The organism is Arthrobacter sp. TS-15 (assembly GCF_006964045.1).
In the GTDB taxonomy this organism is placed as follows: Bacteria; Actinomycetota; Actinomycetes; order Actinomycetales; family Micrococcaceae; genus Arthrobacter.
Genome location: NZ_SDXQ01000006.1, coordinates 112,792 through 339,503 on the forward strand (window position 1 = coordinate 112,792; position 226,712 = coordinate 339,503).

Annotated in this window: 222 protein-coding genes, 4 tRNA genes, 3 pseudogenes and 1 riboswitch (2 of these 230 only partly in view); of the genes and pseudogenes, 96 read left to right on the top strand and 133 right to left on the bottom strand. The window is 62.3% G+C overall.

Annotated features, from left to right (window positions below; all coding sequences use genetic code 11):
• Positions 1-998, bottom strand: the 5' portion of a protein-coding gene (locus EU811_RS01750) for a saccharopine dehydrogenase (RefSeq protein WP_142936800.1). Its footprint begins 85 nt before the window's first position; 998 of the gene's 1,083 nt are visible here — the first part of the coding sequence; the start codon lies at positions 996-998; its stop codon lies off the left edge, out of view.
• 449 nt (positions 999-1,447) lie between these two features.
• Here EU811_RS01750 and EU811_RS01755 point away from each other — a divergent pair, with 449 nt between their 5' ends.
• Positions 1,448-2,584 carry an AI-2E family transporter gene (locus tag EU811_RS01755; RefSeq protein ID WP_142936801.1) on the top strand — a complete coding sequence of 379 codons (1,137 nt, stop codon included), beginning with the start codon at positions 1,448-1,450 and terminating at the stop codon, positions 2,582-2,584.
• Between the two features lie 9 nt (positions 2,585-2,593).
• On the opposite strand, the pseudogene EU811_RS01760 reads toward EU811_RS01755, so the two are convergent.
• Positions 2,594-2,952, bottom strand: a pseudogene (locus tag EU811_RS01760) (hypothetical protein).
• A 256-nt stretch (positions 2,953-3,208) separates the two neighbouring features.
• Between EU811_RS01760 and EU811_RS01765 the strand changes: the two are divergent.
• Together EU811_RS01765 and EU811_RS01770 are read left to right on the top strand one after the other, a co-directional pair.
• Positions 3,209-3,817, top strand: a complete 609-nt coding sequence (locus EU811_RS01765) for a TasA family protein (protein WP_142936802.1) — start codon at positions 3,209-3,211, stop codon at positions 3,815-3,817.
• Positions 3,818-3,929: 112 nt separating this feature from the next.
• Positions 3,930-4,364 carry a SipW-dependent-type signal peptide-containing protein gene (locus EU811_RS01770; RefSeq protein ID WP_142936803.1) on the top strand — a complete coding sequence of 145 codons (435 nt, stop codon included), beginning with the start codon at positions 3,930-3,932 and terminating at the stop codon, positions 4,362-4,364.
• A gap of 79 nt (positions 4,365-4,443) precedes the next feature.
• Here the strand turns inward: EU811_RS01770 and EU811_RS01775 are convergent, their stop codons facing one another.
• The 5 genes from EU811_RS01775 to EU811_RS01795 are packed head-to-tail and all read right to left on the bottom strand — an operon-like array spanning position 4,444 to position 9,171.
• Complete coding sequence (locus EU811_RS01775) at positions 4,444-5,556, bottom strand: NAD(P)/FAD-dependent oxidoreductase (protein WP_142936804.1); 1,113 nt, start codon at positions 5,554-5,556, stop codon at positions 4,444-4,446.
• A 59-nt stretch (positions 5,557-5,615) separates the two neighbouring features.
• On the bottom strand, positions 5,616-6,674 hold the full coding sequence (locus tag EU811_RS01780) for a Gfo/Idh/MocA family protein (protein ID WP_142936805.1): 1,059 nt from the start codon (positions 6,672-6,674) through the stop codon (positions 5,616-5,618).
• Positions 6,674-7,474, bottom strand: a complete 801-nt coding sequence (locus EU811_RS01785) for an amino acid ABC transporter ATP-binding protein (RefSeq protein ID WP_142936806.1) — start codon at positions 7,472-7,474, stop codon at positions 6,674-6,676. Before EU811_RS01785 ends, EU811_RS01780 begins: the two co-directional genes overlap by 1 nt.
• Positions 7,471-8,259, bottom strand: coding sequence for an amino acid ABC transporter permease (locus EU811_RS01790; RefSeq protein ID WP_011773348.1), 789 nt, complete (start codon positions 8,257-8,259; stop codon positions 7,471-7,473). Before EU811_RS01790 ends, EU811_RS01785 begins: the two co-directional genes overlap by 4 nt.
• A gap of 45 nt (positions 8,260-8,304) precedes the next feature.
• Positions 8,305-9,171 carry an ABC transporter substrate-binding protein gene (locus EU811_RS01795; protein WP_142936807.1) on the bottom strand — a complete coding sequence of 289 codons (867 nt, stop codon included), beginning with the start codon at positions 9,169-9,171 and terminating at the stop codon, positions 8,305-8,307.
• A 180-nt stretch (positions 9,172-9,351) separates the two neighbouring features.
• Here EU811_RS01795 and EU811_RS01800 point away from each other — a divergent pair, with 180 nt between their 5' ends.
• Positions 9,352-10,446, top strand: coding sequence for a LacI family DNA-binding transcriptional regulator (locus tag EU811_RS01800; RefSeq protein ID WP_142936808.1), 1,095 nt, complete (start codon positions 9,352-9,354; stop codon positions 10,444-10,446).
• Between the two features lie 87 nt (positions 10,447-10,533).
• On the opposite strand, the gene EU811_RS01805 is transcribed toward EU811_RS01800, so the two are convergent.
• The 3 genes from EU811_RS01805 to EU811_RS01815 all read right to left on the bottom strand — a co-directional run bounded on the left by EU811_RS01805 (position 10,534) and on the right by EU811_RS01815 (position 13,667).
• Positions 10,534-11,676, bottom strand: coding sequence for an App1 family protein (locus EU811_RS01805; protein WP_142936809.1), 1,143 nt, complete (start codon positions 11,674-11,676; stop codon positions 10,534-10,536).
• Between the two features lie 81 nt (positions 11,677-11,757).
• Positions 11,758-13,059: a cation:proton antiporter gene (locus tag EU811_RS01810; protein ID WP_142936810.1), complete on the bottom strand. Its 1,302-nt coding sequence runs from the start codon at positions 13,057-13,059 to the stop codon at positions 11,758-11,760.
• Between the two features lie 44 nt (positions 13,060-13,103).
• Positions 13,104-13,667, bottom strand: a complete 564-nt coding sequence (locus tag EU811_RS01815) for a TetR/AcrR family transcriptional regulator (protein ID WP_142936811.1) — start codon at positions 13,665-13,667, stop codon at positions 13,104-13,106.
• A 95-nt stretch (positions 13,668-13,762) separates the two neighbouring features.
• Here EU811_RS01815 and EU811_RS01820 point away from each other — a divergent pair, with 95 nt between their 5' ends.
• Positions 13,763-14,596: an alpha/beta fold hydrolase gene (locus EU811_RS01820; RefSeq protein WP_142936812.1), complete on the top strand. Its 834-nt coding sequence runs from the start codon at positions 13,763-13,765 to the stop codon at positions 14,594-14,596.
• A 212-nt stretch (positions 14,597-14,808) separates the two neighbouring features.
• Positions 14,809-15,795 (top strand): malate dehydrogenase, encoded by a 987-nt coding sequence (locus tag EU811_RS01825; protein ID WP_142936813.1) that lies wholly within the window; start codon positions 14,809-14,811, stop codon positions 15,793-15,795.
• A gap of 6 nt (positions 15,796-15,801) precedes the next feature.
• Here EU811_RS01825 and EU811_RS01830 read toward each other — a convergent pair whose 3' ends face one another.
• The gene (locus tag EU811_RS01830; RefSeq protein ID WP_142936814.1) at positions 15,802-16,743 is read right to left on the bottom strand and encodes a LysR family transcriptional regulator; all 942 of its coding nucleotides are present in this window, start codon (positions 16,741-16,743) and stop codon (positions 15,802-15,804) included.
• A 71-nt stretch (positions 16,744-16,814) separates the two neighbouring features.
• Between EU811_RS01830 and EU811_RS01835 the strand changes: the two genes are divergently transcribed.
• A complete protein-coding gene (locus EU811_RS01835; protein ID WP_142936815.1) occupies positions 16,815-18,563 on the top strand; it encodes an L-aspartate oxidase in 1,749 nt (582 codons plus the stop codon).
• Between the two features lie 26 nt (positions 18,564-18,589).
• Here EU811_RS01835 and EU811_RS01840 read toward each other — a convergent pair whose 3' ends face one another.
• From EU811_RS01840 to EU811_RS01870, 8 genes and pseudogenes are all read right to left on the bottom strand, one after another.
• A complete protein-coding gene (locus EU811_RS01840; RefSeq protein WP_142936816.1) occupies positions 18,590-19,510 on the bottom strand; it encodes an NADP-dependent oxidoreductase in 921 nt (306 codons plus the stop codon).
• A 9-nt stretch (positions 19,511-19,519) separates the two neighbouring features.
• Positions 19,520-19,753, bottom strand: a complete 234-nt coding sequence (locus tag EU811_RS01845; RefSeq protein WP_142936817.1) for a DUF6480 family protein — start codon at positions 19,751-19,753, stop codon at positions 19,520-19,522.
• A 62-nt stretch (positions 19,754-19,815) separates the two neighbouring features.
• Positions 19,816-20,692: pseudogene (locus EU811_RS01850) on the bottom strand (SMP-30/gluconolactonase/LRE family protein).
• Positions 20,693-20,702: 10 nt separating this feature from the next.
• A complete protein-coding gene (locus tag EU811_RS01855; protein ID WP_142936818.1) occupies positions 20,703-22,160 on the bottom strand; it encodes an MFS transporter in 1,458 nt (485 codons plus the stop codon).
• A 107-nt stretch (positions 22,161-22,267) separates the two neighbouring features.
• Positions 22,268-22,504 (bottom strand): fibronectin type III-like domain-contianing protein, encoded by a 237-nt coding sequence (locus tag EU811_RS24535; protein WP_274595826.1) that lies wholly within the window; start codon positions 22,502-22,504, stop codon positions 22,268-22,270.
• 144 nt (positions 22,505-22,648) lie between these two features.
• A pseudogene (locus EU811_RS24540) lies at positions 22,649-23,128 on the bottom strand (glycoside hydrolase family 3 C-terminal domain-containing protein); the annotation flags it as partial.
• A 69-nt stretch (positions 23,129-23,197) separates the two neighbouring features.
• The gene (locus tag EU811_RS01865; protein ID WP_142936819.1) at positions 23,198-24,487 is read right to left on the bottom strand and encodes an adenylosuccinate synthase; all 1,290 of its coding nucleotides are present in this window, start codon (positions 24,485-24,487) and stop codon (positions 23,198-23,200) included.
• Between the two features lie 204 nt (positions 24,488-24,691).
• Positions 24,692-24,880 carry a hypothetical protein gene (locus EU811_RS01870; protein WP_238703263.1) on the bottom strand — a complete coding sequence of 63 codons (189 nt, stop codon included), beginning with the start codon at positions 24,878-24,880 and terminating at the stop codon, positions 24,692-24,694.
• 289 nt (positions 24,881-25,169) lie between these two features.
• Between EU811_RS01870 and EU811_RS01875 the strand changes: the two genes are divergently transcribed.
• Positions 25,170-25,802, top strand: a complete 633-nt coding sequence (locus EU811_RS01875; RefSeq protein WP_142936820.1) for a uracil-DNA glycosylase — start codon at positions 25,170-25,172, stop codon at positions 25,800-25,802.
• Positions 25,803-25,875: 73 nt separating this feature from the next.
• Here EU811_RS01875 and EU811_RS01880 read toward each other — a convergent pair whose 3' ends face one another.
• Positions 25,876-26,298, bottom strand: a complete 423-nt coding sequence (locus EU811_RS01880; protein ID WP_142936821.1) for a DUF3151 domain-containing protein — start codon at positions 26,296-26,298, stop codon at positions 25,876-25,878.
• Positions 26,298-27,317 carry a class II fructose-bisphosphate aldolase gene (gene fbaA, locus EU811_RS01885; RefSeq protein ID WP_142936822.1) on the bottom strand — a complete coding sequence of 340 codons (1,020 nt, stop codon included), beginning with the start codon at positions 27,315-27,317 and terminating at the stop codon, positions 26,298-26,300. The genes EU811_RS01880 and fbaA overlap by 1 nt, the downstream gene beginning before the upstream one ends.
• A 188-nt stretch (positions 27,318-27,505) precedes the next feature.
• Here fbaA and EU811_RS01890 point away from each other — a divergent pair, with 188 nt between their 5' ends.
• Entirely contained in the window at positions 27,506-28,636 is a 1,131-nt protein-coding gene (locus EU811_RS01890; RefSeq protein ID WP_142936823.1) for a hypothetical protein, read from the top strand.
• A gap of 35 nt (positions 28,637-28,671) precedes the next feature.
• Here the strand turns inward: EU811_RS01890 and EU811_RS01895 are convergent, their stop codons facing one another.
• Both EU811_RS01895 and EU811_RS01900 read right to left on the bottom strand, forming a co-directional pair.
• Positions 28,672-29,343, bottom strand: a complete 672-nt coding sequence (locus EU811_RS01895; RefSeq protein ID WP_142937107.1) for a TrmH family RNA methyltransferase — start codon at positions 29,341-29,343, stop codon at positions 28,672-28,674.
• An 83-nt stretch (positions 29,344-29,426) separates the two neighbouring features.
• Positions 29,427-30,668: a hypothetical protein gene (locus EU811_RS01900; protein WP_142936824.1), complete on the bottom strand. Its 1,242-nt coding sequence runs from the start codon at positions 30,666-30,668 to the stop codon at positions 29,427-29,429.
• A 260-nt stretch (positions 30,669-30,928) separates the two neighbouring features.
• On the opposite strand from EU811_RS01900, the gene EU811_RS01905 reads away from it, so the two are divergent.
• From EU811_RS01905 to EU811_RS01920, 4 genes are read left to right on the top strand one after another with little or no spacing between them, the layout of a single operon-like run.
• Positions 30,929-31,750, top strand: coding sequence for an HAD-IIA family hydrolase (locus EU811_RS01905; RefSeq protein ID WP_035761154.1), 822 nt, complete (start codon positions 30,929-30,931; stop codon positions 31,748-31,750).
• A 17-nt stretch (positions 31,751-31,767) separates the two neighbouring features.
• Complete coding sequence (locus EU811_RS01910) at positions 31,768-32,481, top strand: tyrosine-protein phosphatase (protein ID WP_142936825.1); 714 nt, start codon at positions 31,768-31,770, stop codon at positions 32,479-32,481.
• A gap of 11 nt (positions 32,482-32,492) precedes the next feature.
• Positions 32,493-33,731 (top strand): sensor histidine kinase, encoded by a 1,239-nt coding sequence (locus EU811_RS01915; protein WP_142936826.1) that lies wholly within the window; start codon positions 32,493-32,495, stop codon positions 33,729-33,731.
• A gap of 48 nt (positions 33,732-33,779) precedes the next feature.
• Entirely contained in the window at positions 33,780-34,463 is a 684-nt protein-coding gene (locus EU811_RS01920; protein ID WP_142936827.1) for a response regulator, read from the top strand.
• 13 nt (positions 34,464-34,476) lie between these two features.
• On the opposite strand, the gene EU811_RS01925 is transcribed toward EU811_RS01920, so the two are convergent.
• The 26 genes from EU811_RS01925 to EU811_RS02040 all read right to left on the bottom strand — a co-directional run bounded on the left by EU811_RS01925 (position 34,477) and on the right by EU811_RS02040 (position 62,778).
• On the bottom strand, positions 34,477-35,394 hold the full coding sequence (locus EU811_RS01925) for a hypothetical protein (RefSeq protein WP_142936828.1): 918 nt from the start codon (positions 35,392-35,394) through the stop codon (positions 34,477-34,479).
• Complete coding sequence (locus EU811_RS01930) at positions 35,391-36,644, bottom strand: M16 family metallopeptidase (protein ID WP_142936829.1); 1,254 nt, start codon at positions 36,642-36,644, stop codon at positions 35,391-35,393. Before EU811_RS01930 ends, EU811_RS01925 begins: the two co-directional genes overlap by 4 nt.
• Entirely contained in the window at positions 36,641-37,519 is an 879-nt protein-coding gene (locus EU811_RS01935; protein WP_142936830.1) for a hypothetical protein, read from the bottom strand. The genes EU811_RS01930 and EU811_RS01935 overlap by 4 nt, the downstream gene beginning before the upstream one ends.
• Complete coding sequence (locus tag EU811_RS01940; RefSeq protein WP_223941658.1) at positions 37,516-38,154, bottom strand: flavoprotein; 639 nt, start codon at positions 38,152-38,154, stop codon at positions 37,516-37,518. Before EU811_RS01940 ends, EU811_RS01935 begins: the two co-directional genes overlap by 4 nt.
• A 109-nt stretch (positions 38,155-38,263) precedes the next feature.
• Positions 38,264-38,437, bottom strand: coding sequence for a hypothetical protein (locus EU811_RS23715; protein ID WP_165450137.1), 174 nt, complete (start codon positions 38,435-38,437; stop codon positions 38,264-38,266).
• 92 nt (positions 38,438-38,529) lie between these two features.
• Positions 38,530-38,703 carry a hypothetical protein gene (locus EU811_RS23720; protein ID WP_165450138.1) on the bottom strand — a complete coding sequence of 58 codons (174 nt, stop codon included), beginning with the start codon at positions 38,701-38,703 and terminating at the stop codon, positions 38,530-38,532.
• A 112-nt stretch (positions 38,704-38,815) separates the two neighbouring features.
• A complete protein-coding gene (locus EU811_RS01945) occupies positions 38,816-39,790 on the bottom strand; it encodes a T3SS effector HopA1 family protein (protein WP_142936832.1) in 975 nt (324 codons plus the stop codon).
• Positions 39,787-40,896, bottom strand: coding sequence for a class V lanthionine synthetase subunit LxmK (lxmK, locus tag EU811_RS01950; RefSeq protein ID WP_142936833.1), 1,110 nt, complete (start codon positions 40,894-40,896; stop codon positions 39,787-39,789). The genes EU811_RS01945 and lxmK overlap by 4 nt, the downstream gene beginning before the upstream one ends.
• Before the next feature lie 187 nt (positions 40,897-41,083).
• Positions 41,084-41,998 carry an ABC transporter permease gene (locus EU811_RS01955; protein WP_142936834.1) on the bottom strand — a complete coding sequence of 305 codons (915 nt, stop codon included), beginning with the start codon at positions 41,996-41,998 and terminating at the stop codon, positions 41,084-41,086.
• Positions 41,995-42,969 (bottom strand): ABC transporter ATP-binding protein, encoded by a 975-nt coding sequence (locus EU811_RS01960; protein WP_142936835.1) that lies wholly within the window; start codon positions 42,967-42,969, stop codon positions 41,995-41,997. The genes EU811_RS01955 and EU811_RS01960 overlap by 4 nt, the downstream gene beginning before the upstream one ends.
• A 109-nt stretch (positions 42,970-43,078) precedes the next feature.
• Entirely contained in the window at positions 43,079-44,203 is a 1,125-nt protein-coding gene (locus tag EU811_RS01965; RefSeq protein ID WP_142936836.1) for a thioesterase domain-containing protein, read from the bottom strand.
• Positions 44,204-44,218: 15 nt separating this feature from the next.
• Positions 44,219-44,791 carry an orotate phosphoribosyltransferase gene (pyrE, locus tag EU811_RS01970; RefSeq protein ID WP_142936837.1) on the bottom strand — a complete coding sequence of 191 codons (573 nt, stop codon included), beginning with the start codon at positions 44,789-44,791 and terminating at the stop codon, positions 44,219-44,221.
• A 5-nt stretch (positions 44,792-44,796) separates the two neighbouring features.
• Positions 44,797-45,780 (bottom strand): LacI family DNA-binding transcriptional regulator, encoded by a 984-nt coding sequence (locus tag EU811_RS01975; protein WP_142937108.1) that lies wholly within the window; start codon positions 45,778-45,780, stop codon positions 44,797-44,799.
• Positions 45,781-45,819: 39 nt separating this feature from the next.
• Positions 45,820-47,103 carry a multiple monosaccharide ABC transporter permease gene (mmsB, locus tag EU811_RS01980; protein ID WP_142936838.1) on the bottom strand — a complete coding sequence of 428 codons (1,284 nt, stop codon included), beginning with the start codon at positions 47,101-47,103 and terminating at the stop codon, positions 45,820-45,822.
• Positions 47,104-47,108: 5 nt separating this feature from the next.
• The gene (mmsA, locus tag EU811_RS01985; protein ID WP_142936839.1) at positions 47,109-48,638 is read right to left on the bottom strand and encodes a multiple monosaccharide ABC transporter ATP-binding protein; all 1,530 of its coding nucleotides are present in this window, start codon (positions 48,636-48,638) and stop codon (positions 47,109-47,111) included.
• A gap of 129 nt (positions 48,639-48,767) precedes the next feature.
• Positions 48,768-49,892: a multiple monosaccharide ABC transporter substrate-binding protein gene (gene chvE, locus EU811_RS01990; protein WP_347877617.1), complete on the bottom strand. Its 1,125-nt coding sequence runs from the start codon at positions 49,890-49,892 to the stop codon at positions 48,768-48,770.
• Positions 49,893-50,205: 313 nt separating this feature from the next.
• Positions 50,206-52,476 (bottom strand): gluconokinase, GntK/IdnK-type, encoded by a 2,271-nt coding sequence (locus tag EU811_RS01995; protein ID WP_142936841.1) that lies wholly within the window; start codon positions 52,474-52,476, stop codon positions 50,206-50,208.
• 7 nt (positions 52,477-52,483) lie between these two features.
• Entirely contained in the window at positions 52,484-53,713 is a 1,230-nt protein-coding gene (gene manD, locus EU811_RS02000; protein ID WP_142936842.1) for a D-mannonate dehydratase ManD, read from the bottom strand.
• Between the two features lie 25 nt (positions 53,714-53,738).
• The gene (locus EU811_RS02005; protein ID WP_142936843.1) at positions 53,739-55,070 is read right to left on the bottom strand and encodes a mannitol dehydrogenase family protein; all 1,332 of its coding nucleotides are present in this window, start codon (positions 55,068-55,070) and stop codon (positions 53,739-53,741) included.
• Positions 55,067-56,458, bottom strand: a complete 1,392-nt coding sequence (uxaC, locus tag EU811_RS02010; RefSeq protein WP_142936844.1) for a glucuronate isomerase — start codon at positions 56,456-56,458, stop codon at positions 55,067-55,069. Before uxaC ends, EU811_RS02005 begins: the two co-directional genes overlap by 4 nt.
• 3 nt (positions 56,459-56,461) lie before the next feature.
• Positions 56,462-57,382, bottom strand: coding sequence for a sugar phosphate isomerase/epimerase family protein (locus tag EU811_RS02015; protein ID WP_142936845.1), 921 nt, complete (start codon positions 57,380-57,382; stop codon positions 56,462-56,464).
• Entirely contained in the window at positions 57,379-58,575 is a 1,197-nt protein-coding gene (locus EU811_RS02020; RefSeq protein ID WP_142936846.1) for a Gfo/Idh/MocA family protein, read from the bottom strand. Before EU811_RS02020 ends, EU811_RS02015 begins: the two co-directional genes overlap by 4 nt.
• Positions 58,572-59,420, bottom strand: coding sequence for a sugar phosphate isomerase/epimerase family protein (locus EU811_RS02025; RefSeq protein WP_142936847.1), 849 nt, complete (start codon positions 59,418-59,420; stop codon positions 58,572-58,574). The genes EU811_RS02020 and EU811_RS02025 overlap by 4 nt, the downstream gene beginning before the upstream one ends.
• Before the next feature lie 2 nt (positions 59,421-59,422).
• On the bottom strand, positions 59,423-60,358 hold the full coding sequence (locus tag EU811_RS02030; RefSeq protein WP_142936848.1) for a carbohydrate ABC transporter permease: 936 nt from the start codon (positions 60,356-60,358) through the stop codon (positions 59,423-59,425).
• On the bottom strand, positions 60,355-61,407 hold the full coding sequence (locus EU811_RS02035; RefSeq protein ID WP_142936849.1) for a carbohydrate ABC transporter permease: 1,053 nt from the start codon (positions 61,405-61,407) through the stop codon (positions 60,355-60,357). The genes EU811_RS02030 and EU811_RS02035 overlap by 4 nt, the downstream gene beginning before the upstream one ends.
• A gap of 12 nt (positions 61,408-61,419) precedes the next feature.
• Positions 61,420-62,778 carry an ABC transporter substrate-binding protein gene (locus EU811_RS02040; RefSeq protein ID WP_187697061.1) on the bottom strand — a complete coding sequence of 453 codons (1,359 nt, stop codon included), beginning with the start codon at positions 62,776-62,778 and terminating at the stop codon, positions 61,420-61,422.
• Between the two features lie 134 nt (positions 62,779-62,912).
• Between EU811_RS02040 and EU811_RS02045 the strand changes: the two genes are divergently transcribed.
• From EU811_RS02045 to EU811_RS02110, 16 genes are all read left to right on the top strand, one after another.
• Complete coding sequence (locus EU811_RS02045) at positions 62,913-63,929, top strand: LacI family DNA-binding transcriptional regulator (protein WP_142936850.1); 1,017 nt, start codon at positions 62,913-62,915, stop codon at positions 63,927-63,929.
• A gap of 68 nt (positions 63,930-63,997) precedes the next feature.
• A complete protein-coding gene (nadE, locus tag EU811_RS02050) occupies positions 63,998-64,819 on the top strand; it encodes an ammonia-dependent NAD(+) synthetase (RefSeq protein ID WP_142936851.1) in 822 nt (273 codons plus the stop codon).
• 238 nt (positions 64,820-65,057) lie between these two features.
• The gene (locus EU811_RS02055; RefSeq protein WP_142936852.1) at positions 65,058-65,708 is read left to right on the top strand and encodes a PadR family transcriptional regulator; all 651 of its coding nucleotides are present in this window, start codon (positions 65,058-65,060) and stop codon (positions 65,706-65,708) included.
• Between the two features lie 77 nt (positions 65,709-65,785).
• Positions 65,786-66,544 carry a MerR family transcriptional regulator gene (locus tag EU811_RS02060; protein WP_142936853.1) on the top strand — a complete coding sequence of 253 codons (759 nt, stop codon included), beginning with the start codon at positions 65,786-65,788 and terminating at the stop codon, positions 66,542-66,544.
• Positions 66,545-66,778: 234 nt separating this feature from the next.
• Positions 66,779-66,916, top strand: coding sequence for a hypothetical protein (locus tag EU811_RS23470; protein WP_160147613.1), 138 nt, complete (start codon positions 66,779-66,781; stop codon positions 66,914-66,916).
• A 49-nt stretch (positions 66,917-66,965) separates the two neighbouring features.
• Positions 66,966-67,937 (top strand): ThiF family adenylyltransferase, encoded by a 972-nt coding sequence (locus EU811_RS02065; RefSeq protein ID WP_142936854.1) that lies wholly within the window; start codon positions 66,966-66,968, stop codon positions 67,935-67,937.
• A gap of 493 nt (positions 67,938-68,430) precedes the next feature.
• Positions 68,431-69,036: a hypothetical protein gene (locus EU811_RS02070; protein ID WP_142936855.1), complete on the top strand. Its 606-nt coding sequence runs from the start codon at positions 68,431-68,433 to the stop codon at positions 69,034-69,036.
• 56 nt (positions 69,037-69,092) lie between these two features.
• Positions 69,093-70,157 (top strand): SagB/ThcOx family dehydrogenase, encoded by a 1,065-nt coding sequence (locus EU811_RS02075; protein ID WP_160147614.1) that lies wholly within the window; start codon positions 69,093-69,095, stop codon positions 70,155-70,157.
• A complete protein-coding gene (locus EU811_RS23475) occupies positions 70,154-71,407 on the top strand; it encodes a hypothetical protein (RefSeq protein ID WP_160147615.1) in 1,254 nt (417 codons plus the stop codon). Before EU811_RS02075 ends, EU811_RS23475 begins: the two co-directional genes overlap by 4 nt.
• A gap of 4 nt (positions 71,408-71,411) precedes the next feature.
• Positions 71,412-72,767: an MFS transporter gene (locus tag EU811_RS02080; RefSeq protein WP_160147616.1), complete on the top strand. Its 1,356-nt coding sequence runs from the start codon at positions 71,412-71,414 to the stop codon at positions 72,765-72,767.
• Positions 72,768-72,902: 135 nt separating this feature from the next.
• Positions 72,903-73,490, top strand: a complete 588-nt coding sequence (locus tag EU811_RS02085) for a TetR/AcrR family transcriptional regulator (RefSeq protein WP_142936858.1) — start codon at positions 72,903-72,905, stop codon at positions 73,488-73,490.
• An 88-nt stretch (positions 73,491-73,578) separates the two neighbouring features.
• On the top strand, positions 73,579-73,914 hold the full coding sequence (locus EU811_RS02090) for a hypothetical protein (protein WP_105693734.1): 336 nt from the start codon (positions 73,579-73,581) through the stop codon (positions 73,912-73,914).
• A gap of 11 nt (positions 73,915-73,925) precedes the next feature.
• The gene (locus tag EU811_RS02095) at positions 73,926-74,846 is read left to right on the top strand and encodes a hypothetical protein (RefSeq protein ID WP_142936859.1); all 921 of its coding nucleotides are present in this window, start codon (positions 73,926-73,928) and stop codon (positions 74,844-74,846) included.
• Positions 74,847-75,191: 345 nt separating this feature from the next.
• On the top strand, positions 75,192-75,683 hold the full coding sequence (locus tag EU811_RS02100) for a hypothetical protein (RefSeq protein ID WP_142936860.1): 492 nt from the start codon (positions 75,192-75,194) through the stop codon (positions 75,681-75,683).
• An 87-nt stretch (positions 75,684-75,770) separates the two neighbouring features.
• The gene (locus EU811_RS02105; RefSeq protein WP_238703264.1) at positions 75,771-76,328 is read left to right on the top strand and encodes an RNA 2'-phosphotransferase; all 558 of its coding nucleotides are present in this window, start codon (positions 75,771-75,773) and stop codon (positions 76,326-76,328) included.
• A 91-nt stretch (positions 76,329-76,419) separates the two neighbouring features.
• A complete protein-coding gene (locus EU811_RS02110) occupies positions 76,420-76,725 on the top strand; it encodes a hypothetical protein (RefSeq protein ID WP_142936862.1) in 306 nt (101 codons plus the stop codon).
• A 76-nt stretch (positions 76,726-76,801) separates the two neighbouring features.
• Here the strand turns inward: EU811_RS02110 and EU811_RS02115 are convergent, their stop codons facing one another.
• From EU811_RS02115 to EU811_RS02130, 4 genes are all read right to left on the bottom strand, one after another.
• Positions 76,802-77,287: a hypothetical protein gene (locus tag EU811_RS02115; protein WP_142936863.1), complete on the bottom strand. Its 486-nt coding sequence runs from the start codon at positions 77,285-77,287 to the stop codon at positions 76,802-76,804.
• 596 nt (positions 77,288-77,883) lie between these two features.
• The gene (locus EU811_RS02120; protein WP_142936864.1) at positions 77,884-78,327 is read right to left on the bottom strand and encodes a hypothetical protein; all 444 of its coding nucleotides are present in this window, start codon (positions 78,325-78,327) and stop codon (positions 77,884-77,886) included.
• Positions 78,328-78,530: 203 nt separating this feature from the next.
• On the bottom strand, positions 78,531-79,037 hold the full coding sequence (locus tag EU811_RS02125; RefSeq protein ID WP_142936865.1) for a hypothetical protein: 507 nt from the start codon (positions 79,035-79,037) through the stop codon (positions 78,531-78,533).
• 290 nt (positions 79,038-79,327) lie between these two features.
• The gene (locus EU811_RS02130; protein ID WP_142936866.1) at positions 79,328-79,990 is read right to left on the bottom strand and encodes a GntR family transcriptional regulator; all 663 of its coding nucleotides are present in this window, start codon (positions 79,988-79,990) and stop codon (positions 79,328-79,330) included.
• A gap of 273 nt (positions 79,991-80,263) precedes the next feature.
• On the opposite strand from EU811_RS02130, the gene EU811_RS02135 reads away from it, so the two are divergent.
• The 3 genes from EU811_RS02135 to EU811_RS02145 all read left to right on the top strand — a co-directional run bounded on the left by EU811_RS02135 (position 80,264) and on the right by EU811_RS02145 (position 83,421).
• Positions 80,264-81,841 (top strand): AbgT family transporter, encoded by a 1,578-nt coding sequence (locus EU811_RS02135; RefSeq protein ID WP_142936867.1) that lies wholly within the window; start codon positions 80,264-80,266, stop codon positions 81,839-81,841.
• 71 nt (positions 81,842-81,912) lie between these two features.
• Positions 81,913-83,007, top strand: a complete 1,095-nt coding sequence (locus EU811_RS02140; RefSeq protein WP_142936868.1) for an NAD/NADP octopine/nopaline dehydrogenase family protein — start codon at positions 81,913-81,915, stop codon at positions 83,005-83,007.
• Between the two features lie 135 nt (positions 83,008-83,142).
• Positions 83,143-83,421: a hypothetical protein gene (locus EU811_RS02145; protein ID WP_142936869.1), complete on the top strand. Its 279-nt coding sequence runs from the start codon at positions 83,143-83,145 to the stop codon at positions 83,419-83,421.
• A 504-nt stretch (positions 83,422-83,925) separates the two neighbouring features.
• Here EU811_RS02145 and EU811_RS02150 read toward each other — a convergent pair.
• From EU811_RS02150 to EU811_RS02160, 3 genes are all read right to left on the bottom strand, one after another.
• Positions 83,926-84,522: an NUDIX hydrolase gene (locus tag EU811_RS02150; RefSeq protein WP_142936870.1), complete on the bottom strand. Its 597-nt coding sequence runs from the start codon at positions 84,520-84,522 to the stop codon at positions 83,926-83,928.
• 151 nt (positions 84,523-84,673) lie between these two features.
• The gene (locus EU811_RS02155; RefSeq protein WP_142936871.1) at positions 84,674-85,420 is read right to left on the bottom strand and encodes a formylglycine-generating enzyme family protein; all 747 of its coding nucleotides are present in this window, start codon (positions 85,418-85,420) and stop codon (positions 84,674-84,676) included.
• Between the two features lie 229 nt (positions 85,421-85,649).
• On the bottom strand, positions 85,650-87,236 hold the full coding sequence (locus EU811_RS02160; protein ID WP_238703265.1) for a molybdopterin-dependent oxidoreductase: 1,587 nt from the start codon (positions 87,234-87,236) through the stop codon (positions 85,650-85,652).
• Positions 87,237-87,362: 126 nt separating this feature from the next.
• Between EU811_RS02160 and EU811_RS02165 the strand changes: the two genes are divergently transcribed.
• The 3 genes from EU811_RS02165 (at position 87,363) to EU811_RS02175 (ending at position 92,234) form a co-directional block, all read left to right on the top strand.
• Positions 87,363-88,874: an aldehyde dehydrogenase family protein gene (locus EU811_RS02165; RefSeq protein ID WP_142936873.1), complete on the top strand. Its 1,512-nt coding sequence runs from the start codon at positions 87,363-87,365 to the stop codon at positions 88,872-88,874.
• On the top strand, positions 88,875-90,527 hold the full coding sequence (locus EU811_RS02170) for a GMC family oxidoreductase (RefSeq protein WP_142936874.1): 1,653 nt from the start codon (positions 88,875-88,877) through the stop codon (positions 90,525-90,527). It begins immediately after the preceding gene.
• A gap of 144 nt (positions 90,528-90,671) precedes the next feature.
• Entirely contained in the window at positions 90,672-92,234 is a 1,563-nt protein-coding gene (locus EU811_RS02175) for an APC family permease (protein WP_142936875.1), read from the top strand.
• Positions 92,235-92,270: 36 nt separating this feature from the next.
• On the opposite strand, the gene EU811_RS02180 is transcribed toward EU811_RS02175, so the two are convergent.
• The 3 genes from EU811_RS02180 to EU811_RS02190 all read right to left on the bottom strand — a co-directional run bounded on the left by EU811_RS02180 (position 92,271) and on the right by EU811_RS02190 (position 95,471).
• A complete protein-coding gene (locus EU811_RS02180; RefSeq protein ID WP_160147617.1) occupies positions 92,271-93,557 on the bottom strand; it encodes a glycosyltransferase in 1,287 nt (428 codons plus the stop codon).
• A gap of 4 nt (positions 93,558-93,561) precedes the next feature.
• Entirely contained in the window at positions 93,562-94,191 is a 630-nt protein-coding gene (locus EU811_RS02185) for a TetR/AcrR family transcriptional regulator (protein ID WP_142936877.1), read from the bottom strand.
• A 62-nt stretch (positions 94,192-94,253) separates the two neighbouring features.
• Positions 94,254-95,471 (bottom strand): acyl-CoA dehydrogenase family protein, encoded by a 1,218-nt coding sequence (locus tag EU811_RS02190; protein ID WP_142936878.1) that lies wholly within the window; start codon positions 95,469-95,471, stop codon positions 94,254-94,256.
• Positions 95,472-95,604: 133 nt separating this feature from the next.
• Here EU811_RS02190 and EU811_RS02195 point away from each other — a divergent pair, with 133 nt between their 5' ends.
• Together EU811_RS02195 and EU811_RS02200 are read left to right on the top strand one after the other, a co-directional pair.
• Positions 95,605-97,323, top strand: coding sequence for an AMP-binding protein (locus tag EU811_RS02195; RefSeq protein ID WP_142936879.1), 1,719 nt, complete (start codon positions 95,605-95,607; stop codon positions 97,321-97,323).
• Positions 97,324-97,365: 42 nt separating this feature from the next.
• Positions 97,366-97,875, top strand: coding sequence for a MarR family winged helix-turn-helix transcriptional regulator (locus tag EU811_RS02200; protein ID WP_024819327.1), 510 nt, complete (start codon positions 97,366-97,368; stop codon positions 97,873-97,875).
• A 5-nt stretch (positions 97,876-97,880) separates the two neighbouring features.
• Here EU811_RS02200 and EU811_RS02205 read toward each other — a convergent pair whose 3' ends face one another.
• Entirely contained in the window at positions 97,881-99,182 is a 1,302-nt protein-coding gene (locus tag EU811_RS02205) for an HNH endonuclease (protein WP_238703266.1), read from the bottom strand.
• Between the two features lie 182 nt (positions 99,183-99,364).
• Between EU811_RS02205 and EU811_RS02210 the strand changes: the two genes are divergently transcribed.
• Genes EU811_RS02210 through EU811_RS24045 form a run of 3 tightly spaced genes read left to right on the top strand, consistent with a single transcriptional unit; the run spans position 99,365 to position 101,066 of the window.
• Positions 99,365-100,561, top strand: a complete 1,197-nt coding sequence (locus tag EU811_RS02210; protein ID WP_142936881.1) for an MFS transporter — start codon at positions 99,365-99,367, stop codon at positions 100,559-100,561.
• Entirely contained in the window at positions 100,558-100,791 is a 234-nt protein-coding gene (locus EU811_RS24040; protein WP_238703267.1) for a hypothetical protein, read from the top strand. Before EU811_RS02210 ends, EU811_RS24040 begins: the two co-directional genes overlap by 4 nt.
• Positions 100,792-100,793: 2 nt before the next feature.
• On the top strand, positions 100,794-101,066 hold the full coding sequence (locus EU811_RS24045) for a cyclophilin-like fold protein (protein WP_238703268.1): 273 nt from the start codon (positions 100,794-100,796) through the stop codon (positions 101,064-101,066).
• Positions 101,067-101,108: 42 nt separating this feature from the next.
• Here the strand turns inward: EU811_RS24045 and EU811_RS02220 are convergent, their stop codons facing one another.
• Both EU811_RS02220 and EU811_RS02225 read right to left on the bottom strand, forming a co-directional pair.
• A complete protein-coding gene (locus tag EU811_RS02220; protein WP_142936882.1) occupies positions 101,109-102,005 on the bottom strand; it encodes a helix-turn-helix transcriptional regulator in 897 nt (298 codons plus the stop codon).
• A 95-nt stretch (positions 102,006-102,100) separates the two neighbouring features.
• The gene (locus tag EU811_RS02225) at positions 102,101-102,976 is read right to left on the bottom strand and encodes a universal stress protein (protein WP_142936883.1); all 876 of its coding nucleotides are present in this window, start codon (positions 102,974-102,976) and stop codon (positions 102,101-102,103) included.
• 106 nt (positions 102,977-103,082) lie between these two features.
• Here EU811_RS02225 and EU811_RS02230 point away from each other — a divergent pair, with 106 nt between their 5' ends.
• Positions 103,083-103,748, top strand: a complete 666-nt coding sequence (locus EU811_RS02230; RefSeq protein WP_142936884.1) for a TenA family protein — start codon at positions 103,083-103,085, stop codon at positions 103,746-103,748.
• Here the strand turns inward: EU811_RS02230 and EU811_RS24050 are convergent.
• The 11 genes from EU811_RS24050 to EU811_RS02280 all read right to left on the bottom strand — a co-directional run bounded on the left by EU811_RS24050 (position 103,745) and on the right by EU811_RS02280 (position 114,042).
• Positions 103,745-103,882, bottom strand: a complete 138-nt coding sequence (locus EU811_RS24050; RefSeq protein ID WP_238703269.1) for a hypothetical protein — start codon at positions 103,880-103,882, stop codon at positions 103,745-103,747. The genes EU811_RS02230 and EU811_RS24050 overlap by 4 nt on opposite strands.
• Positions 103,883-103,935: 53 nt before the next feature.
• Positions 103,936-104,262: a hypothetical protein gene (locus EU811_RS24055; RefSeq protein ID WP_238703270.1), complete on the bottom strand. Its 327-nt coding sequence runs from the start codon at positions 104,260-104,262 to the stop codon at positions 103,936-103,938.
• A gap of 192 nt (positions 104,263-104,454) precedes the next feature.
• Positions 104,455-104,829, bottom strand: a complete 375-nt coding sequence (locus EU811_RS02240; RefSeq protein ID WP_142936885.1) for a hypothetical protein — start codon at positions 104,827-104,829, stop codon at positions 104,455-104,457.
• A gap of 48 nt (positions 104,830-104,877) precedes the next feature.
• The gene (locus EU811_RS02245) at positions 104,878-105,657 is read right to left on the bottom strand and encodes an enoyl-CoA hydratase (protein ID WP_142936886.1); all 780 of its coding nucleotides are present in this window, start codon (positions 105,655-105,657) and stop codon (positions 104,878-104,880) included.
• 42 nt (positions 105,658-105,699) lie between these two features.
• Complete coding sequence (gene mmsB, locus EU811_RS02250) at positions 105,700-106,620, bottom strand: 3-hydroxyisobutyrate dehydrogenase (protein ID WP_142936887.1); 921 nt, start codon at positions 106,618-106,620, stop codon at positions 105,700-105,702.
• 11 nt (positions 106,621-106,631) lie between these two features.
• Positions 106,632-107,696, bottom strand: a complete 1,065-nt coding sequence (locus tag EU811_RS02255; protein WP_142936888.1) for an enoyl-CoA hydratase/isomerase family protein — start codon at positions 107,694-107,696, stop codon at positions 106,632-106,634.
• Positions 107,696-109,195: a CoA-acylating methylmalonate-semialdehyde dehydrogenase gene (locus EU811_RS02260; RefSeq protein WP_142936889.1), complete on the bottom strand. Its 1,500-nt coding sequence runs from the start codon at positions 109,193-109,195 to the stop codon at positions 107,696-107,698. Before EU811_RS02260 ends, EU811_RS02255 begins: the two co-directional genes overlap by 1 nt.
• 140 nt (positions 109,196-109,335) lie before the next feature.
• Positions 109,336-110,730, bottom strand: coding sequence for a cryptochrome/photolyase family protein (locus EU811_RS02265; RefSeq protein WP_142936890.1), 1,395 nt, complete (start codon positions 110,728-110,730; stop codon positions 109,336-109,338).
• Between the two features lie 93 nt (positions 110,731-110,823).
• Entirely contained in the window at positions 110,824-111,162 is a 339-nt protein-coding gene (locus EU811_RS02270; protein ID WP_142936891.1) for a hypothetical protein, read from the bottom strand.
• A 172-nt stretch (positions 111,163-111,334) separates the two neighbouring features.
• Complete coding sequence (locus EU811_RS02275; RefSeq protein ID WP_142936892.1) at positions 111,335-112,744, bottom strand: ferredoxin reductase; 1,410 nt, start codon at positions 112,742-112,744, stop codon at positions 111,335-111,337.
• Positions 112,741-114,042, bottom strand: a complete 1,302-nt coding sequence (locus EU811_RS02280) for an aromatic ring-hydroxylating oxygenase subunit alpha (RefSeq protein WP_142936893.1) — start codon at positions 114,040-114,042, stop codon at positions 112,741-112,743. Before EU811_RS02280 ends, EU811_RS02275 begins: the two co-directional genes overlap by 4 nt.
• A gap of 161 nt (positions 114,043-114,203) precedes the next feature.
• On the opposite strand from EU811_RS02280, the gene EU811_RS02285 reads away from it, so the two are divergent.
• A complete protein-coding gene (locus EU811_RS02285; RefSeq protein ID WP_142936894.1) occupies positions 114,204-115,136 on the top strand; it encodes a LysR family transcriptional regulator in 933 nt (310 codons plus the stop codon).
• A 28-nt stretch (positions 115,137-115,164) separates the two neighbouring features.
• Here EU811_RS02285 and EU811_RS02290 read toward each other — a convergent pair whose 3' ends face one another.
• Positions 115,165-115,845, bottom strand: a complete 681-nt coding sequence (locus EU811_RS02290) for a GntR family transcriptional regulator (RefSeq protein ID WP_142936895.1) — start codon at positions 115,843-115,845, stop codon at positions 115,165-115,167.
• Between the two features lie 117 nt (positions 115,846-115,962).
• Here EU811_RS02290 and purU point away from each other — a divergent pair, with 117 nt between their 5' ends.
• From purU to EU811_RS02335, 9 genes are all read left to right on the top strand, one after another.
• A complete protein-coding gene (gene purU, locus EU811_RS02295) occupies positions 115,963-116,877 on the top strand; it encodes a formyltetrahydrofolate deformylase (RefSeq protein ID WP_142936896.1) in 915 nt (304 codons plus the stop codon).
• 57 nt (positions 116,878-116,934) lie between these two features.
• Entirely contained in the window at positions 116,935-119,427 is a 2,493-nt protein-coding gene (locus EU811_RS02300) for a GcvT family protein (RefSeq protein ID WP_142936897.1), read from the top strand.
• A 3-nt stretch (positions 119,428-119,430) separates the two neighbouring features.
• Complete coding sequence (locus EU811_RS02305) at positions 119,431-120,057, top strand: cyclodeaminase/cyclohydrolase family protein (protein WP_142936898.1); 627 nt, start codon at positions 119,431-119,433, stop codon at positions 120,055-120,057.
• On the top strand, positions 120,054-120,953 hold the full coding sequence (locus EU811_RS02310) for a bifunctional 5,10-methylenetetrahydrofolate dehydrogenase/5,10-methenyltetrahydrofolate cyclohydrolase (RefSeq protein WP_142936899.1): 900 nt from the start codon (positions 120,054-120,056) through the stop codon (positions 120,951-120,953). The genes EU811_RS02305 and EU811_RS02310 overlap by 4 nt, the downstream gene beginning before the upstream one ends.
• Positions 120,954-120,963: 10 nt before the next feature.
• Positions 120,964-123,282 carry an FdhF/YdeP family oxidoreductase gene (locus EU811_RS02315; RefSeq protein WP_142936900.1) on the top strand — a complete coding sequence of 773 codons (2,319 nt, stop codon included), beginning with the start codon at positions 120,964-120,966 and terminating at the stop codon, positions 123,280-123,282.
• Between the two features lie 159 nt (positions 123,283-123,441).
• Positions 123,442-124,659, top strand: coding sequence for a formaldehyde dehydrogenase, glutathione-independent (gene fdhA / locus EU811_RS02320; RefSeq protein ID WP_142936901.1), 1,218 nt, complete (start codon positions 123,442-123,444; stop codon positions 124,657-124,659).
• A gap of 112 nt (positions 124,660-124,771) precedes the next feature.
• On the top strand, positions 124,772-126,001 hold the full coding sequence (locus tag EU811_RS02325; protein WP_142936902.1) for a molybdopterin molybdotransferase MoeA: 1,230 nt from the start codon (positions 124,772-124,774) through the stop codon (positions 125,999-126,001).
• A 164-nt stretch (positions 126,002-126,165) separates the two neighbouring features.
• Entirely contained in the window at positions 126,166-126,972 is an 807-nt protein-coding gene (locus EU811_RS02330; protein ID WP_142936903.1) for an IclR family transcriptional regulator, read from the top strand.
• Between the two features lie 305 nt (positions 126,973-127,277).
• On the top strand, positions 127,278-129,218 hold the full coding sequence (locus EU811_RS02335) for a BCCT family transporter (protein ID WP_238703271.1): 1,941 nt from the start codon (positions 127,278-127,280) through the stop codon (positions 129,216-129,218).
• A gap of 88 nt (positions 129,219-129,306) precedes the next feature.
• On the opposite strand, the gene EU811_RS02340 is transcribed toward EU811_RS02335, so the two are convergent.
• Positions 129,307-129,987 carry a fasciclin domain-containing protein gene (locus EU811_RS02340; protein ID WP_142936905.1) on the bottom strand — a complete coding sequence of 227 codons (681 nt, stop codon included), beginning with the start codon at positions 129,985-129,987 and terminating at the stop codon, positions 129,307-129,309.
• A 208-nt stretch (positions 129,988-130,195) separates the two neighbouring features.
• Here EU811_RS02340 and EU811_RS02345 point away from each other — a divergent pair, with 208 nt between their 5' ends.
• On the top strand, positions 130,196-130,786 hold the full coding sequence (locus EU811_RS02345) for a GNAT family N-acetyltransferase (protein ID WP_142936906.1): 591 nt from the start codon (positions 130,196-130,198) through the stop codon (positions 130,784-130,786).
• Between the two features lie 44 nt (positions 130,787-130,830).
• Here EU811_RS02345 and EU811_RS02350 read toward each other — a convergent pair whose 3' ends face one another.
• Positions 130,831-131,604: an IclR family transcriptional regulator gene (locus tag EU811_RS02350; protein ID WP_187697062.1), complete on the bottom strand. Its 774-nt coding sequence runs from the start codon at positions 131,602-131,604 to the stop codon at positions 130,831-130,833.
• A 180-nt stretch (positions 131,605-131,784) separates the two neighbouring features.
• Between EU811_RS02350 and EU811_RS02355 the strand changes: the two genes are divergently transcribed.
• From EU811_RS02355 to EU811_RS02365, 3 genes are read left to right on the top strand one after another with little or no spacing between them, the layout of a single operon-like run.
• Positions 131,785-132,516, top strand: coding sequence for a CoA transferase subunit A (locus EU811_RS02355; RefSeq protein WP_142936907.1), 732 nt, complete (start codon positions 131,785-131,787; stop codon positions 132,514-132,516).
• A 19-nt stretch (positions 132,517-132,535) separates the two neighbouring features.
• Positions 132,536-133,246, top strand: a complete 711-nt coding sequence (locus EU811_RS02360; protein ID WP_142936908.1) for a CoA transferase subunit B — start codon at positions 132,536-132,538, stop codon at positions 133,244-133,246.
• Positions 133,243-134,457, top strand: a complete 1,215-nt coding sequence (locus EU811_RS02365; RefSeq protein WP_142936909.1) for an acetyl-CoA acetyltransferase — start codon at positions 133,243-133,245, stop codon at positions 134,455-134,457. The genes EU811_RS02360 and EU811_RS02365 overlap by 4 nt, the downstream gene beginning before the upstream one ends.
• On the opposite strand, the gene EU811_RS02370 is transcribed toward EU811_RS02365, so the two are convergent.
• Positions 134,458-135,201: an ankyrin repeat domain-containing protein gene (locus tag EU811_RS02370; protein WP_142937111.1), complete on the bottom strand. Its 744-nt coding sequence runs from the start codon at positions 135,199-135,201 to the stop codon at positions 134,458-134,460.
• 32 nt (positions 135,202-135,233) lie between these two features.
• Positions 135,234-135,809, bottom strand: coding sequence for a GlcG/HbpS family heme-binding protein (locus tag EU811_RS02375; RefSeq protein WP_187697063.1), 576 nt, complete (start codon positions 135,807-135,809; stop codon positions 135,234-135,236).
• A gap of 195 nt (positions 135,810-136,004) precedes the next feature.
• Here EU811_RS02375 and EU811_RS02380 point away from each other — a divergent pair, with 195 nt between their 5' ends.
• The 5 genes from EU811_RS02380 to EU811_RS02400 all read left to right on the top strand — a co-directional run bounded on the left by EU811_RS02380 (position 136,005) and on the right by EU811_RS02400 (position 140,263).
• Complete coding sequence (locus tag EU811_RS02380; protein WP_142936910.1) at positions 136,005-137,255, top strand: sensor histidine kinase; 1,251 nt, start codon at positions 136,005-136,007, stop codon at positions 137,253-137,255.
• Positions 137,252-137,878, top strand: coding sequence for a response regulator (locus EU811_RS02385; RefSeq protein WP_142936911.1), 627 nt, complete (start codon positions 137,252-137,254; stop codon positions 137,876-137,878). The genes EU811_RS02380 and EU811_RS02385 overlap by 4 nt, the downstream gene beginning before the upstream one ends.
• A 28-nt stretch (positions 137,879-137,906) precedes the next feature.
• Positions 137,907-138,473, top strand: a complete 567-nt coding sequence (locus tag EU811_RS02390; protein WP_142936912.1) for an HdeD family acid-resistance protein — start codon at positions 137,907-137,909, stop codon at positions 138,471-138,473.
• Positions 138,474-138,535: 62 nt separating this feature from the next.
• Positions 138,536-139,342, top strand: a complete 807-nt coding sequence (locus EU811_RS02395) for an exodeoxyribonuclease III (RefSeq protein WP_142936913.1) — start codon at positions 138,536-138,538, stop codon at positions 139,340-139,342.
• A gap of 33 nt (positions 139,343-139,375) precedes the next feature.
• Positions 139,376-140,263, top strand: a complete 888-nt coding sequence (locus EU811_RS02400) for a hypothetical protein (protein WP_142936914.1) — start codon at positions 139,376-139,378, stop codon at positions 140,261-140,263.
• Between the two features lie 33 nt (positions 140,264-140,296).
• Here the strand turns inward: EU811_RS02400 and EU811_RS02405 are convergent, their stop codons facing one another.
• The 4 genes from EU811_RS02405 to EU811_RS02420 all read right to left on the bottom strand — a co-directional run bounded on the left by EU811_RS02405 (position 140,297) and on the right by EU811_RS02420 (position 144,827).
• Positions 140,297-141,346 (bottom strand): LacI family DNA-binding transcriptional regulator, encoded by a 1,050-nt coding sequence (locus EU811_RS02405; RefSeq protein WP_142936915.1) that lies wholly within the window; start codon positions 141,344-141,346, stop codon positions 140,297-140,299.
• A gap of 113 nt (positions 141,347-141,459) precedes the next feature.
• The gene (locus EU811_RS02410) at positions 141,460-142,422 is read right to left on the bottom strand and encodes a carbohydrate ABC transporter permease (RefSeq protein WP_142936916.1); all 963 of its coding nucleotides are present in this window, start codon (positions 142,420-142,422) and stop codon (positions 141,460-141,462) included.
• Positions 142,419-143,384, bottom strand: a complete 966-nt coding sequence (locus tag EU811_RS02415) for a carbohydrate ABC transporter permease (protein ID WP_142936917.1) — start codon at positions 143,382-143,384, stop codon at positions 142,419-142,421. The genes EU811_RS02410 and EU811_RS02415 overlap by 4 nt, the downstream gene beginning before the upstream one ends.
• Positions 143,385-143,480: 96 nt before the next feature.
• Positions 143,481-144,827 (bottom strand): ABC transporter substrate-binding protein, encoded by a 1,347-nt coding sequence (locus EU811_RS02420; protein ID WP_142936918.1) that lies wholly within the window; start codon positions 144,825-144,827, stop codon positions 143,481-143,483.
• Positions 144,828-145,087: 260 nt separating this feature from the next.
• Between EU811_RS02420 and EU811_RS02425 the strand changes: the two genes are divergently transcribed.
• The gene (locus tag EU811_RS02425) at positions 145,088-145,489 is read left to right on the top strand and encodes a helix-turn-helix domain-containing protein (RefSeq protein WP_024819271.1); all 402 of its coding nucleotides are present in this window, start codon (positions 145,088-145,090) and stop codon (positions 145,487-145,489) included.
• 9 nt (positions 145,490-145,498) lie between these two features.
• Here the strand turns inward: EU811_RS02425 and EU811_RS02430 are convergent, their stop codons facing one another.
• The 11 genes from EU811_RS02430 to EU811_RS02480 all read right to left on the bottom strand — a co-directional run bounded on the left by EU811_RS02430 (position 145,499) and on the right by EU811_RS02480 (position 152,030).
• Positions 145,499-146,140 (bottom strand): DNA alkylation repair protein, encoded by a 642-nt coding sequence (locus tag EU811_RS02430; RefSeq protein ID WP_202979303.1) that lies wholly within the window; start codon positions 146,138-146,140, stop codon positions 145,499-145,501.
• Positions 146,141-146,288: 148 nt separating this feature from the next.
• Positions 146,289-147,104, bottom strand: coding sequence for an anti-sigma factor domain-containing protein (locus EU811_RS02435; protein WP_142936920.1), 816 nt, complete (start codon positions 147,102-147,104; stop codon positions 146,289-146,291).
• Positions 147,091-147,705 carry an RNA polymerase sigma factor gene (locus EU811_RS02440; protein WP_142937113.1) on the bottom strand — a complete coding sequence of 205 codons (615 nt, stop codon included), beginning with the start codon at positions 147,703-147,705 and terminating at the stop codon, positions 147,091-147,093. Before EU811_RS02440 ends, EU811_RS02435 begins: the two co-directional genes overlap by 14 nt.
• Positions 147,706-147,721: 16 nt before the next feature.
• A complete protein-coding gene (locus EU811_RS24060) occupies positions 147,722-148,120 on the bottom strand; it encodes a class F sortase (RefSeq protein ID WP_238703272.1) in 399 nt (132 codons plus the stop codon).
• A 434-nt stretch (positions 148,121-148,554) separates the two neighbouring features.
• Positions 148,555-149,421 carry a DUF4397 domain-containing protein gene (locus tag EU811_RS02450; protein ID WP_142936921.1) on the bottom strand — a complete coding sequence of 289 codons (867 nt, stop codon included), beginning with the start codon at positions 149,419-149,421 and terminating at the stop codon, positions 148,555-148,557.
• 109 nt (positions 149,422-149,530) lie between these two features.
• Complete coding sequence (locus tag EU811_RS02455) at positions 149,531-150,142, bottom strand: hypothetical protein (RefSeq protein WP_142936922.1); 612 nt, start codon at positions 150,140-150,142, stop codon at positions 149,531-149,533.
• The gene (locus tag EU811_RS02460) at positions 150,139-150,786 is read right to left on the bottom strand and encodes a DUF6286 domain-containing protein (RefSeq protein ID WP_142936923.1); all 648 of its coding nucleotides are present in this window, start codon (positions 150,784-150,786) and stop codon (positions 150,139-150,141) included. Before EU811_RS02460 ends, EU811_RS02455 begins: the two co-directional genes overlap by 4 nt.
• Entirely contained in the window at positions 150,783-151,163 is a 381-nt protein-coding gene (locus EU811_RS02465; protein WP_142936924.1) for a hypothetical protein, read from the bottom strand. Before EU811_RS02465 ends, EU811_RS02460 begins: the two co-directional genes overlap by 4 nt.
• The gene (locus tag EU811_RS02470; protein ID WP_142936925.1) at positions 151,160-151,351 is read right to left on the bottom strand and encodes a hypothetical protein; all 192 of its coding nucleotides are present in this window, start codon (positions 151,349-151,351) and stop codon (positions 151,160-151,162) included. Before EU811_RS02470 ends, EU811_RS02465 begins: the two co-directional genes overlap by 4 nt.
• Entirely contained in the window at positions 151,348-151,794 is a 447-nt protein-coding gene (locus EU811_RS02475) for an Asp23/Gls24 family envelope stress response protein (protein WP_142936926.1), read from the bottom strand. The genes EU811_RS02470 and EU811_RS02475 overlap by 4 nt, the downstream gene beginning before the upstream one ends.
• 92 nt (positions 151,795-151,886) lie before the next feature.
• On the bottom strand, positions 151,887-152,030 hold the full coding sequence (locus EU811_RS02480; protein ID WP_162520263.1) for a hypothetical protein: 144 nt from the start codon (positions 152,028-152,030) through the stop codon (positions 151,887-151,889).
• A gap of 468 nt (positions 152,031-152,498) precedes the next feature.
• Between EU811_RS02480 and EU811_RS02485 the strand changes: the two genes are divergently transcribed.
• Together EU811_RS02485 and EU811_RS02490 are read left to right on the top strand one after the other, a co-directional pair.
• Positions 152,499-152,963 carry a DUF6318 family protein gene (locus EU811_RS02485; protein WP_238703273.1) on the top strand — a complete coding sequence of 155 codons (465 nt, stop codon included), beginning with the start codon at positions 152,499-152,501 and terminating at the stop codon, positions 152,961-152,963.
• A 232-nt stretch (positions 152,964-153,195) separates the two neighbouring features.
• Positions 153,196-153,921, top strand: a complete 726-nt coding sequence (locus tag EU811_RS02490) for a PKD domain-containing protein (protein ID WP_142936928.1) — start codon at positions 153,196-153,198, stop codon at positions 153,919-153,921.
• A 17-nt stretch (positions 153,922-153,938) separates the two neighbouring features.
• On the opposite strand, the gene EU811_RS02495 is transcribed toward EU811_RS02490, so the two are convergent.
• From EU811_RS02495 to EU811_RS02540, 10 genes are all read right to left on the bottom strand, one after another.
• The gene (locus EU811_RS02495) at positions 153,939-154,775 is read right to left on the bottom strand and encodes a carbohydrate ABC transporter permease (RefSeq protein ID WP_142936929.1); all 837 of its coding nucleotides are present in this window, start codon (positions 154,773-154,775) and stop codon (positions 153,939-153,941) included.
• Positions 154,769-155,740: a carbohydrate ABC transporter permease gene (locus EU811_RS02500; protein ID WP_142936930.1), complete on the bottom strand. Its 972-nt coding sequence runs from the start codon at positions 155,738-155,740 to the stop codon at positions 154,769-154,771. Before EU811_RS02500 ends, EU811_RS02495 begins: the two co-directional genes overlap by 7 nt.
• A gap of 11 nt (positions 155,741-155,751) precedes the next feature.
• The gene (locus EU811_RS02505; protein WP_142937116.1) at positions 155,752-157,074 is read right to left on the bottom strand and encodes an ABC transporter substrate-binding protein; all 1,323 of its coding nucleotides are present in this window, start codon (positions 157,072-157,074) and stop codon (positions 155,752-155,754) included.
• Positions 157,075-157,287: 213 nt separating this feature from the next.
• Positions 157,288-158,397, bottom strand: a complete 1,110-nt coding sequence (locus EU811_RS02510; RefSeq protein ID WP_142936931.1) for a LacI family DNA-binding transcriptional regulator — start codon at positions 158,395-158,397, stop codon at positions 157,288-157,290.
• Between the two features lie 67 nt (positions 158,398-158,464).
• A complete protein-coding gene (locus EU811_RS02515; RefSeq protein WP_142936932.1) occupies positions 158,465-159,355 on the bottom strand; it encodes a PfkB family carbohydrate kinase in 891 nt (296 codons plus the stop codon).
• 84 nt (positions 159,356-159,439) lie between these two features.
• Complete coding sequence (locus EU811_RS02520) at positions 159,440-160,441, bottom strand: SIS domain-containing protein (protein ID WP_142936933.1); 1,002 nt, start codon at positions 160,439-160,441, stop codon at positions 159,440-159,442.
• Positions 160,442-160,684: 243 nt separating this feature from the next.
• Positions 160,685-161,473: a hypothetical protein gene (locus tag EU811_RS02525; protein ID WP_142936934.1), complete on the bottom strand. Its 789-nt coding sequence runs from the start codon at positions 161,471-161,473 to the stop codon at positions 160,685-160,687.
• Between the two features lie 280 nt (positions 161,474-161,753).
• A tRNA-Phe gene (locus tag EU811_RS02530) sits at positions 161,754-161,829 on the bottom strand.
• A gap of 46 nt (positions 161,830-161,875) precedes the next feature.
• Positions 161,876-161,949: transfer RNA gene (locus EU811_RS02535), tRNA-Asp, on the bottom strand.
• 84 nt (positions 161,950-162,033) lie between these two features.
• Positions 162,034-162,106 (bottom strand) — tRNA-Glu (locus EU811_RS02540).
• A gap of 316 nt (positions 162,107-162,422) precedes the next feature.
• Here EU811_RS02540 and EU811_RS02545 point away from each other — a divergent pair.
• Complete coding sequence (locus EU811_RS02545) at positions 162,423-163,376, top strand: DMT family transporter (protein WP_142936935.1); 954 nt, start codon at positions 162,423-162,425, stop codon at positions 163,374-163,376.
• Here EU811_RS02545 and EU811_RS02550 read toward each other — a convergent pair.
• On the bottom strand, positions 163,373-164,296 hold the full coding sequence (locus EU811_RS02550) for a carbohydrate kinase family protein (protein ID WP_142936936.1): 924 nt from the start codon (positions 164,294-164,296) through the stop codon (positions 163,373-163,375). The genes EU811_RS02545 and EU811_RS02550 overlap by 4 nt on opposite strands.
• Positions 164,297-164,387: 91 nt before the next feature.
• Between EU811_RS02550 and EU811_RS02555 the strand changes: the two genes are divergently transcribed.
• From EU811_RS02555 to EU811_RS02595, 9 genes are all read left to right on the top strand, one after another.
• The gene (locus EU811_RS02555) at positions 164,388-164,882 is read left to right on the top strand and encodes a metallopeptidase family protein (protein WP_142936937.1); all 495 of its coding nucleotides are present in this window, start codon (positions 164,388-164,390) and stop codon (positions 164,880-164,882) included.
• Between the two features lie 10 nt (positions 164,883-164,892).
• Entirely contained in the window at positions 164,893-165,813 is a 921-nt protein-coding gene (locus EU811_RS02560; RefSeq protein ID WP_142936938.1) for a cation diffusion facilitator family transporter, read from the top strand.
• A 156-nt stretch (positions 165,814-165,969) separates the two neighbouring features.
• Positions 165,970-166,245, top strand: coding sequence for a hypothetical protein (locus EU811_RS02565; RefSeq protein WP_142936939.1), 276 nt, complete (start codon positions 165,970-165,972; stop codon positions 166,243-166,245).
• An 81-nt stretch (positions 166,246-166,326) separates the two neighbouring features.
• Positions 166,327-176,841 carry a non-ribosomal peptide synthetase gene (locus tag EU811_RS02570; protein WP_142936940.1) on the top strand — a complete coding sequence of 3,505 codons (10,515 nt, stop codon included), beginning with the start codon at positions 166,327-166,329 and terminating at the stop codon, positions 176,839-176,841.
• A gap of 72 nt (positions 176,842-176,913) precedes the next feature.
• Positions 176,914-177,126: an MbtH family protein gene (locus EU811_RS02575; RefSeq protein WP_142936941.1), complete on the top strand. Its 213-nt coding sequence runs from the start codon at positions 176,914-176,916 to the stop codon at positions 177,124-177,126.
• Entirely contained in the window at positions 177,123-178,103 is a 981-nt protein-coding gene (locus tag EU811_RS02580; RefSeq protein ID WP_142936942.1) for an ATP-binding cassette domain-containing protein, read from the top strand. Before EU811_RS02575 ends, EU811_RS02580 begins: the two co-directional genes overlap by 4 nt.
• A complete protein-coding gene (locus EU811_RS02585) occupies positions 178,100-178,900 on the top strand; it encodes an ABC transporter permease (protein ID WP_142936943.1) in 801 nt (266 codons plus the stop codon). The genes EU811_RS02580 and EU811_RS02585 overlap by 4 nt, the downstream gene beginning before the upstream one ends.
• The gene (locus EU811_RS02590) at positions 178,897-179,670 is read left to right on the top strand and encodes a 4'-phosphopantetheinyl transferase family protein (RefSeq protein WP_142936944.1); all 774 of its coding nucleotides are present in this window, start codon (positions 178,897-178,899) and stop codon (positions 179,668-179,670) included. The genes EU811_RS02585 and EU811_RS02590 overlap by 4 nt, the downstream gene beginning before the upstream one ends.
• Positions 179,671-179,693: 23 nt before the next feature.
• Complete coding sequence (locus EU811_RS02595) at positions 179,694-180,461, top strand: type 1 glutamine amidotransferase domain-containing protein (RefSeq protein ID WP_142936945.1); 768 nt, start codon at positions 179,694-179,696, stop codon at positions 180,459-180,461.
• A 313-nt stretch (positions 180,462-180,774) separates the two neighbouring features.
• On the opposite strand, the gene EU811_RS02600 is transcribed toward EU811_RS02595, so the two are convergent.
• Complete coding sequence (locus EU811_RS02600) at positions 180,775-181,812, bottom strand: universal stress protein (protein WP_142936946.1); 1,038 nt, start codon at positions 181,810-181,812, stop codon at positions 180,775-180,777.
• Between the two features lie 418 nt (positions 181,813-182,230).
• Here EU811_RS02600 and EU811_RS23725 point away from each other — a divergent pair, with 418 nt between their 5' ends.
• Positions 182,231-182,923, top strand: coding sequence for an FAD-binding protein (locus EU811_RS23725; protein ID WP_165450139.1), 693 nt, complete (start codon positions 182,231-182,233; stop codon positions 182,921-182,923).
• Positions 182,924-183,085: 162 nt separating this feature from the next.
• On the opposite strand, the gene EU811_RS02610 is transcribed toward EU811_RS23725, so the two are convergent.
• Both EU811_RS02610 and EU811_RS02615 read right to left on the bottom strand, forming a co-directional pair.
• Positions 183,086-183,883: an NlpC/P60 family protein gene (locus EU811_RS02610; protein WP_142936948.1), complete on the bottom strand. Its 798-nt coding sequence runs from the start codon at positions 183,881-183,883 to the stop codon at positions 183,086-183,088.
• Between the two features lie 3 nt (positions 183,884-183,886).
• Positions 183,887-184,054, bottom strand: a riboswitch (cyclic di-AMP (ydaO/yuaA leader).
• Between the two features lie 174 nt (positions 184,055-184,228).
• Complete coding sequence (locus EU811_RS02615; protein WP_142936949.1) at positions 184,229-184,864, bottom strand: copper resistance CopC family protein; 636 nt, start codon at positions 184,862-184,864, stop codon at positions 184,229-184,231.
• 115 nt (positions 184,865-184,979) lie between these two features.
• Here EU811_RS02615 and EU811_RS02620 point away from each other — a divergent pair, with 115 nt between their 5' ends.
• The 5 genes from EU811_RS02620 (at position 184,980) to EU811_RS02640 (ending at position 188,643) form a co-directional block, all read left to right on the top strand.
• Positions 184,980-186,422: an NCS2 family permease gene (locus EU811_RS02620; RefSeq protein WP_142936950.1), complete on the top strand. Its 1,443-nt coding sequence runs from the start codon at positions 184,980-184,982 to the stop codon at positions 186,420-186,422.
• A gap of 74 nt (positions 186,423-186,496) precedes the next feature.
• Positions 186,497-187,444: a formimidoylglutamase gene (hutG, locus tag EU811_RS02625; protein WP_142936951.1), complete on the top strand. Its 948-nt coding sequence runs from the start codon at positions 186,497-186,499 to the stop codon at positions 187,442-187,444.
• 63 nt (positions 187,445-187,507) lie between these two features.
• Positions 187,508-187,972: a hypothetical protein gene (locus EU811_RS02630; protein WP_142936952.1), complete on the top strand. Its 465-nt coding sequence runs from the start codon at positions 187,508-187,510 to the stop codon at positions 187,970-187,972.
• Positions 187,973-188,189: 217 nt separating this feature from the next.
• Positions 188,190-188,263: transfer RNA gene (locus EU811_RS02635), tRNA-Cys, on the top strand.
• A 158-nt stretch (positions 188,264-188,421) separates the two neighbouring features.
• Positions 188,422-188,643, top strand: a complete 222-nt coding sequence (locus EU811_RS02640) for a hypothetical protein (protein WP_105692645.1) — start codon at positions 188,422-188,424, stop codon at positions 188,641-188,643.
• A 125-nt stretch (positions 188,644-188,768) separates the two neighbouring features.
• Here the strand turns inward: EU811_RS02640 and EU811_RS02645 are convergent, their stop codons facing one another.
• The 3 genes from EU811_RS02645 to EU811_RS02655 all read right to left on the bottom strand — a co-directional run bounded on the left by EU811_RS02645 (position 188,769) and on the right by EU811_RS02655 (position 192,539).
• The gene (locus EU811_RS02645) at positions 188,769-189,017 is read right to left on the bottom strand and encodes a hypothetical protein (RefSeq protein WP_142936953.1); all 249 of its coding nucleotides are present in this window, start codon (positions 189,015-189,017) and stop codon (positions 188,769-188,771) included.
• A 198-nt stretch (positions 189,018-189,215) separates the two neighbouring features.
• The gene (hutH, locus tag EU811_RS02650) at positions 189,216-190,808 is read right to left on the bottom strand and encodes a histidine ammonia-lyase (protein ID WP_142936954.1); all 1,593 of its coding nucleotides are present in this window, start codon (positions 190,806-190,808) and stop codon (positions 189,216-189,218) included.
• On the bottom strand, positions 190,809-192,539 hold the full coding sequence (locus EU811_RS02655) for a urocanate hydratase (protein ID WP_142936955.1): 1,731 nt from the start codon (positions 192,537-192,539) through the stop codon (positions 190,809-190,811). It abuts the gene before it with no gap.
• A 162-nt stretch (positions 192,540-192,701) separates the two neighbouring features.
• Here EU811_RS02655 and EU811_RS02660 point away from each other — a divergent pair, with 162 nt between their 5' ends.
• Positions 192,702-193,139, top strand: a complete 438-nt coding sequence (locus tag EU811_RS02660; RefSeq protein ID WP_142936956.1) for an SRPBCC family protein — start codon at positions 192,702-192,704, stop codon at positions 193,137-193,139.
• Positions 193,140-193,146: 7 nt separating this feature from the next.
• Here the strand turns inward: EU811_RS02660 and EU811_RS02665 are convergent, their stop codons facing one another.
• Together EU811_RS02665 and EU811_RS02670 are read right to left on the bottom strand one after the other, a co-directional pair.
• On the bottom strand, positions 193,147-193,953 hold the full coding sequence (locus EU811_RS02665; RefSeq protein ID WP_142936957.1) for an IclR family transcriptional regulator: 807 nt from the start codon (positions 193,951-193,953) through the stop codon (positions 193,147-193,149).
• 183 nt (positions 193,954-194,136) lie between these two features.
• On the bottom strand, positions 194,137-196,146 hold the full coding sequence (locus EU811_RS02670) for an ALF repeat-containing protein (protein ID WP_238703274.1): 2,010 nt from the start codon (positions 196,144-196,146) through the stop codon (positions 194,137-194,139).
• Positions 196,147-196,462: 316 nt separating this feature from the next.
• On the opposite strand from EU811_RS02670, the gene EU811_RS02675 reads away from it, so the two are divergent.
• The gene (locus EU811_RS02675; RefSeq protein WP_142936959.1) at positions 196,463-197,923 is read left to right on the top strand and encodes an amino acid permease; all 1,461 of its coding nucleotides are present in this window, start codon (positions 196,463-196,465) and stop codon (positions 197,921-197,923) included.
• 71 nt (positions 197,924-197,994) lie between these two features.
• On the opposite strand, the gene EU811_RS02680 is transcribed toward EU811_RS02675, so the two are convergent.
• Positions 197,995-199,440: an HNH endonuclease gene (locus tag EU811_RS02680; RefSeq protein ID WP_142936960.1), complete on the bottom strand. Its 1,446-nt coding sequence runs from the start codon at positions 199,438-199,440 to the stop codon at positions 197,995-197,997.
• Between the two features lie 94 nt (positions 199,441-199,534).
• Positions 199,535-200,398 (bottom strand): SDR family oxidoreductase, encoded by an 864-nt coding sequence (locus EU811_RS02685; protein WP_142936961.1) that lies wholly within the window; start codon positions 200,396-200,398, stop codon positions 199,535-199,537.
• Between the two features lie 105 nt (positions 200,399-200,503).
• Here EU811_RS02685 and EU811_RS02690 point away from each other — a divergent pair, with 105 nt between their 5' ends.
• On the top strand, positions 200,504-200,881 hold the full coding sequence (locus tag EU811_RS02690; RefSeq protein ID WP_142936962.1) for a winged helix-turn-helix transcriptional regulator: 378 nt from the start codon (positions 200,504-200,506) through the stop codon (positions 200,879-200,881).
• A gap of 13 nt (positions 200,882-200,894) precedes the next feature.
• Here the strand turns inward: EU811_RS02690 and EU811_RS02695 are convergent, their stop codons facing one another.
• Both EU811_RS02695 and EU811_RS02700 read right to left on the bottom strand, forming a co-directional pair.
• A complete protein-coding gene (locus EU811_RS02695; RefSeq protein ID WP_142936963.1) occupies positions 200,895-201,644 on the bottom strand; it encodes a 3-hydroxybutyrate dehydrogenase in 750 nt (249 codons plus the stop codon).
• Positions 201,645-201,648: 4 nt separating this feature from the next.
• Positions 201,649-203,040 (bottom strand): MFS transporter, encoded by a 1,392-nt coding sequence (locus EU811_RS02700; RefSeq protein WP_142936964.1) that lies wholly within the window; start codon positions 203,038-203,040, stop codon positions 201,649-201,651.
• 137 nt (positions 203,041-203,177) lie between these two features.
• Between EU811_RS02700 and EU811_RS02705 the strand changes: the two genes are divergently transcribed.
• From EU811_RS02705 to EU811_RS02715, 3 genes are all read left to right on the top strand, one after another.
• Entirely contained in the window at positions 203,178-204,074 is an 897-nt protein-coding gene (locus EU811_RS02705) for a LysR family transcriptional regulator (protein ID WP_187697064.1), read from the top strand.
• Positions 204,075-204,145: 71 nt separating this feature from the next.
• Positions 204,146-205,933, top strand: a complete 1,788-nt coding sequence (locus tag EU811_RS02710; protein WP_238703275.1) for an ABC transporter ATP-binding protein — start codon at positions 204,146-204,148, stop codon at positions 205,931-205,933.
• A complete protein-coding gene (locus EU811_RS02715) occupies positions 205,930-207,684 on the top strand; it encodes an ABC transporter ATP-binding protein (protein ID WP_142936966.1) in 1,755 nt (584 codons plus the stop codon). Before EU811_RS02710 ends, EU811_RS02715 begins: the two co-directional genes overlap by 4 nt.
• On the opposite strand, the gene EU811_RS02720 is transcribed toward EU811_RS02715, so the two are convergent.
• Positions 207,667-208,590, bottom strand: a complete 924-nt coding sequence (locus tag EU811_RS02720) for a spermidine synthase (RefSeq protein WP_142936967.1) — start codon at positions 208,588-208,590, stop codon at positions 207,667-207,669. The genes EU811_RS02715 and EU811_RS02720 overlap by 18 nt on opposite strands.
• Before the next feature lie 117 nt (positions 208,591-208,707).
• On the opposite strand from EU811_RS02720, the gene EU811_RS02725 reads away from it, so the two are divergent.
• On the top strand, positions 208,708-208,893 hold the full coding sequence (locus EU811_RS02725) for a hypothetical protein (protein WP_142936968.1): 186 nt from the start codon (positions 208,708-208,710) through the stop codon (positions 208,891-208,893).
• A gap of 67 nt (positions 208,894-208,960) precedes the next feature.
• Here EU811_RS02725 and EU811_RS02730 read toward each other — a convergent pair whose 3' ends face one another.
• Positions 208,961-209,800, bottom strand: a complete 840-nt coding sequence (locus tag EU811_RS02730; protein ID WP_142937118.1) for a sucrase ferredoxin — start codon at positions 209,798-209,800, stop codon at positions 208,961-208,963.
• Between the two features lie 110 nt (positions 209,801-209,910).
• A complete protein-coding gene (locus EU811_RS02735; RefSeq protein ID WP_446698033.1) occupies positions 209,911-211,116 on the bottom strand; it encodes a cupin domain-containing protein in 1,206 nt (401 codons plus the stop codon).
• A 14-nt stretch (positions 211,117-211,130) separates the two neighbouring features.
• Here EU811_RS02735 and EU811_RS23865 point away from each other — a divergent pair, with 14 nt between their 5' ends.
• Positions 211,131-211,586, top strand: a complete 456-nt coding sequence (locus tag EU811_RS23865; protein WP_187697065.1) for a hypothetical protein — start codon at positions 211,131-211,133, stop codon at positions 211,584-211,586.
• 6 nt (positions 211,587-211,592) lie between these two features.
• On the opposite strand, the gene EU811_RS02745 is transcribed toward EU811_RS23865, so the two are convergent.
• From EU811_RS02745 to EU811_RS02755, 3 genes are read right to left on the bottom strand one after another with little or no spacing between them, the layout of a single operon-like run.
• Positions 211,593-212,096, bottom strand: a complete 504-nt coding sequence (locus EU811_RS02745) for a GNAT family N-acetyltransferase (protein WP_142936970.1) — start codon at positions 212,094-212,096, stop codon at positions 211,593-211,595.
• 3 nt (positions 212,097-212,099) lie between these two features.
• Complete coding sequence (locus tag EU811_RS02750) at positions 212,100-212,771, bottom strand: O-methyltransferase (RefSeq protein WP_142936971.1); 672 nt, start codon at positions 212,769-212,771, stop codon at positions 212,100-212,102.
• Between the two features lie 40 nt (positions 212,772-212,811).
• Positions 212,812-213,144, bottom strand: coding sequence for a thiamine-binding protein (locus EU811_RS02755; RefSeq protein WP_142936972.1), 333 nt, complete (start codon positions 213,142-213,144; stop codon positions 212,812-212,814).
• Positions 213,145-213,236: 92 nt separating this feature from the next.
• Here EU811_RS02755 and EU811_RS02760 point away from each other — a divergent pair, with 92 nt between their 5' ends.
• Entirely contained in the window at positions 213,237-213,866 is a 630-nt protein-coding gene (locus tag EU811_RS02760) for a TetR/AcrR family transcriptional regulator (RefSeq protein WP_142936973.1), read from the top strand.
• Positions 213,867-213,873: 7 nt separating this feature from the next.
• On the opposite strand, the gene EU811_RS02765 is transcribed toward EU811_RS02760, so the two are convergent.
• The 4 genes from EU811_RS02765 to EU811_RS02780 all read right to left on the bottom strand — a co-directional run bounded on the left by EU811_RS02765 (position 213,874) and on the right by EU811_RS02780 (position 216,351).
• Positions 213,874-214,185: an AzlD domain-containing protein gene (locus tag EU811_RS02765; RefSeq protein WP_142936974.1), complete on the bottom strand. Its 312-nt coding sequence runs from the start codon at positions 214,183-214,185 to the stop codon at positions 213,874-213,876.
• Positions 214,182-214,913, bottom strand: a complete 732-nt coding sequence (locus EU811_RS02770) for an AzlC family ABC transporter permease (RefSeq protein ID WP_446698036.1) — start codon at positions 214,911-214,913, stop codon at positions 214,182-214,184. The genes EU811_RS02765 and EU811_RS02770 overlap by 4 nt, the downstream gene beginning before the upstream one ends.
• A gap of 17 nt (positions 214,914-214,930) precedes the next feature.
• Positions 214,931-215,365 (bottom strand): DoxX family protein, encoded by a 435-nt coding sequence (locus EU811_RS02775; protein WP_142936976.1) that lies wholly within the window; start codon positions 215,363-215,365, stop codon positions 214,931-214,933.
• A gap of 98 nt (positions 215,366-215,463) precedes the next feature.
• On the bottom strand, positions 215,464-216,351 hold the full coding sequence (locus tag EU811_RS02780) for a glycerophosphodiester phosphodiesterase family protein (RefSeq protein ID WP_142936977.1): 888 nt from the start codon (positions 216,349-216,351) through the stop codon (positions 215,464-215,466).
• A 50-nt stretch (positions 216,352-216,401) separates the two neighbouring features.
• Here EU811_RS02780 and EU811_RS02785 point away from each other — a divergent pair, with 50 nt between their 5' ends.
• Together EU811_RS02785 and EU811_RS02790 are read left to right on the top strand one after the other, a co-directional pair.
• Positions 216,402-217,748, top strand: a complete 1,347-nt coding sequence (locus EU811_RS02785) for a DUF445 domain-containing protein (protein WP_142936978.1) — start codon at positions 216,402-216,404, stop codon at positions 217,746-217,748.
• 40 nt (positions 217,749-217,788) lie between these two features.
• Positions 217,789-218,217 carry a VOC family protein gene (locus EU811_RS02790; RefSeq protein ID WP_142936979.1) on the top strand — a complete coding sequence of 143 codons (429 nt, stop codon included), beginning with the start codon at positions 217,789-217,791 and terminating at the stop codon, positions 218,215-218,217.
• A 90-nt stretch (positions 218,218-218,307) separates the two neighbouring features.
• Here EU811_RS02790 and EU811_RS02795 read toward each other — a convergent pair whose 3' ends face one another.
• From EU811_RS02795 to EU811_RS02805, 3 genes are read right to left on the bottom strand one after another with little or no spacing between them, the layout of a single operon-like run.
• Positions 218,308-219,117: a 5-oxoprolinase subunit C family protein gene (locus EU811_RS02795; RefSeq protein WP_142936980.1), complete on the bottom strand. Its 810-nt coding sequence runs from the start codon at positions 219,115-219,117 to the stop codon at positions 218,308-218,310.
• A gap of 35 nt (positions 219,118-219,152) precedes the next feature.
• The gene (locus EU811_RS02800) at positions 219,153-219,902 is read right to left on the bottom strand and encodes a LamB/YcsF family protein (protein WP_142936981.1); all 750 of its coding nucleotides are present in this window, start codon (positions 219,900-219,902) and stop codon (positions 219,153-219,155) included.
• Positions 219,886-220,701 (bottom strand): hypothetical protein, encoded by an 816-nt coding sequence (locus tag EU811_RS02805; RefSeq protein ID WP_142936982.1) that lies wholly within the window; start codon positions 220,699-220,701, stop codon positions 219,886-219,888. The genes EU811_RS02800 and EU811_RS02805 overlap by 17 nt, the downstream gene beginning before the upstream one ends.
• A 199-nt stretch (positions 220,702-220,900) precedes the next feature.
• On the opposite strand from EU811_RS02805, the gene EU811_RS23730 reads away from it, so the two are divergent.
• A complete protein-coding gene (locus tag EU811_RS23730) occupies positions 220,901-221,068 on the top strand; it encodes a hypothetical protein (protein ID WP_165450140.1) in 168 nt (55 codons plus the stop codon).
• Positions 221,069-221,146: 78 nt separating this feature from the next.
• Positions 221,147-222,463 (top strand): MFS transporter, encoded by a 1,317-nt coding sequence (locus EU811_RS02810; RefSeq protein ID WP_142936983.1) that lies wholly within the window; start codon positions 221,147-221,149, stop codon positions 222,461-222,463.
• 31 nt (positions 222,464-222,494) lie between these two features.
• Here EU811_RS02810 and EU811_RS02815 read toward each other — a convergent pair whose 3' ends face one another.
• A complete protein-coding gene (locus EU811_RS02815; protein ID WP_142936984.1) occupies positions 222,495-222,875 on the bottom strand; it encodes an META domain-containing protein in 381 nt (126 codons plus the stop codon).
• 152 nt (positions 222,876-223,027) lie between these two features.
• Between EU811_RS02815 and EU811_RS24065 the strand changes: the two genes are divergently transcribed.
• Positions 223,028-223,225, top strand: coding sequence for a hypothetical protein (locus EU811_RS24065; RefSeq protein WP_238703276.1), 198 nt, complete (start codon positions 223,028-223,030; stop codon positions 223,223-223,225).
• 18 nt (positions 223,226-223,243) lie between these two features.
• Positions 223,244-223,537 carry a hypothetical protein gene (locus tag EU811_RS02820; protein WP_142936985.1) on the top strand — a complete coding sequence of 98 codons (294 nt, stop codon included), beginning with the start codon at positions 223,244-223,246 and terminating at the stop codon, positions 223,535-223,537.
• A gap of 14 nt (positions 223,538-223,551) precedes the next feature.
• Here the strand turns inward: EU811_RS02820 and EU811_RS02825 are convergent, their stop codons facing one another.
• Positions 223,552-224,289: a GAF and ANTAR domain-containing protein gene (locus tag EU811_RS02825; protein ID WP_142936986.1), complete on the bottom strand. Its 738-nt coding sequence runs from the start codon at positions 224,287-224,289 to the stop codon at positions 223,552-223,554.
• 135 nt (positions 224,290-224,424) lie between these two features.
• Here EU811_RS02825 and EU811_RS02830 point away from each other — a divergent pair, with 135 nt between their 5' ends.
• Positions 224,425-224,634 (top strand): hypothetical protein, encoded by a 210-nt coding sequence (locus tag EU811_RS02830; RefSeq protein ID WP_142936987.1) that lies wholly within the window; start codon positions 224,425-224,427, stop codon positions 224,632-224,634.
• A 70-nt stretch (positions 224,635-224,704) separates the two neighbouring features.
• Here the strand turns inward: EU811_RS02830 and EU811_RS02835 are convergent, their stop codons facing one another.
• Both EU811_RS02835 and EU811_RS02840 read right to left on the bottom strand, forming a co-directional pair.
• Positions 224,705-224,926: a hypothetical protein gene (locus tag EU811_RS02835; protein ID WP_142936988.1), complete on the bottom strand. Its 222-nt coding sequence runs from the start codon at positions 224,924-224,926 to the stop codon at positions 224,705-224,707.
• 248 nt (positions 224,927-225,174) lie between these two features.
• On the bottom strand, positions 225,175-226,437 hold the full coding sequence (locus EU811_RS02840) for a helix-turn-helix transcriptional regulator (RefSeq protein WP_142936989.1): 1,263 nt from the start codon (positions 226,435-226,437) through the stop codon (positions 225,175-225,177).
• 138 nt (positions 226,438-226,575) lie between these two features.
• Between EU811_RS02840 and hxlB the strand changes: the two genes are divergently transcribed.
• Positions 226,576-226,712, top strand: partial view of a 6-phospho-3-hexuloisomerase gene (gene hxlB, locus EU811_RS02845; protein ID WP_142936990.1) — the beginning only. Its footprint extends 460 nt past the window's final position; the window shows 137 of its 597 coding nt (coding positions 1-137); it begins with the start codon at positions 226,576-226,578; its stop codon lies off the right edge, out of view.

Genomic DNA, 226,712 nt, shown 5'->3' on the forward strand with positions numbered 1-226,712 from the left:
CCGGGCCCGGTGCCCTCCGCGAGAACACTGCGCAGCCCCATCAAACCGCCCAAAGCGGTGAGGTGTGCCTGCCCTTGCGGATCGGATATGACGGCAGTTCGCGTTCCGGCCGGACCTTTCACATCGATGCGGATATGTGCCGTGCCACCTGAGCCGGGCGAGTAGAGGAAGGACCTTCGCAGCGGCGCCCACCGTGCCCCGCTACCCCAGCGGAAGAGTCCCACCGCACGTGCGGCGAGCAACGCCGTCGTGGACGCGTTGGAACTGAAGCCGATCCGGGTGGACACCGATCCGGCACCAAGGGTGAGCGGCATCGTGAACTGTTCAGGTGTGTCGAGCCGCGCCACTTTGGTGCGATGCCCGGCAATGTCCACCCAGCGCGTGTCAGTCAGGGGGCGTACGACGGCGGCCTGACCGCCTTTGCGTACTTCGAAGTCCAGTCCCAGCCGATCCATGAAGTCCACTGAATCGGCTCCGGCTTGGTCATTGATGTCGTATCGGATGGCGACGTCGATCTTGTCACCGCCGCCCACATCCTGGGCCAAAGCTGCTGCCACGATGTTGGTGACCCCTCCCATCCAGCCTGAGCTCAGTGAGACAGGAGCCGTTGGCCGCAGAAGGGTAGCCAGCGTGAGTGCCCTGGTGACGCGGCTGGTCCAACGGGTGACATCGACGTACGGAATTCCGGCGGTGACGGCTGCGCGAAGCACCCTGTCATGGGGATCGTTGACGGTACTGATGACCGCCCTGACCTTGGCGGCGAATGGCTCCGCTTGGTTGAGGTCCCATTTCTGTACTGACACTTTCTGTACTGACACTTTTCGTTGCTCACCGGGAACGCTGCTGCTAGTCAAATGGCTGCCGCGCTCCGGGTTCCGGCCCGTGATGAGCAAGGGCCATTCGGCTGCGGCGAGCCGGGTCAGCGCTGTGCCGACGGTGCCGTACCCGCCGACGATCAGCACGGGACCTGCGGTATCAAGTTCAAGGAAATCGGTCATGAGTTTAATTCTAGGTCATATGACCTAAAAATGTTTTACCGCGGTAATCAGCATTGCGGTCCGCTTCTGTCCGCTAACTGTGAAGGACACCCTGTGGCCGAGTGGAAACCGGGAGTAGGCTGCAGTTATCTGCCGGAGCAATACCCTTCAGTGCGCAAAGGAGAGATCGTGACATTGCCTCCACACCACGAGCCCGAGCCATTTCCTCCAGATCCCGGACCCGTACCACCACCCCCGGATCCCACCACGCCGTTTCCGCCGAGCCCCATTCCTGACCCGAATCCAACCCCCCGCCCGTCTCCGGCTCCCGATCCCGGCCCGGTACCTCCACACCCTGATCCGACGCACTAGCAGGGCGATGCCAGCAGGTACGCCACCACATCGGGGAATAATCAGTAGGCTTATGTCTGATCTCATCGGCTGACCGATGCGAACGAACAGGAGCCACCATGACGGAACCCCAGGAAACCGCCCACTTTTCCGTCCGCAAGCCATCCAAGCCGGATCTCTGGAAGGACTCACTTGGCCGGACGGCTGTCCGGGCAAGCCAGATACTGCTCATCCTGACCCTGACAGTGGTGGCGATCTTCGGACTCCTGCAGATCCGTCTGCTGGTCATTCCGGTGCTCATCGCGCTCATTCTGGCCGCAGCCATTGGCCCCTTCGTGAATATGCTGCGGCGTCGGGGATGGCGCGGGGGCCTGGCAACGGGTGTCGCGTTCCTGGGCTTATTGATAGTGCTCGGCGGAGTCATCACTGTCATCGTGTTTTCTGTCCGCAGCCAGTGGGACGAATTGATCAGTCAGGCGGCACGTGGGCTGGACGAACTTGAGAACTTCCTGCTGACAGGACCGCTCCCCCTTGAACGGGAGCAACTGAACCAAGCGCGCGAAGCCGTAGTGGAGTTCGCACAGAGCAGCCAGGTACGCTCCGGAGCAGTGACCGGATTGTCAGTGGTCACGGAGTTCCTGGCAGGCGCCAGCCTGGTGGTCATCATCCTTTTCTTCTTCCTCAAGGACGGCGCCAAAATATGGGACTTCTTCCTGCGCCCCTTCAAAGGCGTGCGGGAAGCCAAGCTTCGCCGTGTTGGCAAGCGGACCATGGAGGTCCTTGGCGGCTACGTCCGGGGAACAGCGATCGTTGCCTTGGTGGACACGGTGGCCATCGGCGCGGCGCTACTCATCATGCAGGTTCCACTCGCCATTCCTTTGGCGATCATCGTTTTCATCGGCGCGTTCATCCCCTTGGTGGGTGCCACCGTTGCCGGCATCCTGGCCGCTTTGGTGGCACTGGTTGCCAACGGCCCCATCGTGGCGTTGATCGTGGTGATCGTTGTGATCGCCGTCAATCAGCTCGAAGGTGATCTCCTCCAGCCGATCGTCATGGGCAAGTCCCTGAAGCTCCACGCGCTGGTTATCCTCATGGCTTTGACGGCCGGCACCATCCTGGCCGGAATCATCGGCGCAGTCCTGGCCGTACCCATCGCGGCCGTAACATGGGCCATCATCCAGGTGTGGACGGCAGAAGACCCGAACCTGGAAGACATGAACCCGGACTTGCCGCCCGCCAACAGTCAGCCGACGTAGTAGATCCCCCTACCCCAACGCCCTCCTAATGAGTTCGACGATCCGCGCTTCAACCTCGGGGGTGATTTCCGTGACGGCGAAGGACGTGGGCCACATGGCTCCATCATCCAGCTTCGCGTTCTCCTCAAAGCCGAGCGTGGCATACCGCGCCTTGAACTTGTGGGAGCTCTGGAAGAAAACAATGTTCATCCCGTCCCTGGCATCTCAGCGATCTTGGCCATGACATCAGCCTCGCCGTCCGCTTTGGATGCCTTCTTGCGCGGCGCCTTCTTGAGTTCTTGCGCGCGCTCTTTCATGGCGGCGCGCTCCTCTTCCGTGAAGCCGTCGTAGGACTTTTCCTTAGTTGCCGTCTTGTCCGTATCCGTCATGGTGTTCGCTCCCCTTGGTCTTATGAACTGATACCCCTAACGCTAAGTTGCCCGCGGATCCGCGGCTTCTCCGAAATTGCTCGATTCTGCTGCGGAGTGTGTTGCGGGAGTCTTGAGGTTTTCCTGAGGAAGTGTTGCGGGTATGCAGGATTTGTTCTTGATCCGGGCCCGGCACAGTAGTTCTTGTCAGCCACACAGGCTGGAAACGAACGGCCGGCCGGTCTCACGGTGGCCTCCCGAAAGGAAACTGATTCCCATGGCCATCAGCCTCAAGACCACTTCCGGCAAGATCCTCGCTTCCGTCGCACTGGTCGGCACCGCAGCCGCCGTCGCCGGCATGGGCACCTACGGCGCGTTCACCTCTTCGACCTCCGCCTCCCAAGCCGTCACCGCAGGAACGGTCACCATCGCCCTGGGCGCACCCGGCCCCGCGAACACCCTCAACGTCCCGGTCGCTGGACTGCTGCCCGGCGACAAGGTCGAAAAACTCGTCACCCTGGCCAACACCGGCAACTCGGACCTGAACAACGTCACCCTCACCACCAACGCCGGCACCACCGCATCCCTGCTCACCACGGACGTGACCAACGGCCTGCAGCTGACCATCGAAAACTGCTCCGTGGCCTGGACCGGCGCCGCAGCCCCCTACAACTGCACCGGGACCAAGACCACCGTCCTGGCCTCCGGACCGGTCATCGCAGCGAACAAGGTCCTGAACAACCTCACCTCGCTGACCTCGGCCAAGACCGACAACCTCAAAGTCACCACCGCGTTCCCCACCACCGCGAACAACGACTTCCAAGGCGCCACCTCCACCATCGCCTTCGCCTTCACCGGCACCCAACGCACCGAAACCACCAAGTAAACAACACCACCGGCCCCGCCGGGTCTGATCGGTTCCTTTCCCCCCAGCCCGATCAGGCCCGGCGAGTATCCCGTCAAGAACAGCCACTTCACCAGAACGGAGAACCATCACCATGACACCGCGGAACAGTTTCCTCCGTGCCTTGGTGATCGTCGCCGTCGTCGTTCTTGGCCTGATAGCCGGGCCTACGGCCGCTCTTGCTGCCTTCACCGACAGTGAGCGCGCTACCCCACAGTTCTCAGCCGCGATCATTCCCGCTCCGGCCACCGCCAACGTCACCATGCGATGCACCTTCGGCCTGCAAACCGTAGTTACCGTGAATTCTTACGGAGCGGTGGCCAATGCCAATCACTACGAGGTGAAGGTCTATGACCGCTCCGGCAACCTCGAGTTCACGGGAGACCTCAGCCAGGCCTCTGGAAGGACGTACAGTTCGGGCATCGAGATCATCGGCACCTGGAGCTACGAAGTCCGCGGGTTCTACAAGGTTCCCGGCTCCAACAATTTCTGGACGGGCAAGCCCTTCAAGGGCACCATGACCTGCTGATCAGGTCACCTTAAACTCCAATGGCCCCGACACGTTAAGCAGATGGCGTATCGGGGCCATTGGCCTGTCTAAGTGGGCTCTAGGAGAATCGGCCCGGGCGGAACGTGGACAGCATGGGGTGCTTCTGGCCGCTCAGGATCTCACCGGACAAAAGCTCACCGGCGATGAGGCCGAGCGTGGCACCTGAATGCGTGAAGGCCACGAAGCAGCCCGGCACTTGGCCGAGTTCACCGAAGACTGGTTCGCCGTCGCCGGGGATGGGCTTGTAGCCGATCTTCCACGAGGCAGGCTTGAGCTCGGGATTGCCCGCAATGAGCTTGGAGGACTCGTCCGCCAGCTCCTGGACAACGTCATCCGGGATGCTGAAAGTACCGTCGGAGTGCTCCGTAATCTGGTGCTCGTACCAGTCGTGATCCAAGGCAAATGTGTTGCCGGGATTCGGCCGAACAGCTGCCCGCGGTGTATTCATCACTGCCGTGACGCCGTGTTCCACCGGTTTGGTGACCACCAGCATGGAAACCGGTGAACCGTTGGGAATCTCCACGCCCAGCGGCTTGACGACGGCGGGTGTTGCGGCACCGCAGGCAACCAGCACGGCATCAGCGGTGTACGTTTCACCGCCGACAGTTTCGACGCCGGTGGCCCGTCCGTCGTGCACCGTCACTGAGGCCTTGCCGGCGTTGAGGACCAACTGTCCGCCCAACGCATGGAATTCCTCCATCAGGAAGTTCACCAGATCCGGGAGACTGACCCATCCTTCGCCGGGGTTGAAAATGGCGTTTTCGGGGACCGCACTGGCATCGATACCGGGCGTCACCGAGGCAATCTCTTCAGGGGCCAACAGCTTGGAGTCATAGCCAATGGACTTCTCGTACGCGTGACGGGCTTCTGTAACCTCACTCTGCCCGGCGGCGTTCCACATGAGTCCACCCCCGAACTGCAGCCATTCACGGCTGGGGTCCGCGGCGAAGAGCGTGCGGTACCGGTCAACGCCTGCCACCCGCAGCTGGTGATACGGCGTGGAGCGTTCGCCCGCCGAGTTGAGCCAGGACAGCGAGCGGCCGGTGGCTTCGCTGGCCAGTCCTTGCTCGGTCAGCAGGGTTACCGAGGCGCCTTGACGGAGAAGGTGTACGGCGGTGGAAACGCCCAGGATGCCGCCTCCAATGACGGCAACGTGCTTGGTGGAGGACATGCGTGATCTCTCTTTCGGGTTCTGAATTCTGAAACGCGCCTGGCTTAGCGACATGCTGCCTACGCGAACGCGTGGATGTTTTCGATGATCTTGAGGGTTTCCAGCGCCTCGGCCGCTTGCACGGGAAGCGGTCCGTGCCCGCGGAGCGAGGAGGCCAGTTCCCGGTAGAACTGCGGGTAGTCGCCCTTCTCCGCCGGTACAGGCGTGGCTGATCCGGCTACTCCCAGAAGCCCCCAAGACTCCTGGGGTTCGGTGCCGTAAGCAGCGTCCGACGGCGTGATGCCGGCTGCGAGCGCTGGTTCCTGGCTGTCGAGTCCCCACTTGGTGTAGCCGGCATTTGAGCCGAGTACGTGGAAGCGCGGGCCCACTTGGGCGGCCATTCCGTTCATCCACAGCCGTGTCCGGACCCCGGATTCATGACGCAGCGACACGAAAGCTTCGGTATCTGCAGCATCTGTGCGCGGGCCGTGGTTGGCGGTCTCGCCGTAGCTGTCCTCCACAGGGCCGAACAGTTGGATCGCTTGGTCTATCAGATGGGCGCCGAGATCGTGGAGGATGCCGCCACCTTCGGCCAACGTGGCCGAGTCGCGCCAATTCCCGAAGCCTTCAGGACGCCACCATTCAAAACGTGACTCGAAGGTCCGCACCTCGCCCAAGGCGCCGTCCCGCAGCAGCCTTCGCAGCGTCAGGAAGTCGGCATCCCACCGGCGGTTCTGGAAGACCGTGAGCTGCACACCGGCGTCGGACGCTCGCTCGGCAAGCTCCTCACCGTGGGCGACGGTAGTGATGAATGGCTTGTCCACCACAACGTTGAGCCCGTGGGCGATGGCCGTGGAACCGAGCTCAAGGTGCGTGAGCGGCGGTGTTCCGAGGACAACGAGGTCCAGCTTCCCGGCAAGGGTGAACATATCCTCCGGCGTCGGCACGATTGTTGCCTGCGGATAGAGCCGCCGGGCTTCGGCCTGTCGTTGCGGGTCGGCCGTCACGATGACGTCCAGGGAATAGTCCGGGTCCGCGTGGATCAGCGGCGCATGGAACACCTTGCCCGAGACGCCAAACCCGACGACGGCGGTCCGGATGGGTGCCGCTGTTGCCTTGCCCAGTGGGGGCCCGCCCATCACAGCACTTCCGAAAGAAAGCGCTGCAGGCGTTCGCTGCGTGGGTTGTCAAAGAGCTGGGTGGGCGTTCCGATTTCCACTACTTCGCCTTCGTCCATGAAGACCACCTGGTCCGCCACTTTTCGGGCAAAGCCCATTTCGTGGGTGACAACCAGCATGGTCATCCCGCGGCTGCCGAGGCCGGCCATGAGATTGAGGACGCCTTTGACGAGTTCGGGGTCCAGTGCGCTGGTGGCTTCGTCGAAGAGCATGACCTCGGGCTCCATGGCCAGTGCGCGGGCAATGGCGACGCGTTGCTGCTGCCCGCCGGAGAGGTCCCGTGGCCGGTGATCGGCGCGTTCGGCGAGGCCTACTTCGGCGAGGCGGCGCCGGGCGCGTTCCCGGGCCTCGGATTTGGACATTCCTTTGACGCTCCACAGGGCCAGCGCCACGTTTTCCAAGGCGGTGTGGTCCGGGAAGAGGTTGAAGTGCTGGAACACCATACCGATCCGTGCACGGAGAATGTCCGGCTTGACCTTGAGGGCACTTTCACCGGCCAGCAGTACATCGCCGCTCTTGGGTTCATGCAGGCGGTTGACTCCGCGCAGGAGCGTGGATTTGCCTGAGCCGGATGGGCCGATGATGCAGGTGGTGGTTCCCGGAGCCACGTTGAGGCTGACGTTGCGGAGCACATCGACGTCCCCGTAAGCCATGGTCAGGTTCTGAAGTTCCAAGCTGGAGCCGTGGAACTTTTCGATGTCCTGGGTCTTGCTGGTGCTGGTGGCACTGTTGCTTGGTGCGCTGCTGCTTGTGAGGTTCACGTGTTGCTCCCGGTGATGAGCGGCGAGGCCGCATCGAGTTCCTTGACTTCCTTCAGCCCACTGGTGGGTGCCGTGGGACGACGGCGGCCGGTGCGGAACTTGTTGTCGAAGTAGTTGACCAGATGGGTCAGCGGCACTGTGATGATCAGGTAGAAGATGCCTGCCATGACCAGCGGTGAGAGGTTGCCGGACAATACTGCTGCGTCCTGGCCCACCCGGAACAGTTCACGCTCGCTGACCAGGAGTCCAAGGAAGTAGACCAAGGAAGAGTCCTTGACGATGGCAATGAACTGGTTCACCAGGGCCGGCAGGACCCTGCGGATCCCTTGCGGCACCACCACCAGGGCCATGGATTTGGAATAGCTCATGCCCAAAGCGCGGCAAGCCTCCCCTTGGCCCTTGTCCACGCTCTGGATGCCGGCCCGGAAGATCTCTCCGATGTAAGCGCTGGCGATGAGGCTTAGCGCGATGATTCCCAGCGGGTACGGTGATGGCCCGAAGACAGACTGGCTCAACCGTGCAAAACCCTGGCCGATCAGCAGGATGGTGAGGATGGCGGGCAGGCCACGGAAGAGATCCGTGTAGATCCGTGCCGGGATGCGCAGCCACTTGGACCGCGAGATTCCCATGACCGCCACCACCATGCCCATCACTACGCCGAGGATGGTTGCTGCGATGGAGATGATCAGGGTGTTGAGGAGGCCAACTCCGAGGAGCTGGGGCAGTACTTCGACCATGGCGTCAAAGTCGAAGAACGTGCGGCTGATGGTATTGAGCCAATCCATTAAAATGCTCTCAGACGTTAGGTGTTGGGTGGCTTACTTACTGGCTTACTTACTTGCCGTCGGGGAAGGGCTGGAGGTCCGCTCGGCCTTCGGGAGGTACTGTTCCGGCATCGGCGAACCCGGGAACCACTTTTCGTAGAGCTTCTTCCACGTGCCGTCCTCCATTGCTTCGGCCAGGCCCTTGTTCAGGGCTTCCTTGAAGGCGGGCTTGTCCTTGGCTATTGCGAAACCTGCCGGAGCATCGAAGGACGGAATGTCCGCGGCGCTGACCAGTCCAAACTGCGCCTGGTATTCCTTGGCGGCCTCGTAGTCCAGGAAGTGGGCGTCCACGGAACCGCTGTTGACTGCTGAAATGGCGGTGTTGTTGTCCGGGAAGCGGACCAACTGCGCCGAGGTGAAGTTCTTCACGGCGTAGGCTTCCTGCAGGGTGCCTTGGACAACGCCCAGGCGCTTGCCGTTCAGGCCGTCAGCGTCGTTGATGCCGGAGTTCTTGGTGGTGATGACTGTCAGGTATCCGGCGAGGTAGCCGTCGGAGAAGTCCACAGTTTCCTTGCGCTTGTCCGTGATGCCGATGGCCGCCACGCCCACGTCGAACTGGCCGTTGGCTACCGCTGCCAGAAGTCCGGAGAAGTCCTGTCCGGTGAAGACGACTTTGTCTACGCCGGCCCGTTGGGCCACGTCCTTGAAGAGTTCCACGTCAAAGCCAGTGAAGTTACCCGAGGCGTCGGTGAAGGTGTAGGGCTTGGAATCGCCGAGGCTGGCGACGCGGATGGTGCCGGGCTCGATCAGGCCGTAGGGGTTATCGGCTGAGGGCGAGGAGCTGGCGGAGGATCCGCCGCATCCCGAGAGGGCGAGGATGGCCGCCAGAGCCGCTGCTGCGAGGGCTGCCGGGCGGAAGTTCAGTTTGAACACAGCGTTGTCCAATCGTGGGAGGGAGAGCGGTGCTGTCAGGAGCCGCAAAGTGTTATTGCTCGATGCGGGGTCTTGTTGAGTCCGGTCTCAGACCCTAGGATTGAGACCGGACTCACATCGATTGATTAGAATGTAGCGGAAGTCACAAAGCCGCGTCAACACCCCACGTGAAAGGTGAACATGAGCACTGAAGGATCCCGACGGCGGGACGTAACGGTTGCCGACGTCGCCAAGGCCGCGCAAGTGTCCAAGGCCCAAGCAGCCCGCGCACTGGGCAACTACGGGGCGGTCAGCGACGACGTCCGCGAGCGCGTCCTGGCCGCGGCCGAAAAGCTCGAGTACCGGCCCAACGAGCTGGCGCGCAGCATGAACACGGGCAAATCGAACACCATTGGCGTTGTGGTGGGCGATATCGAAAACCCGCATTTCGGGCTCGCCACCAGGGGCATCACGGACACCGCCAAGAAGAGCGGCTTCAACGTCATCCTCATTAACACTGACGAGGAACAAACCGCCGAGGTGGACGCCGTCCGCGTGCTGTTGGACAAGCGGGTTGATGGGCTCATTGTGGCGCCAGCCTCGTCCGTGGAGACCTCGCATTTGCGGCAGGTCCGCGATTCCGGTCGTCCACTTGTTTTGTTGGACCGTGGAGCCGAAGGTCTGGACGTTGAGACCTTCGCCGTGGACATGGGCGGCATCTCCTATGAATCCACCAAGTACTTGATCGAGGCCGGACACCGGCGCATCGCTTTCGTTTCCACCCTCAAGGCAGACCGACCCTACCAGGACGGGATGGCTTTGGACTCCTCGCAGATCTCGGACCGTCTTGACGGGATCCGCCGAGCCTTCGACGACCAGGGTCTCAGCTTCCCGGCAGACCTGGTTCGGCTCAACGCCGGAGACGCCGAATCCACCAAGGAGATCACCCGCCAGCTTCTTAGTGGGCCGGACGCAGCCACAGCGATCATCGCCTCGGACGGTCTGATCGCCCTGAGCGTGGTGGAAGCTATCCAGGAATCCGGGCTTGCCATCCCGGACGACGTCTCATTCCTCATGTACGACGATTTCGCGTGGACGCGCCTCACCACTCCCCCGCTCACCGTGATCGCACAGCCCGTCTACGACATGGGAATTGCAGCCGCTTCGGCATTGATCCGGCAAATTGAGGGCAGGAGATCGTCAGCGCCTGCTCGCGAGTTGGTGGCCACCTTGATCCACCGGGGATCCGTCGGAGCACCCAGAGAGGCGGACGTACTCAGCCAGGCCGGCGGCTAAGAGGGTAACGGCGCCGAGATCGCTGGAATCCTGCCGGATCGCCGGTAGTTTGGGCCCGCTTCGACGTTTGTCGACGTCGCGTAGTGACTACTCCGAGGCTGCTTGAACGTCGCCTTCCTCGGGATCGTCGGCGGAGCGGACCTCGTTCCGGATGACGCCCAGCTCTTCGAGCCTGGCAGACATTCCTGCCCCATCCGGCGCGTAGATCCAAGGAACCCCGGGGGTTGGTTGGCCGCCTGACTTGGAGCGACCACCCGCCAGCACCGCTTCACCGGCCGAGAGTTGGCGGATGGCGATGGCCCTGACATTGGCGGGATGACGGTGGGCGAACTCGGAGTAAATCGCTTCGTCGTGCTGGCCGTCGTCGCCCACCAACAGCCACTTGATGTTGGGGAATTCCTCCGCGAGGCGTTCCAACGAGGTCCGTTTGTGCTCTTGCCCGCTGCGGAACCAACGGTCAGGAGTGGGACCCCAGTCGGTCAAAAGCTTGGGCCCGGCGGGGTACAGATTGCGGGACAGGAATCTGGACAGCGTCGGCGCTACGTTCCAGGCCCCGGTGGACAGATACAGCACTGGAGCCGAAGGCGCCGTCCGGGCAATCCGTTCGTACAACACCGCCATGCCCGGCGTGGGGGTTCTGGCGTGCTCGTTGAGGACAAAAGTGTTCCACGCTGCCAGGAAAGGACGCGGCAGTGCCGTGACCATCACGGTGTCGTCGATGTCAGATACCACGCCGAACTCTGCATCATCCGCGACGATCTCCACAGGAGCCTCTACGGTTTCGGATTCCCCCGACTGAAGGGTGATGGTGTGCCACCCGGCGTCCAGGGCTACTGGAATACGCGCATCCACCACTCCGCCGCGGTCAGCCTTCACATCGAAAACCGTGCCGGCAATGGTCACGTTCACACGAGCATTTGCCACGGGCGCACTGGTGAAGTTGCGCCACCCGCGCATGCTTTCCTGCAATGGACGGGCGTGACCCGCGGCGTCCCGGGGGTCACTGCGGACAACCCGCGCAAGGACCCGCACCCAGGAGGTGCTCCCGTACCCGGTGTAAGGGATGACGGTTTCCACCCGGCCACGCCGGATGGCGAGGCGCGTCTGAAAACCAAGCCACGCGTCGTCGAGCCTCATAGCGAGGTGACGGCGCCCTTTACTCAGCGGCCTGGGGCCATCATTGTCAACGGCGTCGGACTGGGGGCGCGGTTTCATGGGACGGGGAGACATGCCACCAGTCTTCCATGGCCCGGTCTCCTTCCGCAGTGAGCCCGTCCACTGTGAAGTGGGCGCCGGTCACACGTTCGCACGCTAAACAGCGGTTGTCGGCGCCCGGCCTTCGTCGCCATGCTGCTCGCGAGCCGCGGCCAGCCGCAGCCGATCCAGCCGGTTCATCAGCGGTGCAGTGGTGGCCCCGTGCACCACGATGGACAGCGCCACCACCAGCGCAATAAAGGCCCAAAGCTTCTCCGACTCGGCGTCGAAGTTCCCATGGGTCAGCGCGTATCCCACGTAATACAGTGAGCCGATCCCGCGGATGCCGAAGTAGGAGATGGCCAGGCGTTCCCGTGGACCGGTCTTGCCACCCATCAACCCGAGCCATCCTGCCAACGGACGGACCAACAAAAGGAACACCAAAGCTACCAGCACCTCCGTCCACCCGATCCCATCCAAGAGACCGCGGGCAATGGCGCCTCCAAGGAGCACCAGGATCACCACAGTCATGAGGCGCTCGAGCTGCTCAACATAACCGTGCAGCACCTGGTGGTACGAGTGGTGGCGTTCAGCGGAACGGATAGTCACGGCGCAGATGAAGACGGCGACGAACCCGTAGCCTTCCACCAATTCGGCCACGCCGTAAGCCAGGAAGGTGGCCGCGAGCGCCACGAAACCTTCAGAGTGATCCGATAGCCGGAAGCTCTTTCCTTTGGCGGCAAAGAAAATCAGGCTCAGGAGTTTGCCGGTACCGAAACCGAGCAGCACGCCAACAGCTATTCGCCACAGAACATCCAGTCCAACCCACTCCCCCAACCAGGCGCTGGGAGATGCCCCCACCAAGCTGATGAGGATGGCCAGATAAACAAATGGGAAGGCCAGGCCATCATTCAAACCGGCCTCTGAGGTCAAGGCGAAGCGGACCTCATCCTCATCCGGGTCCTCTTCCGTGTCTGCGGGTTTTCCTACTTGGACCTCGGAGGCCAACACCGGGTCAGTGGGTGCAATCGCGGCCCCAACGAGGATGGCGGCGGCCAGACCCAGCCCCAACACCCACAAGCCCATCAGCGTCATCGCAAGTATGCACAACGGCATGACGATCCCCAGCAAACGCCAGGTAGTGGACCAACCCCGCCAATGGAAGGGCCTGTCCAGGGCCAGTCCCGCACCCATGAGGGAAATGATGACGCACACTTCCGTCAAATGCATCGCGAAGTCCGCATGGAGAATGGGGTCCGGGTCCGGCAAATCAGGAAGCAAGGTGAATGCCAGAATGCCGCTACCCAGGAAGACCATGGGCATTGAGAGGGGCATGTGGCGCAACAATTTTGGCAGGACAGCGGCGGCCAACACCGCAAAGCCTGCCGAGAGGAACAAGATGCTGGGGACTTCAAACACGAATGGTCTACTTCCTGACGAGCCGTTCGACTCGTCTCAGAAGCCTAGTTGGAAGTCAGCGCTGCGTCGATCAGAACTTCGGCCGCTTGACGCGCCTGCCCCGCGGCATCGGATGTCCCCGCGATGGCCGCCGTGGTCTGGGCGCCCTCGGCGAGGATGGCGAGCTGGGGCGCCAAATACGGTGGGGCGCCGGCTTCTACCGCCAGGCGTGCAACATACTCCTGGAATGATTCCTTGTGTTTCCGTGCATATTCGGCCACCTCGGGGCTGATGGCACCGAGTTCAGCAAAGCTGTTGATGAAGCCGCACCCCCGGAACGAGTCCTGGCAAAACCATCCCGCAAGGTAGTCAAAAATGGCGAGGAGCCGCGTTTTGGGCGTCCCGGCTTGTTGCACCGTGGCGTCCAGCCCTTCGGTCCAGGACTGATGCCGATACTCCAGCACGGCCATGACGATGCTGCTCTTTGAGGGAAATTCCCCGTAGAGCTTCTTCAAAGACACTCCTGCCGCCGAGCGGAGTTCGTCCATCCCGACGGCCTGGATTCCCTTGGAGTTGTAGAGCCCGTCGGCGGTGGCAACGATGCGTTCTCGAACCTCGGAAGAATTCATGTACCCATTCTACTTGCATTGAGAACGAACGTTCTCTACTATGGAAAACACCAAGGGAGAACGATCGTTCTCCACTTCGAGAAAAGGGACAAATCATGGGCTTCATCAAGGTTGGCACCGAGAACACCACGGACATTGAGCTCTACTACGAAGACCACGGAACAGGTCAGCCCGTAGTCCTCATCCACGGCTACCCCTTGGACGGCGGCTCCTGGGAGAAGCAGACCGCAGCCCTCCTCAACGCCGGATACCGTGTGATCACCTACGACCGCCGCGGCTTCGGCAAATCCAGCAAGCCGACCACCGGCTACGACTACGACACCTTCGCAGCAGATCTGAACACCGTGGTTGAAACCTTGGACCTGCAGGACGCCGTGCTGGTAGGTTTCTCGATGGGCACCGGCGAAGTGGGACGCTACCTCGGCACCTACGGTGAAGCCCGCATCGCCAAGGCCGCATTCCTGGCCTCCCTCGAACCCTTCCTCCTCCAGACTGACGACAACCCCGCCGGCGTTCCGTCATCAGTCTTCGACGGCATCCGTAACGCCGCCATCGAGGACCGCTACGCCTGGTTCACCAACTTCTACAACGACTTCTTCAACACCGATAACTTCCTGGGCAACCGCCTCAGCGAAGAAGCCCTGAAGAATTCCTGGAATGTGGCCGCAGGCTCGTCCTGGTACGCGTCCTTCGCAGTGGTGGATTCCTGGCTCACCGACTTCCGCTCCGACATTGAGAAGGTCACCGTCCCTTCACTGATCGTCCACGGCACCGACGACCGCATCCTGCCAATCGATGCAACGGGACGCGAATTCACCAAGCGCCTCCCTTCGGCCGAGTACGTGGAAATCGAAGACGCACCGCACGGCATGCTCTGGACGCATGGCGCCGAAATCAACGAGGTCCTGCTCCGCTTCCTGGCGAAGTAAAGAATTCACGACGGCGGCAACTCGCCGCGCGTTCCACCTGAATCGCCGGAAGGGCTCCAGTTCGCTGGGCCCTTCCGGCGATTTCGCGTTGTTCCAGCGGTTTCGTGTTTGTTCCGGCGATGTCGCAATGAGTCGTTAGCCGGCTCTGTGGCACGATGACTTACAGCTTGCAAAGTCCATCGGATACGTCAGATCAGCAAGGAGAACCACACGTGAGAACGCCCATCAAGATCGCTGTGACCGGCGCAGCTGGCCAGATCGGCTACAGCCTCCTCTTCCGGATCGCCAGTGGTGCCTTGTTCGGTCCCGATACTCCGGTGCAACTCAGGCTCCTGGAGATCACCCCCGCGCTAAAGGCACTTGAGGGTGTTGTGATGGAGCTGGACGATTGCGCTTTTCCCACCCTGGACTCGGTGGAGATCGGCGACGACGCCGACCATATTTTCGACGCCGTGAATCTGGCCCTCCTCATTGGCGCACGGCCGCGGACCAAGGGCATGGAACGCGGCGAGCTACTCAGTGCCAATGGTGCGATCTTCACCGCGCAAGGCCAGGCCCTCAACAGGCTCGCGGCCGACGACGTTCGGATCGGCGTAACGGGAAATCCGGCCAACACCAACGCTTTGATTGCCATGACCAACGCCCCGGACATCCCCGCAGAACGGTTCAGCGCGCTGACCCGGTTGGATCACAACCGCGCCCTTGGACAGCTCGCCAGGAAGACCGGCGCCCGGGTGGGGGACATCCGCAAGATGACCGTGTGGGGCAATCACTCCGCAACACAGTATCCGGACATCTTCCATGCCGAAGTCGCTGGCCGGAACGCGGCCGAGGTGGTGAACGATCAGGACTGGATTGAGAACCACTTCATCCCCACGGTTGCCCAGCGAGGAGCAGCGATCATCGACGCCCGGGGCGCCTCTTCTGCGGCATCGGCAGCTTCAGCCACCGTGGACGCAGCCCGGGATTGGCTCCTTGGCACACCCGAGGACGATTGGGTATCCATGGCCGTAGCATCCGACGGTTCATATGGGGTGCCCGAGGGACTTATTTACTCATACCCGGTGACTACTTCGGACGGAAACTGGGAAATTGTTCAAGGACTGGAAGTGAACGACTTCAGCCGCGGGAAGATGGATGCCACAGCCAGTGAGCTTTTGGACGAGCGGGCTGCCGTGGCTGAACTTGGCTTGATCTGACATAGGTCAGCGGCGCTGAGTTGACGTGACCAGGCGTGCAAGCTCAGTTCCTGGCGCGGCAAGCCGGTCCACCGTAGTGAAGATGAACTCCTGCATTGCTGCCGTGGCTGCCGAAGGAGCGATGTCGTTGCGCCGGGCCAGGTTGACGGTCCGCGTCAGCGACGGGTTGACCAAGCGGGCACTACGCAGCCCAGGCCGGCCGATGACAACCATTGCCGGCACCACCGCCACGCCCAGTCCCCGTTCCACGAATCGCAGCACGGCGTCCATTTCCGCGCCTTCGACGGCGATCAGCGGTTCCAATCCTCTGGCGGAAAAGGCCGCCTCGGTGGCCATCCTCAGGTCATAGCTTCTGTTGAAGGCCACCTGCGGAATGTTCGCCAGTTCTTCCAAGGTGAGCTCTTCGCGCTGCGCAGGTCCAGCGGCCGACACAACCACCAGCTCCTCGGTCAGCAGCGGAATCAATTCCGTGCCGTGCACGGCGGGATCCGATCCACGGGTTACCACCAAGGCCAGGTCCAGCGCGCTTTCGTTCAGGGCGTCAACCAGGAATCGCGAACCGCCTTCGGTGATGTGCAGTTCGACTCCGGGGTGCGCACTTCGGAACGCGGCCAGCACATCGGCCACCAGTGAGACGCACAAGGTAGGTGGGGCGCCCAGGCGAATGCGGCCCCGGCGCAATCCCGCTAGCTCGTTCATCTGCTCCCGCGCAGTCTCTGCGTCTCCAAGCATGCGCCGGGCTATGGGCAGGAGGAGCTCTCCCGCAGTCGTCAGAGTTGCTCCCGAGGGTCCGCGATGGAACAGGGCCATTCCAAGATCGGCCTCAAGTGCTGCGATCTGCCTGCTCAGAGAAGGTTGCGCAAGATACAACTGCTCCGCCGCGCGTGTGAAGTGCCCCACTCGGGCGATGGCCTCGAAGGAGCGTAATTGCTCTAGCTTCATTCTCATAGCATAAATGCATCGCGGTGACTCAAATAATTCATTGGATACATGACATTAGGCCATTTAGCGTGATAGTCATGAACCTCAACACCACTCCAGAACGACTTTTGTCCACTTCGGTGCTCGTTATCGGCACCGGAGGCGCCGGTCTGCGCGCTTCCATTGAACTCGCCCAGCGCGGGGTCCAGGTGTTGGCGGTGGGTAAGCGTCGCAAACACGACGCCCACACGAGCCTGGCCGCCGGGGGCATCAACGCCGCACTGGGCACCATGGACCCTGAGGATAGCTGGCAGCAGCACGCGGCTGATACCTTGCGGGAGTCCTACTTCCTAGCCGATCCCTCAATCGTGGAGACCGTAGCCCGCAACGCGGCACGAGGTATCGAGGACCTTGAACGGTGGGGTATGCCGTTCGCCCGGGAGGCGGATGGACGAATTTCCCAGCGATTCTTTGGCGCCCACAAGTATCGGCGTACCGCGTACGCCGGGGACTACACCGGGTTGGAAATCCAGCGCACGCTGATGCGCCGGGCGGCAGAGTTGAACGTCCCCATCATCGACACCGTCTACATCACGAGGTTGCTTGTTGCCGACGGCACCGTCTTTGGAGCTTACGGATTCGACGTTGTAGACGGTACCCCTGTGCAGATCCACGCTGATGCGGTCATCCTGGCCGCGGGCGGGCACACACGCATCTGGCGTCACACCTCTTCCCGACGCGATGAGAACACCGGGGATTCCTTCCGCCTGGCTGCGCTGGCCGGAGCCAGGATCCGCGACGCCGAGCTGGTCCAGTTCCACCCTTCCGGCCTCTTGGAGCCAGACGACGCCGCCGGCACCTTGGTCTCCGAGGCGGCGCGCGGAGAGGGAGGCATCCTCACCAACGCTCTGGGCGAGCGCTTTATGGAACGCTACGATCCCGAGCGCATGGAACTGTCCACCCGTGACCGGGTTGCGCTGGCCGCATTCACGGAGGTGGCCGAAGGTCGCGGGACCGAGAAGGGCGGCGTCTACCTGGATGTCTCCCACCTGCCTCGGGAAACCATCATGGAAAAGCTGCCCCGGGTCTACCGCACCATGATCGACCTGCAGATGCTGGACATCACCACCACCAAAATCGAAATTGCGCCCACCGCTCATTACTCGATGGGCGGGGTGTGGGTTGCACCGGAGGACCACGGAACGGGAGTGAACGGCCTTTATGCAATCGGTGAGGCATCCTCCGGGCTTCACGGCGCCAACCGTCTCGGCGGCAATTCATTGATTGAGTTGCTCGTCTACGGTCGTATCACCGGCGAACACGTGGCCCACTACGTTCATTCGCGCACCCATATTGTCCGGGATCCCGGGGCGATCGGAATAGCCCGCGGGGAAATGCAGACACTGCTCGGCGAACGTGGAACAGAGTCCGCCCGCAGGCTGCAGCGTGAACTACGAAACCTCATGACCGAACACGCCGGAGTTGTGCGCGCGGAACAAGGACTGGAACGAGGACTGGAGAAATTGACCGCCTTGGAGGAACGTGCCCAACTGGTCACAGCCCACCCGGACATCGCAGGCTTCGATGATCTGGCCCACGCCTATGACCTCCTCGGCTCCCTGCTGGCAGCACGAGCCACCCTCGAGTGCGCGCTCGAACGCCGCGAAACCCGCGGAGCCCACAACCGGGCTGACTACCCAACGGCAGATCCCGCGCTGCAGGGGAACTTTGTCTGGTCCACAGATGAGGGCGTCAGTTTCGAAAGCCTGCCTCCGGCTCCGGATTCCTTCCGGGCGCTCGCCGAGGCCAACGCGGACGATTCGGTCGCCGGTAAGCTCGTGGAGTAAGGAGCCTGTTTGGGCGGAGCCTGGGGTTAGGGAACTGTGACCACTATCTTCCCGCGCGTATGCCCTTCCATGTTGAGCCGGAAAGCATCAACTGCCTTAGCCAATGGAAGGGCTTGCGCCACCTCCACCCGCATCTTGTGCTCGTCCACCAAGTCAGCGAGCTGCTGCAGCTCAGCTCCCACGGGATTGACCCACATCCAGGTACCGCCGTGGGCTTCCACCTCGCTGTCGGCGATGGAGGCGTGCCGGCCGTTCCCGGCCAGGACCTCCAAGGTTGTGTCAAGATTGCCACCCACGAAGTCGGCCACCACCTCCACGCCTTCGGGACGCAACGCCTTCACCTTTTCGGCGAGTCCGTCACCGTAGGCAACGGCCTCGGCGCCCAGGGACCGCAGGAAGTCATGGTTCCTTTCCGACGCCGTGGCGATCACCTTGGCGCCGCGCGCGACGGCGATCTGAATACCCAGGGAGCCCACTCCGCCGGAGCCGCCGTGGATCAGCACAGTCTCTCCCGACGTCAGACCCAATCGGTTAAGGACCTGAAGGGCTGTAAGTCCGGCCAAGGGGAGCCCGGCAGACTCGTTCCATTCCAAGGATTGTGGCTTTCGGGCGAGCAGCCGCTCGGGGAGGGCAATATACTCTGCAAAGCTTCCCCCGTGGACGTAGTCCTTACGGCCGTAGGAAATCACTTCGTCACCAGGTTTGAAGTGCGGAGCATCAATTCCGACAGCTTCGACAACGCCGGCTACGTCCCAGCCGGGGATCGCCGGGAATTGAAGGTCCATGAACGAGTCCAAGTACCCGGCCATGATCTTCCAGTCCACGGGATTGACCGAGGTGGCCTTCACTTTAACCAGGACCATGCCCGGCCCAACCTTGGGCATGGGCTGGTCCGTTAGTTCAAGGACTTCCGGGCTTCCATATCGCTGGTAAGTGATCGCCTTCATGCCCGCCTCCTAGTCGAAGAAACCCACGATGTAGCCGATGAAAAACAGGAGAGTGAGCAGCACACCGGCACCGATGGCTCCCAGCCACAGGACCTGCGTACCTTTCCTGGGGCCGCCTTCGTCGTGGCCTTGGGGGCCGGCTGTTGAAGATTCGCCGGGAGGTGTCTCGCCAGGGGGCACTCCCCCGCCAGGCTCCAAGCCGGTGATCTTGTCTTCATACGGGTCGGGGTTGCTTCCGGACACATTCACTCCCTCGATCGCAGTGCTGGTGCTGTGTTCAGGGTATCGGGCGGAGCCGGGCAAGCCTAGCGGTCAGTGCGTCGGTGCGCGTCCCTCGTGGAAGTACGCAGCCGGTACAGGGACGTGGTGGCCGTGATGTAGAGATCTGCACCGTCGGCCCCTCCAAAGCAGAGATTGGAAACCTTTTCAGGAACCTCGACGGCGGCCAGCAGCTCACCGTTGGGGGCATAGACACGAACTGACGAGCCCGCTGACGTCCATACCCGCCCCTCAACGTCTACGCGGAATCCGTCCGAGGCCGCGTCGACTTCGAGCTCAATGAACGTGCTGCCCGTCCCGCACGAGCCACCCACCACCGGGTAGACGGCAATGCGGAACGGTACTCCGTGGCCAGGGCCCGCCGTGTCCGCAACGTAGAGAAGCGATTCATCCGGGGAGAACGCGAGGCCGTTGGGATGCACCAAATCAGTGACCACAGGAGTCAGTTCGTCCCTGGCGGGGTCGAAGCGGAACACGTAGCAACCGCCGTATTCCTGCTCGCCCTCATGTCCTTCCACCGTCCCGGGCAGGATTCCGTATGGAGGATCGGTAAACCAGACCGTCCCATCCCCTGCCACCACAACATCGTTGGGCGAGTTGAGCCGATACTCACCGAACGCATCAACGATCGGCGTCACCACGCCGTCGTGGTCCTTCTCGACGCGCCTGCGGCCGTGGCTGCACTGCACCACGCTGCCGTCGTGGTGGAGCGTTCGCCCGTTGGTGTACTCAACCAGTGGCGTATTCGCGCGTCGCGCCGGTGCCGGGAGAGAACTCGAGAATCCTGTTGTTGGGGATATCGCTCCAGCGAAGGGTCTGCGATGTCGGAATCCACAGTGGGCCCTCAGCCCAGACGGTTCCTTCAAACAACTTTTCCAGGGTTCCGGTGATCAGTTCATCCATAGGTTCGAGACTAATCGTTCGCAGGTTCCGAGCTGGGCTTGCGTGTCCGTTCCCTGGCGCTGAGCTTTCCGTCGGCGGGCATCACCAAAACCGCCACTACAGTGAGGACGGCACTGACGAGTACCGCCAGGAAAACGGCTGAAGAGGCTTGCACGGTGGTTTGCGGATCCGGGCCACCATGGGGACCGTTGGCATAGATGGCGTTGGCAATGGCACCGAAAACGGCCACACCAATGGAGCTGCCAATTGAACGTGCAAAGAGGTTGGTGCCGGTGACTACGCCGCGTTCATTCCATTCAACACTGGTTTGCGCGGCAATAAGGCTCGGCGTTGCCACCAGCCCAAGCCCGAGCCCGACGATGAAGCAAGCCGCCGCAACGAGCAGGATGTTGGGGGTGCGGGCCGTGAGGGCAAGGACGGCAGCTCCGATCACTGTGATCGCTATGCCGATGAGGGCCGTGTTCCGAAAGCCGATGCGGAGGTAGAACCTGCCGGCTTGGGACGCGCTGATAGGCCAGCCAATGGTCAAGGCCGCCAAAGCGAGCCCGGCCAGAAGGGGTGAGGTCTTCAGCGACCCTTCCAGGAACGTTGGGACGTAGCTGGTAAGCCCGAGCATGACGGCACCAACGCCGAAAGAGATCATGGCCGTGGTCGCCAGCAGCCTGCGGGAGACAACCCACGGTGGGAGGACAGGTTCAGCGGCCCTCCTTTCCACCAGGAGAAACACAAGGAACAACAACGCTCCGCCGGCAAAAACCGAGATGCTGATCGCGGAGTCCCAAGGCCACGCTTGACCACCCTGAAGGGCTCCGAGGATGAGCAGGCTCAACGAAATCGTCAGCAGTCCGGCACCCAGGTAGTCAATGCGGTGCTTGGTCCGCTCCACGTTCTCGTGGAAAGTACGCAGGAGCATCCAACCAGCCAGCAGGCACAGCGGAATGTTGATCAGGAAGATCCAGCGCCAGATTCCCAGCGACGCGAAGATACCTCCAAGAGTGGGTCCCACAACAGAAGAGACCGCCCACACGCTAGCCAAATACCCCTGGACCTTGGCCCGTTCCGCCAAGGTATAGATATCGCCCGCAATGGTGATAGCAACGGGCTGGACCGCGCCGGCCCCAAGCCCCTGGAGGACACGGAACGCAATGAGCGCCGGCATGCTCCAGGCCAGCCCGCAGAGAATCGAGCCAAGCAGGAACAGGCCAATCCCGCCCAAAATCATTGGCTTTCGGCCTACGACGTCCGAGAGTTTGGCGTACACGGGCACGGACACTGCCTGCGCCAACAGATACGCGGAAAACAGCCAAGGAAACGAGGAAAAACCGCCGATGTCCGCCACGATTGACGGCACCGCCGTGGCAACGATGGTGGCATCGATCGCTACCAGGCCCGTGGCCAACATCAGCGCAATCAGGATGGGTCCCCGTTGGGAGCGGAATCCGACGCCGTCACTTGCCGTTGTTGTCATGTGGTCTCGTTTCGTCCGCATCGCCAGGAAGGCGCTCACCGTATCCAGTCCCATGGCGTAACCGCCACCGCGGCGGATTTAGTCCCGCGAGCCAACACCGATCCTCCTCAGGACACGCGGAGCTCCACAAGCTGGGTGTGGTCCAGGCCTCCGCCCACATGGACTTCAAAGGACCCGGCCTCTACTGCGTAATGATCCTGGTTGTCCCAGAAACCGAGGTCCTTCCAGCCCAGCTCGAAAGTCAGTGTTGCGGACTGGCCCGGCCCCAGCGTTGACCTGGTGAAGGAGCGCAGCCGGCGGACAGGCTGGGACAGCGACGCCACCAGGTCCCGGATGAACACCATGGTGACCTCGTCCCCTGCCACGGCCCCGGTGTTCGTGACAGAGACCGACACCTGGACTGATCCGCCTGCCCGGAGGTCCTCCACGGAGATACTGGCCGGTGTCACACTGGGTGCGCCGTACTGGAAGGTGGTGTAACTGAGTCCGTGCCCAAAGGGGAACTGCGGTCCAAGTTCAAGGTCCCTGTACTTGGACGTGTAATGGTCATCCGTGTTCCCTGGACCCATCAACCCAACGTCGTGGGCGCCGCCGTCGATCGTTCCGGAAACTGTGGCCGGACGCCCCGTGTTTTCGTGGTCGTAGTAGATGGGTACCTGGCTGGAAGACCGTGGGAACGTCATAGGCAACCGCCCGCCCGGGTTCACGGCGCCGCTCAGGGCACGGGCCACGGCACGCGGACCCTCCAGCCCCGAGTGCCACGCCTCCAGAAACGCCGGCACGGCATCAATCCACGCAGCGGTCACCAAGGGCCGCCCGTTGAACATGACAACGGCCGACGGCGTACCGGTGGCAGCCACAGCAAGAATCAACTCTTCCTGGGCGCCGGGAAGCCGGAGGTCGCTGCGGGAGTTTGCCTCACCTGACAACGCCGAGGGTTCTCCGACGGCAACCACGATCGCGTCGAAGTCAGCGGCATCAGTGCGACCGTCCCCGGCAGGTAAGCCGGGGGCGGTCCGCCGTCGTCGAGCGCTAAGTCAGTCGTTGATCAGGTCGTGGACAACGATCGTCTGGTCGCGGTCCGGACCGACGCCGATGGCCGAGAAGCGCGTACCGGAGAGCTTCTCCAGTGCCAGCACGTAGTTGCGGGCGTTCTCCGGGAGATCCTCCAGGGTGCGGGCCGTAGTGATGTCCTCGGTCCAGCCATCGAAGTACTCGAAGATGGGGACCGCGTGGTGGAACTCGGTCTGCGTCATGGGCATCTCGTCGTGACGCACGCCGTCAACCTCGTAGGCAACACAGACCGGGATCTGCTCGATGCCCGTGAGGACGTCCAGCTTGGTGACGAAGTAGTCCGTGAAACCGTTGACGCGGGAAGCGTGGCGGGCCAGGACGGCGTCGTACCAACCGCAGCGGCGGGGACGGCCGGTGTTCACGCCGAACTCGCCGCCGGTCTTCTGCAGGTAAACACCCATGTCGTCGAACAGTTCCGTGGGGAACGGGCCGGCGCCAACACGGGTGGTGTAGGCCTTGATGATGCCGATGGACCGCGAGATGCGGGTGGGACCAATGCCCGAGCCTACGGACGCGCCGCCGGCGGTGGGGTTGGATGAGGTGACGAACGGGTAGGTGCCATGGTCAACGTCCAGGAACGTTGCCTGGCCGCCTTCCATGAGCACAACCTTGCCCTCATCCAGGGCGTTGTTGAGGACCAGTGTGCTGTCGATGACCAACGGGCGCAGGCGCTCAGCGAAGGACAGGAAGTACTCCACGATCTCGTCCACCACGATGTCGCGGCGGTTGTACACCTTGACCAGGAGCTCGTTCTTCTGGCGCAGCGAGCCTTCCACCTTCTGGCGGAGGATGGATTCGTCAAAGACGTCCTGGACGCGGATGCCGAGGCGGGCCACCTTGTCCATATACGCCGGACCGATGCCGCGCCCGGTGGTACCGATTGCCCGGCTGCCAAGGAAGCGCTCAGTGACCTTGTCCAGGACTTGGTGGTAGGGCGCAACAAGGTGGGCGTTGGCCGAAACACGGAGGCGGGACGTATCCGCACCGCGGGCTTCAAGGCCGTCGATTTCCTGGAAGAGGGCCTCCAGGTTCACCACACAGCCATTGCCGATAATAGGGACTGCGTTGGGGCTCAGGATGCCCGCGGGAAGGAGCTTCAGCTCATACTTCTCACCGCCAACAACCACGGTGTGCCCGGCGTTGTTACCGCCGTTGGGCTTGACCACATAGTCAACACGGCCACCGAGCAGATCGGTTGCTTTGCCTTTACCTTCGTCGCCCCACTGGGCTCCGACGATCACGATAGCGGGCATGGGATCCTCCCCCATTCTTTCGGGCTTGCTCCGGTTGGATCACCAGAGTCAGGCGCCGTACATGAGAATGCCCCGACGTAGCTGGTGCAGCCGGACCAAAGGCACGGCATGCGCAAGAGTTTCGGGGCTCTTACCAGCCAAGTTTAGCCGATGACAACGGTTTCTCTGGTGTTTGGCCGGCGTTGGGGTGCCGTTGTGGATAAGTCAAGGAACGGCGAGCGCCACAGGACCAGCCGAGGAACTGCCCAGTTGCAGGCTCAGCAAGCCGGCACTGTCCACCAGCCCCACTCTTATGGCTGAGACCTTGTACTCCCCCGCCGCTGCCGTAACATCCGCCGGTTTGGTCCCGGGCCAGTTCTTGTCCGGTTGAACGTTGACGTTGATGGCCACCAAGGTCCGGACTGCCGTCAGGACAGGCCCGACGGTAGTTTCACAGTCATTATCTGCGTGAGAAAAGCCTCCTCGGGCTGGACTGCACTTTAGGGTTAATAGTGATGACGCCGCACACACTTCCAGGCAACACGCCGCGCCGCATTCAGAGGGCGCGCCGAAGCGGGCCCCGTTCACGTCCATAGTCCGGTAAGGTTAGCTAGCCCCCAACAGCACCCTTTGAGGTTCGGCTGCGGCATGCCCGCGGCACCTCGGAACGGTGCGCTGTAACACCTAGGAGACCTAACCCCTGATGCAAGAACTGGCGACTGAATCACCCGAAGAAATCCTCTGGAACCGCCGCTACGAACCGCACATCGCCGAGGTCAACGAGCTGTGCGACTCCATCAAGGTCCAGAAGCCGGGCAGTGAGGTCCTTTACATCGACCCCGCCCACAGCATGGATGATTGCCGCATCGTCAGCCTTTTCTCCAATCAGCGCACCAACACTGGCGAAGGGTTCATCAACCCGGGTGACGAGGAAGCCACCACCCGCATGCTCGGCATGCAGTGGCAGCTGGGCCTCCGTCCCGAGCTCATGATGCCCTGGAACGCCTACCCGTGGATTGAACCCAACGAGGAACCGGGAAAGCTCACGCCGGCCAACATCACCGAGGGCCTCAAGCCGCTCCTGCGCCTTCTGCAGCTCCTTCCGCGCACGTCCGCGTTGGTGGCGCACGGCAACGAGGCACACCGCCTTGCCGATCAGCTCATGAAGGCTGCCCCGGCCAGCATCGCCCGCCGCGGCTTCAAGACCTTCAAGGTCCGCTCGCTCGGTGGCCGCTCCTTCGCCGGCACACCTGCCCGCCAGCAGGAATACCTGGACGCCATCCACGGCGCCTACGCCGAGGCCATGGCACGCACGGGAATCCCCCGCAAGGCTTAGCAGCCTCACAACGCATTTACGACGGCGACCCCCACCTTTCGGTGAGGGTCGCCGTTGTTATGTGCTTGAATCCCTAGCGGGCTTCGAGCGCCGCCTTGGCCTTCGGGTCCGAGTCGTTCAGGAACTTCTCGATCCGCTCCGGCTCCTCAGCTTCGCCAATTGCCGACGCTGCCCGGCCCAACGCGTACAGAGCACGCAGGAAGCCCTGGTTGGGCTCGTGCTCCCACGGGATGGGTCCGACGCCGCGCCAACCGTTGCGGCGCAGAGAATCCAGGCCGCGGTGGTAGCCAACGCGGGCGTAGGCGTAAGACTCGATGGTCCGGCCTTCGGCCCAGGCTTCCTCCGCAAGGATGGCCCACAGAAGTGACGACGTGGGGTTCTTCGCCACCAGGTCCAGTGCTTCGTGGCCGAGTGCCAGATGCTGGTAGATCTCGGATTCGGCGGGCAGGAGCGTGGGCTCCGGCCCCATCAGGTTCTTCCGGAATTCGTCGGACATTAGAAGGTCTTGCCAACCGATCCGAGCTGCTGGGCGGCTTCGACGATGCGCGCGGCCATGCCGGCCTCGGCGGAAGCGCCCCAGACGCGGGGGTCATAGGTCTTCTTGTTGCCCATTTCGCCGTCGATCTTCAGCACGCCGTCGTAGTTGGAGAACATGTGGCCGGCAACCGGGCGGGTGAACGCGTACTGGGTGTCGGTGTCGATGTTCATCTTGATCACACCGTAGGAAACGGCGTCAGCGATTTCCTGCTCGGTGGAACCGGAGCCGCCGTGGAACACGAGGTCGAACGGGTTTTCCTTGCCGATCTTGGCGCCAACCTCGGACTGGATCTGCTTGAGCAGTTCAGGACGGAGCTTGACGTTGCCGGGCTTGTACACGCCGTGGACGTTGCCGAAAGTCAGGGCTGTGAGGTAACGGCCGTTTTCGCCGGCTCCGAGGGCCTCAATCGTGGCGAGGGCGTCTTCGGTGGTGGTGTAGAGCTTCTCGTTGATTTCGTTCTCAACGCCGTCTTCCTCGCCACCAACAGTGCCGATTTCAACTTCGAGGATGATCTTCGCGGCCGCAGCGCGTTCAAGCAGTTCGCGGCCGATGCGCAGGTTCTCGGAGAGCGTCTCGTGCGAGCCGTCCCACATGTGCGAGTTGAAGATCGGGTCCTTGCCGGCCTTGACTGCTTCCTCTGAAGCGGAAAGCAGCGGGAGGACGAAGTCTGCCAACTTGTCCTGCGGGCAGTGGTCCGTGTGCAAGGCGATGTTGACGTTGTAGTTCTTGGCAACTTCGCGGGCAAACGCGGCGAAACCGAGGGAACCGGCAACCATGTCCTTGACCGAGGCGCCGGACCAGTAGGCTGCGCCACCGGTGGAAACCTGGATGATGCCGTCGGATTCTGCCTCGGCGAAACCGCGTATCGCAGCGTTCAGAGTCTGCGACGACGTGACGTTGACTGCGGGGAAAGCGAATCCGCCAGCCTTTGCGCGGTCGATCATCTCGGAGTAAATCTCTGGGGTTGCAATGGGCATGGTGACTCCTATGCTGAATTCGTCTGTGGGTTGGTAACCCTGGAGTAGACCGCTTACGGCTAGCACCCATCCTAGCGATATCCGCCGGGACGCCGTGTTTCGGGTCACTGGGGGCTCTTAACACTTCCGCCGAGTCGGCGTTCAGCACGGCAACCCCGATTCATCCACACGATGGATATACTTCTCGGATGGAGAACCCCTCGAACGCCAACAACGAACCGCGCCCCATGTCGGCCCCATCCGGCCCGCCTCCTCCCCCGGCCTACGGCGCCTACCAGCATCCAAACGGCCCTTACCAGCAGCCGGGCACCTTCCCACCTCAGCCGAAACGCACACTGAGCCGTACGGTGATCATTGCCATCGCAGCCGGAGCAGCGGTAGTCCTGGCGGCCGCCACAGTCGGGCTGGTCTTCCTGTTTACGCCGGCTAAAGACGGTGGCACGGCTGCTACTACGTACTTCCAGGCCCTTGTAGACGGGGATGCCAAGAAGGCGTTGAGCGTATCGGATCCGGGTGTCCCGGAGAATGAGGCGGTTCTCCTGCAGGACAACGTCTACAAGGAAGCGGGCCAGCACATTGACGGCTTCCGGATCCTTGAGTCAAAGGGCGAGTACGTCAGGGCCGAGGTAACCCAGAACGGCCGAACGCAGGAGAACATCCTGATGATGACCAAGTCACCTGACGGCGAATGGAAGGTAGGGGCCAAGAACTTCCAGAAAATCCGGCTCAGTTCCAACCGCCCAGTGAAGACGTTCACCGTTAACGGCGTAGACGTAGCGGCCCCTGAGTCAGGAAGCTCACTGACGGGTTCCCAGCTGCTCCTGCCGGCTTTTCCCGGTGAGTACAAACTCGGTATATCCGGTGACAAATACACAACAGTTGAAGAGAAGAAAGCCTTGGTCAGCATCGACCGGAGGATTTCCGACACTTCCGAAACCCTGAAGGTACTGCCCAGCCAGCTCCTCCTGGACGAGACAAAGGCCCTTCTCCAAAAGAAGCGGGATGCATGCATCGCGTCAGCTCCGGCTACTACCACACAGTCGTTCAGCAGCGGTTGTTCCGGATTCAATCTGTACCAGTCCCGCCCCACCCGCAATGTTAAGTGGACCATCGACCAAGAGCCCACCTTCACGCTCTCCCTGTCCAAGGACGTTTGGTACATCCAGTCAGAGGATAAGGGCAAAGCTACGGTTAGCTACGAAGTAAACCGCGGCAACGAGGCCACCCCCAAATGGGAGCCCCATGTTGAGGTGAGGGAAGCCCGCGTCTCAGGTGAGATCCAGATCGTCGACGGAAAAGCGACTCTCAAAGACAATTAGGACCGCAGCTGCCCGGGGCGATACTGACAGCTCGGCTAGCTGACGGGCTGCTGGAACACGTGCCGGCGGACCCACGCGTGCATGGCAATGGCCGCGGCGGAAGCCGCATTCATGGAGCGGGTAGAGCCGAACTGCTCGATGGACAGCGTGGCGACGGCGGCATCGTGCACCTCGGGCGTCAGCCCCGGGCCTTCCTGTCCGAACACCAGCACACAGTTCCTGGGAAGGTCGTAGGTTTCCAGCGGCACCGAATCCGGGAAGATGTCGATGCCGATGACCGCCAGGCCCTCCGCCTCAGCCCACTGGACAAAGTCCTCAACAGTGGGGTGATGGCGGACGTGCTGGTAGCGGTCGGTGACCATGGCGCCGCGACGATTCCACCGGCGTCGACCAATAATGTGTACTTCTTTGGCGAGGAAGGCGTTAGCGGTTCGCACCACTGTGCCGATGTTGAGGTCGTGCTGCCAGTTCTCGATCGCAATGTGGAAATCGTGACGCTTGGAATCCAAATCCGCCACGATCGCCTCGTGCTTCCAGTAGCGATACTGGTCCACCACGTTGCGGCGGTCACCATCCCTCAACAGGTCCGGATCCCAGTGCTCGCCTTCCGGCCAGGCACCCTCCCAAGGCCCGACGCCGACCTCGGCTTTCGGTTCTGCCTCACCTTCCGGTGCGATCTCCAGAGGAGACACGGCAGGCGTGGGCAGGGCTGAGTTGGGGGGAAGGTCAGTCACCCCTCAACTTTAGCCCTGCCCGGTTGCCTGCCTGAGCGCGCGGAGTTGGGCGGCCCTTAGACCATCTTCCACTTATTGATGCGGTAGGAGTTGCCCAACTGCTCAAAGAGTCCGGGGTGGGCGTCCCAGTATTCCTTGTGCCCGCTGACGCCGAGCATCTGCGGGGTTCCCCACGGTGTCACGGAGAACAGGTTCACGGCCTGAATCGCTTCGCCGCGGGCATTGGTGCAGGTGAAGCCAATTACTACGGCTGCACCGCGCCGGAACTCCCGGATTTCCGGCATGCTGGTCTTGAAGTCGGCCGTGCACTTATGGCCCACCAGGTTCTGGGGCAGCTCGCTTGCGGTCATCCCCTTGAAGCGGGCTTCGATGTCCTGGATGGCCTTCTTGACCTCTGCGGGATCCTTGCCGTACTTGCCTTCTTCTGACTCAGCGAAGAACGCGTAGGCGAGCGCAATCCCGTCCCCGTCAGCTTCCACGGTCCCTTGTGCTTTCTTCTGGATCTCCTCACCGGTAGTGGGGTCCTTGGTGATGCCGAACGACTCGTCGTGGGTCCACTCGGCCAAGTACTGGAAGGACGATTCGCCTGTGACCCACTTGCTGAACAGCGGATCACCGTCTGCCGGAACGTTGCTGGGTCCGGCAAGTTCGTTCCAAACTTCAGGCAGGGGGATGGCGTCAGCGGGGATTTCAGAGGAAGCGGAGGCTTCGCCGGAAGGTTCGGCAGAAGGCTCCGCTGCCGCCTCGGACGCCTCGTCGGAGGAAGTCACCGACGGCACCGGACTATCCACCGCCGTGGGCTTGGTCATGGACGGAACCAGCCACGTGAACGTCACCACCAGGGCAATGATCACGACGACGGCCACACCACCCAGGATGAGGAACAACGACTTCTTGTTGTGGTCGCCCGGGTTCTGGCCGGGTCCGCCGGATCCACCAGGTCCACCCGGGTATCCCGGCTGGCCCGGGTAGCCGCCGCCCGGCGGCGGGAAGCCCGGCTGACCTGGATAATCTGGCTGCCCCTGTTGCCCCTGTTGCCCTTGGGGATAGCGATGCACGGTTTCGGCGTACTCGCCGTCGGGGTGTTGCCCGGGCTGGTTCTGTGGCTGCTGCGCCGGGAATGCCTGGGTGGCGGCAGGTTGCGTCGGGAACGCCTCAGTCTGGGCTTCCGGTTGGTACATGGGCTGCGTCTGGCCCGGCTGGTACTGGCTGTGCTGGTCCTTGCCGGTGTCGTAACGCGGCTGCGGCACACCGTCCGGGTTATAGGGAGGCTGCGGTGCTCCGTTGTTGTTGCTCATGACAGGCCCTTTCACATGCGGTAAGTGGGGACCTGCGGGAGCGCGGCGACATACTAATCCACCATGTCGATCCCCCGACCCAAGGTGGTGGCACACCAGCGCCGCAACCAGCGTAGACCAGCCCAACGCGCACGACACAAGTCAAAAGGGTTATCCACATGGGCAGAACTTCCCACATAAGGGGGCTTTCAGGATGTTGGGGCAGCAGATTGGTGAAAGACTGGGTGGCAGTGCACAAACAATCCCAGCCGGAGGCAAATATGGCAGAAGAAACCACGTCCACATCGGTGTACCGGAATGGCCACGAAATCGAATGCTGGCTCACGGACATGGACGGCGTCCTGGTTCACGAAAACCAGGCGATTCCCGGTGCCGCTGAGCTCATCCAGCGCTGGGTGGACACGTCCAAGCGCTTCCTGGTTCTGACCAACAACTCCATCTTCACGCCTCGCGACCTCGCAGCCCGCCTTCGCGCGTCCGGCCTGGAAGTCCCTGAGGAAAACATCTGGACCTCTGCGCTGGCCACCGCACAGTTCCTGAAGGACCAGGTCCAGTCCTCGGACTCGGGCAACCGCGCCTACACCATCGGCGAAGCCGGTCTTACAACTGCCCTTCACGAGGCCGGGTTCATCCTCACTGACACCGATCCCGATTTCGTGGTGCTCGGCGAAACCCGCACCTACTCGTTCGAAGCGATCACCATGGCCGTCCGCCATATCCTGGCCGGCGCCCGCTTCATCGCCACCAACCCGGACGCCACTGGCCCCTCCAAGGACGGCCCCATGCCGGCCACCGGTGCCATAGCGGCCATGATCACCAAGGCCACGGGCCGGGAGCCCTACATTGTGGGCAAGCCGAACCCCATGATGTTCCGCTCCGCCATGAACCAGATCGACGCCCATTCCGAGACCACGGCCATGATCGGCGACCGCATGGACACGGACATCGTGGCCGGCATGGAAGCGGGCCTCCACACGGTCCTGGTGCTCAGCGGCATCACCCAACGCGAAGAGATCGTGTCCTTCCCGTTCCGGCCCAACCAGATCCTGAACTCCGTGGCCGACCTCAAGAGCCAAATCTAAGACAACGAGGACAAACAATGGCTGTGCTCAATCTGCGTCCCCTGGCCGGTGGCCGGATTCTCAGGGGAAGCCAGCCGTTCGGTTTGGATGCCGCGGCGACGTCGAATTTCCTGGCGGAGCACGGCATCCAGGCCATTGTGGACCTGCGGAGTGAGCTTGAGCGCTCTTTGGTTCCGTGGATGGTTCAGAACAACAACGACGGCGTAGGCGTGAGGGGCGCCGTCGTCCCGCCCGCCGTCGAGCTCATCCATAACCCGCTGGACCCGAACGCCATTGCCGGATCACTCCAATCCGTCGAGACGCCCCAGGACCTTGGCGAGCTGTATTTGGGGTGGATCCGGCTGCGTCCCGAGTGGGTGGCCGACGCCCTGCGACCGGTGGCTCGTGGCAAACGCACCTTGGTGCACTGTTCACTGGGCAAGGACCGGACGGGTGTGGTGTCGGCGATCGGGCTCCTGGCAGCAGGTGGAACCGAGGACCATGTGGTGGCGGATTATGCGGCCACCACCGCCAACCTGCCGGATGTTCTGGCAGTCATGGCGGAAACGTGGCGGCTGAGCGTCCCTTCAACACCGGCGGAGTATTTCAGCCCCGACCTCATGGTCCTGCAGAGCCCCGAAGCTGCAATGCGCCATTTCCTGGCCGGCTTTGCGCAGGAGTTCGGCGACGTGCGGAGCTTTCTGCGTGAGGCGGGCCTCACCGCCGTCGAGGTCGAATCGCTGGCTCTGTAATACTTGGGTGGATGAGTAGGACGAACTGGCTCGCTGACGTCAAACCCCTTCCCGGTGGGTGGGTTCTTCGCTCGGCTATCGTCCTGGCAACCATACTTTTCCTGGTGTTGGGGATCCGCTGGCAACAGCACGATCTTTCGTCGTTCCAGGGCTGGTTGGAGCTGGTAGTCCCGTACCTGCCGCTCCTGGCACTCCTCCTCGGCGCCATGCAATCCGCTGTTGCCTGGTGTCTGGCTCTGGCCGTCATCACGGTGCTGGGCGGGGACGCGTCCCTTGTGGTGGCCATGATCTTCCCCACCATGGTGGTGGTGGCCTTCTGTTCCTTCCTTCTTCCGTGGAAGCTTGCCATCAATTTCTCGCTGTTCGTGCCCAGTGTCTTGCTGGGTTTGTACATATCAACTCCGGAGATGGCTGACCAACCGGCCGTTCTGCTGGCGCTGGTGGTCTTCCTTGCGGCCGCGGCATGGCGCAGCGTCAACGTCTACCGGCACCGCTATGAGCAAAGCACACACCACATCCGTGATTTGCAGGAGCAACAGGCGCTAGTCCGGAGTGAGGAACGGACCCGCCTCGCCCACGAGCTTCATGACATCGTGGCCCACGACGTGACCATCATCGCCATGCAGGCGCGGCGTGCCGAGTTCGTGAACGACCCAGCCAAGACATCCCAAATCCTGGAAGGCATAGGGACTGCAGCGCAGCAGACCCTTCAGGATCTGCGTAGCCTGGTGACCCTCCTCAAGGACGAAGAAAGGGACGAGCCGGGAGGCCTCCCACAGATACCGGGCAGTGAAGGACAAACCGCTGGGTTTCTGGACGCTCCTGCCATGTCCGGTGAAACCACTACTGCGGTTGGCTTGGTTCACGATCTGGACGGAGTTGTGGAAGCACTGGACCGTGCGGGCTTCCAGGTTAGTTTGGTGGTCGAAGGTGAAGTAGCCCGCATCCCGGCCAGCCTGCGCCAGGCGCTTCGCCGGACGGTACGGGAAATGGGGACTAATGTGCTTAAACACGCGGACCCGTCCGGGGTGGTGGACCTGCGGTTGGCCGTAGGGGCAGATCGTGTGCAGCTCACATCGGAGAATACAGTTTCCCAAGCCGAGCCGATCATGTCTTCCCGGACTGGGCTTGAGGCGATGAGTGCCCGCTGCGAAGTGTTTGGCGGGTTCATGGACGTGGGCCTTAGCGAGGAGCGCTGGACCACCGCGGTGTCCATCCCGTTGGAAGGATTAGCCTCTTCGAATGCATGATCACATCTGTGGGAAGATGGGCTCCGTGACTGACATTGGGGGATCAGTATGACGCGGGTTTTGTTGGTAGATGATGAGCTGTTGGCCCGGGAGATCCTGCGGGACTATCTCTCGTCCGACCCGTCCATCGAGGTTGTCGGCGAGGCATCTGATGGGCGCGTGGCCGTGGTCCAGGCAGCTGCGCTTCGTCCGGACGTGATTCTGATGGATATGCAGATGCCGGTCATGGATGGCGTGGCTGCAACGGCGCAAATTCATGCAGACTTCCCGGAAATTGCCATCCTGGGGTTGAGCACCTTCTCCACCGATCGCTACGTGGTGGCTTTACTGCGTGCCGGAGCGTCGGGTTACCTCGTCAAGGACACGCTGCCCAAAGAAATTACCGCCGCCATCCATAATGTGATGGCAGGTGAGTCCGTGTTGTCCTCCAAAGTGACACGGCATGTGGTGACTGGGCTGGCGGAGTCCGTCCCTGCCGAAGTTGTTCCGGACCCCAAGCTCGTGGACGCGCTGACCAAGAAGGAGTTGGAGGTAATCCAGCTGCTTGGACGGGGAATGAGTAACCGCGAGATGGCTGCGGAGCTCTTCGTGACCGAATCCACCATCAAAGCACGGTTCGTGAACGTCATGGAGAAGCTCGGCGTGCGGGACCGGGTACAGATTCTTGTTGCGGCCGTTGAGGGCGGGCTGGTGGACCTTAGCCCCGGTTCGCGGTCAAGGCTGGATTCCTGAGGATCACCACGCACTAGCTGCGTCCAAGGACCTCCTTGATGGGCCGAACCAAGCCCTCGACTGCCTTTTCGATGGCAGCGGAACCCACCCCATCGAGGGACGTGTCCGGGTTGCGGATAAGCTCCCCACCCCACCCCATCACCTCGTAGTGGGCGAGGGACCGTGCCAGTTCAAGCGGGGACTGCCACGCCCGGTTCAGATTTGTCCGCGCAAACTCCCTTGCCTGCTCCACTGCTTCCCAGTGGTCCGCAATCCTGTAGTCCGCCACTGCGGAAAGCGCTGTGTCCAGAATGGCCGTACTGTTGGGCCGGGACGTGATGACCTGCCACATCACTGTCGGTGTGGAGGCCTGCAGCCCCCGGCTGGCTTGGAGTACAGCCTGGTGCCCGGACTGTTGAATCGCGTTTGGCAGCAAGGTTCCCGGTCCTCCGGCCACCAGGCAGATGGCAAGAAAAGTAGCAGCGAACCCAACGTCGCCTGCGGGATCCTGCCCAATGACAAAGGTCTGCTCAAATCCCTGGGCCGTTGTCTGCCTCATGGTGCTCCGGAAGGCAGACCGCGGGACTGGAGGCCCTTCTCCCTCCCGCTCCAACACGCTGTCCTCAAGCTCTTCCAGAACGCCGGAAGAACCCACCACAGCAAGCACGGGATCACCCACTTCCCCTCTTCCCGGGTGTTCGGTATTGATGACATGGTCAAGCCAGCTCCCTACCGCCGCCTCCGGCAGGGTGGCAGTCATGACCACGGCCCCATCGCCGGGCGTCCACGTCAAGGCAACCGGCTGCTTGGCCGGCCCGCAGCGTTCACCTGCCGTGGAAACGGCGCTACGCAGGTGCGGGACGCCGTCGGAAGCGGTTCGCCAGCCCATGGACACCGTGGTGAAGCGGGAACGCCGGTCAACCTGGGCCAGATAGCGGCGAGTGATGATCATCGGAGAACCTCCTCGGAAGGCTGGACGATGACTGACACGGACTCCTGCTCGGCGAGACGCCATGCCGCGGCGGTGACCAACGGCCTGAGCCGCGTGGCGTCGTCGGATATTTTGGCGAGTGTATCCGCCAGCTCAACGGCGAACGTCGGCGTCCCCCTCAGAAGCACGTCGCGGGTGACGGTCCGGGCGAGCCGTTGGTCATCGTGCGTGAACCTTTCCATCCGGAGAACGGCGCGAAGGGCCGCAAGGATCATCACCGCATCATCGGCGATCGCGAGCGCCCGGAATCTCTCGGAAGGGTCTATGGCCTGTCCGGTGTCGTCCACCAGGACGAATAGATCATCCCGGGTCAGGTCCCCCGGGCCAAACAAGCCGGCGCTGGCGTCCAGGCCATCCTGCTGGGACAGCAGCTCAGCTGCCACAAGGTCACCGAGGAGATCCGGGCCTGCGGAGTGACCCAACGCTGCAGCCGTGGCGGAAAGTAAACGAGTGGAGGTGGCTCCGCCGGAACAGATCCTGGACGCCGAACCACCCCTGCGCACGGACTCCTGCACCACAGGGACGACGGGCGCTTGGTCTGAAATTCCAGAGAACGGTGCCGCCAGAAACCGGAGCGTCTTCAGAGGGTCTTCAGATGTCACGGCCGTCAAAACCGCCCCCGAGGGACGATAAAGACGGCGATGAAGTGCGTGTAGCTTTTCACTGGTGACCCGGGATGCCAGATCACGATCTCCGGTGCCGTCATGACCGTTGGCGTGGTCCGCCCAATATTGCGCCGTCAGGTGCGGCCAGGGCAGGATGCCCCCGGGTGCCGGAGCCAAACGCTGCGCCCGTTCTGTGGCCACGGCGTCTATCTGCTCCGCAATCTGCTCCTGGGTCAGTGCGGGCTGGAAGACTTGCTCAACCAAGCGACGTGAGATCTGTTCGAGGTGTCCCGTGGGACCGGACTCGTAAAATTCGGAGTAGTCCATGTGGGTGTTCCCGCCCAGGATTCCGCCGGCTTTCTGAACCGAAGCCTGCCGTTCGGACGCCGTGGTGTTCTCACTGTCTTGGTAGACCATGTGTTCGAGGAGGTGCAGCATGCCTTCCTCCCCCGGCCTTTCATGTCGCATTCCCGCTGGCACGCCCAGACTGACGGAGAGGATGCGCGCGGAGGGATCGTGAACCGCGATCAGCTGTGTTCCCCTGTCCAGCTGCATGCCGTGCACGGCCCGGCCGTCCAATGTGCCAAGAATCGTAGGGGTAGTCATCGCATCTCCGGGGTGGTGTCCGCAGCCGGGCTGGCCAGGTACCAGCCAGCCAAGTGAAGCAGTGCCTTCGCCTGAGCCTCTCCTGCGCCGGCATAGTGGTGCCAGTCGTAGGCATGCTGGGCGATCCTGAAGGCCAATGCCGGGCCGATCTCGGACGGTCCGGGAGCTTTCCCGCAGGTCTCAAGGAACCCTGCGCGCAGTATTTCAAGGGCTGGACGCAGCACAGGGTGGAATGCATGCAGCTCCGCCATCTCCCCCAGCACCCAAGCAATGTCATATTCCGGGTGGGCAAACCCCACGTCCTCGCCGGTGAGGAGCGACCCCGTTGCACCATCAGGGGTCACCACCCAATGGGCCATCCCCGGGTATCCGTGAGCTATAACTTGGCGGGGGCCGGAAAGTACGCGTTTGATCCATCGACGGATCTCTTGCAGGCCGGGGTCGCCCAAAACTTCGCGGGCCGGCTCCCATGCACCTCCCAGCCATACCTCCGCCCGCTGGACGGTTCGTGGAGTACTTCCCGGAAAGTCGATGAGGGAAGCATTTTCATGGAGAACGCTCAAGGCAGTGCCCCATGCCCGCCCTGCCGCCCGGAGGTTTGCGGGCACCCCCGCCGTGATGAGGTCGAAGACCGTTGACCCTGCCGGCGTCGAGTATGAACGGTGGCGATCACCCCCGATGCCTACCACCAAGAGGTCAGCGCCGGGCGCGGGATCGATGCTGATGGGCAGGGACGAGAAAGGGATGGGCGCTCCGACGCCCAGGCTGTGGACCCATTCATAAGCCCCGCCTACCTCGTATACACCGGTGGACAGCAACTCGGTCCGGGTGGAGCGGATGACTGATTTCTGCCGGGAATCCATCGCGGCGCTCATACAGTAGCCGCCTCTTTGGTCATCCCCGCACGGAGGAGCCGTTCCTCTTCCAGCCGGCGCAGCACGGATGGGAACGACGGCGGCACCCAAGCCAGGGCGACGTCGCTGGACTCGCTGGGGCCAGGGACGGGGTCAATGACCAGGAAGTTTTCCGGCATGCGCAGTTTCCCGAGGGTCTCGGCGACGATAGGGCTCGCCAAGGCACGGGGCGGCAAGGCCGGAGCGATGCAGACCTGGGCTTCCGTTGTCATTGCTGCCAGCAAGGACGGCGAATCGGCTATGCCGTGAGCCAGGCGCGATGAGTAGTCAAGGGTTGCCGGGTAGACCAGGATCAGGTCCGCCCACTCTGCCAAATCGATGTGTGCAGCAATGAGCTCTTCCCCCCAGATATCGGCCTGTACACGGGATTTCAAGCGGGACTCAATGCTGTGACGGGTGATGAAACGCTGTGCGGAATCCCGCATGACCACCTTGAATTCCGTTTCCGGCGCCGCTGAAACCGCCCACTCAATCCAGAACGGCATAACTTGGGTGACTGCCGAGCCTGTGAGAATCAGGGCAACCTTGGAGTATCCGAAGGCTTCGAGGGTGAGGTCCGCCCATATTGGACGAGGACTGCTGTCAGTGGTTGTCATGGCAGGTCTCAGCATTCACGAGGGGTGGGTGGGTCAGTTATGGGTCAGGAGGCGCCGGCGTGATGATGTTTCCACCACCTCGCCGGCGCCTTCCCCGTGTTTGAGTTGCCTAGCAGCCCATGGTCAGGGTTGCGCCGATGATCACCCCAGCACAGAACGGCGTGGTGGCCGGCGCGTCGGTGGCAGCGTCGCCGCCGAGCTCGTCAGCAGCCGTGAAGGTGCTGTGCGCACGGGCCAGGTCCGTGAGGTCGGCCTGCGGGATGTTGGTGATGGCGTGAGTCATGCTGGTGTCTCCTTTTGATGGCACCACGTGGTTGGGTGCGTCCGGGGTTGCTACTGGGTGAAAGCTTTTGTTGCGGTGGTGCCAGGGGTGACTTAGCAGCCGGCACCGAGGGTGGCGCCAACAATGATGCCGATGCACAGCGGTGAGGTTGCCGGAGCTTCGGTGGCAGCGTCGCCGCCGAGCTCGTCGGCAGCCGCGAAGGTGCTGTGGGCGCGTGCCAGATCGGTCAGGTTGGCCTGGTGGAAGTTAACAACTGCGTTGGACATGGTGTCTCCTGTTTTCTTTGCTTCCCACTCAGTGGGAATGGGTTTTTTCTTTTTGGGTTCCTCATGGGAGGTTTTTGGGTGCCGGGCAGCGGCGGGCCGCTGCCCGGTTTCATCACTGGCCGGCGTTGTATCCGGGCTGGTGAGGGTTGATGCAGGCCGCATGGGCTTCCAGAACCCAGGCGGCTTGGAGGTCGGTCTTTTCCACAGACGCACGGAGTAGCGCGTCCGTCAGTACCCGCGAGCGGTGTTGTCCGAAGCTGAGCCCCCGGTACCCCGGCCGCGGATCGTTTGGTTCCATGGCAAGTGCCAGGCGGTCGTGGACGCTATGGGTGAAAACCGAGGCAGGGGCGTCCCTCCCGGTGAAGAACCTCAGGGCAGGACGAACAAGGGAAGCCACGGCGTCCGCATGTTTGGCTGACATGTAAATGACCATCGCGTCACTGCGGGGGAAAGCAAGGGATGAGGAGAGGGTCTTGACCTGATGGCCTAGCCCGCTGGCGGCAAGGGCTCCAAGAATCTTCGGCCACATTTCAAGAGCTTCTGCTGCCGTGGAACAGGACAAATAGAGCCTTGAAGCGGCCGCAGGGTTCACGGATCCGTGGGCACCGAGTGCCAGGAGGAACCCGGGGGTGGCGCGGCTTCGCCAACTGGGAACACGCACCCCCACGATCTCATCCAAGGGGTCACGAACCAGGGCCTCTGCGGGAAAGAGGACCTTCACTCCGGATAGCTCCACCACCTGGTGCGGAACTCCTTGGACGGATGTTCCCAGCTGCGTCCTCTTCGACGCCGCCTGAACGGTGGCCGCCTGAACAACCGTACGGTGCGGGATGGCATCAATAAGTGCCGCGGCAAGGTCCTGGTGGCCTGTTCCTGGCACGGTCTCGATGCCTGGGTGCCCTACGTGGAGGTGTGTGTAGATCGCTCCGGCCAATTGCGAACGCAACTCGCTGTGGCTGGTGGCATTAAGGGTGGTGGCGTCTATCCTGGCGGTGAGCCGGCGGGCGTCAACGGAAACCCGGTGTTCCAAGGCCGCCAGTACCTGCTCGAATGACGTGGGCGTCGGAGCGTTGAGCGTGACCGTCATCGAGGTGTCCTTTCGAAACCGAGGGCTTTGACATAGTGGCCAGGTGTTAGCAGTGCCTCGCGCCCAACACCCGCAGCAGCCCGTTCGATGCCGGGTAGCCGGGACACCATCGGGGCCCGGGTGATGGTTCGGTCCACCAGATGCCATCCCAGGTGGGCGGTAGCCCGAACCGGCAGCTCCGGATCGTGGTAGTTGGCATGATCGGCATACGAGGTCCACATCCGTCGGATTGACGGAACAATGGCTGCCATCCGCTCGGCGATGCGTGCCGAGGCGCTCTCGTCGTCGAACCTGGCGGGGGGTGCGGAGGCTCCTCCGCGGGTGGTGACCGTGTCCAGGACCGCCCGGTAGATCCATTCGCCTGCCAGCATTCCCAGGTCCCGGGCGGGATCGCCGAGTCCGAATTCTTCCCAGTCGAGGACGCATAGCTCTCCGCTGTGGACGTGGAACTGGTCAAGTCGCAGGTCGCCATGGATGGGACGTTCCTGGTGTTTCCGTTCCGTGGCCCTTAGCAGCCCCGCAGCGGCGACCAGTTCCCGATCGTTCTGCAGTTCAGCCCAGAGGGCCATCTCCGCCATGGTGAAGTCGAGGTAGCGAGCGTGCGGAACGCCTACTGCGAGCATTTCCACCGGCGGGCTGGGAGGTGCGGAGCGCTCCAATCCGGCTGCGGGCCCGGAGTGGAGCCGGGCGAGCAACGCGCCGGCTTCCTCCGGGAAGCTGTCCGGCATGGTCTCCTCCACCAGCAGCTGCGCCAGGCTGGTTCCTGGGCAGTGCTCAAAAACCAGGAGGCCGTTCCCGGTGTCGCTTCCAATGAGCTGTGGCGTTGCCGGCGCGAAGTGGGGGGACTGCTCTGCAAAGGCGGCGAAGGCTACCGAGCGGTCAAAGGCCGCCGGGCCGGAGGCCTGTGCGGAGATCTGCTTGACGAAGACCTTTTCCCCACTCCGCAGCTTCATGTTCCAGGTGCCGTTGCGGCCTGCAAAGGCGGCCGGGGTAATCTCTTCCACTGCCTCCCTGCCGTGGCGTGCAAGGACGGTGGTGGCCACATCGGCCGCGCGGAGGGCGGCCGGCGTGATGGACTGCGGGTGCGGGGCTGTGTCAATCATCATGAGGGTCTCCTTCAGAGCAGCAGGGCGGTTACCGCGTATGCGGCCAGGACACCGATCAACAGAAGGGCCACGTTGCGGAGAAGCTTTTTGGTGGCCAGTGACTGGTTGCGCTTGTTGTCAGACATGGTTTTTCCTATCTGGAGAGACCCAATGATTCGGGCTTGTGGACTAAGTGACGGGGTGGGGGTTAGGCCATCTCGTCGGAGGTCAGGGATTGCTGGAGCGAGACACGGGAGCCGGTGCGCAGGGCGTTGTTCCGGTAAATCACGGTGGCCAACCAGAACAGGGCAGGTATCGCTGCCACCGATACGCCGGCGGCAAGCACCATCTCCCAGGCGGACACGTCTTCCAGTGCGAAGCGCATCGGCATGAGGTAGGAGGAGAACAGCGGCACGAAGGACAGTCCTTCCAGCCACGGGTTCCCCATGTTCATGGGCAGGACGTAAAGGGAGACCACCAAGAGCACCATCTGCAGGACGGACAGCGGCATGACCGCCGTGCCCAGGTCTTCTTGCCGGGACACAGTAGAAGCCAGCGTGGTGTTCAAAGCTGCGAATATCACGTAGCCCAGGAGGAACCAGAGGAGGAACCACAGCAGGCTCGGGCCTACGGCGACGTTGATCAGGGACCAGCCCCCCACCACGCTGAACCCCACCACGGCGGTTCCGCCGATCGCCAGCAGCTGGACAAGGGTGACCAGCCCTATGCCGATCATCTTTCCGGCCAGCAACGGGACAATGCCGATCTTGGTGAGGAGGATCTCCACGATCCTGGATGACTTCTCCTCTACCACCCCGGAGGTCAGGCTCGATGCCGAGTAGACCAGGGAGGCCAGCAATGCGCTGATCATGGCGGTGGCGAAGATGGCCCGAGGATCAAAGTCCATTGCTCCAGCCCCACCCAGCGAATCCACCAGGAACCATCCGCCGATCCCGGCAGCCGCGCCGGCGAAAAGTGCCAGGAGTCCTGTTGCCGTGAGTATTGTGCGGTTACCCAGCCTGGTGAGGACCTCGCGCCGTATGATCAGGCGCGTCTCGCGTAGCCCACTGCCGGACGAGGGAGCGGCGCTGCGGGTGGTGCGATCAAATGTTGTTGTGCTCATTGCGATACTCCAACTTTGTCGAGGGAGCGCTCCGCCCCCGGGGTGGTACCTGGATGGGACAGCATGAATTTGCCGGCAAGCAGATCTGCCAAAGACCTCTGCGCGGACACGATGCTCTTCAGCCCGCCGTGCCGTTGCGCTGCTGCGAGGATTTCGCCGGGCACATCCCGCCCTGAGCCGCCCACGGAGACGAGCACCGTAGTACGGTCGGCCGCAGAGATCTCCACGTTGACGCCGCGGGCCATGGACACTTCGGCGGCGAATGAATCTGCCGCCCGGGAGAAACCGAGTTTCCAGCGGCTCTTTCCGTCATCCTGCAGCTCTACGACGCTGCCGCTTGCCGTCAGTCGACCGCGGTCCAGAATGCATACTTTGTCGCACAGGCGCTCTACGAGCTCCAGTTGGTGCGAGGAGAACAGAACTCCGACGCCCCGGTCTGCTTGCTCCCGGATAAGGCGGGACATCGTTTCGACGGCGAGGGGATCCAGTCCCGAGAATGGCTCGTCAAGCACCAGCAGGGCCGGGTTACCAACCAGGGCGACCGCCAGCTGGACGCGCTGCTGATTTCCCAAGGAGAGGTCCTGAACCAGTGCCTGCTCACGGCCTTGGAGGCCAAGGGAGGCTATGAGTTCGTCTGCAACCCCACGCGCGGCTTCGGGTTGGTGCCCTTCCAGCAAGGCGAAGTGAATGATCTGATCCCTCACCGGCATCTGGGGGTAGAGGCCGCGTTCCTCGGGCATGTACCCGATGCGCCTCCGGTCCCTGGCCGTGATGGGCAAGCCCTCCCAGGTGACTTCGCCGTGGTCCGGGGTCAGCAGACCAAGGATCACGCGCATGGTGGTGGTCTTACCTGCACCGTTGCCGCCGATGAATCCCACGATCTCCCCGCGATGGACCGTGAGGTCCACATCGTGGAGGACCCTGCGGTCACCGAAGCTGCGGCTGATGCCCGTGAGCTGTAGGCCGTTCATACTTCGCTCCTCGAAATTCGTTCTTATTTCCTGTCAAGAACGACGCTACGGAGGATCGGGTATATCCACCCTGTACTCGAGTACAGAGCTCACTTGTACAAAAGTTCACCTAGGCCGGGCGGATGACCTTGCCATTCGGTTCTTGGTATGACGGTTCCCGGGGCTCAGGCGGGAGCGGCTGGAGCTCATCCTGCACGCGTTCCAGCAGTGGCCGGTAGATGCCCCCGTTCCACTGCGGGCTGGCGTGGGCGGGCCGGGCGCCTTCCGTGCTGAGCGTGGGCATCACCATGTTTGGCCCGAAGACCTTGCTCCACCCCGCACGCGCCGACTCATAATCCACGGTGGCGTCCTTGGCATTGCCAATGAAGGCCATCTTGGCCCCACCGATTTTTCCTGCCAGCCGGAGGCCGTCGAAGTGGTAAATGTACGCCGATTCCGTTTGTATCAGCACGCTGGAGGGGGCGATCGGCGAGAGCTGCTCCAGGGATTGATCGAGGATTTGCCGCCACGTCCGCTCATCCTTATGCGCCACGCGCTCCCCCAGTTCATAGCCCCCGCGCAGGACCGACGGGATCCGGAAGCCATTCTCGTAAAGGAACACCACGCCGTCGAACCAGCTCTGGTCCAGGACATCGGCGCGGCTGAAGGGACTCGAATCCAGGACGATCAATTGCGTCTCGACGCCGTGCAGCTCCAGCAGGCGGGCAGCTACCTGGGTGGCGAGCATGCCGCCAAAACTGTGGCCATAAAAGTACAGCTTCTCCAGTTTCAGCTCACGGACGTGCAGGATGATTTCGCGGACAATTTCGTCCACGTCCAGTCCCAGGTTGGAATATCCGACGGCGGCAAGGCGGCCCCGCTGATGCAGGGCGGGGCGCAGCGAGTTGAGGATCCATTGAGCCTCTTCCCAACTGGTTTTGTAACCAGGGAAGAGGATCCAGCTGGCTTTGGGAAAGTAAACGTCCGAGTACGGATCCGGCACACGGAGGATCTTGGTGGCTCGCCGCTCGGCCTGCACACGACGGGTGAAAAGCATGTCCGCTGCGAGCGCCCCCGAAGCCCCGGCGGTGATGAGGAAGTTACGGCGGGACGTTTTCTTCAACCGGGCAGCGTAGGGAAGGATCCGGGCCCATGAGCCCGGATCCGCTGCCTTCTCCGGTTCCTCGCTCACCGGTGCGGGGAGGTTTTCAGTCACCTCCGGCGGCGCCGGGAGCTTCCCTACCTGAACGTCCACGCAGCAAGCATAGGCTTAGTCGAGGCCCAGTTCATCCTTGCCGAAGGCGAAGAGGTACGGCACTCCGGTTTCGGCTTCAATCTTCTCTTTGGCGCCGGTGTTGCGGTCAACGATTACCGCTACAGCTACTACGTTGCCGCCCGCCTTGCGGACACCTTCGACGGCGGTCAGTGCGGACCCGCCGGTGGTGGATGTGTCCTCGAGGACCACCACGTTGCGGCCTTGAACCGAGGGACCTTCCACTTGGCGGCCCATGCCGTAGGACTTCTGGGCCTTGCGGACAACGAAGGCGTCCACGGCACGGCCGGCGTCGGCAGCAGCGTGCATCACGGCGGTACCCACGGGGTCGGCACCCATGGTGAGCCCGCCGGCGCACTCAACTGAAACGCCGGCGTCGTCGATCATTGCCAACATGACCTGACCCACCAGCTTGGAGGCCTCGTGGTGCAGGGTGATGCGGCGGAGGTCGATGTAGTAGTCCGCTTCCTTGCCGCTGGAGAGGATCACCTTGCCGCGGACCACCGCCAGTTCTTTGATGAGTTCAAGAAGGCGGGCGCGGGCTGCAGCAGTATCAGGCGTGGAAGTCATGGCTCCTAGTTTAGTGGGGCCGCCGTAGTTGCGCGGATCACTAAGCGGGGGTTGACGATCTGGTCGCCCGCTCCCCCGTCCCCGTCCAGTTGCCGCAGCACCGCCTCCATGCATCGGCGGCCGAGTTCCTCGAAGTCCTGTTTGATGGTGGTGAGCGGCGGCATGAAGAACTCAGCCTCGGGTTGGTCGTCGTAGCCCACCACGCTGATGTCCCCCGGGACGTGCAGGCCGGATTCCTGGACAGCACGGAGTACACCCACCGCCATCTGGTCGTTGGCGACGAACACGGCAGTGACGGTGTGCTGCTGTATGAGCTCAAGGCCGGTGCGGTAGCCGGAGGCCGCATCCCAGCCACCCCGCAGCAGGACGTCGGCGTCCAAACCGGCATTTTCCAGCGACTCCTGCCATCCCGTGATGCGCTCGGCGGCGTCGATCCAGTGGGGCGGGCCGGAAATGTGCGCAATACGGCGGTGGCCCAGGCCGATCAGGTGATCAACCGCGAGGCGGGCTCCCAGCCGCTGGTTCAGGGATGCCCCCGTCAACTGGTTGCCGGCGCCTGCCCCGACGGCGACGATCGGCACGGGAAAGGAAACATCGCGCAAGGCGGCCAGGACATCCGGATGCGGGACCAGAATGACAATCCCGTCCACGGACTGGTTCCTGAAGTGCGCGATGGCGTCGTTGACGCTCTCGTCGGTCACTTCCCGGAGGTTCGCAATGCTGACGAAGTAGCCCGCTTCCCGACCCGCTTGTTCCACCCCCAGGAGCGTGTTCGCGGGTCCGAACTGGCCCGTCTCGCAGGCAAGCACCCCGATGGTCCGGGAGCGCCGGGTCACCAGGCTGCGGGCTGCGGTGTTCCGGCGGTACCCAAGCTGCGCGATGGCCGATTCCACGCGCTGCTTGGTCCGGACACTGACGTTGGGATGGTTGTTCAGGACACGGGAAACGGTTTGGTGCGAGACTCCCGCCATCTTGGCAACATCACCCATGACGGGAGCTCGCGCCGCTCCCCCTGTGGACATGTGTGGCTACTTCGCGTCGACCGCGACGGGCTCCGCCTTGGCGGGCGTGGACGTTGCGGTTGCCGGCGGGGTGGTCTTCCATTTGAACCGGCGGCCCATGGTGGAGCCTCCACCGGAACCGGTGCGGTTCTTGTTGAAGATGTCGAAGCCGACGGCGAGCAGCAGCACCAGGCCCTTGATGAGCTGCTGGTAGTCGGTGCCCAGGCCAAGGATGGACATGCCGTTGTTGAGGACGCCCATGATCAGGCCGCCAATCATGGCTCCGGCTACTGTTCCGATGCCACCCTGCACTGCGGCGCCACCAATGAAGGCCGCAGCGATGGAGTCGAGTTCGAACCCGGTACCACCGGCGGGCTGCGCCGAGTTCAGGCGGGCCGTGAAGACCAGTCCTGCCAAGGCCGCGAGGACACCCATGTTGACGAAGAGGCGGAAGGTGACCTTCTTGGTCTTGATGCCCGAGAGCTCGGCTGCGTGGAGGTTGCCGCCGATCGCGTAAGTGTGGCGGCCAAAGATGCTGTTGTTCATCAGTGCCGAGTACACGATCACCAGGACAGCAAGGACGATCAGGACGATCGGGGTGCCACGGTAGCTGGCCAGGAGGAAGGTGATGATGAGCATCAGGACTGCGATGAACCCGTTCTTGACGGCAAACCAAGCCATCGGTTCATTTTCAAGGTTGAACTTGCGGCGAACCCGGCGTTCCTTGAGGGCCTGGAAAAGAATGGCTGCAGTACCGCCGACGCCCAGGATCACTGTCAGCCATTCCAGGGCGGATGTGCCGCCGGAGATGTCAGGCAGGAAGCCGCCGCCCAGGGCACGCAACTCGTTCGGGAACGGGGTGATCTGCTGGTTTTTGAGGGTAATGAGGGTCAGGCCGCGGAAGATCAGCATGCCTGCAAGGGTGACGATGAAGGCCGGGATACCTACATAGGCAATCCAGTAGCCTTGCCACGCACCCACCAACGCACCCACCAGGAGGCAGGCCGGGATGGCGAGCCACCACGCCCAGCCCCAATGGACGATCATCACGCCAGCAACAGCGCCGATGAAGCCTGCGATGGAACCGACGGAGAGGTCGATGTGCCCGGCGATGATGACCATCACCATGCCGATGGCCAGGATCAGGATGTAGCTGTTTTGGACCACCAGGTTGGTGACGTTCTGCGGCTGGAGCAGGATGCCGTCCGTAAGCACCTGGAAGAGGATGACGATCAGGATCAGGGCGACGAAGATGCCAACCTGGCGGAGGCGGCTTGTGAGGAAGCCAAGGGATTCTCGTAGGGCGGACATGTTCGCTATTCCTTCTCTTGGGTCATGAAGTGCATGAGGGTTTCCTGGGTGGCTTCGGCGATGGGGACTTCGCCGGTGATGTGGCCTGCGGACAGGGTGTAGATCCTGTCGCAAATGCCCAGGAGCTCCGGAAGCTCCGAGGAGATCACTATGACGGCTTTTCCTGCCGCTGCAAGCTCCGCGATGATGGTGTAAATCTCAAATTTGGCGCCGACGTCGATTCCACGGGTTGGCTCGTCGAGGATGAGGACGTCGGGGTCTGAGAACATCCATTTGCTCAGCACCACCTTTTGCTGGTTTCCGCCTGAGAGCTTGCCGGTGATGGCAGCAACGGAAGGAGCCTTGATGTTCATGCTCTTCCGGTAATGGTTGGCGACGGTGGTCTCTTTGTTGCCGTCCACCCAACCTCGTTTGGCCAGCTTGTTCAGTGCAGCCATGGAGATATTCCGTTTGATGTCTTCGATCAGGTTCAGGCCGTAGTGCTTCCGGTCCTCGGTGGCATAGGCGATCCCGTGGTCGATTGCGTCAGAGACAGTGGAGGTGTCGATTTCCTGGCCGTACTTGTAGACCTTGCCCGATACTGCCCGCCCGTAAGTCCGGCCGAAGACGCTCATGGCCAGCTCGGTCCGGCCGGCGCCCATGAGGCCGGCCAGGCCAACCACTTCACCCTTGCGGACGTTGAGGCTGGCGTTGTTCACCACCATGCGGGAATGGTCCTGGGGGTGCTGGACGGTCCAGTCTTCTATGCGGAGGACTTCCTCGCCGATGTTGGGGTTCCGGTCCGGGTACAGGCTCTCCAGGTCGCGTCCCACCATGCCCCGGATAATGCGTTCCTGGGTGATCTGGCCTTGGTCCAGGCGCAGGGTCTCAATGGATTTTCCATCGCGGATAATGGTGACGGCGTCAGCCACCTTGCGGATCTCATTGAGCTTGTGGCTGATGATAATGCTGGTGACGCCCTGGCCCTTGAGGTGCAGGATGAGGTCCAGCAAGTGGTCCGAGTCTTCGTCGTTCAACGCAGCGGTGGGCTCGTCCAGGATGAGGAGCTTCACCTCTTTGGACAGCGCCTTGGCGATTTCCACCAGTTGCTGCTTGCCCACGCTGATGTGCTGGATGGGGGTGACCGGGTTTTCACTGAGGCCAACACGTGCCAGCAGTTTGGCGGCTTCAAGGTTGGTCTTCCGCCAGTCCACCCAGCCGTTCCTGGCAAGCTCATTCCCGAGGTAGATGTTCTCGGCAATGGACAGGTACGGGCTCAGGGCCAGTTCCTGGTGGATGATCACGATGCCGCGCTTCTCGCTATCGGTGATGCTCGAAAATTCGCAGGGTTCGTTCTCGAAGAGGATGTCGCCGTCGAAGGTGTTGTGGGCGTAGACCCCGGACAACACTTTCATGAGGGTGGACTTCCCTGCTCCGTTCTCGCCGCAAATGGCATGAACCTCACCACGGTTGACGTCCAGGGTGACGTCCTGAAGGGCTTTTACCCCGGGGAAGGTCTTGGTGATTCCTCGCATTTGAAGAATGGGTACGTTCATCGTCAATTCCCGCTGACTGGTTGGAACTTGGCCCGGGCCGAGGACTCGGGCAGGCTCTATGGGAGGCTGTGGCCCCGCCGCACTGCGTACAGCAACACAGAGGTTTGGGGCCACAGACCGGGGACGTGATTACTTGACGTCGGCTTCCTTGTAGTAGCCCGAGTCGATCAGTTCCTTTTGGAAGTTGTCCTTGGTGATGATGACGGACTTCAGGAGGAAGGCCGGGACAACCTTGACCTTGTTGTTGTAGGTCTTGGTGTCGTTGGTCTCCGGTTCGGTGCCCTTGAGGACGGCGTCAACCATCTTCACGGCCTGTGCGCCGAGCTGGCGGGTGTCCTTGAAGATGGTGGAGTACTGCTCGCCGGCGATGATGGACTTCACGGAGCCCTTCTCCGCATCCTGGCCGGTGACTACCGGCAGGTTGCCGGTGGAGTAGCCGCCGGTGCTGGTCAGCGCGGAAATGATGCCGATGGACAGGCCGTCATACGGGGAAAGCACACCGTCCAGCTTGGTTCCGGAGCTGTAAGCGGAGGTGAGGATATCTTCCATGCGCTTCTGGGCAACAGGTGCCTGCCAGCGCAGGATGGCTGCCTGCTCGAACTTGGTCTGGCCGCTGGGAACCTTCAAGGTGCCTGCATCCATGTAGGGCTTCAGGGTGTCCATGGCACCGGTCCAGAAGAAGTTGGCGTTGTTGTCATCCGGGCTGCCCGCAAAGAGTTCTACGTTGAACGGGCCCTTGCCTTCAACTTTGTTGCCGCTGGCGTCAACCAGGCCCAGGCCGGTCAGCAAGGAAGTGGCCTGCTGAACACCCACGGTGTAGTTGTCGAAGGTGGTGTAGTAGTCAACGTTCGGCGTTCCGTTGATGAGGCGATCGTACGCGATCACCTTGACGTTCTGCTCTTTGGCCTTGGCCAGGACGTCTGTCAGGGTGGTGCCGTCGATCGCTGCGATGATGAGCGCTTTGGCACCCTTCGTCAGCATGTTCTCGATCTGGGAAACCTGTGTGGGAATGTCATCGTTGGCGAACTGGAGGTCCGTCTTGTAGCCAAGGTCCTTCAGGGACTTCTCAACGTTGGCGCCATCGGCGATCCAACGCTCGGACGTCTGGGTGGGCATCGAAATGCCAACCAGCGAATCGCTGGGATTTGCACTACTGGTGGACTCGGCCGAGCCCCCGCGACTACCGCAGCCAGTGGCTCCAACAGTCAAGGTAAGGACAACCGCTACGGCGCCCAGGAGTTTCTTCAATCTCACGATGCTCTCCTTCCGCGGCAGCATTGCCGCGAACTCTGATGCAGCCGGAGCATCTGCGCGTCCGGCACGGTGAAGCGTTATATGGTCTGCGGCCAGTTGAATGCCGCATGCCACGAATATGTAATGCGAATGCCATTGTGAACGCTAACAATACCGCTGGTCAAGTGCCGTGGATCACGAAATGATTGCAGACTAGAACCGCTCCCAAGACTCTTGACATGAAACGTTGTTAGCGTTCACAATTGGCGGTTTCACCGAATAACGCAAAAAGCCCGGCACCGCCTTGTGGGCAGTACCGGGCTAACGCCTGCTGTCAGAGGCGGGTGTCGAACGAATCGCAGAACACGTTCTGGTTGAACGTCCCCTGGAATCCGGACTCTCCCTGGATCTTTTGGATCGTTGCGCGAATGGCCTCGCGTGTTGCTGCGTGGGCGTGAATGGCGGTCTTGACCATAGGCACATCGATCAAGTGGTTCGGCTGGTTCAGTGAGACAAACACCGTGGGAACCTCCGTGGCGTACCAAGGGATCTCGGCGGCCATGGGCGAGGACCACTTGATCCGGATGGAGGCCTCCTGCGCGAAGCCCTTCACATTGGCAAAGACGAAGGCGGCGTCGTATCGCTCCGCATAGTCGCCGGTGGCTTCCTCGGACAGGACCCGCATGAAGTTCATGCCGGCCTCTCCCGCGGCCTCACGTTGCTCAGCGGTCTGGAAGACGCTGACCTCAAAACCTGCGGCTTCCAGTTCTTCCCGGACGGTATCCAGGTAAGCCAGAGGATCTGCGCGGGTGAAGTCGGCGCCCCCGGAGATGCCGTAGAGACGGATTCGCGGATGGGTCCGAGGCGTGATCGGCAGGTTGCGGGCAGTGTCCTTCACCAGCGTGACGGTCTTGTCAGCGATGTCAGCAGCTATGGCCCGGTGGGCCTCGCTGCCGATAACAGCCAAGGCTTCGGCCGCCGGAACCAACCGTTCCCGCGAAACGAGATGCAAGCCCAGGCTCGCCTTCAGGCCAAGGGTCCGCCGCAGGGCATCCTGCAAACGTCCCTCGCTGATGACCCCGGACTTGTAGCCATCCAGCATGTACCCGAAGTCCTCCTCGGGGTTCCGGAAGAACAGGAACATGTCGCAGCCCGCTGCGATGGTGGCAGGAACCAGGTCCTTGCGCTTCATGGTCTGAGTCAGGCCCACCATCAGGGACGCATCCGTCAGGACCAGCCCGTTGAACCCGAGTTCCCCACGCAAGAGGTCCTGCAACAACTCCGGCGCCAGCGTGGCAGGCAGGATGTCAGCGTCCGACAAGTCTGGCCGGAAATGCCGGGACACCTCTGGAGCACCAATATGGCCCACCATGATGGACTGCACGCCGTGCCCGATCATTTCGCGGTACACGTGCCCGTAGCTGGCGTTCCACTCGTCGTAGCCCAGGGTGTTGTAGGACGTGACCACGTGCTGGTCCCGCTCATCAATACCGTCACCGGGGAAGTGCTTCATGGCGCAGACGGTGGGTGATTCGCTGATGCCGTCGAAGTACTCTTTTGCCCGTTCCACCACTATGTCCGGGGTGTTTCCGAAGGCCCGCGTGGAGATGACCGTGTTCCGCCAGTTGTAGTGAATGTCCACAATCGGCGCGAAGGCCCAGTTGCAGCCCAGCGCAGCAGTTTCGACGCCGGCCACCTGGCCCATCTGCCGTGCAATGGTCTTGTCCGGGTGCGAGCCTGCCTGCAGGTGCGTGGAAACGAACGTGCCGTCGTCGCAACTGCCGGAGCCCCCCATTTCCGGATTGGAGGCGATCAGCAGCGGAATGCGGGTTTTGGACTGGGCGTAGCGGATGTGTTCCTGCACGGCTGCAGAGGGCCCCGGCCGGTACCGCATGCCGCCTACGTGGAAGTTCTCCAGCACGCCGTCGAGGTACTCCGGGGAGTAATCGTTGTTGTGGTTGATGAAGAGCTGGCCGATTTTCTCTTCCAGCGTCATGGAACCGATGGTGCTCTCCACCCACTCCACCGCGGCGTCGTCCAGGTTGTAGGGAGCAGCCGTCAAGTCCACCAGGTGCGGCCCGGCAGACGCAGCGGACTTGCCTGCCAGTGCGGCATGTACGTCATTCACGATGTCCTCCACAGGCAGTGCGATGTCCACAACGATCCCGGCTTCGTCGTCCGCGAGCGGTTCCAGCGTAGCCAGTTGTGAGTCCAGCAGCGAGGCCGGCATGAAGTGCCTGGGACGGGCAGTCATGCGGGCATTTAGCAACTCCCGGGTGCCGTGCAGGTGCACGAACACCACGGATGGATCGGCGCTGCGGATGATGTCCCGGTAGGAGCGCTTGAGCGCGCTGCACGCGATGACAAGAGCAGAGTTCGACGCCGGGAATCGTCTGCCGATTTCGGCCAGCCACGGTGCGCGGTCGTCGTCGTTCAGCGGAGTACCCGAGGCCATCTTGCTGATGTTCGCCTGGGGGTGCAGCGAATCGCCGTCGAGGAATCCAGCACCAAGGCGTTGGGCGAGGGCCGCACCCACGGTGCTCTTTCCGCAGCCTGCAACGCCCATCACCACAATGTGGTGGCGGGGTTGCGCTATATCAGTCATGACCTCTCTACCAGTCATGAACCGTGCCATCCACGAGGCGGTTGTACGGCAGGTAGGCCTGCTGGTACGGGAACGCGGCGGCGGCTTCTTCGTTGAATTCGACGCCGATGCCGGGTTCGTCGCCGGGGTGCAGGTAGCCGTCCTTGAAGGTCATGGACTGCTGGAAGACCTCGTTGGTCTTGTCCGAGTGCTGCATGTATTCCTGGATGCCGTAGTTGTGGATGGCCAGGCCCACGTGGAGCTGGGCGGCGAAGCCCACCGGGGAGATGTCCGTGGGGCCGTGGAAGCCGGACTTGATCTGGTACTGGGCCGCGAAGTCCATGACCTTTTTCAGCGGTGAAATGCCGCCGAAGTGGGTGGATGCAGCACGAACGTAGTCGATCAGCTGTTCTTTGATGAGGGTTTGGAAGTCGAACACGGTGTTGAAGATTTCGCCGATGGCCAGCGGGGTGGTGGTGTGCTGGCGGACCAGGCGCAGGCCTTCCTGGTTTTCGGCCGGGGTGCAGTCTTCCAGCCAGAAGAGGTCGTACGGTTCCAGGGCTTTGCCGAGCTTGGCGGCTTGGATGGGCGTCATACGGTGGTGGCCATCGTGAAGCAGCGGGATTTCCGGGCCGAACTCGTTCCGGACGGCTTCAAACACGGTGGGCAGGTGGCGCAGGTAGGCGCGGGTGTCCCAGTCCTCTTCCTGCGGGAACGCGCCACGGCCGGCGGGCTCGTAGTCATAGCGTTCGCCCGAGGCCTGCGCCTGTGCGGCCACACCGTATACGGCTTTGATGCCGGGGATGGCGGTCTGGATGCGGATGGACTTGTAGCCCAGTTCCAGGTGCTCACGAACGGAGTCGAACAGCGAGGGAATGTCAGCGCCGGACGCGTGGCCGTAGGCCCGCAAACCGTTGCGGGAAGCGCCACCCAGCAGCTGGTACACCGGCATCCCGGCGATCTTGCCCTTGATGTCCCACAGCGCCATGTCGACGGCGGCAATCGCCGCCATGGTCACGGGGCCGCGGCGCCAGTATGAGCTGCGGTAGAGGAACTGCCAGGTGTCCTCGATCCGGTGCGGATCCTTGCCGATGAGCAGCTGCGCCACGTGCTCCTTGAGGTAGGCAGCGACGGCGAGTTCACGGCCGTTGAGCGTGGCGTCACCGATGCCCGTTACACCGTCCTCCGTGGTGATGCGCAAAGTAACAAAATTACGGGACGGGCTGGTCACAAAGACTTCAGCGGCAATGATTTTCATGGTGAGGGAGTCCTTCCGACGGGGTCTAAGCGTGCGACGTAGTGGCAGCAAACGAATCCAGCTGCCCGTGGATTTGCGAAACAGCGGCAGCGTCGTTCGCCAGATCAGTGCTGATGAGCTCTAACAACACAGCGGTGCGGTGTTCGCCGTCGAGCGATTTCGCATCCTGTATCTCAGCGGCCAGCGGGTCGTGGAGCTCGGCAGTGGAGGACACGTACGCGAGCCAGGCAGCGATCATCCGGGCTGCGCCATCGCCGGAACGTCCCGCAGCGCGTTCGGCGGCCAAGACGGGCAAGGCACGCATGCGCAGCTTGGTGGTTCCGTCCATGGCGATCTGGGTCAGGTGGTGGGCGATCCTGGAGTTTCCGAAACGTTCCAACAAGGCCTCTCGATACGCTGGGATGTCCAGCGCATCATCGGAGAGGTGCCGGGCAGCTTCGTCCCAGAATGCTTCCACAGCGTCCAGGCAGAGGTCATCGGCCAGCGCTTCCGCCACGGTGGAATGGCCCCGCAGCAGCCCTGCGTAGGCCAGGATCGAATGCGAGCCATTGAGCAACCAGAGCTTCCGATTCTCGAACGGCTCAATGTGGTCCACGAACATAGCCCCGGCGTCTTCCCATTGGGGCCGCCCGGCCGGGAAGTTCCCGCTGAGGATCCAGTTGTGGAACGGCTCGGTGACCACTACTGCCTGGTCCCGGTAGCCGCAGGAGGCCGCAACGACGTCGAGGTCCGCCTGCGTTGTCCGCGGCGTGATGCGGTCCACGGAGGTGCTGACAAAGCTGACATTGGCGTCGATCCACGCGGCCAGTCCGCCGTCCTTGGCACGCGCCAAGGAGCCAACCGCTTGCCTCGCCACGTCGCCGTTCTCTGCAAGGTTGTCACAACTGACGACGGCGATAGGCCCGCTTTCGGCGTCCCTGCGGGCGGCGAGAGCCGTCACCAAACGAGCCAACGGCGTCGAACCTTCAGCGCTGCCGGCTATATCCGCCGCATAGGCAGATTCAGTGATGGTCAGCGTAATCACTGCCGTGGTAGGTGCGGCCACAAGCTCGGTCAACCGTCCGACGTCGGCACCATCTACGGCCTCAACAATGCTGCCAACTACTTCAAAGGAGTCGCCGCCGCCCGACCGTTCCACCACCGTGAACACGCCGTCCTGTTCTGCCAGGACATCGGCAGCATCCGGACGGCGGCCGGTGAACGCCGCGATCCCCCACTCCCCCGCGTCACCAGCGTGCTGCGTATACCACGCCTGGTGGGAGCGGTGAAAGGCACCCAAGCCGAGATGGACCATGCGGATGGGCGGCTTGGGCCGGGTTCCGCGGCTGAGCAGCGGAAGCCCTTGGTCCCCGGTCATAGTTTGAAAACCCTTCGCGGTGAGGAATCCACGACGTCGACGATCAACTCGTGCGCGCGGTCTTCCGTGACGCGGTGCTCGGCTACAAGGCGCGCTAGGAAGGAGGCTTCAATCCTGCGGGAGGCGTCATGGCGTGCGGGGATGGAGCAGAAGGCGCGGGTGTCATCGATGAAACCCGAGGACCGCGAGAAGCCGGCGGTCTCCGTAACTGCTGAGCGGAAGCGCAGCATGGCGTCGGGTGCATCGAGGAACCACCACGGCGCGCCGATGTAGACGGATGGGTAGAAGCCGGCCAGGGGCGCGAGTTCACGCGAGAAGACAGTCTCGTCGAGGGTGAAGAGCACCAGGTGGAAATCCTTGGCCGTGCCGAAGTCCTGCAGCAACGGACGGATGGCCTCGGTGTAGTTCACGGCGAACGGAATGTCGTGGCCGGTGTCTGCCCCGAATGCCTCGAACGTGGGCTGATGGTGGTTGCGGTACGAGCCTGGGTGGATGGTCATGACCAAGCCGTCCTCCACGGACATCCTGGCCATCTGGTACATCATGTGGGCTTCGAACACGTCGCGGTCATGGGTTGTCGCCTGGCCGGAACGGGCTTTCTCGAACAAAGCTTCCGCGTCGGCCTCGTCCAGCTTGATGGTGGCCGGGGTTCGGACACCGTGATCCGCGGAGACCGCTCCATGGTCCACGAAGTAGCGGCGACGATTCTCCAACGCGGTGAGGTACCCCCGGTAGCCGCTGCCGCCGTCGGACGCCTCGGAGATGATCCGCTCCACGTTGGCGGCCCACTGCGGGTGCGCGATGTTGATGTAAGCATCCGGCCGGAACGTGGGAAGCACCCGGCTGTGGAACGAGGGATCCTCGGCGAGTGCACGGTGGCTATCCAGGTTGTCCAAGGGGTCATCAGTGGTGGCAAGGACTTCGATGTTGAAATCCTTGAACAGCTCGCGCGGACGGAATCCAGGTTCCGCGAGTTTGGCAGAGATCGAATCGAAGCTGGCATCGGCCTCCTCCGCGCTGAGTTCGCCGCGCCAGCCGAAAACTGACTCGAATTGGGTTCGCAGCCAGTACCCGGACGCGGTGCCGTCGAACAGGGGCCATGCCGTGCAGAAATGCCGCCAGATCTCGCGGGGTGTGGCGTTGCCTGGCTGGAGTTTGTCCAACCCGACTCCCGAGGCATGGATGAGGCGCGTGACGTAGTGGTCCGGAGTGACCAGCAGGGCAGCAGGATCGGGGAACGGGGTGTTCTGCTCGATGACTGCAGCATCCACATGGCCGTGCGGCGAAATGATGGGCAGGTCCTGGACGCGCTGCAGCAGTTCGCGGGCGATGCCGCGGGTGCCTGGATCTGCCGGCAGCAGGCGGTCGGGATGGGTGGCGAGGGACATGGCTCAGCCTTTCGAGACGAAGTCGGCGTGGCCGGCAACGGCAAGTCCGGCGAGGGATGCGGCGCGGCGCAGGAAGTCCAGGTTTCCGGCCGTCCGCTCGGCGAGGGGAACGTCAGTGGAGAAGTCCTCCACGGTCACCCAGTCGTCGTAGCCCGCGTCGGCGAGCGCCTTGAAGTAGGTCATTACGTTGCCAATTCCTGCTTCGAGGGGCGCCCATTCGCTGGCCCAGACGGCACCGCCGGCGGGATCGCGCTGGTCTGTGAGAACCCATCGGGCGTTCTTCACGTGGACGTGGGCAAGGTAAGGGCCGAGCAACTGGAGCGCGGGTAGCGGCGACTCCCAGCCTTCGATCAGGAGGTTTCCGAGGTCATGAATAACGCCTACATGCTGCGGATCGAGGCCTTCCAGGAGCCTGCGCGCCGATGACGCCGATGCGGTCACCGTTCCGTGATGCAGTTCCACCAGCGCTTTGACACCGTGGTGGGCTGCCCGCTCCGCAACCCATTCGTAGTGTTTCCGGGTGGCGTCGAACAGTTCGGGGTAGGACAGGCCCGTCGGTTCCTCGCCGCCCATGGTGGAGTTGCCCAGCGGAAGGACATTGACGCGGACTTGCCTGGCACCCAAAGCGGCCGTCGCCGCGAGGACGCGATCCACGTCGTCGTGGTTGTCGCAGCGGGCGTAGCCGCCCAAGCCTGAGAACTCCAGGCCGGCGTCGGCGGTGATCCGCGCGATGTCCGGGAGTGATTCCTCAAGTCCGGTCAGGGGCCACGTGGCCTTGTTCCCTGCCCAGAAGCCTGGTTCAGGGGCGTCGGACTGGTCCGTGACCCGCCATTCGATGCCGTGCCATCCTTGGGCTGACAGTTCCGTTGCCGCTTCCTGGGGAGTCCACTCCGGGGTCGAGGCTGTGAAAACAGAGAACTTCATGCCGTGACCTCCTCAAGCCGTCCATTGCCGGTCTGTACCTGGACGTCGTTGTATTTGCCTGCAGTGACGTCGGAGATGAGGACCGGGTGGCCCAACGTGGCCGAGACGTACAGCGCGCGGACGGTGGCGAGGGCGGTAACGGCGTCCTTGATGGTGACGCCGGCGGGCCGTCCGGTCCGGATGGCCTCCACAACGTCGCGGTACTGGCGAATGTGCCCGGCCGGGTAGAGGGTTGGATCCAGGTTGGTCCGGGTGGCCGGTTCAGCGAACCTGGCGAGTTCGGATTCGGCCTGGTTGCTTGCGCCCGGGAGGCCCATGGGTCCGCTTTGGGTCTCTTCGTCCGAGGCGGCTGCATGGAAGTACTCGAGGTTGTCGTTGTCGATCACGGCAGAACCCTTGCTGCCCATAACCTGCAGCCGGACGGTTAGGCCCGGGTACGCGGCTGTGGTGGCGTGGAGCACGGCAAGGGCACCGGATTCGAAGGTGATGGTGGCAACGGCGGTGTCTTCCACCTCAACATCCGTGTGCGCCAAAAGAGCGGTCTTGGCACTGATTTCCAGCGGACGGCCAAGGAACCACAGCAACAGATCCACGGTGTGGACGCCCTGGTTCATCACAGCTCCCCCACCGTCCATTGCCCACGTTCCACGCCAAGCGCCGGAATCGTAGTAGCCCTGGCTGCGGTACCAGCTCACGGAGGCGATGGCTGACGTGAGGCGCCCAAAGCGCCCGGCACGGCGGGCCTCGTCCACCACGATGCTCGCGGGATCGAAACGGTGCTGGCTGATGACGCTCGCAACGAGTCCTTTGGCTTCCGCCGTTTTGGCAGCGGCGAGGATCTCGTCCGCGCGGTCCAGGTTTACGTCCAACGGCTTTTCGATGACCACGTGTTTGCCGGCATCAAGCACCTCAAGGGCTTGCTGGATGTGCAGTCCGCTGGGGGTAGCGATGATGACGAGGTCGACGTCGGCGCCTGCGAACGCTTCGGCCAGGCTTCGGAAGGTGGCCGGGCGGGCGGCGCCGTTGTCCTCGATGTGCCGGGCCAGTCCTTCGGCGGCTTCGGCGATTTCATCTACCAGCGCGGTGACGCGAAGGTCGGCAATCTCCCCGACGGATGCCGCGTGGGTGCGTCCGATGGTTCCGCATCCGGCGATGGCTACGTTGAGGACAGTTGTGGGGGTTTGCTTGCTCACTTGGTTTCAACTCCTGCTTCGTTCACGACTTTGGCAAAGGCGCGGGCTGCCATCCCGAATGCGGTTGGGCCTGAGAAGCCGCCCAGACCGTGAGCGCCGGCCAAGTGGGGTTCCAGGCTCGCGAATCCTACGAAGCCATCGGCTTTCAACGCCTCCACCGTGCGGAGGAGATCGCCGTCGCCTTCACCGGCGGGGACTACGACGCCGTCCGCGAACCGTGCGTCCTTGACCTGCAGGTACTCGAGGTGGGGACGGAGCTTGGCGTAGCCTTCGTCGAACGGTTTGATGCCCACCTGAACGAAGTTGGCCGGATCCCAGGCCACTTTCAGTGCCGGTGAGGCCACGGATTCGATGATGTCCAGAACGCGATCGGGGGTGTCTCCGAAGATGTCCTTTTCGTTTTCGTGAAGGAGCACAACTCCGGTCTCTTCGGCCACTCCTGCCAAGGCACGCATCCGCTCAATGACGTCATCGCGGATGCTGTCTACTGCGACGCCCTCGCCGTAGTAGAAGGAGAAGATGCGGATGTAGCGGGCCCCCAGGACCTGGGCTGCGTTGGCGGCACGGCGAAGGCGCTCCACCTCGTGTTCCACGGGAAGTGTGACATCAACCTTGCCGATGGGCGAGGCGATGGCAGAGACTCCCATGCCCGCCTTGTCCAGGAGATTCTTCAGCTCTGCCAATTGCTCCGGTGCGAGGTCCACAATGTTGGTTCCCCATGCGCTGCGGACCTCGATGTGGTTCGCGCCCAGGGCCTGGAGCACCGCAATCTGCAGTACCGGGTCGTCGTCGATTTCGTCTCCGAAGCCCGAAAGCGTCCACTCAACTGTTGCTGAACCGGTCATTGCTATTTGACTCCTCCGGCGGTGAGACCGCCCACTAGGTAACGTTGGAAAATCAGGTAGAGAATCACTACTGGTGCCGCGCAGACGAGTGATGCCGCCATCATCTGGCCGTACAGCGGGATGGCGCCGCCTTCCTGCGAAGCTCCGAAGATCTGCAGTGCCACAGCAGCTGTTTGGCTGTCCGGCCGGGTCATCACGGAGGCAAAGAGGACATCGTTCCAGCCGAGCAGGAACGCGAAGATTCCCGAGACCACGATTCCAGGCCAGCTGAGGGGCAGGATGATGCGGACCAGGACGCCAAGGTTGCTGGCGCCGTCGATCCTTGCAGCCTCTTCCAGTTCGCGGGGCAAGCCGCGCAGATAGGTGACCATCACCCAGGTTGAGAACGGCATCGCGAACGTCAGGTAGGTAATGAAGAGGCCCCACTGGGTTCCGATGACCTGGACACCCAGGTAGCTCGCGGCTGATGAGAAAAGGACGAACACCGGCAGAACCATCAGCGTGCCAGGCACTGACTGCAGCGCCAGGAGGCTCCGCAGAATGGTGAGCCGTCCGCGGAACTGGTACCTCACCAGGACGTACGCGATGGAAACGGACATGGCCGCTGACACCACAGCGGTGGCTCCGGCTACGAGCACGCTGTTGGCCAGGCCCTTGGCCAAGCCAACGCTGGACCAGATCTTGGTGTAGTTCTCCAGGGAGAACGTGGATGGCCAGAATTCGCCGTTGGCTACGCCGATGTCAGAATTCACCGATGCCAGGAAGATGTAGGCGACCGGGATCAGCACAATGGCGCTGAGTACCGTCAGGATGATCGCCAGCATGGGGCCGGGCAGGAGGCGTGTCACTTCATGCTGCCGTTTGGAGCCGGGCCGGAACGTAGTCCCGGCCGAACCCCGGCGGGCGGTGCCGCGGACGGAGGTGGTTGATGCGCTCACTTCTTGCCTCCCGGCGTCTCGGCGTCGTCAAGTTTGACGGCGCGCAGGTAGATGAACAGCGGAATGGCGATCAGCACCAGGGACACAAAGGCCATGGCGGCGCTGAGGCCGAACCGGAAGCTCTGGAAGCTGGTGACGTAGGTGAGGATCGGAAGCACTTCGACGGCGGTCGGGGCCGGCACGCCGAACAGCACGAACGGGAGCGTGAAGTTATTGATGTGATGCAGCATGCCGATCAGGAAAGCCAGCGCGAGCGGGCCCTTGAGGTAGGGGAAGATGACGTACCGCAGCTTGTTCCACCACAGCGCACCGTCCAGGGCCGAAGCCTCATGAACCTCATGGTCAACGGACTGCAGGCCGGACAGGGCCAGCAGGTAGATGAACGGCCAGGAGGCCCAGATTTGGACCAAGATGAGTGTCCAATAGGTCTGGGGCCCGTTGAGCCACAGCCCGCCGTCCATGCCGAACACGCCCAGCGCCGAATCCACTACACCGTCCGGCTGGAACATGGTCCGCCACACCGTGGCCACCACGAAGGATGGAAGGACGTAGGGGATCAGGAAGATGGAGCGAACCAGCGCCCGGCCCTTGAAGGCGTTCTGCGTGGCCACGGCAGCAGCGATGCCCATTGGCAAGGTAATCACCATGGCGATCAGCGAGTAGCTGACACTCAGCCACACCGAATGGAGCAGCGGCGAATCGGTCAGTGCCTCTACAAAGTTGTCGATTCCAACGAAGGGTGCGCTGACCCACTTGCGCAGGGTGTACTGGTCCAGGTTGAGGGCCGACATGTAGATGCCCAGAAACAACGGAATCACAATGATGACGAACATCAGGAGTCCGCCGGGGATCAGCATCCACAGTGGACGGTTGCGCTCGCTCAAACCCTTGCGGCGGACGGGTTTCCTGCCGCGTCCGGCAGGCTGGAGGGTTCCTGTGCCTGCCACCGGTGACGTACCGGCGTCGGACGCTGTGCCGGTCCGGTCCGGCTGCCCTTCGGCAGCCGGGCCCGTTGCGGCCTTCATTTCCCTGAAGGAATCAGTGGACATGGGAGATCCTGCCTAGGACTTCGCGGCCCGGTCGAGGGACGCTTGCCCCTTGGACTGTGCGTCCTTGAGTCGTGACTCCAGAGCCGAGTTGTCCACGGAACCGTTGGCAAGGTCCGGGATGGACTGGACGGTGACGTTCAGGAGTCCGAGCTGGATGTCGCCCCAGGCGCCGGTGAACGGTGTTGCCTTGGACTTGCCCGCGGCGTTGGCGATTGGCTGAAGTTTCGGGTCGGTCAGGGCGGCGAGCGCCTCCGCATTTGCAGGGAGTTCGCCGAAGATCTTCTGGTAGTTCAGCTGCTCGTCCTTGGACGTGATGAGCTCGATGTAAGCGAAGGCCAGGTCCTTTTGCTGCGAGTAGTCGGCAACCACAACGTTGTCACCGGAGAGGATGCTGGCAGCTTTGTCGCCGTCGCCCTTGGGAGCTGTTTCACCCGGCGCTGTGGTGGGCATGACGGAGTAGGCGTACTTGCCGGCGATGGCTGATTTGTCCAACGTGGGGACGGAGCTGGAAGTAGTCATCATCAAGTAGCCGGCTTTGCCCGATGCGAACGCCGCTACGGCGTTGCTGTTGCTCCAACCGATGGCTGCGGGATCCACTACTTTGTCCTTGGTGAGCCAGCCGAAGTAGGTCTCGTAAGCCTTCTTGACGGTGGGATCGTCCATCTTGAGCTTGTCTCCGTCCACAAGCGGGTTCCCGGCTTGAACGGACATGGCCCAAATGAACTTCCACGGGTCAAAGTTGTCCTTGTACCCGGTGGCCAGGCCATAAGTCCCGGCGCCGGCATTGGTCATCTTTTTGGCCTGTTCGGCGAGTTCGTCCCACGTTGTCGCCGGCTTCTCGATGCCCGCGGCGGCGAGGAGGTCCTTGTTGTACGCCATGACGAACGGGCGGCTGACGAACGGAATGCCGGCCATGTGATCGGCGTCCGGGCCGGATATGCCCAAGGCGGCCTGGTTGAAGCGGTCCTTTCCTCCGACCTTTTTCCAGTCGTCCTCGGAGAGAGTCACGAATGCTTTGGTGGCGTAGGCCGTGGGGGTAAAGGTTGTGCCCAGGCTGTAAACGTCCGGGCCCTGGCCGGACACCACTGATGTTTGGATTCGGGTTAGTTCGTCGTTTGCAGATGCGAAAGTTTCAAATTCAATGTCCGCGCCCGTCTTAGCTTTGAACTTGGCGGCAATGTCCTTGAACCATTCCTTCTGCTGCTCTGGGTACTGATTGTTGACCCCGGTGAGGACACTCAACTTCTTCCCGGCGCCGTCCACGGCACCTCCTGTGCTGTCCGAACTGCTGCCGCTTCCCCCGCAGGCGGTCAAAGCCAAGGCGGCCGTTGCCAGAACGGCGGCCAGCTTTGCTGATGGTGCAAACCTCATTGTTTCCTCCTTGATTACCAAGCCCGCAGGTGGTGGTGGCGTGCGTCACAGGGGCTTCGATGTTGAGTTTAGGGAGTTGGCAAACAAAGCGGCAAGCGTTTGCCAAAAATTGCCAATAGTGTTGCAATCTTTCCATGGGAGAGACCAGCGCAAGGGCAACCGCCCCCACCATCCGTGACGTAGCAGAACGGGCCGGCGTGGCCACATCAACGGTCTCGCGGGCGTTGTCCAACCCGGACCGGGTGAACCGCATAACCCGCGAAAGGATCGAGAAAGTGGCGGCGGAGCTCAACTATGTTCCCAGTTCACAAGCCCGCGGGCTCAGTTCCGGACGCACCAATGCCATCGCGCTCCTGGTCCCCGACGTCACCAACCCGTTCTACTTCGACATCATCCGCGGCACCCAAAACCAGCTCAAAGCGGCCGGATACACGCAGTTGCTCGTGGACACCGAGGAGTCGGCCGAAATGGAAGCGGACACCCTCCGCAAGATGCAACGGACCGCGGACGGATTCATCCTCGCCGCGTCCCGCCTCACCGACGCACAAATACTCGAGGCAGCATCGTCGCAAGCGATCGTGACCATCAACCGGTCCTCGTCCAACGCGCCCACAGTGGTGATCGATACCCCCGGCGCAGTGGTCCAGGCCCTGGAACACCTCACATCCCTAGGCCACGGAAAGATTTGCTACGTCGGCGGGCCTGCGTCATCCTGGTCCAACGCCAAACGGTGGAAGACCTTTGAGGACGAAAGCCGCGAACGCGGAATCACCACTTCGCGAGTGGGACCCTTTACCCCCAAGACAACCTCCGGCGCGGCAGCAGCTGACGCGGCCGTGCGGACCGGAGCAACAGCCTGCATCGTCTTCAACGATCTCCTGGCAATCGGGATGCTGCAGCGACTCCGCGAGCGCGGTATCCGCGTTCCTGAAGACATGAGCATTGTGGGTTGCGATGACATCTTCGGAGCCGACTTTTGCAACCCGCCCCTGACCACAATGGCCTCGCCGATTGAGCAGGCCGGACGCGTGGCCGTGTCCATGCTGCTGGCACAACTGGATCCGCTGAAATCCGGATCCAGCAGACGCCTGGCCGTCATGCCCACCCACCTCACCGTCCGCGGCTCCACAGGCCCGACGCCTTCCAAGTAACTGACACGTGGGCTGGAAGTCCGCAATATGGTTGAGCGTCCGCAGCCGGGCTGACTAGTGTGGAATACATGCGCGAACTCCAGGCCAAGATCATTGAAGAAATGGGCGTCCAGCCCCGGATCAACCCCGCAGAGGAGGTCCGCAAGCGCGTCGCTTTCCTGAAGGACTACCTGAAGGCGACCAACGCCAAAGGATTCGTTCTTGGCATCTCCGGAGGCATCGATTCCTCCCTTGCCGGCCGCCTCGCCCAGTTGGCCGTTGAGGAACTGGAAGCCGAGGGCGTGGACGCAAACTTTGTAGCCGTCCGCCTCCCCTACGGCATCCAGCACGATGAAGACGACGCTCAGGCAGCCCTCGACTTCATCAAGGCCAAGACCGAGTGGACCTACAACATTTCCCAGGCTGTGGACGGCTTCGAGGACGAGTTCGAGAAGACCACCGGCGCTCCCATCTCCGATTTCCACAAGGGCAATACCAAAGCACGCGCGCGCATGATCGCCCAGTACGCCTTGGCCTGTGAACACAACTACCTGGTGATCGGCACGGACCACGGCGCCGAGTCCGTGACGGGCTTCTTCACGAAATTCGGCGACGGCGGCGCGGACATCCTGCCGCTGTTCGGCCTGAACAAACGCCAGAACCGCGCACTCTTGGCAGAGCTTGGCGCACCATCAAGGGTTTGGGAGAAGGTTCCCACCGCCGACCTCCTGGACAACAAGCCCGGCCGTACCGACGAAGACGAGCTCGGGATCAGCTACGACCAAATCGACGACTACCTCGAAGGCCGCGACGTTCCCGAGGACGCGGCAGAGCTGCTGGAACAGAAGTACCTGCGCACGCGTCACAAGCGCACCGTTCCGGTCACCATCTTCGATACCTGGTGGAAATAGCTACCCCGGTTTAGAACCCAACCACTACTAAACCAGCCACGACGGCGGGTGCCGGCTTCCCGACGGAAGCTGCCACCCGCCGTCGTGCTTTAACAACGCTCTCTCACATCCCCTTGGCTTTCCGGCGTCGCTCTCTCACATCCCGATTTCGGTCTTGACGTCCCGATAGTTACCGATATATCGTTAACTATCGCCGATACTCCTTCGGCGTAACAACAACCGAAAGGACGATGCTGTTATGAAAGGCATCAACGAACACAACAACTCATTCCCCGAGCACGATCATGGACATCCGGAACACGGACATGGCCGAGGCCGTTTCAACCGAGGCAAGGGCCGGCGCGGGCCGGGCGGACACGGCGGCGGCGGATTTGGTCCCGGCGGCTTCGGCCCAGGCTTCGGCCCAGGCTTCGGACCCGGATTTGGGCCTCGGGGCTTCGGTCCCGGTGGAACACGCAGGGCCAACCGCGGCGACGTCCGCGCAGCGATTCTCTCGCTCTTGGCTGAAGCGCCGTCCAACGGCTACGGCCTGATCAAGACGATCGCAGAGAAGACGTCCGGCGCCTGGCGTCCCAGCCCCGGCTCGGTCTACCCCACCCTGCAGCAGCTGGTGGACGAAGAACTGATCGTCGCCGTCGGCGAGGGTCGCCGCACCGAGTTCACCCTTACGGATGACGGCAAGGCATATGTGGCCGAACACGAGGAAGAACTCGCCAACGCCTGGAACACAGAGGCTGATGGCACCGGCGCAGCTTTCCACCAAAGCGTGGGGAAGCTCATGGGGGTCATTCACCAGTTCCGTGCAGCCGCTACCGACGAACAGCGTCAAGCTGCCATCGAAAAGCTGGACGAAACCCGCCGGGCGCTCTACCTGATCTTGGCCGACTAAGTGCTGGTCACCATCTCCTTGACCTTGACGTAACGTCAACCCTTACTGTCGAAGAACAAGCACAGGACGGAGGACGTATGGACTGGTCAATTCAGGAAATCGCCAAGATTGCAGGGACTACCAGTCGCACGTTGCGTCACTACGACGACATCGGGCTGCTGAAACCAAGCCGGACCGGCCATAACGGCAACCGCTACTACGACGGTCCGGCATTGGTTCAGCTCCAACGCATCCTCCTGCTCCGGGAACTAGGGCTGGGCCTTCCGGCCATCGCCGAAGTTCTTGACCGCGAGACCGATACCGTCAAAGCGCTGAGCAGCCATTTGGAATGGCTCGCCCAGGAGCAGGAAAGGCTGACCCGGCAGATCGCCTCCGTTCGGCAGACCATAGACACAATGAAAGGGGATGGAAAATACATGGCACAGAACATGTTTGACGGCTTCGACCACACTCAGTACAAGGACGAGGTGGAGGAGCGCTGGGGCAAGGATGCCTACGCCGCCGGTGATTCGTGGTGGCGCGGGATGAGCGCCGACGAAAAGCAGCAGTGGAAGGACCGCGTCCGGAAATTGGGCACGGATTGGATCGCCGCCTCAGAATCCGGGGTTTCACCTGACAGTGCTGAAGCGCAGGACCTCGCGCAGCGCCACGTCGAGTGGCTCCGCGGCGTCCCGGGAACCCCGACGGCGGCACCTGGCGGAGACGCCAAGGGTTACGTCACGGGGCTCGGAGAGATGTACGTCGCTGACCCGCGGTTCGCAGCCAATTACGGCGGCGAATCAGGGGCCACCTTCGTCAGGGATGCCCTGCGGATCTACGCAGAGAAGAACCTCTAGATGCCCAAACCAGCTGCACGGCTTGACTTTTATTTCGCAAACTCATGTGCAAGAATACGCGACCATTTGTTCATAATGGCCGCATTCTGAATGAATGATGATTTTATTGACACAGGATTCAAATAAATTGATAAATTCTGTCATTTTGCTCTAGCCTCACCAGCGGAGTTGCCCTAGGCTCATGCTCGGGGATGCAGAAAGCATTTTCCGTCCGATAACGAACGGGAGCATATTATGCAGAATCTTGAAGTGGCAACTGAAGCCGGAGCGCTCGAAGCGCTCGAGAATGGTTTGAAGGGCATCGAGTTTGACGAGTTCTTCGAGACAACCACAAGCTTTGATCCCAGCGAATTCGTGATGCGCCGCTGCTGATCGAAGAAGACAGGGAGCGGCGGGTGCCTTCGGGCGCCCGCCGCATCTTATGTTCCACTACGAATTTCACCCCGCAAAAGCCGTCGCATTCGACGAGGAAACCCTGACCATCGAGGACGAGTACAGCCGCCGGACAGTGGCTCTACTTCAACACGACGCCACTGCGAGTCTGCTCCATGCAGCAATGGCGGATCCGTCCACAGCGAACGCCGCAATGCGCAAACTGCTCAACGCGCTCGTGGAGCGCCACGTCATCATTGAACGCCATCCTCACGTTGAAGTGGACGAGCGTCAGAGTCGATCCCTCGGATATCTGGCCACGCGTTCAAAGGCTCCACAGCTTGCGCAGCAGCAGATCGGTGATCAGCGCGTCCTGGTACTCGGCGTCGGCGGAACAGGAACGGTCCTGATCCAACACTTGGTCGCAGCAGGCGTACGCCGCTTCGTCCTGGTCGATCACGACGCCGTAGAGCTCTCCAACTTCAACCGTCAATTCCTTTGGCGGACGTCCGACGTTGGTGCCGCCAAACTGGACACGACGAAGGCTTGGATCTCGGAGCGAGTGGAGGACGCTGACATCCAAACCGTCGATCGCCGGATTTCCAGTGAGAGCGACGTGGCACTATTACTCGGAGAATATCCGTCAGTCACCGTCGTGGCGTCGTGCATCGACTCACCGGCCGGGATTGAACAGCAAGTGGTTACTGCGTGCCTGTCCGCTGGCTTACCAGTGATGACCGGCGCCGTGGGCGTCGACCTTGGCCATGTGGGCCCCTTCTTCAGTCCCCGCCAAACAGTATGTTTGGCGTGCTGGTACGGGTCCCGGGCTGCGAAGCAAGCCGTGACCCCGTGGTCCCATGGAGTCACCAATACTTTGGTGGGTGCCCTCATGGCACAACGTGTCCTTGACTGGGCCGTGGCCCCGGACACCGATAGCGAGCCGACCCGAATGACTCTTGAGTTCGATTCGTTGACAATTCACCGCTCACTCGCCCGGGACTGTGCGCACCATGATGCTTAGTGCCGAAGCTGAACTTCCGCTGCGGCGGGTGACCTTCCCCCCACACCTTGACCATGCCTGGGCCTTCACCACATCAGCTGTCCACGCCCGCCCTTTTCTCCTCCGCCCCAACGGATCGATCGTTCCCCAAGGAGCCTGTCTTGAACAGGTCGAAGAGAACGTGACCGCACTGTTTCCCGCCGAAGACACGACGTGGACGGATGGCCACAGAGTAACCGTCGCGGAACTCGAGCGCTGCGTCGCACGCGGCCTCGCAGTAACGGCAAGTCAGCGCTCAGGGAATGTCGAGCGCCAAACGGACAGGCTGCTGGTAAACAGTCCCCTTCCGGTTGAACGCCTACAGACGCTCCTCGCCACCGCAGCATTTTCACTGACTCCCTGTATCCGGGACAGCGCGACGCGGCACACGAGCGGACCCTATGTCATCGATGACATCGGCGCTGGCGGCAGGACAGTCAACCTGCGGCGTCGCCGAGGTTCGAAAAGTCAGGGAGTGGACAGCATCAGCATCATTTCCACTGAATCCGTTGACGAGGGAGAGGCGATGTTTAGGCGAGGTGAACTGGACCTGACCAGAGTGTTGGGCGGCCGCCCGTTCCGTAGGGACAAAGACCTAAACCGCAGCGTTGATCTGGTGATGGGGCTGAGGTTTGCGCGGGGGTCAACGGTTTCCCAAGGGTTCGCGGCGAGCCTCGATCCCTTGGAACTGGCCGCCGTGACTGGGGGGACGTACACGGAACTGCCCGCTGCTCACACAACAATGACTGGCAATGGCGGATTCGGGACGATAACCATCCAATACACCGATTTCCATCCGAACAAAACAGTCGCCACGAATATCAAGCAGCAGCTATCCCGGCAGAGTATTTCCTGCCATCTGCATTCAGTGGACTACAACGAATACTTGCGGGGAGATGCTCCCTTACATGGTGCACAACTGGAGATTATTGACACGGCATTCGGAGTCGGACATGGATTTGTGCCACTCTTGCGGGCAGTTTCGACTCTCAGCAGCAGTGGCCGCATTAGAGTGGACCGGCCCGTTGTGAACGCCAGGGCTGAAGTTGATTGGGAACAAATTCAATGGGGAGAAGAATGAACGCCAGGGTCCGTACTGCCCACCGGTTGACCTTTCGGTTTCGTGATGGGAGTGTGGTGGGCGCCAACCCATCGAACGGCGCCGTCCGCCGAATTCCGCAGCCGATCTGGAACATCCTGCGGCAGAGCACCGAATGGACGGAGTCGGACCGGATCCGCAGGCAGCTTGATGACGGCGTGGGCGACAACCAACGGGCAGATGAAATCCTGAACGCGCTGGTGTCGGATGGATTCCTCCTGGAAGAAGGCTCCGAGGCAGAACGGGCAGAAGCCACTTTCAGCAGCAACTGGCCCTTTGGCGAAACCACGGCAGACCACCACCTGGTCACTCGAAGCCTCCGATTCAGCGATGATCGAACCGAAGCGATGGAGTTCGGCCGGGCTCTCCGCGATCATGCCGGAGACGACCTCGCCCCCGGGGTGCCGGAGGGTGCAACGGCCGTGGGTCTGCCTACCGGTTCCCTGGGTTCTGGACTCACGTCATCACTTGAACGACGTCGGAGCCGGCGCGATTTCATCCAAGAAGCAGTGAGCCTCCAGGACCTCAGCAGTGTGCTCTGGGCAACTGCTGGAATCCAAAGCTACCGGGAGGCCCCCATGCGTCCGCCCTTGCCACTTTCATTTGCACCCAGCGCCGGCGGTCTTAACGGCGCCGATTGCTATGTCATCGTCCAGAATGTCGAAGGAATATCGCAGGGCGTATACCGCTACCGGCCAACATCCAATGCCCTTGAAGTGGTGTCCGTTGATGTCCGCACCAATGCGATGCGACTGCTCGGGAACCAACGGTGGGCGGACACCGCGGCCGCGATCATCGTCATAGTTGGGGCGGTGTCTCGTACCGCGTGGAAGTACAACGCCGCGTCCGGCTTCAACGCCCTGTTGCTTCAGGCCGGCCACATGTCCCAGAACGCCTTGCTCGCTGCTGCGGACAAGGGACTGGGAGCCGTGCCGTCAAATGCCATCCATGCCGCAGAGATGGAGGCGGCACTTAACCTGTCACCCGGTGAACAGATTGTCCTGACCAGCGTCAGCATCGGGCATATCAATGGTGCCACGTCGAGTTATCAGGAGTACGGTGACCAGCATCTGGACCTCCTGCAGAAAGCGGCCTCGAAGTGACCGCTAGGGAGGCCCCGCCGGTCACTGGCGGGTCCTTGGTGCCAGCGGTCATCGACGCCTTCTTCGAGGACGCCCACTACGTCTGGAGTGCCATACCCCCGCTGAACATTCAGATCGGGGCCGGCATCACTTTCATCACCGGCCCCAGTGGCTGCGGTAAGTCTGCGATTCTGCGGCAGGTTCAATCCATTGACCCCTCGTGGAGCCTTCTCCCTGACCTCGCACCGGATGTGCCGCTGATCGATCAGTTCACGGGAAGCCTTGGCACCCGCATTGCGCTCCTTGCCCGGTTTGGTCTTGGTGATGCCCAGGTTGTCATCAGACCGGCATCGTGGCTCTCGGATGGGCAGCATTTCCGTGCCCGTCTGGCGGCGGCGATTGCTGGCGGCTCCCGGAGGATACTGGTGGACGAGTTCCTGTCCACCGTGGACCGGGCGGCGGCATCAGTCGTCGCTTTCAACCTGCAGCGGACCTGCCGAAAGCGCAACATCGATCTCCTGGTTGCTACTGCCCACGACGATATTGAAACCGCGTTGGCACCGGACCGCACTATCCGCGTCCGTGCCAACGACTCTCCGAGGGTTCTAGAGCATAGTGGCGCCCGGTCATGGCCGCTTGGCGAGAAGATCGACGTCGGGCATGGCACCTTTCCCGACTACGCCGCCCTGCAGCGCTTTCACTATTATCCCAAGCTCGATTTCGATCCGGGGCAGCGTGAAGTCAGCATCGTGGCAGCGAAGCTAGACGATGAGCCGGTTGCCGCGCGTCTCTACTGCGCCCCTTACCCAACAGCGTGGGCGGATGCGATGGAGGAGTTCGCAGAGGTTAACAGCTCCCTCACCCTGGGCCAACGCCTGGTGGTGCATCCTGTCTATCGAGGGATCGGACTGGCCCGGAAAGTGACCGCGCCTCAGTGGGCGCCCCGCGACCTCGTTTACACCAGATCGGTCATGAGCCGGTATACCGACATGCACACCTCGCTCGGCTATCAGCGCCATGACCCCCTGACAAACAAGCTTCCCCAGCAACGAACAGGTACCCTTCGCGAGGACGCCCTCCGGACCCTCGTGACGGAATACGCGGACTATAAGTTAGTCATAGGCTCCCCCGCCAGCGAGCAACAAATTGCTGCTGTGGCTTCCTGGTTCGCCCGGACGCTGGGCCGGCTCCCCGAAGATCAGCTTGCCGCCAGCACCACCACCACACTCATGGGCGGCTACGTCCTTAGGAAACACAGCACACAGGAGTGACCTCTTGGTCGAAACAACATCAACAAACGCCACCGACGAACAACAGGCGCAGCAGAACCACAGTCTTGCCCGCACCGGCTTCTACCGGTTGTGGGTAGGCGACTTCGTGTCGAATGCCGGATCAGCCATGATGGCCTTCGCCGTGCCGGTGATCGGCGTTACTGTCCTTGGGCTGGACGCCACCCAGGTCAGCTGGGTGGTGGCTGCCGGACTGTCGGCTCCGCTGTTCATTTCGCTGTCTGCAGGTGTCATAGCGGACCGCTCCCGGCGCCACGTCCTGCTGCATGTTTGCAACAGTGGCAGGTTCATTGTGTTCGCCGTGGTTCTTGCCCTGATGCTGGCGGGTTCCCTGAATTGGCAGATTCTTGCCATTGCACTCTTTTCGGTAGGCGTCCTGACTTTGCTGTACGAGAGCGCCATGGCTGCAGCGATCCCTTCGGTGGTTCCGCGAAAGCTCCTTATCCGCGCAAATTCGTGGATCGAAGGGGGGATGTCTGTCACTGAGTCAGGCGGCGCAGCTGTTGCTGGAATCATCATCAGCACCCTCGGGGCGCCCTTTATTGTTGCCATCAATGCCGTCACTTATGTCTTCAGCTCGTTGATGCTCATCAAGCTTCCGCTCGACCGCTCATCAAGGGAAGCGGAGGATCATGACGTCGCGCAACAAAACGCTGTTCGCGGGCATCTTCGCGAAATCCGGTTGGGCTTCAGCCTGTTATGGAAGCAGACGCCGCAAAGGGTGGTGTTACTCGCTGCCACGGCGTACAACTTTTTCGACTCGTGGATTCTGGCGGTGTTCTCCGTCTACGCGCTCACAGTGCTTGGCATGAATCCGGCACTCCTGGGGCTGGTGTTCGTTATACCTGCCGTCGTTGGAATCATCGGATCGGCCTTGACGGACCGAATCACGCAGCGGGCACGTCTGGGACAGGTTCTCACTGTCTCCTTCAGCATTATTGCCCTTGCCGGGCTCTGCCTTCCCTTGACTGCGGCTACACACGGGGTAAGCGCCGCCGTGATTACGTCGATTGTTTTTGCCGTTTTTGAATTGTGCATCGTCGTCAACATGATCATTGGGCGCTCGATGCGACAAGCGCTCTTTCCAGAACGCCACCTGTCCAAGGTTGCCGGAACGGCACGCTTCGTCTCTTGGGGCGTTGATCCCATCGGCGCCCTCATGGGTGGTGCAGTTGCTGCCATCGCAGGGGTTCAAGCATCGGTAGTAGTGGGTAGCTGCGGGTTCGTGGTCGGCGCGCTGATCTGCCTCTGCAGCCGTCAGCTGCGCAGCTTTACCAGATTGCCCGTACATGACGGCCTGGACGAACCGCCGTCAGGGCCCGTTCAGCCAGCGAAGGCCTGACAAACGCAGAATAGCCCGTCGCTGCACCGGCGAATCAGGGGCCACCTTCGTCAGGGATGCCCTGCGGATCTACGCAGAAAAGAACCTGTAGACGGTCAGGATGCGCTGATCAGGCTGAGGCAATAGTCTGGCCGGATGGGTACAAGCACCGCAAAGTCCGGCGAACAGGTTGACAGGCAGAAACGCATTCTCGACGCGGCTTTGGAACTGCTTTCCCGCCACGGCATTTCAGGTATCAACATGCGGGCTGTGGCGCGTGAAGCCGGCGTCGCCCTTGGGCTTGTGAACTACTACTACGAAGACAAGCCGAGCCTGATCCGAGCGGTACTCCACCAGATCGAAGAGCACGACCTCCTGCTGGTGGAGCCGAAGGCTACCTCAACCCCGGACGAGCAACTCCGGGAGTCGCTGCGACGCGTTGCGGATCCCGGTCTTCTGACCACACCATACCTATCCCTCCGACTTCATTTGTGGGCCCTCGCCCAGGCGGATGAGGACTTTGCACGCATCAATGCCGCAGCCTTTGAGAGGTACCTCCAAGGGCTCGCGGCCTTGATCGGCAACGCCGTTCCCGGGCTGTCTCCTGAGGAATGCCGGGACCGAGCGGCAGACGTTGTTGTGGTGCAGAACGGCATGTGGCTCACCACGCTGCTGGGGATCGACAAAGCGGCCATCCAGCGCGGTATAGCCCGCACGGAAGAGATCGCTCTCGCCCCTCGCTGAGCACACCACGTGGGTAGTTCGCCCCATAGCGCGAGGACCGGTTGTGCCCGAGTATCAAGGGAATACCTAACCGACCCGGGGGAACACCATGAAGATTGCTAAAAAAATTCTTGCTGCCAGCGCTGCCCTTGCCTTCATGGGAGGGGCATTGCTCACGGCTCAACCTGCGTTGGCTAACGATGGCTATGCCAACTGCAACGTCTGGATCCACTACGAATACAGTGTGGGAGGCAGTTGCAATTCCGATGCGCCGGGCACTGAGTATCAGGTTGCGGGCAAGTGCCGTCATGTCCCCACCGGTCATGAGGCTATCGTGACCGGACCCTGGAGGTGGCAGATGCCTGCCTCACAAGGCTTCAACACCTCCTACGCCAACTGCCCGGCAGGCACCAGGGCCGTTCAGGTTTGGCGCAACGTCCGATGAGCAGTCCGCATATGAAACTCACCACTAAGCTGTTCGGGTGCCTCGCCGCCTGCGCACTGGCACTCTCCGGCGCCGCTCCCGCCAGCGCTGCCACGGCTTACCCCACTCCCACCCCGACGCCCGCCGACTGCTTTGGCGGCCTGCTGAGCGTCGAACCGAACGGGAATCTCGGTGCCATCTTCCTCAGCGGCGGCAAGCTCCGCTGGGAGAACAAGAGCTGGTCCTCGCCTGTACCGTTCGATGCGACTTACCTGACGCAAACCGGCGGGATGGGTGACGAGACCTTTGGCAAGTTCTCCTACTTCGGCACCTCCTCAGACGGCAAAGCGAAGTTCTATAACCAGCGGCAGGACCTCCAGGCGGACGGCACCTGGAAGCACTCCATCGACGGACCGATCACCACTATTGGTAACGGGTGGTCCCAGAAGTCCATCACCACCGCCTACAGCGGCACAGCGGACGTCCGGGGCCAGCAGTTCATTTTCCGGCTCACCAGCGGCGGCGAACTTTACCGCTACACCTTGGACACCAACGCCCGGACCATCACCGGTACGGTCAAGGTGTTCGGCGGTGGCGCCTCCATTACAGCCATCGGCTCGGCGCCTTCAATCGCCATCAACGGCAAGCCGGCTGCCGTGCTGATGGCTACCCTCACCACCGGCGAACTGCGCCAGTACATCATCCCGGACGCCACACCCACCCAGTGGAGCTCCAAAACCATCCGCCCGGCCGCGGGGAATGGTTGGCAGAACTTCACGGCCATCACCGCCAGGAACTGCGATAGCAAAGGGCAGATAGTGCTCGGCTACATCAAGCAGCGCTTGGTCGCCGCCTACTACGACCCCACCGGCCTGACCGCCAACGACAAGGACCTGGGCGGCGGAGCCTCCTCCATGCCCGCGATGCCCGAAGGTACCCGGGTGTTCGGCTAACGCTCACTCACTCACTGGAAAAGGAAGCCGACGACGGCGGCAGCGCCCGCCGTCGTCGGCATTCCGCCGTGTCGCGATTGTCAGCATCCCTGGCGAGAGTGACTCCCCTAGAGGGACATTGGTTTTTGGCGAGCAGCTTTTCGATGCTTCGGAGCTGTCCGTAAGGGTGTCCCTGACCGGGCGCTTGACGTCCGGAGAACCACCGTCTAACGGGGACGGGGTGGGTCGTCCGTGCCCCTTGGTGATCGGGGACAATGTCTCCATGTCGCAAAATGTTGAGATGCACCGAGAGATGGCGTGGCCGTTCCCGGATGACCGCTTCCCGAGGGCCTCGGTGCCGTGGTCATGAAGTCGGTCCTTTCTGGTGAGCGACCTGTTCTTCAAGTTCTTCACGACCCTGACAATGGGTGGGGCTTTGCTGATGGAGTTGATGACCCGAACACTCCTGGTGGGGCAGTTGCTGCACACATCAGTCACGTCACACGGCTCGACCCGACACTTGCGGAGATGGCGAAGTTGCCTCCTGGGACGCTGGCTGACCGTTTGGAAGTTGGTGGAGAGTGGCACGTTCGAAGCTTTGCGTGGGAAGAGGAATCGACGATGCCAGATTTCCAAGACAACAACCTTGAGGGAGCAAATGGCACTGCGAATTTCGAAAACCTGTCACCTGGTGTTCGTGTCGTTCGCAATGCTCTGGAGCTTGCGATGAACCCGAGCTGTGGACCGTTGACCTACGCGATGGTTCGCAAATCACAGTCCTCACCCACGGTTACAGCGTTGAGGGAAATGAAGTCGTTTTCTCCTTGCTATTCAAAGGAAAGCCGCCTTTCGAGCTAGATACACTTCGGATCCCCTTAGCCCTCATGCCCGAAAACTACTCGTGAAGCACACCTTCAACTCCCATCTGAAGAAGGGATGAGGTCCATGACTGACTTGCCGAAGCTCAGCCGGGCCGTATCGCATGCTTTGCGTCACGAGCCCTGGCTTTACGAACTGGAGCTGGACGGGGAAGGGTGGACATCGGTGGACGACCTACTTCAGGCGCTCCGGGGGGAGTCCCCTGATTGGGTGAACCTTGAAGTCACCGACCTGGAAAGTATGCTCCTGTCCTCCCCTAAACGACGCCATGAACTGAGCGGGGGCCGCATTCGGGCTCTCTACGGTCACAGTGTCCCGACCCGCATAGTGAAGCCACAAGAAGGTCCACCCCAAAAACTGTTTCATGGAACATCCAGGGAAAGCCTTGAATCTATTCAGTCAGAGGGTTTGCGGCCTATGCGACGCCAGTACGTTCACCTATCCGAAAACATTGAAATGGCCAGGCAGGTGGGACAACGAAAGGACACTGACCCGGTTGTCCTCGTCATTGAAGGCTCGTCCGCCCACGGAGAGCACGTCAGCTTCTACCGTGGCGACGAAAAAGTATGGCTAGCGGATAGTGTTCCTGCTGCGTTCATATCGGTCGTTCCGGAAGATGAGTGAGTTCATCCGCCGCTTTCGTGATGTCGCAGGCGAAAAGGGAGCGAGAAGGAACTGGTCACCTGCCGGACACATCGATGCGTGGAAATCTTTCGTGGCGGCTTGCGAAGAAGGCTACCGGTGGAGCATCTACGAGTATGAGAACGAACTCGAAATTAGGGATGTGATCGACAAAGCCCTCACTGCCCCGGAACTCACTGCGCACCCTGAACTGGCTATTTTCGCGGAGGCAATCGCCGATATTGACGAACGTTTCGCCGCGCTCCTACGCTCCGGGCCATCAGTATTACCAGAGACCGCACTCTGGTGGCACAGTAATTTGCCCGGATGGGCCGGTCCGGACCTGGTCGCAGACGCCGAAGCGCACTACGCCGTCCACCTCCGACCGGTAGAGCCCTGACGGATTTCACGTGCATGAGGCACGTTACTCCAACATCAAATAGGGTGCGCTCAAGGATCCGCCAGCGGGCAACAGGCTACTCGAGGAGAGCCTTCACCCGATCGACGTACTGCTGGCACAAGAGTTCGTAGTTCCTCTCATACCTGTCTAGATTTTCGGATTCGTCGGGCGGCAGTGTGAAGTACTTCCCGATTTCGAAAACTGACATGCCGTCATCCGCGGTATGCACAACGTACTGGAATCGTGCTGCCGGATCTTCGTCCCCCATGTAGCGGGTGATTGCCAGTTCGCATGGAATCTCCTCCATCACTTCCACGGCGGACACGTTTTCGACACCAGCATGCACCGAGATGAATACCTGAATCTCACCGAGACCTTCCACGTCCGGAGCACGAAAACCACAAACAACGTCCGGTGAAAGGAGTGGGCCTTTCTCCGCTGGTTTGATGAGGTCCCAGATCAGCTCGGGTGTGGCCCTGATCGCGGTGGACGCTGACACGAAATACACGGGGGCTTCGGTCAGGGGCGACGGTACTGCTGACCTTTTGAACCAAGGACTCATGGCGTGAGTGTATATGGACATGGCGGGCCGGAAATCACCCCCTTGGTCTTCCGGAGCTCTGGCCGTTCCAACGTGTCCGGTGAACGATCCCCGTGCGGGCGTTTGAACACCGTGTGGACCCACCGGCTCACGGAAGCACCGCCACTTATCGCCGAAAGTCACAGCCCTTGACGCTACACGGATATGTGTTCCAACTTCCTTAGAAGTGGAACAGCCACGAGTGCTCGAGAACCCAGGAGCTTACAACCAACAGGAGCTTGATTCACTCCTTCACGAAAAGGACGTCGCGCGCATCTCTAAGTCCTTGGACGAGGAAAAATACGTTCTCATTCCAGAAGAGCCATTGTGGAAGCTGTACGACGGTTGTGTCCCCCCGAGGGTGTTCCTGCCAAACAAGCCGACTTGGTGGCTCAGGTACTTCGACTACCTATAGATACCTACGACGACGCTGACGACAGTTCTAGGCATCCATGCCCCTCCACATTCCCGGGCTATGTTCCCTGCTCTTTGTCCGAGGAAGCGCGCGCCCCTAGCGGATCTCTCACCGGTGGGGCCCAGCTCTGCAAGGGACAGGTCCTTGGAGGGGCCTTTTGTATCTAACTTATTGTGAACAGGCCTGTCGCAGTGGCGTAGCGAATGACCGGGGCACCTCTTGACCCCTCGTCTCTAAGGACTACATCTCGACGAATCGTTGCTCCGAGCTTGCGCATCAAGTGGGCTAGCCCGTCAACTGCGGCCTGGTCAACGAGTTCCCGAAGGTCGACGTCGAAATATACGCCGTCGGGTCCTCGGAAGAAGTTGACGCGCACTCCATCGATCGGCCAAACGGCAACAATCTCAAACTCGGCAAGCCCGTGCCTATCGGGTGGAAGCGGCGAATGGCCATCACTGGTCGTCACCTTCCAATCGCTGTCGTGCAGCATCGCAAACAGCAAATCCCAGTCGTGTTCCTCACTCCCGACCACCTCTCCATCAGGGAGCACGCCGGGATTATCCCCGAAAGCTTCGTGGACGCGCGCCCAATCAAGTTCAGATGTCATGGGAACCATACTGGCGCACATCAGGCGTCCGTAAGTCTCTTCTTTAAAACGCCCCATAATATGTCCGCATAGCCATCGGCTTACGGGGCGGGTACTGGGGTTAGGGCCCTAACGGTCGAGTACGCTAGCCAATGTCTGCGTGGACCTATACAAACCATGCCGAGGTGCCAGCGGGGACTCAACGCACCTTTTGGAATCAGGAATCAAACGTCCTTATGGACGACTACCTGAATGGGTCCTTGGTACGTCACGAATCCCGGACCGCCCTTCTTCGCGAATTCATCCAGGTGATCGTTGGCGTCTTGTAAGGACGACCGTAGTTCATCGCCTTTGCCATCAATGGCGACAATGAATGGGGTCCCTTGGGTCTGCCACCTCTCGGTGATGTTCGGGAGGGGGGAGACGAATGTTTCACCCACTTCCGATGGTGCTGAGAGTCCACGGGCAATCACGACGTGGCCGTTGGTGTTTCCAAACCATTCGAGATCCGAGATGAGCGATATTGCCGCGTCCAGTCCCGATGTTGGGAAGGGATACATAAACTCCTGAGCCAGGTAATCAGCCAGCGCTACGCGGTCAACGAGCCCCGTGAGGTCAAGTTGAAAGACCATCATTTGACGCGTAGACGCATCGCGGGTCAGGCGTTCAAACTGCGTCTCGTCCACGCCGAGGTGAATGGTGTACGGCTGCGAGAGATCTATCGTGCTCATGGTCGGATCCAAAGGGTGCGCGGAAGTTAGTCTCAGAAGTATAGGTTGAGCTGTGCTCTGTGGAAGCGTAGCCCTCTGCTTCGCCTCCACCTAATACGGGCGTTGCTTCGACCGACAGAATGCGGGGTGCCCTAAACGCTACACGGTTAGCTGTCCCACTTCCTTAGAAGTGGGACAGCTACGGCCCATGCACGGCATTGCCATGCCAATAGCGCCCCAAGTGCGGGCCGAATAGCTCCAGTTTCCCTTGATCCGGAATTTGGTCAGGCTCTTTGGTGCCGGGCCACCGGTCAGGACGCCTGCTCCGTGCGTCCGTTATCGTTGGCCATCAGCCCTTCGAGCATGTGGGTGCGGGCGCGCTCGATGCCTGAGGAGACTACGTGCCGGATTTCGTCTTCCGTTCCGGTGCGGATGATGTCAACGATTCGTCCATGATTAGTGGCCGTGTAGGGACGCCCCTGTGCACCCCGGAAGTTAAGAAATCGCTCGATTTCCTCATGAAGAGAATTTATGGTTTGTGCGAGCAGTGGTATGCGTGACAACTCCGCGATCCGGACATGGAGGAGCCGGTTCCTTTCGTTCAAAGTCGCCGCATCCGCGTCGGGGCTGACGCTGGCCTCACCGAGCTCCGCCAGCGCGTCAAGCTCTTCAGCATTGGCACGCCGGGATGCCAGAACCGCCGCCTCCGGTTCAAGAAGTTGGCGCATCCGGTAGGTGTCTTGGAGTTCCCCGAAGTCAATCGGCTTCACGAGAGTGCCCCGCTTTGGAATCACCACAACCAAACCCTCGCGACGGAGCAGATTCGTAGCCTCGCGAATAGGGGTTCTACTCATCCCGTACTCTGCGGCCAGATATGTATCCAGGATGGCGCTGCCAGGCCTGAAACGGCACCGCAAAATGTCCCTCTTGAGCATTTCGTATGCCCGATCCGCCATCGAAACCGGCTTATCCATCACTCCTGGCCTTCCCAAGCGCCGCAGCGCACGCCTTGCCGCTCGATCTTCTGTTTTCGCGACTGCTATTGACAGCAGCACGTGACCAGCCTAACATCCCTGTTATATATAACACGAATAACACTTGCATTCTTGAGTCGATGTGCCTTGTAGTTCAGGCCTTAAGCGACGACGCTGAAGGTGTCGAGCTCGAGCGGACCCATCCACTCAGGTAGTCCACCCCAACTCCCCCATTTCCATATGATCCACCTGAACCAGACAAGGCTTTGAGCGATGACACAAGCTCCTGTCGATACGACAATCGATGTCCCTACAAACCGTCTCTATCGGGCTCTCAGCGCCATAGAGCGTGCCGGCAACAAGCTCCCCCACCCGTTTTGGCTCTTTGTCATTCTGATAGTGATTCTCGGTGCGGTGAGCGCGATACTCGCTGGCCTGAACGTCACTGTCACCCTGCCAGGCAAGAACGAGACAGTCGCCGTCAAGAACCTCTTCTCCATGGAAGGGGCCAAATTCGCTGTTGAGTCCGCGCTGACCAACTACGCCACGTTCCCGCCACTGGCGACTGTTGTCGTCGTTCTGCTCGGCGTTGCCGTCCTGGAACGCAGCGGGCTTCTGACAGCTCTACTCCGGGTCACCATTGGGCGGTTGCCGGCCTCAGTGCTGACCTTCTCCATTGCTTTCAGCTCAATGATCGCCCACGTCATGAGCGACTCCGCCTACCTCGTCATGATCCCCCTCGGCGCACTGGCCTTCCGTGCGGTAGGCCGTAGCCCTGTCCTGGGCCTCATGGTCGCTTACGCTGCAACTGCCGTTGGCTTCAATGCGAGCCCCCTGGTGACACCAGCTGATGCCATTCGGTCCTCGTTGTCGACCGCGGCAGCCCGCCTTGTCGACAAGGACTACGTCATCACCCCGGTGGCAACATACTTCTTCACGGCTGCGTCTTCGGTAGTTCTGGCCGTTGCCATCGCTTTCATCGTGGACAAGCTCCTGGCGCGCCGCCCAGAGTTCGGTTCATCCACCCTCGAAGCTGATTTCGAGAAGGCCGACAAACTCTTCAACACCTCAGCCAACGCCAACAGTGCAGTGAAGCTTGCCCCAATAGAAGCGAAGGCGCTCACGGTATCCGCTGTGACCTTCCTGTTGTGCGTGGCGCTCATCTCGGTGATGCTGTTGCCGGGCTCACCGTTCCTTGGTGAAGGCGGCGACCTCGTGACTTCCGTCGTCGTAAAGAACATCGCCATTTTCCTTTGCATCATCTTCGCCGTCCTTGGCATCGTCTACGGGCGGATCACAGGCTCAATCCCTAAACTCAGCGAGGTCCCCGTGGCTATGGCCGAGGGAATCCGCAATCTTGCACCCGTGCTCGTGCTCTTCTTTGTCGTGGCTCAATTCCTGGCCTATTTCGCATGGACAAACATCGGTTCGGTCATCAGCGTCAACGGCGCCCAGACGCTTAAGTCCCTCGAAGCACCGCACCTGGTCATCCTGCTGGTGATCGTGCTGGCCATCAGTGTCCTGAACATGCTCATCACCAGCGGCTCGGCAATGTGGTCAATCCTGGCCCCAGTGATCATCCCCATGGTGATGTACGTCGGGCTCAAGCCCGAAGCCTCGATGGTGGCCTTTATGATCGGCGACTCCGTCACAAACTGCGTCACGCCGCTGAACGGATACTTCGTGCTGGCCCTCGGCTTCGTCCAGCAATTCCGGAAGGGCGCAGGCATTGGAACCATGCTCTCCTTCACCATTCCGCTGGCCGTCGGAGTCCTCGTGGTCTGGACCGCGTTCTTTGTCCTCTGGTACGCCCTCGGAATCCCTCTCGGACCCGGCGTCCCTGTCCGCTAAAGCAGCGGCCCCTTGTACCTGCGCGGAATAGCTCGTTTCGCGTACCTCATAAACGAAGGAAACATACCCAAATGGGAAGTATCGCAATTGTTGGAGCAGGAAACGTCGGCCAAGCAATCACCGGCCACATGGTTCTCCAAGGACATGACGTCCGGCTCTTCTCACGCTGGGAGAAGGATTTCGAGGCAATCATTGCCAACAACGGAATCGATCTCTCAGGCGATGTTGAAGGTCACGCAAACAAACCGACGCTGACAACCGACCTCGGCGATGCCATCGTTGGCGCTGACGTCGTCATCGTCGCTGCGCCAGCGTTCGCCCATGCCTACCTGTCAGAGCGTCTCGCCGCGTTGCTGGAACCAGAACAACTGGTGGTGTTCCAGCCCAGCGTCCTGGGCAGCTCCGTCGAACTCGCCAGACACTTCGCCCTGGCACAGCGAACGCCATGCCTCATAGCCGAAACCCCGACAAGCCTATATACCTGCCGCCTCCGTGGCCCGGCGCAGGTCTTCATCGGTGCAATCAAGCAAGCTGTTCACCTGGCAACCATCCCTCACGCATCCTCCCAAGACGCACTCGACCGCCTAAGCCACTACTTCGGCGACCGCTACATCGCCGGCAGCGATACCTTGTCAGTGGGCCTTGGAAACTGCAACGCGATTTACCACGTCCCCCCGGCAGTGCTGAACATCAAAACCGTCGAAGATGCAGACTCCCGGCCCCACCACACGTTGGTAACCCCCCGCGTCGCGGAGGTCATCAACGCGCTCGATCAAGAACGGCTCGCCCTGGCGGAGGCTCTCGGGGTAAAGACGCCAAGCTTCTGGGAATTCCTCGAAAGCGCCTACGGCGTCACCGAGGGATCCCATGTGGAACGAATTGTTCAAGGCTACGGACGTCAAGCATTCCCGGAACCCGATTCCCTAACCCACCGGTACTTTACTGAGGACATCCCCTTCGGTTTGGTGATCTGGAGCTCGCTGGCAAAACAAATCGGGCTCCCCCTCCCACTGACTGACTCCTTCATCAAGATCAGCGGACTCATCTGCGGAACTGACTTCGAAGCCGAAGGCCGGACAGCGGACATACTCGGCCTTGAAGGCCTGGACGCTGCAGCAATCAAAGAAGCCTTCCTAAACGGCGTGACTCCGCTAGTTACCGCGTAGGGAAACCACTGCTGGCAGGGTCAGATCTTCCTTCGAAGGCCTGACCCTGCCGGTTCAGATACAGCTCAGCTCGTGCGTCCCGGATTGCGCCCGGACCAAGTAGCGGCACCTGATTCGCGCAGACTGGACAGACAGATGGATACGCCACGACGCCGGCCCGGGATTTCACCGCGATCAACTGAAGACACCGCCGGCCCTATCAGCCACGGCGAGAGTGCAGCCATCAAGGACCTCACCCACCGCGACGGAATGCTCCGCGTAGACCGGCTCACTTCTACGGTCCGGGTCCAGCGCCACGACGGCTACGACGCCACGTACGACCTCGACACAGGCCAGCTGCTAGCAGCAACCGGAAACATAGCAACGCTCCCCTCCCCGAGCTACACAGTCAGTAGTTCGGCAATACGAAAGTGATCCATTGATGGAGCTTCACCCTCAACCTGACTGGCAGCGGGCTCATGGCCAATACGTCGAAATTCGGCGGTCAGGAAAGACAGTTCACACAGGAACCGTAGACGCAGTCATGCCCGACAACTCCATACTCTGGATCTCCGCCTCTGGCGCCTACCCGCGGACGATGTTCGAAAAATCTCAAGGCGACGAGGTCTATGCCCGATACTCATGGGACACCCCACCCTAAAACCGGGTCATTCAATCGCCAAGCGCTCTGTCCGAGCCGGCTCCCCAGCGAGCGTCACGGTTCTACAAAGGTATCCCACAACCTTAGAAGTGGGACACCTCCCCTGGGACACTCCCCCATCCATCCGAATTGTCGTTTTTAGAAGCTGACTGCACTGAATGTCAGAAGTCGTCTGCACTGCGATTGTCTTTCCTATGGGGATCCTTGACCGGGCCGATACGCCGGCGCTGATCGAGTCGAGCCAGGACTCGCGCTGAGCTTTGAGAATTCAGGTATTACTAGGCGACTAGAAGTTGGCGGACCCTGTCACGGAGGGCTGCGAGAACTTCGGTGTCCGGATTACTGCGGGCGAGGGCTGTCAGACCGCGGCAGGCAAGTCCCGCGTCGGTAAGTTCTCCGCTGACTAGCAAGTCAATGAGTTCTGAAACGGGAAGAAGTCGCACGTGTCCAGATTCGGACTCGTCCCAGGTCGCTTCATATGTCTTGGATGCGTTGGCCGCGATGACGAGATGCTTACGTCTTGATGAGTTCGCAGCCCACCACTCTGAGCCGGCGTAGAAAGCTGATTCTGAGTGGTATCCAGTTTCTTCTCGTAGTTCTCGAAGTGCTGCATCGGTGGGCGGCTCGTTGTTGTTGAGGTATCCACCGGGGAGCTCGAGTAATGCCTTCTCTGGTCCAACACGGAACTGTTCGAATAGGACGACGTGGCTTGCTGAAGGCGTGAACGCGAGGGTTGCCGCCGAATCACGGCCCGTAATAACGTCCCAGTCAGTCACGGCCCCATTTGGCTCTTCGTAGGTATCACGGTTGATCGTTACAAAGCCCTGGTATGTGATCGTCGATCGGATTCTTGCCCACTCACCGGCAATAGGCATTGTGCTCCTTCTCTGCGCGGCTGCGCTCCACAGCTAACCGTCGAGCTAGACAGTCTAGCCACGCCGGGCTGACATTCAGAGCGCCCAAATGCCGATCCTCTACCGGGGCAACTCATCATTGGGAATTCAGGCAGGCCTACGGTGGTTGAAGTTAGCGCCGCCGCGGTGTCCACCCTGACGGAAGCATGCCAGTGATCTTGGCTCGTTCAGAATCAGCCTCCGCTGACCAACCTTGAGCTGCCAGTGAGTTCTCGAAGACACCCCGAGCCATGCGCAAACCTAGGTCTGGGTGGCTCATACCAGGGGCACCTCCGCGCCGAGTCGAAGCGCGCACGCTCCACGGCTTGTCAGCAAAACCTCCCCCACGGAAGACACGATAATCTCCGTAGCGGGCAGGATCGAGCAAATCCCAGCACCATTCCCAGACGTTTCCAAGGGTGTCCTGAAGTCCGAAGGCATTGGGTTGTTTCAGTCCCACTTCTGCAGGGTTCTCCAGCTTGTCATTCGCTGTCCATCCAATGGCAGAGAGGGGTCCGTAGTGCGGACCCACTGTGCCAGCGCGGCATGCATATTCCCATTCGGCTTCGGTGGGCAGACGGTACCCAGAAGCATCGGTCCTCCAAGTTACCTGGCCTGCCTCGAAGACGTATGCAGGGGCAAGACCTTCGTTCAATGAAGCTGCATTGCAAAGATTGATGGCTTGCAACCAATTAATGTCTGCCAAAGGAGTTTGGGAACCCGTTTCGCTATCACCCATCAGCTGCGCAAATTGAGCCGTGGTGACCGGGGCGGCAGCAATCTCGAATGGTTCCAGATGGACGACCCAGCGGCGCTTTCGTCGTGCGTCATGCAATTCCACTTGTCCGGCCTGTAGCGGAAGGAGATCAAAGGTAGCCATTCCTCAAGGCTCCCATGTCGTGCCCGATAGCCGGTCCTCCACCGGCCGCCACGCAGCCCCATATAGCGCTAAGCAAAACTCGCGTCATTCTGCGGAACCAGAATTCCCGTAAGACCCGCCCGCAAAACTCCCCGTTGAGGGCGCCCTAAACGCTACACAGTTTCCGGTCCAACTTACGGCAGTGTGGAACAGCCTCGGCCGGAGGGAGAGATCGAACAAGGCTGAACAGTTACTCCACCGTCACTGCCACCGACTGCCAGCCCGAGGCCCCGTCAGGTACGGGATCGGCGCGCTTGTCTGTCTGAACTTCGCCGGTGCCGTCGGTGGCGCGGGCCTTGACGTAGTGCATGCCGGGTGTGGCATCCCATTCGTAGGACCACTGGCGCCATGTGATGGTGGATGCTTCGGTGGAAAGCGTTGCTTCCACCCAGTCGCCGTCGTCGATCTGTACTTCCACCTTGGTGATTCCGCGGGTCTGCGCCCATGCGGTGCCACCCACCGCGACCTTTCCTGCCTTCAATTTCGCGAAGGACCCGGGCACGTCCACACGTGCCATGGTCTTGATGGGGCCGCGCTCTGACCAGCCGCGTTCCGTCCAGTAGGCCTTGCTGTCCGCGAAGCGGGTGACTTCCAAGTCCACTACCCACTTGGTGGCGGAGACGAATCCGTAGAGTCCCGGAACCACCATCCGTACGGGGTAGCCGTGCTCGATGGGAAGGGGCTCCCCGTTCATGCCGATGGCCAGCATGGCATCGCGGTCGTCCTGCAGGACTTCCAGCGGAGTGGAGGCACTGAATCCGTCAATGGATGTTGAGAGCACCATGTCCGCGCCTTCTTTGGGTTTGGCCATGGCCAGGACTTCGCGGATGGGCATGCCCAGCCACTTAGCGTTTCCGGCAAGCTTTCCGCCCACAGGGTTGGACACGCAGGTGAGGGTCACGTGCGATTCGATGAGATCGGCGTCGAGCAGGTCCTGGAAGGTGAGGGTCACTTCCTTCTCAACCATTCCGTGCACCCGCAGTACCCAATCTTCGACGTTGATTTCCGGGACGCTCAGGGCGGTATCAATGCGGTAGAAATCGTTGTTCGGTGTCAGCCATGAGGAGACTCCTGCCACCGGGGATTGGACGCCGGCTGGAACAGGGGGCGCTGCCTTCAAAGGCGACGGCAGCGTGAGAGCATCACGGGCCTGAGCTATGTTGTTGCGCGCGGCTCCGAGCAGCCGCCCACCGGTCGCCGCGATTCCGGCAGCTACCGCGGTGATACCGGCAGCAGCGAAGAAACGACGGCGGCTGGTGCCGGCGCCTCCAACCTGGCTGTCGGCGTCGGCTGCTACGTCGGCGGGGGCTTCCGGCCACGCTTTCAACCCCCACAACGGTTTGATGAGGAGGCGCAGGACGATGAGGCCGGCGATGGTGCCCACGATTGAGGGGATGGCGTCGGCGGGTCCCACACCGGCCCGGGTCAGGACGCTGGCCACTATTACGGCACCCATGAACAGCACACCCAGGACGCCAAGTGCCCACTTCTTGTAGGCCACAACGCCCAGAACGCAGGCCAGTACGGCGATAGTGACGCCCATACCTACGAACAGCGCGGCTTTGTCGTTCGTGCCGAACGTGGCGATCGCAAAGTCCTTCATCCATGACGGCGTGAAGTCGATGAAGGTGGATCCCAGCGCGAACACCGGGGTTGCCCTGGCGGTGAAGAACGCGCCGATCAGCTCGGCTACGGCCAACACGACGGCGGCAGACACCACGCCTGCCAGCGCTGCCATGGTTTCGGGGCCTTTGGTCCGGAGTCCGAGCTTTTTCATGTGAGGAGTTCGTAGCGGGCGGGACCGGGGATGGGTGAGAGTATCCGGCCGACACACAAGCCCACTTTGAACATTTGTTCACATTTTTCCTTGAACAGATGTTCAAAGTGCACTAGCCTGCCTCGTATGACCCAAGCCACATTTTCCGATTCCGCCTCCACACTTTTCATCAAAGGCGTGTGGGAACCGGCCTCTTCCGGCGCGGTGCGCGAGATCCGCAACCCGGCCGACGGCGAACTGGTCGCCACCGTCTCCGAAGCCGGCCGCGAGGATGCCGAGCGAGCCATTTCCGCCGCCCGCGCAGCCTTCGATTCCGGCGTGTGGGCAAACGTCCCCGCTCCCGAGCGCGGCGCTTTCCTGCTCAAGGTCGCCGCGGAACTGCGCGAGCGCCGGGAAAAGTTCGCCCGCGCCGAATCCCTGGACACCGGCAAGCGAATCATCGAAAGCCGCATCGACATGGATGACATCGCCGCCTGCTTCGAATACTTCGGAAGGCTCGCCGGGCAGTCGGCGGGCCGCGTAGTGGACGCCGGGGACCCCGCCGTCGTGAGCAAAATCGTGTACGAGCCCGTGGGCGTCTGCGGCTTGATCACGCCGTGGAACTACCCGCTGCTGCAGGCAGCCTGGAAGATCGCGCCGGCACTCGCGGCTGGTTGCACGTTCGTCCTGAAGCCTGCCGAGCTGACCCCGTCCACCGCGATCCTGACCATGCAGTTGCTGCAGGACCTGGGTCTCCCGGACGGTGTCGCAAACCTGGTGACCGGCGCCGGCCCGCAGGCAGGCGCACCACTTTCTGAGCACCCGGACATTGACTTGGTTTCCTTCACCGGTGGCCTGGAAACCGGCAAGCGCATCGCCGCGGCCGCAGCCGGCACGGTGAAAAAGGTGGCATTGGAACTCGGCGGCAAGAACCCCAACGTCGTGTTCGCTGACGCTGACTTTGATGCCGCCGTCGACAACGCCTTGAACGGCGCTTTTGTGCACTCAGGCCAGGTCTGCTCCGCCGGTGCGCGGCTGGTGGTGGAGGAATCCATCGCCGAGCGCTTCGTGGACGAGCTGGTCCGCAAGGCTCAGGGCATCCGCATCGGAGGCCCGTTCGATGAGTCCGCCGAAACCGGGCCGCTGATTTCCGCTGCCCACCGGGAGAAAGTGGACGCTTACGTTCAGCGTGGCGTGGCTGAGGGCGCGCGGCTGCGGTGCGGCGGCGCCGCCCCTGAGGGCGAAAAGTTCGACGCCGGCTTCTACTACCAGCCCACCGTTCTGGACCGCGTCAAAAGGGGAATGTCGGTAGTGATCGACGAAGCTTTTGGCCCGGTAGTAACAGTGGAAACGTTCCGCACGGAAGACGAAGCCGTAGCCACCGCCAATGACACCATCTACGGACTGGCGGGCGCGGTCTGGACCCAGGATGCCGGAAAGGCCCAGCGGGTTGCGGGCCGTTTGCGCCACGGCACGGTGTGGATCAACGACTACCACCCCTACCTTCCGCAGGCCGAGTGGGGCGGTTTCGGCCAGTCCGGCGTAGGCCGCGAACTCGGCCCCACGGGACTGGGCGAATACCAGGAAGCCAAGCACATCTACCAGAACACCAGCCCGCAGGTCACCGGCTGGTTCGCAGACCACGGCAAGGAGAAATAGATGCACGTTGACAACATCCAGAACCTCAGCGAGCGCGGGTTCGATTACGTCGTCATCGGTGGAGGATCTGCCGGAGCTGCCGTCGCTGCACGGCTCAGCGAGGACCCTGCCGTCACCGTTGCCCTGGTGGAGGCGGGTCCGGACGACCGCAACCTGCCCGAGATCTTGCAGCTGGACCGCTGGATGGAGTTGCTGGAATCGGGGTACGACTGGGACTACCCGGTTGAACCGCAGGAAAACGGCAATTCCTTCATGCGCCATGCCCGCGCCAAAGTCATGGGTGGCTGCTCCAGCCACAACTCCTGTATCGCTTTCTGGGCTCCCCGCGAAGACTTGGACGAGTGGGAGTCAAAGTACGGTGCCACCGGCTGGAATGCTGCTGCCGCCTGGCCTTTGTACCAGCGCCTGGAAAGCAACGAGGACGCGGGTCCGGACGCTCCCCACCACGGCCACGACGGCCCAGTGCACTTAATGAACGTGCCCCCGGCAGATCCAGCGGGCGTCGCGCTCCTGGATGCTTGCGAACAGACCGGTATCCCCCGGGCGAAGTTCAATGACGGCACCACTGTGGTCAACGGCGCCAATTTCTTCCAGATCAACCGCCGCTCGGACGGGACACGATCTTCGAGTTCCGTCTCCTACATCCACCCCATCATCGATCGCGAAAACTTCACGCTGCTGACCGGCTTGCGGGCCCGGCAACTGGTGTTCGACGCGGACAAGCGCTGCACCGGCGTCGATGTTGTGGACTCGGCCTTCGGCCGGACGCACAGGCTGAACGCGCATCGCGAAGTCATTCTGTCCACCGGCGCCATTGATTCCCCCAAGCTCCTTATGCTCTCCGGCATCGGTCCGGCCGCGCACCTCAAGCAGCATGGCATCGAGGTTCTGGTGGATTCCCCCGGTGTGGGCGAGCACCTGCAGGACCACCCGGAAGGCGTGGTGCAGTTCGAGGCCAGGCAGCCCATGGTGCAGACGTCCACCCAGTGGTGGGAAATCGGCATCTTCACCCCCACTGAAGAGGGCCTGGACCGGCCGGACCTCATGATGCATTACGGCTCCGTGCCCTTCGACATGAACACCCTGCGCTACGGCTACCCCACCACGGAGAACGGCTTCAGCCTGACTCCGAACGTCACCCACGCCCGTTCCCGCGGGACGGTTCGCCTGCGCAGCCGGGACTTCCGCGACAAACCCATGGTGGACCCCCGCTACTTCACCGATCCCGAGGGGCACGACATGCGCGTCATGGTGGCAGGCATCCGCAAGGCCCGGGAAATCGCGGCTCAACCAGCCATGGCCGAGTGGACCGGGCGGGAACTCTCCCCCGGCATCGAGGCCCAGAGCGACGAGGAGCTGCAGGACTACATCCGCAAAACACACAACACCGTCTACCACCCCGTTGGCACCGTCCGCATGGGGCCTGCGGACGACGAGATGTCGCCCCTTGATCCTGAACTGCGCGTCAAGGGCGTCACCGGCCTGCGCGTGGCAGACGCCTCCGTCATGCCGGAACACGTCACCGTAAACCCCAACATCACCGTGATGATGATCGGCGAGCGCTGCGCCGATCTCATCAAGGCCCGCCTCAGTGCCCACCGGACGGAGGAAACCACGACGGCGGAAGCCGGCTTTAGCTTGTCCCACGCCTAAGAAGGCGCCTGCTTTTAGACCAACGCAACAAAAAATGGGGGAAACGGCCGTACGCACACCGTGGTGCCCGGCTTTTGATATCCACTGCGTCCAATGGCGGCCGCGGGCTATCACCATTCATGCATGTCTGAATTAGGAGTTCGAATGTTAGAACCCAGCAAAATAGGACCCTGCAAGAGCGATGCAAGCGGTATGGACGAGTTTGGCTACGCCCAAACCCTTGACCGCAGCATCGGAAAGTTTGCCAGCTTCGCCGCCGGCGTCAGTTACATCTCCATCCTCACCGGCGTTTTCCAACTGTTTTACTTCGGATTTTCGACGGCGGGACCCGCCTACGCGTGGTCGTGGCCCATTGTTTTCGTAGGCCAGCTCATGGTAGCCCTGTGTTTTGCGGAACTGGCCGGACGATACCCTGTGGCCGGATCGGTTTATAACTGGGCCAAAAGGCTTTCCACGGGAACGTGGGCCTGGTTGGCGGGCTGGTTACTACTGCTCTCCTCCATCATGGCGTTGGGATCTGTTGCCTTGGCCCTCCAAATCACGTTGCCGCAGATTTGGAGTGGCTTCCAGCTGGTGGGCGATGGCACCGGCCCCTACGACTTTGCGGTCAACGGAGTCATCCTGGCTAGCATCATGATCGGCATTTCCACGCTCATCAATGCCTTCGGCGTAAAGCTCATGACCATGATCAATAGTGTGGGCGTTTTTGTGGAACTGGTTGCCGCTGTTCTGCTCATTGCGGCGCTCATGTGGCACTCGGTGCGGGGACCTGAAGTCCTCCTCGATACCGCTGGATTCGGCCAAGAACATCCGATGGGCTTCTTCGGAGTATTCCTCATCGCCGCCATGGCTTCCGGTTATGTCATGTACGGATTCGACACCGCCAGTTCCTTGGGTGAAGAAACCAAGGACCCCAAGAAAACCGCACCCCGCGCCATTCTCCGCGCTGTCACGGCATCCTTCCTCCTGGGAGGTTTGCTCCTGCTGGGCGGAATCCTGGCGGCCCCCGATCTTTCCGATCCCAAGCTTGGAGCGGCCGATGGCGGGCTGCAGTACATTGTGCTGTCAGTGCTGGGTGGCCCCTTCGGCAAGGCGTTCCTGGCGTGCATCGTGGTAGCTGTTGTGGTCTGCACGCTGGCCGTGCACGCGGCAGCTATCCGGATGATGTTTGCCATGGCCAGGGACAACAACCTTCCCTTCAGCCGTCAGCTCAGCAAGGTGCATCCCACCCGCAAAACCCCCACGGTGGCTGCAATCGTCATCGGTGTAGTGGCAGTGATTCCCCTGATCGTCAACATCTCCCAGCCAGCCATCTTCACCATTCTGTCCAGCATTAGCATCGTCCTGATCTATCTGTCCTACCTCCTGGTGACCGTGCCCATGCTGCGGCAAAGGTTCCTGAAAAAGTGGCCCCTGAAGGACGACGAGACAGAACCGGGATTCAGCCTCGGCAAATGGGGTCTCCCCGTCAACATCCTGGCCGTGCTGTGGGGTGGCGCCATGACGCTGAACCTGGTCTGGCCTCGACCGGAGATCTACAACTCAGTGCCGCCGTTTGAGTGGTATCTGCAATGGGGCGGCGTCATGTTCGTTGCCGCGGTGATCATCGGCGGAACCCTGCTCTACCGTCTCCGCATCAGGCACCACACCGGAGTTCTGGCCGAGCATGCGGCGGCTGGACCACGCATCTTGACTCGCGTGCAATGAGGAGGCCGGCGTTGGCTCCTGCGCTTGGTGAAACTCCTAGGAGCGCTGGCGTGGCTGGTTCGGCTTGCTTGCCAGGGACCCAAGTTCTTCCACCAGCCGGCTGGACGCAAGCTCGGCAGTAATGGACGAGGAAAGTTGGGCAGCCGCGAGCCGGTAGCTGTCCCGTTCCAGCACTTCCGCCACTGCACGCCGGATTTTCTCCGCCGACGCGTTGGGAGCCAGCCGTACGCCGGCACCGTGGTGGACGATCCTGGCTGCTGTGTCGTCTTGGTCCCGTCCCATGGGCAGGCAGACCATGGGCACGCCAGCGGCAAGGGCTTTCAGGGCAGTGCCGTGCCCGCAGTGCGTCACCACCAAGGCAGCTTTTTCCATGATGGGTCCGTGGGGCACCGCACGCACCACGCTCACGTTGCTGTTTGCTGTCAGCGCATCAGGGTCGATCATCGGTCCGGTGGTCACCACCGCACGTACAGGCATGGTGGAGAGGGCATCGATAATGCGTTGCAGCAAGTCTCCCTGGTTCTGGAACGTCGAACTGAGGCCCACAAGAATCAGGGGCCGAGCGTCATCCTCTGACCAGGGCGGGACCCATGGCACTGCCCACTGAGGTTCGTCGAGCACCGGCCCGGCGTAGCTCACATTCGCCGGCACAAACGGCGATGCGTAATCAAAGGTGGAACTGGAGAGCACAAAAATACGGTCGACACCCAAAACCTGATCATAAAAGGACCGCAGGGGCCGCAGCCCGTGGCGGTCGCGCACCTGGTTGAGGGCCGGCAATCCCTTGGCGAAAACCCGGTTTACGAGGGCGATGAGCATGGCGTCGCGGACACGTCCGGGAACGCCCTGCGCCAAGGGGAAACCGGCGGCGATCGGCGGAACGCCGCGCACGGGGAGCGCCCAGATATTGGGCATCACAGCGGCTACTGGCAGCCCGGCTCCTTGCGCCGCGATCATAGCGCCAAGCATGAAGTAGTCCGCCATGAGCGCGTCTGGTGAATAGTCGCCAATCTGCTCGGCCGTCTCGCTCGCCACCAGCTCCGCGGGTCCGCCAATGAGCCTGTCACGCATTCTTCGCAGTCCTTCGAAGGGCGTCCGCACCTCCCAATCCTTCACCACGTCCCCGGACGGATCGTTTGAAGTGCGATGGGGAGCCCGAACCCATGGACTGAACGTGGCTCCCACCGTGGCCACCTGGGCGCGCAGGGTTGGGTCGGCCAGGACCCTTACCTGATGGCCATTCTCAATGAGTCGCCTGGCAACTCCGAGCTCCGGCGCCACGGCTCCTCCCCCGTCCCAGATAGCGAACAGGTAGCGGCTCATGTTCCTAATCCTTTCCGGCTGAACTTTCGGATGAACGTTTCTCCGGACTCCCACCCAACACTCCGTGGACCAGCCGGAGGATCGTTGCTTCAGTCTCTGCCCGGGACTGCCCGAGGTCGCGGCGCAGAAGCTTCCAGAGGGTGACGTCGGTGGCAGCATAGAGCGCCAGGACCAGCCTTTCATCGCCGGTCACGCCGGGGATCAGCGTGCGTTCGATCCACTCACGGTGACCTGCCCGGGAGATAGTGAGCAAGTGGTCGATCGCAGGCACTCGACCTTCGAGTTCAAGCATGCGAATGTTGGCGTTGCCCATGGTCTCGTAGCGGTCCAGAAGCTTGGCGATTGCTCCGTCAGCATCTCCGGGCGTAGCTTCGCGGAGTGCGTCCTCACCGGGTTTCTGCCAGTCGGCTACGGCGAACGCGAGTTCGTCCTTGGTTCCGAAGTGGCGGATGACAGTCTGCCTGGACACTCCCGCAGTTTTGGAGACGGCATCAATGGAAACCTGGTCGTAAGGACTCTCCAGCCACAGCTCGTAGGCGGCGGACAGTATCCGCTCACGGGTTGCGGCAACGGCTTCCTGCCTTGCGTTCATCCGATAAGCACGCGGCCCCGACTCCCGATCAGGCGCTTTCATGTTACATATTGTAACACCAATAGGATCTGCCCAGTGGGTGAGAAAGCACCGCCGGCGGATCCCTAAACGAACGCCGACCTCCCCGTCACCGCGCGGGCCACGATCATGGAGTTGATCTCGTAGCTGCCCTCGTAGGTGTAGAGGATTTCGGCGTCGCCAAAGAGCTTGCCCATCTCGTAGTCCGTGGTGATTCCGTTCCCGCCCAGCAAGGAACGGCCCATCGCCACGGACGAGCGAGCCAGCCGGGTAGTGGTGGCCTTGCACATGGCGGCCTGCACCATTTCGAGTTTCCCGGCCTGCTGGATCCGGGCTAGCTCCACCATCATGGACAGCGAAGCGTTGGCATTGCCCAGAATGTCGGCAAGCTGCTGCTGGACAAGCTGGAAGCGTGCCAGTTCCTTGCCGAATTGTTTGCGCTGCAACGCGTAGGAACGGGCTATGTCAAAGGCTGCCAATTGGATCCCCGCGGCCTGCCATCCCACCCAGGCACGGGAATCGCGCAAGAGATCATTGGCGCGGGAGAACTCAGTGGCGCCGGGCAGGAGGTTCTCCGAAGGAATGCGGACCTCGTCCAACACGATGTCCGCATTCTGCATGATGCGCAGGCCGATCTTGTTCGAAATCTTGGTGGCCGCATACCCGGGGCGGTCGGTCTCCACGATGAAACCCTTGATGTGCCCGTCGGATTCATCACGAGCCCAAACCAAGGCGAAGTCGGCAATCGTCCCTGCCCCTATCCAGCGCTTGGCACCGCTGATGACCCATTCGCCGCCGTCGCGCCGCGCCGTCGTCGAGAGCCCTCCGGCGATGTCCGAGCCGTGGTCCGGTTCGGTGAGCGCGAAAGCGCCCAGCTGGGTGAAAGCCTCAAGCCCGGGCAACCACTTGCGCTTCTGCTCGGGGGAACCTAGCTCATCAATCATGCCGACAATGAGCTCGTTGTGGATCCCCACCAGCGCTGAAAGAGACACGTCCGCGCGGGCCACCTCGGTGTACATGAGGCCCTTGAACAGCTTTGAGGAACCGTCGGTTTGAAGCCCGCCCAGCCCGAACTTAGCCATGTCCGCCAGCAGCCCGAACGGGAATTCCTCCCGGTTCCAGTAGTCGATGCTCGCAGCCCGGATCCGCGCCTGCAGGAACTCCCTGATCTCCAAGTACCGGGCACGCTCCTCCGGGGGGAGCAGGTCAATAACATGCATCAAGTCCGCCTCCGGGTAAGGAGGCAGGATGCGTTCTGATGCCGCACCGTTGGTAACGGTGCCGGCAGCTTTTTCGTCGAGCATTAGACCCCTTCGTCATGTCCCGCATAGGCTCTTCCAAACCCTTGGATGTCCTAGTATATTGCAAGGTGATGTGGATCACTAGGCGGGATGCTTCGGCGAAGGTGCCAGGGAACCCGAAAGCGAAAGGTGGACTATGACAGTCACAGACGACTTCCGTGCGGCCCGGGACAGGCTGCTGGAACTGCGCGAAGACTACAAACTGGCTCACGCCGAGTTCCAGTGGCCACGCTTTGAGGAATTTAACTTCGCCCTCGACTGGTTCGACCAGATCGCGGCAGACGAGACCAGAGGCAACAAGCCCGCGCTGGTGATCGTGGAACAGGACGGCAGCTCCACGCGCCGCACGTTCAAGGACCTCTCGCAGCGCTCCTCCCAACTCGCCAGCTGGCTGCGCGACCAAGGCGTCAAACGCGGCGACCACATGATCATCATGCTCGGCAACCAGGTTGAGCTGTGGGAACTCATGCTGGCAGGCATCAAGCTGGGCATTGTCATGATCCCCACCACCACCCTCATGGGCGCCCGCGATCTTCAGGACCGGGTGGAGCGCGGCGGTGCCACCTGGGTGGCGGTCGGGAGCGCAAACATCGGCAAGTTCGCCGACGTCGAGGGCGGCTACACGCTGATCGAGGTCGGGTCCGAGAGAACCACCGCCGAGGCAAGACAGTACGCAGACTCATACGACGCCGGCACGGAATTTACGCCCGACGCCCCCACCCTCGCTGATGACACATTACTCCTCTACTTCACCTCCGGAACCACCTCGCGCGCCAAGCTGGTGGAACACACGCACACGTCCTATCCGGTGGGTCACCTGTCCACCATGTACTGGATTGGGCTGGAGCCTGGCGACGTCCACCTGAACGTCGCCTCTCCCGGCTGGGCGAAGCACGCTTGGTCCAACGTCTTCACACCGTGGATCGCCGAGGCCACCGTCTTCATCTACAACTACCAGCGCTTCGACGCCGCCGCCCTCATGAACCAGATGGGCAAAGAAGGCGTCTCAAGTTTCTGTGCCCCGCCCACCGTTTGGCGCATGCTCATCCAAGCCGACCTCACCCAGCTCACTCACCCTCCGCTTAAGGTGGTCTCTGCCGGTGAGCCACTCAACGCGGAAGTGATCGGCCAGGTGGAAAAGGCCTGGGGCGTCACCATCCGCGACGGATTCGGTCAGACCGAGTCAACGGTCCAGATCGCCAACACGCCTACGCAGCCGGTCAAAATCGGTTCCATGGGACGGCCGCTCCCCGGATACGACGTCGTCCTGGTGGACCCGGTCACCGGGGAGGAAGCCGACGACGGCGAACTCTGCTTGCGCTTGGACCCCCGGCCCGTGGGGCTCATGAAGAGCTATTTCGGAGACGAAGCCAAGACGGCCGAAGCATTCCGGGATGGTTACTATCACACGGGCGATATGGCCAGCCGGGATGCCGACGGCGTCATCACCTATGTGGGGCGGGATGACGACGTTTTCAAGTCCTCCGACTACCGTTTGTCTCCCTTCGAACTCGAAAGCGTCCTGATCGAACACCCCGCAGTGGCCGAAGCCGCCGTCGTTCCTTCGCCTGATGCCGTGAAGCTGTCTGTGCCCAAGGCGTTCGTCGTGTTGGCCGCGGGCTATGAAGCCGGACCGGCGGTGGCCGAGGACATTCTTCGCTATTGCCGGGAGCACCTCGCGCCGTTCAAACGGATCCGGCGGCTGGAATTCGGCGAACTTCCCAAGACGATTTCCGGCAAAATCAGGCGCGTGGAACTGCGCGGAACCGAGGTCGCCCGGCACGGCGACGGCCCGCTGCCCTCCGGATTGGGCGTGGAATACACGGAGGAAGAGTTTCCGAATCTGAGAGACTAGCCACCCGGGACACTAGGCCGATCATGTAACCGAAGGAGGCCCATGGGCACCCCTCTCCCCCGCGACCCCATCGCCGACGCCCAGCGCAACTGGGAACGGCATGGCTGGGGCGATGTCGCCGCGCCCATGGCCGCCATCACTGCGATCATGCGCACGCAACAGATTCTGCTCGCGCGCATCGAAACAGTTCTGAAACCGTTCGGGCTGACGTTCGCGCGCTACGAACTGCTGGCGCTGCTGAGTTTCGCCCGCAGCGGCGCACTTCCCATGAACAAGGCCAGCGCGCTGCTGCAGGTCCATCCCACGTCGGTAACCAACGCCGTGGACCGCTTGGAAAAAGCCGCCTTGGTGGCTCGTTCCCCGCACCCAACAGACGGCCGCACCACCCTGATCGAGCTCACCGCAGAGGGCCGCACCTTGGCGAAGAAAGCGACGGCGGCGCTTAACGCCGAGGTTTTCGGCAAGTCCGGCTTTGGGCCCGACGACGTCGATCACCTTATCCGCGTCCTGGGCACCTTCCGCAGGGATGCCGGGGATTTCACGGAGGAATAAGCTCCCTACGTTCTGGCGGGGTGGTGCCCTGGCAGGGGTGGGGCCTTGGATTGGTACGTGTGGCCTGTGGGGGTGCTGATTTCAAGGGTGTGCGCGTCGGCCTGTACTACCCGGGTGGTCCAGCCGGGGTTTTCTTTAGTGTGGTTGCAGGCTTCGCACAGTCCTGCGCCGTTGGTGAGGTTCGTTTTTCCGCCGGACTGCCAGGAAACCACATGGTCAATATGCCGGATGGGCGCATCACAATACGGCGTCCGACAGGTGTCGTCACGGGTTTCGATGAATCGTCTGAGACGGCCGGTAAAAAGCCGGGCCTTGGAGTCCGTGGCGAGGAGTTCCCCTGTGCCCGGTGCTGTGTAGAGCCGGCGAAGCCAGACATCAAGCTCCTGGTCCGGGTTCGCCGGCCCGGGGCCGGCTGCCGGTCCCAATCCGAGCAGTTCCCGTCCCCATTCAGCCGGGACGACTCCGTACCCCTTCAGCCGGGCCGGTTCACTATCACCTTGGAAAAGCGTCCGCTCGGTCATGACAAGGTCCAGGTTGATCCCCGAAAACCCGCCCGGTGCCCCGGTGACGCGTTCAACCAGAGTGTCGGCCATGACCTGGCCACGGGTCGGGACAACCCCGCCAGACGCACCATGACCGCTGGAACGGGCCGAGTCAGCGGCCCGGGTCAACGCGGCATAGACAGCCACGCCCTGGGCGACCGGCAACAGCGCCGTCAAATACGTCATGGTATCCGGCGCCGGACGCAAACTCACCGTCCGCTCAGCAGCGGCACGACTGGCACGACCCACCACCGACCGCGGATCACGCCGATACGCAGCAGCCTTCACCGCCGCAATGATCGCTTTGTCGCCCTTGCCATCAAAGGTTCCGGTGTCCGCAGCCAACTCCTCGTCCACCGCAGTCCGGTCCTCAACAGACAAACACGCAGTTTCCTTCACAAGGAGAGTGGCCCGCCATTCATTCAAGAGCCCGGCCCGCAACGCAGCCAAAGTGTGGGGCATCTCCACCACCAACGCCTTTGCAAAGCCAAGCAACCTGGACCCGCGGTTCGGGGACTCCCGCCTCGCCAACGCCACCTGAGCACCCACCCCCTGACCACGCTCGGACGCAGGAACACCAGCTTCGGCCTGCTCGGCGCGCTGGGCAAGATCAAAAGCCACAGCAACCCGCGCCTGCAACGCGGTGATCGCCGACTTCATCTCCTCCAACACCCGCAACTGTTCGATCAAATCACCACTGACGGTGCTGGACGGAGCCGCGTGCTGAACGTTCGCAGGGGAGATAGGAACAAGGGCACGAGACATCCCTGCCGCCACTCGACTTTCCCCAATCCGCTCCATGAACTAACCATGTCAGCAGGCACCGACAATATAACGTCGTTGATCGCCCGGGCGCCCCAGTTGGGGCAGCTCACCGAGGGAGTCCCTCAGAGGACCTCCCTTAAGCGGGACTCCCTAACACCCCGTAGACCTGATGTTCTGAAGTCATGACCACCACCATTTCCACCGTCAAGACCCGGCGTCTGCCACTGGTGACCTACGTTCTGGCTGCGGGTGTGTTCCTGATGGGAACCACCGAGTTCATTGTGGCGGGGATCCTGCCTGAGATTGCGGGCGACCTTGGGGTGTCCGTAGCCAACGCCGGCCTCATGATCACGGTCTTCGCCGTAGGCATGATCGTTGGAACGCCCACCATGTCAATCCTTACGCTTAAGCTGCCACGACGCCTGACGCTAAGCCTTGCACTGCTGGTCTTTGCGGCTGGCCACGTCGTGGTGGCGCTCACGTCTGACTTCACACTCATTCTTGGCGCACGTTTCCTCACGGCTTTGGCGACGGGCGCTTTCTGGGCGGTAGCCGCCGTCGTAGGTGCAAAAGCCGCAGGTGCGGCGTCGGCATCCCGGGCGTTGGGCGTGGTGTTGGGCGGTGGGATGCTGGCAAATGTTGTTGGCGTACCGCTGGGCGCTTTCGCAGGTCAGGTGATTGGCTGGCGAGGCCCTTTCTGGGGTCTGGCACTTCTTGCGCTGGCGGGGGCTGTTGTGGTGTACCGGCTAGTCCCGGTGGGGCCGGAATCCGGGCCCATACCGTCCGTTCGCGCTGAGCTCGCCAGCATGCGCGATGTGAGGGTTTGGCTTGTCCTGGCCGGCTGCGCGATCGTTTGCGGCTCGTCCCTGGCTGCCTACAGCTTCATTTCGCCACTGCTTACTGAGAACACCGGAATGGCCGCCTCGGTGGTGCCGCTGGTTCTGGTGGCGTACGGTGTGGGAGCCTTCATTGGCTCCAATCTGGGAGGTCATTTCGGCTCTCACCGCCCCTATCCGGCGCTGTTCGTCGCGGCAGGTATGACCTTCCTGGTGTTGGGTGCCCTTTCCTTCCTCTCCCATAACGCCGTGGTGACAGTGGTCCTGATCTTCCTGCTGGGGCTCTTCGGCATGGCCACCAATCCGATTCTGATCGGCAAAGCCGTAGGTTACGCGGGGCACGCACCCACGCTGGCTTCAGCTCTCAGCACCTCAGCGTTCAACCTCGGCACAGCCGTGGGATCGTGGATGGCCGGTTACGCCTTGGAATCCGCACTTGGTGCCACAGGCCCCGTGCTGGTGGGAACAGGAATCGCCGCGCTCTACTTCGTCCCACTTACGCTATTGATGCTCAAGGACCGGAAGGAAGGTTCCCAGTCATGAAGCACCCCACCGCCGGAATACTGCTGCTGGTGGCGTTGGCACTAGTCAGCTGCAGCCCATCCCCCGCCGTGGAGTCGACACCGGGTTCGGCCAGAGGGACCTCAAAACCCAGTGAGGCAACCACCTCCGCCGCCCACAACGTAGTAGGTACCGTGGTGCACTTCAGCGCCGGTTCGGCGTCACTGGACGTCACCATTGGGGAGGATAATCCCGCCACCGGGACTTCCTGAGCATGCTGCCGCTCACCCTCAGCATGAAAGAGTTCGCCGGCCGGGAGAAGATCGCGGACCTGCCCAGGCCCCTCCACTATGAAGGGTCACCTGGGTCCGACCCCGAGGACGGTGACCTGATCTACTACGTCCCCTGGGGAAACCTCGGTTTTTACTACAACGCGTCAGGCATCGAATACTCAGACCAAACCATTCATTTGGGACGATCCAAAGCCACCCGGGAAGAGCTTGCGCGCTTCGAAGGCCAGGAAGTCCGCGTAGAAGTCAATCGCTGACCGTCTGCCATCGGCGGTAGCGCGCGGCAGCACCGCCGGCGGTCAGCTGTCCGTTCGGGTCTTCTCCGACGCCGGGCGAACGCCTTGGGCGTATTCGCTCGCCGCCCAGGAGGCCAACAGTTGGAGGCGCTCGGCCGACGGCGACCCGGGTTCAGCTGCGTAAATGGTCAGGGTCAATCCTGGTTCTGCGGCCATTTCCAAGCCCTCGAAGGCGAGCGTCATTTCGCCCACCACCGGGTGATTGAACGTCTTGAAACCCGTGCCGTGGTGCCGGACGTTATGTGCGCCCCAGCGAGTGCGGAATTCCTCGCTGCGGGTGCTGAGCTCACCAATGAGATCGTGCAATTCTTTGTTGTGCGGGTCCCGTCCGGCCTCCGTGCGGAGAATGGAAACCGTTATTTCCGCAAAAGCGTCCCAGTCCGGGTAGAACTCGTGGGCGCGCTGGTCCAGGAACGTGAACCTGGCGATGTTGGGCGTCTGGCCCGGCATGTCGTAACAGTCCTTGTAAAACGCCCGGGCCAAGGGGTTCACGGCCAAGAGGTCCATCCGGCCGTTCCGGACAAACGCGGGTCCGGCCGTGACAGCATCCAACGCCCACTGCAGGCTCTGGTGGGGCACATAGGATTTCGAGTTCCGGCGCCGTGGCGGCCGGGCAACTGGACTGGCGGCATGCGCAAGGTCGAACAGGTGTGCGCGTTCAGCGTCGTCCAAGTTCAGCGCGCGGGCGATGCTCTCAAGAACCTGCGGCGAGGCGCCGCTAATGGCGCCGCGTTCCAAGCGGGTGTAGTACTCAACGCTTAAGCCGGCAAGGGTGGCCACTTCGCTACGGCGCAGACCCTTAACCCGCCGGTTGGATCCCGCGGGCAGCCCCACCTGCTCCGGGGCCACGTGGGCACGCCGGGAGATCAAAAATTCGCGAACTTCCGCCCGATTATCCATGCCCTCCACCATAAGTCCGGTTCATCGCCGGAGGGAGTCCCTGTGAGGGCCTCCGACGACCAACCAGCTCTGCGGTCTCCAGGGAAGACTGAGCCCTAAGAAGCTTCGGAGCCTGCCTTGCGACGGGAGACCAACACGGGACTATGGGCGTGGTGGAGTACTGCGTGTGCCGTTGAACCTATGGTGCCCTTGATCAGTCCATGTCCTTTGGTCCCCACCACTGTGATGCGTGCCGCTTGTGAGGCCTTGACCACGGCACGGGAGAATGAAGCATCCACCAGCAGCTCTCCCCTCACCGCGCTCCCGGGAGCTTTGTGGCGGGCCCGGCTCAGCACGGCATCGAGCATCGCTTCTGCCTCGGGATAGGCTTCCACCGGCTCTCGCAACCGCCGGTATCCTTCGGGTTCGTGCAGGACGTGAATGATCCTGAGCTCGGCACCCGTTGCGGCCGCGAAAAGGCAGGCGTCGTCCAGGGCTGCCGGTGATCCAGAGTCATCAACAGCCAGCAGCACTGGACCCTCAGGGTGGTCATCGGCACGAATCACTGCGACGGGGCACTCTGCGGTTGCCGCCATCTCCAAACTCACGGACCCCACCAGCAAGCCCATGAACCCACCAAGGCCGCGGCTTCCAAGGACCAACATCTCCGCGCCGGCCGAAACGTGCGCAAGATGATCGCGCGGCATTCCGTGAAGCAAAGTGGCGTGGACCTCCAGATCGGGCACGGCCTCCTTTGCGAGCGCCGTCCCTTCTTCAAGGACTTTCTGGGCGGCCCGCTCCAAACCACTATCGGCGATGCCAGGAACGGGGCCCCTGTTTTGGGATAGCAAGACCCACAGGGAACAGTGCACAACGTGCAGTGAGCAGTTCCGCAGGATGGCGTGATGTGCGGCCCATTGGACGGCCCGGTGTGATTCTTCGGATCCGTCATAGCCAACCACGATCGTCTTCGAAGCGTGCTCGTTCGTCATGGCCAGAGCCTACGCTGGCGCCGGGACCGGCACCAGAGCGTAACCCCCGCCGGTAGGGCGCAATACGCTGCTAGGCTCCGATGCTGACACCTCAGGAGGAAACACCGTGGGCTTTGCCGAAGAACTCAAGAACCAGTGCGCCGAGGATTGGGACGCCGCCGTCAACCATCCTTTTGTGGACCAGCTGCTGGACGGGTCCCTTCCCGATGACCACCTGCGCCGCTACCTTGTTCAGGATTACCAGTTCTGCGACGCCTTCACAGCGCTCCTCGGGCAAGCCGTCGCCTCGGCGCCTTCGCTGCCTTCGCGTCTGGTGTTTGCCGCGGTTCTTGGGGCTTTCGCTTCGGACGAGAATACGTACTTCCAGGACTGCTTCAACGAACTCGACGTTCCCGAGGCGGATCGAACAGCCCCCGCGCTGGGATCTGCCACCCGGGATTTCGATAACCTGATGCGCAGCGCCCTCGCCACCCGTTCGTACCCGGAGGTCCTGGCGGTGCTGCTGGTTGCCGAGTGGCTCTACGGAGATTGGGCCGCCCGCGCCGGCGATCCCACACACTGGCCCGTCCACGCGAAGCACGCCGAATGGATCCGTCTCCACAACAACCCCGAGTACAACGCGTGGGTGACGTGGCTACGCGACGAGTTTGACGCCGTCGAGCCTGTTGACGCCGCGGAACGACAGGGAGTTGCCGCGACCTTCGCGGAGGCCGTGCGGCTGGAGCGGGCTTTCTTTGACGCTGCGTTGGTGCCCGCGGGCGCTTCGGTTTAGGGGCGTTTCCGGACTGTGTAGCTCAGCTCCACCAAGCCTTGGTCGTAGCTGTTCACTTCCTGCAGTTTCAGCAGTGCGGGGTTGTGTCCTGCCGGGAACACGCCCCTGCCTGAGCCTTGGTCTCCGAGCGTCACTACCAGCCGGACGGCGTCCTTCGCGGACTGCCGCTTGATGCGACGGATCGCCTCTATCGCGTCGCCGGACTCAAGGTTCGACGGCGGGAAGTCACCCCAGGGGCTGCCTTCAATTGACGTGAGAAGACATGACGACGCAAGCCGTTGAGTGCGGGCGCTATGATCTCGCCATCGGAGGCGGGCGTAGGCCAATACTCAACGAAATACCGGTAGGTGTTGGCGCCCAGCACCATGGCTTCAACGGTGCCGAGCCATTTGAGCTGGGCGCGGTCAAACTCAGCGGTTCCCCCTTCCAGCAGTTCGTAGGCCTTGAACTCGTTGTTGGTATCAGCGGCGTATCCATCGGCGGTCACAAAATTCTGGACGATCAGCTGTCCCATGAGCGAACTCCTCCATCCGGTTCCGGCCCGAAGGAGCCTACGCCGCGAAGAATGAGCCCACAAGCCCTTCCCAGGCTTCCTCCTCGGAGGTCTCCCGGCAACTTTCGGGCGTGGCCGGCCCTCGGCAAGGATGGGCGGGCAAATACTGGCACGCCCATATGACGCAGCTACGACCTCTGAGCAAAGGACCTGTTAGACATCTTCATCAGTTCCCGGGTGTGGACGCTGGAGGAAGAAGTAGGGGTCGCCTTTGCCATCGCGTTCCAAGTCGTAGTGCTTTATGGCATTCTTCGCTTGATAAACCGAGATCGCCCGCGGGAATCCAGGTTCCGTGCACTGCTCACGGAGACGCTCCAACGCTCCGACCCGTGCTCCTGTCTTCTTGTCCGTCCGTACACCGATATCGGCGGTAAGGATCCGAACACCTTCCGGGTCACGGGCAATGAAGCCCTCCAAGCTGAAGTGCAGCTCAAGAGTCAGGTACTTGCTGGCTATAACCGCCCGGGCCAAGTCCTGCGTGGTGCTGGTGAAGTGTTCAAGGGCAATATTCGGAGGCTTCTGAAACATGGTTCATTCTTACCACCCGACTATGACAACGACGTTCCGCGCAACCAGTTACCTGTGCTTGAACTCCGGCTGGCGCTTCTCGCTGAACGCTGCCATGCCTTCCTTCTGGTCCTCCGTGGCGAACAGGGAGTGGAACACACGGCGCTCAAACAGCACACCCTGTGACAGGCCCATCTCGAAGGCTGCGTTCACGGCTTCCTTGGCCACCATCGCGGCGGGCTTGGACTTGGAGGCAATGACCTCGGCGGCCTTGATGGCCTCATCAACCACCTCAGCGGCAGGAACCACACGGGACACCAGGCCGGAGCGTTCGGCTTCTTCGGCGTCCATGAACCGGCCGGTCAGGATCATGTCCATTGCCTTGGCTTTGCCCACGGCGCGGGTGAGCCGTTGCGAACCGCCCATTCCGGGAATCACTCCGAGGTTGATCTCGGGCTGGCCGAACTTTGCGTTGTCGCCGGCAATGATGATGTCGGCCATCATGGCCAGTTCGCAGCCGCCGCCCAATGCAAAACCGGACACTGCCGCGATTACGGGTATGCGCAGCCGGGTGAGGTCCTCCCAGTGCCGGAACCAGTCCGCTGCGTACATGTCCATGTAGGTGTTGGAGGACATCTCCTTGATATCGGCGCCGGCAGCAAATGCTTTGGCCGATCCCGTGATCACCACAGCCCCAACATCCGGATCAGTGTCCATCAAAGAAACAGCGTCCACGAGTTCGTTCATGAGTGCAGTATTGAGCGCGTTCAGCGCCTCAGGCCGGTTCAACGTCACCAAGCCCACGCGTCCCCGACGTTCCACCACAATATTCTGGTACTGCTCCGTCATGCTTTCCCTCTCGTAAAAACGCTCAAGTAAACGGACAATCTCTCACACCGACTTATCGCGGATCTCCGTGATGATCCCCGAGAAGTCCCTTCCGGCCCCGTCCCCGGCGGCAAAGGCGTCGTAGATGCGCGAAGCCAGGGGACCCATTTCCGCAGCAACTCCCGTGCTTTCCAACGCGTTCAGAGCCAGGCGCAGGTCCTTGGCCATCAACGCACCGGCGAAGCCAGGCTGGTAGTCGCGGTTGGCGGGGCTGGTGGGCACCGGACCCGGAACTGGGCAGTTGGTGGTCAGCGCCCAGCATTGGCCGGACGCGTTGGATGCGACGTCGAACAGTGCCTGGTGCGTGAGCCCCAGCTTCTCACCTAGAACAAACGCTTCGGCAACGGCGATCATGGACACACCCAGGATCATGTTGTTGCAAACCTTCGCGGCCTGACCGGCCCCATGATCACCGCAGTGAACGATCCTCTTGCCCATGAGCTCCAGAACGGGCCTCACGGTCTCGAAATCCTGCGGCAAGGCACCCACCATGAAGGTCAAGGTTCCGGCCTCAGCCCCCACAACACCACCGGACACGGGAGCGTCCACGGATCGGTGACCCGCCTCCACGGCAAGAGCGGCCGCCTCGCGGGCTTCATCCACGTTGATGGTGGAACAGTCCAGGAACAGCGTGTTCGGTTTGGCGATAGACAGCAGCCCCGGCCCGTCCACGCCGCGGTAAGCGTCCAGCACGTGCTTGCCGCTGGGCAGCATGGTCAACACCACTGCGGCCTCCGCCGCAGCCTCATGCGCCGTGGAAGCCATGGGAATTCCGTGGGCCAAAGCAGCCTCTACGGCCGCTGGAACGGGGTCGTAGCCAATCACATCGTGCCCGGCCTTGATCAGGTTAGCCGCCATGGGGCCACCCATATGCCCCAGCCCAAGGAAGGCGATGAGTCCCGTTGCCGCTGCGTTTTCTGTCATGATCGTCTCCTTCAATTCGCTTGGACTGGACTGGCTGAAAGCCCCAGCTCCCGTTCGCCGAGCGGCGCAAAGTAGCCCTCGACGTCGGACTCCCGGACTTCGGCCAGGGTGGCCGGCTTCCATTGCGGGTTGCGGTCCTTGTCCACCACTTGCGCGCGGATGCCCTCCCTGAAATCCGGCCCGGCCAGGCATCGCAAGCCCACGCGGTATTCCTGGTCCAGGGCTTCCTCCAGAGAGAGCCCGCGGACGCGTCTCAGGGATTCCAGGGTGACTTTGACCGATGTGGGCGACTTCGCCTCGATGGTCTCGGCTGCCTCAACGGCTTCACCGGAGCCGGTGCGCAGGCTTCGGACGATCTCCTCGGCATCGTCATGCGCATAGGCTGCGTCAATCCAGTCCCGCTGTGCCGCAAGTGCCGAGTCCGGCGCCGCTTGGGCAAAGTGCTCGACGGCGGCCTCCGCCGTCGAGCTTTCCAGCGCTTCCGCCAACGCGGGGAGGCTTTCGGACGGCACGAAGTAGTCCGCGAGCCCCAGGAACAGGGCGTCCGCGCCAGACAGGTGCGCCCCGGTGAGGGCTGCGTGCGTGCCCGCCTCCCCCGGTGAGCGTGAGAGAAGAAGGGTGCCGCCGACGTCGGGAACGAATCCGATGGTGGTTTCCGGCATGCCGGTGCGCGTCCGCTCAGTAACTATGCGGACGGAACCGTGAGCCGAAACGCCCACCCCGCCGCCCAGGACCAGTCCGTCCATGAACGCGACGTAAGGCTTGGGGTAATGCGAGATCAGTGCGTTCAGCCGGTATTCGTCAGCCCAGAACTCGGCTGTCTCCGTGCCACCGTGCAACATGTCCTTGTATATCGCCACGATGTCGCCGCCGGCGCACAGCCCACGGTCGCCCGCACCGCGCACCAATACGGTGGCAACGGCGTCGTCGTCAGCCCAATCGGTCAACTGACGGAGCATGGCTTTCACCATTCCCGCGTTCAACGCATTGACTGCCTTGGGGCGGTTGAGGGTCACGATGCCGAGGTGGCCGCGACGCTCAAACAGGACTTCTTGCTCTACCTCTTCAGCCCCCATCAGCTGCCAGCCGGCATCACGAAGCTTGCACCTTGGCGAATACCGGAGGGCCACCGCGACGTCACGGTCTTGGTCTTGGTGTAGAAGCGGAAAGCATCGGCGCCGTGTTGGTTGAGGTCGCCAAAGCCGGACGCCTTCCAGCCGCCGAACGTGTAGTAAGCGATGGGCACGGGAATGGGCACGTTGATGCCCACCATGCCCACTTCAACGCGGCTGGCGAAGTCGCGGGCGGAGTCGCCGTCGCGGGTGAAAATTGCGACGCCGTTGCCGAACTCGTGCTCACTGCAGAGCCTGAGCGCTTCGTCGTAGTCAGCCGCACGCAGCACACTGAGGACCGGCCCGAAGATCTCTTCCTTGTAGATCTTCATGTCCTTGGTGACATTGTCGAAGAGGGTGGGGCCTACCCAGAAGCCGCCGTCGTATCCATCCACGGTGAGGCCACGACCATCGGTGACCAGCGTTGCGCCCTCGTCCACGCCGGACTGGATGTAACCCTCGATCCTCTCCTTGGCAGAAGCAGCCACCACGGGTCCGAAGTCCGAATCCTTGTCCAGGCTGTGGCCAACTTTCAGGTCCTTGACGCGTTCGGTCAGCTTGGCCACCAGCGCGTCAGCGGTTTCCTGCCCCACCGGCACGGCAACGGAGATCGCCATGCAGCGTTCGCCGGCGGAACCGTACCCGGCACCAATCAGGGCGTCGGCTGCCATGTCCAGATCGGCGTCGGGCATGATCACCATATGGTTCTTCGCACCGCCGAAGCACTGCGCACGCTTGCCGTGTGCTGCAGCAGTTGCGTAGATGTACTGGGCGATGGGCGTGGAGCCCACAAATCCAATGGCTTTGACCCGCGGATCTTCCAGCAGCGCATCCACGGCTTCCTTGTCGCCGTTGATCACGTTGAAGACGCCGTTGGGCACGCCGGCCTCGCTGTACAGTTCCGCAAGGCGCAGGGGAACTGACGGGTCCCGCTCGGAGGGCTTGAGGATGAACGCGTTGCCGGCTGCGAGCGCCGGGCCGGACTTCCACAGCGGGATCATGGCCGGGAAGTTGAAGGGAGTGATGCCTGCGACCACGCCCAGCGGCTGGCGGAGCGAATGGACATCGATCCCCTGCCCGGCGTTGTCCGAGAATTCGCCCTTGAGCAGGTGCGGCGCCCCGGCCGAGAACTCCACTACCTCGATGCCGCGCTGGATATCGCCCTTGGCGTCCGCGAAGGTCTTGCCGTGCTCGGAGGACAAGAGCTTGGCAAGTTCGTCCATGTTCTGGTTAACCAGGTCCACGAACTTCAGGAGGATGCGTCCCCGGCGTTGCGGGTTCATGGCCGCCCATTCGAGCTGGCCCTTTTCTGCATTTGCGACGGCGTTGCGAACCTCGTCCGCGCTGGCCAGCGGAAGCCGTGCCTGAACTTCGCCCGTGCAGGGATCGTAGACATCACTGAACCGGCCGGACGTGCCGTCGATCCTCTGGCCGTCTACGTAGTGGGAAAGCTCGCGCACCATGGTGAAATGCTCCTTTGCATCGGTGAATGACTGCCGTGCCGCCGGGTGCTGTGACCGTTGCCGAACACGTGACCAACTGTGATCCAGGTCATCTCTGAATCCGAATATACTCGGACTTCCTACTAATTTCCAGAGGGGTACTAGTGGACCTCCCTCATCTCCTTGTACGCCTCCAGCGCTTCGGCCCGCGTGGTTTTGAGGTCCACGATTTCCTCTGCGTACTCCGGTGTCCCGAACTCCGGAATCCAGCGGGCGATGTACTTCCCTTGAGGATCGAATTTGACGCGCTGAGCCTCCGGATTGAAGATCCTGAAGAACGGTGAAGCATCCGCGCCGGAGCCGGCTACCCACTGCCAGTTGGCGGGATTCGATGCAGGATCCGCATCCACCAGGGTGTCCCAGAACCACTGCTCCCCCAGCTGCCAATGGATGCCGAGGTTCTTCACCAGGAAGCTGGCGGCAACCATGCGGACGCGGTTGTGCATCCAGCCCGTATGCCACAGCTGCCGCTGCCCCGCGTCCACCATGGGGAAACCGGTGCGGCCCTGCTGCCAGGCCCGGAACTCCTCGGGTGCCGACTCGTGGCCGGGATGCTTGTTACTGCCATTTTTGGCGCTACCCGGCCACGCCCACGGGAAGCGATCAAACTCAGTGCGAAGGTTGGCCGTTGCCAACTCCGGGTTGTGGAAGTACTGGTGCCAGCAGAACTCACGCCAGCCCAACTCGGAAGCATAAATAGAGGCGCTTTCGGAGCGTCTGGACCCCAGGGCATGCCACACCTCGAACGGGCTGAGCTCACCCCAGCGAAGGTAGGGCGAGAGACAACTGCTGCCATCGGTATCGGGGCGGTTGCGGCCCTCGCTGTAGTTGGACAGGCCGTCATCCACGAACTTGGCGAGCCGCTTGCGCCCGGCAGCAGCTCCCGGCGTCCACATCTCGGCCAGCCCACCTGACCAGTCCGGCGTTGTGGGCAGCAGATGCCACGAATCCAGCTGCTCGTAGGCGGGCAGCTTTCCCGTGAATCCGTGGCCCGCTTGGGGGACAGCCAAGGGCTCGCGGAAATCCTGCGCAGAAACGGTCCGCCAGAAAGGGGTAAAGACCTTGTACTGTCCGCCTGTTTTGGTGGTGACTTCCCACGGCTCATGAAGAAGGGAGGCCTGGAAACTCGAGACGTGCAGTCCCGCCTCGCCCGCCCAAGCCTTAATGCCGGCGTCCACCGTCCGCTCAGCGGAACCGTACCGCCGGTTCCAGTACAGCCCGCCGGCACCAATCGCCGTCGTGGTCTTCTGGACGATGTCCGCCGCCGGGCCGCGGCGGAGGAGTAATGGAACACCGAGCTTGTCCAGGTCTTCGCGGAGGCGGGTCAGCGAGTGGTGGAGCCACCACCGCGCGGCGCCACCGTGGGGGCGGATGCCCGGCGATTCTTCGTCAAGGACGTAGAGGGCAACGGCCGCACCGTCGTCGACGGCGGCACGCAAGGCCGGGTTGTCGGCGACCCGCAGATCGTCGCGAAACCAAACAATGGACGGCTTCATGAGTACCTTTCAGCGAAAACCCTGGGAAACAGGAACAGCCCATGCCCCCTAAGAAATCCTAGGGGCATGGGCTGAAAGCTCGCTGGTACGAAATCAGGCGATGGATGCCAAGGCTTGCTGGCGGATCTCGGAAACCGGAATGTCGGTGGCAGTTTCGGTCCACATCGGGACACTATTTACCACGTAGTCCCTGGCGGCCGGTCCAACCATGGTCATGCCCGGGTAAATCCGCCGGCCATTTTCCTTGACGGGCTTGTGGCCCTCGAGTTCCAGAGCGGTCTTGAAGGCGGAGTCGGGAATGGGGATTTTGCGTCCGAGGACGCACCAGCTGATGTACAAGCCATAGAACGTGTCAAAGTCCAAGCCGTTGTCAGTGTCGTCCTCAAACACCACACAGTCGCGAATAAAGCTACCAATTTGGGTGTCGGTCATTACGGGGCCTCCGGCGTCGGAAGAAATAACGGGCCGCCGGTCTGCATCAGCGAATGTCCTGTTCCCTCACTATAGACCCGTTCCGGGGGTCTGAACGAGGAAATGAGATTAACTCTGGGTTGCGCACGGCCAAATGCCCGTGCTAATGCGCGAAAACAGGGGGTGATCAGGATTAAGCGTCAATCACCATATCGGTCCGCGCGGTGGAGCAGCAGGGCAGGAACTTGCCTGCGTCAATCTCTCGTGCCCGGATTCCGCCTTGGTGGTTCATCTCCACTTCACCTGAAAGTTTCACCACCTTGCAGGAGCCACACATGCCCTCTTTGCAGTTGGCACCGATCCTGACGCCGGCACGCTGGGCAGGGCCCAGGATGTGCTCAGTGGGATCCACGCGCACGTTGATCCCCGTGCGCATGAAGGACAAGGTGAGGCTTCCCGTGCCTACTGTCTCGAAACTCGAAGCATCGGGAGTTGAGACCTCCGCCCCCGCATCCGAACCGGCATCGGAGGTTTCAGGCGCATCCGGGTCAACCGTTTCCAGCGGCATCCCCGTGGCCTGCAGGGTCCCCTCGGCGTCGTAGCCGGGCTCGTAGAGCCCGAACGCTGCGGGCTGGCCCTCATAGTAGTCCTCCGCGGAATCCGCGATTTCCTCTGCGATCTCCTCAGCAATGTCCACCGCAAGGGCCAGCTCTGCCTGATACTCAAGGATGGTCTGGCGGTCCCCGGTGAAGAACTCCATATGGATGGAGGTGTCATCCACTCCCACGTTCCCCAACAGTTCGGTGGCCGTGTTCAGGTAGCCCTCGGGGCCACATGCGTAGACCTGCCGCCCGTTGGCGTCCGGCGCAACCTCGTTCAGCATGGCCGCCGTGAGCCGTCCGCTCAGCCCTTCCCAATCCGCGGGTTTGGCGCGGTCGCCCAAGGAGTAGAAGACCTTGATGCGCGAGTCCACCGAGGCGATGTAGGCGAGCTCCTTATTAAAGGCAAAACCCTCGTCCGCCGCCCCGTGGTACAGCACAACCACATCGGCCTGTCCGGGCAGCGAGTGGATGGTCCGCACCATGGACATGATCGGCGTGATGCCGGCGCCGGCGGCCAGCAGGAGGTAGCGTGCCCGCCGGTCAGCGTCGGGCAGGTGGAAGGCACCCACGGGTCCCAACATCTCAAGGACAGTGCCGGGCTTGATGTTCTGGTGCACCCACGGCGAAACCAGTCCTGTGGGATCGCGTTTGACCGTGATGTCGAAAGTCCACGGCTTGGTGGGTGCGCTGGACAACGAGTAGCTTCGGTCCGCCGGATCCTGGTCCTCGCCGTTCACGGGGAAGGCAACGTTCACGTACTGGCCGGCCCGGAACGCCAGGGGCGCACCGTCGCAGCGGCGGAACACGAAAGTCATCATTCCACCCACTTCGGGAACGATTTCCACGCATTCGGCCATGAACTCCTGCGGATGCCAGGGACCCAGGGCGCGGGCTGCGCTGGCGGGTCCCTCGGTGCTGCCCATCACCCTGTTCCACGGCATTTCAAGACCGCGAATGCGATGTGGCTCCTGGACGATGGTCTCAGTGAGGAGTTCGGTCATGCCAGGTGCTCCTGGACACGCTGCACGTACCAGTTGATGAATGCCTCCACCTGGTATTCGCTCTTCATGTACGGGCCGGGCTCGTAGGCAGGGCTGCCGGCTCCGGTCTGGCACAGTTCCACGAACGCTTTGTCCTGCAGGTTGGTCTGTTTCCAGGTGTAGGTGAGTTTCTCCAGGTCGTAGTCCACGCCTTCCACTGCGTCGTCAGCTACCAGCCAGGTGGTGCGAACCAAGGACTGGTGTTCGTTGATGGGGAAGACACCGAACGTGATGACGTGATCGCTCTGGAAGTGGAACCAGCTGTTGGGCTGCAGGTGCATCGAGCAGCGGCCAAGGCGGAAGTCCGGCAGATCACCAAGCAGTTTCTTGGAAAGCCTGCGCCCGTCGGCCGAGAACGATTCGCCCTCACCGTCGAGGGATTCACGTGAAATACGGATTCCTGCAATGCGGGTGTCCAGCTCCTCCACCACCTCGTAGGGAAGGCCATAGCGGCGGCAACGCTCCTCAAGCGAGGATTGTGCTTCCTTGTTGCGGTCCCACACTTCCTCAAGGTGGGCCGGGATCAGGCCCTCCGTCAGTCCCCACGTGGGAAACAGCGAACAGGCGAGCTCCGGGTGGCCGTCGCAGTGGTAGCACTCACGGTTGTTCTCCATGACGAGCTTCCAGTTGCCCTCCTCGATGATGTTCTGCTGGTAGGCAATCTTCGTCTTGGACAGATCGTGGGGCGCAAGGTACGGCTCAAAGATCCTTGAGGTTTCGTCAAAATCGGTGGGCGGCTCATCGGCAATGCAGACGAAGATGAGCCCGGCAACCTCGCGGCCGTGTGCCCGCTTCAGGGCGAAGCAATTCTTGTCGAACTTGGCCTCGCCGGGAGCGGAGGCATGGATCAGGTTGCCCTCGGGGGAATAGGTCCAGGAGTGGTAGCCGCACACCAGGTTTCCAGTGGCCCCTGCAGCCTCGGTGAGGACCCGTGCGCCGCGGTGGCGGCAGACGTTGTGCAGGACGTTCACGCCGCCGTCGTCATTGCGCAGAACGATCAGGGAGTAAGGACCGTAGTCAACCGTGATGTAGTCGCCCGGCTCCGGTAGCTCGGCGACGCTGCCGGCAAAGATCCAGTGCTGGCCAAAAATGGCTTCCATGTCCATCTTGAAGATCGTGGCATCGGTGTAGAAGGGCGCGTCGAGGGAATAACCCTTGCGCCGGAACTCGAACAACGCGCTGATCTCTGCCAGCTGCTCTGCAGGCAAAGATGAGGCGAGTTTTCCGCGTGAGTTGAGGGGCAAGACTGGAGCAGACATATGTTTTCCTCCCGGGAGGCGTGGGTCAGAGTGTGTTTCGTGGGGAGCACTGCTGCTTGGGGGCGAGCGGCGATGTCGAAAACCTTGTAATCATGAGATTAGGGATCATTGAACCACAACAAAAGCGCAAGATTCAGAAGATAACCGTGCACAATAGGTGCATGATCGATGCGAGGCTCATCACACTCCGGGTGTTTGCCCGCTGCGGCACCATTGGCGCCACCGCGGAGCTCACCGGATACTCTCCCTCCGCCGTCTCCGCTCAGCTGCGGGAGCTCCAGCGCATGCTGGGAATGCAGCTACTGACCAAGGACGGCCGGGGCGTGCGGCTGACCGCCACGGGCCGCTTTCTGGTGGCCGGTTCGGACACCCTCATTGCCGAATGGGAGAGCCTGCGCGCAGCGGCGATGGAGGCCGGCGATCAGGTGCAGTCACGTTTTGGGCTCGGCGGCTTCTCGACGGCGGCCGCCCAGTTGCTGGCGCCGCTGGCCGCCACCCTTCGCTCCACGCGTCCCCTGCTGGAGGTGCAGGTGCTGGAAGCAAATCCGGCCCGCTGCTTCGATTTGCTGGTGGCCGAGCGAATAGACCTTGCAGTGATTGTTGCCATGCAGTCAGACACCTACGTGGAGGACGATCCCCGGTTCGAACAGACCGTCTTGCTGGACGATCCCCTGGACGTCATCATTCCCGGTACCCACCGGCTGGCATCACGGGAAACTGTGACCCTTGAAGAACTGGCTGCAGAACCATGGATCACAGAAGCCGCCGGATCCACGTACCACGCCCTCTTTACAGCGGCCTTTACGGCTGTAGGTGTAACACCGCGAGTAGCTCATGAGGCCGTTGAATGGGAAACCCAAATCGCTTTCGTGGGCGCAGGGCTGGGCGTTGGCCTGCTGCCGCGACTCGCACCCCTGCATAATGCAGAGAACGTGGTCCGGCTACGCATTACCGGTAAAGGCAGGCCCGCACGCCGAATTGTGGCAGCGGTGCGCAGGGGCAGCATCGCGTCGCCTTTGATCCAGGAATCGCTGGGCATCCTGCAGGAGAGCGCACAGAGGATCCTCACGGCCCGGCCGGAAGACGACCGCTGACAATCCGGCGCGAGGCTGCAGACGGTAACTACGCCGCGAAAAGGGCCTGACGTACAGCATGCTCAAAGCCACTGACGTGCACACGGGCCAGCTCTGCAGCCTTGTCCTCTTCGCCGTCAAGGACAGCCTTCAGCAGATCCAGGTGCTCACGCACGTGGTGCTCAAGATCCGGCAAACGATCCAGGACCATGCACCAGATCCGGGTTGCCAGATTGTCGTAGCGAATCAGGATGTCTTCGAGGTGCGGGTTCGCGGCCGCCGCGTAGATTCCCCGGTGAACGCTGGCGTCGAGCCGCAAAGTTTCGACAACCGACGCAGCATCGACGTCAAAGTCCTCCACTGCGCGCATCACTTCACGAAGATGTTCTTTGGTGGCAGCGGATGCAACGCGAGCCGCCCTCGCAGCAGCGAGGGGTTCCAATTGTGCCCGGATCTCGGAAATAAAGGCCAGGTCAGTCACATCCACGCGCGTGGCAAACGTCCCCCGCCTTGGATAGGTAATCACCAGCCGGTCCAGCTCCAGGCGTTTCAATGCTTCCCGCACCGGAGTCCGACCTACCTCCAGGTCTTTGGCCAGCTGATCGTCGTTGAGGAGCTCGCCGGGCTTGATGTCCAACATCAGGAGCCGGTCCCGGAGGCGTTCATAGGCGATGTCGGCCAGGGATTTCTTCGTGTCGTCACCGGCGATTGCCAGAGTTCCAAAAGTCACGGCGCCTTCTCCTTCCAACCAAAAGAAATCTATTGACCAGCCTGAATGACCAGTATACGCTGAATCCAATCCTAATATATCAGTTCGGGACTCAGGAATATATCTAAAGGAGGCGACATGACCCTCATGGCGACAGACTCACCCGTAAGCACACTGCCCAAGCCGGAAGCGCTCAAAGACGAGCAGGCACAGAAGTTCGTACTCACATTGTCGTGCGTCGAACGGGCCGGGATCGTTCAGGCAGTCACCACCTTCCTGTTCGAGCGCGGTTTCAACATTGAAGAACACCAGCAGTTCGACGACGGCCTCCGCCAGACGCTGCACCTGCGGACCGCTTTCTCCGGACCACTGTCCTACTCGCCGGAGCGGCTCGAAGAAGAATTCAGCGCAATTGCCGACCGCTTCGAGATGAAGTTCAGCTTCCACGACCAAACCAAGAAGCGGGTCCTGGTGATGGTGTCCAAGTTCGGGCACTGCCTGAACGACCTCATCTTCCGTTGGCGGGGCGGCAGCCTCGGCGGTGACCTGGTGGTGGTTGCCTCAAACCATGAGACCCACCGCGCCATGGCAGAAGCCGCCGGCCTGCCCTTCGTCTACATTCCCGTCACGCCTGACACCAAGGCTGAAGCCGAGCAGCAGCTCCTGGACCTGGTGGAGGAGTACAACGTGGACCTCGTAGTACTGGCTCGCTACATGCAGGTGCTTTCGGACGACTTGTGCCGCGCCCTCGAGGGACGCGCCATAAACATCCACCACTCCTTCCTGCCGGGATTCAAGGGCGCCCGTCCCTACCACCAGGCCTACGACCGTGGCGTGAAGCTGGTGGGTGCAACCGCCCACTACGTCACCGCGGACCTGGACGAGGGACCCATCATCGAGCAGGAAGTCATCCGCGTCGATCACAGCTACGGCCCCACCACCCTCTCCACCGTGGGCCAGGACGCCGAAGCCCTGGCGTTGTCCCGCGCCGTGAAGTGGCATTGCGAACACCGCGTGCTGCTGGACCAGACCAGCACAGTGGTTTTCCGCTAAACCACGCCCCAGAACACCAGCAGACTCACCCCTTTTTAACTTCAGCAGGAGAACCCCATGGCATCCACGCCTCGCATTGTCATCATTGGAGCTGGGATTGTTGGCACCAACCTCGCCGACGAACTGGTCACCCGCGGTTGGAACAACATCACTGTCCTGGACCAAGGACCCCTGAACATGCCCGGTGGCTCCACGTCCCACGCACCGGGCCTGGTTTTCCAGACCAACCCGTCCAAGTCCATGGCACTGTTCGCCAAGTACACGGTGGAAAAGCTCCTGTCCCTCACGGAGGATGGCCAGAGCTGCTTCAACCAGGTGGGTGGACTGGAAGTAGCCACCACGGAGACCCGCCTGGCTGACCTGAAGCGCAAGCTCGGCTACGCACAGTCATGGGGCATCGACGGCAAGATCCTCTCCCGCGAGGAGTGCAAGGCGCTCTACCCGCTGATCAATGAGGAAGACATCCTCGGTGGCCTGCACGTCCCCACCGATGGCCTGGCGCTTGCAGCCCGTGCCGTGCAGCTGCTGATCAAGCGCACCGAAGCTGCCGGGGTGAAGTACATCGGCAACACCGAGGTCACCGGAATTGAGCAGACCAACCGCCGCGTGACCGGCGTCGAAACCGCCGACGGCGTGATCCCCGCGGACATCGTGGTTTCCTGCGCCGGTTTCTGGGGCGCCAAGGTGGGCGAGTTGATCGGAATGTCCGTTCCGCTCCTCCCGCTGGCTCACCAGTACGTAAAAACGACGCCGGTTCCCGCCCAGAAGGGCAAGAACGAACTGCCCAACGGCGCCCAGCTGCCCATCCTGCGTCACCAGGACCAGGACCTCTACTACCGCGAGCACGGCGAGCGGTACGGCATTGGCTCTTACGCTCACCGCCCCATGCCCGTGGACCTTGACGAGCTGGGTAGCTACGAGCCCAGCAGCATCAGCGAACACAACATGCCCTCCCGCCTGGACTTCACGCTGGAGGACTTCCTTCCTGCGTGGGAAGCCACCAAGCAGATCCTGCCGGCACTGCGCGAAAGTGAAATCGAGGATGGTTTCAACGGCATCTTCTCCTTCACCCCGGACGGTGGCTCACTGGTGGGCGAATCCAAGGAAGTGGACGGGTTCTTCGTTGCAGAGGCCGTGTGGGTGACCCACTCCGCCGGCATTGCCCGCGCTGTGGCCGAACTGCTGGTGGACGGAAAGTCTCAGATTGATCTGGGAGACTGCGACATCCACCGTTTCGAAGAGGTTCAGCTGACCCCCGAATATGTCAGCGAAACGTCCCAGCAGAACTTCGTGGAAATCTACGATGTGATGCATCCGCTCCAGCCCAAGCTCTCCCCCCGCAATCTTCGCGTCAGCCCCTTCCACGCCCGCCACAAGCAGCTGGGCGGCTACTTCCTGGAAGGCGCCGGCTGGGAACGTCCGTACTGGTTCGAAGCCAACGCTGAACTCCTCAAGGAAATGCCGGACGATTGGCAGCCCCCGGCCCGTGACGCCTGGTCCGGAATGTTCAGCTCGCCCATTGCCGCAGCTGAAGCCTGGAAAACCCGCACAGCCGTTGCCATGTACGACATGACGCCACTTAAGCGCCTCGAGATCTCCGGCCCGGGAGCCGTGAAGTTGCTGCAGGAACTGACCACCGGTGACATGTCCAAGAAGCCCGGCGCGGTCACGTACACGCTCCTTCTGGACGAGGCCGGCGGCATTCGAAGTGACATCACGGTGGCCCGCCTCAGCGAAGACACCTTCCAGCTGGGCGCCAACGGCAACATGGACACCGCCTACTTCGAGCGGGCAGCACGGCACCAAACGGAGAACGGCGACGCCGGCGACTGGGTCCAGGTGCGTGACACCACTGGCGGCACCTGCTGCATCGGCCTGTGGGGTCCGTTGGCCCGCGACCTCATCAGCACCGTCAGCAGCGACGACTTCAGCAACGACGGCCTGAAGTACTTCCGTTCCAAGAAGGTCACCATCGGAGGGGTCACTGTCACTGCGATGCGCCTTTCCTACGTGGGCGAACTCGGCTGGGAGCTCTACACCAGCGCAGACAACGGGCAGCGCCTCTGGGACGCCCTGTGGAAGGCCGGCCAGCCGTTCGGCGTCATTGCCGCAGGCCGTGCCGCGTTCAGCTCGCTGCGACTGGAAAAGGGCTACCGTTCCTGGGGCTCGGACATGACCACCGAGCACGATCCTTACGAAGCGGGCCTCGGGTTTGCCGTAAAAATGACCAAGGAAAACTTCGTCGGTAAGGCCGCTTTGGAAGGCCGCACCGAGGAAGGCTCAGCCCGCCGCTTGCGCTGCTTGACCGTCGACGACGGCAGGAGCCTGGTGCTGGGCAAGGAACCGGTGTTCTACAAGGACCAGGCCGTGGGTTATGTGACCAGCGCCGCCTACGGCTACTCGGTCCGCAAGCCGATCGCCTACGCCTACCTGCCCTCTGCAGTGTCCTTGGGGGACTCCGTGGAAATCGAATACTTCGGCCGCCGCATCCAGGCAACCGTTACCGAAGATCCGCTGTACGACCCCACCATGAGCCGGCTCCGGGGCTAATCCATGATCAGTTCAGAAACCATCAACGATTACCTCTCCAGGCTTGCCTCACGCCAGCCCACCCCCGGTGGGGGCGCGGCCGCAGCCCTGCATGCCGCCCAAGGTGCCGCCTTGGTAGCCATGGTGGCCAGGTACACCACCGGCGCAAAGTATGAGGAACACGCCGCTCTGGTCAACCGGATCACCAGCGCCGCCGACCACCTGATGGTGGAGGCCTTGCGCCTGGCGGACGCCGATGAGCACGCTTTCCAGTCCGTCATCGACTCCTACAAGCTCGCGTCGGACAGCGATGAACTTAAGGCAATAAAGTCTGCTGCCATTCAGGAAGCGCTGGTCCAGGCGGCCCATACTCCCGCGCAGTTGATCAACGTTGCCGGTGAAGTGGTGGACCTTGCCACCGAACTCTTTGATGTGGCCAACCCCAACGTCATCAGCGACGTCGCGGCTGCCGCGGACGCAGCACGCGCAGCTGCAACCACCGCCCGGGTCAACATCGACATCAACGTCGTGGCCATTAAGCACGGCGAAGCCCGCTCCCGCCTGGCAGAACAGACGGACGGGATTGAGGAAAAGGTGGTCCTCGCGGCAGATGCCTTGGTGAAGCGCGTCCGCGAAAGGATCCTCTCATGACCGCAGTGCAGGGGAACACCGAAGTACTTTCCGGCAAGCCGCTCGCTGCCCTCATCCAGCAGCGGGCCCAGCAGGAGTCAACCCTCCTGGACGATGAGGGCCTCCACCCGGTGCTGGCTGTTGTTGTGGCAACGGACGATGAGTCCACACACTGGTACGTTCGGTCCATTGAACGTGCAGCCGGGCGGGCAAGCATCGGCTGCAGGATAGTCGATCTTGGCCACGACGCCACCGAGCAGGTCCTGGCCAATGTCCTTACGGACCTCAGCGCCGAACCCACCGTTCACGGCATCATCCTGCAGACTCCCCTGCCCGCTGCCGTGCGACCTGACCGGCTGGTGGGGCTCATCGCCCCGGATAAAGATATCGACGGCGCCAATCCCCTCAGTCTCGGTCGCTTGGCTGTGGGACAGCCCGCCTTCGCCCCCGCTACCGCCCGGGCAGTGGTGGAACTGCTGGACCACTTCCAGATCCCGGTAGCGGGACGGAACGTGGCCGTCGTCGGGCGTTCCGCCGTGGTGGGCAAGCCGCTGTCTTTGCTGCTCCTCGCGAAAGACGCGACCGTCACCGTCTGCCATTCCAAATCCGGGGCGCTGGAACACTACACCCGGCCCGCCGACGTCGTGGTTGTTGCTGCTGGGCGGACCGGGCTCTTGACCGGGAATCACGTCTCGGAGAAGACTGTGGTGATCGACGTCGGCACGAACGTCCTGGCCGACGGTTCCCTGGTGGGAGACGTTGACGAGGCCAGTGTCACCGGCGTGGCGGCCGGGCTGAGTCCGGTCCCGGGCGGGGTGGGATCAGTGACCACCGCGCTCCTGCTCCTGCACACTGTGGAAGCCGCCCGGCAGCAGTCCCACAGCGGGTTGCTGGCCGCTTCCACTTCCCGGATCTGAAGGGGTTCCCATGCATTCCAAAGCTCCACGCGAGAACATTGACGAGTCAAAGCTGACCGTCACCAAACCCAAGACCAAGGCCGTAGGCATCCCCGCTGTTGCCAACGCCCTGAAAATTTCGCTGGAACAGATGGGACCGCTGCGAAGCGTTCAGACCCTTCTAGCTGTGAATCAGCTGGACGGGTTCGACTGCATGGGATGCGCCTGGCCCGAGCATGAAAAGCGTAATGCGGCAGAGTTCTGCGAGAACGGCGCCAAGGCAGTGGCTGAGGAAGGCACCCGCCGCCGCGTCACGCCGGAGTTCTTTGCCCACCATTCCGTTGCTGAGCTCAAAACCCGCGATGACTTCTGGCTGGGCCAGCAAGGCCGGATCACCCACCCGATGTTCCTCGATGAAGGCGCTACTCACTACAGGACCATTGAGTGGGAAGATGCCTATGACCTCATGGCCGAAGAGTTGCGGGCCATGGAACACCCGGACGAAGCGGTTTTCTACACCTCCGGCCGGACCTCCAATGAAGCCGCGTTCGTGTACCAGCTCTTGGTTCGCGGCCTGGGCACCAACAATCTCCCGGACTGCTCCAACATGTGCCACGAATCCTCCGGCTCCGCACTGGTGGAAACCATTGGCATCGGCAAGGGTTCCGTCAGCCTGACGGACCTGGAGACGGCGTCACTGATCTTCGTCGCTGGACAGAACCCCGGCACCAACCACCCGCGCATGCTCAGCGCCTTGGAAAAGGCCAAGAAGAACGGCGCGATCATCGTGTCCGTCAACCCGCTTCCCGAGGCCGGGCTCCTGCACTTTGAAAACCCCCAGCACCTGGCCGGAATGATTCAAGGGACCCAGCTGACGGACGACTTCCTGCAGATCCGGGCCGGTGGAGACCAAGCCCTGTTCCAAGGACTGGGCAAATACCTTCTGGAGGCCGAAGCTGCGGGACGGAACACTCCAGGCCTGGACACCGTGCTGGATCACCACTTCATCAACAACCACACCGTGGGTCTCGATGACTACCTGCGCTACCTGGAGAAGGTGGAGTGGGATGACATTGTGGAGGCAACCGGCCTGACCCTGGAGCAGATCCATGCGACGGGTGAGCGCTTGCTCGCCTCCAGCGCCACCATCGTGTGCTGGGCCATGGGACTGACCCAGCACAAACATTCCGTCCCCACCCTCCGCGATGTGGTCAACGTTCTCCTGCTCCAAGGCAATATCGGCAAGCCCGGCGCCGGCGTGTGCCCCGTGCGCGGGCACTCGAACGTTCAAGGCGACCGCACCATGGGCATCTTCGAAAAGATGCCTCCGACGTTCCATGACCGGCTGGACCAGGAATTCGGGTTCCGCTCCCCCCGGGAGCATGGCTACGACACCGTGGCAGCCATCCGTGCCATGCGCGACGGGAAAGTCCGTTTCTTCATGGGGATGGGCGGCAACTTCGTGCGGGCCGCCCCCGATTCAGAGGTTACCGAGCAGGCCCTGGCCAACACTGGCCTGAGCGTGCAGATCTCCACCAAGCTGAATCACTCACACCTGTCCACGGGTCGGCGGGCTTTGATCCTGCCCACCCTCGGCCGCACCGAGAAGGACACGCAACGCACGGGCGACCAGCGGGTCACCGTGGAGGACTCCATGAGCGCCGTCCACGCCTCACGGGGACGCCTCAAACCTGCAAGCGACCACCTCCACTCGGAAGTGGCGATCGTCTGCAATCTCGCGGACAGGTTGTTTACGGACGGTCACGGGCGCCTGCCCAACACACCCCAGGCCGCGTGGCTCTCCCTCAGGGATGACTACTCGCTGATCCGGAAGCACATTGAGGCCGTCTTCGATGGTTTTGCGGACTTTGAAGCACGCATCCAGCACCCCGGCGGCTTCGTGCTGCCACACCCACCGCGCGACGCCAGGAAGTTCCACACCGCATCCGGGAAAGCACACTTCACGGGCAACGAGCTGGAGTTCATCAAGATCCCGCCCGGCCGGCTGGTCCTGCAGACCCTGCGCTCACATGACCAGTACAACACCACCATCTACGGCAAGGACGACCGCTACCGCGGCATCCATGGTGGCCGGCGCGTGGTGCTCATCAACGCCGACGACATCACCGAGCTGGGATTCTCAGACGGCGACATGGTCCACCTGATTTCCGAGTTCCAAGGCGTTGAGCGCAAGGCTGAGGACTTCCGCATCGTCTCGTATTCGACGCCCAAGGGGTGCGCCGCGGCGTACTACCCGGAAACCAACGTCCTGGTGCCGTTGGACTCCGTGGCCGATACCAGTGGAACACCCACCTCGAAGTCGGTGATCATCCGGCTGGAGAAAGCATAGATCCAGAGCAGATTTTCCACTTGTCAGTTTTTTACCCGTCCGGTGGGCCGTAATTGGTGCTTCGGTGCCTGAAACCTGGGGAGGTATTTCCTCATCGAAGCACCGTTTTCGGTCCATTGGGCAGCAATGTCAGTAACAGCCAAAGAATAGGGAGTGACCATGTCAGGAAACAGAGCAGTCGCCTACAAGGAACCCGGTGTCGTTGAGATCATCGACACTGACTACCCAACGTTTGAGCTCAAAGACGGACCAGGCGTCAACCCTGCCAACGTCGGAAGGAAAGTACCGCACGGCGCGATCCTCCGGACGGTGACCACCAACATCTGCGGTTCGGACCAGCACATGGTACGCGGCCGCACCACGGCTCCGAAGGACCTGGTCCTCGGCCACGAAATCACCGGCGAGGTGGTGGAGGTGGGACCCGACGTCGAGTTCATCAAGGTAGGCGACATCGTCTCCGTACCGTTCAACATCTCCTGTGGCCGCTGCCGGAACTGTAAGGAACAGAAGACCGGCATTTGCCTCAACGTCAACCCCGACCGTCCCGGCAGCGCCTACGGCTACGTTGACATGGGCGGATGGGTAGGCGGACAAGCAGAGTTCGTGCTGGTTCCCTACGCTGACTGGAACCTGCTGCGCTTCCCGGACCGCGATCAGGCCCTGGAAAAGATCATGGACTTGACCATGCTCTCGGACATTTTCCCCACCGGCTTCCACGGCGCCGTTACTGCCGGCGTGGGCGTGGGATCCACGGTTTACATCGCTGGTGCCGGGCCTGTGGGCCTTGCCGCCGCCGTCGGCGCCCAGTTACTTGGCGCCGCCGTCGTGATTGTGGGCGACATGAACGAGGACCGGCTGGCGCAGGCGCGATCCTTCGGCTGCGAAACCGTCAACGTCTCCAAAGGCGATCCCAAGGAACAGATCGCACAGATCCTTGGAGTTCCGGAAGTGGATTGCGGCGTGGACGCTGTTGGTTTCGAAGCCCGCGGCCACGGCAAGGATGCCTCCCACGAGGCTCCGGCGACCGTGCTGAACTCCCTCATGGACATCACCGCCGCCGGCGGCTCCCTGGGCATCCCGGGCCTCTACGTCACTGGCGATCCGGGTGGAATCGACGAGGCAGCCAAGCACGGCTCCCTCTCACTGTCCCTCGGTACCGGCTGGGCAAAGTCCTTGTCCTTCACCACCGGCCAGTGCCCCGTCATGAAGTACAACCGCCAGCTGATGATGGCCATCCTCCATGACAAGGTCCAGATCGCCAAGGCCGTCAACGCCAAGGCCATCCCGCTCGAGGACGCTCCGCGCGGCTACGCCGAGTTCGACGCCGGATCGGCAACAAAGTTCGTGCTGAACCCCAACGGCTACGTGAAGGGTTAATACAGTACGCATCAACTGATACCGGGGACTGCGCGGCACGCATTACGGGAAGGCCGTGCAGTCCCCGGTATCTGCGTTGGAACAGCAGCACTACCCCAGGAAGCGAAGAACCATGCTCACCCAAGAAAGAGCCGCCCCCGGCACCACCCATGTCCGGCGGCATGCGCCTACCTGGGCCGAAGCGCGGCAGCTGTCCTACACATGCGCCACGCCGCTACCCTCCGTGGCAGTTACCCTCCGCGAAGCAATCGGCGGCACGCTCACCAGCCCCGTCACCGCGCCACGAAATCTCCCGCACTATGCCTCATCTGCCATGGACGGTTGGGCCATTAACGGCGGCGGCCCATGGAAGTTAACCACGCCGGGTGGGCCGCTCGCCGCAGGGCAAGCCAGCGCTATCGCCACCGGAGGGCTCGTCCCTGCAGGTGCCACGTCCATTCTGCGCAAGGAGAGCGGCTGCGTCTCCGACGCCGGGCACCTCACCCTCAGGCCCAATTCAACGCCCGACGAAACACTCCCCGGCCGTCACATTCGCCCGGCCGGCGAAGAAGCCACAGCCGGCGATGTCCTCATACCCGCCGGCACCCTACTTAACCCGGCCCACATCGCCCTGGCCGCTGTGGCGGGCCACGACCACGTGCGGATACAACGCAAGCCGAGGGTCGCCGTCGTACTTACCGGCTCCGAAGTAGTCACCTCAGGTGAGCCTGCACCGGGACAGGTCCGCGACGCCTTCGGTCCCCACTTGGATACTGTCATTTCGCAACTGGGCGGGGAGCCTCGCGGACAGCAAAGAATCGGCGACTCGTATCACGAGTGGATGGCGGCACTGAGCGGCGCTCCTGAAGGCTCACTTCCCGACGCCGAACGGCCGGACGTCACCATCACCACCGGCGGAACAGGGAAATCCGGCACAGACCATTTCCGCGACGCCGTTACGGCGCTGGGCGGCAGGCTCCTACTGGACGGGATAGCCATGCGCCCGGGACATCCGGCAGTGCTGGCGGAACTTCCTGATGGTCGGTTCATCATGGGGCTTCCGGGGAACCCGCTGGCGGCCATGATGGCGCTGATGACCCTTGGCGAACCCCTGCTGGCTGCGCTGGGAAACAGGCCCCTCACTGAAGCCAGCCCCATGACGTCCGGGGCTGACATTGAACCGGACCCACGGCGAACACGGCTAATTCCTTGCACCGTAGTTCATGACCTGGTATTCCCGGCCTCCCACACGGGTCCGGGAATGATGCGTGGGCTTGCCTGGGCACATGGATACATGGCAGTGCCTCCTGAAGGCGTGGCAGCCGGAGCGCCCGCGCCGGTGCTGCCGCTGCCCTGGACTTAGCCGGTCGCTGCCCATGGTGTGAGTCGAGGCCCGTGGTGTGAAAGGGTCCGTGGTCCGAGTCGAGGCCCGTGGAAAACTCCGTCTAGGATGAGGAAAGACGAGGGTGCAGGCCGAACATGGCTACCGGCTTACGGCGGCCTGCTTGGACAATGACACGAGGCACCATGGCCGCAAACAACAACCCGGACCCTGACAAGGACGTGGACGCCCCAAATGGCGGCGTGCAATCGGTGGACCGTGCGCTCCAGATCCTGGAAATCCTGGCCCGCGAAGGCGATGCCGGAGTGAGTGAAATCGCCGAGGAAATGGGCATCCACAAATCCACGGTGTCCCGGTTGGTGGGGTCCTTGGTCAGCCGTGAGATCGTCCGGCAGAACAGTGAACGCGGCAAGTATCAGCTGGGTTTCGGAATCCTCCGCCTCGCATCGTCCATTCCTGGCAGGCTCAGCGTGGTGCACGAGGCACGCCAGGTTTTGGAGTCGCTGGCCGCCGAATACAAGGAGACGGTCAACCTCGCCGTCCTGCGGTCAAACTACGCCGTCAACGTGGATCAGGCCATGGGGCCCTCAACGCTGGCCACGTACGACTGGGTGGGAAGCCTGACGCCGCTGCACGCCACCTCCAGCGGCAAAGTCCTTCTTGCGGCTTTGACCGCCGATGAACGAGCCCAGGTTTTCAAGGCAGTGGGCCTGCCCGCACGGACGCCTCGAACTGTCACAAACCGCGGCGAGCTGGAGAAGCAGCTGCTGGACGTGGCCCGGAACGGGTACGCCACAGTCCACGAAGAGTTTGAAATCGGCCTTACTGCCATTGCCGTGCCGATCTTCAACCACGCCGGCAGCGTCATAGCCGCCGTCAGCATTTCCGGGCCGTCGTTCCGCTTTTCTCCGGAGGAACAGCCCGGACTCATTGAGGGCCTTCGGGAGGCCGGCCTGACCATCAGCGCCCGCATGGGCTACAGGCACCGCTAGCCCTTCGGCCATAACCTCACAACCGTCCGGGGTGACTGGCTACCGCGGCGCCATTCACGATGCGCAATTCGCAACGGAGCCCATGATACGCAACTCAGCTACTTCCAGCCAATTGATATATCAATCTGCTGTCAAAGAGCCAAAATCCCTTGACTTTGCATGTGACGGAGCGCACTCTGTTGCATAGCGCGGATGTTGTTGATTCCTGCGGAACACTCCGCGAAGCACCCCACCTCCCCACCAATCCATTAACCAAGGCCCGTAAGAAACGCAGCCTCATGACACGCCGAGCAAAGGACCCGCTCATGGCTATAAACAGTGACACAAAACCGCTGACACCCGAGGAATTACCTATCGACCCCGACACCACCTTGGCCGCGCTCAACGCTGAGGACGGAGGCGCAGAGGCACTTCCTGATTCCGCAGAACACGAACAGATCATGGAAGAGCTGCGCCACGCCAAGACCGAGCAGGCTGTTTCAGCCCGCCGGAACCGCAAACTTACCCTGGACAAAGTCACCTTCGGGATCACGGGCGCCATCGCCGTCGCCTTCGTGATCTGGGGCTTTGTGGGACGCGACAGCCTCTCCGATACCTCCAAAGGTGCCCTGAACTGGGTCATGGAGTACACAGGCTGGCTCTTCATGGTCCTCGCCTCCTTGTTCGTCGTCTTCGTCCTGTGGCTCGCCCTGGGCAAGTTCGGCAACATCCCACTGGGCAAGGATGGTGAGAAGCCCGAGTTCCGAACCGTCTCCTGGGTGGCCATGATGTTCGCCGCCGGCATGGGAATCGGACTCATGTTCTATGGTGTGGCCGAGCCGCTCTACCACTACATTTCGCCACCGCCGGGAACAGTGGACGGCCGCACACCGGCCGCAATCCAGACTGCGATGGCCACATCCATCTTCCACTGGACCCTGCACCCCTGGGCCATGTACGCAGTAGTCGGCATCGCCATGGCTTACGGCACTTACCGGCTGGGACGCAAGCAACTGGTCTCCGCAGCCTTCACCTCACTCTTTGGCATTCGCATGGTGGAGGGCCCGCTGGGCAAGTTCATCAACATTCTGGCCATCTTCGCCACGCTCTTCGGTACCGCCGCCTCACTGGGCCTCGGTGCCCTGCAGATCGGCAGCGGCATGACCTCCAACGGCTGGCTGGGTGAAATCGGCACTCCCGTGCTGGTGGTCATCGTTGCCATCCTGACGTTCTGCTTTGTGGCATCAGCAGTATCCGGCATCAGCCGCGGCATCCAATGGCTGTCCAACATCAACATGGTGCTGGCGGTAGTCCTGGCCCTCATTGTGTTTGTTGCAGGCCCCACCCTGTTTATCCTCAACCTGATTCCCTCGGCCGTTGGTGACTATGCCCGCGATCTGGCTGAAATGTCCTCACGCACCGAAGCCGTGGGAGACGACTCCCTGCGCAGCTGGATGACCAGCTGGACCATCTTCTACTGGGCATGGTGGATCTCCTGGACGCCCTTCGTAGGAATGTTCATCGCCCGCATCAGCCGTGGACGCACCATCCGCCAGTTCGTCACCGGCGTGCTGCTGGTGCCCAGCGTAGTTAGCGTGATCTGGTTCGGTATCTTCGGCGGCGCTGCCTTCCACGTTCAGCAGGAAGCGGACAAGGCCGGCACTCCCGGGCTGGTGACCATGGTGGACGGCGCTCCCTCCATCAACTTCGACGGCGCTCTCTTCGACCTCGTGAAGAACCTGGGGATGCCTGGCTGGCTGACCGCAGCCGTGATCGTCCTGGCCATGGTCCTGGTGGCGATCTTCTTCGTCACCGGCGCAGACGCTGCCTCCATTGTGATGGGATCCCTTAGCTCCAACGGTGCTGAGCACCCGCGGCGCGGAGTGGTGATCTTCTGGGGAAGCCTCACCGGCGCCGTGGCAGCAGTCATGCTGCTTGCCGGCGGCGACAAACCCTCGGAAGCATTGTCAGGCCTTCAACGAGTGACCATTGTGGCTGCCCTGCCATTCATCATCGTCATGCTGCTGCTCTGTTTCGCGCTGGTCAAGGACCTTCGGCGCGACCCCCTGCAGTTGCACAAGCGCTTGGCCACCTCGGTGGTGGAACGGGCCATCCGGACAGGCGTTGAGCAGCACGGCGGCGTTCAGTTCGACCTCGTCACCAGGCACGAGTGCGCTGAAAAGTGCACTGAGACCGAATGCGTCGGAGGAACAGGTACGGGCACCATCCCCTTGGTTGGCAAACCTGAGCAAGACACCAACAGATAGTCCCCAACACAACAAAGCAGGCGCCGGATTCCGGCGCCTGCTTTGTTGTTGGTATTGCTTTGTTGCTTGTGTTGCTAAGCCCTATGGCTTATTTGGGCATCAGCACCGAGTCGATCAGGTAAACCGTGGCGTTGGCGGTCTTTACGCCACCGCAGATCACGTTGGAAGCTCCGTCAACCGTGAGGGCATCCTTGGTGCCGGCAACCGTCACTTCGCCACCCTGAACAGTCTTGTGGGTGCCGACGATCTGGTCCGGGCTCAGCTGACCGGGGACTACGTGGTAGGTGAGAATCTTGCTCAGCAGGGCATCGTCCGTCTTGAGCGTCTCGATTGTTGCGGGGTCGATCTTCGCGAAAGCATCGTCAACGGGTGCGAAGACCGTGAATTCGCTGCCATTCAGGGTGGAAACAAGATCAACCTTGGGGTTGAGCTTGCCGGAAACAGCGGAGGTCAGTGTCTTGAGGAGCGGGTTGTTCGACGCTGCCACGGCTACCGGATCCAAGGCCATGCCGGCTACCGAACCGGCACCGTCCGGAACCTGTGCGGCGTAGCCGGCGCAGCCAGGGCCCACCAGGTTAGCGGCCGGATCCATGGCTGCGCTGCTCATGGGGGAGGAGGACGGCGACGGTGCCGCCATGGAGGTTTCCGGAGCAGCAGAGGAAGCTGCCGGGGTGCTGGTGGTGCTTGAACCACCACAGGCAGTAAGTCCGAGAAGGGCGGCTGCAGTGAGGCCAACGAAGGCGAGGGCGGGGCGCTTTGTGGACAACATGTCATTCTCCTTGTTTTTGGAACCAGGGCGTTGGATCCATTGGTTGGTGGGACGCGGGTTGCAGGTGCTGCTTTTGCTTCACCTGCGGTTTGTGTCTCACCAGCTATTCGGAGGGTGGGACGGGGTGGATGGGTCCGGATTGAAAAAGTTTTGAAATTTGTTCGGATAGGCAGAACGCAGGCCCACCGCAGGTGACAGGATGGTCCGCATGGCTATCGAGGTTCGCCCGGCAACGGTGTTCGATGACGTGAAGACGATGGTGGGGCCCAAGAGCCCCGATTCCAACGTGTGCTGGTGCCTGAGCTACAGGATCCCGTCGAAACTGAACCAGGAGCTCCAGAAACAGGAGCGCGGGAAGTTCGTGAAGAAGCTGGTGGCCGAGGATCCTCCTCCCGGCGTTTTGGCGTACGACGGCGACCAAGTAGTGGGGTGGGCAGCGGTCCACCCTCGCGCGGACACCACTTTCGCGAAGAACCGAAAGATCCCCCACGTGGACGAAACCAACGTGTGGTCGGTGTGGTGCATTCGGGTGCGCCCCGGACATCGAGGCAGAGGGATCTCTCACGAGCTGCTTCGCGGGGCAATCGACTTCGCCAAGAGCCACGGAGCGCCCGCCATTGAGGGTTATCCCGTGGATAACAAGGGCTCCAAAGTGGACCTGACCATGGCCTACGTGGGCACCCGCAGATTATTCGAGAAGGCTGGCTTCAAGAAGGTGACCGAGACGACGTCGGTCCTTAATGGCTTCCCACGAGTCCTGATGCGCCTGGACCTCACCCAACCCACCCCAACCAGGTAGCAGCACAGCGCGTTTTGAGCGCTCAAAACGCGCACAAATGCGACTCAGTTGGGTGCGGTGGCCTGCAACCGCGCGCTCATTCGGTGTGCTTCCTCGAGCAGCAGCTTGCCAAGGAAATCCTGGCGGTCCGGGCGGAACCTGGGTTCGATTCCCGTCAAGGACAGAGCCCACGCCGGCCGTCCCTGCTGGTCGAATACGGCAGCACCCATGCCCCAGCTACCTTCAAGGATTAGCCCGGGATTGACGGAGTAACCGGTCAGTCGGGTCCGTTCGAGATTTTCCCGCACTACATCTGCAGGATGTCCCACGGCGAACTCCCCGGCATGCGCTGGCCAGTCCCCCAATAGGAGTTCCTGCTCATCGGGAGGCAGGAAAGCCATGATCGCCGTCCCCGCTGACGCCACTCCCAACGGAAAGCGCACGCCTTCGTGCAGCACGAAGGACCGTACCGGGAAAGAACCTTCCTCGCGCAGCACGCACACTGTTTCATTTCCACGTCGAATGGAAAAGAAGGCACTCTCCCCTGTCTCGGCAGCCAGCCGGCGCAGCGACGGCCGAGCAATGTCCTCCATGGGGAAACGCGCAGCAGCCACCGAACCCAGCAGAAAGATCTCCGGCCCCAGAACCCACTTTCCAGAGCCCGAGTCGTGTTCCAGCAATCCCTCAGCAGCCAGCGACGTCAGCAGCCGGTGCACTGTTGGCCGGGTCAACCCGGACTCACGTACCAAGCCAGCCAATGACGTGCCTTCGGGCTTCCGTCCCACCAGCCGCAGCAGCAGGGCTACCCGACCCACCACCTGCGCTCCCTGAACCACCATGAGACCCCCTCAAGAAGAAAACATCCACAATATGGACAGCTTTCAGTGTACCGTCCACACCCTGAGTCTCCTTCCGCAGTGACGATTGACCGTCCTGCCCGGCAAAACTAGGCTCCTTCTCAAGAGACAGCACAGTCCACAAAGTGGATCACCTGAAAAGAACTCAAAGAGGAGCCCAGCATGGCCAAGATCCAATCAAGCGCAGCCCAAGCGCTCCATGACCTGATGGCAGACGGCCTGACCATCGCCGTCGGAGGTTTTGGCTTGAGCGGCATCCCCGCCGACCTGATCGACGCCGTCCGCGAGTCGGGCGCCAAGGACCTCACCATCGTCTCGAACAACATGGGTGTGGATGGCAAGGGCCTGGGCGTGCTGATCGAGGCGGGCCAGGTCCGCAAAGTCATTGCTTCCTACGTGGGCGAGAACAAGCTCTTCGCTGAGCAATACCTGGCTGGCCAACTCGAAGTCGAGTTCACCCCGCAGGGCACACTGGCCGAACGCCTCCGCGCCGGCGGCGCGGGTATCCCGGCCTTCTACACGCGCACCGGCGTGGGCACCTTGGTTGCCGAAGACAAGCCGCTGGAAGAGTTCGACGGCGTAACTTACGTCCGCGAGCGCGCCATCACCGCCGACGTCGCGCTGGTTCATGCGCACACCGCGGACACGGACGGGAACCTGATCTACCGCTACACGGCGCGGAACTTCAACCCGGTGGTGGCCACGGCAGGCACAGTGACCATCGCCGAGGCGGAGGTCATTGTGCAGCCGGGCGAGCTGGACCCTAACCACATCGTCACCCCGGGCGTCTACGTCCAGCGGCTTGTCCAGGCAACCAACCGGGTCAAGGACATCGAGCAGCGAACCGTCCGCCAACGCCCGGAAGCACAGCGCGCTGAAGCACTGACGGTCTAAAGCAAAGGAGCACATCACCATGGCATGGACACGTGACCAGATGGCCGCCATCGCGGCCGAAGAATTGAACGACGGCGACTACGTCAACCTCGGTATCGGCATCCCCACTCTGGTGGCCAACAACCTGCCCCACGGCGTGCGGGTGGTCCTCCAGAGCGAAAACGGCTTGCTTGGAATGGGCCCCTTTCCCTATGAGGGCGAAGAAGACGCGGACCTCATCAACGCCGGCAAGCAGACCGTCACCATCACCCCCGGCGGCAGCATTTTCGATTCTGCTACCTCGTTCGGCATGATCCGCGGCGGGCACGTGAAGGTGGCCATCCTGGGCGCCATGCAGGTGTCCGGCAGCGGCGACCTTGCCAACTGGACCATCCCCGGCAAGATGGTCAAGGGTATGGGCGGCGCCATGGATTTGGTGGCCGGGACACCGCGCGTCGTGGTCCTCACCGAGCACAATGCCAAGGACGGCTCGGCCAAGATCGTCACCGAATGCACGCTGCCCCTCACGGGACTCAAGTGCGTGGACAGGATCATCACGGACCTGGCCGTTTTCGACATCGTGCCTGACGCTGAAACGCACGACGGCGACACTCGCCTGCTGCTGACACGCCTGGCACCGGGCGTCACGACAGAAGAAATCCGTAGCAAGACCGACGCAGAGTTCACGTTGGCGCTCACGGCTGAAGAACCCACCCCTGAGGAACACACGCTTGAAGGAGCCAACGCATGAGCCTGAAAGACCAGTTCGGCAAAGACATCCTGCTCACCGGTTGGGGGCACAGCAAGTTCGGGAAACTGAGCGATGAGACATTGGAGTCGCTGATCGTCCAGGTTGCCGGCGAAGCCATCAGCAACTCCGGCCTGGACCCCAAGGACATCGACGAGATCTACCTTGGACAGTTCAACTCCGGCATGCAGCCTCTGGGATTCACGTCGTCGCTGGCACTCCAGTTGTCTGCGGACCTGGCCAACGTCCCCGCAACGCGCACTGAGAATGCTTGCGCCTCCGGATCGGCCGCGTTCCAGCAGGGCGTCAAGGCCGTCCTCGCCGGAACTGCCCGGAACGTCCTGGTGATCGGGGCCGAGAAAATGACCGACGCTGGCGTGGACGTCGTGGGAGCAGCCCTCCTCGGTGCTTCGTACGAGATGGCCGGCAAAGCGTCCTCCACCGGGTTCACGGGCCTGTTCGCGGAGGTGGCCAAGCACTACGGCAAGCGTTACGGCGCTGGAATCAGCGGCCCGGGTTTTGAGAACGGCCTCAGCGATGTCCTTGGCTCCATCGCCGCCAAGAACCACCACAACGGCATGGACAACCCGTACGCCCAGATGCACCGGGACTTCGGCGTGGAGTTCTGCCGCACCGTCTCTGAGAAGAATCCCATGGTGGCCGAGCCCCTGCGCCGCACTGACTGTTCGCCGGTCTCGGACGGCGCTGCCGCCGTCGTGCTTTCAACGTCGGCTACCGGCGGCGCAACTGCACCTGTGCGTCTTGCTGGTTTCGGTCATGCCAACGACTTTTTCCCGGCGGAGAAGCGCGACCCCACCGAGTTCGCCGCCACCCGCGCCTCGTGGGAGCGCGCCTTCACCATGGCGGGCGTGGGCATTGAGGATCTGGACTTCGCCGAGGTGCACGACTGCTTCACCATCGCCGAGCTCATTATGTACGAGGCCATGGGTCTCACTCCGCGCGGCAAGGGCGCGCGTGCCATCCAGGAAGGCTGGGTTTATATGGACGGCAAGCTTCCCGTCAACGTCTCCGGCGGACTCAAGGCGAAGGGGCATCCAGTGGGCGCGACGGGGGTGTCGCAGCACGTTATTGCCGCGATGCAGCTCAGCGGGACCGCGGGCGACATGCAACTAGCGAACGCCCGCCGCGGAGCTGTGCAGAACATGGGCGGCGTGGGCATCGCCAACTACGTGAGCGTGCTGGAAGCGCTCTAGCTAGCGGGCCCGGATCAGCGCCGCGATCTCCGTGAACCCGAGCCGCTCTGCGTTCTGCAGGGCGGTTCGGCCTTGGGGGTCACGGATGTCCGGGTTGGCTCCGGCCGCGAGCAGTTGCCGGACCACGTCCTGCTGCTTGGGGCCGCCGTTATTGAGCAGGATGGCTTCCTGCAGGGCGGTCCAGCCCAGGTTATTGACGTGGTCCACGGGCACACCCGCCGCGATCAGGATCCGCACGGTGTCCGTGTGCCCATGCTCGCTCGCCGGGATCAGGGCCGTGCCGCCGTACCTGTTGATGCTGCGAACGTCCGCTCCCGCAGCCAGCGTCAGTTGCAGGACCTCGTTGAAGCCCTCAGCACCGGCATAGAGGAACGCGGAGTCCTGGATGTCGTCCTTGGCGTTGACGTTGCCGCCGGCCGCGATCAGTTCGCGCACCCTCGCAGCGTCGTTGGCTTTCGCGGCAAGGATCAGGAGTCGGTCAGTTTCCAGTTGGGCCTCCGGTGACAGTTCCGTTGATTGTTGAGCCGGTACAGCAGCCGACGACGACGGGACGGGACTTACCCTCGACGGCGCGGCTTGAGTGGGGGCTGATTGAGTCGGCGCCGGGCTGGAAGTCGCAGCCGGGCTGGAAGGCGGGGACGCCGCCGTCGTACATCCGGACAGCAGCCCGAGCACCAGCACGCCTGCCCCCACCACCCGCGTTTTTGTACAGATAACGCCCCTAAAACGCTCCCATAAGGGCATCATCTGTACAAAAACTCCAAGGGGGTTCATGGCTACTTCGCTGCCACGGCCAAGGCATCAGCGCCGGCGGTTGCGCAGGCTTCGTCGAGGGCGCCGTCGGGAGCACCGCCCACACCGATCCCGGCAACGGAAACTCCGTTGACCTTCAACGGAACGCCGCCAGCCAGGAACAGGGTGCCGGGGAGGTCGGCGATGGACGGGCCGTTACCGTTGATGCGCTTGGCGAGCTCGCTGGTGGGAGCACCGAAAGCTGCGGCTGTGTAGGCCTTCTGCTTGGCGGCTTCGATGGTGTGCTCGGCGGCGTTGTCACCGCGGAGCAGGGCCTGAACGGTGCCGAAACGGTCAACCAGCGCCACGGTCACGAACGGCAGCTTGTCCGCCTGGCACTTGGCGAGCGCGGCGTTGACGGCTGCGCTTGAGGCGCCCACGGAGATGCGGTTCTGGGCTACAACGTTCTCAGGTGCCGGCTGAACCTCCGCAGGTGCCTTGGCAGGTGCGGCAACTGGAGCTGCGGCCGGCGACACGGCGTTGGCCACAGCAGTGACACCGCCGGTGAGCAGCAATGCTCCGGCAGCGGCGGCGGCAATCATCTTGTTGGACTTCTTCACAAGGTTCTCCTGGTAGTTGGCATCGGGTACGTCTCCATGCTTTCGCGAACCGTCCGACGCCACATCGGCCGGGCGCCGTTCCCGGGCTCAGCCTTTCCGCCACCTGTATCAGCCAAAAGGTGGAGAGACCAATGACTGCGTGGGATCTAGCATGGAAAGAACGCCTTCCACCGAAACCCGGAACGGGAACCACCCATGCCAACTGCTCATCCTAGGCTCGAACCTGGCAACCAGCACAGCAGCCGGATTGATGGCCGCATTGATGCTGTGGTGCACTTGGGCTTCGCCGTCCTGATGGTGGCCTCCGCGGTCCGGTACGTTATGCGACACTCCCCCGCGGACAACCTGTGGACCGTTGCTTTGGCCGTGGCCGTGTGCGCGCTGTATGCGGTGACCGCGGTGCTGGCTCACCGCCAACCACTGGCTCACCGGCAACCGCCGGGTCAACGCACTCACCGGTTGTGGATCCCGTGGATGGTGGCGTTAGTGACAGCGTGGGCCGCGTTGGTGGTGGTCGCTCCGAGCTTCGCATGGTGTTCCTTCGCCATTTTCTTCCTCACGCGCACGGCCTTCCGCGGTTGGGCCGGCTACGTGGCGGGAGGCGCGACGGCGGCCGCTACCGCCGTCGGGCTCTTCCGCATGAGCGGCTGGACGGACATCGCCATGCTGCTGGGGCCTCTCGCGGCGGGCGCCCTGCTCACGCTGATTTACGACAAGATTGAGCGCGATGCGGCACTGCAACGCAGGCTCTTCAACGACGTCACCCGAGCCCAGGAGCAACTCGCCGCCAAGCAACGCGAAGCCGGAATCGCCACCGAGCGCGAGCGGGTTTCCCGTGAAATCCACGACACCGTCACCCAAGGCCTGGCCAGCAGCCTGCTCCTCCTCGAGGCCGCCCAACGCTCCTGGCCAGCCGAATCCGCCCACCATGACGTCCGCAAAGCAACAGATTTGCTCAGGCGCAACCTCGCAGACACCCGCAGCCTGGTGCACGAGCTATCCGCTCCCGGCCTTGAGACCGGTCCGCTCCCGGAAGCCCTGGAACATGCGGCACGGCAATACTTTGAAACCGTCAGCATCCACGTCACCGGTGAGCCGCGGACCCTTCCATCCGAGGTGCGTCATGCCCTGCTCCGCGTCACCCAAAGCGCCGTGGCCAACATCAAACTCCATGCCCGCGCGGACCATGCCAGCGTGACGCTCGGTTACCTTCCGGATGCGGTCACCTTGGACGTGTTCGACGACGGTCGCGGCTTTGATCCCGCAGCGGTACCTCCGGCGTCGGCCAACGGAGGGTACGGCCTCCGTGCCATGCGGCAGCGTGTTGAGCAGTTGGGCGGAGAATTGTCCGTGGAAAGCTCGCCCGGCGAAGGCACCATCATCGCGGCGCAGTTCCCACTGACCCAGCCGGCTGATCCGGCCCATGCTTTGAAGGAGGCCCTGTGAACACTATCTCGGTGCTCCTCGTGGACGACCATACGGTAGTTCGGAGCGGACTCAAGGCGCTGCTGGGCACCCAAGGTGACATCGCCGTCGTCGCGGAGGCGTCCTCCGGCGAGGAAGCCCTGAAAGCCACCCAAGAGCATTCACCCGCAGTAATCCTCATGGACCTGGCAATGGGCGCTGGAATGGACGGCATTGAAGCCACCAAACAGCTGCGACAGCGGAACCCAAAGCAAGCCATCATCGTGTTCACCACCTACGATTCGGACGCTGACATTGTGCGGGCCGTGGACGCCGGTGCCATGGGCTATTTACTCAAGGATGCTGCGCCGGAAGAAATTTTCGCAGCCGTTCGTGGCGCGGTGCAGGGGAAAAGCGTGATGAGTGCGCCGGTAGCTTCCCGCCTGTTCCAACAATTACGGAATCCGGACGAAATTCTCACGCCCCGCGAAGCCGAACTGCTCAGCCTCCTAACCCAGGGCCTCAGCAACCGTGATCTCGGGAAAAGACTGTTCATTTCCGAAGCGACAGTCAAAACCCACCTCGCTCATATCTACGCCAAACTCGGCGTCGAAACCCGTGCCGCAGCAATTGCCACAGCTATCCGGCGTGAGGGGATGCGGTAAAGGCAGGCGGTTGGTTACGCTGAGCCGTATGGACGATGCAGCGGATCGCAAAATGTTCAAAAACCCGGGAACTGCTTTGCTGGTCCGGGGAGCCCTTTCCATAGTTTTTGGCCTCTTGATCTTTGTTGTGCCCAGCGCCACCGCCTTGGTGGTGGTTGTCATGTTCGGCGTTTTCGCGATCATTGACGGCATTACCAGCGTGGCCCATTATTTCTACGATCCCGCTGGCCGTTCGCGCTGGACCATCGTGGGTGGGCTCATCTCCATAGCAGCCGGCTTTGTGGCCATTGCGTTGCCGGGAATTACCGCGGCAGCAATCGGTGTGCTGATCGGATTGTGGGCCCTTGTTCTTGGCCTTTCCCAAATTATCCTTTCGCTGGCCGCGAGGACCTTCATCCGAAGCTGGGGTGTTTGGTTCCTGACCGGCCTGATCACCACGGTGTTCGGGATTGTGGTGCTGGTGAATCCGGGTCTGGGCCTCTTGGGCCTGGTGTGGATGTTGGCCGGATTCGCGATCGTTACCGGGTTGCTCCTGATCGCATCGGGCATCGGGCTCCGCAAACTCACATCCTCCTCCGCACTATACGTCCGCTAGTTCGTCAAGGTAAAAACCCGTCAGGGGATGCGCTCAGCCCCAAGTTCGGTAAGTTAGTGGCTGTGAAGATAGCTACCTGGAATGTGAACTCCCTCCGCGCCCGTGCCGACCGCGTTGAGGCCTGGCTTGAGCGCAGCGACTGCGATGTCCTGGCCATCCAGGAGACCAAGTGCAAGGACGAGAACTTCCCGTGGGAGCTCTTTGAGCGCATGGGTTACGAGGTTGCGCACTTCGGCGTGAACCAGTGGAACGGTGTAGCCATCGCTTCGCGCGTGGGCTTGGAGGATGTGCAGCGCACCTTCCTGGACCAGCCCGCGTTCGGTAAGGCAGGCAAGGATCCTGCCCAGGAAGCCCGGGCCATCGCTGCTACCTGTGGCGGCGTCCGCATCTGGAGCCTGTACGTTCCCAACGGCCGCTCGCTGGACGACGAACACATGCCGTACAAGATCAAGTGGCTGGACGTCCTGCAGGGCCATGCGGCTGAATGGCTCAAGTCCGAGCCCACCGCCCAGATCGCCCTCATGGGTGACTGGAACATCGCCCCGTTCGATGAGGACGTTTGGGACATCGAGCTGTTCCGCAACAACAACTACACCCACGTCAGCGAACCCGAGCGCGCCGCCTTCCACGCCTTCGAAACCGCCGGGTTCACCGACGTCGTCCGTCCCTACACCCCGGGCCCCGGCGTCTACACCTACTGGGACTACACACAACTGCGCTTCCCCAAGAAGGAAGGCATGCGCATCGACTTCTGCCTCGCCTCCCCGGCCCTGGCGTCACGGGTCACAGGCGCCTCCATCGACCGCGAGGAACGCAAGGGCAAAGGCGCTTCGGACCACGCTCCGGTCATTGTGGAGCTGGCGGACTAAGTACAGGCTCACTGACGAAAAGGGGCGGTTGATATGACTGGAAACCTGTATCGGGGCCAGGCGGGTCTGCCGTTCTCTTCGTCACTGCGCATTTACGAGCCCATCGAGGCCTTCCCGCCCGAACAGCAGCGCCAGCTTGTGGCGGAAGGCACCAAGAACGGTTCCCGGGCCGCCGTCGAAAATGCGGAGCTCCAAGCCTCTCTGGGACGCATCACGCGTTCCGGCGGCGACCCTTTCCCCACCGGCCGCACGGACTTGGTACGCATGACGCGCGTGCCCACCGGACGGCACGCTGCGGCCCAGGATACGGAAGATCACGACGCCGGGCGGCTGCTTTTCTGCCCCAGCCAACTGGTGATTCGGGCTGGCTTGGCGGCCAACGCGCTCATGGATGGCGTGCATAGTCCGCTGGCCGATCTCCTCATCCCGGTCTCGCAGCGTGACAAGCACCAGGCCAGGATCGATCGCATCAACGCCGGGGAGGCCGCAAAACGGGTGCACACCCGGGCTTCAACGTGGGGCATTCCGTTCAGCTGGTTCTCGCTTTTCAGTGAGTCGGACCGCAAGGACGTGGTGGAGTCCGAGGGGCGCATCCTCACCGTCCGGGTATGGACACCCATTACTGAAGCCTTGGATAGGGCACGCTTCGCCGTGGCCCATTTGGCCTTGGCTGCGCCTGATTTGGACATGCTGGATGACTTGACACAGCTCACGGAGTGGCTGGAACTATTCCACGTCCAGTCCATGGTGGAGCTGGATTATGGTGCCGTGGCTGACAAGGTGTATCCGGACGAGTCCCCCATGGATGTCCGGCTCGGCATCGAGTGCCTGGCTGAAGGGGACATGACCGGAGCGGCCGCCGCCTACCGCAGGCTCGCCTCGCGGTGGATTCCCATCCGGCAACTAGCGCGGGCCTCCTAGCTGGGCTCGTGCTTTTTAGCTGGGCTCGCGCTTTTAGCTGGGCGGGGCCGTTGTCTCGCGGACAATCAGCTTGTGGGGGGCCACCTCTGAATGAACCGCTCCCGGGTTGCCGTCCAATTCGTCCAGCAGCATCTTGGTAGCCAGCTCTGCCTGGTTGTCGGGCCGCTGGCCCACGGTGGTCAGGCCAATGGATGACGAGAAGTCGTGGTCGTCAATCCCGATCACGGAAAGGTCTTCCGGCACCCTGACGCCATGACGGCCCGCCTCAAAAATGACGCCCATAGCCATCTCGTCCGAGGAGCAGAAGATGGCTGTTGGTTTGCGGCCGGGTTGGCTCCAGAGCCGGTTAAACGCCTGCTGTCCGCTGGCGACAGTGAAGTCACCCCACTGGTCCCACTCGGGGCGGACTTCCAGGCCGGCGTCGGTCATGACTTCCTGGAAGGCGCGGATACGCACGCGGGGAACGTCGAAGTTCAGGTCCGTTTCGTCGTCGCCATGGAGCAATGCGATGTCCTTGTGGCCCAGGTCCAGCAGATGCCGCACGGCGGTGGACGCGGCGTCGTAATCGTTGATGCCGATGTACGCGCAGTCCTCAACGTGGCCACCCACCACAACCAGCGGGATGTCGATTTTGTGGAGGTGTTCCAGCTCTTCCTCTGTCAGGGACATACAGAGCACCAACAGTGCGTCGATTTGTTTGTAGACCATGGTGGAGCTGAAGAGCCGCTCACGGTTGCTGCCGTGGCCGCCCAAGTTGAAGAGGGAGAGGTTGTACTTTCGTGAATGGAGTTCCCGGTCCGCGCCCTCTATGGCTTTGGAGAAGAACCACCGGCTCACAAAAGGTGCCAGGACTCCGATGGTGCGGGTGCGGCCCGTCGCCAAGCCTGATGCCGATGACGACGCAACATATCCCAGTGAACTGGCAACTTCGAGGATTTTCTCGCGGGTGGCGGGAGACACCCGCGGTAGTCCCCGCACGGCGCGTGAAACGGTGGCCGTCGAAACTCCAGCGGCTGCAGCTACGTCCTCAATACTGACGCCGGTATGGCCGCCGCGTTGGGATCTACCCGTTGTTTTTGACACAGGCTCCCCTCTCCGGCCGCCGTTGCTCCGCCTTCAAACCCTAAATGTGTATTTGTAGATTGCCGCCTCGGTTACGCAGGCGCGTAATGCGCTGCGTAACCGAGGCCGCAGTCCTAACCCTTGAGGCCGCCGGACAGCAGGCCGCGCACAAAGTAGCGCTGCAATCCGAAGAACACCAGGAGCGGGACGATGATGGAGACAAACGCTGCTGCCGGGTTCAGGTAGTCCCTGGCACCGCGGGTACCAGAGATCTCAGCCAGACGCTGCGTAATGGGTGCAACGTCTGCCGTTCCACCGGAGAACACCAACGCCACCAGCAGGTCATTCCAAACCCACAGGAACTGGAAGATCGCCAGCGAGGCGAGTGCCGGTACCGACAGCGGCAGAATGATCCGCCAGAAGATGGTGCTGTGTCCGGCGCCATCCACCCTTGCCGCCTCAATGACTTCACCGGGAATTTCGGAGATGAAGTTATGCAGCAGGAAGATGCCCAGCGGAAGGCCGAACATGGTGTGGGCAATCCACAGCTGGGCGTACGAACCCGCAGGGAGCTGCAGGGTCTGCGTAAAGAACTGCAGCAGCGGAATCAGGGCCATCTGGAGAGGGATGATCTGCAGGGCAAAGACGAAGATGAAGAGAGCGTCACGGCCCTTGAACTTGCCCCACGCGAAAACGTACGCAGCCATGGACGCCAGGACCAGCACGAAGATGGTGACCGGGATGACGATCGCGATGGAGTTGACGAAGTATTGCGAGAGGTTGGCGGATTGCGACCCCGCCGGGGTGAGGACATCCGCGTAGTTCTTGAACGTGAACTGCCAGTCGACGAACGCATTCCACCAGCCGTCGGACCGGGGACCTACCTGCTTGGCGGCAGGACGGAACGAGGTAACAAAGAGCCCGAACGTCGGCACGGACCATACGACGGCGATGATGATCGCTGCCGCTGTTGCCCACTTGGAAGTGAGCTTGGTCTTGACGCGGCGCATGATGGGCTGGGCGTCCTCCGTGGGGTCGGATCCAGGACGCTGCCGGGTGGCCTTCGAGGCCTCTTTCGGGGCTGGCGTGGCTGTCAATGGATCTCCCTTTGCTTGCGAAGGACTCGAGCGTTGTACACGACGATCGGCAGCACCATGAGGAACAGAATCAGGGCCAACGCGGCACCCCGTCCGGGCTCACCGGCGCGGAAAGCCTGCGTGTACATTTCGTTGGCGACTACGGAAGTGTCGTAGTTGCCGGCGGTCATGGTTCTCACGATGTCGAAGACCTTCAGCGTTGCGATGGTAATGGTGGTCAGGACCACCACCAGGGCTCCACGGATGCCGGGGACTGTGACGTTGCGGAACTGCTGCCAAGCGTTGGCACCGTCCAGGCGGGCCGCCTCGATGAGTTCCACAGGGACACCCTTGATGGCCGCAGACAGGATCACCATGGCGAAGCCGGTCTGGATCCAAACCATCACGATGATGAGGAAGATGGTGTTTTCCGGGGCATCCAGCAGGAACTGCTTGGGATCCATCCCCAGGGCGACCCTGAAGAAGTTGATGACACCGGTCTGCTCGATGTTGGGGCCACGGTAGTCGTAGACGAGCTTCCAAATGATGCCGGCGCCCACAAAGGAGATGGCCATCGGCATGAAGACCAGCGATTTGAGAACCCGCTCGCCGCGGGCCTTATCAATGAAGACTGCGTAGGCGAGGCCGAAGCTCGTCGACAGCAGTGGAACCAGGACGGTCCAAATGACGGTGTTCCGCAGCGTGGTCAATGCCTCAGGCTGCGTGAACATCCACACGAAGTTATCAAAGCCGTTGCCATTGCCGCTGGCATCCGTGAAGGCCAGCATTGACGTGCGGATGGCCGGATAAACCAGACCCACCAGCATCAGGATTGCCGCAGGAGCAAGGAATCCTGCCACCGTCACTTTGTCTTTGACTGACTTAGGCGCCCTGTCCACCAGCAACATGATGAGGCCGATGACCGCTGCGAATATCGCAAGGGCTATCACTACTTGTAGGAGTTTTTCTCCAATAAATTCCATACCCAACCTCCGGGGCGTGAGTGAATCACTAAGTTCCGGGAAAAGCACTGCCTCCCCGGCTGGGTCAACCAGTCAGGGGAGGCAGCACTCTGGGAGTTAGCTCTTAGGCCAGCTGGATTCGATGCTGTTGGCAACATCCTGGGAGGACGTGCCGTTGATCCACTGCACGATGCCCTTCCAGAAGGAGTTGGAACCAACTGCGCTCGGCATGAGGTCCGAACCGTCAAAGCGGAACACGGTTTCCTTGTCCTGGAGGATCTGGACGGTCAGCTTGTCCAGGTCAGACTGTGCGTTGTTGGGGTCCAAGCCCTTGTTGGCACTGACCACGCCGCCAAGCTTCACGCGGTTGTTGGCGAAGTCGGCGCTGGCCAGGTACGCCAGGAACGACTGAACTTCAGCGGTGTCCTTGTAAGCACCAACCATCTCGCCACCACCGGTAACTGCCTTGCCCTTGCTCTCGTCAATCGGCGGGGTGATGAAGGCCCAGACGTCGCCGTCTTCAGCCACGTTGGTTCCTGCAGGCCAGTTGGCGGCCTGGAAGTTGGCCTGGTGGTGCATGGCGCAGGTGCCGTCGAGGACCGGCTGGCCGGCCTGGGCGAACCCGGTGCTGAGGATCGAGCGAACGTCACCGAAGCCGCCGTTCACCATGTCCGGGTTGAGCAGGATATCGCCGGCCTTGTCGAAGGAATCAACAATCTTGGGGTCATTGAACGGAATCTGGTGAGCCACCCACTGGTCGTAGACCTCGGGGCCGTGGGCGCGCAGGACAACGTCTTCGATCCAGTCCGTGCCGGGCCAGCCCGTTGCTTCTCCGGACTCGAATCCGGCACACCACGGCTTCATGTTCTTGTCATCCGCGGCGATCTTCTTGGACAGCTCGATCATTTCGTCCCACGTCTTGGGGACTTCCCAGCCCTTGTCCTTGAAGGTCTTGGGCGCGTACCAAACAAAGCCCTTGACGTTCGCGAGCATCGGAGCGGCGTAGAACTTACCGTCCACCGTGCCGTACTTCTTCCAGTCCGGGGACCAGTTCTTGTCCACAAGGTCGGACACGGTCTGCGGTGCGGGCTTCAGGTAACCGGCCCGTGCCTGGGTGGCCAGAAGGCCGGGCTGCGGGAAGATCGCAACGTCCGGGGCGGTGCCGGACTGGGCACGCACGCCGATCTGCGTTTCGAATTCCTTGCTGCCCTCGTACTTAATGGTGATGCCGGTGCAGGATTCGAACTGCTTCCAGGATTCCTCGAGATTGGTTGCCTCGACGTCGACGATGGTGGAGTAGACGGAGACGGTCTTCCCGTCATGCTTGCCATAGCTTTCGTAGGCGGAGCAATCATCCGAGCCGGCGGTGGATCCCCCACCGCCACCATCTCCGCTACAGGCGGAAAGGGTAAGTGCCAGAACACCGGCGGCTGCGACCGGTAGCAGGTACTTGGTTTTCTTCATGCTAAAGACTCCTCGCTGAGTACAAAGATTCGGCGGCGCAATTGATGTGGTGACGCTCACACTAGCCATGATTCGCCAGTCAATGCAAGCGCTTACACATAACGTAACCGCATCGATACCAAGCAGCCTGCGCTTCTCCGCGGGCGGCGGTCCTCGAGCGCTCGGTGAGCTGGTTGACGGCCTGCTCCGCGCTACTCCGCGCGGCCTGACGAGCCTCGCTGATTTGATTGCCTACTATTGCCTATGGAAAAGTAGGAATCGTGGATGAACTTGAAGCACTGCAAACCATAGGCCGCCTGATCAAAGAAGAACGCTTGGCACAAGGGCTGAGCCAGGTTCAGCTGGCCAAGCAGGCAGGTACTGCCATCAAGACGGTCCGCACACTGGAATCCGGGACCCGGCGAACGCAGGAGATCAACCAACGCAAGCTTGAGCACGCCTTGGGCTGGAGGGCCGGCTCCGTGTCCGAGGTCCTCAAAGGTAAATCGAACTTCGCTCCGGAAATGATCACCCCCGACGACATGCGCTCAGGCGACGAATCACGGCAGGGACCTCCCCGGGTTACCGTTCCCAGCGCTCCCATTGCCCGGGCCTCGCACCTCTCCGATGAAGAGCTGCTCGCCGAGCTCACCTACCGGATGATGCACCGCAACCGAGGCTGATCGGCCACACTACAGTGCCTGGCGACGCACCATCTCATTGATCCAGGCCGGCGCGAACGGCGACGTGCAATTGGGCGGTGTGGGATAGTCCTTCAGCACTTCCAACCGCTCTCCGATGTCCAAAGCCCTGGCCCTGTGTTCCGGGAATTCAATCCCGATCTGCGCCAGGCAGTGGTTCATGGCCCACTGAAGGCGGTCCGGGGCTTCCTTCATGTGGCTTTCAATAACGTCCAGCAGTTGCACAAGATCCAGGCCTTCGGGCTTCTTGACGACACGCTCAGAGGTCAGCGCCCAGCCGGCGCTTGCCACCACGGGATCGGAGTCAGCGAACCAGGTAACCCGCAATTCTTCGGATTGCGGGCTTTTCTTGACGACGTAGTTGACAAGCCAGTCCTGGACTTTGGGGGTCCGTGCTTCCCGCAACATGCTGTCCAGTTCGTCCCGGTCAAAGGCCTTGGGCCGGCATATCAGGAGCGCCAGCAATCTGGCTGCAGTGTCACCGGTGTTCCACAGCTCGCGGGAGAGCTCCTGCTGGGTCTTCAACCTCTTCGCGATGGCACGCAGCTTGCTGAGGTTTACCCCGTGGTCATCGCCGTGTTTCTCGTTCACTTCGCGGGCCCGGGGCTCTTCCAATGCCGCAAGTTCCGCCATGAGACCGGACACCGTCGCTTCGAGCGTCAACTCTTGGGCCGCCGTCGTTTGAGCCACCGTGGCCTCCTTTCCTTCGGGTGTGGGATTCAGGCTACCCGTTGCTGAATGCGAGGGCAGCGCACGGCTGCGCATCAACCGCTTGGACGGCTCAGGAACTTAGCGAACCCCTCACGATGCTCACACTGGAGTGGCCGGGATTTCCATCCAGCGGTTCATCAGAGACGTCGACGATAGGAAAATCGTCCAAATTCAGATCTGACGGAAGCGGGAAGGTCCCTGAATCCGAGCTCATGATTCCCAGACTGATCAGCCGTTTAAGGTCCGTGCCGATGAGCCAGACCTCCTGGTAGCCCTGTGCTTCATCTTTGCTCAGCTTCACTTCCAGGTTTCGTGATCCGTCCGCGGACTCAAGGACTGTCGCTGATCCTGTGGCAGTGTGCTGTGCGAGTGGGGACAACTCTGCCCGCGCCAATGGCGTTGCCGCTTGATTGAGGTTCCACAGCGTTCCACCCGCGATGACCAAGGCCCCCGCCGCAGCAACTGCCAACCAGGTCCCACGGCGTTGCCACCCCAAGGGACGCTTCTTGACGGAACGTATGTCTGTGGGTGGCGCCGGGGGGTGCCCTGGTTCGGGCGGATCGGTGTGGCCGGCTTTGCTGGTTTCAGTCCCAGTTGCAGAGCCTGCTGCAGATCCCGTTGCGGAGCCCGTAGCTGGGCCCAGGGGGTCCGCCCGGGTTGCATCGGACAGACCCAGTTCCCGGTGAATCCCGCTCCACACGTTGGGGCCGGGCACCTCAAAGCTTGTGCTGTCCGGTGTGGTTTTCATGGCGTCCACGGCGCGGCGCAATGCGGCGTACTCCGCCGAGCAGGCATCGCAGCTATTGAGATGCCGTTGGCCCTCCTCATCGAGCCAAGCACCGTACAGCGCCAGGAGGCTCAACTCTTCCGGATCAATGTGCGGCACGGTCAACCTCCAGTCTGCTTCTTAGGTGGATCAAGCTGCGTCGAATGTGGCTCTTGACGGTACCAAGGGGTAGTTCAAGCCTGCGGGAAATCTGCTCATGCGTCAGGTCCTCGTAGAACGCTAATTTCATGATGGCGCCCTGCGGTTCACCAAGCCGGTCCAGTTCTCCGTCCAGAAGCAGCCTGTCGGCCACTACCTCAACCGCTTCCCCTGTTGGAGATGCCCCGCCAGTGTCCTGGACCTGGGCGACGGCAAGGATTCTGCGAACTTCCCGGTTAGAGGCAGAATGGGCGTCCGCAATGGCGTGGCGTGCAATGCCCACTATCCAGGCCGGCAGTCGCGAGACCTCCGGGTGGAAGGTGTCGCGGTGTCGCCAGACCCTAATGAAGACCTCTTGCGTGACGTCGTCGGCTGCCGAACGGTCTCTCAAAGACCTCAAGGCGAGCGTGTGCACCAGCGGGGCGAACTCCCTGTAAGCGGCCACAAGTGCGGACTCATCCCCCGCCATAAATGAAGTGGTCAAAGCATCGTCCCACGCGGATGAGACCTCGTTTGGGGATACCAAAGGAGACTCCTTCCCGGCGTCAGCGACGAGGACCACGGCCGGGTTGGGGTACTTATTCAAGGACCGCGGTGACAATGACATTGTCGCTGTAGTCCATTCGTTCGTCCAGCCACCTGCCCCCGCACGTGACAACCTTGAGTTCGTGCGGACCCGTGCGACGGAACAAAGATTCGCCGTCGAAGGCGTCCTTGGCCATCAACGTGACGGAAACAACCCGATAGTTGAGTGCGGGAGCACCCTCCCGTCCTACGGTGATCAAGGTTCCGGCCGGTAAGGATTTCAACTGGGAGAACGGTGCTTGGTCGGAGGTGGTGTCGATGTGTCCGGCAAGCACAGCCGAGCCTTCCGCGGCTCCGGGCGCTGGCCCGAACCGATACCAGCCTGCCTCATAGAAGGTTTCCGGTATCTCCATAGCACCACCGGGCGCGACCCCCACGGGTACTACGCCCATATCAATGGACGTACCAGCCACTTGGAGTGACACAGGAGGGGGAGTCGCCGCGGGCTGCGTTGGAGTTGTGCCCCGCAGCTTGACTTCGACAGGTGGCGCAGAAGGCTCGGCGGGAGGCATCGACGGTTGAGTCTGCTGCACGCTGGGGATCGAGTCGCTTGTCTCGCTAGAGGCACTCGGTGCCGTGGACGGCGTCGGGGTCCCGCAGGCCGTCAGAAAGAGCACAGCCACGGCGGCCAGCGCTCCCATCCATTGGTGCGCACTGCGACGGCGGCCTGTACCGCTTTGGAGGCGCATAGGGCGACTTTGGTGTGGCTCACTTGATGTCATCACGCGTTTTCCTGGGGGTCTGCGGCTAGATGCTGCGGCTGCCGTTGTTGATGCGGGGCACGCCCTGGCCATCGCTGCGGACGGCCAGGACGTGTTCCAAGGACTTAGGACTTGATCCCGGAGGTGACAGCACGAGCCCTACGAATCCCCAGAGCGATCAGCAGCAGCGTTGCCGCAGCGAGGCCACCGCCCAGCATCAGCTGTTCTGTGGAGACATCACCTGCCGAGGCACCTGGAGACAAAGCGCCCGATGAGCCGTCCAGTGCGCCGGGTACCGATCCTGGTGCCGAATGCAGTCCGTCAATGGTCTGCACCGCCAATTGAAGATTCTTGTCGGTGAGGCTTCCCCACGCGTAGACGATGGTGTGCGTTCCTTCGGTCACTGTCACATCCGCAGGGCCAATGACAGGTGCCGTGGTGCCCGCTGCAGCCACTGCGGCTGAGACCGTACCGGGGTCCAGTGTGAGTGTTTGCTCGTTAGGGTTGGCCAGATTGCTCACAACGGCCGTGCCGCCGGCCAGCACATCCACAGCAGGTGCCGCTGCAGTGTGTCGGACGGTCAGCTTGCCTTTGCCTGCATCGATGCGCGAGACGTCGTTCGTGAAGAAGTTCGCTGTTGGCTTTCCTGCCGCATCGAGGTTGGCGACGGCGGTGTAGTTGCCGTTTGCAGCCAAAGTCACCGTCACGGGCCCAATAACAGGGGCAGAGGCATCGGCGGCGTCCGAGGCAGTAATTGCGAGATCGTACGCTCCCGGCGGAAGTGCCAACGGGCCGGCCAGTGTGCCTGGAGTGAAGTCGTCCAAGGTTCGTGCTCCGTTGACCCAAACGTCAACGGTCAACCCAGGCACACCGTGAAGTACAGACAAATGTGCGTCGCCCTCCGCCGCTTGCGCGGGGACAGCCAAAACGATTGCTGCTGCCAATGCCGCGGCACTGGCTCCTGCTCCTGCCGTAAGTATTCTGCTGCGCATGTCCTTCTCCTCGATCGGCCCGACGTGCGGGGTTTTTGCTGATACCCCTACTACCGACATGAGGATGGTTATGGATGCGGATGCACTCGATTTTTTGAGGGTGTGTTTCTCAGCGGACCCTTTCGGCCTTGGTAAACCTTGCCCGGGCACCGGAAACCATGTGCACCAGGACGGGGGTCTTCTGACCGATGACCAGGTCCAACGCTTCAACCAGCTGAGACACTTCCGCAGCCAGGATATGGGGCGCCACACCCTGCCGTGGCTGGATGCGGATGCGCAGTCCGGGCTGGCCCTTCACTTCGAGGGTGGCAACGGAGGCGCCGGCGAGGTCCGTCCTTTCAGCCAGGGCGGACCTGAGCGCCTGCTCGGCCACGCCACCACCGATCCGGACTTCGCCGTCAACCGCGCTGTCATCGTCGCTCGCCACCAGAAGGTTGGCGCGGCCTTTTCCTTGCTGGGACACCCAGGCGATCATCCCAATGATGATGGCCACCAGGACGACGCCGGCCACAATCCACAGCCAGCTCTCTTCACGCCCGGGGAGGTGAGTCTGCCTGAAGGCATTCTCAGCACCCGCCCACACGGAAGCAGACCAACCGTGCCACCATGTGGCCACCGCAGGCACGGTGGCCAACAGCACGAGAAGCAGCCCGATGGCCAGCAGCTTCACACCAATGATGAAAAGAAGTATGCGGTTAAGGGTCCGCGGTGTTCCGTTCACGCTCCGATCACCCCCGAGGACGCCAGATTTACCCTGACAGCTGGCATAGGCACCGGCGACATTTCCTCAAGTTCGGCCTGGACGGCAGTTAATACTGCTTCTTCGCTGACACGGCTGCCGGACGTTGGCCGCACGTTCACCACCACCAGTTGCCGTGAGACCACCACCATGACCTGTTCCTGGGTGACGTTCGCGGCAGTTCGTGCCCGACGTGCCAGTGCCGAGGCCAGGACCTCGTCATCAACCACGACGGCGGTGCGAGGGTCCCTGAGCAAGTGGCGGGCGCGCCTGCCCGGCAGGACGGCGTGCAGCAGGAAGAACAGCCCCACCATGGCGATTACCGCACCACTGGCCCCAAGCAGCAGCGGTGAGATGCCTTCCGGGAGGGCGATAATGCGCTCCGCGGCCGTGGTGGGATCGATAAGCCATGGCGGCTGCCCTATGGCGCGAACTCCTGCTTCGAGCAAAGCGTAACCGCAGAGCACGATCACCAGAACGGCCGCGATCACGGACGCTCCCGCGCGGGACGAATGCGTCTCACGGCGCAGGATACGGCTCATGCTCGGGTCTTCCCCGGCCACCGGGCTTGCTCCCCTGTTCGGATCCGCTGCGTTCACTCTCTGTGTTTCCTGATCCTGGGTCACTGGACGCGGCCTCCCTCAGTGACGTGAGCTCCGCTGATTCTGATATCCACCCTGCTCAGTTGGGATCCGCTGAGCTGGGTCACGGTTTCAAGAACGAACGCCTTGGCTGCCACGGCGCGGTCCCAGATGGAGCCTCCAAAGCCTTGGACCCGCTGCGGATCACGCAACACCTCTGTCAAAGCCGGGACGCTGATAGGTGCCACGATGGACAAAGCCAACAGGCCGTCGTCGTCCGCCCAATCAGCGCGGATGTGGCTGGCGTCAACGCCGAGCGCCTGCGCCGCGGCGGCCCGAGCCAACGATGTCAATGCCTGGGTACTGATCCGGTTATGGCCGGCCAGGCTGGTGGTGTTCTCCACAGCCTCAGCCACGCTCATGACGAAGAGCGCCGGCCCGTAATGGCATCCAGCACACTGCGAAGATCCAGTTTGCCCTCAGCCGCGCGGCCGAGCAGGGCGCCAATGCCCATGAAAAGCAGGGAGATCAGGAAACCCCATAGCCCGAACGAGAAGGACATGAAAGCCACGAAAGCGCCGATACCAATTCCCACCACGGTCATGCTCATTGGAGTGCCTCCCTTTCTACTACCACTGCCTTGCTTCCGGCGGGTTTTGCCGGCGGTGCAATGAAAACATCGGTGATTTCGATATTGACCTCAATCACTTGAAGACCAACCAATTCCTCCACGGCGCGGTATACAGCGGCCCGGACCTGGTTGGCGACGCCGTGCAGGGGATGACCGTAGAGCGCAACCAAGGTGATGTCCACCGCCACTTGGGTTTCCCCCACCTCGGCGCGAACCCCTGCTGCGTGGTCCGAGCTGCCGACGGCGTCGCGAATAGCGCCCAGCGCTCGGGACGGAGCGGAGCCCAAGGAGTAGACGCCAGGCACTGTGCGGGCAGCGATACCCGCAACTTTGGCGACGGCGGCCTCGGAGATGATGGTGCGTCCGGTGCCAGGGATTTCGCCCCCGGGCACGGGATCAAGCTGCACATTCTGGTCTTCCATGGAGCACTCCCCTTCTCTTGATTACCACCCTAGCGTCTAGCTCCGACGCTTTGGGAGAAGCGTCGGAGGGAAGGAAACGCGCCCGGCTCCCGCTACGTGCAGTTCTTATCGATCCTGTCCTGGACGGGCTTCATAAGTTCCTCAAACTGCCCGTCACCGTACTTCCTGAAGTCCGAGCCGGCGGACTCCCTGAAAGCACGAAGTTTCTCGGAGGCTGGCTTCAGTTCTCCGGGCATTTTGCCCTCCATTTGCGACAATTCCTGCTCCCGTGGATGCACTCGGGTTCACGCTGGGATTCACGCCTAAGTCTGCATTCGAGGACACTTCCGCTGCGCGCGCCTGCCATGCCAGCGACGCAAGAATGCGCCGGTGACCTTTGCGGCGACCATAGGAAAGTTATCCACAAGCGAGAATTTCCGGCTGGGTTGCCAATGTTTGACCCACCTAGACTGACGCACAGATCACCGAAACAGCTGCTGGGGAGCCGCACCATGCCACGCCAAACGTTTATGTCCTTTCCTTCTGTTCGCGCCCGGCAGGCAGTTGCGGCTCTCGCCTTCGCGATGCTTCTATGCGGTTGCCAAGGCAGTAGCACGCCCGGCAGCCCAGCCTCCCCAACAGGCACGACGACGGCGACACCCACCTCGAGCGCTTCGTCACCGATTGCTCTGCCAGGGAGCGCGACCCCACAGACGGCGCCTGCCGTGTACAAACCCGCCGATGCCAAGGGGAAAGCACAGAACGTGCCCGTTCCCGTCATGCCCGACCTGGCGAAGGAGAACTCGAAGGCCGGACTGGAGGCGTTCATTGGGTACTGGTACGCGCAACTGAGTTATGTCGGAGAAACAGGCGACATGTCGGCCTGGCTGCCCCTCATCTCCCAAGAGTGCCGGCTCTGTCTTCGGCTCCAGGAGTCCGGCGAGGACGGATATGTGAATGGGCGGTGGCTAGCTGGCGGGAAGATTACGGTACCCGCCATCGAACTTCAGTGGACTGCCGATGCCCTAAAGTCGGCCAAAGTGCAGGTAATACAAGAACAGATCGACTACTACAACGCGGACGGAAGCATCGGACGAACAAGATCGGAAGCATCAAATGACGCCTTCGCCCTCTTCGCCAGGTTTGCGGACGGAGCTTGGACGGTGGTGGACCTTGGCGTCATCGAGTAGGCCTTTCAGCGCTTGGGTCCGCTCGGCCCTAGGGATCGCGTTTGGGCTATTGGTGTGCTGCATTCTGGCACCGCCGTCCGCGTCGGCGGATGACATATGGGCTGCAAACAACGCAGGCGATCAAGGAGTCGATATTGGTGCCAGGTTCACAATCGACCCTGCAAGCGGGCAGCTAGAACCTCGTCTCGGCGGAACTTCAACCTCGCCCGCAGCCGACGACCCCAATCAGTACATGGCCGATACCCATTGCCGGGCCGACGGTCCCGATACGAAGGACCCTGGCTGCGATGCCCTCGAATGCCCGGCCACCGCGCCCGGAGGGGAGGAGGGCACACCGGTCATTTGGAAGGAGGCCCCCAAAGCAATCACCAATCCGGGCTGGACGGACTGGATCCCGGTCAGCGGCCCGACGTGCCTCTATGACCCCGAACCCGAAAACGTCCTGCCCAAAATCGCCGCGCGGATCCTCACCGACTTCCGCCAACTACCCGTCAACCCCGGAAACCTCCAAGCCCAACCCTTCCCCCACACCCTCAAAGGCGGCCCCACCAACTTCTACACCACCACCAACGACCAAACCTTCGACCTCACCATCCTCGGCCAAACAGTCCACCTCACCGCCACACCCACCAACTACACCTACACCTTCGGCGACGGCACCACCCTCGGCCCAACACCAGCCGCCGGCTACTCCATCCCCGAAACCGAATGGCTCAACAACCAGACCCGCACCAGCCACATCTACACAGAAACCGGCAACTACCAAGCAGCAGTCACCACCAGCTTCACCGGAACCTACTCCGTCAACAACGGCCCACCACTACCCATCAACGGCACCCTGGACATCACCACACCCACCAAAACCATCCACGTCTGGAAAACAGAAAGAGCACTCGTCGCCGACACCTGCCAGGAAAACCCCAACTCCTGGGGCTGCCCCGGCACGGAATCCGGCTAAACCCAGTACGCACATGTCTACTTGCCCACTCCATCCGCGAGACCACGGATGAAATACCTCTGCCCCGCGAAGAAGAGCACGATCACCGGAATTGCCGCAATGGCCATACCTGCGAAAACCACGGGGTAGTCCGTGCCGTGCTTGGACATCAGATTGGTGAGCCCCACGGGAAGGGTTTGCAGCGCTCCCCCGCTGGTGAACACCATGGCGAATAGGTATTCGTTCCAGGTAAACAGGATGTTCAGGAGAACCGTCGAAACCAAGATCGGCTTGCACATGGGCAAGATGACTTGCCAAAACGCGCGTGCCTTTGAGGCCCCATCCACTGAGGCTGCTTCATCCACCTCTGCGGGCAGATCCATCATGTAGGCCCGGATGAGGAACGTCGTGAAGGGAACACGGAAGGCTGTGTACAGAATCAGAAGCGCCCAGAGATTGTTGTACAGTCCCAAGCTCTGGAACATCTTGACCAGCGGGATCAGTGCCACTGTGGGAGCGAGCATCAGGCCGCCAAGGATGAGAATCAGCACCACCCTATTGAACGGGATATTTACCCGGGTCAGTCCATAGGCAGCCCAAGCGCTGATAAATACAGTGGCAATGGTGGAAGCCACCGTGACCAGGACGCTGGTAGTGAGATAGTCGCCCACACCTCGGTTCCATGCGGTGACGTAGTTGTCCCATTTCCATGCGACAGGCAAGGCGAACGGATTCGAGAACAGTTCGGAGTTGGACTTCACGCCGTTGAGCAGCATCCAGACCAACGGATAAACAACCACGACGGCGAGTGCAATGAGGAACGCTTTGACGAGGACCCTACCGAGCACCAGCAGCACAGCTGAGCGCGTCACCATTGGACCCTCCTTTTCTTGGAGATACGAAGCTGTATGACGGCCAGGACCAACGTGATGATGAAGACAGCAGTGGCGACGGCGGCCGCGTAGCCAAAGTCATTGCGGACGAATCCGCTTCTGTAGAGCCACGTGCCAAGGACCTGGCTTGAATTGTTGGGGCCTCCACTGGTCATCACCATGACTTCGTTGAACACTTGAAAGGCCCCGGATACGGTGACGATCATCATCAGCCCGGTCATTTCCCTGACGAGTGGCAGGGAAATTGAGAAGAACCGCTGGAGGGGACCGACGCCGTCGATGGACGCTGCTTCATACAGTTCGGAAGGGATCCGCTGCAGTGCCACGGAGAACAGAAGCGTGCAATACCCGAAGCCTTGCCATTGGCTCATGGCGATGATGGCAAAGATGGCCGTGTTCTCCTGTCCCAGCCATGCCTGAGTGAAGTTCCCCAGGCCAAGGACATCCAGCGCCGCGTTAAGGATGCCCATCTCTGGTTCGTAGATGAAGTAGAACAAGAGGCCTGCCACCGTCAGTGAGATAGCAGAGGGTACGAAATAGACGGCTCGAAGGATTCCCCGCCACCGCTGGCTTCGTAGTCCCTCGATCATCGCTGCAAGGATGATCGCCCCGAACACTTGGAAAGCAATGGAGATGATGGCGTAAAGGGTGTTGTTAAGGAGTGACTTCCAGAAGATGGGGTCGTTGAGCATGCGGACGTAGTTGTCAGCGCCAACAAAGGTCTGGCGGCCACTGTAGATATCCCACTTGAGGAAACTGAAGCCTAGGTTCTGCACCAGTGGCAGGTAAGCAAAGACGACTAGAAGCAGGACCGCTGGCAACACCCAAACGAAGTTGCGCCAGCGACGCGACCGGGCTGGCTTGTTGGTGCGGTTTCGAGGCGACTTAGCGGAAACGGGCGCCGGCGGCGAAGCCGCGGGCTTCCAGGCAGTATCGGAAACAGTCATGACGTTGCCGGCTACTTTGCTGCACTGGAAGCAGCCCGAACAGAGGCAAGAACCTGATCCGGGGTTTGCGTTCCAGCCACCAAGGCCTCCCCACCAGCCAACCAGGCGTCAGCAACAGCAGGAACAGTAACCGAGTCCAGCCATGTGATGGCTGCGGAAGCTTCGTTCACCTGCTTGATACCCTCGATGACGGGTCCGGAAGAGTTCTCCGTGGAAACCGCGCCTTTGACCGCACTGGGCTGGCCGTACGGCGGGGCAGAGAGCTTGGCAGCGTTCTGGCTGTTGGTAACGAACTTCATGAAATCAGCTGCAAGTGCGGCGTTCTTGGAACGGGCATTGATGATGTAGCCCTCAGGGGAACCTTCGATCGCTTGTGTATCGCCCTTGGCATCCGCTGCGGCGGGGAGCTTGAAGATGCCCAACCCGTCCTGCTTGAGTTTTGAGTCGGCAGAAGCAGTGGAGTCGAATTCAAGGATCTCCTGGTAATACATACCTGATTTACCCTCAGCCAAGGCCTGCTGTGCCGTTGTGTAAAGGACTCCGTTGGAGTCCTTGCCGCTGCCGGTGCACTCGTTGACCAAACGGGTGAACTGGTCCATTGCCTTGAGGTAGCCCCGGTCCTCCAGCTTGGCCGTTGCCGGACTGAAGTCGGCTTGCAGCGTATCGGCCGGCACTTCGTAGGCGAACAGTTGCTGCAGGTAGTGGAGCCCCGGCCAACCGTCCTTGTTCCCGAACGAGATCGGCTCGTAGCCTGCTCCCTTCAGCACGGAGCAGGAAGAAATCAGTTCATCGAAGGTGGACGGCGGTGTCAGGCCCAGCTCTTTGAAGATGCGCTGGTTGTAACCCATGAACTTGCCATTGTTGTAGAGCGGAACTGCGAAGTACTTGCCGTCCTTGGCGAACGCCTTGAGCGCGGACTCGCCAAAGTCATTGCCCCACTCCGTCCCCGGGGCAATGATCGGGGTCAGATCTGCTGCGAGTCCCCCATCAATGAAGTTGTTGGCCCAACTGCCAGCCCATGTGAAATAGATGTCGGGCATGGCCTGGGAGGCAGTCAACGTCTTGGTCTTGTCCTTGATGCTCTGGTCCGTCTCCTGGATGAGCTCAAAGGACACTTCCGGGTGTAGCTTCTTGTACTCAGCGGCTAAATCCTCAAAGTACGGTTCAAGCGGGTCACCGCCGAACTTTGTGAGGATGCTGAGCGTTCCCGTGTACTGGGGTTCAGCGTTTGGGTCCAGGGCAGCGGCCGGCTGGCTTCCGCCGTCGGAACAACCAGTAAGCGCCAAAGCGGCGGCGGCCAGCAATGCCATCAGTGATTGGGTGCTTTTACGCATCATTTCTTCTTTCGGTAGAAGGGCCGATTCAGCCGTGTCCCCTACGGGAGTGGGAAGTCACGCCCGCCGTTGGGGGTGCACTTCACCGCTGACGGGCTGAAGGGGTAAGTCCTGAGTTGGAACAGGGAGGTTGGAACTTGTGATACCGGTACCACAGTGAATCATGATTTGGCTCAGCGTGGAAGAGACCTAACGGAAATTAAGGGAGCGAATTTACGAGTCGCCGCGAGCAGCGCGCACAGGGCCGTCTGATGAACGGGCCACGAGCTGCGAGGGCAGAACGTGCTTCTTCGGTTCAGAAGTGTCGCCGTCGATCCTTGCGATGAGCTGCTGGGAGGCGACAATGCCCATCTGGCGCATGGGCTGCTGGATCATAGTCAACGGAGGGTCCATGACGGCCGCCCAAGGGCTGTCATCAAAGCCGATGAGGGAGACATCCTTCAGTACACGCAGGTTTTTGGCACGCAAAGAATGAAGAGCCCCCACCGTCGCTTCGGTTTCGGTAGTGAAAATGGCAGTGGGCGGATCCGCGAGGGCCAACATTCCGCTAACAGCCCGCGTCGCCTGGCCCTCATTCTTGAGAACGTGGGTGATGAGCGCGGTGTCGAAAGGAATTCCTGCCTCTTCCAAGGCATCGAGATAACCCCTCAGCCGCTCACCATCACTCCACAGCGCTTCATCCAGGATGCTATGCATCTGCTTCAGGTCCGTCGCCGGACTGAGGGTGACGGGCCCCCATGCGAACGCTATCCGCCGGTGACCATTCTGTATAAGCGATGCAACGGCAGACCGTGCAGCCTCCCGGTTGTCGATCACCACCGAATCCGTCTCCAGCTTGTCCACCAAACGGTCTATGAGGACTACAGGAGTCCCGCGATCGATGGCATTGGATAGATGTGAAACGTCATCGCTTCGACCTGCAGCAGACGCCACCACCAGGCCGTCCACTTGCTTTGCCAGCAGGACTGCGATGGCGTCGCGCTCCAGCTCAAGCTTCTCGTCAGTGCTCAGGATGATGGCGTCGTAGCCAGCCATTTTGGCTGTTTCCGAGATGCCCTTGAGCACGCCTGAGAAGAACGGGTTGGCCACATCCGCCAGCACAATCCCAAGGGTTTTGGTGACTCCCGTGGTCATGCTGCGCGCCAGAGTGTTCGGCTGATAACCAAGCTTTTCGGCCGCCCGCATCACCTTGGCGCGGGTGGCTTCACTGACCGATCCATAGTTTCCGAGGGTTCGAGCCACCGTTGCCCGTCCCACTCCAGCAGCTGCTGCTACTTCGGTAATGGTGGGGGCAGCCGGGTGGTTCTGATGATCCGTCGCCATCCGACCCCCTTCAGTTGTGGAATCCGCGCCCGCAGTTCCGTCCGTTGATTTGTCCCTGCATCAGATCCTAGTTGCTCCCTCTACGACTAGTTGCTACCTCGACGGCCCGGCCGTAACCGAACGCGCCCTCCACATAACACTGCGCCGCGGCATGCTCAGCTCCTCGGGCCAACGCTCTCTGTAAATCGTCTGCCGGCGGCCGGTACGTTCGGCTCCAACCGGAGCCAAGCAAACTGACCACGAGTCCGGCCAGAAAAGCATCACCGCAACCCATCGTGTCCGCAAACCGGCGTGGATCAGTAGGTGCCGCTGCCTGCGTGAGGAAGCGTTCGCCGTCGTACATCATTGCCCCTGACTGCCCGCGCGTCCCCACCGCGAGCGGAACGCCCGCTGCATGTACTCGCCTGAGGTCATGCTCGACGGCGGCAACAGTCATGTTTCCGCACGACAAAAGGGCCAGGTCCACGTAGGGCGCCGTTAGTTCCAGATAGGAGTCTGATCGACGTTCCGGCTCCGACGAGTAGTCGAAACTGACTAAGGCACCAGTGCTGCGGACCGCCGGTAACTGGGTCTCCGACGCGGAATAGACGCTCGAATGCACCAGATCGGCGGAGGCCAAGTACCTGAGGTGTTCAACGTCAAGCATGAAGGGATCACTTGTGGTGACGCCCCCTTCATTCCATCCCAGGAAGATACGGTCGCCGTCCACTACCTTGATTTCAGTGACGCCATTGAGGCCGTCACGGATGATGCACTTGCTGGTATCAACACCCTCCGAATCGATGGCGTTCCGGACAAAAGCACCCAAGGGATCGGAGCCGAAAACGCCCAGATAGGCGGACTCGATGCCCAACCGATGGGCAAATACCGCGACGTTAACGCAGTTTCCCCCGGGGTACATCACTTTGCGGTCGAGAAAACGGTCCACAATGTTGTCCCCGTATCCGATTACTTTCATGCTCTTCCTGTCTCGAATCTGCGGGCCCGGACAGAGCCGGGCCCGCAGCGTGGCGATCCTCCCCTTTCGGGGTGCGGCGAACGGTCAGTACTCCACCACTCGGTAGTAGCGGCGCAGATCCAGGGAGTGGTTTCGGACGCGTTCGAGGTGCTTGCTGAACCTGTCCAGGACGGTATCCAGAACCAACGGGGACAGGAGCGCACGGAAACGGGGGCTGACGCCCGGCAGATCGTAGTCCTTGCTGTCCAGCAAGGTGGTGTTCTTGTTGTAGTTTTCGGCGAATTTGGCAACGCGGTCCATCAGTGGACGCGTCTCGTCCTCACCCACCAGCAGCATGAGGCTGGTGTCTTCTTCGATGAGTTCCAAGGAGCCGTGGAAGAACTCAGCACCGTGCACGCGGGTGGTCCGGAGCCACTGCATTTCTTCCAGGATGCACATGGAGTAGAGGTAGGTGAGGCCCCACAGGTTTCCGGTGCCCACCAGGAAGTGATAGTCAGCGTCTTTGTTCTTCTCCGCAAAGGCTTCTGCCACTGATTCTGCTTGCCGGGCGACGCCCACCAGGCTCTCGGGGACGGTTTGCAGCTCGGCCGCCAGTTCTTCGTACCCCTCAAATTCGCCGCGAGCAGCAAGGAGGCGGGTGCTCAAGAGAATCATGGGGATATCAAAGGGCCAGGTTTTGGGCTCGGTCACCAAGGCAACGTCGAGGGCTTTAGCAAACGGGCTATCCGCGAATCCGGTGAATCCTATGGTGTAGGCGCCCTTGGCCTTGGCAAACTCGATGGCCTCGATAACGTCTTCGGTGGTGCCGGAGACGGAAGCGAAGACAGCTACGGAGCCGGGGCCGAACGTGGGATCCTCGGCCAACATCAGCTCTTTGCCGATGGATGCACGGACAGGCAACGTGGACCGGGATCGGATGAAGTGCTCGTACGGCAGCATCGCGGCGTAGGTTCCGCCGGCACCAATGAGGAACATGTTGGTCAGCCGCCGTTCCTGGATGGAGTCGACTACCGATTCGATCTGCCCCTGCAGCGCCAAAGCACTACGGGTCTGTGTGAGGAATTCCTCTTCTTTGAAGCCAAGCACGGATGGTCCTTTCGAACGACAACTTTTGGAGTGTTGGAACATGTTGATACCGGTATCAATATGTGGTCATCATGCTGTCATGGGAATTCTGAAGCGTCAATAGTTTCTTCGGAAAGGGTTACGAGGCGAAAGGACATGACCGCGGGGCTCTGAAAGGTGAGGGCCTACTCGATACCCTCCAGGATGTTGCGTTCAGGGAAGGAGTCGGAGCCCGGGGGCGGGATCGCTTATCGGATCAGCTGGTCACTTGTATGACCCGAACACGATCGAGTCGAAGACGGCGCGCGCCTCTCTTATCAGCTCCGGATTGATCGATTCGTCGACATAGCCCACAGCGACGACAGCCCGCTTGCCGTTCAGGTCGACTACCCGGTAGGTTTCGTGTTCATTCTGAGTCGAGTACCAGTGTGTGCAGTGGTACATCATTTCTGAGTGGATGCAGAACTTGCCGCTGTCGCAGGCCGGGATGTCCACGTCGCCCTCGACGGAGTGGTCGAACTCGAAGCCGGGGTAATCGCCCACCATGATCTTGACGGGAGGAGTGCTTGCCGTTGACGATTGCGCCGCCATAGCCCTAGTGAAGGCCCAGTCCGCAGGACCGACATCGGCAAGGGCACCCCTCCAGTTGCATGCGTCCTGCGACACATAGAACGCGGACCCAAGGGTCAGGTGGACGGCCCATGCAGCCGGGTGATCCGGGTCATCCTTGCCCAGGCTGTTACCGTCGAGAGCAGACCAGCCGCCTGGAACGGTGATCTCGAAAGGCTCCTTGTAGCCGTCGACGGGGACCAGATATGTGCCGGCGTCGATATCGCCCCTCTCCGGCAGCGATGAGACCGTGCGAGGGTCGCGACTCTCCGGCAGCGGTGAGACCGTGCGAGCCTCCGTCATCGGAGAACTGGCAGACGGCAGGGATGCGTCGTCGGACTCATATTCGCACCCGCCGAGACATCCAATCAGTGCGATAGTCAGCAAGGGCAAGAGATGGCGAGAACGCTGAGCGGCCTTTTCGATGGGTGTCATGGAACTCATTGATCCACCAGGCCGCTACAAGGCGCTGTGAGGCCCCGCAGCCGGGTGGCCTCGCAGGCGGTCCGAGATGGGATGCCGTCGCCTCAGTCTCCTCCGGTAGAGAACCCGTGACAATGAAGAAAACGACCGGAGGTCAGGTTCGACTCATGAAATCCCCGAACGACAGGAGCACCCTGCAGAAGCGGCGAGAAAACGCCACATTGGGTCTTCGTCCGCGCCGACAAGGTCATCGCATGTTAAAGAAGAAAAGCACCAGTTCCGAAGAACTGATGCTTCCCAGTGGTGGCTCCGACCGGCGTCGATCCGGTGACCTTTCGATTTTCAGTCGAACGCTCTACCAACTGAGCTACAGAGCCTAGGTGACATGTCACCTTGAGAACCGAATTTCTTCGGCGCTCAGAGCGACCCTGACGGGACTTGAACCCGCGACCTCCGCCGTGACAGGGCGGCGCGCTAACCAACTGCGCTACAGGGCCTTGCGTTTGCAGTATCTCTACCGCGTTTTTTTCAAGGCTTCTAGCTTACCAGACTTTTTTCATCCGGTTTACCACTTCCTTGCGTACCCCCAACGGGATTCGAACCCGTGCCGCCGCCGTGAAAGGGCGGTGTCCTAGGCCGCTAGACGATGGGGGCCTGAACTCAATTCGGATTTCGCAAAGAAAAGGGACGCTTTACGCGTTCTTTCCGTGTCTCGCTCGTCCGAACTGGACTCTAAAACTTTAGAGCATAGATGGCGATATTCCCAAATCGAGGTCTGCGCAGTGTTCCGGGCCACAAACTGAAGGCTCACCGAGGGGCGACGTCTCACCTCAACCAAGCACCCAAAGAGTCGAGAGCTCACCCCTCGCCAGTACGGCAAGGGTACGGGCTGGCGACATTGGCAGGATCTTGCCCTGACGTGTCTGAAAACCGCCAGCCACCTCCGCCGCGTGCCGGATAGATTTGCCCTATGACAACCACCACCCCGGCCGAACCCGGCCAGCCTTCCCCGGGCCTGCCCCAGCGCACCACCCCCGCGCCGGGAGCAGCCATCAGCAAGCTCGGCATCGCGGCCGTCATCATTACGGTGGTCCTGTGGGCTTCGGCCTTTGTGGGCATCCGCGCAGTGGGCCCAAGCTTCTCCCCCGGTTCCTTGACGCTCGGACGCTTGGCAGTTGCCGCCGTCGTGCTTGGAATCGTGGTGCTGCCCACGCTGAAGGTCTGGCCGAGCGGCCGCGAGTGGTTGCCGATCGTGGCGTACGGGGTGATGTGGTTCGGCGGCTACAACGTGGCGCTGAACGCCGCAGAGCACATGCTGGACGCCGGCACCAGCGCCATGCTCATTAACGTCTCCCCCATCCTCATCGCGATTCTTGCCGGCATCTTCCTCAAGGAAGGCTTCCCGCGGTGGTTGCTGATCGGCAGCGGCGTGGCCTTCTGCGGCGTCGCCATGATTGCCTTGGGTTCCGGACAGCGTTCGACGGCGGACGTGGCCGGTGTGCTTTTGTGCTTGCTTGCCGCTGTGCTCGCCTCGGTGAGCGCGATCCTGCAGAAACCCGTTCTGCGGAAGTTCACCGCAGGGCAAGCGACGTGGTTCGGCATCATGGTAGGTGCCATCTGCTGCCTGCCATGGACGGGTCAGCTGATCGCAGAAGTCCAGGTAGCGCCGCTTCCCGCCACCCTGGGGCTGGTGTATTTGGGTATCTTCCCCACAGCCATCGCCTTCACCACGTGGGCTTATGCGCTTTCCCTGATCTCGGCTGGAAAGCTGGCCGCCACCACCTACCTTGTCCCGGGCACCACCATCCTGATTTCGTGGGCGGTACTCCAGGAGGTCCCCACCATTTGGGGATTGATCGGCGGCGTCATCTGCCTGATCGGCGTCGGGTTGACGCGACGCCAGACCCGCCAGCCCCGCAGTTAGCGGGCCATGCCCATCAGTAGTTCGCGGTGCGTGGGCGGGTTTGCACCCGGCCGGCCCACAGCAATGGAAGCAGCCATGGAGGCGATGGTTCCGATCCGTTCCAGCACCGTGGGCGCCAGGCCGTCGCTGCCCCGCAGCAGCAGCCCCATGATGAGCGCTGCCGTATAGGAGTCTCCGGCGCCGATGGTGTCCGCCACGGTAGCCGGAACGGCCGGAACGTTGAGTTGAATGTGTTTGGTGGCCATGAGCGAGCCCTTGACTCCTTGGGTCACCACAGCAAGCCCTGTGCCAAGGGCCAGCAGGTGGCTCGCGGTGTCCTCGAGCGCTTTGCCAGGGTAGAGCCACCGGGCGTCGGAGCCGCTGAGTTTAACCACGTCCGTCAGGGGCACTATTTCCTCGAACAGTGAGAGTGCCTCGTGGTGGCTTCCCAGAAGGTCGGGACGGATATTGGGGTCGTACGTGACCATGCACCCGCCCTGGGCCTGTTCCAGCAGGCTCCGGACAACGCTTGCACCGGGCTCCAGGAACGTGGCGATGGAACCGGTATGCAGGATTCTTGGCGCATAGGGCAAAGCGAGTGGAGCCAGCGCCCAGTCGATGTCGAAGGTGTAATCTGCTGAACCATCGGCGGTTATCCTGGCTGTCGCCGTCGCTGTCTTGCCCGCGGACATGGAACCGGGCAACAACACAACACCTGCTTTTTGCAGGTGCGCAGCGATGGCGTCACCCCGCTCGTCACGACCGATCGCTGTGAGCAGGCCCGTTTTCACGTCCAACAAGCCAAGGCCATAGGAGACATTCGCCGGCGAACCGCCGGGGTACTCCTTCTGCCCGTTCGTCGACTGGACGATGTCAATCAGGGCCTCACCCACAACGACGACGTCGAGGGGCTCAGGTGCAAGGGAAGCGGTGCCGGTCATGCGGTTCCTGTGTCTGTCGAAAAGAGGATTGAGTTCAGTATCTCCCATCACACACGGAGCCATTGCTGCGTTCGCGGACTAAAGTCGAATCATGCCCGCGAATCTTCCTCCCGGCCTGCCCATCATTCCCGACGGCGAGCGCCCCTCCTCACCGCTCCGGGAACGGAACGCAGTGCACAGTCCTGTCGAAAACAGGCGTGTTGATGATGTTCCAGGGCCTTACGAAATGTCGGCCGAAGATTTTGAAGAAGCCGTCAGTGACGCCCTGCAGCTGATCCCGCCCAAAGCGGCCAGCGCCATGGACAATGTGGCCATCTTCATCGAGGACGACTACACACCACAACCCGGAGAAGATCCTGGCACCGTGTTGCTGGGGCTCTACGAGGGCGTTCCGTTGACCGAACGGGATTCCTGGTGGGAAGCAGGCTCCCTCCCTGACCGGATCACGATCTTCCGCCAACCCATCCTGAACATCTGCAGCACCCGCGAAGAAGTTATTGATGAGGTGGCCATCACCGTGGTGCATGAGATAGCTCACCATTTTGGGATAGACGACGACCGCTTGCATGAACTCGGCTGGGGCTAGCCTTGTAGGCATGGGGCACGACCACAACCACTCCCACGGAGTCACAGCAACCGGCAAGCACCGGAAGCGGCTTATCGCCGTCCTGGCCATCACCTTAGGGGTGGTGGGCATCCAGGTGGTTGGCGCCGTCGTGTCCGGATCCTTGGCGCTGCTGGCTGATGCCGGACACATGCTTTCTGACGCCGCTGGAGTGTTCATTGCCCTGATGGCGGCGTGGATTGCTACCCGCCCAGCGAGCGACCAGCGAACATACGGCTACCAAAGGGCTGAGGTTCTGGCCGCGCTGGCCAATGCCCTAATCCTGATTGTGATTGCTGTGGTGATCATGATCGAGGCCATTCGCCGCTTCGGCGAACCCACGGAAATCCAAACGGACGTCATGCTGTGGGCTGCCATTTTGGGTGCTGTGGCCAACCTCGTTTCCTTGCTGATCCTCCAAGGGGCGCAGAAGGAAAGCCTCAATGTCCGCGGCGCCTACCTTGAAGTCCTGGGTGACCTTCTTGGCTCCATCGCGGTCATCGTGGCGGCCGTGGTGATCATGACCACGGGATTCAGTGCTGCTGATCCGTTGGCATCGGTACTGATTGCCCTGATGATCATTCCGCGTGCCTGGCATCTGCTCCGTGACGTGGTGGATGTGCTTTTGGAAGCCACACCCAAGGGCGTTGATGTAAACATGATCAGGGAACACATAGTTGCCGTGGACGGCGTGGTTGATGCCCATGACATCCACATCTGGACCATCACATCCGGCGTTCCGGTGTTCTCAGCCCACGTGGTGGTGGAGGATGCGGTCCTCAACGCGACGGGGGCGGACAACATCCTGGACCAGCTGGGCTCGTGCCTTGGCCGGCATTTCGACACGGAGCACTGCACTTTCCAGTTGGAGCCAGTGAGCCACTCCGAACACGAATCACACCAGCACGCCTAGGCCCTGATGTCCCGGGGCGGAACCAACCTGAGGGGCTCCGGTGTCCTGCCCCGGCCAGAGACGATCCCCATCCACGCGACCCGCAGCTCCGAATAACTGATGGCGCGTCACCCCGTGACGCGCGGACAACGTCAGCTATGTACTGGAGAAGATCCCGTGAACAAGCCCACCAAGAACGCCGCACGTTTCGCAGTCGGAACCGTCCTTGCAGCCTCCGCCTTCACCCTTGCTTCCCTCCCCGCACAAGCAGCAACAACAGCTCCTGCAGCCACTGCCGCTCCCGCCAGCACCAGCGCCCTCAACGGCGGCTTGTTTAACGGCCTGCTGGGTGGCGGCATTCTGAACGGCGGCCTCATCAACGGTCCGCTCATCAATGGACCCCTGATCGATGGAGATGTGCTGGGCCCCCTTCAGCTCGGCCAGTTCCAGTAACCCCACCTTCACGACGCGGCAGTCCTGATTCCCAGGGCTGCCGCTGCTTTTCCACGCCTCCCCCCACTGCAGAGAAGGATCATGAACTTCCCTATCCCCGCCTCCCCTGACCAGCCCGGCACTCCGGCGCACCAGGCACCAGCCCGGATGGGTTTATCTGCCGCGCAGCGGGGCATCTGGTACGCGCAGAAGTTGGCGCACAGCAGCCCCATGTACCAGATCGGGCAATTCATCGAAATCTCCGGGCCTTTGGATGTTTCACGCCTGGAAGCGGCCGTGGGCAGGGCAGTTTCAGAGACACCGGCATTGAACCTGGCATTCGGTGAGGACGACGACGGTCCGTTCCAGTACGCCAAGGCCATGGATGCCTCGGTGCAGTTCACCGACCTCACCGGTTGCGGCGACGAGGCAGCGCGCGAAAAGACTGCACGCGACTTGATGGACACGGATATGGCGCAGGCACGCAGCGTGGAAGACGGCGCGCTGCTCCACACGGAGGTCATCAGGCTCTCCGAAGGCCGGCACTTTTTCTACCAACGCGTCCATCACCTGCTTCTGGATGGCTACTCCGCGGTGCTGGTACTGCGTCGTGTCGCCGCAGTCTACGAGTCTCTGGGCACCGCTACTGAAGCCGCCGAAAACCCGATCCTCGATTTTTCTGCGCTGAATGAGCTGATTGCGGACGATCAGCAGTATCAGGGCTCAGCCGCGGCTGCAGCCGACGCGGAGTTCTGGGCTGCAGAGCTGGACGGACAACCGGCACCCGCTGGGCTCGCTGGCCGCCCTTCGGGAACGGCTGAGGCTTTGCTGCGATCAACCAGGACGCTCCCAAGGTCCGCGGCGGAGGCTCTTCAGTCAGCTTCCGGGAGTGCGCCTGCATTGATCCTGACGGCAGTGTCCCTGTACCTGCACCGGATGACCGGCGAGCAGCACGTCTCCTTGGCGCTCCCTGTGACAGCGCGCCGCGGGAAACTGGCCAAGTCCACAGCGTCCATGCTGTCCAACATCGTCCCCATCCGGCTGGACATCAGCCCCGGAGCCACTGTCCAGGACATGGTGGCCACCACGGGCGGCAAGCTGCGTGGAGCGCTGATCCACCAGCGGACCCGCTACGAGTCCATGACTGGACAGGGCAGCTACCTGGGACCATCGGTCAATATCCTTCCGGTTCTGGACGACATCGCTTTCGGTGAAGCCACCGGCACCATGCACATCCTGTCCACCGGCCCCATTGATGACCTGTCCGTCATTGTCCATGGCCTCGGGAACAACGCCTCCGACGGCGTCACTGTGCAGTTCGCCGCCAACGCCAGCCTCTACACCCAAGCAGACCTGGACAAGCACCTGACGCGCTTTGCCCAGCTTCTTGGCGAGCTTCTGGCCAACCCGGAAAATCCGACGGCGGCACTGTCAGTGACGTCGACGTCGGAGGAACGCTCCCTGCTCGCCGAGGGTGACGCAGAGTCGATGGACCTGCCGGGCCACACGGTTGTGGAAGAGTTCCAGGCCGTGGCCTCGGCCTCACCTGGGAGAACTGCCGTAGTGGCTGCTGACGGCCGCCTGAGCTTTGCCGAACTGGAACAGCGCTCCAACCAACTGTCCCGTTTTCTCCGCGAGCGCGGCGCCAAGCCCGGGAGCACGGTGGCCGTCAGGTTGGACCGCAGCGTCCTGCTGCCCGTGGCGATCCTGGCCATCCTGAAGGCGGGCGCCGCCTATGTTCCCCTGGACCCGGACTACCCTGCCGGCCGGGTGGAAGGCATGGTGGAGGACGCCGCACCGGTCCTCCTGCTGACGGAAACGGCCGTAAATGGGGACACTGACCAGGGACGGCCTCGCACCAGTGTGCCCGTGACTGTACTGGATTCCAGTGTGGTGTTGGCCGAGCTGGACAGCAAGGACCCGGCCCCGCCGGCACCCATCGCGGGACAGCATGATCTTGCGTACGTGATCTTCACTTCCGGCTCCACAGGCCGCCCCAAAGGCGTGGGTGTGGAACACCTGGCCCTGCTGAACCTGCTGACCTCGCATCGGGACAGGATTTTTGATCCTGCCGCATCGCGGCTGGGCCGCAGCCTCCGGGTGGCCCACACCGCGGGATTGTCGTTCGATGCGTCCTGGGATCCCATCCTGTGGCTCCTCGCTGGGCATGAGCTGCGCATGGTGGACAACCAGACACGGCGCGATCCCGAGGCCCTGAGCTTGTTCCTGGCCGAGGAGCGCATCGATTCGATTGAAACCACGCCGTCATTTGCCAAGGCGCTGCTGGCCGGCGGCCTTTTCGACCAGGACACGCACCCCTCCGTGGTGGCTCTGGGTGGCGAAGCCGTGGACCCGGCAACGTGGCGTGAGTTGGCCGCCCATGAGGGCGTGGTGGCCTACAACTTCTACGGTCCCACCGAAACCACCGTGGACTCGCTGACCGCAGTGATGGAACCCGGCACGGACGTCACCCTGGGTGGATCGGTGGCCAACAGCCGGCACTACATCCTGGACTCGGGCCTTAACCCGGTCCCCACCAATGCCATCGGCGAGCTGTACGTCGCCGGTCCCAACCTCGCACGCGGCTACCTTGACCAGCCTGGGCTCAGCGCAGGTAAATTCGTGGCCGATCCCTTCGCACTGGACGGCACACGCATGTACCGCACAGGGGATGTGGTGCGCCGCCTGGACGATGGGACCCTGCAATTCCTTGGCCGGATGGACCAGCAGGTGAAGATCCGGGGGTTCCGGATTGAACTGGCGGAGATCGAAGAGGTCCTCCGCGGCATGGAAGGGGTGGCCCAAGCCGCGGTGACGGTGACCAAGAACAAAGCCGGCTACGACCAGCTGCTCGCCTACGTCACCGCCTCCCACCCGGAACAGGAATCCGGGGGCAGCACAGCCCTGGACTCCGCAGCCATCCGCAAGGAGGCCCGCAGGACGCTGCCGGACTACATGGTCCCCGCAGCGGTGATCGCCATCGACTCCATACCCCTGACAGCAAACGGCAAGCTGGACACCCGCGCCCTGCCAACGCCGGAACCCGAGGCCGCAATCAGTGCGCCGCGCACACCGGCCGAGCGTGTGGTGGCTGATGCTTTCCGCGAAATCCTGGGCCTGGAATCCGTTGGACTTGAGGACGATTTCTTTGAGCTGGGCGGCCACTCCCTGCTGGCTACACGCCTCGCCGCGTACCTGCGCGACGCCACAGGTTCAGCTCCTGCCCTGCGCACCATCTTCGAAGAGCCCACGGTGGCGGGACTCGCCGCGGCGTTGGACAGCGACGGAACGAGCGCTCCTGTACTGAGTGTCAGGGATCGGCCCGCCACCATCCCGCTGTCCTTCGCCCAGCGCAGGCTGTGGTTCCTGAACCGTCTGGATCACCAGTCAGGTGCTTACAACATTCCCATTGTGCTGACGTTGAAGGGCCGTTTGGAGGTGGGTGCCCTGGAGGGTGCGCTCACGGATATCGTGGACCGCCACGAGACGCTTCGCACCATTTTCCCGTGGTCCAACGGTGAACCGCGCCAGGAGATCCTGCCGCCGGGAGCCATGCCCGCCAAACTTCTGGCCGTGCAGTGCGATGCGGGGAACCTGGACCGGGCCTTGCAGGCAGAAACCCAGCGCGGCTTCGACATCACCGGGGAACTCCCGGTCCGTACGGTCCTGTTCCAACTGGCGCCGGACCACCACGTCCTGGCCATCACGTTGCACCATGTGGCCGCGGACGGATGGTCCCTGGCTCCGCTGGCGCGTGATCTCTCCGAGGCCTACACTGCACGGCTGAACGGAGCGGAAGCTCCCTCCAACCAGCTGCCCGTCCAGTACGCCGACTACACCTTGTGGCAGCGCGAAGCCCTGGGACAGGAAGATGATCCGTCCAGCCCCATTTCACGGCAATTGGAATTCTGGGCCCGCGAGCTCAAGGGATCCCCGGAGGAGCTCCAGCTGCCCTACGACTTCCCGCGCGGAACCCGCGAAGGCGACCTCCCGGCGTCGTCGATTCCCTTGGAACTGGACGCCGGCACCACAGCGGGCCTGAACGCTCTGGCGAGGAAGCAGAATGCGAGCCTTTTCATGGTGCTCCAGGCCGCGCTTGCTGCGCTGCTGACAAAGTCGGGCGCCGGAGAGGACATCCCGCTGGGCACGCCGGTGGCAGGCCGCACCGACACGCAACTCAACGAACTGGTGGGCTTCTTCGTCAATACCCTGGTGCTGCGGACCAACACGTCCGGCAACCCCACCGCATCCGAGCTGGTGGAAAGCGTCCGGTACACCAACCTGCACGCCTACGGAAACCAGGACGCCCCTTTCGAGCGCGTCGTGGAGGAACTCAACCCCACGCGATCGCGCCACCGCCATCCCCTGTTCCAGGTGATGCTGACGCTGCAAAATACCCCCGACGCGTCGCTGTCCATGGAGGGCCTCGAAGCCACTGCGGACATGGGGAGGGAGCCGGGCGGGGCGAAGTTCGATCTCCTCCTGGACCTGGCCGAAACGGCCAGCGCCGGCATTTCCGGCTCGCTGGCCTATAACCCCGCGCTCTTCAGCCGGAGCACCGTGGAGCGGCTTGTTGAAGGGTTCATGCTGGTTGCCGGGCAGTTTGCCGACCACCCTGCTGTGACACTGGACCGCTTGCGTATTCAGACCCCAAGCCAGCATGCAGAAGTCCTGGCACACAGCTCCGCCACGAAACTCGACGTTCCGTGGCCCACCATCCTGGACGCCTTCGCGCAGACCGTCGCTGCGAATGCGTCCCGCATTGCTGTGGTGGCTGAGGGAACGTCGTGGAGCTTCCATCAATTGCAGGACCGGGTGGAAGCCATCGCCAAGGGACTCACTGCCAGGGGCGTCCGTCCCGGTGATCGCGTGGCCGTGGCCATTCCGCGATTAGCGGACGTCGTGGCCGCTGCCCTGGGCGTGCTGACTGCCGGTGCCGTATACATACCAATCGACCTCGCCTATCCCTCCGAACGGATCAGGATGATCCTGGAGGACAGCAGCCCGGCGGTAGTGATCGTTCATGGCCAGGCGGGTACCGGCGTCGAACCCTCCAAGGCGGTGACCCTCGCCAACCTGCTGGCGGCCGGGGAAAATGCCCCCGGAACGGCAACGGCAGAGTGCGCCCCCGGCGACCTCGCCTACGTGCTGTACACCTCGGGTTCCACCGGAAGGCCCAAGGGCGTTGCCGTGACCCACGGTGCCTTGGCCAACCTCTACGCACACCATCACCGCACCCTGTTTGCGCCGCGCCTTGCCGCGGACGCGGGAAACCCTGTTGCCGTGGCACACATCGCCGGGCTGGGCTTCGATGCTTCCTGGGACCCGATGCTCTGGATGGTGGCCGGCGCCGAACTGCACATGGTGGCCGACGCGGAGCGCGGCGACGCCGAAAGCCTCAGCCGATACTGCCTCCAGCACGGAATCGACGTCCTGGAAACAACGCCGTCGTTCGCCGCGCAATTGCTGCAGTATGGCCTGCTTGACCAGCACCGCGAACAGCCACTGATCCTCGCCCTGGGCGGCGAGGACGTATCCGGTGCCCTCTGGGAGCGCCTGGCCTCAGACCCTTCCGTCCAGGCGTTGAACTTCTACGGCCCCACCGAGTTCACTGTTGATTCGGTGATGGCGGAGATCACCGGCACCAAGCCAGTGATTGGCAGGGCCGCGGGAAACACATCCGCGTGGGTGCTGGACGCGTACCTCCAGCCGGTCCCCGCTGGGGTTCCCGGCGAGCTGTACCTGGCCGGCGACGGGATGGCGCAAGGTTATGACCAGCGCCCTGCCGAGACGGCCTCGCGTTTCGTGGCGAATCCCTTTGCGGCCGACGGAAGCCGCATGTACCGGACCGGCGACCTGGTGAGGCGTGACGCCACAGGTGTGCTTGAATTCCTTTCCCGGACCGATGACCAAGTGAAGGTCCGCGGGTTCCGGATCGAACTCGGTGAGGTGGAGTCTGCCCTGTCCAGCCATCCGGAGGTGCAGCACGTTGTTGCCGTCACCGATGGTGTTCCTGCCCAGCGAATCGTCGCCTATGTTGTGGGCGCAGTGGACACGGCCGAGCTACGGGCACACGCGGCCACCAGGCTGCCTGACTACATGGTCCCGGCCCTGATCATGCCCATTCCGGCGCTTCCACTGACCTCCCACGGAAAGCTGGACCGCAAGGCCCTTCCCGCACCCGCGGCAATGGGCGCAGGCGAAGGAACGGCTCCGTCCACTCCCGAGGAGCACGTCATGGCCGGAATCTTCGGTGAGGTTCTCGGGCTGGAGACGGTGGCCATGGATGATGACTTCTTCCTGCTGGGGGGACACTCCCTCCTGGCCATCACCATCATGGGAAAGATCCGGGAAGCCTTTGGCGCTGCCCTCCCGTTGCGGACGCTCTTCGATCAACCGACTCCCGGGGCGCTGTTGGGCGCGATCTCTGCCGGACGATCAGTCGGGTCAACGCCCGACGACGGCCCGGCAGCTCCCGCTGGCCAGGCACCTCATGCTGAGCTGGCATCTCATGCCGACCCCGCCCAAGAGACCGGCCCGACGCTCGCTGAGTGGCTGGAAACCGGAACGGCACGCCGCCATGGGAACCCAGCCCTGTCCTTCGCCCAGCAACGCATGTGGTTCCTCAATCAGCTGGATCCAGGCTCCGCCGACTACAACATCTCCCTGGCCGCCCAACTGGAAGTCGACGTGGATGAGCAGGCCCTCTCCGCCGCCGTCGATTCCTTGGTGGCCAGGCACGAGGTCCTGAGGACCAGCTACCCGGCAACTGCCGGCACCCCCCACCAGCTGGTCCACCCGGCCGGAGATGCGGGTGGGCTGCTGCGGATCATCCCGGTGGGCAGCGAGGATGAGCAAGCCTCCATCCTGGAAGCGGAAGCACGCACGGGCTTTGACGTCACCAGCGACCTCCCCCTGCGCGCGGTGCTGCTGCGCCGCGGTGACGGCCCCCGGCCTGCATGGATCCTCCAGCTGGTGATCCACCACATCGCCAGCGATGGTGCGTCCCTGGCACCGCTTGCCCGGGATCTTTCCGAGGCCTACTCGGCTGCTGTGACAGGAACCGGGAACAGCCGCGCCCCGCTCAGCCTCCAGTACGCAGACTTCAGCGCGTGGCAGCAGGAAGTCCTTGGTGCCGCAGGAGTGGCGGACAGCAAGGTCCGGTTCTGGCAGGAAACCCTGGCGGGCATACCCACCGAGCTCACCCTTCCAGCCGATCAGCGCCGCCCCCGTGAGGCCCGGCAGCCCGGAAAACAGCGCACCTTTGAGCTCAGTACCGAAACTTTGAAGGCCCTGAACTCCCTGGCGGCTACCTCCAACGCGAGCCTGTTCATGACGCTCCACGGCGTCCTGGCCGGATTCCTGCAGCGCATGGGGGCCGGCGATGACATCGTGATCGGCTCACCCACGGCAGGGCGCGCGGACCCGGCCCTGGCGGACCTGGTGGGATTCTTCGTCAACACCTTGCCGCTGCGGATCAGCGCCGCCGGTTCTCCCACCGTGCGTGCCATGGTTGACCGTGCCCGCACCAGCGTGCTGGCAGCGTTCGATCATGACGACGTCCCGTTTGAACGGCTGGTGGAGGTACTGAACCCCGCCCGTGAGCTGGGACGGCACCCCCTGTTCCAAACGATGCTGACGGTGGACAGCTCCCCCGCTTCCGTTCCGGAACTGCCCGGTGCAACAGTCACTGCGCTGCCGGACGACGGGTCGGGCGAGGCGAAGTTTGACCTCTCCTTCACCTTCCGTCCCGCCACCGCTGGTCTTTCAGCCACGCTGGAGTACAACGCGGCAATGTTTCAGGACGCCACCATCGAACGGCTGGTCAAAACCTTGGTGCGTTTCGTGGAGCGGGCTGCCGCTGATCCGGAGACCCGTGTGGCGGAGGTGCCCCTGCTTGACCCCGAGGAAGCCGACGCGTTGGCGGGGCTGACAGCGGGACGGGGTTCCGGCGTCGTACATCACCCGGAAGAGTCCGACGGCGTCCTGGCCGCCTTCGCTGCCAGTGTCCAGTCCGCCCCGGACTCCGTAGCGCTGGTCAGCGGGGACAGCAAGGTCACCTTTGCTGAGTTGGCAGACTCCGTGGTGCGTGTGGCGGACGGACTTCACATGGAGGGGGTGGCCGCGGGCGATGTTGTCTCGGTGTTCCTGCCCCGGTCCGCCGGAACCGTCCAGGCGATGCTTGGCGCAGTTGCAGCCGGTGCGGTTTACAACCCGTTCGATACCGAGTACCCGGATGACCGTGTGGTGGCCATCCTGGAGGATGCCGGGCCTGCCGTGGTGGTCAGTTCCGAATCGGAAGCGGACCGCATGGCCGCTTTGCTGTCCACGGTTGCTGCCCGGAACCCTGGCCGTGCTGTTCCGCGCCTGGTGTTGCTGTCCGGACTCCTTGAGACGGCGGGGGCCACGGGTTTCGGCTCGCCCCAGGAACTTCTTGAGCGCCAGCCGGCAGGACGCAATCTCGCCTACGTCATGTTCACCTCGGGATCCACGGGGAGGCCCAAAGGAGTGGAGGTCAGCCACGGCGCGTTGGCAGCTCTGCTGGAATCGCACGGTGAGACCCTCTTTGCGGGACTCGATCCCCACACCACCGGGGCTCAGCAGAAGGTGGCCCACACCACCGGAGTTGGCTTTGATGCATCGTGGGATCCCATCCTGTGGATGGTTGCCGGGCATCAACTGCACATGGTGGGCGAGGACATCCGGCGGGATCCCGCCGCGTTGGCAGGCTACTTTGAAGGGCAACGCATCAGCGTCTGGGAAACAACGCCCGGGTACGCGAGGCATTTGCTGACCGAGCCGGCGTTCACCAGGGTGCTGGACGGAGACGGCTTCAGCCTTGCCTTGGGTGGCGAAGCCTTCGATCCCGCCCTCTGGGACACGCTGTCCACCAAGGACAACGTGACCGCCTGGAACCTTTATGGTCCTACGGAAGCCGCGGTGGATACCGTGCTGGCGCGCGTCAGTGACCACACGGCCCCGGTGCTGGGAGCTGCCACGTCCCGGACCGCGCTGTATGTCCTTGACCCTTTGCTGCAGCCGGCGCTGCCCGGAGTTTCCGGCGAGCTCTACATCGCGGGCAAGCAGCTGGCCAACGGCTACCGGGGCCAGCCGGGACTGACGGCTGAACGCTTTGTGGCCGATCCCTTCAGCGCCGATGGCGGGCGCATGTACCGCACCGGTGACCTGGTGGTGCGGCACGCTGACGGGAGCATCGTCTTCTCCGGACGCAACGACAATCAGCTCAAGATCCGTGGGTTCCGTGTGGAGCCCGGGGAGATCGAGCAGGCCGCCACCACCGCGGTTGACGTCCAGGCCGCCGTGGTCCGGGCAGTGCCCTCCGGGGACAGCGTGCGGTTGGTGGCCTGGGTGGTCCCCACGGCCGGCGTTCCCGTTGATACCAAGGATGGCGCGGCGGACTTCGCTGACGGCGTGCGCGCCCACCTGCGGAACATGGTGCCGGATTACATGGTGCCTGCGGCCGTGGTGGCCATCCAGGAGATCCCCCTGACCCATCACGGCAAGGTGGATTTTGCTGCCCTGCCGGAAGCGGACAGCGCGCCGCGCACGTCCGGCAAGGCTCCGCGGACTCCACGGGAGCAGACGGCGGCCGCCATCTTCGCGGATGTGTTGTCCCTGGACAAGGCAGGAGTGGACGAATCGTTCTTTGAACTGGGCGGGCATTCGTTCCTGGCGCAACCGTTGATTGCCCGGATCAATGCAGCGCTGGGAACATCCCTGCAGGTCCAGGCCTTGTTCCGTGCGCCCACGGTGGAGGGGCTTCTGGCCGAAGCCGATCGGAGCGTGGACGATGGCGCCGCCGCAAGCCTGCGCCAGGTTCTTCCCCTGCGCACCAGCGGCACCAAAGCGCCCCTGTTTGCCGTCCACCCGGCGTCGGGTATCGCGTGGGGCTACGCTTCAATGCTGGGTTCGCTGGATCCGGAGCGGCCCCTGATCGGGTTGCAGATGCCGGGCATGGAACCGGGCGCAACCCACGCCGTCACCGCGATGGACCTCACGGAACTCGCGGACAGTTACATTGCCCGCATCAAATCCGTTCAACCCTCCGGCCCCTACCATCTCCTGGGCTGGTCCTTTGGTGGGCATGTGGTCCACCGCCTGGCTACCCGGCTCCAGGAACGTGGCGATGAGGTTGCGTCACTGGCCATCCTTGACGCGTTCCCCGGAAACCAGGAGAGCAACGATGATGTGGGGGCAGGTGTCGGAATTTGGGCTGCCTTCCTGGAGGCACAGGGCTACGCCCTGGACGAGTCCGACTACGAGGATCTTGGCGCTGCAAAGGCCCAGGAGATCCTCCGTAGGAACCACAACCCGCTGGGTACCGTTCCACTGGACGCCGTGCAGGCCATGGTGGAGAACTTCCCCGTGCTGGCGCGGCTGATCAGGGAACAGGAACCTGCAATTTTCGACGGCGACCTGCTGCTCTTCCGGGCCACCGTGGAGGTTCCTGAGGGCACGCCGCGAGCGGATGCCTGGGAGCCGTACATCACCGGTCGCGTGACCGCCGTGGACGTGCCGGAAAGGCACTCCCGGATGTTAAGTGACGCAGCTCTCCCGGTAATTATGCCCGCCCTGGCCATCCAGCTGGGGGGTTGAGTCCGAACCACTGGAAACGCTCCGGAACCCGGGGCATTGTTTACGCCGGAACAACCCGAAAGGTCAATCCCCGTGACGAACCCGTTTGATGACACCTCAGCAACCTTCTCCGTCCTGGTCAACGAATACCAACAGCACTCCCTGTGGCCTTCCTTCGCGGCCACACCCAAGGGGTGGGTAGCCATGTTTGGCCCGGACAGCCGGGAAGCCTGCCTGGATTACGTGTCTCAAACGTGGACCGACATGGCGCCCCGCAAGGTTGCCGAGCTGGCTGCCAGCCAGTGATCCGCGTAGACAATGTCCGTAAGTCCTACGGCTCGTTCACGGCCCTGGATGGCTTGTCCCTGGACGCCCCCGAAGGCACGGTGCTGGGATTGCTGGGGCCCAACGGCTCCGGCAAAACCACCACCGTCAAGGTGCTCACCACCTTGCTGACCCCGGATTCAGGGGACGCTTGGGTGGCCGGCCACTCGGTCCGCACCGACCCGGAATTGGTCCGCCGCAACCTCGGCCTCTCCGGGCAGTACGCCGCTGTGGATGAGAAGCTCACGGCTTTTGAGAACCTCCACATGGTAGGGCGCCTTTACGGAATGAACCGCCGGAATGCCACGGCACGTGCGCATGAACTGTTGGCAGATTTCCGCCTTACGGACGTGGCCGGCAAACGGGCCGGGGCTTTCTCCGGCGGCATGCGGCGGCGGCTGGACCTTGCCGGCGCGGTAGTGGCCCGGCCCAAAGTCGTGGTGCTGGACGAGCCCACCACGGGTTTGGACCCGCGGGGCAGGCTGGATACCTGGGACGTGGTGGCCGGGCTGGTATCGGGTGGAACTACTGTCCTCCTGACCACCCAGTACCTTGAGGAAGCAGACCGGCTGGCGGACCACATCGCCGTGATCAACCACGGCTCCGTGATTGCGGAAGGCACTGCCAGCCAGCTCAAGGACCGGGCCGGTTCAGAACGGGTGGACGTCACCGTGAAGAATGCGGCCGATCTGCGCAGCGCAACCTCCGTGCTGATGGAGGCAACCGGCGGAGTTGTCATTCCGGAGGTGGACGAGGCCGCGTTGAGTGTGTCCGTTGCTGCTCCCGGCGGCCATGGCGTGCTGGTCCGGGTCCTGGCCGAGCTGGATGCACGGTCCCTTCCCGTGACCGAAGCATCCCTGCGCCGCCCCACCCTGGACGACGTCTTCCTCCAGCTCACCGGAGGCTCAACGCAAACCCCCCACCAGAACAGCGAAGACAAGCAAGGGGTGCCCGCATGAGCGTCATCACTGCCGCTGTCCGGGACAGCTCCGTCATTGCCCACCGCAACCTGCTCAATGTTCTCCGCACTCCCGGCGCCCTGGTCACCGGCGTCGTGCAGCCGGTCATGTTCGTCCTTCTCCTGGGCTTCGTCTTCGGCGGCTCCCTGGGTGGCGACCAGTACCGCAGTTTCCTCATTGGCGGCATCCTCGCCCAGACCCTGACCTTCAACGCGTCCTTCACGGCTGTGTACCTGGCCAAAGATCTCCAACTCGGACTCATTGACCGTTTCCGCTCCCTGCCAATGTCCCGGGTGGCAGTGATCCTGGGACGCACTACCTCGGACCTCTACACCAGCGTCATCTCCATCGCGGTGACTCTGGTGTGCGGAATCGCCGTGGGGTGGCGGATGAACACGGGGGCCCTGCAACTGCTCGCTGCACTGGGCGTCCTGCTGCTCTTCGCCTTCGCGGTGTCCTGGATCGGGGCACTGATTGCCCTCACCGCCCGCAGCGTGGAAGTCGCGCAAAGCGTTGGCCTGGTGTGGCTCTTCCCTGTCACCTTCGTGTCGGGGGCCTTTGTCTCCACCGCGTCCTTGCCGGGTCCACTGCGTGCCATCGCCGAATGGAACCCTGTGACGTCCGTGGCCACGGCCGTGCGTGAGCTCTTCGGAAACGCCGCACCGTCAGGCTTCGTTGCGCCGGGCGGGTGGCCTGCTGACAACGCCCTGCTCTACGCCGTCGCATGCAGCCTTGCCATCATCGCGATCTTCGCGCCCCTGGCGATCATGAAGTACCGGCGCATCAGCAAGCTGTGAACAGCAAGGCAGGGACCCCCAGCGTCGGGTACTTGATCATGCGCTCCGCCGACGTTGAGGCGGCCTGTTCCGGCGCCGGCGGCATGGACCGCTTCCTCACCTCCGAAGAAAAAGACGCACGACGCCGGTACCGCACCTCTGCGGACAGCCGCGACTATGCGGCGTCCCATGTACTGCTTCGCCTGCTCGCCGCACACCGGCTCGGCCTGGATGCCCTCGATTCGCCGGAGCTGGACATCACCCGCCAATGCCCTGGATGCGGCAGTTCAGCCCACGGGCGGACGACGATGCCTGGGATGTCGCTGAGCCTTTCCCGCAGCCATGGCTTGGTCATGGCGGCCGCGGGTCCGGCCACTGCCGCGGTGGGTGTCGACGTGGAACTGGTACCTTCGGCACTTTTCGACGGCTTCGACCACTACGTTCTTTACCCTCGCACGCCGGATGCCATGGATGTGCGGGAAAAGATGGGTCAGTGGGTTGCCAAGGAAGCCATCCTGAAAGCGGCTGGGCTTGGGCTCAGCATCCAGCCGTCCACCGTGGCACTGCTTTCCGACGGCGAGTCGCGCGGGGTTCTTCGGGCGGAGTGTCCGGGCCAGCCTCTGGTGCACGGGCTCAGGGTCCATCCCGTCCCGGCCGCCCCAACCCACCTGGCTGCAGTTTCTGCCAGGACCATCGACCCGCCTAGGTTGATGAATGCCGCCGAAGTGCTGCCTGCCGGCAGTGCCCGGCAGGCTCCATGGAGCTTGCAAATGAGCAAGACACAATGTTGAACACCGACGAAAAGGAGCATCTCATGAAGAAAATCCTCATGGTACTGACCAGCGTTTCCGAGATCGGCGATACCGGAGAAAAGACCGGCTACAACGTGGCCGAGGCAGCACACCCCTGGAAGGTCTTCAAGGATTCCGGGCATTTCGTCGATTTTGCCTCCATCAAGGGGGGCCAGCCGCCCCGTGACGAAGTGGACACGGATGACCCCATCCAGGTTGCGTTCACCGAGGACGAGACCACCCGCGCCGGGCTGTACAACACCGCACGCGTGGACGTTGTGGATCCCGGCCAATACGACGCCGTCTATCTGGTGGGCGGCCACGGCACCATGTGGGACTTCCCGGACAGCGAAGGGCTGCAGAACCTGGTTGCTAGCGTCTACAACGCCGGGGGCCTGGTGGGTGCTGTATGCCACGGACCGGCAGGCTTGCTGAACGTGGAATTGGATAATGGCTTCCGACTGGTGCAGGGCCGCGACGTGACCGCCTTTACCAACGACGAGGAAGCGGCCGCAGGCAAGGACAAGGTCATCCCATTCTTCCTGGCAGACCGATTGGAAGAACAGGGTGCCCGCCACGTTTCCGCCCGTGTCTTCGAGGAAAAAGTGGTCGTGGACGAGCGCGTGGTAACTGGCCAGAACCCGGCCTCCGCCGCGGGAGTTGCCAAGGAGATGGAGAAACTCTTCGCGGAGGTCATCCATCAGGAAAAGGCCGAGGAGCAGCACGAGGCCGAGGCCGTGCGCGCCGAGAAGGACGCCCGCAAGCAGGCAGCGGCAGACGCCGAAAACTGACCTGTTTTTCAGCAGGGTCTAAGGGTCGGGTTGAACCGCGGCAGTCCTCGCAGCCGTTGGCTGATCCCTTCGATGGGGGCAGCCATCGCGGCCTCGGCCGCGGACGTTTCACCGGATACTGTCTCCATGCCGCGACTGATGAAGCACCGTAGACGCGTTCCAGGTCCGGCCGCAGAGTTCGCACATGTTCTGGCATGCTCGTTGAGCTGACTGCCGTGGCGGCCCCCGGGGTCCGGACGGATGTCTGAGGTGCAGACGGCCGCTTGAGGTGGGCCCGAGTCCAGCCAGCTCCGGCCCACCGCTGCTGCTGAAGCTAGGTCACACCCAGCATGGGTCCAAACTTGTGACGGTCCGCCAGCCGGGGATCATCCCTGTCCGGAACAACCAGCACTGGCCCCTTGGCGTGATGCAGGACTCCGTCTGATGTTGACCCCAGCAGCATTCCCGCGAATCCGCCTCGGCCACGTGTTCCCAGAACAACCAGCTCGACGCTGCGGCTGGTTTCCACAAGAACATCGACGGGCGAGCCATCCCGGAGGTCCGTCTCAATGGCCAACGAAGGGAAGTGGCTTCTGAGCCAGGCAACACCGGCGTCAAGCTGGACCCTGATATCGGCGAAAAGGGCATCGCGGTCCAACGGAGCCGGAACCCACGCCAGGGAACCGCTGTACTGCGGAACAGCGCAGATGACGCGCAGTGTGGCTCCCATGCGCTGCGCTTGCTCGGCAGCCTCGAGCACAGCAACGCGTGCTTGTTCGGAGCCGTCAACGCCTACTGCAACCACGTTTTCCACAGTGCGCGGGCCCGTTTTGGCGTGCTCGGCCTTGATGTGTTTGTCCTCGGTGTTCTCACCGAGGCGGTCAGCGCAATAGAGCGGGACCGTCACCGTGGGGCATTTGGCGTGCGCGGGCAGGGCACTACTCACCGAACCCAGGAGGCGCCCGACGAACCCACCGCGACCCCTGCTGCCGAACACCAGCAGCGCGGCCTCCTCGGAAAGGTCCAACAAGACACCAGCGGCATCACCGTTTTCCACGGAAGCATCGACGTCAATGGCATATCCGGAGACTTTGTCCAAGGCTTGACGAACGATCGCATCAGCGCCTTCGCGGATGACAGAATCGTCAACTGTTGCGTAGCCACCGTCCAAGCCGGAGGCCGCGAAAATTGGCACGGAGTATGCCGTGACAATATGCAGCGGAAGCTGGCGGCGCTCCGCCTCCCGTGCGGCCCAAACCAAGGCGCACTGACCGTGCTCTGAACCATCCACCCCGACGACGATGCCACCAGGTTCCACAACCTGGTCCTGGCCGTCCGGTGACTCTTCACTGTGTCTTCCGTGCTGGTCCATGGGGGCCTGCCTCTCCACCTACTGCTTGATGTTCCGGCTATTCTGCCAGAGGATCCCGGCCTGGAACTTCCAGACTGTTTTATTGCCAACGGCCGGGGCAGGAGAAACCCGGAAATTCCTCCTCCCAATGCTCACTATTCTCGGTCAGCAGTGGCGAATCAAGACGACATTTGGCTATGTGCATAACGGTCAGGGCTCGGTTCCCGGCGGTCCCTGGGGTGCTCGCGGCGAAGAGACAAAACGCGCAGGCGGAGAGGCTATCCATGGCCGAAAAAGTTCGGTAGTGTTCGAGTCACCGAATGGCCGGAAAACGTGTCTCACACCACACGCCCCGGTCATTTACTTGCGGCCGCTTGGGGAACTCGGACGCGATCCCACGCGATGCCGAAAGGCACACACGTCAAGGAGGAACCAAGCAGTGTCACTCACGCCTGATTCCGGCACGGAACGCACCACCACCGTGATCATCGGAGCCGGCCTGTCCGGCTTGGCAGTTGCCAGCGAACTCAGCCGCTACGGCGTGGGTTCGATCGTGGTAGACGGGTTCGGCGCGTTATCCACTACTGGACCGTCCGTCCATACAGGCATGCTCAAACGCACCGACGCCGCAGATCCGGCAGCAATGCAGGAACGAAACGAAATCCTTCGCCACCTGAGGAACTACGCTGCCAGTCATCACCTGGACGTTCGCAACACCACTCGCGCTGTCCGCTTGGATTTCCTGGGCTCAGATCCCTCACGGCATATCGGATACGGTGTGGCCGCCAGCATGACAACCACAGGCCTGAGGACCGGGCTCCACGCATCCGGCCCCCACGAATCCCATCCTCGCCAGTGGGCAATCCACACAGCCCAAGGCGTTCTCCTGGCAGACCACGTAGTAGTGACACGCTGCGCCCAAAGCCAGCTACGGCGCATGCTGGCCGAACTTGGCATAGCAGTCGGCCAGAATCTTGCCGCGGCCATGCGGGCCGTAGGAATGCACCTGGTGGGCGTCGGAGACCTCATCACTCCGTCCCCCAAGGAAGTGCTGCGGCAAGCCAAAGCAGTGGGTCAGGCCATCTCCTCCAAGGTTGCCCTGCCGGCGGGTCCCGGCGTCGCCATCGCCTAGGAAGTCCCGCAAGCAAACGCGCTACCACCCCCGCAAGCCGGCCAAGTCCGCCGTCGTACGTCCCGTACTGAACTTTTACGAACAGAACTTAACGCCAAAGGCCGGTGCCTCCGGAGACATAAGTCTTCGAAGGCACCGGCCTTTGAACTGAAGCGTGAGGCTTTATGCGCCAGCGCGTACGTAGGTCAGGGGACCCGTTGCGGTCAACCAGCTGATCGGGTGGATGCCCGTCTGGTTGCCGTTGATGCCACCGCTGATGGCCTGGCCGTTGCCGATGTAGATAGCAACGTGGCCGGACTGGACGATCATGTCACCGGGCTGGGGATCGCTGACGACCTTGCCGTAGTTCATGAACTGCATGGGACCGAGGTCGCCTACCGGGATACCTGCGGAACCAAGGGCCTTTTCGACCATGGCGGTGCAGTCCTGGAAGATACCAATCTGTGCGTAAGCCGAAGCAACCATGGCTGCGTTGACGCCGCCGGCGGCGGGGGCAGCTGCAGGAGCAGCGGCAACCGGTGCGGGTGCGGCAGCAACAGGAGCAGCAACCGCGGCCTGAGCGGCAACGGGAGCTGCAGCAGCAGCCGTGGTGACAGCTGCCTTCTTGGCTACAGGGGCCTCAACAACGGGGGCCGGCTTTTCGATGACCGGAGCTGCTACGGAAGCAACTGCGGGACGCTCGAAATTGACGGTAGCCGTCGACAGGGCGGTAACAACCTTGGTGGGTGCCTCGGAAACGGTCTCAGCAACCGTTGCGGGGCTGGAATCGCGCTGAACCGGGGTCTCAGCTGCGTGAGCAGCAATGGAACCGGTCAAAACGAGGCCAGAGGCTGCTGCGATAACAGCTGCCTGACGACCAGCGCCTGAAGCGTTGCTGGCAACTGCCTTCGAGATGGAGATGAACGGATTAGGACGTACGCTGTCCGCCTTACGACGGCCGCGAAGAATGCGTGAAGACATGAAAGAGCCTCTCCCGATGCCTGCGAGGTTAGCTGTCGGATTCGGATGGGAGTCACCCGGCCACTATCTCCCGCTGTTCAGCGAAAGCATCGTGACTTCACCCCAAGGCACGCTCGAAAGCGACCTAAATTGGGTTCCCCGTCTCTGCCGTAGGTTTGTCTGCGAACGGATTCCGGACTGCGGCAGAGCTAGGCAATCAGGCCGGAAGTGCCCGCTACGTGGAACAGGCACAGGAACTACGGTACGCGATGATTCCCCCGAAGTCACATTTAAGTAACGGGAAGTGGGCTTCTGGCGTGTCGCGGTAACCGATTCGAGATATTCGCAGCTACGTAGAAAACCGCGCTATTCCGCGGGAGTATCGCCCTCTGAGTCGTTGGACGCCGCCAATTTCTTCCGTGCGGTAACGGCGAGATAAATAACGAGACCCACAGCCACAACAGCCAGCCCCACAATGCTCCAAGGGAAAGGTTGGGAGGCGTCGGCGGCTGGCTCATTGTTACCGGCAGTCCCTGGTGCGGCGGTGCCCACTGTTGGTACCGCAGCTGAGGAAGCCGAAGCCGCTGGTGAGGCACCCGCCGTACCACTCGCCGACGTCGAGCCTCCTGCGGCGGCTGTGAACGTGAAGGTGCCCTCAATCGGGTGCGAGTCGGAGCTGACCACGCGCCATACCACTGTGAACTCGCCGGCAGGGGCGCCCTCGCGGAGCTTCTGAACGGCCTGGTTGTCGATGATTTCGACCGGACCGTCCGCCCAGTTCTCGCCGCCAGCCGTCACCGTTACGCCCGAACCGATCGCGAGCGGGCGGTTGTTGAACGTAATGGAGACCGACGCCGGGACTTCCGCAACGCGGGCACCGTTGGCTGGCGCTGTGGACTCGGCGACGTCGTGCGCGGACGCCGGTGCCGCTGCAAACAGCAGGGCGGAAGCAAAAGCAAGAGCAGCGACGACGGCGGCCAGAAGCGGGCGGATGGTACGCATGGGGCGGTTTCTCCTAGTGTTGGCTTCCTTACAGACTAGGCGAATCGTTGGGAGGGCCCGCACCGGACAACATAGGATTTGAGAGCAAACTCCCCCTCGATCCCCGGAGACCTTCATGCTTAAACAAGGTTCTGCAGTCGACCGCTACTTCAAGATCTCCGAACGTGGATCCACATATTCGCGGGAAATCCGTGGCGGCTTCGCGACCTTCTTCGCCATGAGCTACATCGTGGTGCTCAATCCACTGATCCTCTCCGGACCCGATTCGAGTGGCGCGTCGCTGGGTTTCACCGCCGTGGCGGCCACCACGGCGTTCGTTGCCGGCATCCTGACCATCCTCATGGGAGCCTGGGCCAAGCACCCGTTCGCCGTGGCCACAGGCTTGGGCGTCAACGCGTTCGTCGCAGTCACGGTGGCATCGCACCCCGGGCTGACATGGCCGGACATGATGGGACTCGTGGTACTTTCGGGCATCACCATGCTCATCCTGGTGCTGACCGGATTCCGGACTGCAGTGTTCAAGGCGGTGCCCGAAGCCCTCAAAACGGCAATAGTTGTGGGCATTGGCCTCTTCATCGCCCTCATCGGCCTGGTCAACGCCGGCTTCGTCCGGCGCATCCCCGACGCCGCCGGTACCACCGTTCCACTCGGTTTGGGCGTGGACGGCAAGCTCCTTGGCTGGCCCACCCTGGTATTCGCAGTGGGCCTGATCCTCACCATCGCACTGGTGGTCCGGAAGGTCCGCGGAGCCATCCTGATAGGCATCGTTGTGTCCACCGCGCTGGCTGCCATCCTCGAGTTCACTCTCCACATTGGCCCAAGCTTTGACGGCACCAACGTCAACCCCCGCGGCTGGTCCCTGGTGGCCCCCAAACTCAGTGAATGGGGCGCACCGGACCTGTCCCTGATCGGCAAGGCCAACCCGTTCGGCGCCTTTGAGCACCTCGGTTTCATCGGTGCAGCTTTGCTGGCATTCGTGATCCTGCTCAGCATCTTCTTCGACGCCATGGGCACCATGGTGGGCCTGGCCAACGAGGCCGGGACAGTGGATAAGGACGGGAACATTCCCAACGTGGACCGGGTCCTCCAAGTGGACGCGCTCGGAGCGATCGTGGGCGGTGGGGCCTCTGTTTCGTCCAACCAGATCTTTGTGGAGTCCGGTGCCGGTATCGGCGAAGGTGCACGAACCGGGCTCGCCTCGATCGTCACCGGCGCACTCTTCCTGGTTGCCATGTTCTTCACTCCCCTGATCAACCTGGTGCCGTTCGAGGCCGTGGCCCCCGCCCTGGTAGTGGTGGGCTTCATGATGGTCTCCCAGGTGGGCAAGATCGACTGGCAGGACTGGGGCGTCGGAATTCCCGCGTTCCTGACCATCGCGCTCATGCCGTTCACCTACTCGATTGCCAACGGCCTCGGCGCCGGCTTCATCTCCTACGTCCTGATCCGCACCTTCCAGGGCCGCGCCCGCGAAGTCCACCCGCTGATGTGGGCTGTGGCTGCTGCCTTCCTGCTGTTCTTCGGCATCGGAACCGTGGAAGAGCTGCTGGGCGTCAAGTAGCCCAGTCCGGGATTTCAGACACTCCCGGCGCTGGGTCACTGGTTTTTGGGCCCCGCGTCGGGTGTGCTGGAAGCATGGAAACAAGCGCCCCCACCGTTGACGTTAATCCCACGCCGTGGACCGGCCGCTTTGATGGGGACGGCGCCGAGCACCGCCGCTGGTGGCAAGCTGTAGAACCCCACACCATGTCCGGCACCGCAGCAGCCTCGCGCCCCGCCGTCGTGCTTGGTTTCTGCAGCGACGCCGGCGTCCTCCGCAACAAGGGCCGTGTGGGGGCCGCCGCCGCACCAGCCGCCATCCGTGCGGCTCTGGGTCCGCTGGCTTTCCACCTTGACCGCGACGTGTTCGACGCCGGTGATGTGGTTGTGAAGGACGACTCACTGGAGTCGGGCCAAGAGCGAGCCGGGCGCGCCATTTCGGGACTGCTCGACGCCGGAAACCTCACCGTGGTGCTGGGCGGCGGCCACGAGACTGCCTTCGCCAGCTACCTTGGTGTAGCCGGCTCCGAAGCGGTACGCGGCAAACGGCTGGGTGTACTGAACCTGGACGCCCATTTTGACCTGCGCGACGAGCCGACGCCGAGCTCGGGAACGCCGTTCCTGCAGATGGCCAACGCGGAAGCTGCCGCTGGGCGCGAACTGCAGTACGCCGTCGTCGGAATTTCAGAGCCGAACAACACACGAACGCTCTTCGATACGGCCAACCGGCTGGGCGTGAAGTACCTCCTTGATGAGCTCTGCACGCCGGAAGCCGTGGAAGTGTTCGTTGCTGATTTCCTGGCCGGCGTTGATGTGCTGTACCTGACCATCGATTTGGACGTAATGCCGGCGTCGGTGGCGCCCGGAGTGAGTGCGCCCGCTGCTTATGGCGTGCCGCTGCCGGTGATCGGCGCCATCTGCCGGCAGGTTGCTGCGAGCGGAAAGCTGCTCCACGTGGACGTCGCAGAGTTGAATCCGGAGTTCGACATTGACTCCAGGACCGCGAAGGTTGCGGCCCGCTTGGTCAACACCTTGCTTGCCTAGATTTTCCCCGCCCCTTTTCCAGCCTTCCTCTTCCACTTAGCCTGTGGGGAGGGAAGGACGGCAATGAGCGCAACTCCTGTGCAGGACAAGTGGGCTTGGGTAGCCGGGCCGGTGGCTGTGGCCCTGGGACTTGCAGCGCACATGGTGGCTGGCGGCAGCGCCCCGGCCATCCCCGTCCTCGTGGCCTTCGCCGCCATCGGTGCTTTGGCTGCCCAGGTTATTGCCCGTTGGATCCACGGGCCTCTGCTGTTGCTGCTGGCGTCCGGGGTGGCGCAGCAACTCCTTCATTTCGGCTTTGCAGCGTTCGGTGGCTACTTCCCCGGCAACGGCTTACTGGATCACCTGCACGGCGGCCAGGACCTGGCGGACGTGCCCGCCGGGGCAGCCGCCAGCGGGGGCAACGTTCATCTCCTTCTCTACACGCACATGGCTGCTGCCATCCTGACGCTGCTCCTTGCTGCGGGAGTTTCAAAGCTGGCGGCACCGAAACGTGATAGGCCGCTCGGGCGGGCAACCCAAAGTCTTTAATCAACCATCGGGAGGGTGGACCAGGCGGACGCGCCGATCTCGGTTTTCCACTTACCCAGTGAGACTCCCAACGAGCACGCGATTTTGCTTCGTAATGAGCCCTTTACGATGCTTACGGCTTCACGGGCAGCAACCTTTAGCAACGGTTCGTAGCCCTGCGAAAGGCGGGGACACCAACTTTGCCCGGCCCGCGTTCAGGCACCTAGTGTCGTTTGCACGTGGTGTACCCAAGAGGCCAGGGAGCTGCCTGCAAAGCAGCGTACGCGGGTTCGAATCCCGCCACCACGTCCATGGGTTCAAGAGGGCGCCCCCCTTCGCGAGATGTCACCAAGGCGGACTTCAGGCGGAGACCCACGTCACTCGCCTGCCGGTCATCTTACAAATTTTCAGGTCCGGCCACTATGATTGACGGGTCGCCCTCGCATGCGGCACGTAATAGGAGGCCCCCAATGACCCCTGCAATGACTGCAGAACGCGAAATTCGCCTGTCCTTTTCGAAGGCAGACGAGATCCACGACGGACTCGACCGCGCCGTGGATGCCCTGATCGAAAACGCAGCAGCAGACGCTAACTGCGGCATTCTGGTGACGCGCCACGAGCCCGGCACCTACACCGTGGCTCTGGACGAATCCGTTCCCTTCGGTCAGACCCGCGAAGTCCTCGCCGCCTGATACACCCAAAGTATTCTTAGGCAGCGACGCCAAAAACCGGGGCCCGTTCCTTTCCGCTTCTACTACCCGCGGAAGGGAACGAGCCCCGGTTTCTGTTAAACAAGTACCTCGGGCCGAACTGCCGCCTACGCCCGGCGGAGAGTGACGCCGTCGGACTTCATGAACAGTTCCTTACCCTCTTCGGTGACGCCCGGCCCCGAATGCTCAAGCCACACCACGTTGCCGCTGCTGGATACTTCCTCGATCAGACCGGCGGCAATCACGTGGGCGTATTTGACCACTTCCACCCGCTCGCCAACTTTCAGCGTCTTCCAGTCGGTAACCGTAGCCGTGTGAGCGCTTCGCCTGGACAGGACTGCTCCGCGTGCCTTCATTGAACTTCTACCCCTTTGTGGATGTTCTCTGTTGTGTATTGAGTTATTGAACAGTTGACCGTCAAGCCCACGACATCGTTGGCGTGGACGTGACGTACACCATAAGTTCTACTACATTTGCCACGCCCCGGTGATTGCGTTGCGAACAAAGACCGGGACGTGACAAATATGCCCATCAAATGAGCGTTTTATTCGACGTCAGGCCAAAATCCCGACGGCGGATTCGGCGGCCGCACGGACCGCACCGGAGCCAACCAAACGGTCAGCCGCTTCCAGTTCCGGCGACAGGAACCTGTCCGTTCCCGGGCCCTGAACCACTTCGCGGAGCACCTCAAGCACGGCCGTGCCAGCGGGACCCGGGGTGAGTTCGCCGTCGGACATCTGCGTCCGCATGTCGATGGCGCGGGCACTGGTGACAAGCTCGACGGCGAGCACCCGGCGGAGGTTCTCCACGGCCTTGCGCAGCTTCCGGGCAGCGTGCCAGCCCATGGATACGTGGTCTTCCTGCATGGCGGAGCTCGGGATGGAGTCCACGGATGCCGGAACGGCCAGCCGCTTGTTGTCCGAGACGAGGCCGGCCTGCGTGTACTGGGCAATCATCAGGCCGGAGTCCACGCCGGGATCCGCGGCGAGGAACGCCGGGAGACCGTGTGAGCGGGCCGGGTCCAGCATGCGGTCCGTGCGGCGCTCGGCGATGGAGCTGAGGTCCGCGACGGCGATGGCCAGGAAGTCCAGGACGTACGCCACGGGTGCGCCGTGGAAGTTGCCGTTGGAGGTGACGCGGCCGTCCGGGAGGACCACAGGATTGTCGATCGCTGCGGCGAGTTCGCGGGAAGCCACCAGCGCTGCATGGTCCACGGTGTCGCGGACAGCACCAGCAACCTGCGGTGCGCAACGCAGTGAGTAGGCGTCCTGCACCTTGGTGTCGTTGATCCGGTGCGAGGCCACGATGGGCGAGTTGGACAGCACGCGGAGCATGTTATCGGCGCTGGCTGCCTGGCCCGGGTGCGGCCGCAGTGCTGCGTGAAGCTCCGGCAGGAACACCTGGTCTGTACCCAACAGGGCCTCGACGCTGAGCGCGGCGGTGACGTCCGCCGTCGCCAGCAACATGCGGATGTCGGCAATAGCCATCAGCAGCATGCCGAGCATGCCTTCAGTGCCGTTGACGAGGGCCAGGCCTTCCTTCTCGGCGAGGGTGACCGGCTCGATGCCGTGCTGCGCGAGCAGCTCAGCAACCGGCGGCTTGCCAGCGGTTCCGTACAGTTCGCCGTCGGGTCCTGTTGCTTCGCCTTCACCCATGAGGACCAAGGCGCAGTGTGACAGCGGCGCAAGGTCGCCGGAGCAGCCCAGCGAACCGAACTCGCGGACCAGCGGGGTGATGCCGGCGTTGAGCACGTCCACCATGGTCTGCAAGACCACCGGACGAACACCCGTGCGGCCCGATGCCAGGGTCTTGGCGCGGAGGAACATGATGCCGCGGACCACTTCACGTTCAACAGCCGGGCCCATGCCTGCGGCGTGGCTGCGGATCAGCGACTTCTGCAGCTGGGTGCGGAGATCGTTGGGAATGTGGCGGTTTGCCAGGGCGCCGAAGCCGGTGGAGATGCCGTAGGCGGGGACATCGCTGGTGGCCAGATCGTCAATGTGTGCACGGACCTTGGCCACGGTGTCCAGGGCATCCTGGGAGATGGTCACCTTGGCGTTGTGGCGGGCGACGGCGACGACGTCTTCCGGGGTTACGCCGCTGGAGCCGAGGGTGACGGTGAGGGGTTCATGGGTAGTGATAGTCACTTACTTGCCTTCGTTCATAGGAATACGGACGCCGCGTTCGTTGGCGACCTCGACGGCGCGGTCATAACCGGCGTCGACGTGGCGGATGACGCCCATGCCGGGGTCGTTGGTCAGGAGCCGTTCGAGCTTTTCTGCTGCGAGGTCGGTGCCGTCAGCGACGGAGACCTGTCCGGCGTGCAGGGACCGGCCGATGCCGACACCGCCGCCGTGGTGGATCGATACCCAGGTGGCACCGGAGGAGGTGTTGATCAGGGCGTTGAGCAGCGGCCAGTCAGCAATCGCGTCCGAGCCGTCAGCCATGGATTCGGTTTCCCGGTACGGGGAGGCCACGGACCCGGAGTCCAGGTGGTCACGGCCGATCACGATGGGGGCCTTGATCTTGCCCTCTTTCACCAACTGGTTGAACAACAACCCGGCCTTGGCCCGTTCGCCGTATCCGAGCCAGCAAATACGTGCCGGCAGGCCTTCGAACTCCACCCGGTCCGCCGCGGCGTCGAGCCACTTGTGCAGGTGCTTGTTTTCCGGGAACAGTTCCTTGATGGCCTTGTCAGTCACTGCAATGTCCTCCGGATCACCGGACAGGGCAACCCAGCGGAACGGGCCGAGGCCCTCGCAGAACAGCGGACGGATGTAGGCCGGAACGAAGCCGGGGAACTCGAACGCACGCTCGTAACCGCCCTTGCGGGCCTCGTCCCGGATGGAGTTGCCGTAATCGAAAACTTCGGCGCCGGCATCCTGGAACTCCACCATGGCCTGTACGTGGCGGGCCATGGAAGCCTGGGCCTTCTTGGTGAACCCTTCCGGGTCAGCTTCGGCTTCGGTGTGCCACTCGGCTACCGTGATGCCCTCGGGCAGGTAGGAAAGGGGGTCATGCGCGGAGGTCTGGTCGGTGACCACATCAAAAGTGATCTCCCCGGCCTTGTGACGGCGGAGCAGCTCCGGGAACACCTCTGCAGCGTTACCGACGTAGCCAACAGACCAGCCCCGGCGTTCCTCCTTGGCCTTCTGGACCTTCGCGATCGCGGTATCCAGGTCCGTTTCGACCTCGTCCAAGTAGCGCTTGCCGGCGCGGCGACGCAGGCGGGTTTCGTCGACGTCCACAATCAGGCAGGCGCCATCGTTCAGCGTGACGGCCAGCGGCTGCGCGCCGCCCATGCCACCACAACCACCGGTCAGGGTCAGCGTCCCCGCCAACGGACCTTCGTTTGAGCCTTCAGCAGCAGGCGCCGGGTGGCGCCCTTCCGCAGCGAGCTTGTTTCCGACGGCGGCAAAAGTTTCGTACGTGCCCTGCAGGATGCCCTGGGTCCCGATGTAGATCCAGGAGCCAGCGGTCATCTGGCCGTACATCATGAGGCCCTCGGCTTCGAGGCGGCGGAACTCGGGCCACGTTGCCCAATCCCCCACCAGGTTGGAGTTGGCCAGCAGCACACGGGGAGCCCATTCGTGGGTGCGGAACACACCCACCGGCTTGCCCGACTGCACCAGGAGGGTCTCGTCCTTCTCCATGGTTTCCAGGGTCCGGGTGATCGCATCAAACGCGGCCCAGGACCGGACTGCACGGCCAGTTCCGCCATAGACCACAAGATCGTCCGGACGCTCAGCGACCTCAGGATCAAGGTTGTTCATCAGCATCCGCAGCGGAGCTTCGGTCTGCCACGACTTGGCAGTGAGTTCAGTACCCCGGGCGGCCTTGACCGGACGGGCACCAGTGGTGAAATCGGCGGGTGCCATGGTGACTCCTTCGTCTGTGGGAAGTAGGTGGTGGAAAGATCTTCTGCTTCTACTAAAGCCCCTTTATCACGCGGCCGGAACGGCTTTTGGAGTGGCACCGTCCGGGATTACAGACATCTCCAACCTCTCGCATTTACGCCACAATGAGCGCATGCTGGACCCATGGCAACGTACCGGGTAACAACGCTCGTCGCGGCACCGCCTGAGCGGGTTTTCGCAATGTGGACAGACCTGGACCGGTTCAAGGAGTGGATCGGTGGGGTCACCCGGGTGACTGACCGCGTCGGTTCAATGGATGAGGCAGGCAGCCGCTACACGGTGTGGTTCGGCAGGATGAAAAGCCCCACCGAAATCCTCGCAGTAGAACGGCCTTGGCACATCCGCACGCGGTTCGGCAATGCGATCCTCAAGGGCGAGTCTGATGTGCGGTTTGCGGCCGAGGGTGACGGCACCCGTATCCGGCAGGAGTTCGTGACCCGCGGATTCGTCGCCGCCATTTTCGGGCGGCTTTTCGCCATGGGCTCCTACAAGGGCAGCTTCAAAGGCGAACTGGAGACCTTCCGCAAACTCGTGGAGAAGGAATCCACGGGGCGAAGCTAGCGCCGGGTTAGGCTCCAGGCCGCCCGTGGATCCGCACCGATAGTTCGTCCGCCGCTTTCCGAATGCGCGCGGCAAGGACCGGCCATTGCTCAGCGGGCACTTTGTCCTCGAGGAACGTGACGGCGACTGCCGCCGTCGGCCATCCAACATGGTCCGTTACTGCGGCGGCGATGGAGCAGAATCCCGGCGTGATTTCGCCGTTCTCCGTGGCGTAGCCGCGCTGCCGGACCTGGTCCAAGTGCGACGACAACGCCGAATACTTCATGATGGGGAACTCCACCTCATGCCGCGAAGTGAAGGCGGCGGCATTCGGATACAGCGCACGCACCTGCGACTTTGGCAGGGCGGCCAGGATCGCGCGGCCAGACGCCGTGAGGTGGCTTGGCAGGCGGACCCCGACGTCGGTCACCAGGCTGGGGCGGTTCTTGGCGCGTTCCTCCACAATGTAGAGCACGTCACGGCCGTGAAGCACCGCCAAGTGCGCGCTCTCACCGATCACGTCCACCAGGGCGGCGAGCATCGGCCGGCCCAGTCGCGACAAGGGTTCCTGGCGCGAATACGCCGAGCTGAGTTCGAAGGCGCTGATGCCCAGCCCGTAGCGCTGCTCTTCATGCAGGTGAAGGACGAACCCGTTCGCCTCCATGACACCGAGCAAGTGGTACACGCTGGATCGCGGCAGGCCGAGCGCGGTGGCAATGTTCGACGCCGCCATGGGACCGCGGCGCGAAGCCAACAGTTTCAAAATCCGCAGCGTATTTTCGGCCGCCGGGACTTTGGACGTGGCTTTGCCTGGTGCGGTTGGCGTGGTTGTCATGGTTCCTCGCTGCTCGAGCTGCTTGCGGGATTAGTCCGGTGGATGAAGGTACCGCTGTCCGGTATCCCGTACTCAAGCGTGCACCCTCGGAGAGTCAATCACCAGCGTGAATGCATTGATCGGTGTCTGGGATGCCGGACTCCCTTAGCGAGCCCGAATCTCTACCCCTAGGCAACGCGGCCCTTACGCGGAAGCGGCACCCGTACGCCGAAGCAGGAACGTGATGGCTCCGGCCGCAGCCAAGACCAGCGCCACGATGAGGCCAATGGTCCAGCCGCTCATTCCGGCAGACGAAGCGGCCAACGGGCTGGCCGCCTCCTGCACTTGCGAATCAACCGACGCGGCATCATTGTCAGCCGAAGCGGCCGGCGGCACTGAAATGCTGGGCATGGCCGACGGAGTTGCCGCAGGTGTTGCCGCCGCTTCGGCTGGCGTACCGGTTTCGGCGAGCCCGACGGCGGGAGCATAGTCGCGCGGCCAAGGAACGACGATCGGGGCTACTCCGGTTCCGGAGTGTTGCGAAACGTCGACCTGGCCGGCTGCAGCCTGCCCGGCCTGTCCACCAGCAGCGGCCGCGGCAGCTTCCGCCTGACGGGCAGCTTCAGCTTGACGAGCCGCTTCCGCTTCCGCGGCTTTGGCAGCGTCAGCCGCCTTACCGGCGTCGACGGTTGCAGTGTCTGCCAAACCGGCAAGCTCGGCGATCATGGCGTCGATGGAGGCAACGTGGGCAGTGGTTGCCGCGTCTCGATTCGCAGCCGCGGCCTGGCCTGTGGTCATGAAGGCCTCGAGATCTGCACGGCTGCCGTCAAGAGCAACGCTCGCTGCCGCACGAACCTCCGGCGTCGAATCCAACGCATAACTGGTCTGGATGCGATTATCCAGGTTCCGGGCTTGATCAAAACCGTATTCCAGGAAGTAGCGGACGTCTGCGTGACTGACTGATTCGAGCGCTTTCTTGGCGGCCTTCTCCACAAATTCGCCTCCGACTGCCAGAAGCTGGAAAGAGCGTTGTCGATCCGCGGTGAATGCCGACGGCTTAATGGCGTCCAGCTCTATAGCTGCTGCGTGGCCTTCAATGATGAAAGCTTTTACGGAAGTATCTCCACCCGACAGCGCCGTTTCCGCGGCTTCCCGAACTTTGGGTGTCCCCACCAAGGCAAGATCCAAGGTGGCCTGACGGGCTTCGCTGATCAGCGCGTCAAGGTCGGTTCCGGGGGCATCCAGCTTGGTAAGGAGCTCCGGAATTTCACGGGCCGCCTTTGCAAAGGCGGCCTTCGCCGGCTCCTGCGATGCCATTTGAGTTTCGTCCGCGATCCGTCTCGGTGTGGCCTGCGATGAGAGGAGGTCCCTGTCTGTCGCGAGCCGCGATGAGTCTGCCGCCCTTGCCGCAGAGGCGGTGCTCCGGGCTTGTTCGACAGCGGTCTTCGCACGGTCCGCGACCGCAGCGGTGCCGTTGGGGTTCGAAGCAATGTCTGATCTGACCTTTTGAAGGAGCGCGGCAACAGCCGTCGACTCAGCGTCCCGGTCGGCTGCAACGAGCTGCCCGTAGCGAAGGAAATCAGCAACGATTTCCCTGTCGTCCGTCATGACCGCTGCCTTGGCCGCAGCGCGGACACCCACAAAAGGAGAATCAAAGAGCTGGAACGCAGCCTGGCGGTCGTCTATCTCGGCGGCTTCCAGCCAGCCCCCGAGAACGAACTCCTCTATTGCTTGGTCGCCTTTGTCCAAACTGTCGGAGGCCTGCGTTCGGATTACGCCGTTCAGAGTTAGAAACCTGTAGGCAGTGATATCAAGGTCAAGCTGCCACGCTCCGGCCCAACCTGTCGAGAGAAAAGCATCGATGGCCGCCGGGTCGTTTAATGCCAGGATCTTTTGCGCAGATGAGCGAACATGCGCACTCCCCCGCGTCGTGAGCTCGGTGACCAGCTGCTTGCGATCCGCGGCGAGCGTGACATCCTGTCCGGCGTCGAGGAATGCATTAAGCGCATCTGCGCCACCCACCAGCGCGGTCGCAGCAGCGGCACGGGTTGCGGGGCCACCTGTCTTCCACAGCTCAACAACGCCGGCAGTATCAGTAGCCCGCTCCACGAACGGAACGGGGGCCTGCGCGGCGTGGGGCACCTCGAATTCAGGAATGTCATAGGCCTGCGCTGGCGCAGCGAAAAGCAGAGAAGCCCCAGCTACAACGGCCATCAGGGCAGCAGAAACACGGCGCCGGGTAGCGCGGAATGAAGAAAACAAGGGTCCCCCAAGTAACGGATGCGGCGGCAGCACGGAGTTCAATGGGGGCGACGCGGATGCGAGGGATGCCTGACCGGTGACGAGCTGTCCGCGGTCATCATATCCGACTGGGAACTATGACTTTTACCACTGTGAATGTCGACGCCGAAAGTCGACACCACTGACTGTCTGCGATCAAAGACACCAAAGGCCCGTGAGTCCCATCACAAGTCGTCCAAAAGTGATCTGCTGGATAGCGATCCCCTCCCAAAGACGAGAAGGTTTTACTATGCAACAAACCAAGCTGGCTGTGGAGAGCTCTGTCCTCCACGCCGCGGGTACGGCGCTCAGCCGAGGCCTCAACGTCCGTCACATTCGCTTCATGGCGCTCGGATCCGCGATCGGCACCGGCCTTTTCTACGGTTCCGCCTCCGCCATCCAAAAAGCCGGGCCGGCCGTCCTGCTGGCCTACATCATCGGCGGCGCGGCCGTGTTCATGGTGATGCGAGCACTGGGCGAGATGGCCGTCCGACACCCGGTGTCCGGGTCCTTCGGCCAATACGCGTCCAAGTACCTGGGACCGTTCGCAGGTTTTGTGACCGGGTGGACTTACGTGTTCGAGATGGCCATTGTGGCCATCGCCGACGTCACGGCCTTCAGTATCTATATGGGTTTCTGGTTCCCACAGGTGGACAGATGGATTTGGGTACTCGCAATCATCCTGTTCCTGGGCGCCATGAACCTGCTCAGCGTGAAGGTGTTTGGCGAGCTCGAGTTCTGGTTCTCGCTGATCAAGGTGGTGGCGATTATCGCCATGATCGTCGGCGGTGCAGCGATCGTCGTGTTCGGCTTCCAAACGGGCGACGGCGGCGGCGTGGCACCGGGACTCGGGAACCTCGTGAATCACGGCGGGTTGTTCCCGAACGGTTTTGAAGGGCTCCTGGCCGCATTCGCCGTCGTGATGTTTGCCTTTGGCGGGATCGAGACGATCGGTATCACGGCTGGCGAGGCCACGAACCCCAAGAAGGTCATCCCGCAAGCAGTTAATACAGTGCCCGTCCGCGTTTTGTTGTTCTACGTACTGACGTTGGGCGTGCTGATGAGCATCTTCCCGTGGAACGAAATCGGCAGCAGCGGTAGTCCATTCGTGCAGATCTTTGATGGCTTGGGGATCCCGGCCGCACCGCATATCCTCAACGCCGTGGTCATTACCGCAGCGCTCTCGGCGATCAACAGCGACATCTTCGGGGCCGGACGTATCCTCTTCGGGCTGGCCCAGCAGGGTCACGCACCCAAGAGTTTCAGCAAGATCTCCCGGCATGGTGTCCCTTGGATGACCGTGTTAATGATGGGCGGCATCCTGCTGGTGGGCGTCGTGTTGAACGCCGTGATTCCGGAGGACGTGTTCGTGCTCATTGCCTCGATCGCTACCTTTGCCACCGTGTGGGTTTGGGTGATGATCCTGGCTTCGCACGTTGCCATGAAACGGGAGATCAAGCGCAAGGGCTTGCCGGCGTCGGAATTCGGTTCGCCTCTGTGGCCTGTCGCTTCCATTCTCACCATGGCGTTCATGGCCATGGTGATCGTGATCCTGGGCGTCTTCGAGGACACGCGTGTTGCTTTGTACGTTGGTGGCACCTGGCTGGTGTTGCTGTTCGTGGCCTACAAGATGTGGGTCCGCGGTGGCGGGCTCCGCCGGGCCGAGCTGGTGGACGAGACGGCGCAAATGCCAATGGTGAAGGCAACCTAGTTTGCTGGCTGCGCTGTAGTTTGCTGGCTGCGCTGTAGTTCGCTGGCTGCGCTGTAGTTCGCGGGCTGCGTCTAGTTTCTCAGCCGTGTGGACTTGCTTCCCGGCAGAGGTGGCGCTTTGGATTTGTAGCTGTGCCCGGTGGGAGTGCTGACGCGGATCGTGTGCACATCACCGGGCATGCTCTTTGCGGTCCAGCCCGGAGTCTCCTTGGTGTGGTTGCAGGCTTCGCAAAGCCCGGCCCCATTGTTGAGGTGGGTGCTGCCTGCAGAATGCCAGGGAATGATGTGGTCGATGTGCCGGATAGGCGCATCGCAGTACGGAGTACGGCATGTATTGTCCCGAATGTGGATGAAGCGTCTCAATTTTTGGGGGAAGAACCGTGCTTTTGAGTCCATCGTCAGGAGCTCGCCGCTGCTGGGAGCTGTGTAGAGGCGGCGGAGCAGCACTCTAAATTCGCTGCGGTCCGTGGGCTCCAGGTTCCCATGAAGCTGATCCTCATACCCGGATTGTTCATCAACCAGAAGTGCCCTTGCCCATTCAGCGGGTACGATTCCGTAGCCTTCGAGCCGAGCGGGCTCGGGGTCCCCTTGAAAGAGTGTGCGATCGGTCATGACGAGGTTGAGGTTGATCCCCGCAATGCCACCCGACGTGCCCGTTACGCGTTCAGTCAGGGTGTCAGCCATGACTTGGCCACGGGTCCGCGCGTCCCCGCTGGAACGGACGGAATCAGCTGTCCGAGTCAGCGCTGCATAGACGGCCACGCCTTGGGCGACCGGGAGTAGTGCGGTGAGGTACGTCATGGTGTCCGGCGCAGGACGGAGGCTGACCGTACGTTCCGCAGCCGCACGGCTGGCTCGCTGCGACACAGACCGCGGGTCACGACGATATGCGGCGGCTTTTGCAGCGGCGATGATGGCTTTGTCGCCCGTGCCGTCGAAGGTCCCGGCGTCCGGGGCGAGTTCCTCATCCACCGATGCCCGGTCCTCAACGGACAGGCAAGCTGTTTCCTTCACGAGCAGCGTGGCCCGCCACTCGTTCAACTGACCCGACTCCAGTGCTGCCATGGTTCGCGGCATTTCCGTAACTAGCGCTTTGGCGAAGCCAAAGAGCCTGGATCCCTTATTGGGTGATTCCCGCCGCGCCAACGCCACTTGTGCAGCAACGCCCATGCCACGCTCTGCCGCAGGAACCCCGGCCTGGGCCTGCTCGGCCCGCTGCGCCAGATCAAACGCCACTGCAATCCGGGCTTGCCGGGCTGAAATGGCAGACTTCAGGTCTTCAAGATCGCGTAACTCATCGATCAGCGCCGAGCTATCGGCGGTGATCGGAAGTGACCCCAGCTCAAAGACGAGCTCCCGGATGCTCCCTCCGCTGACTGCCACTCCGGACGCAACCGCCACGGAAGGTGCAGGAGCCACGACACCGGCAGAAACTAACGGGGGCGAAGCCACTGTTGCCCGCTGCGATCGCCGAATTCCGTCCATGAAGCCACTCTTCCAGCCACCTTCGCCGGACATCAGACCCAAAGTTGCCTATGTGGAAAACCCAAGAGACAGTTGGTTCCAATGTTCTCGCCGAACATTGGAACCAACCACCAATCGGAGGGTTGTTCTAGAGGGAGGCAGCGGCGGAACGTACGGCCTCGGACAGCGGAGTCGAGGGGCGGCCGATCAGCTTCTGGAGATCACCGCTGGTGACCAGAAGATCGCCGCGCGCAATTCCCAGATCAGAGTCGGCAAGGATTTCGGCGAAGGCGTCCGGCACGCCTACGCCCACCAGGATTTGCTGGTATTCGTGGGCAGGAAGATCGTTGTAGGTCACCTCTCGCCCGGCAGCGGAGGAAATTTCAGAGGCCAACTGGTCCATGGTGAACGCGTGGTCCCCACCGAGTTCGTAGACCTTCCCGGCCTGGTCATCCGCCACCAGGACCGCCGCCGCGGCGTGCGCGTAATCTGCACGCGCGGCTGCGCTGACCTTGCCCTCGCCGGCACTTCCTGCGATGGCACCCTGGGCCAGGGTTCCCGGGAGCTGCTCGGTGTAGTTCTCCAGGTACCAGCCGTTGCGCAGCAGGACGAACGGGATGCCGGAGTCCTTGAGAAGCTCCTCCGTTGCCTGGTGCTCGGCGGCCAGCTTCATGCCCGTGGTGTCCGCGTTGGCAATGCTGGTGTAGGCCAGCAGTTCCACGCCCTCCGCCTTGGCAGCCTCAATAACCGTGCGGTGCTGCGCCACGCGCTGGCCCACTGCACTGCTGGAGATCAGCAGCACCTTGGTGGCGCCCTTCAGTGCCGCGGCGACTGATGCCGGGTTTTCGTAATCCATCTCCTGGACTGTGACGCCACGTTCGGCGAAGTCAGCCAGCTTCTCCACCGAACGCCCGGTGGCCACAATGTCCCCCGCCGGAACGTTGCGCTCCAGGAGCGCCTCTACAACGTGGCGGCCAAGCTGTCCGGTTGCTCCAGTGATAACGATGCTCATGGGTGGTTCCTTTCAACGGAAGTCTTGCTCTGTCATGGTGGACAACGAGCCCTACATCCAGAAACTTCCCAAAAGTTAGTACGCACTTTAAGGTAAGGTACTGACATGAAAGTAAGTGACCTTCCAGCGCGGTTGCCGGCAACCATCGCCGACGGCGTTTTCCCGGCAGGCTGCCCCAGCCGGACAGTCCTGGATCACATCACCAGCAAATGGGGTGTGCTGATCCTGCTTTCCTTATCCGAAGGCGATCAACGCTGGAGCGAACTGCGGCGCCGGGCTGAGGGCATCAGCGAGAAAATGCTCGCCCAAACCCTGAAGACACTGGAGCGGGACGGGCTGGTCCGCCGTGACGCGCAACCAGTCATCCCGCCCCGCGTGGATTACAGCCTCACCGAACGCGGCCGAGAGCTCAGCACGCTCCTCATTCCTCTGGTGACGTGGGCCTTCGACAACGCCGACGCCATCATCGGCGGCCAGAACTAACCCGGCGGCGCCTTTACCGCGCCGACCACCCGCCGTCCATGGTGTAGCTCGCGCCGGTGACCATCCCGGCGTCGTCGGAGGCCATCCAGGCGGCCAACGACGCCACTTCGTCCACCTCCACCAACCGCTTCACGGCGGACTCTGTGAGCATCACCTTGGCCAGGACCTCCGCCTCGGGGATCCCGTGGAGCCGCGCCTGATCGGCGATCTGCTTCTCCACCAGGGGCGTGCGTACATAGCCCGGATTGATGCAGTTGGACGTGACCCCGTGCTCGCCGCCCTCCAAGGCAGTGACCTTGCTGAGGCCCTCGAGCCCATGCTTGGCCGAGACATACGCACTCTTGTAGGCCGAGGCCCGCAACCCGTGGACGGAAGAGATGTTGATGATCCGGCCAAACCCGTTGGCGTACATGTGCGGGAGCGCGGCCCTGATGAGGAGGAACGGGGCCTCCAGCATCAGGGCCAGAATCCGCCGGAACTCCGCGGGTTCGAACTCCTCAATCGGCGCAACTTTCTGGATGCCGGCGTTGTTGACCAGGATGTCGCAGTCGAGGCTCAGCGCGGCCAGTGCGCCCACATCCAACAGGTCCACCGTCCAGGCAGTGCCGCCCAGCTCGTCGGCGAGGGCCGCAGCTCCGGAGGCATCGACGTCGGCCACTACTACTTTCGCCCCGCGGGCGGCGAGCGCACGGGCGCAGGCGGCCCCGATCCCGCTGGCACCGCCGGTCACCAGTGCTTTGCGTCCGTTCAAGGAGTTGTCCATGGAACTAGCCTTTCGAGGTTGCGGAGGCCGGTGTCAGTCCATGCCGGATTGCGTCCGCCTCGTCCACCTCTTGCAGCGCGATGCCCTTGGTTTCCTTGAGCGAAACGACTGCGACGACGGTAATCGCGCAGGCGACCACCAGGTAGATCGCTGTGGGAACCCAGGATCCGGTGTCCTTGAGCCACTGGGTTGCCAGGAGCGGAGCCAGGGAGCCAGCGAATATCGAGGTGACCTGTGATCCCAGGGATACACCGGAGTAGCGCATGCGGGTGGGGAAGAGCTCGGACATGATGGCCGGCTGCCCTGCGTACATGAAGGCGTGCAGGCACAGGCCGATAGTCACGGCGAGCACGATCACCACGGCGTTCTTGGTATCGAACATGGGGAAGGCGAAGAACGGCCAGGTTGCGCCGGTGATGGCACCCACCAGATATACGGGCTTGCGTCCCCACGAGTCCACAAGGCGTCCCACCTGCGGGATGACCAGGAAGTGGATGACGTGGGCGATCAGGAGTGCCAGCAGGAGCGAGGACGTGTCGTACTTGTGCACGCTCTTGAGGTAGACGATCGCGAAGCTCACCACCAGGTAGTACATGATGTTCTCGGCGAAGCGGAGGCCCATAGCTTGCAGGATGCCCTTGGGGTACTTGCGGATGACCTCGCCTACGCCGTAGCTGATGGCCTTGGACTCCTCCACCTGTGCCTTGGCTTCGAGGAAGATCGGGGCTTCAGTGACGTGGGTGCGGATGTAGTAGCCAACGAACACGATCACTGCGGAGAGCCAGAAGGCTACACGCCAGCCCCAGCCGAGGAACGCTTCGCTGCTCAGCGTGGAGGACATGACGAAGAGGACCAGCGTGGCCAGGAGGTTGCCCACCGGCACTGCCGCCTGCGGCCACGACGACCAGAAGCCGCGGGACTTGTTGGGGCTATGCTCAGCCACCAGCAGCACCGCGCCGCCCCATTCGCCGCCGAGGGCAAAGCCCTGGATTATGCGGAGAGCCACCAGCATGGCCGGCGCCCAGTAGCCGATTTCCATGAAGCCGGGGAGGCAGCCCATCAGGAAGGTGGATACACCCACGATCACGATGGTCAGCTGCAGGGTGGGTTTGCGGCCCAGCTTGTCGCCGATCTGGCCGAAGACGATTCCGCCGAGCGGACGGGCCACGAAGCCGACCGCGTAGGTGATGAAGGCCTGAATGATGCCGTCCAACTCGTTGCCGGTGCTCGGGAAGAAGTACTTGCCGAAAACCAGCGTGGCGGCGGTGGCGTACAGGAAGAACTCGTACCACTCCACCACGGTGCCCACCATTGACGCCGCGACGATCTTCTTGAGTCCGGAACCCTCGCCGGCGCCTTTCCCTGCCCTTGATGCGGAGCGCTGCTCTACGCTCATATCCATCTCCTCAGTGTCCTCTTTGACCCTTGTGAACGTGATGTGATCCACAACACGAAATGCTCCACTGAGTATTGCTGCAGATTCTTCCGCACTCAATGACCAAAGTGGCACTGAGTATGTGCAAAATTGCAGATATGAATCCAAACCCCGACGACCTTCTCATCCTCCTGGCCGTCTCACGCTCCGGGAAATTTACGACGGCGGCACAAGCCTTGGGACTGAACCACACCACCGTTTCGCGAAGGATAGCGGCGCTGGAGAAAGCGCTGGGCGGCCGCGTCCTCGCGCGCGCGGCTGGTGGTTGGGAGGTAACGGAGCTGGGAGCCGAAGCTGTGCTGGTCGCGGAACGGATCGAAGCTGCGGTGGGGGCGCTGGGACCCAGCCACCGCGCACCCGACCCCATTACCGGCGTCGTGCGCATGACCGCTACTGATGGCTTCAGCGCCTATATCGCGGCACCAGCGGTGGCGCGGCTTCGACGCGAGCACCCCGGCCTCAGCCTTGAGATCGTCACAGTGACGCGCAGGGCGTTGCAACAACGCTCGGGGCTGGACATCGAAGTAGTGGTGGGGACGCCGCAAGTGCACCGGGCTGAGGCCATCAGACTCGGCGAATACCGGCTGGGGATGTATGCCTCACGCGCTTACCTGGCAGACAACGGGACACCCTCAAGCATTGAAGAGCTGACTCAGCACCAACTGGTCTATTTTGTTGATTCGATGCTGCAAGTGGACGATCTGGATGCGCCCCGCCGGCTGGTCCCCACCATGCGCGACGGCCTGAGTTCAACCAATGTGTTCGTCCATGTTGAGGCTACCCGCGCCGGGGCGGGCGTGGGATTCTTGCCGTGCTTCATGGCTGACCGGCACGCTGATTTGGTGCGGCTCCTGCCCTCGGATTTCGCCGAGCTCCTCCCCTACTGGATGGTCCTCCGCCCGGACTCCATGCGCCGCCCCGCAGTTGCCGCCGTCGTGCAGGCCTTGCGGGAGGAGACGGAGAGCCGGCGGGAGGAGTTGCTGGGGGCTAAATAGCGTGCCCGGGGTGGCGGGCTTGGTGGGCCATCCGACGTTCTCGATGTTAGGCAAGCCTTACTATGTTAAGCATGCCCTCCGGTTCCGCCACTACGTCCTGCCCGCCCGGGCTCAAACAGCGAGCACCTTGGACTGTTTCCCGTCTCTTCACCCTCACCTTGTTCGCCAATCGCCGCTGGAGGCTATTGCTTGTGGGCTGCGCCGGACTTGCCCTGCATCAGATCAGCGAGGCTTTGGTGCCGGCAACTATCGGCGCCGCGGTGGACAACGCCATTGAACCGAACGACGTCGGCGCCCTCCTGAGATGGTTGGGCGCCTTGGCTGTGGTGTTCGTTGTGCTTGCTTTGTCGTGGCGCCTGGGCACGCTGGCCACTGAGCGATCCTTCAATTACGGCTCCCATGACCTCCGGCAACTGGTGGTGGAACGGACACTTCACCACCGCGGCATGGCCGCGCGGCGGGCACCCGGCGAAATTGTGGCCATTGCTTCTTCCGACGCCGACAGGGTGGCCGGGCTGTCCTGGCTGATCAGCGGTGGTCTGGCTGCCGTGGCCGGGGTGATCACCTCGGCCGTTACCCTCCTGTTAATCTCGGTACCCCTGGGCCTTGCCGTTCTCCTGGCAACCCCGGTCGTGCTGCTGGTGATGAACCGGCTCACTAAACCGCTCGAAAACCGCAGCGACATGGAGCAGTCCACGGCTGCTCAGGCCGGCGCCCTTGCCACCGATTTCATCACCGGATCGCGACCCCTCAAGGGCCTTGGTGCCGAGGATGCGGCCATCGCGCGCTACCGTGCCACGAGCCGGGAGTCCCTCACTTCCGCCCTGAAAGCCATTCGCGCCAAGTCCGCTTACACAGGAGCCAGCACAGCCCTGTCCGCAGCTTTCCTGGCCGGTATCGCCTTCTTCGCAGCCTGGTTCGCCGTTCAAGGAACCATCACAGTGGGGGAACTGGTGGCCGTTGTTGGCGTGGCCCAATTCGTTCAAGGACCCATGGCGTCATTGGGTTTCCTCAGCGTGGAACTCGCACGCAAACGCGCTTCGGCCGCACGCATCGCAGTCCTGCTTGAGGAACCAAACGCTGTACCCGCCCGGAACGCGGAAGAACGTACGACGGCGGCAGTTGGCTCAGCGGCAACACTCACCTCGCCGACGGAACCAGCGCCATACGGGGACCCAGCGCCGCTGCTCGAACTCAGCGGCAAGGCAGACAACAGCGTGTTCCCGCCCTTTACTGCGTCAATCGGCGAAATCGTGGGCGTCGTTCTTCCGGACGGTGACCAAGCGCGGAAACTCGTTGACACTCTCGGCTTCCGCACACCGGCTCCCCCGGGTCTGATATCCATCGATGGCCGCGATGCCGCCCATCTTGACCCCCAACACGTTCGTTCACGGGTCTTTGCCGACCGCCACGATGGCGTCCTGTTCCGCGGCAGTGTCCGCGAAAACGTGGCGGTGGCCAGCACGGAACTTGAGGAACGCGCCCTGGTGGCTGCCGCCGTCGAGGACTTCGTCTCGCAACTACCGGAAGGCACGGAAACTGTTCTCACCGGGCACGGCCAGAGTCTCTCCGGAGGCCAGCGGCAGCGACTGGTGCTCGGCCGCTCGCTGCACCAGAAGCAGGCGGTGATTGTCCTGCACGACCCCACTACCGCCGTCGATACCGCTACCGAAGCCGTCATTGCCGATGGCTTGCGCAACTTCCCGGACAAGGCCCTGGTGCTGGTGACCACGAGCCCCACACTGCTGGGCATTTGCCATCGGGTGGTGGTGGGCGGAGCCGATGGGCCACCGGAAACCGGAACGCACCGGGAGCTTCTTGCCACGTCCGCCGGCTACCGTGCAGTGGTGGGCTCATGAGCGCGGAAATCCTGCCCATTGCCACGCCACGTGAGACCCGGAGGGCCATGTGGCGCCTGTTGGCGCAACGCCCGGCCAGGCTCACGCTGACCATTGTGGTGTTGCTGGCGGCGTCCTGTTGCGGATTGGCGGCCCCGGCAATTTTGGGTGTGATGGTCAACATCGCGGCCTCTGGCGGGGACGTCATGCCCCTGCTCTGGCTGGCAATCGGGCTGCTGGTTGCTGGTGGACTCGGCGCCTTGCTGGGCATTCTGGGCCAGAACCTGCTGGCGCGGATCTGCGAGGAAGCCCTCGCCGGACTGCGTGAGGAAGTGTTCTCCGCCGCCGTCCGGAAGCCGCTCGCCCAGCTGGAAAAGGCGGGCATCGGCGACGTCGTGGCCCGCGTGTCCGGCGACGTTGAAGCCGTCAGCGAGGCCATCTCTGGCGTGCTGCCGGCGTTCACCAGCGCTGCCTTCACCATCGCCGTGACGCTGCTGGGCCTGGGCGTGATCGACTGGCGCTTCGCAGTGGCCGTGCTCGTGGCGGCACCCCTGCAGGTCTTCACCCTGCGGTGGTTCCTCAAGCGAACCGCGCCCATCTACCGGACCGTTCGGATCACTGAGGCCAGCCGGACCGAGCAGATCATTGAGACCGTGCACGGTTCGCCATCTGTTGTGGCGCTGGGCCTCGGCTCTCGCCACGCTGATCTGGTGGCGGCCGCCTCCCACGCAAACATCGGCCATTCGCTGCGCGGGGTGGGTTACCTGACCCGTTTCTACAACCGCCTCAACCTGGCCGAACTCATCGGCTTGTCCGCGGTCCTGGTGGTGGGGTTCTGGCTTCACGCCGAGGGAACCGTGACCATCGGCGCTGCGACGGCAGCAGCACTGTACTTCTACCGGCTGTTCGATCCGATCGGGCTGGTTCTTGGGCAGTTCGATGAGCTTCAAAAAGCCGCGGCCGGATTGGGCAGGATGTTTGGGCTCACCATGGCTGCGGGGCCATCCACCGCCCGATCCTCGTCACCGGCCGCTGATGCCGGCATCGTCCTGGACAACGTCACCTTCGCCTACCCTGGCCAGCGGCCCGCTCTCCACGGAGTCTCCCTCACGGTGCAACCCGGGGAGCGAGTGGCCATTGTGGGCACCTCAGGCGCGGGGAAGACCACCCTCGCCAAAGTCATCATGGGCTTGGAACACCCTTACAGCGGGACAGCATGGGTGGGCGGGCTGGACTCCGCCGCTGCTGCCCCGTCAGAGCTCCACGAGCGCATCGCCATGGTCAGCCAGGAGGTGCACGTCTTCTCGGGCACACTCGCCCAGGACCTCAGGCTCGCCAAACCGGACGCGTCCGCCGATGAGCTTGCGCAGGTGCTGGAGGCAGTTGGGGCTACTTGGGTTGAAACGCTCGACGACGGACTGGAGACTTCCGTGGGCGCGGGGGGCCACCAGCTCACTCCCGAGCAGGCGCAGCAGTTGGCCCTTGCACGTTTGATGCTAAAAGACCCACCCTTGGTAGTCCTGGATGAAGCTACAGCTGAGGCCGGAACGGGATCGGCCCACATGTTGGATCAGGCTGCCGAAGCAGCCTTGGCCGGAAGGACCTCAGTGGTGATCGCGCACCGGTTGTCCCAAGCAGCCTCGGCTGACACCGTGGTGGTCATGGAGCAGGGGCGGATGGTCGAGTCGGGTTCCCATCAGGATCTGCTGGCAGTCGGCGGGCGCTACTCCCACCTGTGGGAAGCCTGGAACAGTTCACTCAGCCGAAGCTGAAGGGCCCTCCCCCAGCGTCTCCACCGGAGGGTCGTGCCGCACCGGGATTCCTTGGGCAAAAGCACGGACTTTGGCGTCGTCCCAGATGTGTGCCGGGACCCCGCCACCCAGGAGCCTCCGGGCCAACGTGGGGTCGTCGCCGAACGGCGCGTGGCTGCCGGCCATGATCATGTTGCCGTAGCGTCGCCCCTTGAGCATGGCGGGATCGGCAATGATCATGGTGTGCTCGAACGTGTCCGCGATGGTGGCGGCGTCGGCCCGGGCGTTCTTGAGGTCAGGGGCGTCGCCGGAATTGACCACATACAGTCCATCGGGGGCCAGGACTGAGTTCGCATGAGCAGTGAACTCCCTGGTGGTCAGGGCGCGGGGCGTGAAGGCTCCGGCGAAAACATCCCGGATGATGAGGTCCCGGCTGTCCGGGGTAAGGGACTCTGTGACCTGCCGTGCTTCACCCACGCGGATCCGCAGCATAGGTGCTTTGGGGAGGTCGAACCAGCCACGCACATATTCGGCCAGCTTCCCGTCGAGCTCAACAACCACCTGACGCGCTTCCGGGTAGGCGGCATGGAAGTACCGCGCCATGGAGCAAGCTCCCCCGCCCAGGTGCAGGGCACGCAATTTGGGTTTCTGCTCCCGGGGCCACCGGGATTCCACCAGCGCCGCAATCCAGCGCATGTACTCAAAATCGAGGAACAGCGGGTCCGAGAGGTCAATGTGCGAGCTCATGACGCCGTTGATCTTGAGCAGCCAGCCGTTGGAGTTGTCCTGGTCCTGAAGCAACTCGCAATCGCCGGTATCGATGTAATAGACCCCCGCCACCGGACCGTCAGGCCGGGTGCCTGTGGGCACCTCGACGACTCCCGCCGTCGACCTTTGCGACTTACTGATCCTGCCGCGTTTCGCCACTACTTTCGTCCTGCCTGAGTCATGCTCCAAGCCTAGTGGAGCGCTGCATGACCTCTACCCGTCACAACAAAGTAAGGCTACTTACAGTTTTGCCTGTAAGAGCCATATGATCTCTACATGGAACTCGGAGCATCGGTATGGGCGGAGGTGTTGACCGTGGCGGTCGCTTGGCTGACGGTAGTCTGCCTCCTCCTGGCACGCGTGCCCAAACCACCCAGCCTGCTCGACACGTCACTGGACGGCTCGCCCCTGGACGGCTCGCCCCTGGACATGGATCGACCCGAGGAAACGAAACCGCGCTGAGGCTCCGGGGAGAGGTGGGGCCCCGAGGAGAGGTGAGCCCCCCAGGGAGAGGCTGACGGCCGTTTCGTCAGGCAGACCGGACTGACGTCGGCTCGTAAACCACAACAGAACCCGTCGACGGCGCCAAGCACGTGAGCTGGCTCGGCACGGAGCGGCGGGCCAGCAGGTCCACCGTGATATTCGCCGGGCGGGGCGGCCTGCCGGTGATCTGAACACGCCACAGTTCGCCGTCGCGCACGGTTTCCGTGACCACATAGTGGTGCCGGCCGGCAGGACCGAAACGGGCCAGCACGGCCACAATGGCCGCTTGTTGCACCGGGGAAAGGTCCGTGTACCCGCGCAAATACTCTGCGTGGATGCGATCGGAGAAATGACTCTCAATCGTGGCTACGGACGACTCGGCGTCCAGACCTCCGTAATACACACCGTCCGGAGCCAGCACGGCGTTCGCAGCGAACCTGTCACCGCCAACATGGGAGCACTCCCACACCAGGTCCGGCCAACGCTCGCCCAGCGCACGCCCCACCGGCCGGCCACGCACTGCGCAACAGGGATCATGCCGGCCATGCGCGCAGATCAGGATGACCGGCGGGAGTCCAGGGTCTCCGGGGGATGCCAATGCAGGAACGATCCCCGCGAGGTCCGCATCCTGCTCCCACGATCCCCAGAGCTGCCGATGGGCGCCGGAGCTCTCATAACGCAATACTGCCCAACGTTTTGGACCGTGCCGCGGGCGGGGGCCTGGACGTCGCACTAAGAGGACCCTTGCACCAGCCGTCCGGGCTGCCGTGGAAACGAGGGCTTTGGTTCCGGCCTCAAGATCAAGGCCTTCGAAACCACTGGGCGGCCATCCGGCCCGATGCTCTATGAGGACCCAGACCGTGCCCGGTGACGCCGTGCCTGCCATCGAGTCGCCGCGCACGCGGGCGCTGTTGGCACAGAAGAAACCTGGAGTTGCAGCCACCGGGGACATCACGGCTCACCGTCCCTGTTCATCAATATCAATGTTCATCAATATCAATGCTCAGCGGGGACGAGGACTCCTGCGCGCAACAGCCTTTCCACGAGTTCAACCCCTAGATCCTCTGCCAGGTGCTCTCCTCCGTCCAGCAGGCGTTTCACGGACGGCAAATCGGCCTCGGGGAAGTCGAGCCACCCCACGCGGGTATTCAGCCGCGAGCCCTCGAGCCGGGCTTCCAACGCGTCCCGGAGTCGAATCAGCGACCCTGGCCCGAGGCGCTGAACAGCTGCGAGCTGGGCCACCGGACCAAGCGGGGCCGGACGCCCCTGCCCCCTCCGTGCGCGCTGGAACTGGGAGCTGGTATCAGCCTCAAGCACGGCGGCGGCAAGGCGTTCACGGATAGCAGCGAGTTCCCCCTCGGGTCCATCCACGCCCAGGGGCAAAGATCCGCGCATCTCCGGGTCATCGCACAGCGCAGCAAGCGCGGCCTGCGCGAGCTGTTCGGCCAGCGCATGGCGAGTCCACGTGTGGACTCCCAACGTGAGGTGAATCGAAACTTCGCCCTGTGCCTGAGCCGCATGCAACCAACCACGCGGGAGATAAAGGACATCGCCGGGCTCGAGGACCGTGTCAATGTAAGCGGGGCCTTGAGCAGCCTCGACGACGTCCGAGCGGCGATCGGTCCACGGCTGGCTACGCAACGGGTCCACGTGGACAGGCTCGTGGATAATCCAGCGCTTGGTTCCTTCGATCTGCAGGACGAAAACGTCGTGAACATCGTAGTGGTCGTCGAAACCGCGGTTCTGAGGCGGCGTGATGTAAGCGTTGGCCTGCACAGGATGCCCCAACTCGGTGCTCAACTGAGCGCTGAAGCGTGAAACTGGATCCCACGTTCGATGCAACGCCTGCAGAACAAGGGTGGCTCCGTCAGAAAATTTGCGCCACAGGGCGGTGTCATCAAGCTGGTCCGAGATGGTGGCCCCAACGCCCGCCGGGGACGTGAAAGAGGATTCGGGAAGCGTGGAGCCGCCCTTGGCTACCCGAAGAAAAGGGGTGCGCAGACCGCGACGCGAAATCAGTTCGTCAACGGCGCCGGCAGAAAACACGTCGGAGAAGTCGCTGACACCGCGGCTAAGCAGCGCGGTGCGCCCCCAGACGTTGCCGGCAAACTTTTCGAGGCCGACGTCAATCAGTCGTGTTTCCAGGACCCCGGCGCCCTTCACGGCGCCGGGCCCCGGGAAATCAGTGCTGGTAGAGCTCAAATTCAGCTGCCCTGTTGTTCGGCGCCGCCATCGGCACCGCCGTCAGCGCCGCCGTCGGCACCACCGTCAGCACCGCCGTCGTGAGTGCCGGGGACGCCAGCCGCGCCACCGTCCGCGGGGCCTTCAGCACCGCCATCGGCACCACCGTCAGCACCGCCGTCGTGAGTGCCGGGGACGCCAGCCGCGCCACCGTCCGCGGGGCCTTCAGCACCGCCATCGGCACCGCCGTCGGCACCACCATCAGCACCGCCGTCGTGAGTGCCGGGGACGCCAGCCGCGCCACCATCCGCGGGGCCTTCCTGCTGGTTTGGATCCTGCTCTGGATCAGTCATGCTTCCTCCCGAGAATCGAATGGCGTACTCAGGCTCCGATTTCGGCGCCCGCTTTCAACCCGGGCGATCTTCAGCCGCACCGCCCGTGATCACCATATCCATATGGGTCAGCTGTGGGAACAGCTTGGGCGGATGTGATTCCCGCTAAGACACGACGCCGGGACGCACCATCCGATGTTCCGGCAGGGAGTACCAGGACGGGTCGCAGAGTTGGCGCTTTCCGTCCGGCACAAAACCGTTGCGCCGATAAAAAGCCTGGGCGCGAGGGTTGTCATCCAACACCCACAGGTAAGCAGGTCCGTCGCCGATCAAGGCCTTCACCAACGCCTGCCCCACACCCCGTCCATGAACGCTTTCCAAGGTGTAAAGCATGAACAGCTCCCGTTCGCATGGTCCGTCCTCGTCTTGTCCGGGACCTGCGGCGCCAAGGCCCACCAAGTGGCCGTCGGGGTCATGGGCCAACATCCGGGTGTGGCCCGCAGCGATGAACGCCCGGTACCGTTCGATGCGGTCCGGCAGTGCCGCTTCCTGCTTCTCGAAGAACTCCGGAGGCAGCAAGTGCCCGTAACTCTCCTTCCACGACTGGACGTGCATGTGGGCCATGGCCTCGGCATCGTCAACCGTTGCCGGGCGAATCGTGAAATCCATCGGCTACCGCACCCTGGCTATCGCGAAGCCGTCCCAGCCCTTGCTGCCGACCGTCTGGATGGCCGTGGCATCGAGGCGCGGATCCTGGCCCATCTTTTCCAGCATCGCCACGATGCCCGGCGCGTTATCGGGGTCACGTGCAGGCTCCAGGATGGCCCCGTCCCAGATGACGTTGTCCACCACAATCACCGTGCCTGAGCGCCCCAAGCGGATAGCCCAGTCGAGGTAGTTGGAGTCGTTCTCTTTGTCGGCGTCAATGAAAACGAAGTCGAACGCTTCCTGCCCCGCCAAGGTGGGAAGGGTGTCCAGGGCAGCGCCCACCCGGATATCCACCTTGTGGCCCACACCGGCGGCATCAAGGTTGGCGCGTGCGACGTCCGCGTGCTTTTGGAGGAATTCGCACGTCACTATCCTGCCGTCGTCGGGCAGCCCCTGTGCCATCCACATACTGCTGAACCCTGCCAGGGTCCCGATCTCCAGCACCCGCCTTGCACCGGACATCTGCACGAGCATCCGGAGGAGCTTTCCCGCGTTGGGGGCGACTTCGATTGCCGGCATGCCGGCCTCCACGGCGGATGTCACGGCGCGCTGATGCGCAGGATCAGGACGAACGACGACGTCAGTGAGGTAACGTTCGACGTCAACCCAGCCTGGCTCGGTTACGTGTTCAATCATGGCCCCCAGTCTGGCACTCACCGCACCTTGGGGGAAGGATCTATTCCGTGGCGGAAATAGCCTCTTCGAGCCGTTCAACCTTGCCGGTCAGCTCACCGCTGTAGCCGGGCCGGATGTCTGCCTTGATGACCAGGGAGACGCGGCTGCCGTAGCGGCCAACCGCCTCGGTGGCGCGCTTGACGACGTCGAAAACCTCGTCCCATTCGCCTTCGATTGTGGTGAACATGGAGTCCGTGTGGTTGGGCAAACCTGACTCGCGGACAATCCTGACCGCGGCAGCGACGGCGTCGTGCACGGAAGCGTCAGGGGTTGGTCCCCCGTTGGCGGCGGAAGCGGGCTGGCCCGAAGGGGCGACTGAAAATGCAAGCAACATGAAATCCAGTGTTTCATGTACCGGTTTGTCATATAAGAACGTACTCCCGCGTAACAACGGACCCGAGGCGCTCCATTGCTACCCTGACAATCATGGAACAGCCCTCTGAACGCAAGCCCCTCAGGGCCGACGCCGCACGAAACGTGGACAAAATCATCACCGCCGCCCGGCAGTGCTTCCGGGAACACGGCCCGGAAGTACCGCTTCAGACCATTGCCGCCACCGCTGGAGTTGGCCCCGCAACGCTGTTCCGCAACTTCTCAGACAAAGAGCAACTGGTGCTCGCAGCACTCTCACGTCAATTGCGGCTGCACGTAGACCCGGTAGCCGCTGAAGCAGCGCAAGGTATGGACGCTGCCGAAGGACTCATCAAAGTCATCGACGCCGTGATGCAGGTAGCGAGCGAGGACGCGAACCTTCTTGGCGCCGTTGCCGGCAGACGCGGGCTCCTGATTGGAATCACCCGAGGCATCATCGGTTCCATGGAATTCCTCCTCAAGCGCGGTCAGGACCAAGGCTCCCTGCGGCGCGATATCACCATTGAGGACATGGTCCGGCTCGTCGCCATGCTGATCGGCGCCGTGGACACCATGGAACCGGGATCAGCAGCGTGGAAGCGTCCCGTGGCATTGATTGAAGACGCTATCCGGACCGAGCGGCCGTCCCGGCCCCTTCCGGAACAGTCAGCCATACCCGGCGTGACGCTGACCGAAGTACACTAACCGCGTTCTACCCCCAGCCCAGCAGCCGCAGCAATGCTGCGGCTGCTGCACCTGAAATCACGACGACGAGGAACGGCGCGCGCAGCCACAGCGCGACGGCGGCAGCAACCAAGGCGCCCATGCGGGCATCGAGGACCAGGCCTTGTCCCGACGCCACGGCGTTCACCACGGTCAGGGATGCCAGCAAGCCAATGGTCATGGTGCCGGCGACGTGCATGATCCTCGGGCTCTCCAGTAACTTGGCCGGCACGAAGTAGCCCACCAGCTTGGTCAGATACGCCAGCGCACAGGCAATGAGGATCCACAGCCAGAGGTTCATTTTCCGCCCCCGCGCTGGTGCTTCTCCGCATACGGATCCACGTCCGGTTCCAGACCTTCATCCAAACGTGCGTGGCTGAACCAGCCGATCACTCCGGCCACAACTGCGGCCACCAGAATGGGAACACCCGAAGGAACAAACGGCACGGCCAGGATAGTCGCAAGCGCACAGGCAGCGGCGATCGCCCAGGGTTCGCGTCCCTTCAAGCGTGGCCACAACAGAGCCAGGAACGCCGCAACGGCAGCCCCATCCAAGCCCCACTGTTTGGGATCACCCATGGCGTCACCAGCCAACGCACCAATGGCCGTAAAAATATTCCACAAGATGAATATTCCGATTCCGGCTGTCCAGAACCCGCGTCGTTGCTCGTCGGGATCCGACTGACCGGACGCCGTCGCCGTCGATTCATCTATGGTGATGTGCGCGGAAACGTAACGTTTCCACCCGCTGGGGCGGAGCATGGCGTTGATCTGCATTCCGTAAATGCCGTTGCGAAGACCCAGCAACGCGCTGGCTGTCATGGCCGCAACTCCGGAGCCGCCGCCGGCAACCACGCCAATGAAGGCGAACTGCGAACCGCCGCTGAATAGCAGGAGGCTCAGCACCATCGTCTGCCAGAAATCAAACCCCGACGCCACCGACAGGGCACCGAAAGACACCCCGTAGAGGCCGGTCGCAATGCTCAGGGACAGCGCCACCTTGAAGGCCGGGGAGTCCTTGAGCCTCATAGGAAGAGCACTGCTGCTCATTTCCGCAGGCTCCAGGACCACAGGATGAGCGGAATCTGCAGAGGCAAGCGGAGTGTGTGGATACGCCGTTCGGCGGCCGTGCCCTTCGGACCGTAGGCGCGTCGCAGAGCATCTATATGCCCCGCAAGGAATGCAGTGAACATCGCTGTAGTGGCATCCGCGGCTACCTTACGGGTGCCGGGGATCAGGAGGCCGACGCCGGCAGTCACCTCAAGCAGGCCCGACGTCGCGATCCATTCCTCGCGTGACATTACTGCCAGCGGGCCATTCGGACGACTGCCGGGCTCATCCTTGCGGCACAGGTAATCCGGAACCACCGGGTAATAGAACCTGGGCGTGCGGAAGTGCTTCGCGGCGCTGGCCAGAAGCAATGCGCTCAGAGCGACTGCGGAGGTGGTTCGGGTTGCTTGGGCTGACCAGCGAAAAGACATGAGACCACTCAATCACAGGCGGGGTGGCACCCAAAGCCGGACCCAACTGAGTCGCAGCAGAGCGCGTTTTGACCGCTCAAAACGCGCTCTGCTGCGATCTACTTGGACACCATCAACTGTGCGAGCACCTGGGCCGGCTTGTTGGTGGTGATCTCGTGGATGCCGAGTCCCTGACACAGGGCCACGTCCTTCTCCGAGTCAACGGTCCACACCCGGAAGATGCGGCCGGCCTCCAACCAGCGCTGAACGTTGCGTGCATGCTCCCTGACGTATTCAATGCCAGGGCCCGCAATACCTACCAAGCCCTCATCCAGTACACGCTCCGCATCCTCTTGAGTTGCCCTCATGACGTTGGCAACAGCCCCTCCGGTGAAGAATCCCAGACCAAACTCCTCACGAATTTCCTTCGCCGTGAAATTGTCCACCAACTGGCAGATGTGCTTCCCGGGAACGGTCTCCAGCAGGCGCCCCACCGAGTCCGAGTCGAAGCTCATGAAGGAGATGTGGATGTTTTCCAGCCGTGACTCCTCCGGCGTCCAGCCCTCCTCTTCCAACAGGGCAAGAACACGATCTTCAAGTTTCAGTCCGTAGGGACTCGGGTGTTTGAGTTCAATGGCCAGGCCAATTTCGCGTCCAGCCTCACGCAAAATGTCCAACAGGTCCGGCAACGTGAGGAACTGATCCGACACACCCCCATAAGCCTCAGGGATCCGCGCACCCTTCCATGAGGAGAAGTCCAAGGCGCGGAGCTCCTCAAGAGTGCGCTCCGCAACCGGACCTGTCCCGGTGGACGTGCGGTCCAGGTCTGCGTCGTGGAGCAAGACGAGATGCTGGTCCCGGGTCAGGTGGATGTCGCACTCCACGCCGTCAGCGCCATCGGCAATGGCCTTCAGATAGGCGGCCCGGGTGTGCTCGGCAAACGCAGCACTGGCGCCGCGATGTGCATAGACCTTGGGCCGGCTTGGGGCGAAGTCGTCGCTAGTCATGCAGACACGTTAGCCCACACCGCTGCATGCTCGGGGGCTACGCTGGGCTAATGCAGGTGAACTCTGAACGAATCCCAACCGACGACCTCACCAACCCCAATTCCACCACTGGCGCCGTGCTCCCACGCAGGGCTTCCGGCGTCGTCGCTCCCCCCACAGGAGACATGGAAAAAGCGGCAGCATTGCTCCGCATGAAACGGTTGGCCCTGGCACTACTGATCGCCATGGCGGTGATCTTCACGGTGGCGTTCGCGTTCCAGAAGCAGTACCCGTGGCTGGAATACGTCCGGGCGGCGGCCGAAGGCGGCATGGTGGGCGCCTTGGCCGACTGGTTCGCCGTCACCGCCCTGTTCAAGTACCCCATGGGCCTAAAGATTCCGCACACTGCAATCATTCCCCGCCGAAAGGATCAGATCGGCGAATCCCTCAGCGACTTCGTAGAAAGCAATTTCCTGTCCCAGGAGGTTGTGCAGGACAAGTTGGCGAGCATCGACATCGCACGCAAAGCCGGCACCTGGTTGTCAGCGCCCGGCGGTGCAGAGCGCGTAGCCAAGGAAGGCGGCGCGGTGATCCGTGGCGCCTTCACCGTACTGAATGACGACGATGTACAGGCGGTCATCGAGGGCATGGTCCGCAAGCACCTGCTCACCCCGCCATGGGGACCACCCGTGGGCCGCATGGCCGAACGGATCTTCGCTGACGGCCACCACCACACTTTGGTTGACCTCCTGGTAGACCGTGCGGCCGACTGGGTGGACGCCAACCATGCAACGGTGAACCGGCTCGTCTCGGATCGCTCACCCCTGTGGGTGCCGACGTTCGTGGACGGCCTGGTTGGTGACCGGGTTTACGTGGAACTATCCAAATTTGTTCGCGCTGTGCAGGCGGACCAAAACCACCAAGTACGGCAATCGATCGACGCCTACCTTGCAGACCTGGCCCAGGACCTGCAGCATGATCCCGCCATGATCGAGCGTGCCGAGTCCATCAAGGCACAGATCCTTGGCGACCCCGAGGTCCGCGAACTGGCGTCCCGCACGTGGGGAACGGTAAAGACTGCGCTGCTCAACGCCGTCGACGATCCCCACAGCGAACTGAGCCAGCGCTTCAAGAGTGCCGTCCGCGACTTCGGCACGCGCCTGGTCAACGATGACGAACTGGCCGGCAAAGTGAACACCTGGATTGGCGATGCTGCCGGGTACCTGGTGAATACGTATCGCTCGGACATCGCTGGCGTCATCTCCGATACCGTAGCCCGCTGGGACGCCGAGGAAACATCGCAAAAGATCGAGCTTCAGGTGGGCAAGGATCTCCAATACATCCGCATCAACGGAACCGTGGTGGGCGCCCTGGCCGGCTTGGCGATCTTCACTGTGGCGCATCTGCTGTTTGGCTAAGGCGCTGGAGCTATGAAGTCTGCCTTGGTAGCTTCAACGCATGCCTATCAAACTTGAAAACGTCGGTATTGCGGTTCGGGATCTCGAAGAAACCATCGCCTTCTTCACGGATCTGGGGCTCACAGTCTTGGGCCGGGATACGGTCAGCGGTCAGTGGGCCGACACCGCCGTGGGGTTGGACGGCAACCACGCAAAAATCGCGGTGCTCCAAACCCCGGACGGCACGGGCCAACTTGAGCTCTTCGAATACCTGCACCCTGACGCGATAGAGACAGATCCCACCCTTCCCAACGAGATCGGCATGCATCGCGTGGCTTTCTCGGTTGACGACATCGACCACGCCCTTGAGATAGCCGCCAAGCACGGATGCCACCCGCTGCGCGGTGTGGCGAACTACCAGGACGTCTACAAGCTCACGTATCTTCGCGGCCCCAGCGGGATTCTGGTCATGCTGGCGCAGAAACTCTAAAGGGAGACACGTCCATGCCACGCACCCTGATTGGGAACATGTGCTGTGGCACCCGGACGCGGTTCTGTGGGCGGAGCTGAGCTTTCCCCCTCAGCCCAAAAGATGCACCATTTGTCCAGGCCTGGCTTGGCCGATCAGGTCCAGGTCCTCGTCCCGGACCACTGCGATGACCGGGGACTCGGCAGTACCCGGGTGGCCGGCCAGGGCAACAACAGGAAGGCCCGACGGCGGCAGCAGGACAGAGCCCGATATTCGCGGTTGGGGTTGGCCTGATTCCGTAGCGGCATCCAAAGAAGCAGCAGCACCGTCAAGTGGTCGGCCAGCGAGCCGCGCACCCACCCGATCCGATTTCGGCGAGAGAATCCAGGGTTCACTGGTCAATCGAAGCCACGTACCGGCGTCGAAGTTCGTTGCCTGCGGCCCGCGCGAAATCCTGACCACCACCGGGCGTTCCGGATCCAAAGCACGCCGGGCGGGGTGGTTCACCTCGGGGAAACCATGGGCAAGCGGACGCCCGAACGTCAGAGCCGCACCAGCGCGTAGCGCCTCTTCTTGCGCCACCTCTCCTTGCGCCAAAATTCCGCCTTGGACCCCCACGTAGTAGCGGAGACCAAACAGGGCAGGGCCGAACTCAAGCACCGCTCCGGGAGGGACACGAACCGCTTTGTTCAGGGGAAGTTCCTTGCCGCCGAGGGCCACCATGCCCTCGGCGCCGGTGACCGCCACGGCCGAGCCCGTCACGAACCTCAGCTTCAGCCCACCCAGCAGCACCTCAAGTCCGGCTGCAGCGTCCGGGTTACCCAACAAGGCATTGGCCAGATGCATGGACGCGCGGTCCAGTACCTTCTCCAGGCCCAGAACCAGCGTGCTCGATCCCGGCTCCACCACTACCGCACCCATCGGACCTCCCCAGTCACACGTTTACGGACACGGATTTATGCGAACGCTTCAATCTCAACGCCGGCCTTCTCCAAGCCCTCCCGAACCGCAGCAGCCATGTTCACCGCGCCGGGCGTATCGCCGTGGATGCACAGCGAATCGGCCTGCACTGGCACCACTGTTCCGTCTATGGCCAGCACTTCCTTGCGCGTTGCGAGCCGCACGGCCTGGGCAACGACGGCGTCAGGGTCATGCAGCACGGCACCTTCCTGAGTACGCGGTACCAGCGTCCCGTCCGGGAGATAGGCCCGGTCAACGAATGCTTCGCGGAACACCGGGTGCCCGGATTCCTCAGCGAGGGTAAGCCACGCTGACCCCGGCAAACCCAGGACCGGCAGCCCGGGATCGTAGGCGTGGACGGCCGCCACTACGGCTTCGGCCTGCTCAGCGTCGCGGACGATCCTGTTGTAGAGCGCGCCGTGGGGCTTCACGTAATCCACTGAAGCTCCCACCGCGTGGGCCATGCCGTCCAAGGCGCCCAGTTGGTACAGGACGTCTCCGAACAACTCATCGAAGGTCATGTCCATGGAACGCCGGCCGAAACCAGCCAGGTCCCTGTACCCCACGTGGGCGCCGACGCGGACATCCAGTTCGAATGCTGCACGGCAGCTGTCCAGCATGGTGAGGGGATCCCCGGCGTGGAAGCCGCAGGCCACGTTGGCGCTGCTCACGATGCGGAACATCGAGGCGTCGTCTCCCATGGTCCAGGAGCCAAAGGACTCCCCCAGATCAGCGTTCAGATCCACCGTTACCGCCTTCCAGCGTTGTGTTCAGGGCATTCTTTGGTGCGTTCGGGAGCAGCTCGCCCGGCACGGTATCCGGGAGCGGACCGAATGCTTCCTTGGCTGTGGACACCACGGCCCGGCCCATCATCAGGTTGCCTGCACCACCTACCACGGCGCCCACGCCGAACGGCAGGGCGCGCCCGAGGAACGCGGTACCTTGCCGTTTCAGGAGGTTTTTCAGGAACGCACGCTGGATGGAGTCGCGGATGACGCCGAATCCACTACCTGGAATCTTCTTGGTCAGCGTCCGGCCCCATGCGTTGGTCACTCCTTTGCCACGACCCAGCGACTGGCCGCTCAGGGCACCCAGCATGGACGTGCCCTCTTCTCCCAGCATGATGGCCATGACCATGGTTTGAGCACGGACGGGATCGGTCAGCCGGATCCCGTGCAGCTCCGCCAAGGATGAGGCATAGAGCGCGGTGGTCTCCAGGAAGCCCACGGTTGCGAGCGCGGATAGTCCAAGCGACGCTGCGGTTCCAATACCAGGCACGACGGCGGTAGCTCCCACCGCTGCACCCCCGCCGGAGATGGCAAGCAGGTAGTGGCGTTCCAGTTTGGCGGCAAGCTGAGCCGGTGAGTCATTGGGGTGCCGGCGTTGAAGCCTGCGAAGGTTTGCCAGGACCAGGGGACGCTGGACTTCCACAGCCTTCAGCAGCACATTGTGCACTCCGGGCTTGGTGTTGCCTTCAGCGTCAAAGACTGCGTTGTGGGCTGTTTCCTGGGCGATCTTCACCGCCGGGTTGGGGCGCTTGGGCATCTTCACCTCTCCTTGGCAGTTAGTCGTTTCACGGGGAACTGCTTGCTTCAGCCTATGCCACGCCCTCGCTTTGCGAGACACGGTAAAGGCCGTATGTGGACAGTATTCCGCGGAGAGCGGACCCCCATCGACCATCCTCCGGGCGTAAACTGGGATGCACTCACGGAAGCAGTCCAATCAAGGACAGGGAGTATCCGTTATGAACGCCTCGGACAGGAACGAACATGCCGTCCGGCACCACGCCGACACACCGGCGGAGGGTGAAACTGAAGGCTGGGTTCCGCACGATACCGGTTTGCACAGCCAGGACCCCGCAGAAGGTGCGGACATCGACGACGACGACGCGCCGCCGTCGGGCGCTTCCTAACTGGAGTTTCCTCCCGGACCCGGGTTCGGTAACCGGGGTGCCAGGCACGCCACCAACACACAGGTTTAGGCTAGTGAAATGGCCTCGCTGAGAGCGTTGCGTCCCTTTGCACACCGGGAATTCCGGGTGCTGATTTCCGCGCTGTCCATTTCCATCTTCGGCTCCGGTATGTGGGCGGTGGCGATGGTTTATGAGGTGATACACCTTGGCGGTGGCCCGCTTGAACTGTCCTTGGTGGCCACCGCAGCCAGCATCGGGTTGGTGGGCTTCGTCCTGGCCGGTGGCATCGCGGCGGACCGGTTCCCGCAGCGGCTCCTGATCATCGCGGTGGAGGGCGCCAATCTGGCTGTCATTGCCACCATCACAGCGCTTGCCATGTTCAATGTCATTGAACTGTGGCATCTGGCCGTGGGTGCTTTCGTCATAGGTGTGGGCCAGGCATTCTTCTTCCCCGCGTATTCGGCCATGCTCCCGCGGATCCTGCCCGCCGACGATCTCCTGGCGGCAAATGGCCTGGAAGGAACAGTTCGGCCGGTTTTGCAGCAGGCGGCCGGTCCGGCCATCGCGGGAATCCTGGTGGCAGTGCTGTCCCCGGCCCATGCAGTGGCCGGGGTGGCCGTTTGCCACCTGCTGGCGTTTGGGATGGTGAACCTCCTGAGCCGTCAAGCGCCACTCGCTCCAGGCTGGGGTGACGCTGGACCGGACGCTGCAGCGACTGGCAAGTCCTCACTATTGAAGGACCTTCGGGAGGGATTCAGCTATACCATCCGCACACCGTGGCTTCTGTGGACCTTGATCTGGGCCTGCCTGTCCGTGCTTTTCCTGATTGGCCCCATCGAGGTCCTGCTGCCGTTCGTCGTCCGCGATCAGTTGGGCGGCGATTCGAGGACGTTCGGCTTCCTGCTGGCAGTCATGGGGGTAGGCAGCGCCGCGGCCGCGCTGGCCACGGCAACGGTCCGCCTCCCCCGGCGCTACCTGACGGTGATGGTTGTGACGTGGGGCTTGGGTAGCCTCCCTGTGGCCGCCATAGGATTCATGGACAATTTCTGGGTGCTCGGCGCCGCCATGCTGATCTTCGGTGCCACCGAGGGAGTCGGCATGGTCATTTGGGGGACACTGCTGCAACGGCGGGTGCCACGGCATTTGCTGGGCCGGATTTCGAGCCTGGACTTCTTCGTTTCGCTGGCCTTGATGCCGGTGTCCATGGCGCTGGCCGGGCCCATGGCCGAGGTAATTCCTATCTGGCTCATCTTCTTCGTTGCCGGTTTGGTGTGCCCCATCATGGCCTTCGTGGCGCTCTTCGCAGCACGCATGATGACCGACGAGATTGAGAACCCCTTGTCCTCCAGCACCGCGGATCCGGAATCTGCAGACACCCAGCCGGACTCCGTATAGTTCGCTGCCTCGGGCTCCAATCGGGTTTCGGTTACTTGCCGGGAGCGAGCGTCCCGATAACCTCCCCGCCCTGGCCGAACACAGCCAACTTTCCGTCTTCCTGGATCTTGGCCGTCGCGGCCTGCGAAAGCCAGGTATCGACGCCCTCGCAGGCCATGCGGGTGGACGCGAAACCTCCGAACGAGATGGTCTTGCCGTCCTCTTTCCACGTTCCCATGAGCCTGTTGCAGCCATCTGTTCCGGTGGCACTGCCATCTGAGGTGAGGTCCAGGGAGGGTTGCTTGGAATCGCTGGTGTCACCCCAGACACCGACGAAAGGACTGGTGCCGCTTCCGGCGCAGCCTGCCATCACGATGGCAGCAATGAATGCCAGGGAAACAGCGCGGAGGATGCGGGGCTGGATGTGCGCCATGCGGTCAGTCTAGGTTTGCGCAATCCGGCAGTCTACCGGATCGTGCGGTCGGCCGCGACTCAGACGACCGACCGCACTAGCCCGGTTTACGCAGTGATGGCGCCCCGGGCGGGCCCCAGAACCCGCCACACCCACCACTGCAAACTCCGTCGGTGAACCGCAACGCGGCCGAAAAGGGCAACGGCGCAGTGCGCGATTCAACGACATGGGCACTGGATATGTGCTCTGACCTGCGGAAACGTGATGCAGAATTCGGACTAAAGTTTCAGCTCCAAAGAAACACGCCAAAATTGCCGACACTTTCCGGCTTTTCACAACACTCATCAGCAGTAGGAAAAGTGAGTAAATGACGCCCCGCAGGAGCAAATATGAAACTATCTCAAAGTCCGGCCTTCGTAACCACCCTGTCATTGACGGAACAGTCGGACATCCACCTTCTGTTCATGGCCGGTTTGGTCTTCGTTGCAGGCCTCGCCGGGTTGGGCACTGTTAGCCTGCTCCTGCTGCTTGCACCTTTTGCCACGCTCTTTCTGGGGCGCACCAGGCCCCGCAGGCTTGCCACAGTTTCCACCGCACCTGCCCGCAAGCCCGACGGCGGTGCGCCGCGACCGCCGTCGTCACTTGGCGGCGGCAAGCAAGGGGCCGCTTGCACTGACCACTAGTCGTCAGAGCGCAACTAGTCGTCAAAGCGCAACTGATTGTCAGTACTGCCACTGAGGTTGGCGATGATTTCCGAGGCAACGGCGTGCAGTTTTTGGTTTCGGTGGCTTGACGCCTTGGTCAGCACGCTGAAGGCTTCGTCCTGGTTGCAACGGTTCTGGGCCATGATGACACCACATGCGAGGTCAATGACTGTTCTGGAGGACATCGCCGTCTTGAGGTCGGCGTTGAGCTGCTCCACCGCTTCGATCCTGATGGCCAGACGCAACGTGCTGCCCACTACATCGGCGAAGGCGGTAGCTTCAGCAATCACAGCATCCGTAAAGATGCCCGCTGTGGGTGCAAAGAAGTTGATGACCGCTTGAGATGTCTCGCCCAAGTCCATGGGAACGCCCAACGCACTGCGGACGCCCTCAGCTGCGAGCGCTCTGCTGTAAAGCGGCCATTTTGTGTCTGTGGCGACGTCAGCCAGAAGCACAGGATGCCCGGCGTCGAGGGCTTCCAAACAGGGTCCCTGCTGAAGTTCCTGTTCGATTTTGTCCAGCTGCACGGCCCTCTCGCTGCTGCCGGCAACTGTGGCGGTGCGCTTGCGCCGGCGCAGCGTCAAAGCGCAGTCGATGTTTTCGCCTGCTACCTTGCTCATCGCATCGCGGGCAAAGCCGGTCACCGCGTTCAAAATCCCGTGGATGTCGGAACTACCGACCACCAGCTCGTGCAGGCTTCTGATGTGTTCAGCATTTGCAGTGGGTTCCATGAGCCTAATCGTAGGAACACTTCGGCTTCCCGTCACCCATTGCCCGGGAATCCAAGCAGAAGGTATGGTTCATAAGTAAGGAACCTGATTAATCTACTCCGAGAGCGACCCGCCGCTTGCAACGGGACACCTGCCATGGAAGATCCACGCAAAACAGCGAGAGAGCTCATACGAAACCGGACCATAGATCTCGAAGACCTATGGATCAGGTACTGGGCCGAGGGAGGGAATGCTCCCGTCCTCGAGCTTGACGCCTACGTCTTTGAGATTCAGGAACGGCACCCCTTCGAGCTGCGGATATTGTCCTGGGCACTCGAAGACCTCGGCATCGACGCGCCACTCTGACCGGAAGCACCGTAACAGTCAGCGGACGACGCCGAGGACCTCCCGCCGTCGTCCGCTGATGCGGTGCGAGTTAGCCGGCTTTACCAGCCAGCGCGACCAGCACGCCGGCGGTGGCGAAATACTTATTGCTCCCGAGGTCCCTGACGGTCTTGATACCCAGTTCAGCGAGAAGTTCGCTGTGCTTGTCGGTAAGTCCGGCGAGCGCCGACGGCGGGGCCGCCAGGATTTCGTCAAGGGTGGAGTTCTCGTAGGCTTTATCGAGTGCTTTGCCCAATTCAACAGAAACAGCCAAGGCATTTCCTTTCATCGATACGGAACAATTGCAAACGTGCTGTAGAACATTAGCCCCTTTAGCTAAGCAACCTGCCAATTGAGGCGATGCACCAATTGACGATCCGGGGCCGCATAACGATCAAGATAGCCCACAATGAGGCGCATTTGACCCCCGCGCCCCAAGGGAAATAAATATTCTCTGCCATCACCGGTCGGCGCATCGCTCAGCGTGTCCGCAGATGCGCCGACGCAAGGAAGTAAGTACAGCTAGCGAAGTCCGGCCGAGTGCGCCAAGGCAATCGCCTCTGCCCTGGAACGCACGTCGAGTTTTCGGAAGAGGTTACGGATGTGAAACTTCACCGTGTTTTCGCTGATATGAAGAGCGCCCGCGATGCTCCGGTTCCGCTGCCCAGCGGTGAGCAACTGCAGAACTTCCAGCTCCCTCGGCGCCAGATCCCAGACGGCAACGTCACCAATGGGCGCTGCCGGCGGGTCCAGCGGCAAGACCACGGAGATATCCGCACCCCACCCCTGCATCACGTCAAGGGACATCCGCCCATCAACGGCCTGCACCCGCTGCTGCAACCGGGTGATGCTGGGCGAGTCCGGAGTGAGGGCTCCAAGGCCGTCGTCGCGCACGTTGATCAGCAGGTTCTCACCGTCGCAGTCCCACTGCGCACGGACGCGCCGGACATCCGGCTGCTCCGCGATGGCCAACACAAGGCCGCGAACGACGGCGCGGGCAGCATGGGCTACTTCGCCAGGCAGAGCACGCCCGTTGGCGGGCGGCTCGATGAACTGAATGTCGATATTGCTGAAGTGCATCAAGGGCCGAAGATCCTCGCGAAGCCGCTCGAACGCAGTCACCACCGGCTCTTCCACAAGATCGCTGGTCCGGTCGCTAACCGTCCGCAGGTCCACCAAAGCCTTGACCGCGAGGTCCGTCACTGAGGTTCGGGCCGCGGCGTCGTCCATGGAGGTCGACCGCAGGGCCGCCAGCAGGGTTTCCAGAGTGGTGGAGTGCTGGTCGATCAGCTCGGCCGTCACACGGATCCGCTCAGCGGATGCCGCCCGCGATTCCAAAAGGTACGACGGCGGCGCGTCGGTTACTTTTTCCTGGATGCGTCGGGCGGTGAGTCGCCAAAGATAGCTGAGCAGACGAAGTGCCTCCTCTTCCTTTTGCGGTCCTTCAACCGGCGAAGGGTCGGTCAGGACCAGGAGCGCCTGACTGGGCCCATAGCCCAAGGCGAGAATTTCCCGTTCCTCACCGGCGATGAGCGCGGAAGTGCGCCATGGGACCTCGCCGGGCATCGCCGACCTCAGCCGGTCCAGTTCGGCGATGGATACGCGGCTGACCACGCCTTCATCACCCGCCTTCTTCTGGGGCCGCCCAGTGCAGTCCTCGGTAAAGATCACCAGGGCACTGCTGGCGAGGAACGGGAGTGTGGCGGTGCGGAGGGCTTCGGCGATGCGGTTCAGCGGCGCGGCTGCCAGATCGCTAATGGAGTGGAGGAGTGCCCAGTTCTGCATCCGGCCAGCATACGTGCCCAGCCCCGGCAGAAACTACCCAAAGGGGTGGGAAGAGCCATCCCAAATCAGCGTTACGCCCACCCGGTTACTGCACCAAGCTGGAAGGGAAGCAGAACCACGGCAAGTAAAGGAGAGAGTGTGGACGCCGTAGTAGACAAGCCCTCCCTGAGCGCTACACCAGCCCAGGTCGCCCTCAACCTGTCCCTGATCCAGGACGAAATAGTGAGCACCACCAATGCAATCGACGCCCACCAGCTGGCGGCCCTGGCGGGCAG

Excerpts from the sequence above, each read along its gene's own strand:
- EU811_RS02510 (WP_142936931.1), bottom strand. The coding sequence starts at position 158,397 with ATGGCGACGGATCATCAGAACCACCCGGCTGCCCCCACCATTACCGAA.
- EU811_RS02450 (WP_142936921.1), bottom strand. The coding sequence starts at position 149,421 with ATGCGCAGCAGAATACTTACGGCAGGAGCAGGAGCCAGTGCCGCGGCA.
- EU811_RS02160 (WP_238703265.1), bottom strand. The coding sequence starts at position 87,236 with ATGAAAAAGCTCGGACTCCGGACCAAAGGCCCCGAAACCATGGCAGCG.
- EU811_RS01940 (WP_223941658.1), bottom strand. The coding sequence starts at position 38,154 with ATGACAACCACTGACAGCAGTCCTCGTCCAATATGGGCGGACCTCACC.
- EU811_RS02345 (WP_142936906.1), top strand. The coding sequence starts at position 130,196 with ATGGCTATCGAGGTTCGCCCGGCAACGGTGTTCGATGACGTGAAGACG.
- EU811_RS02145 (WP_142936869.1), top strand. The coding sequence starts at position 83,143 with ATGGATACGCCACGACGCCGGCCCGGGATTTCACCGCGATCAACTGAA.
- EU811_RS24040 (WP_238703267.1), top strand. The coding sequence starts at position 100,558 with ATGAAGCACCCCACCGCCGGAATACTGCTGCTGGTGGCGTTGGCACTA.
- EU811_RS02645 (WP_142936953.1), bottom strand. The coding sequence starts at position 189,017 with ATGAAGGCACGCGGAGCAGTCCTGTCCAGGCGAAGCGCTCACACGGCT.
- EU811_RS02220 (WP_142936882.1), bottom strand. The coding sequence starts at position 102,005 with ATGGATAATCGGGCGGAAGTTCGCGAATTTTTGATCTCCCGGCGTGCC.
- EU811_RS02205 (WP_238703266.1), bottom strand. The coding sequence starts at position 99,182 with ATGTCTCGTGCCCTTGTTCCTATCTCCCCTGCGAACGTTCAGCACGCG.
- EU811_RS02225 (WP_142936883.1), bottom strand. The coding sequence starts at position 102,976 with ATGACGAACGAGCACGCTTCGAAGACGATCGTGGTTGGCTATGACGGA.
- EU811_RS02420 (WP_142936918.1), bottom strand. The coding sequence starts at position 144,827 with ATGAAGAAAACCAAGTACCTGCTACCGGTCGCAGCCGCCGGTGTTCTG.
- EU811_RS02190 (WP_142936878.1), bottom strand. The coding sequence starts at position 95,471 with ATGCTCGACGAAAAAGCTGCCGGCACCGTTACCAACGGTGCGGCATCA.
- EU811_RS02210 (WP_142936881.1), top strand. The coding sequence starts at position 99,365 with ATGACCACCACCATTTCCACCGTCAAGACCCGGCGTCTGCCACTGGTG.
- EU811_RS01935 (WP_142936830.1), bottom strand. The coding sequence starts at position 37,519 with ATGAGCGCCGCGATGGATTCCCGGCAGAAATCAGTCATCCGCTCCACC.
- EU811_RS02790 (WP_142936979.1), top strand. The coding sequence starts at position 217,789 with ATGCCTATCAAACTTGAAAACGTCGGTATTGCGGTTCGGGATCTCGAA.
- EU811_RS02325 (WP_142936902.1), top strand. The coding sequence starts at position 124,772 with ATGCTCACCCAAGAAAGAGCCGCCCCCGGCACCACCCATGTCCGGCGG.
- EU811_RS02365 (WP_142936909.1), top strand. The coding sequence starts at position 133,243 with ATGAGCCTGAAAGACCAGTTCGGCAAAGACATCCTGCTCACCGGTTGG.
- EU811_RS02780 (WP_142936977.1), bottom strand. The coding sequence starts at position 216,351 with ATGACTAGCGACGACTTCGCCCCAAGCCGGCCCAAGGTCTATGCACAT.
- EU811_RS01995 (WP_142936841.1), bottom strand. The coding sequence starts at position 52,476 with ATGACTGATATAGCGCAACCCCGCCACCACATTGTGGTGATGGGCGTT.
- EU811_RS02770 (WP_446698036.1), bottom strand. The coding sequence starts at position 214,913 with ATGAGGCTCAAGGACTCCCCGGCCTTCAAGGTGGCGCTGTCCCTGAGC.
- EU811_RS01815 (WP_142936811.1), bottom strand. The coding sequence starts at position 13,667 with ATGAATTCTTCCGAGGTTCGAGAACGCATCGTTGCCACCGCCGACGGG.
- EU811_RS02165 (WP_142936873.1), top strand. The coding sequence starts at position 87,363 with ATGACCCAAGCCACATTTTCCGATTCCGCCTCCACACTTTTCATCAAA.
- EU811_RS02135 (WP_142936867.1), top strand. The coding sequence starts at position 80,264 with ATGACACAAGCTCCTGTCGATACGACAATCGATGTCCCTACAAACCGT.
- EU811_RS02730 (WP_142937118.1), bottom strand. The coding sequence starts at position 209,800 with ATGGCAGGCACGGCGTCACCGGGCACGGTCTGGGTCCTCATAGAGCAT.
- mmsA (WP_142936839.1), bottom strand. The coding sequence starts at position 48,638 with ATGAACGTACCCATTCTTCAAATGCGAGGAATCACCAAGACCTTCCCC.
- EU811_RS02115 (WP_142936863.1), bottom strand. The coding sequence starts at position 77,287 with ATGAGTCCTTGGTTCAAAAGGTCAGCAGTACCGTCGCCCCTGACCGAA.
- manD (WP_142936842.1), bottom strand. The coding sequence starts at position 53,713 with ATGAAAATCATTGCCGCTGAAGTCTTTGTGACCAGCCCGTCCCGTAAT.
- EU811_RS02355 (WP_142936907.1), top strand. The coding sequence starts at position 131,785 with ATGGCCAAGATCCAATCAAGCGCAGCCCAAGCGCTCCATGACCTGATG.
- EU811_RS02700 (WP_142936964.1), bottom strand. The coding sequence starts at position 203,040 with ATGAGCGTAGAGCAGCGCTCCGCATCAAGGGCAGGGAAAGGCGCCGGC.
- EU811_RS02090 (WP_105693734.1), top strand. The coding sequence starts at position 73,579 with ATGAAGATTGCTAAAAAAATTCTTGCTGCCAGCGCTGCCCTTGCCTTC.
- EU811_RS24535 (WP_274595826.1), bottom strand. The coding sequence starts at position 22,504 with ATGGTGTTCATCCGGGACCTGGTGGCGTCGCTGTCCCAGCCTGTCCGC.
- EU811_RS02005 (WP_142936843.1), bottom strand. The coding sequence starts at position 55,070 with ATGACCGGGGACCAAGGGCTTCCGCTGCTCAGCCGCGGAACCCGGCCC.
- EU811_RS02830 (WP_142936987.1), top strand. The coding sequence starts at position 224,425 with ATGGAAGATCCACGCAAAACAGCGAGAGAGCTCATACGAAACCGGACC.
- EU811_RS02300 (WP_142936897.1), top strand. The coding sequence starts at position 116,935 with ATGGCATCCACGCCTCGCATTGTCATCATTGGAGCTGGGATTGTTGGC.
- EU811_RS02725 (WP_142936968.1), top strand. The coding sequence starts at position 208,708 with ATGGAACTCGGAGCATCGGTATGGGCGGAGGTGTTGACCGTGGCGGTC.
- EU811_RS02665 (WP_142936957.1), bottom strand. The coding sequence starts at position 193,953 with ATGACAACCACGCCAACCGCACCAGGCAAAGCCACGTCCAAAGTCCCG.
- EU811_RS23470 (WP_160147613.1), top strand. The coding sequence starts at position 66,779 with ATGCAGAATCTTGAAGTGGCAACTGAAGCCGGAGCGCTCGAAGCGCTC.
- EU811_RS02350 (WP_187697062.1), bottom strand. The coding sequence starts at position 131,604 with ATGGTGGTTCAGGGAGCGCAGGTGGTGGGTCGGGTAGCCCTGCTGCTG.
- nadE (WP_142936851.1), top strand. The coding sequence starts at position 63,998 with ATGCGCGAACTCCAGGCCAAGATCATTGAAGAAATGGGCGTCCAGCCC.
- EU811_RS02765 (WP_142936974.1), bottom strand. The coding sequence starts at position 214,185 with ATGAACCTCTGGCTGTGGATCCTCATTGCCTGTGCGCTGGCGTATCTG.
- EU811_RS02805 (WP_142936982.1), bottom strand. The coding sequence starts at position 220,701 with ATGCCCAAGCGCCCCAACCCGGCGGTGAAGATCGCCCAGGAAACAGCC.
- EU811_RS02825 (WP_142936986.1), bottom strand. The coding sequence starts at position 224,289 with ATGGAACCCACTGCAAATGCTGAACACATCAGAAGCCTGCACGAGCTG.
- EU811_RS01920 (WP_142936827.1), top strand. The coding sequence starts at position 33,780 with ATGACGCGGGTTTTGTTGGTAGATGATGAGCTGTTGGCCCGGGAGATC.
- EU811_RS24055 (WP_238703270.1), bottom strand. The coding sequence starts at position 104,262 with ATGGGACAGCTGATCGTCCAGAATTTTGTGACCGCCGATGGATACGCC.
- EU811_RS01780 (WP_142936805.1), bottom strand. The coding sequence starts at position 6,674 with ATGGGCGGGCCCCCACTGGGCAAGGCAACAGCGGCACCCATCCGGACC.
- EU811_RS02105 (WP_238703264.1), top strand. The coding sequence starts at position 75,771 with ATGACTGACTTGCCGAAGCTCAGCCGGGCCGTATCGCATGCTTTGCGT.
- EU811_RS01890 (WP_142936823.1), top strand. The coding sequence starts at position 27,506 with ATGGAGAACCCCTCGAACGCCAACAACGAACCGCGCCCCATGTCGGCC.
- EU811_RS02150 (WP_142936870.1), bottom strand. The coding sequence starts at position 84,522 with ATGCCTATTGCCGGTGAGTGGGCAAGAATCCGATCGACGATCACATAC.
- EU811_RS02490 (WP_142936928.1), top strand. The coding sequence starts at position 153,196 with ATGGCCGATACCCATTGCCGGGCCGACGGTCCCGATACGAAGGACCCT.
- EU811_RS01925 (WP_142936828.1), bottom strand. The coding sequence starts at position 35,394 with ATGATCATCACTCGCCGCTATCTGGCCCAGGTTGACCGGCGTTCCCGC.
- EU811_RS02620 (WP_142936950.1), top strand. The coding sequence starts at position 184,980 with ATGCTTAAACAAGGTTCTGCAGTCGACCGCTACTTCAAGATCTCCGAA.
- EU811_RS24060 (WP_238703272.1), bottom strand. The coding sequence starts at position 148,120 with ATGGGCGTAGTACCCGTGGGGGTCGCGCCCGGTGGTGCTATGGAGATA.
- EU811_RS02815 (WP_142936984.1), bottom strand. The coding sequence starts at position 222,875 with ATGGCGCACATCCAGCCCCGCATCCTCCGCGCTGTTTCCCTGGCATTC.
- EU811_RS02480 (WP_162520263.1), bottom strand. The coding sequence starts at position 152,030 with ATGCCCGGAGAACTGAAGCCAGCCTCCGAGAAACTTCGTGCTTTCAGG.
- EU811_RS02750 (WP_142936971.1), bottom strand. The coding sequence starts at position 212,771 with ATGATTGAACACGTAACCGAGCCAGGCTGGGTTGACGTCGAACGTTAC.
- EU811_RS02430 (WP_202979303.1), bottom strand. The coding sequence starts at position 146,140 with ATGGCGGAACTTGCGGCATTGGAAGAGCCCCGGGCCCGCGAAGTGAAC.
- EU811_RS02390 (WP_142936912.1), top strand. The coding sequence starts at position 137,907 with ATGGACGATGCAGCGGATCGCAAAATGTTCAAAAACCCGGGAACTGCT.
- fbaA (WP_142936822.1), bottom strand. The coding sequence starts at position 27,317 with ATGCCCATTGCAACCCCAGAGATTTACTCCGAGATGATCGACCGCGCA.
- EU811_RS02125 (WP_142936865.1), bottom strand. The coding sequence starts at position 79,037 with ATGAGCACGATAGATCTCTCGCAGCCGTACACCATTCACCTCGGCGTG.
- EU811_RS02470 (WP_142936925.1), bottom strand. The coding sequence starts at position 151,351 with ATGAGCATGACCGTGGTGGGAATTGGTATCGGCGCTTTCGTGGCTTTC.
- EU811_RS02330 (WP_142936903.1), top strand. The coding sequence starts at position 126,166 with ATGGCCGCAAACAACAACCCGGACCCTGACAAGGACGTGGACGCCCCA.
- EU811_RS02305 (WP_142936898.1), top strand. The coding sequence starts at position 119,431 with ATGATCAGTTCAGAAACCATCAACGATTACCTCTCCAGGCTTGCCTCA.
- EU811_RS02670 (WP_238703274.1), bottom strand. The coding sequence starts at position 196,146 with ATGGCCGTTGTAGCTGGGGCTTCTCTGCTTTTCGCTGCGCCAGCGCAG.
- EU811_RS02775 (WP_142936976.1), bottom strand. The coding sequence starts at position 215,365 with ATGTCTTTTCGCTGGTCAGCCCAAGCAACCCGAACCACCTCCGCAGTC.
- EU811_RS02745 (WP_142936970.1), bottom strand. The coding sequence starts at position 212,096 with ATGGATTTCACGATTCGCCCGGCAACGGTTGACGATGCCGAGGCCATG.
- EU811_RS01960 (WP_142936835.1), bottom strand. The coding sequence starts at position 42,969 with ATGAACGGCCTACAGCTCACGGGCATCAGCCGCAGCTTCGGTGACCGC.
- EU811_RS02130 (WP_142936866.1), bottom strand. The coding sequence starts at position 79,990 with ATGGATAAGCCGGTTTCGATGGCGGATCGGGCATACGAAATGCTCAAG.
- EU811_RS01835 (WP_142936815.1), top strand. The coding sequence starts at position 16,815 with ATGAACCTCAACACCACTCCAGAACGACTTTTGTCCACTTCGGTGCTC.
- EU811_RS01880 (WP_142936821.1), bottom strand. The coding sequence starts at position 26,298 with ATGTCCGACGAATTCCGGAAGAACCTGATGGGGCCGGAGCCCACGCTC.
- EU811_RS02240 (WP_142936885.1), bottom strand. The coding sequence starts at position 104,829 with ATGTTTCAGAAGCCTCCGAATATTGCCCTTGAACACTTCACCAGCACC.
- EU811_RS01930 (WP_142936829.1), bottom strand. The coding sequence starts at position 36,644 with ATGACTACCCCTACGATTCTTGGCACATTGGACGGCCGGGCCGTGCAC.
- mmsB (WP_142936887.1), bottom strand. The coding sequence starts at position 106,620 with ATGACAGAAAACGCAGCGGCAACGGGACTCATCGCCTTCCTTGGGCTG.
- EU811_RS02260 (WP_142936889.1), bottom strand. The coding sequence starts at position 109,195 with ATGGTGCGCGAGCTTTCCCACTACGTAGACGGCCAGAGGATCGACGGC.
- EU811_RS02340 (WP_142936905.1), bottom strand. The coding sequence starts at position 129,987 with ATGTTGTCCACAAAGCGCCCCGCCCTCGCCTTCGTTGGCCTCACTGCA.
- EU811_RS01945 (WP_142936832.1), bottom strand. The coding sequence starts at position 39,790 with ATGACGGTCACGCTCAACGCTCCGACGCCCACGTCATTCGAGCAGGTA.
- EU811_RS23720 (WP_165450138.1), bottom strand. The coding sequence starts at position 38,703 with ATGTCCAACGCAGTTGTTAACTTCCACCAGGCCAACCTGACCGATCTG.
- EU811_RS02610 (WP_142936948.1), bottom strand. The coding sequence starts at position 183,883 with ATGTCTTCACGCATTCTTCGCGGCCGTCGTAAGGCGGACAGCGTACGT.
- EU811_RS24045 (WP_238703268.1), top strand. The coding sequence starts at position 100,794 with ATGCTGCCGCTCACCCTCAGCATGAAAGAGTTCGCCGGCCGGGAGAAG.
- EU811_RS01900 (WP_142936824.1), bottom strand. The coding sequence starts at position 30,668 with ATGAGCAACAACAACGGAGCACCGCAGCCTCCCTATAACCCGGACGGT.
- EU811_RS02400 (WP_142936914.1), top strand. The coding sequence starts at position 139,376 with ATGACTGGAAACCTGTATCGGGGCCAGGCGGGTCTGCCGTTCTCTTCG.
- EU811_RS02315 (WP_142936900.1), top strand. The coding sequence starts at position 120,964 with ATGCATTCCAAAGCTCCACGCGAGAACATTGACGAGTCAAAGCTGACC.
- EU811_RS02525 (WP_142936934.1), bottom strand. The coding sequence starts at position 161,473 with ATGAGTTCCATGACACCCATCGAAAAGGCCGCTCAGCGTTCTCGCCAT.
- EU811_RS01800 (WP_142936808.1), top strand. The coding sequence starts at position 9,352 with ATGAGCACTGAAGGATCCCGACGGCGGGACGTAACGGTTGCCGACGTC.
- EU811_RS23715 (WP_165450137.1), bottom strand. The coding sequence starts at position 38,437 with ATGACTCACGCCATCACCAACATCCCGCAGGCCGACCTCACGGACCTG.
- EU811_RS02245 (WP_142936886.1), bottom strand. The coding sequence starts at position 105,657 with ATGACGGAGCAGTACCAGAATATTGTGGTGGAACGTCGGGGACGCGTG.
- EU811_RS02335 (WP_238703271.1), top strand. The coding sequence starts at position 127,278 with ATGGCTATAAACAGTGACACAAAACCGCTGACACCCGAGGAATTACCT.
- EU811_RS02120 (WP_142936864.1), bottom strand. The coding sequence starts at position 78,327 with ATGACATCTGAACTTGATTGGGCGCGCGTCCACGAAGCTTTCGGGGAT.
- EU811_RS01765 (WP_142936802.1), top strand. The coding sequence starts at position 3,209 with ATGGCCATCAGCCTCAAGACCACTTCCGGCAAGATCCTCGCTTCCGTC.
- EU811_RS02505 (WP_142937116.1), bottom strand. The coding sequence starts at position 157,074 with ATGCGTAAAAGCACCCAATCACTGATGGCATTGCTGGCCGCCGCCGCT.
- EU811_RS02415 (WP_142936917.1), bottom strand. The coding sequence starts at position 143,384 with ATGGAATTTATTGGAGAAAAACTCCTACAAGTAGTGATAGCCCTTGCG.
- EU811_RS01805 (WP_142936809.1), bottom strand. The coding sequence starts at position 11,676 with ATGTCTCCCCGTCCCATGAAACCGCGCCCCCAGTCCGACGCCGTTGAC.
- EU811_RS01910 (WP_142936825.1), top strand. The coding sequence starts at position 31,768 with ATGGCTGTGCTCAATCTGCGTCCCCTGGCCGGTGGCCGGATTCTCAGG.
- EU811_RS02760 (WP_142936973.1), top strand. The coding sequence starts at position 213,237 with ATGGAACAGCCCTCTGAACGCAAGCCCCTCAGGGCCGACGCCGCACGA.
- EU811_RS02615 (WP_142936949.1), bottom strand. The coding sequence starts at position 184,864 with ATGCGTACCATCCGCCCGCTTCTGGCCGCCGTCGTCGCTGCTCTTGCT.
- EU811_RS02360 (WP_142936908.1), top strand. The coding sequence starts at position 132,536 with ATGGCATGGACACGTGACCAGATGGCCGCCATCGCGGCCGAAGAATTG.
- EU811_RS02015 (WP_142936845.1), bottom strand. The coding sequence starts at position 57,382 with ATGAAGTTCTCTGTTTTCACAGCCTCGACCCCGGAGTGGACTCCCCAG.
- EU811_RS02655 (WP_142936955.1), bottom strand. The coding sequence starts at position 192,539 with ATGGCACCCGCCGATTTCACCACTGGTGCCCGTCCGGTCAAGGCCGCC.
- EU811_RS01840 (WP_142936816.1), bottom strand. The coding sequence starts at position 19,510 with ATGAAGGCGATCACTTACCAGCGATATGGAAGCCCGGAAGTCCTTGAA.
- EU811_RS02840 (WP_142936989.1), bottom strand. The coding sequence starts at position 226,437 with ATGCAGAACTGGGCACTCCTCCACTCCATTAGCGATCTGGCAGCCGCG.
- EU811_RS02560 (WP_142936938.1), top strand. The coding sequence starts at position 164,893 with ATGGGGCACGACCACAACCACTCCCACGGAGTCACAGCAACCGGCAAG.
- EU811_RS02550 (WP_142936936.1), bottom strand. The coding sequence starts at position 164,296 with ATGACCGGCACCGCTTCCCTTGCACCTGAGCCCCTCGACGTCGTCGTT.
- EU811_RS02060 (WP_142936853.1), top strand. The coding sequence starts at position 65,786 with ATGGACTGGTCAATTCAGGAAATCGCCAAGATTGCAGGGACTACCAGT.
- EU811_RS02500 (WP_142936930.1), bottom strand. The coding sequence starts at position 155,740 with ATGACTGTTTCCGATACTGCCTGGAAGCCCGCGGCTTCGCCGCCGGCG.
- EU811_RS02555 (WP_142936937.1), top strand. The coding sequence starts at position 164,388 with ATGCCCGCGAATCTTCCTCCCGGCCTGCCCATCATTCCCGACGGCGAG.
- EU811_RS02475 (WP_142936926.1), bottom strand. The coding sequence starts at position 151,794 with ATGGAAGACCAGAATGTGCAGCTTGATCCCGTGCCCGGGGGCGAAATC.
- EU811_RS02380 (WP_142936910.1), top strand. The coding sequence starts at position 136,005 with ATGCCAACTGCTCATCCTAGGCTCGAACCTGGCAACCAGCACAGCAGC.
- EU811_RS02275 (WP_142936892.1), bottom strand. The coding sequence starts at position 112,744 with ATGACCGAACTCCTCACTGAGACCATCGTCCAGGAGCCACATCGCATT.
- EU811_RS02640 (WP_105692645.1), top strand. The coding sequence starts at position 188,422 with ATGACCCCTGCAATGACTGCAGAACGCGAAATTCGCCTGTCCTTTTCG.
- EU811_RS02035 (WP_142936849.1), bottom strand. The coding sequence starts at position 61,407 with ATGTCCACTGATTCCTTCAGGGAAATGAAGGCCGCAACGGGCCCGGCT.
- EU811_RS01975 (WP_142937108.1), bottom strand. The coding sequence starts at position 45,780 with ATGGGTGATGTTGCCAAGATGGCGGGAGTCTCGCACCAAACCGTTTCC.
- EU811_RS02545 (WP_142936935.1), top strand. The coding sequence starts at position 162,423 with ATGACAACCACCACCCCGGCCGAACCCGGCCAGCCTTCCCCGGGCCTG.
- EU811_RS01755 (WP_142936801.1), top strand. The coding sequence starts at position 1,448 with ATGACGGAACCCCAGGAAACCGCCCACTTTTCCGTCCGCAAGCCATCC.
- EU811_RS02600 (WP_142936946.1), bottom strand. The coding sequence starts at position 181,812 with ATGGACCAGCACGGAAGACACAGTGAAGAGTCACCGGACGGCCAGGAC.
- EU811_RS01915 (WP_142936826.1), top strand. The coding sequence starts at position 32,493 with ATGAGTAGGACGAACTGGCTCGCTGACGTCAAACCCCTTCCCGGTGGG.
- EU811_RS02495 (WP_142936929.1), bottom strand. The coding sequence starts at position 154,775 with ATGGTGACGCGCTCAGCTGTGCTGCTGGTGCTCGGTAGGGTCCTCGTC.
- EU811_RS02820 (WP_142936985.1), top strand. The coding sequence starts at position 223,244 with ATGAAACTATCTCAAAGTCCGGCCTTCGTAACCACCCTGTCATTGACG.
- EU811_RS02025 (WP_142936847.1), bottom strand. The coding sequence starts at position 59,420 with ATGACCGGTTCAGCAACAGTTGAGTGGACGCTTTCGGGCTTCGGAGAC.
- EU811_RS02795 (WP_142936980.1), bottom strand. The coding sequence starts at position 219,117 with ATGGGTGCGGTAGTGGTGGAGCCGGGATCGAGCACGCTGGTTCTGGGC.
- EU811_RS02255 (WP_142936888.1), bottom strand. The coding sequence starts at position 107,696 with ATGGGGGCTGAAGAGGTAGAGCAAGAAGTCCTGTTTGAGCGTCGCGGC.
- EU811_RS02810 (WP_142936983.1), top strand. The coding sequence starts at position 221,147 with ATGGCCTCGCTGAGAGCGTTGCGTCCCTTTGCACACCGGGAATTCCGG.
- purU (WP_142936896.1), top strand. The coding sequence starts at position 115,963 with ATGACCCTCATGGCGACAGACTCACCCGTAAGCACACTGCCCAAGCCG.
- EU811_RS01875 (WP_142936820.1), top strand. The coding sequence starts at position 25,170 with ATGCAAGAACTGGCGACTGAATCACCCGAAGAAATCCTCTGGAACCGC.
- EU811_RS02265 (WP_142936890.1), bottom strand. The coding sequence starts at position 110,730 with ATGAAGCCGTCCATTGTTTGGTTTCGCGACGATCTGCGGGTCGCCGAC.
- EU811_RS02680 (WP_142936960.1), bottom strand. The coding sequence starts at position 199,440 with ATGTCCGGCGAAGGTGGCTGGAAGAGTGGCTTCATGGACGGAATTCGG.
- EU811_RS02710 (WP_238703275.1), top strand. The coding sequence starts at position 204,146 with ATGCCCTCCGGTTCCGCCACTACGTCCTGCCCGCCCGGGCTCAAACAG.
- EU811_RS02685 (WP_142936961.1), bottom strand. The coding sequence starts at position 200,398 with ATGAGCATCGTTATCACTGGAGCAACCGGACAGCTTGGCCGCCACGTT.
- EU811_RS02465 (WP_142936924.1), bottom strand. The coding sequence starts at position 151,163 with ATGAGCGTGGCTGAGGCTGTGGAGAACACCACCAGCCTGGCCGGCCAT.
- EU811_RS02705 (WP_187697064.1), top strand. The coding sequence starts at position 203,178 with ATGAATCCAAACCCCGACGACCTTCTCATCCTCCTGGCCGTCTCACGC.
- fdhA (WP_142936901.1), top strand. The coding sequence starts at position 123,442 with ATGTCAGGAAACAGAGCAGTCGCCTACAAGGAACCCGGTGTCGTTGAG.
- EU811_RS01770 (WP_142936803.1), top strand. The coding sequence starts at position 3,930 with ATGACACCGCGGAACAGTTTCCTCCGTGCCTTGGTGATCGTCGCCGTC.
- EU811_RS23730 (WP_165450140.1), top strand. The coding sequence starts at position 220,901 with ATGAACGCCTCGGACAGGAACGAACATGCCGTCCGGCACCACGCCGAC.
- EU811_RS02785 (WP_142936978.1), top strand. The coding sequence starts at position 216,402 with ATGCAGGTGAACTCTGAACGAATCCCAACCGACGACCTCACCAACCCC.
- EU811_RS02040 (WP_187697061.1), bottom strand. The coding sequence starts at position 62,778 with ATGAGGTTTGCACCATCAGCAAAGCTGGCCGCCGTTCTGGCAACGGCC.
- EU811_RS02195 (WP_142936879.1), top strand. The coding sequence starts at position 95,605 with ATGACAGTCACAGACGACTTCCGTGCGGCCCGGGACAGGCTGCTGGAA.
- EU811_RS02185 (WP_142936877.1), bottom strand. The coding sequence starts at position 94,191 with ATGAAAGCGCCTGATCGGGAGTCGGGGCCGCGTGCTTATCGGATGAAC.
- EU811_RS02370 (WP_142937111.1), bottom strand. The coding sequence starts at position 135,201 with ATGCCCTTATGGGAGCGTTTTAGGGGCGTTATCTGTACAAAAACGCGG.
- hutG (WP_142936951.1), top strand. The coding sequence starts at position 186,497 with ATGGAAACAAGCGCCCCCACCGTTGACGTTAATCCCACGCCGTGGACC.
- EU811_RS02200 (WP_024819327.1), top strand. The coding sequence starts at position 97,366 with ATGGGCACCCCTCTCCCCCGCGACCCCATCGCCGACGCCCAGCGCAAC.
- EU811_RS02570 (WP_142936940.1), top strand. The coding sequence starts at position 166,327 with ATGAACTTCCCTATCCCCGCCTCCCCTGACCAGCCCGGCACTCCGGCG.
- EU811_RS01830 (WP_142936814.1), bottom strand. The coding sequence starts at position 16,743 with ATGAGAATGAAGCTAGAGCAATTACGCTCCTTCGAGGCCATCGCCCGA.
- EU811_RS02285 (WP_142936894.1), top strand. The coding sequence starts at position 114,204 with ATGATCGATGCGAGGCTCATCACACTCCGGGTGTTTGCCCGCTGCGGC.
- EU811_RS02175 (WP_142936875.1), top strand. The coding sequence starts at position 90,672 with ATGTTAGAACCCAGCAAAATAGGACCCTGCAAGAGCGATGCAAGCGGT.
- EU811_RS02100 (WP_142936860.1), top strand. The coding sequence starts at position 75,192 with ATGAAGTCGGTCCTTTCTGGTGAGCGACCTGTTCTTCAAGTTCTTCAC.
- EU811_RS02660 (WP_142936956.1), top strand. The coding sequence starts at position 192,702 with ATGGCAACGTACCGGGTAACAACGCTCGTCGCGGCACCGCCTGAGCGG.
- uxaC (WP_142936844.1), bottom strand. The coding sequence starts at position 56,458 with ATGTCCCTCGCCACCCATCCCGACCGCCTGCTGCCGGCAGATCCAGGC.
- EU811_RS02085 (WP_142936858.1), top strand. The coding sequence starts at position 72,903 with ATGGGTACAAGCACCGCAAAGTCCGGCGAACAGGTTGACAGGCAGAAA.
- EU811_RS02695 (WP_142936963.1), bottom strand. The coding sequence starts at position 201,644 with ATGGACAACTCCTTGAACGGACGCAAAGCACTGGTGACCGGCGGTGCC.
- EU811_RS02095 (WP_142936859.1), top strand. The coding sequence starts at position 73,926 with ATGAAACTCACCACTAAGCTGTTCGGGTGCCTCGCCGCCTGCGCACTG.
- EU811_RS01855 (WP_142936818.1), bottom strand. The coding sequence starts at position 22,160 with ATGACAACAACGGCAAGTGACGGCGTCGGATTCCGCTCCCAACGGGGA.
- EU811_RS02595 (WP_142936945.1), top strand. The coding sequence starts at position 179,694 with ATGAAGAAAATCCTCATGGTACTGACCAGCGTTTCCGAGATCGGCGAT.
- EU811_RS01820 (WP_142936812.1), top strand. The coding sequence starts at position 13,763 with ATGGGCTTCATCAAGGTTGGCACCGAGAACACCACGGACATTGAGCTC.
- EU811_RS02045 (WP_142936850.1), top strand. The coding sequence starts at position 62,913 with ATGGGAGAGACCAGCGCAAGGGCAACCGCCCCCACCATCCGTGACGTA.
- EU811_RS01955 (WP_142936834.1), bottom strand. The coding sequence starts at position 41,998 with ATGAGCACAACAACATTTGATCGCACCACCCGCAGCGCCGCTCCCTCG.
- EU811_RS02715 (WP_142936966.1), top strand. The coding sequence starts at position 205,930 with ATGAGCGCGGAAATCCTGCCCATTGCCACGCCACGTGAGACCCGGAGG.
- EU811_RS02180 (WP_160147617.1), bottom strand. The coding sequence starts at position 93,557 with ATGAGCCGCTACCTGTTCGCTATCTGGGACGGGGGAGGAGCCGTGGCG.
- EU811_RS02755 (WP_142936972.1), bottom strand. The coding sequence starts at position 213,144 with ATGTTGCTTGCATTTTCAGTCGCCCCTTCGGGCCAGCCCGCTTCCGCC.
- EU811_RS02170 (WP_142936874.1), top strand. The coding sequence starts at position 88,875 with ATGCACGTTGACAACATCCAGAACCTCAGCGAGCGCGGGTTCGATTAC.
- EU811_RS02690 (WP_142936962.1), top strand. The coding sequence starts at position 200,504 with ATGAAAGTAAGTGACCTTCCAGCGCGGTTGCCGGCAACCATCGCCGAC.
- EU811_RS02675 (WP_142936959.1), top strand. The coding sequence starts at position 196,463 with ATGCAACAAACCAAGCTGGCTGTGGAGAGCTCTGTCCTCCACGCCGCG.
- EU811_RS02055 (WP_142936852.1), top strand. The coding sequence starts at position 65,058 with ATGAAAGGCATCAACGAACACAACAACTCATTCCCCGAGCACGATCAT.
- EU811_RS02630 (WP_142936952.1), top strand. The coding sequence starts at position 187,508 with ATGAGCGCAACTCCTGTGCAGGACAAGTGGGCTTGGGTAGCCGGGCCG.
- pyrE (WP_142936837.1), bottom strand. The coding sequence starts at position 44,791 with ATGACTTCCACGCCTGATACTGCTGCAGCCCGCGCCCGCCTTCTTGAA.
- EU811_RS01775 (WP_142936804.1), bottom strand. The coding sequence starts at position 5,556 with ATGTCCTCCACCAAGCACGTTGCCGTCATTGGAGGCGGCATCCTGGGC.
- lxmK (WP_142936833.1), bottom strand. The coding sequence starts at position 40,896 with ATGATGATTGACACAGCCCCGCACCCGCAGTCCATCACGCCGGCCGCC.
- EU811_RS02065 (WP_142936854.1), top strand. The coding sequence starts at position 66,966 with ATGTTCCACTACGAATTTCACCCCGCAAAAGCCGTCGCATTCGACGAG.
- EU811_RS02155 (WP_142936871.1), bottom strand. The coding sequence starts at position 85,420 with ATGGCTACCTTTGATCTCCTTCCGCTACAGGCCGGACAAGTGGAATTG.
- EU811_RS02270 (WP_142936891.1), bottom strand. The coding sequence starts at position 111,162 with ATGACCGACACCCAAATTGGTAGCTTTATTCGCGACTGTGTGGTGTTT.
- EU811_RS02140 (WP_142936868.1), top strand. The coding sequence starts at position 81,913 with ATGGGAAGTATCGCAATTGTTGGAGCAGGAAACGTCGGCCAAGCAATC.
- EU811_RS02515 (WP_142936932.1), bottom strand. The coding sequence starts at position 159,355 with ATGAAAGTAATCGGATACGGGGACAACATTGTGGACCGTTTTCTCGAC.
- EU811_RS02280 (WP_142936893.1), bottom strand. The coding sequence starts at position 114,042 with ATGTCTGCTCCAGTCTTGCCCCTCAACTCACGCGGAAAACTCGCCTCA.
- EU811_RS01905 (WP_035761154.1), top strand. The coding sequence starts at position 30,929 with ATGGCAGAAGAAACCACGTCCACATCGGTGTACCGGAATGGCCACGAA.
- EU811_RS02310 (WP_142936899.1), top strand. The coding sequence starts at position 120,054 with ATGACCGCAGTGCAGGGGAACACCGAAGTACTTTCCGGCAAGCCGCTC.
- EU811_RS01790 (WP_011773348.1), bottom strand. The coding sequence starts at position 8,259 with ATGGATTGGCTCAATACCATCAGCCGCACGTTCTTCGACTTTGACGCC.
- mmsB (WP_142936838.1), bottom strand. The coding sequence starts at position 47,103 with ATGTCCGCCCTACGAGAATCCCTTGGCTTCCTCACAAGCCGCCTCCGC.
- EU811_RS01865 (WP_142936819.1), bottom strand. The coding sequence starts at position 24,487 with ATGCCCGCTATCGTGATCGTCGGAGCCCAGTGGGGCGACGAAGGTAAA.
- EU811_RS02585 (WP_142936943.1), top strand. The coding sequence starts at position 178,100 with ATGAGCGTCATCACTGCCGCTGTCCGGGACAGCTCCGTCATTGCCCAC.